The following is a 230,686-nucleotide window of genomic DNA, read 5'->3' on the forward strand; positions in this document are numbered from 1 at the left end:
TCCTTCTTTATCCGCACCAGGCAATGGAAGCATAAACGGATTGGATCCCGTTGCAAAAATCAATTTATCATAGGAACGTTCTACCCCGTTTTGGCTCACGACGACTTGTTTCTCTGTATTTACGTTAATAACCGGGTCACCTGTCAAAAGTTCAATTTGATTTTCTTCATACCAGCTGTACTCATTTAAAACGATATCATCGACCGTTGTATCCCCTTGAAGAACAGACGATAACAAGATTCGGTTATAATTTGGATGCGGCTCTTCCCCAAAGACAGTAATGTCAAAACGATCGCTGTCGTTTTTTAAAATTTCCTCAATCGTACGAATTCCGGCCATTCCGTTTCCTATTAGCACTAGTTTCTCTCTCATTTTCCCATCCTCCTAATGATAACTACTTAATTGAAGCTATTGACTTCCTAACTAGAACTTCTTTTTTCTCTTCTTTCTCCACTGTTTGCGGGCTGATGATCCAGTACAAGCAGCCAACGAAAATCGTCCCACCAACAATATTCCCTAACGTTACTGGAATTAAATTGCTAAAGTAACCAGCTAACGTGACCGTTTCAGGACTTGGATGAATGAGAGCCAACCCAAATATCGCCATATTTGCTATACTATGTTCATAGCCTGAAATAATAAATGTAAGTAAGATCCACGTAATCATCATGATTTTCGCGGCATCATTTTGGGTTCGTAGCGTACACCAGATTGCTAGACAGACTAACCAGTTACAAAGAATGCCACGAAAGAAAATCTCTGACGTGCTTAAGCTCATCTTATTAGCGGCTACTGTCATTAAAAAGTGGTCGCTAGCAATATTAGAGAATACCCCTGAGAAAAAAATTAGGACACAAAACAAAGAAGCACCCATAAAATTACCGAGGTAACACCAAGCCCAGTTTTGTGCTGTGTCTTTCCACGTTGTCGCTTTAGATAACGTACTCACAGTAAAGATCATATTGTTACCAGTAAAAAGCTCTGCCCCCGCAAAAATAATTAATACTAAGGCAATACCAAACGATAAACCTAATAAAAGCGACGCTAACGGAGGGGATAACTCCGAAAACGATCCTCCCAATGAAAAACTCAATACAACCGCTAGTCCGACATACGCCCCAGCTAAACAAGCTGAAACTAAATATCTCACCAAGCTTTTATCCAATAGTTCTCTCTTCGCTACGGCCATATTGTTTAACTTATCAATCGTATCTTTATACATACAGTCTCCCTTTCTTCATTTTTACGAGCAGGCAAAAGCTCCTAAAAAATCATGTCTCTCTCCTATGAAATAACCTATATTTCAAATACATGTTTCATCGTATACTACCTAATTGCTATCATGTTGTGGTTTGTCATGTTTTCTTACAAACTTTTCGAAAAAATCCCTTATTTACGCCAGTTCTCCTCTGTGAGTGAGTCGTGTTTTATCTCAACCTACAGTACAAACTCAGTGGACTTCTATTAAAAAAATGAAGGTGCACATTACATTCGATTGTGCACCTTTATCTAAAACATATACTCATTTTTTTATTGAAAGAAGATGGTAAAGGTAAGAACCAATAATGTGAAAACCCCTGGATTTTTAAGCTTTTTCGTTTTCATACTCATTACCTCCTTAGTGCTAACTCGTTTTGTTACATTCATCTTAACAGCATACATTTGACCTGTAAGTATTTTGGTGAGGTAACCTCACAAAGAAAATATGTATTTTAAATATATGTTATATCATTCCTCTATCTCCAAATAATAACGGGCCCTCCTCCCATTACATCCAATAACATAAGGAGTTCTTGCTCTTTATTCCCATATAAATTATGTCTATATTTCAAAAGATGCATTTTAAATATTGCTTTTTACTGAAAACGCAACCATAATAAAACATATATTTCAAATACATCTTTTATAAAAAATGGAGGAATTCCCTATGACAACAAAATTATTAGATTCCAAAACAATCGATATTATTAAATCAACCGTTCCAGTTTTAGCGGAACATGGCACGGCAATCACTTCGCGTTTCTATCAAATGATGTTTACAAATCATCCAGAGTTATTACATATTTTTAATCATGTGAATCAAAAACAAGGGAAACAGCAGCAAGCGCTCGCTAATACGGTATATGCGGCAGCACAATATATTGATCAGCTAGAAACGATTCTCCCAGCGGTAAAACAAATCGCACACAAACACCGCAGCCTAGGGGTCAAAGCAGAACACTATCCAATTGTCGGAGAACATCTATTATTAGCGATTAAAGATGTGTTAGGTGATGCGGCAACGGATGAGATCATCCATGCATGGGGTGAAGCATATGGAGTCATTGCTGATGTCTTTATTTCTGTAGAGCAAGAAATGTATAATGAGGCAGCTACGAAACCAGGTGGTTGGGACGGTTTCCGCGAGTTTACGATCACTAAAAAAGAAAAAGAAAGTGATGTTATTACATCGTTCTATTTAAAACCGAAAGACGGAGGCAGTCTCTCCAACTTCCAACCAGGACAATATATAACGGTAAAAGCAATCATTGATGGAGAAGCGTATACGCATTTACGCCAATATAGTTTATCAGACGCACCAGGTGGAGAATACTATCGTATTAGTGTAAAACGGGAAGATGAAAAAGAAGATATTCCAGCTGGCATCGTTTCAAACTTCCTACACCATCAAGTTTCTGAAGGAGACACGATCGAAATTACAGCACCTGCTGGAGATTTTGTCTTACAAACAAATGAAAATCGACCTGTCGTCTTATTAAGCGGCGGGGTTGGTCAAACTCCAATGATCAGTATGCTAAAAACACTAGCAAGTCAACAACCAACTAGAGACGTAACATATGTCCATGCTGCTATTAACAGTACGTATCACGCATTTCATGAGGAAATTGCTCGTATCGCTAGCGAGCATGAAAATATTAACTATTTTGTAAGTTACGAATCACCGACTGCAGAAGACCAACAGGCAAAGAACTATCAAAAAGAGGGGCATATCGATCTTCCTTGGTTACAATCTATTTTAAAGAACAACGAAGCCGATTTTTATTTCTGTGGACCCGTTCCTTTCATGAAAGCAATGAACCAAGCATTAAAGGAATGGAATGTACCTGATGAGCGAATTCATTTTGAATTTTTTGGACCTAAAGGCAGCTTAGAGGTATAAGACTAAAAAGATATGTCTTCTTTTCTAAAAGTCGAGCAATTGAGCTCGGCTTTTTAGTGTTATGAAATGATATGTACCTTTTTACGAAAGCAAGGTTATGCTATACTGAGCAAATTAACATTTCATTCAATTTACTGGAGGCAAGCATGCTATCATTTGAAGAAAAACTATCGATTATTACTGAATCTTTTCCTGAATTAGAAAGAAAAAATGTTTCATTAGGAAGAGTCAACTTTCACTACAATGAAAGTTCGTACGACCAGAAGAATGTAGTATATCATCTACACCCTAACGGAAATGGCTTTGTGTATGCTGGGAATATGACAGGTTATCAAACGAATGATAAAGGGATGGTAAACATCCGCGACTTTACTGAAAAGGCCCTTCGTTCTACAATACGAAAATCGATTCTCTCTCTCACTCCAAAGGAGGGCGAACTAGATAATCGTGAACCAAAAGAGGAAGTATGGATCAATGATAATACAGTGACACTTACTTTGCTAAAAGAAGAAGATATGTGGAATGTGTACGCGGATGAGAATTTAGACGGGACATTTCATTCATATAAACAAGCAGCCCACTACTTAGAAGAAGAAGGATTTTCACGTATTTAAATAGGACAGGAAAAGGGTTATTTAAATTTTCATTAGGCGTTTGATACATTTTATGTTATGCTTCATGTAACCATTTTCCACTTGTGTCATATTGTTTTTTTTCGAGGCTGACTGTCTATAGTCAGCCTTTTTGCTTTTGGCTACCTTTTTTCACTCCACAAAAAAAGGACTCTACTAAAGAGTCCTTTTTTTCATTCATTAAGCTTTGTTTACATTAACAGCTTGAGGTCCACGTTGACCTTGCTCTACGTCGAATGTAACTGCTTGACCTTCATCTAAAGATTTAAATCCTTCGCCTTGGATAGCTGAGAAATGTACGAATACATCATCTCCACCTTCAACTTCGATGAAACCGAATCCTTTTTCTGCGTTAAACCATTTTACTGTACCTTGTTGCATGTGCGTTTCCTCCTGTGTGGATCTTATCCACGTTTTAATACTATCATTGCTCAAGTTTAGATATCAAAGGCGAAAAGTTTAAATACTTTATCATTCCCGACATTTCGAACAAAAATAATTCTAGTTAAGCGTAACAGATAAAGTCTAGAAAAGCAAATGGAAGTTAATCCCCAGAGGTCCTTTTTGGTATTTTTGTTTTAATAACACCATTTTTCAAAAGAATAACACCTCTATAAAAATCGCTTTATCCCTTGCAAAACACATGTTCAAGCAATCGCCTATTATTTAAACCAGCCTTTTTCTCTAAACTTAGAGATAGCTTCAATTCTGTTTCCAACTTCTAGTTTATCCAAAATAACCGAAATATAATTACGAACCGTACCATTTGTTAGGGAAAGTTCTTTTGCAATTTCACTCGTACTTTTCCCATCAGAAATCAATTCCATAACTTGCATTTCACGATTTGTAAGTGGATTTTTATTATCAAATGCTAAATCGACTAATTCTGGAGCATACACACGTCGCCCATCCATAATGACTCGTATTGAGTTTGCTAATTCATCACTAGGACTATCTTTTAACAAATAACCACGTACATCAGCATTTCGTGCACGTTCAAAGTAACCTGCACGAGCAAAAGTCGTTAATATAATCACTTTACAAGGTTGGTCAATAAGCTCCTCAGCCGCATCGAGACCGCTCTTTACTGGCATTTCAATATCCATAATACAGATTTCAGGGTTATGCTCCTTAACTAAAGACAAAGCTTCTTCCCCGTTCCTCGCTTCACCCACCACTTCCATGTCTTCTTCTAAATTAAGTAAAGAACTAAGAGCCCCGAGCAACATCCGTTGATCTTCGGCAATGACGATACGAATCATGTTAATCCCCCCTAGTTGTTTGCTTAATCACATTTGGTACGCGGATATCAACCGTTACCCCATCCGATTCCTCAATGTTCAAGCTTCCATTAACAAATTCCAAACGCTCTCTAATACCACGAAGTCCGTTCCCTTCGAAATCATCGTCTCTACTTGAGAAGCCAATGCCATTATCTTGTACAATGATTTGCAGTTCCTCATCTTGCTCCTTAATCACTACTTTACAAGTCGTTGCCTGACTATGCTTGATCACATTCGTTACAGCCTCTTTCAAACACATTGTTACTACATTTTCTATTAATAAAGGAGTATTCTTCAGGATGGCATTTCCTTCAAATATAAATTCCATGTTTGCAGCTTTTAGGATTTGCTGAATATAGACGAGTTCATCTTTTAACTTTACACCGCGCATATCCGACACCATTTCACGCACTTCTTTTAAAGCCGTTCTCGCTGTTTGATTAATATCACTCATTTCAGCTTTTGCTGCATCAGGATTGATCTCAGCTAACTTTCTAGCTAGATCACTTTTCAAGCCAATTAGAGATAATTTTTGGCCAAGTGTATCGTGTAAATCACGCGCAATCCGCTGACGCTCTTCTGCAACCTTCAATTCAGAAATTTTTTTATTTGCATCTTCTAATTGTCCCTCTAATTTCTCACGCTTGTTTCTATGGTACGAAGTGATTGGCAGGAGTATCACACCGATGACTGAAATAATAATAAAAGGAAGCTGAGTAAAAAATAATTCAGTTTGTGTAAAAAAACTGAAACAGACTGCACTAATCGTCGTTAAAAGATGAATGATATACATCATAACAAAACCGATTTTACTCTGAATGTTTCCAATAAAAAAGGCTAAGAAAAGCGCAAAATAAACATAGCCGTAAAATAAAGTCATACCAATGCTAATTGCCATCTCAATTGAGACCCAGAAATAAACAAGTCTTCCTTTTGATATAAATGAAAGACGGTACGAAAGAAAAAATACTAAAATCATTACAATACCGAAAATAATCTCTAATGCAGAAGATAACCTAAAGATAAAATAAAAAGGCAATAGACAAAAGATAATCCAAATATAAACGCTTAAGCCTGTATTTTTCGGGAAGATATTATACCAATTTTGCATGATTAACCCCTCTCTTTCTTTTTGTTAGGAGCATCAATTTTATAATACTTATCATACAATAAGAACTGATCATACTGCAGAGAAAAACCCTTCAATATTAACATGAACGGTTTTTCTCATAGCTATTTATGATTTTCCTTGAAGACTAACTTGCTTATTCTTAATTTGTACGTTAGACCTTGATTTAGGCATAAGGTGCTTCACCTGTTTGAAACTAACAAATGTCTTGCTAGCTTCGTCATAAAGACGAAAACGGATAGATTGTAAACTAGAACCCATTGTAATCGTTGTTGCTTTTTGTAATGGCGGGGTTGTTTCATGTACTTTTTCCAAGTTATAATTTGGAACTCTTGGGCTCAGATGATGAACGTGGTGATAACCAATATTACCTGTCACCCACTGCAATACTTTAGGAAGCTTGTAATATGAACTTCCATCAATAGCCGCTTTAACATAGTCCCACTCTTTTTCATCTTCAAAGTAAGAATCTTCAAATTGATGCTGCACATAAAACAACCAAATTCCTAATGCTCCTGCCACAAAAAGGATCGGTCCTTGAATAAGTAGAAACGCCTGCCAACCAATTATCCAGATCATTAGTGAATAAAGAGCAACAATTGAAACGTTAATGACATGCGTATTCATTCTTTCTTTTTTTCTTGCGTCTTTACGGTTGAAACGATTTGTAATAAAAAACAAGTAAATCGGACCAAGTCCAAACATAACAAGTGGATTACGGTATAGTCTGTATGACAACCTTTCTTTAAATGATGCAGTCACATATTCATCTACCGTCATAATCCACACATCACCAATACCACGCTTATTTAGATTTCCACTAGTTGCATGGTGAATCGAATGCTCTCGCTTCCACTTTTCAAAAGGAAACATCGTAATAACACCTGTAATGGTCCCAAGTATACTGTTAACCTTCTTATTTTTAAAGAACGACCCATGACAACAATCATGGAAAATAATAAATATTCGAACGACAAATCCCGCAGCTACAACCGCTAAGGCAATTGTTAGCCATATTGAGACCGACAAGCTCTGATACGCTAGAAACCATAATAAGAAGAACGGCGGTACTGTGTTTATTAATTGTTTAATACTCGATTTCACGTCTGATTTTTCAAATGGTACAATACTTTTTTTAAGTTGTGTTAATTTGTGATTACTCATAACTTCCCCCTTGAAAGGCTCTATTTAATTGATATCGGAGAACTAATACCTCTATCATAATAGAAAGCCATTGTCTCAAGAAGTCATGAACGTCAAGTAACAAATATGACATTTGTCATACTTGTCCGTTTCCTACAAGAATTTAACGAGTTTGAACAAGGTTAGGATTCTTATAATTATAGTCTTTTATCTCAAAGACAAAAAAGTCTCCCACACCAAAGCAATAGTGTAGGAGGACTGTTCATTTGAATTCAAACAACCTGTTATAAATAATCGACAGAACTCTCTTTTTTCGGCTTAAGAAAATTTAACCAACTCGGAAGCTTTGACTTTGCTGCCGCTGTCTCTCGATAGGCTTGTACAAATTCCTGAAAATAAACTTCTCTTTCTTCAAGTTTTTGTTGGATAAATAACTTCTCCTCTTCTTCTCGGTGAATGTCTTGCCTTAGTCGCGTTAATTCTTCTTTTGTGCTTTCAACTGTATCTACAATGGTGTGGGAATACGATTGAATAAGTGATTTTGTCTTGCTATGTCCTGCATTCATTTCACTTTTTACTTCTTCTTTTACTTCTTGAATAAATTCTTCCTTTAGTCCTGAAATAGATTCCGTTAGTTCTTGAATGTTACCAATCGTCTCATTTTGTAATGATACTATAACATCATAATCATGAGGGTCTTCGTTTGGTTCATCAGCCTCAACAGCGATATTCGTATTAAGAATAAAATTCACATTTTCCTCATTGATATTATTATCTTTTAAGATTTTTATTTTTTTTAACATCTCGATGTCATATTCCGTATACAGTCTCGCTCCTGTTTTCGTTCTTTGCACATAGAGAGCATTGGGAAAAATCTCTTCCCATTCTCTCAGTTTCCCTACTGGTATTTTTAAGTACTTAGAAACTTCCTTAATCGTATATTTCTTTTGACTGTTCTCCATACTCTCACCTCTTTAATAATATGTTTGTAGTACATATTAGATACGAGTATGACTATTTTCCTCCTACTTGACAAATGTTCTAAAAAAAAGTTGTTATTCGGCAATAAGTGTTGTGTTTTGATGCTTTCTTTCAGTTTAAATCGAGCTTTTCCTTGCACTAGAGAATGATACAAATCGATATGCCTATACTACTAACGACTACAAATGAAGGAGTGACTTTTATGAATGTAAAATCAGGCACGTATGGTATAAACGCACCCTTATTTGGGAAACTGCCCGACTTATGTTTATACTAGAACAACTGCGATAACCGAATCATTATTGGTGGTCTCGATGAAAACACGATATACCCAAAAGTACGAGACAGCAAATTAATACATAAAAAAGACAAACTCATTGATGAATTTCACAAGCTCTTCCCAGACATCGAGGTGCGACCTGATTATTATTTAGTCGCCTTTTATGGCGGAACCATTGATGGACTTCCAATTATCGGAAAATAAAAAGATGCACCAAACAGTTATTTTGTATTTGGCTTCGGTGATAACGGCACCGTGTACAGTCAAATCCTTACCAAACTAATCGTTGAAGAGATTGGGAACGGAAAAAGTCCCGACATAGCCTATTATTTACAGGATCGACCATTGTTAAAGAAATCTTGAATATGTCCGTAGCTTCTTCACAATTAAATACTTTTAAAACATAACTAAAAAACCTCTACTACAGTGCAAATGCATGCAGTAGAGGTCCTTATTACCCCATACGCAAAAAAATAAATGAAAAGATATAAACAATCTAAAAAATGCGGCAAGGTTCCGCATTTTGGGCAACCAATTTTTATGTAGTTTTTACCCAATCATAATAAGACCCACTACCGTTGCAGCCACCACAGTGATAATAAGAGGAATTGAACACGTACACTTCCGTTCCTAACATGTTAAATCCTCTCCCTTGGCATTCAGGGCATGTTCCCTGTGATTTGCAGAGCTCAATTCTTCTTTCATTCCTCTTTTCGATCCAATATCCAAAAACATTCAATATCCCCATTATTTCTCACCTCAAAAGTAAGTATTCCTAAAAGAGAAGGAGATATTCATCATAATTGGGTTGGATCTTATTTTTATAACTTAGAATACAAAGGGAATATGTATATTACTAGAGATAACTACTTATTTACTTGCCATACTCACCTTTTACGCAACAAACACCAGATCCCCTACCACAAAAAAGAAAGCTGCCCTCAAGGCAGCTTCAATTTTATTTCTGAGCTTGTAGTTCACTCACCGACTGTTTTAACTCATGCTTTATTGTAGCTTGAGCAGCAGCAAGGCGTGCGAGCGGTACACGATATGGTGAACAACTAACATAATCTAACCCTACTGAATGGCAAAATTCGATTGAATGTTTCTCTCCACCGTGTTCTCCACAAATTCCTGTCTTTAACCCTGGCTTCGTCCCTCTACCAAGCTTCACACCTGTTTCCACTAACTTCCCTACACCTTCTTGGTCAAGAGTTGCGAATGGATTTTCTGGCAAAACCCTGTTTTCAATGTATGCTTGAAGGAATTTTCCTTCTGCATCATCACGACTGTAACCGAATGTAGATTGCGTTAAATCATTTGTTCCGAATGAGAAAAAGTCTGCTTCTTCAGCAATTTGGTCCGCTGTTAATGCGGCACGTGGAACTTCAATCATTGTCCCTACTAGATAATCGAATGTCTTTCCTGTTTCTTCTTCCACTTGCACACCCGCATTGATGACCAACTGACGCATTTCCTTTAACTCATTTACATGGCCGACTAATGGAATCATGATTTCTGGCTTTACATCGATGCCTTTATCCATTCCTTTTGCAATCGCATAGAAGATTGCTTTTGCCTGCATAACGTAGATTTCGGGATACGTCATTCCAAGTCGGCACCCGCGAAGACCTAACATTGGATTAAATTCATCTAACTGACGCACTTTTCGCAGGAGATATTCCTTCTCTCTCAACTCTTCCGAATCTGGTTTCGTCATTTGTAATTTTGTTACTTCAACGAGTAGCTCCTCTTTATCTGGTAAGAATTCATGAAGAGGAGGATCCAACAAACGAATCGTAACAGGGCGATCTTCCATCGCCTCAAAAATCCCTTCAAAATCCTCTTGTTGCATTGGCAACAGCTTACTTAAAGCAACTTCACGCTGTTCGTAAGTTTCAGCAAGAATCATTTCTTGCACAATCGGAATTCGATTTGCATCCATAAACATATGCTCCGTCCGGCATAATCCGATTCCGCCTGCACCAAATTCAACTGCTTTTTGAGCATCCTCTGGATTATCCGCGTTTGCTCTGACCCCTAATTTTCTCTCTTGATCTGCCCACGTTAATAGTAATTGAAATTCTTCTGATAGCTGCGGAGCAATCATTGGAATTTCACCTAAGAAAATTTCACCTGTAGACCCGTCGATCGTGATGACATCCCCTTGTCTCACAATTGTTTCTCCGACTTTAAACTGCTTTCCTTTTAAGTCGATCTTGACAGATTCAGAGCCGCAAATACAAGCTTTACCCATTCCTCTTGCAACGACTGCTGCGTGGCTCGTCATCCCACCTCGGCTCGTAACAGTGGCTTGTGCTGCGACAATTCCATGAATATCATCAGGTGTTGTTTCTGGGCGGACTAAGATCACCTTTTTCTCTTCTTTTCCTAAACGTTCAGCGTCATCTGCATCAAATACGACTTGGCCTGTAGCAGCCCCAGGTGAGGCTGGAAGACCTTTCGCTAGTGGATTCCGCACATATGAATCATCAATGCGACTGTGAAGTAGCTGATTCAATTGATCTGGATCAACCCGCAAAATCGCTTCTTTTTTACTAATAATCTTTTCTTCTACTAAATCAACGGCTATTTTGATAGCCGCTTGAGCGGTTCTTTTTCCAATTCTTGTTTGAAGAATGAATAGTTCTCCTCGTTCGACGGTGAATTCAATGTCTTGCATGTCTTGATAGTGCTTTTCAAGAAGGTTGCACGTATCCACAAATTTCTGGTACACGTCTGGCATTTCCTGCTTGAGAGTAACGATTGGCTGTGGTGTACGAATCCCGGCAACCACATCCTCTCCCTGAGCATTGATTAAATATTCACCATACAGTTTCGACTCCCCTGTCGAAGGATTCCGTGTAAAGGCTACACCCGTACCCGAATCATCACCCATGTTTCCAAACACCATGCTTTGAATGTTGACAGCGGTTCCAAGATGACCAGGAATTTTTTGAAGACGACGGTAAACAATTGCCCGTTGATTATTCCAAGAATCAAATACTGCACTAATAGAAAGGAACAATTGCTCTTTAGGGTCTTCTGGGAATGAACTTTTTGTATGATTCTTCACAAGTTTTTTGTAGCCTTGAATCACTTCTTTCCAATCATCAGCTGACATTTCAGGATCGGTCTCGTATCCTTTTTCTTCCCTTATTTCTTCAAGTAATTGCTCGAAATAAAAGCCATCCACTTTTAAGACAACATCACTAAACATTTGGATAAATCTGCGGTAAGAGTCATACGCAAACCTTGGGTTGTTCGTAAGCTTTGCCATTCCTTCAACCGTTTCATCGTTCATTCCAAGATTTAAAACCGTGTCCATCATTCCTGGCATTGAATGAACCGCACCTGAACGAACAGAAACAAGCAATGGATTTTTTGGATCTCCTAGTTTCTTCCCTGTTTTTTCTTCAAGGTTAGTTAGTGCTTCTAACACTTGTCGCTCCATTGCATCAGAAATTGATTTTCCTGCATCATAATATGCATTACAAGCCTCTGTCGAAATGGTGAATCCATAAGGAACAGGCAACCCAATGCGAGTCATCTCTGCTAAGTTTGCTCCCTTTCCACCTAAAAGTTCCTTTTTATCGCCACTTCCTTGATCAAACATATAAACAAATTTATTCACGATTTCCTACCCCTCTCTTTTTCAACATGGCTAATAATAAATCAGCCGTCTCTTCAACAGCTTTGTCTGAGACATTAATAATGGGACATCCAATACGTTTCATTATTTTTTCAGCGTATTCTAGCTCTTCTAGGATCCGGTCTAAATCGGCATATTTTGCTACCGACAGACCTAAGTTCTTCAAACGTTGTTTGCGAATTTCATTTAACTTATCTGGTGTAATAACTAGACCAACACATTTATTTCTTGAAACTTTAAAAAGCTCATCGGGTGGACGCACTTCTGGTACTAGTGGAACATTGGCTACTTTGTAACGCTTATGTGCCAAATACATAGACAATGGCGTCTTTGAAGTTCGAGAAACTCCTATTAGTACTATATCTGCACGTTCAATTCCTCGTACATCTTGCCCATCATCATACTTAACAGCGAACTCAACAGCTTCCACCCTCCGGAAATAGTTGGCATCCAACTTCCTTATCAACCTTGGCTGACGTTTCGGGAGCTTATTGAACTTTTGAGAAAAGGCTTCCATAAGTGGACTCATCAAATCAATTGCTAAAATTCCTTCCTCTTCCGCCCTTTTATCTAAGTATTCTTTCAAAGTAGGAATAACAAGTGTATAGGCGATAATCGAGTTCGTACCTTTAGAAACATAAATGACATGCTCGAGATCTTTGATTTCCTCCACGTTGGAAACATGCTCAATTTCAACTTCTCCCCCATTAAATTGAGATGCGACGGCTTTCACCATCAACTCAGCCGTTTCACCAACTGAGTCAGAAACGACATAGACAACTTCCTTCTCTCTCACTTCGATTCCCCTTTACCTTTTTCATTTGACAGCATTTTTCATGAAAATGTCTTGGTCATTTCATGATGGCACTACTATGTACCACATTGTTTGACTATCAGGCCCCACCTACAAAACTTGTTTTTATGGATATATCAGGTTGATAGTCTACTAGTATTCAAACTCATATGTGACATACTATTTAATGATATAACGCCAATGTGTTATACACTAAATTAAATAGTATGTTACCATTGATCATGTTTCGTTACAACCCCTTTTTTCCATTTAAATCAATAAAGAGTCAGAAATTTCATTAAATTGTTTATTTTATAAGCGATAACAAAAAAAGTTTGCCAAAAAAGTTAGCAAACTACATATTTTATTGCTTTTTTCTTATGTCTATTTGGTGGTCAACCTGGGGACAAGCACATTTTTATAATCCGCACCCTATTCATTATACTTGTCCAGTTCAACTCTACTAAACTTGAATAAGCTATTAATGAAACACATAGAAAGGAGGAAAATAAAATGGCTGAAAAGAAAATTGAACCAAAAATCACAGTAGAATTAGCCAAAAAGCTCTTAAATGACAAAAGTGTATATTTAACAGAAGAAGGTAGACGACGTTTAGAAGAAATTGTAAATAACGAAGAATATTATAATAACCAAATTATTCACTAGTTTCAGAACACGTATCTAGGACGGATGGTTAGATGAAATGAGAGGAACAGAAAAAAATAATGTAAGAAAAATCTGAATGAAAAAGTTCCTAGAAAAAGGTTCTTGCCTCACTGCTTTATGTATCTTAATGGGACAAGAACCTTTTTCTTTCTATTTAATATGTATAACTGTTCAACTAGTTGAAGACATTTCTATTAACGTTAATTATAATGGAAAGCATTGATACAATTACACTAGTAAATGGATGGTTATTACGAGCGGTTCTCTACTTACATAGACAACTATTCATAACAAGGGAGTTTTAGAGTATGAACACAAAAGCTTTTTCCATGGCCCTTATTACTATTATTATTTGGGGCTCTACTTTTGCTGCGATTCGTGCTAGTTTACATGGAGGTTACGAGCCTGGTCACTTAGTATTGGTTCGCTACTTGATTGCCTCTAGTTTATTTATCGCTTACGCCTTATGGCCTGGGAGTAAATTTCGCTTACCTCACAAAGAAGACATCATAAGGATTTTTATACTCGGTTTTATAGGAATAAGTGTATATCATATTGGGGTTACTTTTGGTGAAATGACCATCACTGCAGGTGAAGCAGGAATGCTCATTGGCTCAGCACCTATCTTCACAGCGATCATAGCTATTCTTGTATTAAAGGAGCGCTTAAGCTCATTCGGATGGATTGGATTAGGGGTTGGTTTTATAGGGATTCTTCTCATAACATTAGGTTCTGCAGGTCCATCTCTGACAATCTCTACAGGCGCTTTCTTAGTATTGATGGCTGCCATTGCAACATCGATTTTTTTCGTTTTTCAAAAACAGCTGCTAGAGCGCTATAACCCTATTGAATTAACAGCTTACTTTACATGGGCAGGTACGATTCCATTTTTCATTTTTTCTCCCGGTGTATTTACGTCTATTCAGAACGCAACACTAGAAGCGAATTTATCTGCTCTTTATGTTGGAATTTTTCCAGCTGCGATCGCTTATGTCACTTGGGCCATTGCCCTATCTTTAGGGAATGCAAGCTCTGTGACGAGTATGATGTATCTCGAACCAGCAGTTGCTGTTCTCGTTGCTTGGGTCTGGCTTAAGGAATTACCGACAACTCTTTCACTTATTGGAGGCGCAATTGCACTTCTAGGTGTATTGATCGTGAATGGATTAGGGAGAAAACGTGATATCTCTTATGAGAAAGCCTCTTAGGCAAGGTGCAAAAGCTCCTTGCCTTGTATCTTACAATATAAAAGTAACCATAATATACAACCCCGTCGTTATCCCGGCTGCGATCAACGCAGGTTTCAATTTATATTTTGCATACTCTATTACAGAAAGGCCCAAGATCTTTGCAATTGTATTTGTGTCATCACTTAAAGGTGACGCAAAAGCTCCAAACGCCCCACTAGCAAACACAGCCCCAATGACTAAAGGCAGCGAAACATCACCAACTAGCGCTAGCGATATCCCAAGAGGCATCAAAATCCCCCATGTTCCCCACGCAGAACCAATAAAATACGAAACCGCTGCTCCAAACACGAAGATAAGGGGTGCAATAAACATTTGTGGAATCCAGCCTGAATGAGCTGTAACAAACGCTGAGAATCCTAAGTCATCTGTAATAGACGAGAGTCCCCACACGATTGATAACAACAAAATAACTGACATTAATTCGTTTCCTCCTGCAATAAAACCATCAATCAGCTCACTTAGTTTAAAACGTTGAACCAAATAAAAGCCAATCGAAAGCAAGACCGTAATCAGAAGAGCGACAACCATTGCATCTAATACATCAGCTTCAATAAAAGCCTCAAAAAAACCAAACCCTTTGACGTGACCATCCCACCACGTTAAAAATAACGTCAAACTAATAACCAAAATCAATGGCAGTAGCAAATTCATCGGTTTAATCGGTAGCTCTTTTGAGACCCCAGGGTGACAGTCATGCCAATCATCTTCCTCTTCTACCGTCTCTTCATTAATTTGCATAGGAGCTGTTGATTTCTTTTTTGAATGATGAAAGAAACTTAAGTACACACCTAATAAAATGGTAACGATTGAAAAGAAATTAAACGGAATGCTTTGAATGAACAACGAGTAAGGGTCTAGTTCTAAACCTTGATTTTCGGTCGCTATTTGAATGATCGACACCATATAACCGACGAAAGCCGTTGCAACAGGAATTAACACAATTATCGGTGTTGCTGTCGTTTCAATCACAAAACCAAGTTCAGCTGTTGTCATTTTTACTTTTTTCAAAAGAGCTCTCATTATTGGAGCAATTGTAACAAATCGAAAGGTTGGAGCCGCAAATGTTCCAATTGTAGATACATACGTTAAAATAAGTGCTTGTTTTCTCGTTTGAATTTTTTCTGCTGCCTTCTCAACAAATCCTCTAATCCCACCTGTCATTTTAATCATGCCAACCAACCCCGAAAAGGCATATAAAAAGACAACAATTTTGATATTATTTGTATCAATTAATGCCTGGACAACATAAACGAACATTGTTTGTATACCACCGAGAATTGAAGGATCCAAAATATAGGATCCCACTAGCAAGCCTAAAAAAAGAGCTGGAAGTACTTGCTTTGTGTAAATAGCTACGGGAATTACCACTAAAAACGGGACGATCGAAAGCCAGCTTGATTCCATCTCTATCACCTATCTTAAATTAATTCTAAAGTTTTTACTGTTTTAGAATGTGATGGAGTTTGGAATTTATACTAAAAGCTGGATTATTCATGTTGAAGTTTTTACAACGTACGTCAGCTCTTTTAAATTGAAAGTTGCACGCGCCTATAAAAATTCCTGTATACTGTACATACTAATAACAAATCACAAGCGAGAGGATCATGTTCATGTCTACCGAAAAACCAAGAAAAAAAATCAGCCTGCAAGATGCCATTAAACAACAACTTGAAAATAAAAAGAAACAAACGACTACCAATAGACCTTCAAACAATCCATACCAATCAACTAAACAAATGAAGAGTCAACAAACAAAAAAACAAAACAATCAACGAAAAAGAACTGGGGTTTAGTCTAATCAAAAAGTGACAAATGAATATAAAAATCAGCCATACCCCTATATGAGGAGTATGGCTGTGATTTTGATATCAACTATTCCCGCTACACGACTTCATTAGTTCCACTTTTATCTGGTATTGTTACGACAAATGTGGAACCGACTCCCTCTTCACTAAGGACGTCAATTGAGTATTGATGAATCCGTAAGATTTTTTTCACAATGGATAAACCAAGACCATTGCCATCAATAGAGTTTCCTCTTGCTTTGTCAACTTTATAAAATCGATCAAATAAATATGGAATTGCTTCTTTTGCGATTCCTTTACCATCATCTTTAACGCTCACTGAAACACCTTGATCTCCTCTTTTTAACTCAATGTGAATTGACCCATTTTGAGGAGAATATTTGATAGCATTTGTAATGAGGTTTAGCCAAACCTGTTCCATTAAATCTTGGTCTGCCAACACTTCAATAGGCTCTAATTCTAAATGAATTTGTAGCTCTCTTTTTTTCCATTGAGGTTCCGTTCCTAACACCGTTCTTCTTATTTGTTCATCTAATTGGTACCATTCTGGACGATATGGATGATGCTCAGAATCTAAAGATGCAAGTCTTAATAAATTTTCACTTAGCCTAGAAAGCCGGTCGGTCTCGTGATAGATAATATCCAAGTATTCTTTTTGATTCTGTGTTGGTATCACTTCATCTCTTATCGCTTTCGTAAAGCCTCTAATTGATGTGAGCGGCGACTGGATTTCATGCGACACACTGCTAACAAAGTCATCACGCATTTGATCGATCTTCTCGACCTCTGTTGCCATATGATTAAAGCTAGTAATTAGTTCACCAATCTCATCTTTATTTTTGCTTTTTATACGTACAGAGAAATTCCCTTTTGCCATCTCTTTTGCAGCATGTGTAAGCATTTTAATAGGGTTAACCAGATGACGAGAAGCTAAAAAAATTAGCAAGCTGCCTACAAGTAATACCAAAATAAGAGAAATGTTGATAATCCCTCTAATACCCTTCATCTCTTCTTCTGAATTTATATAAACAAACAAGGCATATGGTTCATTCATGATTTCTACTTGGAATCCGGCTCCCTTTGTAACGTCGCCTCTTCTATGAGAGAGAGTCATAGGCACCTGTCCATCTGACTGAAACACACTCGCAATATCTTCATCGGAAATAACAAACGGCGTATGCTGTTCCAGTAAAGGAACACCCTCTTCATCCATAATCATAATGTCGAAATGATAAGATTCTAATGTTTTTGCCATTTCGGGCAGTTTTTCTGGGTCCGCTAATTCAATTATTTCCGCTACACGCGATGTAATATTTACAACTTCTCTCTCAAGAAAAAAGAAAGCGGTAATGAAGTATGAAGTTGCTATACTGATGATTACTACTCCGATAAAGGTTGCTACGATCCTTACATAAAGACTTTTTCTAAGCACTCAAATCTCCTCCAACCGATACCCTAACCCCCTGATGGTAGTGATCGTTATATCCTTAAAAGGAACCAATTGTTCTCGTAATCGTTTAATATGTACATCAACCGTCCTTTCATCACCTTCATAATTAAATCCCCATATCTTTTCAATCAATTGTGTACGGGTAAAGATCTTTCCAGGTGAATTAGCTAGCATATACAGTAATTCACATTCCTTTTTCTTTAAGTATACGGATGAATCATTACATTGAATCAAATGTTTTTCTAAATCGATCGTTGTTTCACCAATGGTCACTATCTTATCTATCGTGACATGATATCGTTTTAAAAGAGCCTTTACTCTTAAGATTAATTCTACCGGATCAAAGGGCTTTACTAAATAATCATCCGTACCAGCATTAAACCCCTTCACCTTATCCTGCGATTCCCCTTTTGCTGTTACCATTAAAATCGGGATGTTTAAAAATGAGCGAATATCTGTCGTTAATTCAATCCCATCAATATGCGGCATCATTACATCAACAATAGCTAAGTCGACCTGTTCATGTGATAGCAACTCTAGTGCTTCTTTTCCATCTGATGCTTCAAGTACACTAAATTGACTATTTTCAAGATATACTCTTATTAATTTTCGAATATGTGAATCGTCATCAACTACGAGAATCTTATTCATTTGATCTCAACTCCGATTAAATAATTTGGAAAAGGTGAAAACTAGCCTAAACCTTACATCTAACAGTCTTGCCATTACTGCCTCTTTTCCTGTTACCTTTCTTTTGCTATTCGTTCTGCTATTCATATTAGGTTGTAAAGCTTGAAAAAATCCTAGGTTTACTATTGTTATATATAGTTTAACAAGCTTTTATGAACTGAGTATGAATTTTCACATTGGAACAATTAGAACCTCTGCTATGAAACCACAAAGGAGCAAGTCTACTTCAATGTTCTCCCAACTATCTAGCAGTAGGCCCACTAACCTCACACAATTTAATATGAAGGAATAAATGCAAAAAAACAACTCCGCCAAAGCGGAGCTGTTTTTATAAATATTCTTTTAAAACACTATTAATCAATAACCTTCCAGAAAGCAGGTTTCACTCTGTAGTTTTCGTCAAATAGAAACGGTGCATCAATTCCTACTCCATCATTATACTCTTCTGCACGGTCATCTAACCACGTATGGTTATCAGCAATTCCCCAGAATGTGACACTGCTGATGTCTACCTTTAAATCTTCATATAAGTTAAAAATTTGTTCGTAACGGTCAGCCTGAGCTTGGATTCGTACTTCTTCAATCGCATCATAAGATGTATAGGCAGGTCTTGGCGGCCAGCCATAAAGACTAACGTCCAGTTCTGTTACTTGGTTATCTAGCCCTAAATCAGCAAACATTTTAAAAGACTCTTCCATTTCATCAAGTGTTGGCCAGCCAATTTGAATATGTGCCTGATGTCCAACTCCGTCAATTGGTACCCCATCTTCTGTTAATTCTTTCACTAGATTATAAAGATTATCCCTTTTTGGAGTGACTTCGGTGTTGTAATCATTAATATAAAGCATCGCGTCTTCGCCTGCATATTTTCTAGCAGTTTCAAAGGCGACCCTTATGTATTCATCACCTGTAATTTGATACCAAACCGATTCACGAAGTCCTCTATCATCCGTATTGCCATCAGCAATTGCTTCATTGACAACATCCCAAGAATCCACATCATCCTTGTAACGTTCTACAACCGTTTTAATATGTGTTTCCAAACGCTCTAATAATAGTGCTTTGTTAGCCTCTTTCTTTTCTTCATCTGTTGCATCTACCATCGGATTTCCATCTTCATCTAGGAAGAACCAATCTGGTACTTGATTATGCCATACGAGTGTATGAAAACGTAAGTTCATATCATTTTTGCGAGCAAATTCAACAATTTTATCGGCTCCTTCCCAGTCCCACTTTCCTTCCTCTGGCTGAAGAGAAACCGGCTTCATTGCATTTTCTGCAACGATACTATTGTAATGATGCTTTAAGATTTTTCCCTGTCTCCCGTTTAATTGATACGGCTCAACCGCTGCACCAATATCGAAAGCGCTCTCATACCTGTCAGCTAAAGAAGCAACTTGCCAAGCATGTGGTTGCACATTACCATTTCCCTTCTGATTTTCTCCAAATACCCCTTTATGTCCATTTCCTTGAGCAGCGACACTTCCAATTCCGCCTGTTAACACAAGTGATAAAGCTAACCCTGCAATGATCGGTTTTTTAAGAACTTTAAGCATGTTAAAATCTCCTTTTCATAGATTAAAATTTTTAAAAATGCAAAAGTATCTCACTAACCTCCTTTTTTTACAAAATGGACGCCTGCAGACAGTAAATAAGTAAGGGTTTACATTATTAAATTAATCTCTTACTGCAAGCTTTCTAACTTGAACTCATTATAGCAAGCTTAACTTAGTTTATCTACTGCACTAACTAAGTTTATTTAAAATGATAGATTCGTATTGGTATATATAACCTATTACGGTAGTTCAAATAACAAATTCTCTCAACTAAAGGCTCACAACCTAAAAAAAGCACCTCACCCTAGTCACTAAAATAGTCCTAGGTGAGGCAACTGTTAAAATTACCATTGTTGCTATAAACTAAGCTAGCTGCTGCTCTGCAAACTCTTTATATAACACATGTGATTTAATTAATTCATCATGTGTACCAATCCCTGTAACCTCACCATTTTCAATAAAAACAATTTTATCGGCATCCACAATTGTAGACAAGCGGTGGGCAATGACAAACGTGGTTCTCCCTTCCATGAGACGTGTTAGAGCTTGTTGAACAACACTTTCTGACTGGCTATCTAGACTGGCCGTCGCTTCATCCATCATAAGAATTTTAGGGTTTCTTAAAAAGGCACGAGCAATAGCAATGCGTTGCCGTTGGCCTCCAGATAGCTTCACGCCTCGTTCTCCTACTTTTGTATCTAGCCCCTCAGGGAAAGAATGGATAAATTGATCAGCATAAGCCATTTTGGCTACGTCCCACAATTGCTCATCTGTAATTTCTTCTTTATTTTCTAAACCGTAACATAAATTTTCACGAATGGTCCCAGCCATCATTGCACTTTCTTGAGAAACGTAACCAATCTGATTCCGCCATGAAAATAGCGAGATTTCCTTAATTGGTACGTTTCCAATTCGTATCACTCCAGAAGTAGGCTCATAAAATCGTTCTATCAAACCAAACATCGTCGTTTTTCCGCCACCACTCGGACCTGCAAAAGCGATCATCTCACCAGGTGCAGCATCAAATGATACACCTCTTAATACTGGCTCATTCTTATCATAAGAAAAAGTCACGTCCGAAACATAGATAGACTCATTTTTAATATCTATATCTATCCCATCATTTTCTTCTTCTGACTCAAGTTCAAGTATATCGATGATACGCTCGGTTGCTCCTTTTGCTTTCTGAAGCTCTGTAAAAAACCTCGCAAAAGATGTAAGTGGCATGATGATTTGAAATAAGTAAAGCAAGAAGGCTACGAGTGAACCCGTTGTCATCGTCCCATTTGCTACGCGAATCCCACCGTACCCAATAATCATCACAATGACAGCCATTACAACAACGTACATGAGCGGTGCAATAACAGCAAAGATTCGTGCTTCCTTTAAACCATACTTGTATAATTGATCTATTCCGGAAAATCCATTCTTCTCTTCGACACGCTCTGCATTTGAAGCTTTCATTAAGCGAATTTCACTTAATGTCTGTTGAATGTTTCCAGAAAATACTGCTGTTTCATCTTGTAATCCACGTGAAATCTTGGCCATTCTCCTGCCTAAAGGAATCATAATAGCAATTGTGAATGGGACTGAAGTCAACATAAGTAATGTCATTTTCCAATCCATTATTGTAAGTATGGATACAGCACCTATAATCGAAATAATTCCTGTTACAAATTGAGGAAAGTGACCTGAGATTAACTGCCTAATAATACTTGTATCATTGACGACCCGGCTAACAGACTCACCACTCGAGTGATTATCAAAATATGTTACAGGCAGACATAGCAGCTTCACCCAAATTATTTCACGTAATCTCGCTACCACCTTTTGACCGACTGCACTAAGCAAATAAATTGATAAACCATTCAAAATAGCTTGGACAAGGAAGGCTAGTCCAATCGCGAACATGATTGAAATACTTAATACTTCTACAGAAAATCCATCAACTAATTCCCTTGTTAAAAGCGGAACGATCAAGCCGGCTAGCGTTGTGATAATACTCGCTATTAAGCCAATTATCAATCCAGTCTTTGGAATCTTCGTTGATAAAACAAGGGATAGGAACGGCTTAAGGCCGCTCTTTTTTTCGTTCATATGTTAATCTCCTTCTTACCAATACTTATACTTGCCGTTTATCTACACTTACTCGCCGTAACTACACCTTTACTAGCCACAACCAGAAAATCGACAAAAAAAGGTCAATGCAGCCAAAAGGCTTCATTGACCTTTTCCTCATTATATCCCCAATCGAAACGCCTTCACAATCACTCCATCATTCGCAGGCTCAAAATCATGGTCAGGCAATCGTTCAAACCCCATTCGGCCATATAACTTGATAGCACCTTCCATAAAGTCTGCCGTATGTAATCCAATTGCATCATAGCCTTTTGCTTTCGTTCGTTCAATGCATTCAGTAAGCAAGGCATGTGCTACCCCTTTTCCTCGTGCTTCTTTCGTAACCGCTAGAAGTCGAATTTCTGAGTAATCTAATTCATCAACCTGCCCCTCGTAGGCATCTGATTTAGGAGGAAAGAGTGCAACACTTCCTACAATACCTCCTTCTATTTCGGCAACAATGAGTTCTACACCAGATTGCTCATCTGCTTCTGAAGAGATTGCTTGTTTAAGAGCCTGCCAGTGTTCCTCTGATACGACTTTTGCATGTTCACTATAAGCCTCGATTCGCTGCGTTCGAATATACTGTGCTTCATCTGAAAGAGCATTACGTATTTTCATTAAATCAACTCCTTATTATGTACTCAATATATCACCATATAAGATCATTTCACATAAAAACGCCCTCTAGTAGCAAATACTAGGGGCTAGCATAATGATCTTATTCAAACAAACAACCATTAGCCCAAAATTCAAAAATTCCAGGCAGGTGCCCACCCATTTCATTCATTCAAACATAGGGTAAGGGTGTAGTCACTCAAAAAGGAGGAATTCTTCATGAGTCACGTTACTGGTAATAGCTTTACTTTAATAGTTGTGTTATTTATCCTGCTGATCGTTGTAGGATCTGCATACACATTTTAAATAATTATAGAAGGGGGTATACCTTTGGGTTCCCCCTTTTTTGTGTATTTCTTTTTATTTGGTGCAACTTATTGGTCAACTCTCCTCTTAATCGATATACTAAAAATGAACATTGAAACTTTAACTTAATTGGAGGGATCAAGATGTTACACATTGAAATGTGGACAGATTTTGCTTGACCATTTTGCTATATTGGCAAGAAGCGTCTGGAGGACGCCATTCAAAAAATAAACCATCCTATCACAGTAGACTATCGTTGTTTTGAATTAGACCCTACGATGGAACGGGATGCAGGATATAATATATATGAAAAATTAGCTTCAAAATATGGAATGAGTCTGGATCAAGCAAAAGCCAACTGCCGAAACATGGAACAAATGGCACATGAACTTGGCTTAGATTTCAGGTTCGACACTCAAATCTTAACGAATACCTTTGATGCACATCGTTTAGTGATGTTTTCCAAAGAACATGGGCGAATGCATGAGATGACAGATCGCCTCTTGCGTGCGTATTGCACCGAAGGAAAGCATATTGGAGATCATGCAACATTGGTAGATCTAGCTGAAGAGGTCGGATTAGATCGAGGCGCAGCAGTAGATATGCTCGCTAGTAATGAATTCAGCCAAGCTGTTCGCCTTGATGAACAAGAAGCTGAGCAATATGGGATTCGAAGCATTCCATTTTTCCTTATCAATAAAAAATATGCTATCACCGGCGCACAGTCTCCTGACGTGTTTGTTCAATCGTTGCAACAGATTATTGAACAAGATGGTCTTACTGTCGATCAATCAGGTACAGCTTGTCATGATGATGGATGCGAATTACCAGATACAAAATAATACATGAGGGTGGGTCTGTCCCAAAAGTCAAAAATAGACCTTTGAGACACTAACGGGTTCCGTTTCCTATTGCAAAACGTCAATTTGCAAAGGGAAATGCAAACCAAAACGTAATCCTTTTTGCGCTATTAAAATGTAGAGCAATTTGTTAGGCTAGAGGGTTAAAAACATTAGAAATAGCAAAGGTTTCTACCCGTGCTATTTTGCTTTTAATTGCTTATTCTTCGGATTGCGTATTACGAAGTTTGCAAACCAAATCCGCCCTCTCGTATCAACTTTTGCGTAGGTATGAGAATTAATAGGCGGAGAATTTCCTCCTAATGTAGATAAAGGAGGTTAAGAAACGGATATAAGCGGAGATATTCCCGTAAACTGCTCTAAATAAGACAAAATCTAAGGATTTGGATAATATAAGCGGAAAAACTCCCCTTATTATTAAGGAAAAATGGGCATTTCCCAATTTAGCCGGAATTTCTCCCTTTATTTTTAAACACAGTGAAATTATCATTCAGTTATAACAGTGCTTAACCAATATTTTTGTATATCAATTTGCAAGTAAAAATGTAGTGTCTTTTGCTGCGGTACACTGGCTATTGTATCCCCGCATTTTAATAGACAAATTGCATTACAAATCCCCCCAAAATAATTATTGAAATCCCTTTATATCAACAAAAATAGACCTTCAAATTTCCATAGAATTTGAAGGTCATTTTGCTTTACATTTTTAATGTTTGCGATAGTTAACGGAACCCGTTATTGAGACACCCCCTTTTTTGCTGTTTGTAAGGCTTATGTAGAACCGCAAGCTAATTTACTAGCCATAACTCTTCAATTACTCATCAAAACCAAACTCGGTCAAAAAAACACATGCGCCTATTTTCACGAAACCCAAGGCAGTAGCCCACCCACTACACCCGACAATTCATAAGATGGTTTTGTAGCTACTCAAAGAGGAGGAATTCTTCATGAGTTATGTTACTGGAAATAGCTTCACTTTAATCGTCGTATTATTTATCCTACTTGTTATAGTAGGTTCCGCGTATACCCTTTAAAAATGAAAATCGGCAAGGGCCTGCCTAAGCCCCTTGCCTTCTACTTGTTTATTGCCCGGTATAGTCTTTGATTTCTTCTTTAACCTCTTTAATAATTTGCATTTTGTTATCCCAGCAATCTTGGCTTAAATCAACAGGATACTCTTCAGGATTTAATGTTCTCCTGTACTCTTCCCAAAGTACGGTTAAATTGACAGCTACAAACTTTTGAATATCCAAAATATCAGGATTCTCATAAACCAATTCTCCATCCACAAATATATCAGTGAGAAGTTCTCTTGCTTCAAAATCCGTTACAAATTTGCTAATAAACGTATGTGTCGGGTGGAACATTTTTAAGCTCTCTTCCTTTTGTGGCTCTTCATTTTTTAGTGTAATATAATCGCCTTCTGATTTATTATTCTTTTTATTAATAATTCGGTACACTCTCTTCTCTCCTGGTGTTGTCACTTTTTCCGGATTTGAAGAGATCTTAATTGTATCGACCATATCTCCATGATCATCTTCAATCGCAACAATTTTATAAACAGCTCCTAGTGCAGGCTGATCAAAGGCAGTAATTAACTTTGTTCCTATCCCCCATACATCAATTTTGGCACCTTGTGCTTTTAGGCTTAAAATCGTTTGCTCATCTAAATCACTCGATGCAACAATTTGAGTTGAGTGGAATCCTGCTTCATCCAGCATTTCTCTTGTTTTCTTTGATAAATAAGCCATATCGCCACCATCTAAACGAATCCCTTTAAAATCAACTTCGCCTATAAACTCTTTTGCAACTTTAATTGCAGCTGGTACACCTGAACGCAAAACATCATACGTATCAACAAGAGGAATAAACACTTTATTTTTTCTTCTAACACAGCTCTCTGCGTATTTTTTCATGGCTACGTAATCACTTTTGTACACTTGAATCATTGAGTGGGCGTGAGTACCAGACACAGGAATCCCGAATTTTTTTCCTGCTCTTACGTTACTTGTTGCATCAAATCCGGCAATGAAAGCTGCTCTTGTCCCCCAAATCGCTGCATCCATTTCTTGTGCACGACGCGAACCAAATTCCAGTACTTTTTCGTCCCCAACTACTTGCTTAATTCTTGAAGCCTTTGTGGCAATTAGTGTTTGATAGTTCACAATGTTTAAAAGGGCCGTTTCAATCAACTGAGCCTCTGCCAATGTTGATTCAACTTGTAAGATCGGTTCATTTCCAAATACAAGCTCTCCTTCTCTCATCGAGCGAATGGTACCTGTGAATCGAATTGTTTTTAAGTAATCTAGAAACTCTTCTTCATATCCAACAGCCTCACGTAAATAGTCAATATCACTCTCTGTAAAACAAAAATCTTTTATGTATTCAATAATTCGTTCTAACCCTGCGAACACTCCGTAACCATTGCCAAACGGAAGGTTGCGAAAATATAATTCAAATACCGCTTTCCGATTATGCATATTATCGTGCCAATACGTTTCAGTCATATTTATTTGATATGCATCTGTATGTACTGCTAAGCTGTCATCGTTGTAATTACTCATACTGTACCTCCCAATCACGTTTCCTTACTATAAGTATCACCCTAATGAATATATTCTAATAAGTAAAGCGTTTTCTAGTATGTGACTCTGTTAAAAACCACATTATCAGTTTACAATAAATAGTAAATAGTAGAAAGACGAGGGTTGATATGAAAAAAGGGAAAACAAATGCCATGCGTATGTTGGATAAAGAAAAGTTGGATTATGATATGCTAACATACCAAATCGATGATGGAAAAATAGATGGAATAGCCGTAGCAAACAAAATTGGTAGAGAGGTTACCGTCGTTTACAAAACACTTGTTGCTCAAGGATCAAGCAAGTCTTATTACGTTTTTGTCATTCCCGTTGAAGCTGAGCTTGATTTAAAGAAAGCAGCAAAAGCGGCAGGAGAAAAGAAAATCGAAATGATTCCCGTAAAAGAGATAACCAAAGTGTCCGGTTACGTTCGCGGGGGGTGTTCACCTATTGGCATGAAGAGGTTATTTCCTACGTTTATTGATCAACAGGCAAAATCACTTGAGACGATTATAGTGAGTGGAGGACTGATTGGTGTCCAAATTGAACTGAAGGTAGAGGATTTAGCAGAGGTAATAACTGCACAATTTGCTGATTTATCAAAGTAAAAGAGCACACTATAGATGGTGTGCTCGAGAACTCAAACTTATTCCTACTTCTATTTTATAGCCCATTCTGGCCATTTTTTTCTTTAATATTTGAATTTTCGTTGTCCCAATCAATCTTCTTAGAGAGACTCAAATTCAACCCCCTTCATTTTTAGCCTCTAACTGGGATCCCTTTCCTCCCCTGAATTTATGTCAATAACTTTAACCGGATTTTGAGGTGCAGCTACAGTCATACTGTTTGGAGCTTCTTCTTTGTTCTCCACCCAATCAACAAGGAGATCAAAAGCTTGATGAGTATAAGGCAATAAGGGTTGAAGCTCTCTGTCTGGATCTGTTATTTGATTCCAGACCAGGCTGTCCACATGAGTGCCTTTTTCGATCATGTATAGACGGTGCAAATGATCTTTTCCTGCTTTGTTCACAAGTTTTCTGTATCCTTCTGCATGAATCACAGGAAAAATGAGACAATCCAATGAACCGGTTATGCTGATTAAAGGCACGTCAATATCACCGGTATTCGCTACCTCTTTTATGTTTTCTTTTATACTTTTTGGACGTGATACGTAATTATAATCTTTAAAGATATGATCATAGCTGCGGTCTCTTACTCCATTCACAAAATTTAAATAGTTTTTCCATTTAATTCTAGCTGGTGCGTCTGGATCAAAGTGATCGCGGTATATATTTAAGGTTACAAACCAATATACTTGGTCATGATAGGCCCATAATTTTTCGGATCCACGTGGAAGACCTGCTTTGTACATTTCCTTAACTGCTTCATCCCGTGCTTTCCCGCTGCCGAAAATGGCTTCATCGGCATTATTAACTACAGTTGTTAAAGAGCTAATTAAGTTCGGAGCCTGATCTGTCCATAATACCCCTTCCCAATCAACTCCGCCGTCAAAAAGTCGTGGCTCTCCTGTTTTTTCCGGTCCATCATTTTCAAGCGCATAACGGACAACATAGCCCCCATTTGATATTCCCAAAGCGTATGTAGGCACTTTATGGTCTTCTTTTATTAATCGGCTTGCAGCATTTGCTGGATCATTCGGTCGAATCAGCTTATCAGGGTAATGCTTGCTTAAATAGCTTTGAGCCGATTTTGTCACTTGGCGATAGCGCAGATGCCATTCTGCTACACTATCATCTGCGTTGATTAGTGCATTTTTCACCTTTGCAAGCGGATCAATGGGATCACTTTCCCCCTGTGTCCCTTTATCAATCGCCGCAAATGCAAAACCTTTTTCTAATACAAAATCACTAAATAACAGGTCTGTTGAAGTTTCATTCCGAGTAGCAGGTATACCAGAGACGACCAGTTTTCCATTCCAGTTCTCTGGTACTCGAATAACGAATTGCGCATCGTCAAAAAATCCAGTAATTTGTATCCCCTTAATTTCTGAAGGTTTATACATCTGATACCAACCAGTACCTTCAGTCGAATTCCCCCAATTATAAGGAGCCAAACCGAGGTTATCATAAACAACTGCTTTTTGATATTGCTGCGGATTTTTCGTAGTCAGCCAGTTTCCATTTGCCCCATCAAAATAAATTTGAGACACATCACGTGCCCCAGGTATCAACTCATCCATTTCTGAAGCATATTTTTGCCCCATCATTTCTCCTCCAGTATAAAATGTAAATAGCAAAGACGAAGATAAAGCAAGCGTCAACGATCGCTCCCGTTTCTTGAAGATAGTGTTATCTCTAACACAAATATTCATATTGGATTGTATGAAGTACTTTTTCCCATGCTTTTCTAGGCTGTGGGGTCTTCATCGGCTTTATGAATGGTATTAACTTATTCAACTCTCTTTGCATCGTTATTTCAACAAGAATAAGCGATTACCCTTTATTTTGTAATCGCGTTCGTTGATAGATATACAATACTTTTATATTACATATGTTATTATTATTTCACCTATACCTTTTATTAAATTTCCGTATATCGCTTGTCTTCTGTACTTTCGTCGAATACAATGTGATACTTACAATTCTATTTTGTATGTGCTAAACTGTTAGTGTCTTTAGACATAAAACTCCTCCCGTTTGCTTGATATATTGGTTGGCGAACCAAAATATATTTTAGCATCACGGTGGAGTTTTTTTAATACATCGCTGGAAGCTTTTTGGAACCCTAGGCCGAGCCTAGGGTTTTCATTTTCACAAAAAAAGCTCTCCTATTGTGTGCTTAATAGAAGAGCTTTAGCATCCATGTTACCTACACGTCAGAGGAGTCGTCGTAGTCGTAACGAAACCCGTCCGTTTGGGCTGTTGTTTTTTGTTCTTGATCTGCTGGTGGTGTTTGCTCATCAGCTGTTGATTGCATCGGTTGTTGTTCTTGATTTTTTTTCATTATTTCCACTCCTTAATTGGACTCTAACAGCTTGTAGTATGTACCAAACTTCTTATTATATTCCTAGTATCTTACTAATAACGTCAATTTCTTTTATTAAACCTAACCAAAACATATGGTAAAATAATTTGAGACTATTAATAATGGAGGCGTATATGGGGAAACGATTATTATTTTTACTTTTAACAAACATTCTAGTTATGACGACGATTGTTATCGTCTGGTCGATTATTACGACATTTACTGATATTGGGGGTTCCTTTGAAACTGGAGGTCCTGGACTTGGAATAGATTTTGTTGCTTTAGGTGCTTTTAGTTTAGTTGTTGGATTCACAGGTTCATTTATTTCATTAGCGATGTCTAGATGGATCGCAAAAAAGATGATGAAAGTAAAAGTTCTAGATCCAAATGGTTCATTGTCACCACAAGAACGTAGCGTTGTTGAGAAAGTTCACCGACTATCTCGTGCAGCTGGGTTAACACATATGCCTGAAGTCGGAATTTATCAATCTCCTGAAGTAAACGCATTTGCAACTGGACCATCAAAGAAGCGTTCCCTAGTGGCGGTATCATCAGGACTATTAACGGTAATGGATGATGATGCTGTAGAAGGTGTCATTGCCCATGAGGTAGCGCACGTAGCAAACGGGGATATGGTTACAATGACCCTGCTGCAAGGAGTCGTCAACACATTTGTCGTCTTCTTCTCAAGAATTGCTGCGATATTAGTATCCAGGTTAGTACGTTCTGAGATGCAGACTGTTGTTCGTTTTGCTGCGATCATTATCTTCCAAATTCTCTTCTCTATCCTTGGGAGTCTTGTCGTTATGGCTTATTCGCGACACCGTGAATTTCACGCTGACCGAGGAGGAGCTGATTTAGCCGGCCGCGATAAAATGGCCCACGCATTGCGTTCATTACAGTCGTATGTTGACCGTGCTAACGTTAGTCGTGGTACTGACGATTCCGCCATTCAAACAATGAAAATTAATGGGAGTAGCGGGATGGCAAAGCTTTTCTCCTCTCACCCTGACTTAAATGAACGAATTGCTCGTTTAGAACAACGTTAATATATAAAACCCACTGCCCTGTACAGCAGTGGGTTTTGTTTTGGGGAAATTCCAAATAGAAACAGCCATTTGGAATTTATTTGTTATATTAAATTTAATCTATTAATTAAGCATCATTAGAGCCACTGAGACATTTTTAATTTTTGACGGTCCTTTTGACAACTTCTTCATACGCTACTCCATCACGTATCGTTTTCTCACTATAAACAAAATAAGGAGCTTCAACAACTTCCATTAATGTTAAAATCGTTTGTACACCTGGAATGATAATATCCTGCCGCTTTTTAGAGAGTCCTTTTACTTTCGAACGCTTACTAGTTGGCAAGGAAGCAATAGTAGAAAAGACCTTCTGAATATCGTAAGCTTTCATCTTAGTTTTATTCCCTCTCTGTTTTTGAAACACTCGTGCTAAGCTACGTGCACTGCCCCCAATACCAATCACAGGATACCTTGCTTGATTCAACCATGAAAGACTTTCAAACTGAGTGGTCAAATAATATTTCAATCGAGCAATTTGTTTATCACTCAGATGCTCCCCCTTTGTGAATTCACAGTCTAATGTAATTGCACCAAACGGAAAGCTATAATAATGGACAAGCTTCTGATCTTGAAACATTGTGATTTCCGTACTTCCACCACCAGTATCGATCGTAATGCCATTTTTTATATTCATGGTATGGACAACACCAACATAACCGTAATACGCTTCTTCATATTCGCTAAAAACACGAAATGAAAAACCAGTTTGTTTGTCAATTTCCTCTAGAATTTTTCTCTGATTAGTGGACTGTCTAATGACCGCCGTAGCAAATCCGATGACTCGACTTATCTGATAAGCACGAATCACCTTTTTGAATTTTAATAATGTATTTATGACAAGATTTAAACCTTCATTAGTGAGCTTATCTTGTCTGTCTAAATAATTAATTAGACGCGCTGGAACTTTCACCTTTTCTACTTCCTTGAAATTGCCTTGATGATTAATTTTGTACACAACTAAACGCATTGAATTAGACCCAAGGTCAATAAGAGCAACTAGATTCTCCTTCATTGTCACACTTCCTTGTTGTAGATACCTTTATTGTAAAGTGCAAATATTAATCTAGTATAAAGTTAAATTAAAACAAATGTAAAAATTAGAATTAACTCTTTGAGGGAATCTTTACAAACAACACATAATCTTAACGAATTTAATACGTACAATACCCCAATTTCTCACATCTACTAGTAGAGTAAAAACGTTACAACAGGAGGGAATTATGAAGATATTAGTAATCTGGCGTCTTCTAACGGTTGGTGGGGTCAACGCTGGCTGGCGAAATCGTGCGGTTTACTTTAAAAACTACGGAATCGACACTGAATTCCTTTATACAAAAGATCTCGGCGGCATACACATGATGAAGGATGTCTCAAAAGTCTATTTAACAAAAGATAAAAATGAAATCATTCATATTATTAGAATGAACCATTATGATGCGATCATCGTTGTTGATACAGCCGAAGCTTATAAATGGCTTCAAGAAGCTAATTATAATGGTCCTATCATCACAGAGGCGCGCACACCTGAAATTATCAAGCTAGCACCTCACCTAGATTTTCAACATACTAATCCTGAAGTCATCGTCGTTCCTTCCCATCATCAAAAAAGAGTCACTTCCATCCTACAAGATAATGTACCTATACAAGTTATTTACAATGGAATTAACGCTTCTTTTTTTAAACCATTACATGACTTTTCAAATGATATTGCCCCTTTTCTTCAAGAAAATAAAAAAATAATTGGCTGGATTGGTCGAGTTGATAAAAGAAAAAATTGGAAGATACTTTTAAAAATCGCACAAATCATGAAAGACACACGCGATGATGTGGAATTTTGGGTTATTGGTGGAGCAAAAAGCGTTCAAAAGGAGAAATTTACAGTTGAGTGGCAAGCACAAAAACTAACAGACCTTATTAAATGGTTTCCAGTTATCCCTTATCAGCAGATGCCACTTGTTTATTCGAAGATTAGGAAATCAGGAGGCTGCACTCTAGCAACAACAAAAGGCGAGTCTTTTGGGAATACCTTTATCGAAGCAATGGCTTGCGGAGTTCCTATCGTCGCACCAAACATTTCTTCTATCCCAGAAATTGTAGATCATAAAAAAAATGGCTATTTATTTAAAGAGAACCATGAAAAGGATGCAGTTAAAGCAATTACTAAAATTATCGATAGCAACGAAAAGTACTCTTTCATGTCTAATAGCGCTCGTGACAAAGTACTCTGTCACTTTTCGATTTCCAAATGCGCAGACCATTACATTCAATTGCTCTATTCAGTTGTGAACGGAGGGAAACCATGATCACTCCTATTCAACATGTAAAACGACTTGAAAATAATACGAATAACGTACATGTTCTAACATTCAATGATCAAATGGAGTATGTCGTTAAGTTTCATTTGTTACATCATAGAAAAGCATTAGTAAACGAATGGTTAGCCTATTGCTTAGCCAAGTATCTTCAATTACCGATTCCAGCGTCGAAAATAGTTGAAATTCCACAGGATGTCTATCGGACAATTCCTGACCTTTATGATCAACCTTATGTTAAGCACCATATTGCCCTACAATACAAAATGAACCGCGTAAATGGGCATAGTACGAGCAAGGTAAATGACATTGTAAACAATGAACAACTAGCAGGGATCGTTGCGCTAGACTATTGGTTATGTAATACAGACAGAACTCGGAAAAATATATTATTAAAAGAAATGAACAAAAACCAATACCACCTCTCAATTATTGATCAAGCTAAATGTTTTGGCTCTACCTCTTGGACTGTAACAGACCTAGAACATTTGCCAGAAGGAATCCTGGAAAGCTCAACTCATCAAATGATGGCTCGGTTTATTAAAAGTGAAGAGAAATTTAATGAGCAGCAAGAGATTATTCAAGCGATCCCAAAGCTATTAATTGAAGAAATTCTCTCGTTGGTTCCTGATTGTTGGTTGCTTACAAATAATGAAAGAAAAGAGATTGTTAGAACATTGCATCATCGAAAGTATAAAGTTTTGCCAAATGCACTCAATGAGTTTGTAGCAAACGTTTACCTTCCCGAAGTGGATCGTGAGAAATAAGGAAGTGCTAATCGAGCCAGCAAATGATACTGGCTCGAATGTTATATTTCAATATCTTTCCTTCACTTTAAAATAAGCTCTTAACACATCAGCAAGATAATCAAAAGGTGTCATTTCTACTTGCCCATAGCCTTTTTGCGTATACAAATGAGTCGCATTTGGCAATTCTCGTTTTAAATGTTTTCGTAAACTCTCTCCTGCTTCATCCGCATCAACAAGAATATAAACATCCATATCTTCAATTGGCAGAATTAACGTCTCGAGCTTCTCTTCACTTAATGTTCCATATGTGCAAATAATATCAACATTCTCATCAAGAACTTTCTTTACACGTTTACGATCACTTGTACCTTCTACAATTATGACTTTTTCTTCCATAATCGCCATCCTTCTTCATCTAGTTTACGTTAAAGTTATCATAAGTTTATTTCTCACCAATGTCCAAAATGTCTAAACCTCTTTACTCATATACCTATACATTTCCTGCAATCGCTCTAATTGGAACGATTTTCTATAATGGTCAGCGCCCCTTTATGGATAAAATACGAAATGAACAACACTAACATGTATGAAAGGGGCAAAATCAATGAATTTTGATATTACATCCATTTATCACAACATGCCAGATTTTCAAGGCCACTCCGAAGCAAGATCTTGGTTTAAAGAACAATTCAGGGATCGATTTTTATTAAGGAATAGTGATGAATTTGAAGGAAAACGAGTGTATTATTATCATCTTGTGAAAAACCCGGAAGTTTATGAAGAATATATGGAAACCCTATCAAATGATGCAGATCCTCAAATTACTAGTATGGAGCCGTTTGAAAGTTACTCAACGATCGAAATTAGTGAAGATGGCGGTATTAGTTTCTCTATATAAATAAAAACAAGAGGTTGTGTTAACAAGCCTCTTGTTCAATTTATTTCTTTGCTGTCTTCACTGCATGCACATTGTACAAACCACCCTCAGATTGAATAATATAATCAGACTTTTGTTTTCCTAAGTTTGCTTTATGGCCGGCAATATGCGCTTCACTCTTCTCCCAATTTATCCAATGCGCTTCAGATTCCCAACGAATTTGTACAATGACTTCTTCATCCCCCCTTCTTACCTTCTTGGTCATAACAGTTGAGTCGATAAATCCTTCCTGCTCTTCAATAATTCCAGGTTTACTAAAACGTTCGACTACTTGATCTGCATTGCCCCTCAGTTACTTGGATTTCCTCAATTGAATAAACATATCAACCTCTCCCATCAATGGATTATAACAACACCATACACGATAATGATTATCATTATCTATTGATTTTTTGTAGAAATTGGGATAGTCGGAAATTTCACTCGCGATAACTTGTGTCTTACTCGCCATTCTGTAAAAAATCCTGCCCCCCAAAAGGAGCAGGATTCCAAATACCTATGGCAAACTTGTTTCGCCCATTAAATATCTATCACATTCTCTTGCGGCTTCTCTTCCTTCATTAATTGCCCAAACAATCAAACTTTGCCCTCTGCGCATATCACCCGCAGCAAACACCCCTTCAATATTTGTCGTATACTTCCCATATTCTGCTTTTACATTAGAACGTTCGTCTGTTTCAACATTCAACTTTTGAATAAGGCTTTGTTCAGGACCACTAAATCCAATTGCTAGCAAGACAAGCTGAGCTGGCCACACTTTTTCTGTGCCTGGAATTTCTTTACGAACCTTTCTCCCATACTCATCTTTCGTTGTTTCAACACCTATTGTATGAATCTCTTTCACATGCCCGTTCTCATCTCCAACAAACTTCTTCGTCATCACCATATAAGCACGTGGGTCTGATCCAAATACAGCTGCGGCTTCTTTATGACCATACTCGACTCGATGAATAACTGGCCATTGTGGCCATGGATTGTCATCAGGTCTAACGTCACCCTTCTTTTCGTAAATATCAAATTGGGTCAGGCTTTTACACCCGTGGCGGACGGAAGTCGCTAGACAATCAGTTCCAGTATCCCCTCCACCGATGACGACGACATCTTTGTCTTTCGCTGAAATATACTCTCCATCTTCAAGGTTTGAGTCTAGCAAGCTTTTCGTATTAGCATGGAGAAAGTCCATCGCATAATGGATACCTTTCAGCTCACTACCTTCCACTTCAATATCACGATGCTTTGTTGCTCCCCCGCATAACACGACGGAATCAAACTCTTCCTGAAGTTTAGAAATCGGGTAATCCTTGCCGACATCGGTATTGGTCACGAATGTAATCCCTTCTTCTTTTAAAAGATTTACCCTCCGCTCAACGACTGCATACGGAAGCTTCATCTCAGGAATCCCATACGTTAGCAGCCCACCAATTCGGTCATGACGCTCAAATACCGTTACATTATGACCAGCTTTATTTAACTGTGCTGCACAAGCCAAACCAGCAGGTCCCGATCCGACTACAGCCACTTTTTTATCTGTTCTAACCTCTGGTGGCTCAGGCTTGACCCAGCCTTCCTTAAATCCTTTTTCAACAATCTCTAGCTCAATGGAACGAATCGCAACTGCTGGTTCATTAATCCCAAGAACACAGGCGCCTTCACAAGGAGCAGGGCAAGCCATTCCCGTAAACTCAGGGAAATTATTTTTTTTATGCTCACGACGTAATGCTTCTTGCCACTGACCTTGATAAACTAAATCGTTCCATTCGGGAATCAAGTGGTGGACGGGACAACCAGAAGTCATCCCATTTAACATCGTTCCTGTATGACAGGTTGGTATTCCGCAGTCCATGCAGCGAGCACCCTGTTGCTTTAGTTCTTCATCATCAAGTCGTAACGTGTAATCGTCCCAATCATTGACTCGTTTTTTAGGGTCACGTTCGGGTCTAGACTGCCTTTGATAATCGATAAAACCAGTTGGCTTTCCCATCGTTCACCCTCCATCTTTTATTTGATTCACTGCTTTTTTACTATCTTCAAAAGCTGCAAGTGCAGCTTTATATTTGCTTAAACCGCTCGATTCATAACGCTGGATTCTCTCTTGCATTTCTAAATAGTCTTTTGGTATAACTCGGACAAACTTATCTTTCATTCTTGTCCAATTTTCAAGTACTCGTTTGCCAAGTGGACTATTTGTATACTCTACATGTTTTTCAATCATTTGATACACCATCTGAATCTCAGCCTCGTCGCTTACCTGTCCTATGATTACTTGTTCCTCATTGCATTTTCTACTAAAATCATCTGATTCATCGAGTACATAAGCGACCCCACCTGACATTCCTGCTGCAAAGTTCTTTCCTGTTTGTCCAAGAACGACGACTTTTCCACCGGTCATGTACTCACAACCATGGTCTCCTACACCTTCTACTACAACATGAGCACCACTATTTCTCACACAGAATCGTTCTCCAGCAATGCCATTAATATAAGCTTCGCCAGCTGTGGCTCCGTAAAAAGAGACGTTTCCGACAATGATGTTTTCTTCTGGTACAAAAGTACTTTTTCGTGAAGGGTGGACAATAATTTTACCACCTGATAAGCCTTTTCCTAAAAAGTCGTTCGCATCACCAACAAGTCTCATTGTGAGTCCTCGCGGAATAAAGGCAGCAAAGCTTTGTCCAGCTGATCCTTTACAAGTCAGGTCAATTGTGTCTTCTGGCAAGCCTTTTGCTCCATATCTCTTCGTAATTTCACTCCCGAGCATCGTTCCTGCAACACGGTTGATGTTACGAATAGAGAAAGTGGCTTCGATCTTTTCTTGATTCTCAATGGCATCCATACTCAATGGGATTAGCTCCTGAGCATCTAACGTTTTATCGAGTCCATGAGCCTGCTCTACTGTGGCATAACGGCTAACTTTTTCAGGTACGTCCGGCTGATAAAGCAATTCACTAAGGTCAATTCCTTTTGTTTTCCAATGCGTAATTGCCTGGTTAGCCTCCAATATATCCGTTCGTCCAATCATCTCATTCATTGTTCTAAACCCTAGTTCAGCCATCAATTCTCGTACTTCTCTAGCAATAAATCTCATGAAATTTGCGACATGCTCTGCTTCACCAGGGAACTTCTTTCTCAACTCAGGGTTTTGGGTCGCCACTCCTACTGGACATGTGTCGAGATGACAAACACGCATTAAAATACAGCCTAATACGACTAATGGAGCGGTTGAAAATCCAAATTCTTCTGCACCTAGAAGTGAAGCAATGACAACATCTCTCCCCGTCATCATCTTCCCATCTGTTTCAACGACAATTCGGTCGCGCAACCGATTTAATAACAACGTTTGGTGTGTCTCGGCAAGTCCGATTTCCCAAGGCAAACCCGCATGCTTTAAGCTCGTCCTTGGTGCAGCACCGGTTCCTCCGTCGTACCCGCTAATAAGAACAAGGTCGGCTCTTCCTTTGGCAACACCTGCTGCAATTGTACCGACGCCAACTTCGGATACTAACTTGACACTAATTCGAGCAGATGGATTCGCGTTTTTCAAATTATGGATTAATTCAGCCAAATCCTCAATTGAATAAATATCATGATGAGGAGGTGGCGAGATGAGGCCAACACCCGGTGTGGAACCTCTCACTTCAGCAATCCACGGATACACCTTCTTCCCTGGAAGATGCCCTCCTTCTCCTGGTTTCGCTCCTTGCGCAACTTTTATTTGAATTTCATCTGCATTGACAAGGTAATAGCTATTTACGCCAAAACGACCTGATGCGACTTGTTTGATTGCACTTCGTCGGAGGTCTCCATTCGGATCGGGAGTAAATCTTTCTGGGTCTTCCCCACCCTCACCCGAGTTGCTCCTTCCGCCAATTCGATTCATCGCAATTGCCAGAGCTTCATGGGCTTCTTTACTAATCGATCCGTATGACATCGCACCTGTTTTAAACCTTTTGCATATTTGCTCAACTGATTCTACTTCATCAATAGGAATCGGTTCACGCTTCTTAAAGGAAAGCAAGCCGCGAATAGACTGCAAATTGTGATTCGTATCTGTTAGCATTTTTGAATACTCTTTAAATAATTTATAGCTGTTAGAGCGACAAGCTTGTTGCAAAAGATGAATGGTCTTTGGATTGTATTGATGATCTTCTCCGTCTTGACGCCACTGAAAATCATCTCCTGAGTCGAGTGTTTTTTCCGTTCCACGTACTTCTGCAAACGCATGTTTATGTCTCATCATTACTTCCTGAGCGATGATATCTAATCCAATTCCACCGATGCGGGACGCTGTTTGCGTGAAGTACTTATCAATCACACCTTGATCAATTCCAATTGCTTCAAAAATTTGAGCTCCTCGATAACTTTGTATTGTTGAAATGCCCATTTTTGATAAAACCTTTAAAATCCCATCTGTCACTGCTTGTCGGTAAACATCAATTGCTGTTTCAATCTCCGTATCTCTAATGTCGCCATTTTCAATTAGCCCACGCAACGATTCATACGCCAAATACGGATGAATAGCCTCCGCACCAAACCCTAGTAACGCTGCGAAATGGTGGACCTCTCTAGGTTCGGCTGAATCCACTAAAATACTCACTTTCGAACGTGTTCCACTGCGAATAAGATGATGATGCAAACCCGAGACAGATAATAACATAGGTAATGCTGCATGAGTCTTATCCACTCCACGATCTGATAAAAGGAGCAATGTTGCTCCATCTTCAATTGCTTGGTCTGCCTGAGTAAAGAGCTTTTCTAACCGTTCTTCAAAATTTGGAGAACCGCTATCTACGGAGAATAATGTAGAAAGTGTCTCGACCTTGAATGAAGATGAACTAAGCTTCCCTAACTGCTCACCGCTCAAAATGGGTGTCTCCATTTGAAGTTGCATACAACTCTCTGGTTCAGGATTCAACAAGTTTCTCTCTGGTCCAATTGTTGTAATGACGGACGTAATCACTTCTTCACGAATAGCATCAATTGGTGGATTCGTCACTTGAGCGAAAAGCTGTTTAAAATAGTTATATAAAAGCTGTGGCTTTTTTGATAAAATAGCGAGTGGTGAATCATATCCCATTGAACCAACAGGATCTTTCCCATCTGTCACCATTGGCTTTAAAATTTTGTTCAATTCTTCATTTGTATAGCCAAAAGCAAGCTGTTGCTTGATTCGTTCTTCCGCTTTAATTGAAATACTATCGCTCTTTGATTCAGACAAATCATTCAAGCTAACTAGATATTCATCTAACCATGCTTGGTATGGGAATTCAGAAGAAATTTCTTCCTTAATTTCTTCATCAGGAATAATTCGGCCTTTCTCTAAATCAACAAGTAGCATCTTTCCTGGGTGCAATCGATCCTTATATTCAATATCCTCTGCAAAAATATCAAGAGCTCCCACTTCTGAACCTAAGACAATCATCCCATCTTTTGTTATATAATATCTTGCTGGTCTAAGTCCATTTCGATCAAGACACGCTCCAATTTGTTTTCCATCCGTATATACGACTGCTGCGGGACCGTCCCATGGCTCCATTAGACAGCTATGATATTCATAAAATGATTTTTTCAAAGGATCAATTAGATCATCATTTGCCCAAGGCTCAGGAATCATCATCATTGCTGTGTGAGCTAAACTGCGCCCTGACAAATGCAAAAATTCAAAGCAATTATCAAACATCGATGAATCACTGCCATCCGTATCAATCACCGGAAGGAGCTTTTGGTGATCATCTGCACCAAACTGATCTGATTGACACTGGGCCTCCCGCGCTTGCATCCACTTCACATTGCCTTTGATCGTATTAAATTCTCCATTGTGAATCGTCATCCGATTTGGATGCGAACGCTCCCAGCTTGGGAATGTATTTGTACTAAAGCGCGAGTGGACGAGCGCTAACGCTGACTTAAAATAGCGGTGATTTAAATCAATATAAAATGAGTCTAATTGCTCAGGAATTAACATCCCTTTATAAACGATTGTTCTCGTTGATAAACTGCAAATATAGAAGCCTTCCCGATGTTCTTTATCAATTGCTAGGATCTCTTTTTCCAAGCGTTTTCGAATGACATACAATTTTCTTTCAAAAACATCTTGATCTCTAATTTCACTTGACGGGGTGATGAACATTTGGCGGATAAATGGCTTTGACTTTTTCGCCATATCTCCAACAAAGGAATCATTGACAGGAACAGTCCTCCAGCCAAGAAATGTTTGCCCTTCCTCTTCAACTACAGCTTTAATCTGTTTTTGAACTTGTTTTCTTACACTAGGATCTTGAGGTAAAAAGACCATCCCAATCCCGTATCCGCCCTCATTTGGAAGGATGATGTTTTCTTTTTCACATTGCTTCTCAAAAAATGAATGCGGGATTTGCGTCAGGATTCCTGCCCCATCACCCGTACTCGTATCGGCCGACTGTCCTCCTCGATGCTCCAAATTACACAGAATCGTAATCGCATTTTCTACGATTTCATGCGTTTTCGTTCCATCAATATTCGCGACCATCCCAATTCCACAAGCTTCATGTTCATTAACAGGATCATACAAGCCTTGCGCAACTGGATACCCTTTCGTACTCATGACAACATCCCCTTTCACCATAAATCAAACTGGTATATGTACAATTCCATCTTACACACCAATACATGGTTTACGGTTAGCAATAATCATATGTAGTGTAAACTTCTTCCACCTATTTCATACGGTTCAATGACAAAAACTATGACTATGTTTGAAGCTACTTTTTTGAATAACTGTTGGACCATTTCAATTTTTTGGGGATTATTGGTTCTGTATATTTCCAAATATGTAGTAAACAATACCAGCAACTATAAGTGGGGGGATAAATTTGGGTTTTTCACTTTTTTTCTTACTAACATACCTTATTTCCTCACTATTTAACGTGATGGAAAAGAAACTAAACATTTTTGAAAATACCTTTATCTTTTTGTTGATTCTTGTTATTAACATTAATTTCTCGTGGATTCTTTTTGAAGAGTTTAGGTTTGCGACAGTAACCGAGGAAACCATTAATTATATGGCTTTTTTACTTAATCGAAGTGTGATAATACCAATGATATTAGTTGTGTATGTTAATTTATTTCATGCATTCAAAAGTACGTCTCGTCGTATTTACCTTACCATTGTATCATTGTGTACCATGCTATTACTTGTTGGAGTCTCTATCTTCTTTCAGATTCTCACGTACGTTAATTGGAATATTGGTTATGATGCTATCTACTTTGCTCTTCTTCATTTGATTGCTTTTTATACGTATCGCTTTTTAATTAAATTTGCTTATCGCGAGGTAAACTACTCATGATTTTATGGGAAGAATTAGGAATTAATGAACTCTCAATTTTAATGATGCTTTTCATCGTTTTTACTGTATTTGGGCTCCTACCAAAAAGGTTGCCTCGTTATATTACACTATTCAGCTTGTTATGGGGATTAGCCAGTGCCATGTTTTTTGACTTTACCATTGGTGGAGGATTATTTGACTTTTATCAAGTGAATGATTCACCTAGATATGAATTATTCGATCTTCTCTATTACATTTTATTTGCTCCACTCAGTTATTTCTTCATCTACTTTTATGAAAGATTAGAGATCAATAAGAAAACATTTGCTTGGTACGTCATTTGCTGGAGCATCGTAGGGGTTGGAGCCAACTGGTTGTACACCCAACTCCAAATCATTCACTTCCATAGTGGGTATATACTCCCTTACTCATTTGTCGTTTTTCTTGTCATTCAAACAGTAACGGGTCTGTACTACGAACTCATTAAATCGCGGATGCTTACATTAGTAAATGAACGATAAAAAAGACACTTGCTCTGCAACATATTTGCAAAAGGACAAGTGTCTTTTTTCTTAAGACTTAAACAACATCAAAGTCCAATGAATCTTTAGCTGTACCATTAATAATGATTGTAATCGTATGTATGCCTTGATAATGGTTCCTTGTCGATAAATTTTTAAAGGAATGCGTTTTTGAATACTCCTTTGTTTGATCATGAAGAAGTTTCATCTCTGTAATTTTAAACACCTTTTGATTCCGATTACCTCTTGCCTTCACATAATCAATTGCGTACTCTATTCTTACTTTTGTATCTTCAGTAGCTTGAATGCGAAACGAAAACTGAATGGCCTCACCAATCGCTACTTTATTTGAACACGTAAAATGGTCCAGCATAACCGCTTCGTCATTTTCATAACCAAAGATCGCTAACACTTGTTTATCGCCTTTCTTTAATAATGTACGACATGCATGTTTCACAATCCAATTTGTGTGTTCATGATCCCCATACCACTTACTCGCAATCTCTCGTACAAGGTCTGGATGTGTTTTGGAGATGTCGTTTAAATTATTCGCAACACTTTTTCGAACATACAACGATTAATCCTTTTTTAAGTTTTCTAAGATAGGTAAAACTATATAAGGGTTCTCTTTCAATTTGGGCACGGTCATTCCCCACGGGAGACGTGGTCTAGCCCCTTCACTTGCCAACCTTCTTACATGTTCGTTCGTATCAGTCGACCACGTTACTAACTGTGCTATCATTTTTTCCAGATTGGCAAGGAGAAACGGTCTAACCGCAAATTCTGATGTAGAATATTGAGTAAACTCTTTTAATGCTAGCATTGATTGGTTCCAGTGATTTATTCCGTACTGTTCAACATAATCAGGGAAAATTAAACCACTAAGGCCTTCTTTTAATGATGGATCGACCCTATGCAAGATAGCTAAGGCTTCCTGATAATCTTTCGGTAATGTATCATAAAGTGCTTCTGTAATAAGACGCATCCGCTTTTTTAAAGCAAGATCTTCCCAATCTCTTTGAAAAATGAGCTGATGGCATACAGCACGATCAGAATTGGGATATTCCGTTTTTATTGCCTTTGTGAGTGACTCAACAAAATCAAGATTATACACATCTTTTAAATTTTTCATAGGTACGATCCTTTCCATATTAAAAATGAATACACCTTGGCTAGAGTATTCTTCCGAGGGATATTCTGTAATTTGCTTGCCTGTTTAGCTTTCTTTATCCCTATAACTCTTAAAAGTGAAGGTGCGAAAATCTTCACTTGGTCTTACATTGGTTGAGCGAAATGTATCAGCTTTGTTAAGCAGCTCCCTATCTTTAGAGCTCTGATGAATGCCTTTTCCCGGTTTTCCTCAGCGGTTACTGCCTCTCAAAGCTCCCATGAAGTCCTTTTCACAGCTCCCCTCAGCGGTTTCTGTCCTTCAAAGCTCCCATGAAGTCCTTTTCCAGCCTTTCCTTAGCGGGTTCTGTCTCTCAGAGCTCCCGTGAACACCTTTTCACGGCTCCCTTCAGCAGGTTCTGTCCTTCAAAGCTCCCATGAAGTCCTTTTTCAGCCTTTCCTCAGCGGTTTGTGTCATAATTCTATTAACACCTTGTTTTCAATGTAACTGTAACAAGTCATTTAAACCTTTAAGTGTATCTTTCGCCTTCCCCTGAATCGAACTATCAAAATTACTGTCGACTTCTTCCATATTAATAAGAACCGTTTGCCCATTTGTTAGAAAAGGGAGCTCATTAGCAGGATAAACTTCTAAACTCGTTCCAATCACAATAACTACATCTGCTTTTCTAATTTGTTGGAAAGACCTTTCCCATGCAGCTTGCGGCAATGCTTCCCCAAATAAGACGACATTTGGTCTTAGTTTCCCGTTGCAGTAATTGCATGTTTCACCATCAATGAATGGTTTCTTAGTGCCTTCTTTTCCGCATGCTTGGCATCTTACATTGGAAATAGAACCATGAAGTTCTGCTACATTCTTGCTTCCGGCTTGTTGATGTAGTCCATCGACATTTTGTGTAACTGTCAGATGAACAAGGCCCCTTTTCTCCCAGTCAGCCAAAATCTTATGCCCTTCGTGTGGTTTAATCCCTTCAAGTGCATGCAATCGTGCACAATAAAACTGATGAAACAGGGAATATTGATTTTCAAGAGCTTCCACAGTCGCAACTGTACGTGGATCAACTTTCCTCCACCATCCTGACTTGGAGCGGAAGTCCGGAATTCCACTTTCCGTTGACATCCCCGCACCTGTAAACACAACCGTATGAGAAGAAGTTCGTAAAACTTGCACTAAATTTACCCATTGAGGAACACACAGGGTAGCCCAAAGGAGAGCTTCGTTTCGGCTAATCTTTTTCTGACAGATTACATTCCAAATTTCTTCTCCAAACACTGGGTGAACATAGGTAGGAATAAACTCAGTCCAGTTTTCATCAACATTATTCAATACCGCTTCTAATGTGTCTTGCCATTTCACTTCACTCTCTAGCTCAGACGATTCAACTTGAAACATCCATTCCCGTGATTTCATTTGCATTCCATGAACTAAAACTCTTCTATCATCCTTTGCTAGTTCTACAATTGTTTCTACTTCGGATCGAGCTTTCATCCTCATTTCCTCCCTCTCTTCTTCCCCCAAAAAAACTCTAAAACCTTAATACGATTTCCGCTTTTATGGCGATTTAAACAAAAAACACCTTCTCACGGCACTAGTCAGAAAGCCTTTGGCTAAAAAAACAGGTTTTTTGTGGATAAGATCTAAAAAGCGAACAGCACCTAAAGACTGTTCGCTTCAATTTTAAAACGTAATCGTTTGAAGTTGATTCAACAAACGAGGGGTAATATCCTCCGCTTCTTCCTTATCAGGCAAATGAAGAGTTATTTTTACATATTGTCCATTGATCTTTTTAACGACAACACTTTGCCTTACCTTTCCATTCTCACTTGTCAAATACAATTCATTGTTCTTATAAAAAGAGTGCAATTGTGAAACGTTTTGAACTTCACGAACTGAGCCAGTAACTTGTAAATATTGCTTCGCTTCGTTCTTCATACTTGAAAGTGTTGCCTGATTATCGACAAGTTGGACTCTTGCAAAGAAGCCATTATCTCGGTTTGAGAAAAGTTGATAAATACCTGGCTCTTCTTTCACAAATTGAAATCCACTTTGTACATTCAATTTCACTTCTTTATTTATAGTTGCACTTTTAGAAACGGCGAGTTTTTGTCCTGGAAAAATAAGATTAGAAGTTAAATTGTTCATTTGCTTTAATTCTGCAACCGTCATGTTGTTAGCTCTTGAAATACTATAAAGCGTATCTCCTTTTTTGACCTCATACTTCACTGCATTGGCGTCTTTCACCTTTAAAATTTGAGCAGGATAAATGATATTGTTTTCTAGATTATTTATCTTTTTTAACTCATCTACCGTCATGTTATAGGATCTAGATATGCTATAGAGCGTATCACCTTTTTTCACTTGATAAGACACAAGCATCCCATCTTTTACTTGCAATTGCTGACCAGGATAAATGATATTACTTGTCAACTTATTCATTTGTTTTAATTCATTTACGGTTATGTTATTTTCTGTAGCAATCCGGTACAACGTATCACCGCTCCTTACTTCATAAGTAGCTGCACCTGCACTTTGAGCAAATCCTAGCATTGCTACTAAGCCTATCGACATTGCCGTTATCTTTAATACTCTCTTCTTACTCTTCCCCATTTTTTGCACCTCTTTTATTTTGTATTTCTTGATGTGTTCAAATATGTAACGTTGAGGTAGCTACTAAGGTTGCAATACGACGAGCCTAAATTTACGTTAGACTCGAATTAAAATATAACACAATCTTTTTTTATAAATTCTCTTTAACTACACTAACAAATTTAGCATAGCAACAGTCGTTTCGCCTACTTCACTACATTGCACCAACGTTTCAACCCGTTAAAGCAAAAAACTTTTTTGTCGGATTCTGTTGATTTTTCTTGAGATACCTTTATAATTATCCTCTAATAATAATTTTCTAAATATAACTACAATAAGAGGAGTTTCTGTTCATGTTCGTTGTTGATTTTCTTAATAATATACTTTGGTCTTATGTCGTTATTTTTGGCCTCTTAGGTGTTGGCATTTATTTCACCATTCAAACAGGCTTTGTTCAATTTAGATATATAACAGAAATGGTTCGAGTAGCTTTTGAAAAAACACCCATACAACAACCAGGAGAAAAACCAATTTCAGCTTTCAAATCATTTTGTATAGGTTCTGCGACTCGAATCGGTACAGGAAACTTAGCTGGGGTAGCAGTTGCCGTTACATTAGGTGGTCCTGGTGCTGTTTTTTGGATGTGGATTGTTGCATTGCTTGGAGGAGCAACAAGCTTTATTGAAAGTACATTAGCCCAAATTTACAAAGCAAAAGATCAAGACAAGCCTGGAACATACCGTGGAGGTCCTGCTTACTATATTACTAAAGGGTTAAATAATAAGTGGCTAGGTGCGATTGTTGCCATTTTATCTACGTTTACTTTTGGTCTTGTATTTAATTCCGTTCAAAGCAATACAATCTCTGCTGCGTTTGAAACAGCATTCGGGTTAAATACAGCAATTGCCGGAATTATATTAGTCTTATTAACAGGTAGCATTATTTATGGTGGTGTTCACCGAATTGCTAATGTAACTAGCGTTATCGTTCCTTTTATGGCTCTTTCCTATATTATTATAGCTTTATTTGTTTTAATAACAAACATCCATCACTTTCCTGCTGTCATTTCGTTAATTGTAGGTAGTGCACTTGGATTGGAACAAGCAATCGGCGGGGGAATCGGTGCTGCCATTATGCACGGGGTAAGACGCGGCTTATTTTCAAATGAAGCTGGTATGGGAAGTACACCAAATGCTGCAGCAACTGCTCACGTTTCACATCCTGCTAAACAAGGGTTTATGCAAACATTAGGTGTCTACTTTGATACGTTAATTGTCTGTACCGCTACTGCGTTCATCATTCTTATTTCAACTGATGTTTATACCTCAGGTAACTATGAAGGAATTACTTTATTGCAAGCTGCATTAAGCTCACAAATAGGTGAATAGGCGAATATTTTCATTGCCATTGCAATCTTCTTATTTGCCTTTAGTTCAATTATTGGAAGCTACTACTATGGTGAGACAAACTTGCAATTAATAAAAAAAGACAAACAGACCTTGCATGCTTATCGATTTGCAACAATGGTATTCGTAATGATCGGCTCTATTGTTGGACTTGGAGTTGTTTGGGAAGTTGCAGATTTATTTATGGCAGTGACCACTATCATTAACCTTACTGCCATTGCGTTATTAAGTGGTATTGCTTTTAAAGTGTTGAATGATTATGAAACCCAACGTAAACAAGGATTAAACCCTACCTTTAATCCAATCAAGTTAGGCATCAAAAATACGGAAAGTTGGGACTCAGAAGTTAAAAGCGATCAACAAAAAGTAAGCTAATAAGGACTACTTCAAAAGCCTGAAATAGAAGCGGCATTGGCTCTGATTTCTATTAGTCGGGGGTGTCTTAAAAGGTCAAAAACCTTTTAGATACCCCCTCTTTAATGTTTTCTAACTACGCAGCTATCATAAATAACCTCAAGGCCGATTCCATTCTCGTTTTCACTAGCTATTCTAGCTAATTTCAATAGCATATTTTCTTCTGCCATGGATGCCAAATATAACGTTTCAATCCTCTTATTACCTACTTCCTCAACTCTTTCCACCGTTTTTAAATCATAGTAGTCAATTGCTTTTCGAATGATCTCCTTAATTTGATTATGGTTTCCGGGATCAAAATCCCCAATTGTATAAATCATATCCTGAACAAACTGTTCAAATGATTTTTTTGAACTCACTAAAGCACCACTCTTTCTTTACTTTCTATCCGTATAAGTCAATTTTTAATATTACCAAATTCCGTACAAATAGCAAATAACCTTATATCAATAAATAAACAACTTTGGTTCAAACTATAACGTAATAAACTAAAGACAGTTTTGAAGGGAGAGAGTATCTATGACAAACAAGCGTACCGTTACAATTGCACGAGGAGATGGAATCGGTCCAGAAATAATGGACGCGACACTGAAAATATTAGAACATGCAGGAGCAGCAATTGAACCTGAATTTATTGATATCGGTGAACGAGTTTACTTAAGTGGAAACACTTCCGGGATTCCTGATGACGCGTGGGAATCGCTTAGACGTAACAAAGTATTCCTAAAAGGGCCAATCACTACCCCTCAAGGAGGAGGCTACAAAAGTTTAAATGTTACGATTCGTAAAACATTAGGCTTATTTGCAAACGTACGACCAAATATTTCATATGCGCAATTTATTAAGACAAAGCATCCGAATATGGACCTTGTCATCATTCGCGAAAACGAAGAAGATTTATACGCTGGAATTGAGCACCAACAAACCCCTGAGGTCGTACAGTGTTTAAAACTAATTACTCGTCCTGGTTCAGAGAAGATTATTCGTTATGCATTTGAATATGCTAAAAAAAATAATCGCAAAAAAGTAACTTGCTTTACTAAAGATAACATCATGAAATTAACCGATGGGCTTTTCCATAAAGTATTTAAAGAAGTAGCTAAAGAGTACCCTGATATCGAAACAGAACACTGGATCATTGATATTGGAATGGCCAAAATTGCAGACACTCCCCAAGACTTCGATGTAATTGTTATGCCAAACCTTTATGGAGATATCGCATCTGATGTTGCTGCTCAAATTACGGGAAGTGTTGGCCTAGCAGGTTCAGCGAACATTGGTGATCATTTTGCTTTATTTGAAGCCATTCATGGCAGTGCACCAGACATAGCTGGGAAAGGCATCGCTAATCCGTCTGGTTTGCTACATGGAGCAATTATGATGCTTGTTCATATTGGCCAACCTGATGTGGCAGCCCGTATTCATAATGCATGGTTTAAAACATTGGAAGACGGGGTTTATACAGGTGATATCGCAAAAGGTGGGGCGTCTGTTGGAACAAATGAATTTGCTGAAGCAGTCATTGCAAGGCTTGGACATTTGCCAACTACCGTGACTCCAGTGGAATACAAAAGTACAGAGGCAAGCGAAGAGGGTTCCTTTACTCTTTCTCCAGCGGTCAAAGATCGCCCGAAGCCAGATATCGTTCGTCAATTAGATGGAGTGGATGTATTTCTTTTTAACAACGAACAAACGCCTGAAGAAATTGGTCAGGCATTAGAAAAGGTGGCTGGACCTGAGTTCTCCTTAGCCGTCATTACCAATCGCGGTGTAAAAGTATATCCAAACGGGTTCCCAGAAACATTTACAACCGATCACTGGCGTTGTCGTTTTCAAATAGCAGATGAGCAAAGTAGGATAGATCATAACGATATTATTTCTTTACTAAGTCGAATTGAGAAAGCTGGGCTTGATTTTATCAAGACGGAAAATTTGTATCTTTTTAATGATGAGTTAGGGTATTCGTTAGGACAGGGACAATAATAACGGAAATGAGGGCACTGAGAAAGGTTATCTTTCACCTCTCAGTACCCTCTATGCAATGTGCTGAGCTACTTATCAAGGCATTGAAAAAGGATGGTTTTTGCCTTTTTCAATGCCTTCAATGGTTGTGCTGCCATTTCTTATTCCTTCACAAACTCTTTCGTACTCCTCACTGTATCAATCGGTCGGACGGCTTTTTCAATTGACTCACGCTTAGATTCTAAAAACGGAGGTAATGATAACTTTTCTCCAAGTGTTTCATAAGGTTCATCTCCCATAAAACCTGGACCATCTGTTGCAAACTCGAATAAAATTTGTGGAGCAACTCTCGCGTAAAGCGACTCAAAGAAGTAACGATCCACATACCCTGAAGTTTGCAAACCGAACTTAGGTAAACGATCGATCCATTCATTTAACACGGCACGATCTTCTACACGGAAGGCCACATGATGAACCGTCCCAAAGCCTTGTTGTGCTTGTGGAAGCATGACATTATGTTCAACAACTACTTGTGCCCCATTTCCACCTTCACCTACTTCAAATAAATGAAAAGATCCTTCTTCTGCAATTTCCTTAAATAAGAGCACTTTTTCGAGCATCTCTTTAAAATAATCAAATTGAGCAACTCTTATAAAAATAGGACCTAAACCCGTGATTGCAAACTCGAGTGGGATCGGTCCTTTTTGCCAAGGCGTGCCTGATTCTACTCCTTTATTATAATCGTCTGATATTAATTGATATTGTTGGTCGTCAAAATCTACGAAAGAAAGAATCTTTTTGCCGAATTGTTCCTTTATTCCTGAATGCTTCACATCAAAACGATCAAAGCGTTTAACCCAGTAGTCTAGCGCTGCATCACTAGGTACACGGAATGAGGTTTTGGATATTTCATTTGTTCCGTGAGAACCTTTTGGAATCCCTGGGAAGTCAAAGAACGTCATATCAGTTCCTGCGCTGCCTGTGTCATCTGCAAAAAATAGATGGTACGTTTGAATATCGTCTTGATTGACCGTTTTTTTCACTAAACGCATCCCTAATACGTACGTAAAAAACTCATAATTCTTTTCTGCACTGCTTGTAATGGCTGTTACGTGGTGTATTCCTTTTAATTCATTCATCTTTTATCCTCCAGTATACATAATCACTCAAAATAATGGTTCATCTAAATGACTTCTAAAAATAAATGTTCTGCACTTTTTCTACTTCTTATTACTATTTTATCTCGAAGTTAATTATCTTTAATTCGAGATAAATATATCATGAATTCTCTTTTCCTGTCAATGCATGATTGGTGCTTCTTAAACCATTTGCGCAAACTTTGCATTAGTAACTCTTTATTATTTGTCTAATAAAAGCGCATTATGCATTATTTTTGTACATGAAAGCGCTTTAATTTATTTGGTTTTCCGTTTATAATACAGATAAGAGAAAAAAACTACATGAGGTGATTTCATATGAAAAAGACAACTGGTAAAAATAAAATCGTTAGCAAACCAGCACTTCGTTATGTGGTCCGCTCATTGCCTGATAATGATTTTAAATTAAATTGGAATCATGAAGATGACGACAGCATTTTATCCATTTATGACTATAAATCAAAGCAAATCAGTGTGGCAACTTTTACAAATGGAGACCAGCTCGTTTTCAAACACTTAGATTCAACAAATCCAAAAGTGATTTCTGTTTTTGAAGAAGTACTAGGAATTCCTTTAAAAAACAGTGAAGAGAAGTCCTTCAAAACCCTCTATTTAGAATTGGACTATCATCTAATGGAGCTTCATGAATACATACAAGCAAATGATAAGTCCAAAATTAAAGAAACAAAAGCAAAGTTAATTCTTTTAAGAGAAAAGATGGAGCAATTTTAATCCAATTAAAACTTTACAAAACTTAATGGCGACACAGAACCAGACAGAGTCCTTGACACCACAAGTTAATGGCTCTGTCTTATTTTTCGTGTTTTTCTATTTAATGGAATCCCCTTTTATTTAATAATTAAAGGAGATTCTTTGTCTTTTGCAGAATTAGCTCTTAAGAGATTTTATTCTTTCATTTAAAGATAACCTATGAGGTGGATGAATATGTTTCAGCAAACAATTTTGCAAAGTGAGTCGACAATTTCAAAAAGTATTATTCCATACGATCATAAATTAGCAACTTTACTAATTCGCAATAGATTACTTTCACTTATTCCAGAAGGAACCGAGCATATTTATGTTGCCGGAATTGGTTCTAGCTTAATCAATGGCGACAGCCTCGGCCCCTTTGTTGGAACCCTTCTTCACGACATGTATCCGAATCACTTAACCGTTCTTGGAAGCTTGCAGTTTCCATTAGATGCTGAAACCTTTATCCCAACTCTATCAGGCTTTAGCCTACCTTCTAATAGCTTTGTAATAGCGATCGACAGTGTCCTTGGACCAAAACGGCACATAAATTCCATTGTCGTACAAGAAGGCTCTTTGCTTCCAGGAGAAGGCTTAGGTCAAAACCTCCCTCCCATTGGAGACTGCAGTGTAATGGGTGTTGTATTAGAAGATAATCCCGCACTTGAATCTGCTCTTTTTTATACGAATCTTCATCTTATTTATACGATGGCCTCAACTATCGCACGTGGCATTTCACTTACAGTTCGGCAATATTTTCACTATCCTTCTGATCAACCTATATTGTCTAGTGGTTGATAAAACAAATCTGTACGGTATCTTAATAGGGGTTTTGCGGCTTCTAAGAACAAACCCCGATATTAGATCTAAAAAATGCCCCGCTACATAAGAACCTAGCCACCTAAACCGAAAACCCCATTTTTCTCTTTATCTCCTTCAAAAACGGAACACTTATCGCCCTTGCTTTTTCAGCTCCCCCTAACAAAATTTCATCTAACGTCTCAGGAGATGCCATCAGCTCTTTGTATTTTTCACGCGGTTCTTCTAAAGACCGATTCATCACGATAAATAATTCCTTTTTGGCTTCACCCATGTCAGAGCAATACCAGAGGAATTATTTGGGTATACAAAAAACGTTGGCAAGAAATTAAACTTTTTCTTGCCAACTGTAACTATTTTAAATAATTATATTCATGCCACATTCTTTCAGGGGTCACCATTGGACTAGGTACACATAGCTTTGTTCCAACTACGACCTGGTCAGGATTCTCAACATGTTTATTGGCAGCAATCAAGGACTCTAATGGAATTTTGAAGCGGCTTGCCAACTCATATAAAGTTTCTCCAGGTCGTACAATATGAAACCGCTCCATAGGACAGTCAACATCAATACTTGGTGGGATACAGAGCGCCTGCCCTAATAAAAGATTATAAGGATTAACGGCTGGATTGTTGTTTAAAATGTCTTCCACCGTCACATTATACATTTGAGCAATCTGGAAAAGAGTGTCATTTGGTTTAACAATATACTGAAATCCATTTTCGCACGGCGGCAAAGGAATACAAATTCGCTGTCCAACAAGTAAATTATTTGGCTGAATTCCTGGGTTCGCTTGTTCAAGGCTTAGTACAGCTATATTATAGCGCTGCGCTAATTGATATAGCGTATCACCAGGTTGAACGTAATATTGTTGATCAATTGAGCAGCTCAACCGTTGCCTAATATCGGTCCAATTAAAATTATTATAGTAATAAATAATAAGCCCTCCCTTACCTCCATTTAAGAGTATTCTATTCATTTGCCTAGTTGGATGTGATTTGTGCTTAAATACCCCAATATGAAAAAGAAAGGGCTACGAATTCTATTTATTTTTATTAGCTGAAATCCTTTCTTTAACTAAATATATAGGTCCATACGAAAAAACTAATTCATTCATACACTACTAAAAAAAGAAAGGATTTTTAGTAGTGAATATTGCTAAAGTAATGATGAATTATTCACTTAACGTCAAAAAAATCTCCTTATTATCCTATAAGGGGAGGAAAGCCGTTTGGCTAATTAATGCAGTCTCGGGAGATTTTATTTTAAAGAAAATTCCTATGAGTGAAGGCCGACTCAAATTTATGATCCATTCTATTTCTTTTTTAACTTCAAATGGTGTGATGACCCCTAGTGTTATGAGAACAACCAATGGAAGAGAGTTTGTCACTAAGAATGGGGAATATTATGTTTTGTTTGAAAAGGTCTATGGCAAGAAGCCTAAATATAACAAAAAAAAAGAGCTAGCGAAAATCATGAGTGGATTAGGACTATTCCATAAAGCCTCTACAGGGATTGAAATACCTAAAAATACTGAGCCGTCCTTTCTATTAGGAACGTGGAAGGATGAGTTTCGAAGAAGATACAACCAACTTGAAATTTGGAAAAAAGAACGAAAACTAGCTAGTAATAAGAATAAATTTGACGAACAATTTCTTCTCCATGTAGATTCTTTCTTATCCCAATGCAACGAAGCCATTTCGATTTTAGATGCTTCTTGTTATGAGCCATGGGTTGGAAATACTCAAAGAAACAAAACATTATGTCATCAAGACTTTGCAGCTGGAAACCTTGCACTTGATAAAAAAGGAAAATTACATGTATTTGATATGGACTCCCTTACCATTGATCTTCCTATTAGAGATATTAGAAAAATTTTAAACAAAGTAATGAAAAAGCAAAGGTGGGATCTTACATTAATGATTGAGATGCTTTCTTACTATCAGAAAACAAACCCACTTTCAAAACAACAATATTATGTATTAATAGCTGATTGTTTATTTCCTCACCTATTTTATGGTCAAGTAAAAAAATATTACGGAAACACTGAAAGGGAATGGACTGAAAAAAAGCACCTGCAACGGTTAAAAGATATGATTGCAATTGAACTAAGCAAGGAAAAAGTACTTCAGGCATTTAAGGGGGAAATTGATAAAGTCGTAATATAATTTTTTAAATACACTGTCATTTTCCTTTATTTCTTGCATAATGAAACCTTTTCTTCAAAAAATAGTTTTAAACAGGAAAAGGTGGAATTTTATGAAGAACATATCGCTGCAAGTGGAAAAGATGAGCTGTGGAAATTGCCTCGAAACAGTAGAAAATGCTTTAAAAGAAGTTAGTGGAGTTAATGAAGCAAAAGCGTCTCTAAAAGACAAGACAGTAAGTATTCAGTATGATGAATCAATAACCGATGTACCACATTTGGTAAAGGCAGTTGAGGATGAGGGGTATATTATTATTTAGAATTTCGTGTACACGAAATTCTATTTTTTTGATTTTGACTTAAGTGTGCTATAAGCAATGCTTTACCTTTATCAAATGTGGGTAGATGGGGCTTTATTTAAAACTGAGAATACGAGTAAAAACATGGGATTAGTTGATCGTTTACGGTATATTTTGAGGGATTAAAGGCTGGAGTTTTGAGTCAATTCCAGCCACTCTTGTACTGTGCTTCACTTATATATGCTGGTAGGTAATAGCTTTTTACAGACTGATCAAAGTCCTTTTGTTCACTTTCACTTTCACTTAACCCCCACTTATGGAGGAAACGAAAACAGAAAGCACTTGTGAGATCTGGATATAAACAACAAAAGTTCAAAAAGATTTGGGTATATTATCTCTCAAAATATGGGGAGGATTATAATCTTTTACCAGTAAGTCAATCAATGTAAGCCTTCTTTCACAATATATAAGAATATCCCGCTCATAGTCTTTTCTACGAGCGGGAACCTCACCTACCTATCAAAACCTACTATTCAATACTAAATCAAAAAGAACATACATAAAGGCTGTCATAATTGTAGCAATTCCCGATGCCTTTAAAGGACTTTCTTTTCCAATTAAACACACAACAACAAACAAAAAGGCAAATACAGCCATTAAATAATTCGTAAAATGCAGAATTAGGATAAAACCAATAATACTAAAAACAATCACTAAAACTGGTAACCATGACTCATTTTCACTATCGGCTGGTTGCTCACCTTTTGTATCGTCTTTGTTCGAAGGGGTAGAAAACATTCCCTGCTGAGTAAGAAACGGAAATCGTTTTCCAAAAGCGGTAACTGTTTCGCCGAAAAATTGGATTACGAGCATTATCAACGTAACGCTACCTATCACTACAGGAAATAACCTAGCTTGTGAATTATAATTAAACCCGACTATAACAAAAACAAACATTGCTACAATCAGAAGTAAGCTGAATATACTACGCTCCGTAATTTTCATCGGTTTCCCTCCGCTTTCTCTTAATTATTGGTAATATAAGGATGAAAACGGTAATAATTATAAAGGAGAGTGAGATTGGACGAATAAAAAATCCTGCATATCCAAGCGAGTCAATGGTCTGATGGAAACTCTGTTGTAAAAGCTCACCAAGTACCACAGCTATGACTAAAGCCACTCTAGAATAATTGTGACGAATCATCGCATATCCAATCAGACCAAATACCAATGCTGTAATGACATCTTGGATACGTCCATCTGCAGCATACGATCCTATTAATGCAAAAACTAAAATAACGGGAGCTATATATACCGTTTTTATCATCGTTAATCGTGTTAGTGGTGAAGCTAAAAGAATGCCAACAACCCCGACAATTAGATTAGCAAGGACAAGTGTATAAATTAATGTTAACGCAATTCCTGGGTTATCCAACATTAAACGAGGACCTGGTTGAATACCATGAATCGTTAGTGCACCCAGCAAAACTGCCATCTCCAAACTACCTGGAATTCCAAAGATTAGAGTAGGTACGAGAGCCCCTCCATCTTTAGCATTATTTGATGATTCAGGAGCAATGACCCCTCTAACATCACCTTTCCCAAATGATTCTGGATTCTTTGATGTAGAGACTGCTTGTCCATAAGAGATGAAGTTAGCAACTGCTCCTCCGACCCCAGGAATGATCCCAATAATAGTACCAATTATCGAGCTTCTCATAAATAATCCAAAGTTTTTAAAGACTGAACCGATTCCTTCATAGACACCCTTCATAGAGGTGTTAACCTTCTTTGAAGAGATAGCACCTTTTTTAGTCCATAATGAAATCGCCTCTGCAATGGCAAATAAACCAATTAACATTGTAACAAGCGAGATCCCATCCCATAAATAATCCGTTCCAAAAGTATAACGAACAGCACCTGTAACTGGGTCATATCCTATAAATGCAATCATAAGACCAACGCCGCCAGCAATGATGCCTTTCCACAATGAATCTTGGGAAAGCACAACAATCATCGCAAGTCCCATTACAGCCATCATGAAATATTCTGGATACGAGAACGCAAGAACAAGATACTTTCCTATTGGTAAGATAGCTGTTAAAATAAGTGCCCCTACAACGGCACCAAGGACAGAGGCGGCTGCAGCAGCACCTAGTGCTTGCCCAGCCCTTCCTTGTTTCGTCATTTCAAATCCATCATACACAGTAGCCGCATTTTGTGCAGTACCTGGTGTATTGATCAATATAGCGGTAATAGAACCACCAAAAGCCGTAGCACCTGCCGCACCAATAAGCAATGTTAATGCAGTCGTAGCGTCCATAGCAAAGGTAATTGGCAGCAGTAGCGCTAATACTTGTGGACCACCTAGTCCTGGCAGCATACCGAATAACAAGCCCAGCAATGCACCAATAAATAAATATAGTATACCTGGCCATGAAACTAGTTCTAGTAGTGCCGGTAGAGCTGACTCTAGCATAATCTAGTCTCTCCTCTCATCCTGAAACTAAAAACTACTCACTCTTTAGTAAGTCTACATATGGTACCAACATTTCCAATGAGTCTTCAGCAGTTTGTGCTGCGTCTGCAAAATCACTTGGGTTATGGAAAGCCCCTGCTTCTAAAACTTGTTCAATATATTCTTCATCATTAACAGCTTTCTCAAAGGCTTCACGTAAAATAGTAAGTGTTTCTTCAGGTGTTCCTGGCGTTGTCGCAATAGCTCGGTACAACGAAACAAGATTAATAAGGTTTTCATGACCTAATTCGGTAATCGTAGGTAAATCAGGATACTGTTCAAGCCTTTCCGTTGTATAAGACCAAAGAGGTACTAAATCACCAGATTCAAAGTAAGTACTTAAACTTTCAACAGGGAGCTGAACAATATCTACATCACCTCTAATAGCTGCTAAAATAGCTTCTGTACTACCTGGATGGTTGATCGTTCTTACATTAATCCCAAGTTCATCTGCTGAAACAACTAGTCCTAATCCATCTGTAGATGAAATATTTGTAATACCCGCTCTTACTTCATCAGCATCTTGAAGCTGTGAAAGTTCAGTGAAACTTGAACTTGGAGAGGCTGCTGCAATGTACTCTGTTTTCGTAATATTACCAATGTACTCGTACTCAGTTAAGTCATAACTTGCTACTTCTAATATTTGTTGTACAAAGTGTCCTGGCAGGTTAACAACTCCTAATGTGTGGCCATCTGGCTTAGCACGTGTTAATTCCCCAAGTCCAATATTTCCATTTCCCCCTGAGATGTTTTCGACAATAACCGTCGCGTCATTAGGCAAATATTTTGCAAGATATGGTGCTAGCATTCTGGCTGCTAAATCAAACCCACCACCTGCACTATATGGAACAATTATTTTAATTTCTTCTTCAGGAAAATTTGCAGTGGCTTGTCCACCTTTATTGTTACCGCTTTCATTTGTGTCATTGCCTTGAGAACCTGTTTCACTGCTACAGGCTATTAACAATAACAATAATAAAGAAACTAAGCCTAATAAAATAATGTTACGTTTTTTAATGTAATGAATGATTTTCATTTTGACCTCCTATAATGTGTATGGATTTTTTAATATAATATAGAGATTAATAGAAAAAAGACTATTGAAAAACCTACCTTCCCTTTATACGGAACGAAAATTTCAAATTTTAAGATAATTATTACAATTGAATAATAATGTTATAGACTTTCAAAAGTACTTTTCATTTTTGTCAAGCGTCTAATTGTTGCTTTTTTCTCACGTTTTTTCAAGAGCTATTTTCCTACTTCTACAAACTATTTCAAACGTAATAATAGTGGAAATACTTCATAACAGCCCTCCTTAACTAGAATAATAATTTTATTTTATAAAAAAAAACCCCCTAAAAAACATCTGTTTTCTTGTATACAGAACACGAATATACCCGATATATGTAGCTTTAATAAAAATAATGTTTTTCCTCTAATATGCTGTGAAAATAACAATTAGGAGTTAGAATCAATTTCTTGATTCACAACTCCTTTTTTAATTTATTATAACATTGATCAATCAAATTTGTTTGCGTCTCCATCAAACGACTCTTCAGAAACCTTGATAGATTCTGTTGGACAGCCTTCCAGTGCATCTTCCATATCTTCTAGTAATTCTTCTTCTACTGCTACGATCCCTTTGTTATCGTCTAATGTCACATAAGCAATTCCCTCATCATCATAGTCGTAAATATCTGGAGCCGCAGCACCACAAGCCCCACATGCAATGCAAGTATCTTTGTCAACAATTGTAAATTTAGCCATTACGCTAACCTCCTTAAATTCACATATTTTTTTACTAAAAGTTTAAATTCACCAAATTAAAACTTTAAATAAATATTGGATTTAAAAAAAGTTTATTTGATTTTGATTTTTCATCCAAGGTGCCGTTCTCTTATAAGAAACATCATTTTCATATGAATGAACCAGCTTAAAAATTATGAGTAATTTAATTTTTAATGATATGATTAAAATTTAAAATTGTATATTTCTTCAATACTATTTAGAATTATAAGTATATACTTTTTTCTTCTAAAGACAGTTAATAAATTCAAATGACTAGAATAGGGGTGGCTGGAATTGCAAAGTTTTCAAATAGTTGATATAGAAAATAAAGTAAAAGAATACTTAGAGGAAGAGGAAGATTATAACCTTTGCCCCTATGGAATAAAGGCAAATAATAAATTGTATTTTTATGGACATATTGATGAAAGAGGTTTCTTTGTAATTGATAAAGAGGGTATATTTATTTCTAAGAATGAAATAATTCCTGTTTTCAAGGACTTTGTCCAATCATGGACGATACTGACTGATAACGTTAAACATTTCCAATACTGCGCCACCAAACGCTCTCTTTCCTCTTTTGAAAGGTTAAAATTTAGCATGGATAATTTTCAAAATAAATTCAAATGGAAAATCAGAGAGTTAGAAGATGATATTAACAATGTTAATCATATGTTATCGGTGATCTTCAATGGACAAAATCAATTAAAAGAAAAGATTAAAGAAGTTCAAACCTTTAAGAGTGAAAAGTTTGAAGAAAAATTGTATCTAGAAGAAGAAGAAATTAACCAATTAATTGCTTTGAATAGTGAAATGAACTGGATTCTATACCAACAAGCCCAAAGTATTGATAACGCTATCGATTCATTAGGACAAATTCATTCTTTTATTACGAAAGAATTTACATTTCGAGAGAAATACTTAAATTTTACGATCATCGCTTTAACAAAACTAATTGAACATTTCACCTCAACAAAAACAATCCAACAAAACAAAGAATCTCTAAAAACGTTTGAAGAAAATCATAACGGGAATTATATAGGATTTCCTCAAGGAGAGACTGGTTTTCATATGTTCAATAAGAATATGAAAAATAAATTTAATGCAGATTTTACTTCTTTATATATACCTAAGTTGATCAACAAATAATATGAACAAACCCCATTCTAAAATGGGGTTTGTTCATATTATTTGTCTTCTCTTTTCTCTACTACTTCTGCCTACTTTAGACATCCTAACCTTGTTAAGTGGGACATTTTGTATGATTCAACCGACAATCCGTCCATATATTCCCTCTTAGTTGATCTACTCTGCTTATTTACTCTAGGATAATTTAAAATTACAAATAGCTGTTGAGAAAATTCCCAACAGCCAAAGGTTTGATATATAGCCTAATTAAAAAATACCTATTGCTTAAACAAGCTTATTTAGTGTTATGATTAAAGTAATAAAAAGGAGGGATTTTTTTATGAAGTTATTAAAAATTTTAAAGTTTACTTTCGCTATTAACCAAATTAATGAATCAGACTTAAAAGAATTGGGCATCCCTAAAGAACTTTGTAAAGACGTTTGTCAGTTATTATCCTATCGTGAAAATTAGTATAGCTTACTTAAATGATTATCCCAGACCTTTTGGATATTTTTAGGCTGCCAAATAAACTCTTTCATATGGTTTATTTCATCGTCTTCTAACGAGTGTGCATACCCAATCTGGCCAGCCATGTACTGACGGTAAGCATTCTCTTCTAAAAATACACTTCTTGCAAACACTTCTGTCAAGTTTTGACCTACTATTGCTGCACCATGCGCCTTCATAAGCACAACATAATTATCATCTAATGTTTCAGCTAATTCCCTTGCAATCTCAGCATTGCTGATGGAATATGATTTTGGAAAGATTGGAGCATCACCTATAACTGCACCTTGAATAATAACCGGTCGCAAGGGTACTTTTGCAATGGTAAATAGTGTCGACCATTTCGGATGAGTATGTGCAACGGCATCAACATCTTCTCGATATCGGTAAATTTCAGTATGCAACGGGAATTCATTTGGGGGCTGACCATCTTTAGTAATTACATTTCCGCCGAGGTCCATCTGTATAATATCAGCAGTGGTTAACGCACTTCTACTAGCTCTCCGATCATTTATAAGGATTTGATCAGTCCCTGGAATTCTTGAACTAACATGTCCATTGAAGTCAATATGTTCTGCTCGTTCCAACATTCGTATCGTATTCACAATATCTTGTTTCATTTGTTCAATTCCCATAGTTTACGCACTCCTAACAATAGTTTTCATTTAATCAGCTGCTGTTTTAGGAACAAAAGCTAATACAACATTTCCTAGTAAAATAATTAGCGCTATAAAATAAAAGGTGAACATGATACCAAAATTATCAGCAATTACACCACCAATTAATGGAATTAATGAAGCTAATACACCTTGTGTTGTAAACAATAAACTTGTTGTTGTCCCCGACATACTTTCTTTTGTACTGCTCATAATCCAAGCTTGCATAACTGGACGCAGTGAATATAAAAAGAACCCTAGTAAAGCCAAAGTACTTATTAACAGCCAATCTATTTTAATAAAGACTACAGCAACGATAAGAACAGATGTCACTATCGTACCTGAGAAAATTATTTTTCTTCTACCCACGTTATCTGATAATTTCCCCATTAATGGGGCTGCGATTAATCCTCCCCCTTGCATAATTGTTATAAACAAACCGACTAAAAATGGAGAATAACCTAATTCAAGCAAAAGGAATATAGGTAAGAACGTCATTAAACCAAGTTGAGTCATTGAACGTGTTCCACTAGCAAGAGCTATAAGTAAGACTGCACGATTTTTTATTAAATCTTTAAATCCAGCTAAATATTCAGTAAATGTTAATTTCTCGTTGTTTTCCTTTTTCAGCCCTTTATTTGATGTAACTTTCGTTTTTCGTAACATAAATGCAATTACAAACCCAACGACAAGTGCTGGTATGATATTAAAATGAATGACCTCCTGCCAGCTCACAACTGTTAAAATGCTTCCAATGACTAGTGGAGCCAATAAATCTCCTAAATTTGCGGACATCCCATGAACTCCAAAAACATAGCCTCGTTGCTTAGGATATAAGCTTGATAATGTAGAAAAAGAAGCAGGGTGCCACATTTCATTTCCAATCCCCATAATAATTACTAAAATAACAACCATCCAGTAAGCATTCGCAAACCCAAGAAACAAAAATGGCAGTCCAGCAAGTGTCAGTGATATTAACATGAGTAAATTTTTCTTATTGGTCATATCTGTAATGGCCCCAATAAGAATCCCTGCAATGGCTTTTACTACGTACATAATTGTTACTAATAACCCAGCCTGACTGACACTTAACCCATACTGTAACGTGATAAAAGGTAACAAAATATAAAAAGTTGCTGGATACCAATGTGTAAATGTATGCCCTAAACAAATCCCCCAAAATGAAGCTTCTTTGTTTGGATTCCTTTCGACGACATTACTTTGCTCTACAGCCTCTGCTTTCAAATTACATTCCCCCCTTATTAATATAAAATTGACCTAACCTATGGCAAGTATCATTGCACCAGCCATTCCCAAGAGCGCAGCAAAAATTACAACTCGGCTATGTTTTTCAACTTTTCTCAGTAAAACCATTGATAACAGAATTGTAAATAACACTTCTGTAGAAGCAATTAGAGCTACCCTAGAAACTTCAATTTTACTCAAGGCTAAAAAATAGAAAATTTGACCTAAGGAAGAAAATAAACCAGCAAGAATTAAGAAAATCTCAAACTTTGTAAAAGTAGTTATAACCGACACACGATACCTTTCTCTAAATAATGCTGTAATTACAAATAAAATGGCTCCTACCCCCGCCCCTAACATTGCTCCAAAAAATGGTTCTGGTATTTCAGCCAATCCTATTTTTCTAGCAACATATCCAAACGCATAACAGATAGCAGATAAGATCCCATACATATAACTAAGACTTACTAGTTTTCGTATATTGAACCTTCTCCACCCTTTTGTTAATACAGTGCTATTTCGTGCATCTATGCTAGCTGCAGTTTCCTTTTTACTCAGATCTAGATTGTTTGCTTTATAGTGCTCATAAATTAAGATTCCAAAGCTACCAAAAATAAGAGTCATCCCTAGAAATAACGTTAATGTAAATGGTTCATTCAGAAGTAGTACACCTAAAATAACCGCAAAAAAAGGATTTAAGCGTTTGATTGCTGTTGCTTTAACTGACCCTAAATATTGGATCGAATTATATAGAAGGGTTCTTCCAAGAAAGGTCGTTAATACACCTGCAATAATAAACCAGATTACTCCTTTAGTATTGAGGTTCGGAAAACCATTTGAGAGGCCAACAAAAATAAAGATAATTCCAGAGAGCAAAGCCGTTATTAATATAGAAACAAATGCTCCATTATTTTTGGATGCTTTTGTTGTACCCTTTTTTATCATCACATTCGATAAGGAAAATCCCAATGCTGCCATTAATGCAAACAAACTACCCATATTCATTTCCTCTCAATCTCACCAATTATGGTTAACATTTAAAAGATATTATTACACTAGTTTAGGAGGTATACTAAAAAAGTATCCTCCAGAAAAGATGCTAGTTAAGTTACCTACCATACTTGAATAATCTCGCTTACTTCGACAGCCTCTTCTAGTGTTTTTACAACAAATCCATCCTCTTCAACTTTACTCCATTGGTCGTCTACTCTACGGAGTCCAACAACGACCTCTACTCCATTATCTAATAAAAAGTCAATTTCTTCTCGAGCTGCTTCATCATAGCCTAAAATAGCCACTTTTTTGCCTTTTAAATAACTGTAATAGTCTGACTTTCTTTCTAAATTCTCAATCACTGTTAATCACTCCCATAAGATCATTATTTCAGTTATACAGAATTTTCAGTCTTAGGAAACCATGGTAGTAGAGATGAATTTATTTGTCATAATCCCTTCTGTTATTAACATAAAGGAAATAAAAATACTTTACGTAAGACCGTTCCCTCATATGAAACCCTTTTTAAAGAATTTTATAGATTGCCAATTGAATTGTCTTACCATCATGAAATATGGGAGGATTAGATCATTAAATCATTACATTTCAAATATTAATGATTTAATTGTGACAGGTATAGTTCCTGATGGATAAAGAACCTTACCAATATCAATAAATTCAAAATCTTTAAGTGTTATTCCATCAACCACAATTACGTCACTTTCAATAAACTCTAACTCTTCCTTAAGGATATAACCAAGAGTATTTGCAATATCACCATCTAATACAATATAGATTGGCTTTTCTGTTTTAATTGTTTCAGAAAGTCCAAGTTTTATCCCTTCTGCCAATTGACGAACTCTTTGATATTCTGGATTCCCGTTCCACGAAAACGCAAGAACTACTTCTTTCTCACCTTCTTCTATATCAAAGCGTTTAAAATGATCTTTTATGGACTTGGCCAGCTTTTGAGGATTAATTACTTCTCCAATGAAATAATCAGGACGCAACACTTGAAGGTTCCTTTTTGGAAGAAGATCCATATCTGTAACAAATATCGTGTTGCCACTCACTTGAACACTATGTTCAGATGCACCAATAACTGTAGCACGGATACATTCTTTTGCAGTGTATACTGGATATGGGAATTTGTTTTGGTTGAAAATAGCTCTAATTTTCTGTCCTAACCTTCTGCCTAAGTCCCCAAAATCTCTCGTTTCATTATTGTAAATATACTCGCCTACGCCTCCAGAAAAGATCACTCCATCAATATTCGTAAGTTGTGACAGCTTCGGAGTTAAATAAAGTGTTTCAAGCTCTTTAGGAAGTTGCTGCCCACTTACTACCTTAACGATTGCACCGGCCATCCAATTCGTCATTTTCAGTAACTCTTCTTCCGTTACAGAATTCCCAACTTTTAAATTTAGGCCAACTCTTTTAGCAATCTCAGCCCCACCTGGATCTAACCTTGATACTTTTTGGTTTTCATCTATTACGACTAAACGGCCCCCTATATAAATTGCACCCGTTTCTAACACTTTCCCATTTTCAACGATGGCAAGCTTTGTTGTTCCACCACCTATGTCTATATTTAATAAACGGCTTTTATCATTATAAGATTGTTTGGCAGCACCCGAGCCGAAAGCTGCAAGAAGAGCCTCCATATTATGACCTGCTGTTGCACAAACAAAACCTCCTCCTTTATCTGACAAAACATCAGCAATGGCTCTTGAATTTTCCCGTCTCATTGCTTCACCTGTTAAGATAACAGCCCCTGTATCAATATCGTTCGGTTCTATCCCTGATTCTTTATAAGCATCTTCAATATATTCACTAATTTTATTCTCATCAATTCGCTTATCATCTAAATAGGGAGTCAACCGGACTGGTGACCGATAAAAAGATTCTCTTGAAGTAACAACGTAACGACTTGATAGATCTTCTCCAATTCTCCTTAACGATAGGTCAGAGAAAATAACTTGGGTTCCAGAAGAACCTACATCAATCCCTACGGAGGTTAATTCGATATTATCAACGAGCCAAAGACCATTTTTCCTTGGATTCAATTCAACCCCTTCAAATTCATCATGATGATGATGGTGGTGGTGATGTTCATGGTTGTGAGCATGGTCATGAGCGTGGCTATGGTGATTATGATGATGGTGATCGTGATCACCATCATGGTCGTGGTCATGGTCGTCATGATGATGATGGTGGTGGTGGTGTCCATCATAATAATTAATTTTTTGAAAATCTTTCTCCTTAACTTGTATGATCCTCTGTGCATTTCCTTCTTTCCCCATCTACTCTACCCCCTTAGCAAATTAAAAAGTTAGAGCCGGATACAAATATGTAATATATTTATAATCCGGCATACTAAGCTATTAAAGTTTTACTTTTTTTCTGGCAATGGTGGTAAATCTTCTAATTCTTTTTCATAAGCATCATCCATTTGTGGCTGTAAACCATTCCTAGCCAATTCATTAACAAACGTATCACGAACAATTTGTGACTCATCTGCATAATCAATTTGGTCTCCGCCAAGTCTTTGACTGATCCAAGCTTTAGGGACACCTTGCTCATTTCTAAATGCAACACCCTCGTATTTTAGAGCTAAGTAACGCGCTGGTGTCTTACCTGTATTAAAGTGTTGGTGATACCACATATTTGGTGGAACAACCATACTTCCTTCTTTCCAATCATACTTCTTAGGGTCTGACCCTTCTGGCCACATCAAGCTGTATCCTTCCCCACTTAAAATAATGACGTGTGCTCCAGGACCGTGACGGTGACCTTTTTTGTAAGTAGCTACTGGGAACTCAGAGATGTGGCTATTCATTGAACCTTTAGCTAAGTTAAAGCGAATGTGTCCGCCTCCAGCTCCACGTTCTTTCGCATGAATTAGCTGAAGTTTAATAGCATCTGCAACAAAGTTTGTTTCTAATAATAAGCCTTTTTGCTCACCTTCATTGCTGAAATAATCAGGCTCTCCATTAAAACGGTCTTTAAAATCATATGGCGTATTAAAGATGAATTCAGGATCATCAAAAGTATTAACAATAATCGGGGCATTTGTAACAGCTAAGAATCTAGCTCTCTCTAAACCCGATCCATTAAAATGTTGGTGCCATGCATTAATTGGAATCGCGAATAATGCTCCTTTTGACCATTCAAATGTAATCTTTTTCCCATCATCATTCCACACCGTTGTTGAACCCTTACCATCTAATACATAAATCATTTCTTCATATAGTTGACGTTGAGGAGCTAACTTTCCTCCTTCAGGAATTTCACAAACATAGCAATCGTTTGATGTTCTAGAGGCTTCATGGTTAATGTACACACCATATCCTTCACGTCTTGCCCACGGCTTCAACTCTACAGTGTGAAGATTCGGAATATAATGACCAGCAATAATATCTAACCCTTCTCTTTTTACCCACTTTTCATAAGCCGATACTTTTTCGGTTGAGAACTTTTTTGCCAATGATTCAGCTACTTTTGCATTTGCCATTTAGAACATACCTCCATTTTTAAAATATTCTTTCTACTATTATGGTAACTCTATTTTTCTTTTTAAAAAACATTACATATTCAATTGTTTGATTAATAATTTCGTTTTAAAAATGCTAGATTACGGTTCGTGTATTCTACCAATAGGTCAGAACCATACTTCATTAACTTATTAAAAAACGTCGTATCCCATAAAGTACCTGTAAATTAGCCCGCGATACAGTTCAATTGAGAACACCATCTCAAATAAACAATAAAGCACTATCGTTGCGATTATAGATAACAATAGAGACGTTTTAAGTTTCTCTTTTCCATAAAAGTATAGAAGGATAAACATGAACAAAGCTGAGCCAACATAGTGGCCTCCCACATAAATTAATCCACATAAAATCAACATCCACCCAACAAATAACAGAATTTTCACCTGTTCTGTGTTTTTCCTTTTTATAATCCCTTCAAAAAAATCTTTGAAATACGCTTTATCGGTAGCACGAAATAATCTAAATCCGTGTACCACCATTAATAGTATAAGTGGGGCCATGACAACTAATGGAGCACGTGCTGAAACTGGGTGATAGCCCAATGCTGAAATAAAAGCAATGAAAACCGCTATTCCTACAATTAATAGAAATACTAATTCAGATACAGGGTTTTTTTGTACAAGAGATGGATCAACATCACTTTCATTGGACATGTTTTGAGCTACTTCTTTATTATCCGCCAAAGTTATGACCTCCCCCAACTCTATTCTTTTTATCTTTCATGTACTGCCAAATATTATAAGCAAGTACGATCATTGTGATTACTAATAACGTTAAAGGAATTGGCTGTAAGAAGAATGTCGGTCCACCTATATTTAATGCTAAATATAGATTTCTCTCTACAGTAAATCCTAATACAAAGCCAATTAACAACGCAGCACGGGACCATCCGAATTCTTTCATTGCATATCCTAAAATACCAAATACTAGTGCAACTCCAATATCAAACCAAGAATTATAAGCTGCATAAGCACCGGTGAAAATGACAACAACTAAAACAGGAACAAGCAATGATCCTCTTAAAAATGTGACTCGAGCTAATGGGTTGACCATGAACATTCCAAATATAGTCCCTGTTAAGTTACCAAGGATAATCGTAATAACCATTAAAAATACGATATCTACTGAATTTGTTATCATACTTGGGCCTGTTTGATAGCCTAGTATAAACAAACCACCCAACAAAATAGCCATTGATGAACTTCCCGGAATCCCAAATGCGAGTGTTGAAGCTAGTGCTCCACCTTCAACTGCATCGTTTGCTGCTTCTGCACCAATGACACCTTCAACATTCCCTTGACCAAATGAATCTGGATCTTTCGATGATTGTTTTGCATGACCGTATGCTACGAATGCAGCTGGCGCACTACCTAAACCAGGAATTAAGCCCATAATCGCACCAATGGAACCACAACGTAATACGAGCCACCACCTTTTAAAGGTTTCGCCAATCCCTCTAAAGATCTGTTTCTGCATTTCTTTCGCGCCGACCGTCTTTCCACCCGTTTCAGATAGCGAGCCTCCTCGAATCCAAAGATCAATCATTTCAGAAACTGCAAATAATCCTAAGATGACCGGAACAAGCTTCAAACCATCAATTAAATCAACACTTCCAAAGGTAAATCTTGCTTGGTTTGTTACGTTGTCCATCCCAACCATCGCTAACAGCAAACCTAAAAATGCCGCTATTAAACTACGTGACATATCTTCCTTACCAAGGATCGCTACAAATGTAAGAGCAAGGAACGCTAACATAAAAATCTCCGCAGGCCCGAAGAAAAGAACTACCTTTTGTAAAACAGGGATCATGAATGCTAACGCAATAGCGCCAAATGTTGCTCCTAAAAAACACGCAGACATAGCTGCACCAACTGCTCGACCTGCTTGCCCTTTCCTTGTCATAGCGGGACCATCTAAAAGCGTCGCGGCATTTTGCCCTGTCCCTGGAGTATTAAACAAAATGGCAGTAAGACCTCCACCTTGTGCAACAGTAGCATGCGCTGCTAATAGAAAAGCAATCCCGGCTGATGGTTCCATCGTATACAGAAAGGGGATTAACATCGCCATTGCAAAATGGCCACTTAGTCCTGGAATAACCCCAATGATTAAACCAAATATGGCACCAATAATTAGGTAAGGAAGCACGTCAAAACTAATAGCTTGTGAAAAACCACTGGCGATTCCTTCTAGTAAACCCACATTGACTACTCCTTTACAATGGTATTTTTAATAAAAAAAGGCTCCGGACTAGTGTTGTTTCTACTAGACTTATCGTCTTCCGGAGCATATTGCCTGTTATAGTTCCCCTCTAATAGCTGCTAGTAAAATATCTCTTACCTCATCAGACATCTCTGTTGCATTTTGAAGAATTTCATCCATTTCTTCACCTGACACATAATTCAAATCTCTTTGTGCAGATTCAGCTTTTTCAATAAATTCAGGATCATTCATCGCTTTTTCAAACGCATCTCTTAAAAAGGCCAAACGGTCTTCCGGTACTCCTGGTGGAGCAGCAACAGGTCTACCAACTGCAGCTAATGACTCCTGAACTTCAAGTAATTCAATTGATGTTGCAGATGCATTATTCTTTTCTGCCATTTCTAGTATTGTTGGAATATCAGGAAGTACATCAGAACGTTCGAACCCACTTTGTAGAATTACCTTTACAACTCCGTCCTCAATTCGGTCGACAGCACTTCCATAAGAGCCCCACATTCCGTCAACATCGCCGCGAATAATCGCTGTTTCAACCACACTCGAACTATCGTATCCATGTAACACTTCTTGATTTAGTTCAAGTGCTTCCCCAACAACAACCGCATCAACATACGTACTCCCTCCAAGTCCAGTAGCACCTAGCTTAATACTTCTTTCCGTTGTAAAAAGGTCATCAGCAGTATCAAAATCTCCATCAGGATTCACGGATAATACACGTAGGTCGTCTACCACTCTTCCAAGATAACCAAACTCTTCAACTTTGTATTCAGCACCTTCCATACCGGCTAACTGATTTGTGACCATTGCACTTCCATTCATATGCGCAATAGTTAGTCCATCTTTTGGAGAACGCCATAATTCGTTAACCCCTCTCATACCGCCAGCACCTGGTAAATTAGCAATCTCAATTCTAGCCCCAGTATATTTTTCTAGATAAGGAGTTAACATACGCGCATACTCATCATACCCTCCGCCCGGATCATAAGGGACGATAAACCTAATTCTTTTCCCTTCATAGAAAGCTGCTACATCTTCTCCTTCTTCAACTTCAACTGCTTCTGATTCTCCCTCCGAAGTATTTGAAGAATTAGAGGATCCCTCATTAGTAGTTTCTGATGTAGAACAGGCTGCTAAAAATAAAGAAATAGACATTACAATGGACATAAGCAGAAACCAATTTTTCCTTATTTTCATCAAAGTCTTTACACCCCTTATAATCAATTTTTAAACTTCACAAACAAAAGCAAAATTCTATTACTCCCTTCCCTCCTCCTTTCTTTCAAGTCGATAGACATAGCAGTTACAATGGTACTAAGCTATACCCTGTTTGCCCCTCTCATAAGAGAGGTGAAAAGAAGCACCTATTAAGTCAATTAGTAAGCGCTTCCATTTCTTGTTTATCAACTTGTTTGCTTAATTGAATTTTATATAATGAGTATTTAAAAAACGACCTCATCTATTAAATTGCCTAATTAATATTTTCGAACTATTTCAAATCTTCGGGTTAAAGAAGACCATTTTTTGTTAAATAATTACTTAAAACTAAAGAAATCATTTTATGTTTTATTTTTGATAAACGAATGATAAAAAGAACTGTATATACTAATACCATAAAATGAAAAAAAGAAACTCTGAAATTTACAGAGTTTCTTTTTTTCATTTTAATTTAGAGTAAGTAGTTCTACTATTTCTCTAGTTGATCGAACTCGACTCATTCTAGGAAAAATTCTTCTCATAAATTGATCGTGATTATCTTGTTCTTTTGAAGTACAGGCATCACTTGCAATAACTAAGTTGTAATCTCTGTCTCTTGCTGAATATGCTGTACTTGCAACACCTACATCTGTTGATCCTCCTGCGATAATGATGGTGTCTATTCCTCTTGTTTTTAAAAATAATTCAAGTGATGTTTGATAAAATGCGTTCCACCTATATTTAAACACCATATAGTCTTCTGGATCAGGCTTAATTTCTTCTATTACCTTTGCCCCCCAAGTCCCCCCAATAATTGGAGGGTTATCTCTTATCGCCTTATTCGTATCAATTTGCTGCAAACGATTATTCGTATCTCTTATCGTACTTGCAGAAGTTGCATAATCAAAGCGGTGATTAGCACAAGCATAGACGACCATCATGTCATTTACTCTTGCCATTTCTAAAAGATTAATAGCATTTTTAATAACTGGTATATATTTCGGTTTCGTATTTTTTTCATCTATTTTCACGTGACCATTTAACATATCAAAAAATAATAAAGCTGTACGCTTTGGATTTAGCTTTGCATCTGTCATCCTATCACCTTACCTATTGCTTTAGTTTAATCTCCTTCAATCCTTTTATCACTTCATTCACCTTCATTACATCTGCATACTTGTGATGAAGATCAAACAAATTAATTTTGTGAGACAATTCACTACGGTCAAAACAACACTCCTCAACGACAACCGTATGAAAACCATATGAATAAGCGTCTACCACTGATGCTCTTACACATCCACTCGTACTCTCTCCTACTACAATTAAAGAGTCAACTCCCATCTGTCGTAAGCGCGAAACTAGTGGCGTACCAAAAAAACAGCTAGCTCTTTCTTTAAAAATTATGACATCATCCTCTTGGGGTTTAACTTCTTCCTTAATTACAAATGAATCTTCTTTCACATTCCGCATTTTACGAAAAGTTGAGTTCACTTTAACTTGAGTTCGAGTGGAATAAATAACTGGTATTCCATGTTCTCTAACTTCTTGTATTAGCTCTTGAGTAGGTTTTAATGCATTCCAAGCATGAATCCCACAAGAACTTGGGTAATCTTCTACTAGCTCGTGTACAGGATAAGCGCCTCCTTCGTAAGCTAAATTATATAGATCAATAACAAGTAACGCTGGATTTTTCCCGACATATGTTTCTCTATGATAGGCTTTATAAATATTTAAGATTTCATTTGGAATAAGGTCTTTCCAACAATGGTCCTCAAACGCTGACGTACTCAAATTGATTCCTCCCTCTTTATTAGTCATTAATAATTAACCCATGAGTCATATTTACATCCATTTTTCGTATTAGATCATCCGTTCTTTCGTGAAGTGGAATAGACAATTTAGCCTCTTTTGCTAGAGTCATTACTGTATCCATATCTTTGTGCGGCCAAGTTAATCGATGACTCATCCAACGTTGTAAAGTTCCACTTGAGGAAGGACATTCTAATAAGACCTCCCTCATTTTTGCTGGATGAATTCCATACTCTTTAGATAATTGCAACGCTTCATAATTAGCAACTATAAAAGACCAATGAAGCATGTTGTTAACGGTTTTGGCTACTTGACCATTTCCAACTTCTCCAATATGAATCACTTTTTCACAATAGCATTGTAAAACTGGCTCGATGGTCTGTACAATCGATTGGTCCCCCCCAACTAATGACATCAACGTTCCATCAATGGCGCCAGCAAGGCCAAAAACCACAGGTGCGTCGACTACATGAACGCTTTTTTCCTTAGCCATTTTAGAAAGCTCTATACAAGTATTAGGATGTACTGTACTAGCAATAACAATAATATGATCTTTATTAGCCCCTTCTAATAGACCATCAACCACTTCTTTGACTTGGTCATCTGTATTCACCATAATGACAGAGCAATCCGTGACTTCGGCTAATTCTGCTGTACTTTTTGCTTTAGAAGCACCTATTCTCGCACACTTATCCATATTTTCTTCTTCAATGTCAAAAACTGTAACATCATACTCATTGTCTAAAAGATGGCGAACCATTTCGTGACCCATTCTTCCTACACCAATAAAACCAATTTGTTTCATTTATTAAGACTCCTTTTATTAATAATTTTGTTCCCGATTAAGACGGATACTTTTACTTAAAAATGTTATTTTTGGAATAACCATATTAACTAAAGCTTAAATCTCTCCTTGAATGGCTTTTGTAAATATATCTGCAATATGTTCTTCCATAATTGTTGCATCTTGAATAATTTGCAGTATTTCTTCTCCTGAAGCATAATCTAGCAACCTATTCTCACTAGCTGCTTTTTCCAAGAACTCTGGATCTTCCATCGTCTTTTTGAATACACCTTGGAGAAACTCGAGTCGATCTTGAGGGACTCCAGGAGAAGTAGCAAGCGGTCTACCTGTATCACTTAAAGCATTTAATACAGTCAAAATCTCATTAGCAAGCTCAGGATCTTCGGCATTATCTAAAAAGTCAAAGTAAGTAGGAACATCTGCTAATTCTGGAATATTGTCATTCGTACGTTGCAAGACAAACTGTCCATACCCACTATCTGCAAAATCTGCCCGACTATCAAATGATCCCCAGGTACCATCTAACTCTCCACGTAACATTGATTGCTCAATTTCTCCCGCTCCTTCAAAACCATGGACAATTTCCCAATTTAAATTCAGTGCTTCACTTACAATGACCGCATCGACATAAGTTGTTCCGCCAAGTCCAGTGGCTCCGATTAATACAGGTCTATCTCCATCTAGAGATTCTTCAAATGTTTGGAAGCTATTTTTTGAAAACATTAGGACGCGAGGGTCATTCACAATTCTTCCAAGATAGCTAAACTGATCAAGCTCATAGTCTGCCCCCTCAACATCGGCAATTTTATTCGTAACCATTGCTCCACCGTTCATAATTCCAATCGTTAACCCATCAGGTGGTGATATAAATAACTCGTTCACACCTCTCATTCCACCAGCTCCAGGAAGGTTGTGTACTTCAACTCTTGCTCCTGAATGCTTCTCTAAAAACGGTGCTAATAGTCTTGCGTATTCATCGTAGCCTCCCCCAGGAGTATACGGTATGATAAACTTTATCGTCTTACCGTCATAAAATTCTGCTGCGGCTTCACTTGAAGATTGTGTAGGCTCAACTCCTGTCCCTTCGACATTATCCTGTTCTTGTGTCCCACTGGTAGAACCGGAACTAGCATCAGAACAACCTACCAACAGCAAACCTACTGATACACAAAAAACCATAAGCATAGTTAATACCTTTGAGTTTTTTTTCATAAATTTACCTCCATTTAATTTATTAAATACTCAAACGGTCCCCCTTTCTAATAGATACGTTGTATCTCTAATAGAGTGATAACTAAAAAATGTTGTACCCTTGCCAAATTCGATAAATGATTCCTCGATATAACTCAATATTGAAGATTTGTTCAAATACAAGATAAATTGCTAATACTGTACAAATGGTTAGTAGGATTGAAGTTCGAAGTTTTTCTCTGGAAATGAAATAGAACAATGTGAATAGGAACAGAATCATCCCGAAATAGTGGCCAATTGTATAGATTAAAAGCGATAGAATAATCATCCATAAAATAATTGTGAACATCTTTACGTTTTTCCAGTTAAACAGTTCCGTAATAGATTGGAAAACATCTTTTAAGCTCACCACTCTAAATATTCGGACAGATTGAATGAGGATCAGGATTATCAATGGTGTTAAAACAATGTAAGGAGCAAGTGCTGCGGCCATACTATAACTTAACGCCTGTATCAAAGCGATAAAAGTTACAAGTCCAAGTACAGCAACAAACAGAATTTCCTTAGAGGCCATTGCTTTTGAAATAATATGAAGTGAATTTTCTGTTATAATTTTACCCTTGACACTATTAGATGAGCTTTCTTTCTCCATTTTCCTCTTATTACGATATACAGTGAAAAGAGTGTACGCCAAGAAAAGGAAAGTTATGGATATTAATGCTAGTGGTATAGGCTCAAGATAGAATTGATTACCTTTTAGTCGCAAAGCAAGATATAAATTTTTTTCAACAGCGTGTGCTAATACAAATCCAATTAATAAAGCTGCCCTTGAATAATTTAGTTCTTTCATAATAAATCCAATTAGACCAAAAACAAGGACTACGCCGATATCAAACCAAGAATAGTTTACAGTGAAGGCGCCTGTAAAAATGATCGCAGTTAAGATAGGGACAAGTAAGGATCCTCTTAGGAAAGTGACTCTTGCTAAAGGGTTTACCAAAAACATACCAACTATCGTTCCCACAAGATTAGCCAAAATAATAGTAAAGATCATTACGAAAACGATGTTTAAATTTGTGGTCAACATTGGAGTGCCAGTTTCAAGACCAAGTATAAAAAGACCGCCTAAAAAAATTGCCATAGATGAACTACCCGGAATTCCAAATGCCACTGTAGATGCTAGAGAACCACCTTCTACCGCATCATTGGCTGCTTCCGATCCGATAACTCCTTCAATGTTCCCCTTTCCAAAACTATCAGGATCGTTCGAAGTTTGTTTCGCGTGAGCATAAGCTAGAAACGCAGCAGGAGTACTACCCAATCCAGGTATAACACCTAATATAGACCCTATCCCACTACAACGTATTACAAGCCATTTTCTCTTTAATGTTTCTCCCATTCCTATAAATATTTGTTTCTGTGTTTCTTTCGCGGATAAAGGTTTTCTACCACTCGCTAGAGAACCGCCTTTCATCCATAGTTCAATGATCTCAGATAAAGCAAAAAGTCCTAAAATGACGGGAACTAAACTTAAACCATCTCGGAGAGACATAGAACCAAAAGTAAAACGGGCCACATTCGTAACACCATCTAAACCAACTAATGCAATTAGTAGACCAAGAAAAGCTGCAATAAAACTTCGAACTAAGTCTTCCTTACCTAACACAGCAATAAAAGTTAAAGCTAGAAAAGCCAGTGCAAAGATTTCTGGAGGACCAAATAATAAGACGATATGTTGAAGTAATGGGATCATCCCAGCAAGAACCAATGCCCCGAACACTGCACCTAAAAAACATGCAAGTAAAGCAGCACCTGACGCTTCACCAGCAAGACCTTTTTTAGTCAACGCAGGTCCATCTAGTAGTGTTGCTGCATTCTGCCCAGTACCAGGAGTACTAAACAAAATAGCTGTAAGTCCTCCTCCTTGAGTAACTGTCGTATGTGCTCCTAACAAAAAAGCAATGCCTGCAATAGGATCCATCGAGTACAAAAAAGGAATAAGCATAGCTAAAGCAAAATGTCCATTTAACCCCGGAATTACTCCCATTAGTAAACCTACAGTTGCCCCAATAATTAAATAAAGCAGGACGCCAGGTTCAAATATTTGCGAAAATGCAGTTAGTATTGCCTCAAAAAAACCCATATCAACTCTCCCTTATATTTTTTGAGTGAATAAACTGAAATTCAATCTACCTAAATTTTGATTTTCCCCCTTCCATAATGTAATTGAATGGACCATAAAACTATTTATCAATCTCGCTCGATAAAAACTAAGAATAAACTAATTACATACTAGAAATGTATAAAAAAAAATTCAAAAAATGATCATGTATATCTAATGACCAATTAAAAATTCCAAACAATCGTATACTTCAAATAAGAGATAGAATAGCAATAGACTCTTCTATAAACTGACAAAAAAACAAAAAAAATAGAGTCTATTAATCGACTCCCTTTTTTCTCGCTATTGTTGAATTAAATTTTATCAATGCTCCGTTCTGTTTGAGATAATATAAGGCTTATGATAGTATATGTAAAAATTATCGTGAACGTCTTTACTCACAAGCCTTTCACAAAAATGAATGTTATAGGCTTAACCTAGCCTCTCTCTTATCTTCCTCTAAGGTACTTTGAACCCAATAATAAAATTCATCAACAATTGAACGGTTTTGTCCTCTTTCAAACACACAATAAGCATCTCTTTTAATATGAAAATCCTTTATCTCCTTAAAAGTTACTTTATCTAAATCCTTCTTGCGTATACAATATTCGGGCAACATAGTCACACCCAAATTATATTTAACAAACTTTTTAGCTGTTATTTCACTATCCACGACCATTTTTGGTTTAAAGTCCCCTCCTAATTCTAAGACTTTACTTGAAAAGATCGACCAGAACCTTCTTCTATATGTGATAATGTTTTCATTTAAAATATCTTTTATATAAATGTCTTCTTGTTCCGTTAATGGGTGGTTAATAGGGAGTGTTAAATACACTTTTTCACTATACAAAAGCTTACTTTCTATTTGTTCAGTCTGTTTGATCGGGCCTCTCATAATCCCAAAATCTATTGCCCGATCAGAAAGCAACTGATATATTTTTGCTGATGAGGCACTTTGTACATTGTATTGAGACTGGCCCTTAGAATACTTCGGCTGCAATATTCTTGGAAATACATACGTGCTAAATGAAGGAATAACTGCAATTGAATAGCGATCTTTTGAGACAGGAATACTTGATAAATGATCTTTCACTTCTTGTAGAACATAGAGCATCTTACCAGCATACTTCATCACCATTTCACCACTTGGGGTAAGGGTCAATTGATTTCCATGTCGCTTAAGTAGCTCAGAGCCAATCATTTGTTCGAGAGCCTTTATTCTCATAGTAACAGTTGGTTGAGAAACATTTAGAACCTTTGCAGCTCTTCTGAAGTTCTGTTCACGAACAACCGTTATAAACGTTTGTAATTGCTGGATATCTAAATTCATGATATCAACCTTCCTCCACGATCTAAAAGAGTCTCTTTCGTTTCTTCCAAGGAAAATTCAATAAACTCATTATAAATAGGTGATAATTTTTCTTTAATATTAGTAATAAAGAATGTATTTCTTTTCCACTGTGGTGAATTAGCTAATTTAACCTCAACTAAACTGCCATCTTCTAACTCTTTTTCAATACAGCTGCTCGGAATAAAAGAATACCCATATTGGTTTAATAAAATTTCTTTGATTGTCTCAATATGAATTAGTTCCATCCCAATCCACGGATTAACACCTTGCTTTTTAATCCATTTTATTCTATTTTTCCAAATGGCTGTATGTCGTTGAAAAGCTAATAAAGGCTCTGTCATCAAATCTTCTAACTGTATTTGTTTACGTTCAGCCCACGGATGCTGCCCTGACACAACCATAATATCAATATCCGAAAACCAATGTTGATAGTTTATTGACTCATAGAAGTCGCTGCTTTGAATAATTCCTAAGTCTACCTCATCATTAAGAATACGTTCTCTAACTTCGTAGCCTTTACAAGAGTAAATGTCCATCTCTAAATCAGGATATTTTTGCTTAAAATTACTAATTAATTTTGGAAGAATAAACGTTGAAATTAATGGTGTCGCAGCTAATCTGAATTTTTTACTAGTGTATTGAGACGTTGAAATTTCATTATCAAGATCTAAACCCATTGTCATAAATTGTTTTGCATAGGTTAAAAAGACTTTTCCTGCTGGAGATAAAGTTAATGTCCTTCCCTTCAAAACAAATAGAGGCTCACCAAGTTCTTTCTCTATTTTTTTGATACGACCAGTTAACGAAGAAGGATTTAAATATAATCGGTTTGCAGCTTCTGTCAAACTTCCTGCTTCTGCCATAACGATAAAAGATTTGATAGAATCTAAATCCAATCGAAACACCCTCCTTTACGTTTAATTGCCTTATTTAATCTAATTTTATGAATAGATCCAGATGCTGAAAATAACAGCTTCGTTCCTTAATTAGAACGAAGCTGTTATACTGGTGATTAATAATTATTTGTTAACGCTTTCTTTTTTAGCAGCTTCAATATATTCTTTTACCTTCTCTGCAGTTAGCTTAACACTTGGGTCATACTCAGGAGCATCTTCTATTTGTTCAAGGTCGTTCAATCCTGAATTCTTGTAAATTCGATTAATGGCTGAGATCATACGTACTGGCTTATCAGGGTTAGCATTAAAATGCTGATGAATTGTGTTTGGTGGAATGTAGATCAAATCTCCTGCTTCCCACTCAAATTTCTTAACTTCATCCTGTGGAACAAATTCATATTGATCGACAATTTTTACATCACAATCTTGATGCAAGTCATATCCTTTCCCTTCTAGCACATACAAACACTCTTCTGCTAAATGACGATGCTTACCTGATTTGCTGTTAGGCGGAATAATTTGCATATAGGCATCAACGGTTTCCATTCTTGTATTCATTTGCTCATTAAGTAAATGTTTAAGAAGACCTTGACGAGACATTTCCCATGGCATTTCTTCAGATTTAACCACTTTCTTGCGCTGAGCATCTCGTGCAGGCTTAGTAGTCGCATCATCTAATAAATCTTGATAATATTTTTCCGATAAGTCACCTTGTCTCCACACATTTGATTCATCAAAAGCCATTAATTATCATCTCCCTATTAATAAATTTATTATTCCTCGTGCTCTCTTGCTTGGAAACCTACTCCTTCAGGTGTTGGCTCTGTCGGTCTTGGTTCAACTTGCTGTTGGAAGAGCATATTCATGAACATATACATAGGTTTCGTTTTGATAACCAATGCTCTAGCTGGTTTCGTTTTGCTAGCATTGAAATGTTGATGTACACAGTTATTGTGAACAATCGCTACATCGCCAGCTTCCCAATCATATTTAATTTCATCATGAATTTCGTAACCTTTTCCATCAAGGATATAGAAAGCTGCTTCATTAACATGACCATGCTTTTGTGATTTACCACCTGGTCCATATTCTTCTAAATGAATATGGAATGTCTGTGTCATTTCATCAACAGGTTCCATATAATGTTTACTAAAAGTTTGTGGTCCATCATTAAACTTAATATCCTTGCCCTTTCTTACCCTTGGCACTGAACGTAATCTGTCTAATTCCTCTTGGAGATTATATTTCCCTTGAATACCACGAACGAAAATACGGTCTTTTTTACTATGATAATGCGACTCATTACCCATTAATTACCAATCTCCCTTCTTACATTTACTATATATTTCTAAGGCAATTAAAATTTTGCCGTTAGATCTTCTTTTAATGCTACCCGCCAATCAATGTTTCCAGGAGGTAACAGTTTGTCGCACCCACGAACATTTCCATGAGTTTCAGGGTCTTGACCTCTAAGAGTTTTTTCACCTTTTTCTAGTTGTTTTGCTGCTTCAAGAAGGAGTTGACGAGCAGCAATAATCGCTGAATCAGCAGTTCCTAACTTTTCTAGTGATCTATCTGTAAATGGTAATTCTAAAGTTTCTTGTAAAGCAAAATCTTGGGTATTAATTCCTGTAATACCAGTAAATGTTTTATTGCGTTGTAAATCTCGATCTATTAAATAATCATTAGAAGGGTTACGTTTTAATTTATAGCCTGGTAATACGTCTTCTGGACCTCTTCCAAATTGGCTCTCATGTTCCATTACAAATTCCTCAGTGAATGGTACATCTGGAGACCCACTATAAATAAAGTTATAAACCCATGTATTTTCATCATCAATTGGAACCCAAATATGCCCTGCAATACTTGGAAACTCTTCCATTTCACCCGTTTTCCATTTCACCATGGCCCCTCTCATTTGCTGTGCGGGCATAATGAATTGGTAACCTCTTATATACACACCATCCTCTTTTAAATCACGGATACCTACATAAGTAAATCCAGATGGACCCTTTTCAACTTCTAGTTTTGGATTTTTCACTCTAGTTCTCAGTGCATTTTTATCATGAATGTTTTCATTATGTGCAAAGGATGAATGTGATGTATCAATACCACCCTCGAGACCTTGAACCCAGTTACAGCTTTCAAATGTTTTTGAAACATGAACAAAACTATCAGGTGCTCTTAACCATTCGTAGTTAGGTTTAGGAGGCATGTCTTCTTCAGGTCCCATATAGGTCCAGACAACTCCAGCAGCTTCCCAAGTAGGATAAGACTTAATTTTCACTTTATTTTTAAAATTACTTTCATCTGGTTCGTTAGGCATATCTACGCAATTTCCTTCAGCATCGAATTTCCAACCATGATATACACAACGGAGCCCACATTCTTCGTTTCTCCCCCAGAATAATTCAACTCGACGATGTGGACAATATCGATCAATCAAAGCTACTTTTCCATTCGAATCTCGAAAGGCTACTAGCTTCTCACCTAGTAATTGCACACGTACAGGATCGCAATCTGGCTCTGGAACTTCTTCTGACAATAAAGCTGGAAACCAATATCTTCTCCATACCTCTCCCATTGGTGTCCCTTCACCAACACGACATAATCTTTCATTTACTTCTGCTTTTAATACCATTACAACCACTCCCCTAGTTTGTTTAAAAGTTTAATCATTCTATTATTAATTATAAATGGCACTATTAGGGTGAGAAATCGTTAGTTCCGTTATATAGAAACTTATTTTTCGGAAGATTTCGATTTTTAATTAGAAAGCTATATTAACACTATATAAATCGTAACAAACGATTCCAATCGTTCCCATTCCTAAGTTTTAATCAACTGATAAAATTATTCGTAGCGAATATTAATATTTTTAATTTGTGTATAACTTATTAATTCATCAAGAGAGTGCTCTCTGCCGATCCCACTATTTTTGTATCCACCAAACGGAGCCCCTTTGAAGCGTTTGCCCCCATGTCCGTTTACCCAAACGTAGCCAGCTTCAACTCGCTCAGACACTCTTAATGCACGTGAAAGATCATTTGTCCAAATATTAGCGCAAAGTCCGTATTCAACGTCATTTACTTCATACAACATCTTCTCTTCATCATTCCATGAAAGAACACTCATAACAGGTCCGAAAATCTCTTCTTGTTCGATCTTCATTCCATGTTTCACTTCAGAAAAAACAGTTGGTTCAATAAAGTTTCCATCTTCTAACTCTGTATCTAGTGGATGCCGCCCGCCAATTATTAGTTCGGCGCCTTCTTCTTTTGCAGATTCTATATAGGACATAACACGGTTATAATGTTCTTTTGAAATGACTGGTCCCATATCAATCATTGGATTGGTTGGCATTCCACATTTTATTTTTTTCACTAAGCTTATAACTTCTTTCAAAAATTCATCTTTTTGGGTCTCATGCACAAATACTCTTGAATTTGATCCGCAAGATTGGCCCTGAGACCTAGAAAAATTCATTCCAGCAACAGCTGCAGCTGCAGCCTTCTTTACATCAGCATCAGGATAAATAATTAACGGGTTCTTTCCACCTAACTCTAACGAAACCGTTTTGATTCCTGCATCCTGTATAATTCGTCTTCCGGTTTCGACTCCTCCTGTAAAAGCAATTCGATAAACATGAGGATGCCTTACGAGTGCTGAACCACAATTCGGACCATCACCAGTTACAATATTTAAAACCCCAGGCGGTAAACATTCCTCTGCAATCTTCCCTAATAAAAGAGCACTTAATGGTGTTTGTTCCGCTGGTTTTAGTACAACTGTATTTCCAGCAACAAGTGGCGCTGCTATCTTTCCTGCTGCAAATGATATTGGATGATTGAATGGTAAGATCCTACCTACCACCCCGAAAGCTTCCAATCTTGTATAGTTTAGTCCCTCACCTGGAGTCTGGATCGTCTGTCCCTTAATTTCCATTCCTAATCCCGAGAAAAAGTCTAGTAATCCTGCTCCTTTTTTGGCATCTGCGACCATAGCTTCATATGGATTTCCACTATCAAGAGCATCTAGCATACCAAACGTCTCAGCCCAATTGCGGATTTTGTCAGCAAACCTTCTTAAAATTACACCTCTTTCATCGATATGAAGTTTATTCCAACTAGGAAATGCATCCTTTGCTGCTTCGACAGCTTTAGAGACATCTTCTGTATTACCTTCTGGCACTTCAGCTAATGGTTGGTTCGTGGAAGGGTCATATGAAACAAAACGCTTACCAGAAGTACTGTCTACCCATTTCCCACCAATAAACATCTTCCAACCATCTGTTTTTTCTTGAGCAAAATTCAATAAATCAGATGCTTGTTCAAAAGGTAAATTCATTACTACCTCCCCCAATAAGAAAGCACTTACATTTTTTTGTACCCTACTATAATTTAAAAGACTACTAGATATTATTGAAGTCTCTACTTTATGACCATGGGGAAACAGTTACAAGTAATGGGTTCGGTTCTCCTTCTCCACCAGCAGTTTTTAAAGCTTGATCGGTTTCAGCTAATGGGAAATTATGAGAGTTCATTATTCGAATTGGAAACTTACCAGACGCAATACAATCGATTGCCATCTCGACTGATTGATAACTATGGCCTCTAACTCCTTTTATTGTTAAAGTCTTTTTAATCACCTCATCAATATTCCAATCTGGTATCAATTGATATTTATAAGCTCCGAGTATAATACAACCACCTTTTTTAGCAACATCAATCGATGAAGTGACAGGGCCTGCTCCTCCAGAGGTCACATCAAGTACAACATCTACCATGTTCCCATTTGTTATGTCTTTCACTCGTTCAACTATGTCCTCGCTACTAATATTTATAATGTGATCGACACCTAATTGTTTTGCTAGTTCCAATCTTTTAATACTAGTATTTCTTCCAGTTACAATTACTTCTGCTCCAGCATACTTTGCAGCTAAAGCACAAGCTAGTCCTTGCTGACCCGGTCCTTGAATTAATACTACTTGTTTTGGGCCAACTTTCCCCTCAATGCACATCCATTCGAATCCATTTGATAAGGGCAATGCAAATGATGCTTCAACTGGATTAATATCATTTGAGATTTTATGGAGTACTGCATTTGGGTGTAAATAAATATATTGAGCAAACCCTCCGTACAAGGCAGGTTTTGTATCTAAAGAAGTTGCGCCATAGCGAATTCCACTTTTTCTAGGATCGGTTTCTTCGCAAGCACGAAATGATCCCGTTCTGCAATGCTTACACTGGCCGCAAGGAATATACTCTTCCATTACAACCCGGTCTCCGGGAACAACTCCCCATTTCTTAGCTGCCTTTTCACCAATCTCCTCAACTTCTCCAACAATATGATGCCCAAGAATTCTTGGTGATTGTTTTTTTCTGTAATAGTCTACATCTGTCCCACAAACACCTACTACTTCTACTTTTAACAGCCCTTCATCTTCTCCAATCTCAGGTAAATCAAACTTACGAATTTCAGTTTCTCTCACGTTTACCGCAACCGCTGCGACTGCCTTTTTAGACATGAGTTAACCTCCTTTCAAATCAACAACATAATAAATTTTCTATTTTTAGGATAATTGAAATTAATTTTTTATAAAATTCTCCGTTCTTTCATATGGTACATAAATTTAAGGAACATCCTCATTCTTTTCCTTTTGCGTTCGTCGTGTTAGCATGGTGCCAATTAAGAGACATCCACCTGTTGCCCAAAATATTGGTGATATTCCGGCAAAAGAACCAATCATTCCAAAAAGAATTGGAGCAATAAATTGTGCTCCTCTATTAATTGTGATTCGCATCCCTAAAACCTCACCTTGACGACCTTCTGGGCTGTTATTAATAGCATATACAAGACTTAATGGCTGTCCGAGTCCGAGTCCAGCACCTAAAAAAACAGCTAAAATAATAAGTGGTATAGGGTCTTGATACAATGGAACAAGGGCGTAGCTTAACCCACTAACAACCATAGTCGTAAATAGAATATGATTTCTTCCAAATTTGTGCACTAGATGATGTTGAATGATCCGAACAACCATAGAAGCTCCCGCTAAAATGGAAAGAATAATCCCTATAAAGCTAGCACTAACCCCCACACCACTTGCATAAATGGGGAAATATGCAGTAAACAATTCTTTTGAATACAAGACCATTCCACCGATTAACAGCGCATTTCGCAACTTAGTATTCATTAACAACTTAAAAGAAGACTCACTTGTATTATTTAAGGATTGTTTAAAATTAGGAAATTGCTCTTTTCTCAACAGTAAAATTAGGAACCAACCAATACTAACAAGACAAACGATAGTTACAAAAGTAGCTTTCACACCTAATAAGTCATACGTAAACCCTGCAATTAATGGGCCAACTAGCGATCCTGCAGAACCTACAAAAGTTAATGTAGCAATTAACTTATCTCTCGACCCACTTAAATTCCCAACAGTTTTTTGAATAGAGACAACAATAAATATTTGCGAAAAACCAAGTAACATTTGGGTAATAAATATACTCGGAATACTTACATTGAATACAGGGATGGAGACAGCCAATAGCGTAAGACTCGAACCTATAAACATCATCGTTTTTGCACCGAAGCGGTCTAACCACTTACCGACATATAACGCTGTCAGCATGGGTGTGAATGCATAAACAGATACAAGGGCTCCAATTGTTAAAGCAGAGGCTCCCTGTGAATTTGCATACAAAGACACAACTGGCTTTAATGCAAATAAAGAAGTATGAAATAGGAAATGGATAACTAGAAGAATGATATACACGGTTATCCCCCTCCGTAATTAGTTGAGGTTACTCTTAAATAGAAAATAATTTCTTGAAATATGAATTGTTGTCAGAAATCCCAGTCCATGGTACACAGTAAATTAACTCTTGTTTGATATTCTTAAATTAACTCCACCTAAATTTATAATATCTTGATTACAAAAAACTCTATAAAACGTACACTTAATTACAAACTATTTTTTCGGGTATTAATAGCTTACTTTCTATTGAGCGGAACACGGTCCTTTGTAAGCAGAAGTTCTAATCTAAAAAAAGGACATTCTCCAAAAGAGAATGCCGACCATGTATAGTTCAACCTTTCAAGTTTCCTATGTGTGATTCAAACCATATTTATATACGATTATTTTTAAATAATTCTTCCTTTACTTCATGCACATGCATAACGTCAGCATATTTGTGGTGCATATCAAATAGATTGACTTTGTGTGAAAGCATGCTCCTATCAAAACAACACTCTTCAACAACGACTGGATGAAAGCCATTTGAATATGCATCAACTACAGTAGCCCGTACACATCCACTTGTACTTTCTCCAAAAATAATTATTGTATTTATACCTTTGCTTCTTAAATAATCAGCTAGTTCTGTCCCAAAAAAGCAGCTCGCTCTTTCTTTTTCAATGACTAAATCCTGCTTACTAGGCGTAAACTCTGTTTTAATTTCATATGAATGACCACTTTCATTATTCCTTCTTCTAAACGTTGAATTGTTGCCAGTCCCTGTTTTCTTCGTTGAGTAAATGATTGGTAATTCTAATGAACGTGCTGTTTCAATTAATTCCACAGTCGGTTTAATGGCACTCCAAGCATGTATACCACATGAGCTTGGGTATTCTTTATATAAATCTATTACAGGTTTAGGACCCCCATCATATACTAGGTTATATAAGTCTACCGCTAATAGTGCTACCTTAGAGCCAACATAAGTCTCACTTTCATATGATTTATATATTTGAAAAATATCTTCATGCATTATATCTCTCCAACAACGGTTTTCGAATTCTGAAATTTCCGCCATTTGTTCTCTCCTTTCAATTATAATTCACCTTCAATTGCATTAATTATGATTTGTTTTACTTCTTCATCCTCAATTTTTGTTGCAGCAATAGCGATCTCTAGCATTTCTTCACCAGATGCATATAAAAGATCTCGATCAGATTGCTCGGCTTCAGCAATGAATCTTTCATCAGCCATAACTTTATCAAAGACTTCTTGAAGAAATTCAAGGCGCTCCTTTGGAACATCAGGTGGTACGGCTACCGGCCTTCCAACTGAATTTAACGAATTCCACACTTCGATAATGGCTGAAGCTCGCTCTAGGTTATCTGCGTTCGCTAACACTTCAGACACCGTTGGTACATCTAGTAACTCTTCACTACGCTCATTTCCACTTTGTAATAAAGGGATCGTAATTCCTTCATCAATAGAAACTTTACGACTTCCATACGATCCCCAAGTACCTTCAACCTCTCCTCTTAAAATAGCTGGCTCAACTACACTATCGTACCCATGCAATACTTCAGTGTTTAATCCTAATGCTTCACTAATAACTACCGCATCAACATAAGTACTTCCACCCAATCCCGTTGCACCTAACTTAATGGGACCCTCTGTATCTAATATGTCTTCAAAGGTTTGATATGGGCCATCTGCTACCATAGTCAATACGCGAGTGTCTGCTACAATACGGCCTAAATAGCCAAATTCACTTAAGTCGTATCTAGCACCACCAATCTCTGCTATTTGATTAGTCACCATCGCACTCCCATTCATTATTCCGATCGTTAATCCATCCGAAGGTGCCCCGTAAAGTTCATTAACCCCTCTCATTCCACCAGCACCCGGTAAATTATTAACAACAACGTTTGCTCCTGTGTACTCTTCAATATATGGAGCCATCATTCTAGCATACATGTCATAACCAGCCCCAGGGTCATACGGAACGATAAAAGAGATTCTTTTCCCTTCATAGAATGACTTCACATCCTCATTTTGGTCTTCTTTAGGTAATTTGTTTTGTTCCGCAACTCTCTCCGTCACTTCTTCAGTTGTCTTCTCTGTTGAACATCCAATGATCATTAGACTAAACAACATCACAAAACCGATTAATAACAAATTACTTCTCGACATTATTTATCCCCCTAAAAGTTTTGAGTGCCAGTACATCAACCCTCCTTTTTAGACCCTCTTATTTAACCTTATTAAGATAATTGAAATAAAACTTTCGAAACTTTTTATCAAAACGTTTTATATATAAATAATTAATAATCTAATTATTATTTCTTTTGCATACATAAAAAGCTTACTCCGATTAAGAGAGTAAACTTTAAATAAATATCTTTTATCATTCTTCATCTTCACTATTATCAATAAACGTAACTGATAATTCTGAATACGTTATACCTTTTTGCGCCTCGACAATTTGATGTAAGTCAACCAGTCTTTTTTTCTTCCCTCTTACTACAAGGACTTCCAAACATTCTGCATGCGTGAGATGGATATGCATTGTTGATATAATTTCTTCATGATAATCATGTTGTAGATTCATTATTTTAGATACTAAATTATTTTGGTGATGATCATAGATAATGACGATTGTTCCTGCTACAACTTTATATAGATCTGATTGTTCACTCTCTAACACAACTCTTCTTGCTAAATCCCTTAAAGCCTCTGAGCGATTGCTATACCCTTTCTTTGTTAAGTACTTATCAAATTTTTCCACTAAATCTTTTGGCATCGCAACACCAAAACGAGATAAATTATTATTACTCATTCCACCATTTCCTCCTGTAGAACTGTATATCAAACGATCTAGTTCAAAATCTATGACTTTAATATCAATTAGTATACTCTTTGGGGGCTTTTGTAGATGTTATAATTGCATTTCCATGTGAACGATCTCTGTTTCTGAGTTTTCGTCTAAAACAATAGAAAATCCTTTTGACTTCCAAAATGGAAAACCTCCGGGTAAAAATTTATGAGTGTGCAAATATAAGGTTTCATATAGAGCCTCTGTTTGACAAAATCTCACAGCTTCTTGAAACAGTGACGTACCAATACCATATCTCCGATAGGTTTTAGCAATGTAGCATTTACTTATTTCACACGTCTTATTTAAATCATAGCGATTGTGTAAAGCTTTTATCCGATTATCGTAACGGTGTACAGAAATTGTTCCGATTACTTGACCAGCTTGATTAAAACCCGCGACAAAGAAAGCGTCTTTTTGGTTGAGATATACCTCTTCCATGTTTAACAATTGTTTTTTCGAAGCTTCCCCTAATTGAAACGGATACACTTCATGAAAAACTTTTAGAACAAAATCTATTACTTGTGGAACCTCTTCTTTTTTCACTTCTCTGATAAGCACTCTTTCTTCTGTTAACATATCTATCACTCCTCAAATGGTTTATGACTAGACTAGCGATAATAACCCTTTTGAAACTGGGTGTATTAACTCTTCCATCTGATCTAATTCACATAACTCGTCGATGATTTCACCTTGATCCATCACTACAAATTTATCTGACACATATTTAGCTGCATCAAGATCGTGAGAAATAAATAAATATGAGAGACGAAACTGCTCTTTTAAATCAAGTAATAAATCTAACACCTGCACTTGAGCAAAAATATCTAAACTACTAACTACTTCATCAAGAACAATTAATTCTGGTTTAAGAGCAATTGCTCTAGCAATATTTACTCTTTGTAATTGCCCTCCGCTAAACTGGTGAGGATATTTAGTAGCATCGGAAGGTCTTAGCCCTACTGCTTCTAAAAGCTCCTCTACTTTTTCAGTTAGCTGAGATGAAGAAGCCATTTTATAATTAATTAAAGGTTCAGCAATACTTTTAGCAATTGTCATTTTGGGACTAAGAGCATTAAACGGATCTTGGAATACCATTTGAAAATGACATCTTAGTTTTTTCAGTTCTTTTTTCTTTAGCTGGTGTATCTTTTCACCTTTAAATATAACCTGACCTCGATCTGGCTTTTCAAGACCCATAATAATTCGTGCTAACGTACTCTTTCCAGAACCACTTTTTCCAATTAGACTTGTACATGTTGCTTGATCCAATGTAAGTGAAACATTTTTAAGAACATCTATTTGTTTAGATTTCTCCCAAATGAAACTGTTAGATTGATAGCTTTTTGAAATGTCTTTCAATTCAAGGATACTCATTTTATCCCTCTCTTCAGACGCATACTTGCATTTATTAGTGCTTTAGTATACACATGCGATGGTTGATGAAAAACTTTGAGTAACTGGCCTCTTTCAACAATTCTCCCCTCATACATAACAGCAACTTCATCTGCTAATTTTGAAATAACATCGAGATCATGAGAAACAAGTAAAATGCTCGTATTACTCTCGCGTTTAATTTTCTCAAGTTGTTCCAAAATTTGATCTTGTGTAACCTTATCAAGTGCTGTTGTTGGCTCATCTGCTATGATAACTGCGGGACGCAATAATAGTGCTATAGCAATTAATACACGTTGAAGCATGCCTCCACTTAATTGGTATGGAAATTGCTTTATCAAATGAAGTGGAGATGAGAAATCCATTTTTTCTAAATAATACATTGCCATTTCTTTCGCTTCTTTACGTGTCACTTTTTTATGAGTTCTTACTGTTTCAATCATGTGTTCTCCAATTGTAAACACAGGGTTAAAAGAAGACATTGGATTTTGAGTAATCATGGCAATCTCACTACCACGTATTTTTCTTGCTTTCTTATTTGATAAGTTTAGAATTTCCTTCCCCATCAATTGAATACTTCCAGTCGCATGAATGCCATCTTGTAATAAGTTCAAAATCGAATGACAAGTAAGTGTTTTCCCCGATCCACTTCCACCTACAAGGCCAAATACTTTCCCAGGGGATAAAGAAAAATTCACTTGATGAACGACTTGAAGCGCTGTTTCTAATCTTGGATTTGGAATATAAATATTTAAACTGTTTACGGAAAGCACTGTTTCATTTGACATCGCAAGCAACTCCTAACTTCTATGTTCCATTTTGTCTCTCAAGGCATCTCCAAATAGGTTAAATGCCATTACGACAAGAAAGATCATAAGACCTGGATAGACCATCATTGATGGATGACTTCTCAAAAATTGTCTACTATCATTAAGCATCGCACCCCATTCTGCCGTAGGTGGCTGAATACCTAAACCTAGAAATGAAAATCCTGCAATGTGTAATAGAATCGTACCCATATCAAGTGATGCTAAGACAATCATTTGAGGCAGTATACCTGGCAATATATGTCGAATAATTATTTTTGAATTAGATGTTCCTGACATTTTAGCCGCCTTAATAAATAATTGCTCTTTATAGCTCAAAACCATCCCTCTAATTATTCGTGCATAACTAACCCACTGGATTAGAATCATAGCAATAATAAGGTTAAACAATCCTGGTCCAATAATCCCGACAAATGCTAGGATTAAGATTAACCCTGGAAAAGCTAGAATAATATCGCAAAACCGCATAAAAACATAATCGACTTTTCCACCCTGATACCCAGAAAACGTGCCGATGATAATACTAATTAACATCGTTACCACAACAACGAGAACTGTACTTCCTAATGAATAACGTGCACCATAAATTAATCGTGAGAGGATGCACCTCCCCTGATGATCTGTTCCTAATAGAAACTCTTTAGATGGACCTAAAAGTCGCAGCTCTATACGTGCTAAGTTAGGATCATGCGGTGCAAGGAAAGGTGCAAATATAGCTACAGTTGCTATCAATACAATAATTGACCCACTTAAGAACAATAGCTTATGGTGAAAAACAACTCTTCTAATCATTTCAATCATTTGTGTGATCCCCTTTCCACCTAATTCGAGGATCTAGATAAGCATATATAATGTCTACTAATAAATTCACGAGTACAAAAATAATCGTCAATAGCAATACGATAAATTGAATGACAGGATAATCTCGATTTAGAATAGCCGACACGAAGTATCTACCAATTCCCGGCCAAGAAAAGACACTTTCCACGATGACAGTCCCGGCTAGCATATGACCTACACTCATACCTAATGCAGTTATAAATGGTAGAGCGGCTAGTTTTAACACATGTTTTCCAATGACAATCTTTTCTTTCAACCCCCGACTTCTTGCATATAAAATAAAAGGTTGTTTCATTTGCTCTAACATGCTAGACCTTAATAGCCGAGTAAACGTAAAGGTATATACAAAACACAGAGTAACCGTGGGTAACACAAAGTGTGCTAGTGTTCCCCTCGAACCAGTAGGGAACATTCCTAATTTATAGGAAAAGAAATAAATAAGGAGAAAACCAAGCCAAAAGGACGGCATTGATGCCCCTAAATAGGCAAACAGTCGACTAATTTGATCAAAAACACCATCTTTATATATAGCTGAGAATACTCCTACTGGAACACTGATTATAACGGTTACAACAAATGCTGCTAAAGTTAACTGTACCGTGGGAAGTAAATAATAAATGGTTTCTTCAAAAACTGGGTTACCTGATACAAATGAAGTACCAAAGTCGAATTGAAAAGCATTCCCCAACCAAGTGAAGTATTGTACAAGCAAAGGTTGATTTAAACCTAATTCATGACGAATATATTCGATTGCTTCGTCTGTCGGTGGAATTTGCGACAGACGAAGATAAGCCTCAGCTGGGTCGCCTGGTACTAAATGAATGAGCAAAAATGTAATAAATGATGTACCAAATAGTATAGGGATAAGGCTAAGTAGCCTCTTCAAGATAAATCCTAGCATTATTCAACATCAATCGTTTCCAACGGTAGAACATAGTTCATATGTGGAAATTCAACCCCACTTACATAATCATGATAGACAGCAATATTTGTACTATAAGAAATTGGTAAATAGACTGCTTGTTCATGTAATGTACCCAAAATATATTCATACTTTTCTTGCCTAACTTTTTCATCTGAACTTATCAAAACTTCACTAATCTCTTGATCAATTTCTGCTTTCATAGGTAATCCAAATTGAGCTTGGTAGTCAGCATGTGCAGGAACTCTCATCGAAGAGGCAAACGTATGCGGTTCGTATGGGGCTCCCCATGTATTGTTAAAAATAAGGTGGAAATCTCCATCTTTTTGTCTTTGTTGATAAGATTGAGCCTCTTCGCCAACGAGCTTAAGTGAGATACCAGCTTGACGTAGATCTCCTTGTAATGTCTCTGCAATTGCTTTTTGCAAATTATCTGTGGCACTAAAAGCTAGCTCTAATTCTAAAATTTCTCCATCCTTTTCTCTGAATGTCTCTCCTTCAGCTAATTCCCAGCCTGCTTCATTTAACAGTCGGTCTGCTTGTTCAAGATTATAATCGTAAGGAGTTAATCCAAGGTCGCTGTATGGAACATTTGATGCAAACAAGGTATCAGCTTTTTCATCTGTTCCATAAAACAAACGATCAATAAGAGCTTGTTTGTTAAAGCTATGCTGAATAGCTTGACGTACTTTCAGTTCCTTTGTAGGACCGTTATTTGAATTAACTGCTAGCGTTCTAGTAGAAAGAGGTCCTGAAATTCCTGTTTCATACTGGTTTGATTCCTTTAGAAAATTAAATGAGTCTAGACTAATCAAACCAGTACCAAAAATAAGGTCGATTTCTTTATTTTCAAACGCTAGTACTCTCGCCTCTCCGTCTGGAATGACTCGAATCATTACTTCTTGAACATTAGGAAGTTCGCCCCAGTAATTTTCGTTAGCTTTAAATAGTGCATACTCATCTCTTTTATATTCTTGCAGTACCCAAGGGCCTGTACCAATTGGCTCTTTAATGCCCTCAACTGTATTTCCGTCATCCGGAAACCCGTTATCACCTAGAAATCGAAACGGCCTTATAAGCGTTAAATCTTGAAGTAAAGGATAATATGCATTTGTTAAAGTAATTTTAAAAGTAGTGTCATCAATTACACTTGTTTCTTCAATTTGATTTACAACTTCGATCCAGTCATGCCTGTCAGCATTATTTAATACAGCATCAAAGTTCTTTTTTACATTCTCTGCACTTAACTTGGAGCCGTCAGAATATGTAACATTTCCCCTTAAATAAAACGTATATTCTTTCCCATCTTCAGAAATTTCCCAGTCTTGCGCTAACCAAGGTTCTATTGTTCCGTTTTCACCGTACTTCACGAGTGGTTCATATACCATATTTTGAGCAAACATTTCATTTGGAGAATACATATGAGGGTTTAAGGGACCAATATCCTTATCCCATGATAGCGTTAACATTTTTTTATTTTCTGAAGTTTCCCCTTGAATTTGCTTAGAATCTGTTACGGTCTTTTCATTACATGCAGCTAAAATGGTACCTGTGACTAAGACTAATATTATAAATATAAAATTATAAACTTGCTTCACTTTACCCAGCTCCTCATGAATAATCTTAATCGTCTTTAAAATATTAATGACCTGCTTTCTCGCCAATTACAATATACCGTCGGTAAGGTTCTATAAAAGAAAGCCTATACTTTAACGGAAAACTTTTCGAATCGACTTTTAGGAGTTGCTCCATCGAAGCGGTACTAATATTAGAAAGACCGGCTGCTTCCATTAATGACATCACCTTACCTTCATCAGCTCCTTCAAAAGGGAGTTTCTCATTGTTAATCCTAGTTTTATATCTTTTTCTCCAATTAATTGTATATCGTTTTTCACTAATCATAACTAAGTAGTTTCCAAGTAATTGCTTATACTTTCGTCTCATGTCCATATTGTGGTTCGTCCAATCACCATCGAAAATTATTAGTTTTCCCCCTGGCCTTAGAACACGTACCCATTCTCTTAGTGCAACGCCAGGATGTGGTAAGGTCCAGAGCAAATGCCTGTTAACGACCACATCAAATGAATGATCTTCAAAGTCTAGCTTCTCTGCATCTCCATGAAGGAATCGGCAGTTCAAATCAATAGCAGTTGCTTTCCTTTGAGCAATTTTTAGCATTTCAGTTGATAAATCAACTCCTGTACAGTTATGTCCCATTTCGGCTAGTAACAGTGCTAAAAAACCTGGGCCTGTTCCAACATCTAAAATATCTAAGGAAGATTTATTATCAATTATTTTATCTAGCGTCTCTTTCCACACTGATTTTTGCTCTTCTGATCTTAAATGATATTCACTTCTTTGCGTATATTGTTCTGCTCTTTTATTCCAATCTTGCATGACACCTTGCTTTTCATTTCTCACTCAAATCACCGCCTGTAATATTTTAAAAAACTTTGATAAATCAAATTATTTATAATATTTGTTTTATTTGTTTTAATCATAAGATCGTAACACCAATTTGTAAATAAATAACACGTTATTTCTCTTTTGGGCGTTTTAATTGCTTGATTAATAATTTCATTCATTTCTAAAAGAGTTGTCTATATTAGAATCACTTGTTGCATTCCTGAAAAAATACCACAGCTGTTTTAGCTGTGGTAGCTTTATCAGTTTTCTATTGTTAGAGTAAAAATCGCTATAAATCAAATTACTTCTATTAAATCACATACTCTTCTTGAGTAGATTTAACAAATAGATCTTCTACGTTTAACTTATTTTTTATAAGTCCTTGTTCATACGAATATGTTACAAATGCATCTAATGTCGCTTTATTATTTTCTAATCCATAAGGCCAGAAATCCTCGCCCATAATTTCTTTTGTCCTTTCAATCTCAGAAACCAACCAAGGCAATGTCACCTTCAATGCAGCAGTTTGGTTGAACCCTTCATAGACTTTTTGCTTCGATTTTACAAATGCTTGATAAAGGTTAGCCGCAACCCATGGATTTTTCTCCAATATTTCATTTTTAATCGCTACTACATGCATAATAGGAAAGATACCCGTCTTTCGAAAATACTGCTCTTCCTCAGAAACAAAATCTGTGAAAAGTCGGGTTACATTCGGTGACCCATTTAAAAAACAAGAAGGTGCTCTAGGAGCGATAAATGCATCAATTTCACCAGACTCGAGCATTTCATTCAATGTTTGATCCTCATTAATTGGTTGAATATTAATTTCTGGTGGAAGATTTAACTTTATTTTCTCAATTCGTCCTGCTTTTTCCTGACCGCCTGTATACCAGAAGACACTTGATGGGGAGACCCCATACTCATGGTGAAGAATTCCTCTAATCCAAACACATGCCGATAACTGATATTCAGGAATTCCTATCCTCTTTCCTATTAAATCAGCTGGTTCTTTAATTCCTGCATGTTTATTAATATAGATCCCTGAATGTCTAAAAGATCTGGACATAAATACTGGGATCGCGGAAAAGTTAGGAAAGCCTCGATCACGTGCAATTAAATAGGAAGAAAAAGATAGTTCAGCAACATCAAATTCCTGATGCCTCATCATTCTCCAGAAGGTTTCTTCAACTGGCATATTGAGCCAATTTAGCTCAATTCCTTCGGGCTTTACCGTGCCATCTGTTAACGCACTAATTCGATCATAGTCCCAGCAACCAAAAGAGAGTTGCAATTTACTCATTTCATCTCCTCCAAACAAATAAATATCTTTCAAACTACTCTTACAATAAATTTTATTAATTGATTTACAAAGGTTTTGTTCTCATATATAGAACACTTTTTATAGACTCATCTGTTCTTTTTTGTTCCCTTGTTGTTCTTCTTCCTTTAAGCGTGTAAAATACGCACCAACTAAGAGAATACCTCCACTCACTAAAAATATAGAAGATAGGCCCGCAAGACTTCCTATTCCACCAAAGAGAAAAGGAGCAATAAATTGAGAACCACGGTTAAACATAAGTCTCATTCCTAACACTTCCCCCTGCCGATTAGTAGGGCTAACATTTAAAGCAAAAACAAGGCTAAGTGGCTGCCCTAATCCAAGACCTCCTCCTAGTAAGATGGCAATGGCAATTAATAATAACGGAATGTCTGTGAATGGTAATGTCGTATAGGCAACTCCACTAATAAGAAGAGTAGTTGTAAGAATAATACTTCTACCAAACTTTCTTACTAATTGAAATTGTAATAAGCGAATAACCATCGCCATCGCTGCCATAAAAGATAGCGTAATCCCAATCTGACTTGCATTCATACCAATTCCCTGGGCATAAATAGGGAAATAGGCCACAAACACATCTTTTGAAAATAATACTAAACCACTTACTATAAGCGCTTTTCGTAAATTAATATTATCTTTTAATAACACCCACGAAGGACTTTGTTTATTAGGAGTTTTACTTGTTATCCCCCATGCTTTCTTTTTTGTGAAAAAAGTAAATCCAAGGGAAACTAATACTAAAGCAGCAGCTAAAAAATAAGTATATTGAAACCCGAAATATTCATAACTAAATCCAGAAATAAGAGGTCCTAATAATTCTCCTAGTGAACCAGCTAGGCTAAATGTAGCAATTAGTTTGTCTCTATTACCAGGCAAATTTCCAACTGTTTTTTGAAGCGACACTAAAACAAATAAATGAGATAATCCAAAAAGAAATTGAGAGATAAACAACGTTACAATATTAGGGATTATACCTGGTATACATAGTGCCAATAACATTCCAAATGCACCAATACTTGATATTTTTTTTGCTCCATAACGGTCTAACCATTTTCCGATTGAAACTGCCAATAACATTGGGATTAACGCAAAACTAGAAACTAGAATACCAATTGTAATTATAGAGATTCCAAGTGAATCAGCATATAGTGATACAATCGGCCTTGTTCCATGCAGGGCTATACTATACAATGCTTGGATAACTAGAATAAAATAAAACAATTTCATAACTGTTTATTTCCTCTCTTTAGGTAATTAATTTTGTCATTATCAAATCACTAAGTCTTTTATCACAAACACACACCGACAAAAAATTCAAAATCCTATAATTAAACAATTGAAAATCTCCTAAAGAAATGTTACGTTATATGTATATTTTTTTGAAAGCCTTTACATATATTAACTATTATTAAGTGGAGGTTTAGGAAATGAAAGAGAATAAAGAAGTATTATCATCAGTTCACAATGCGATACGTATTCTTAAAGAGTTCTCGCCAGACAATAGAGAGCTAGGAATCACACAGCTTAGTAACAAGTTAAACCTTGCTAAGAGTACTGTTTTCCGCTTAATTAACACTTTATGTGAAGCAAATTTGGTTCAAAAAAACCCAAAGACCCAAAAATATAAATTAGGTATTGGAGCTTTTGAGCTTGGTTTTCTTTTTTATCACACAGTCGAAATACGCCATGCTGCAACCCCTATCATTGAGAGACTAGTAGAATCGACACGAAAAGTTGCTAGGTTAGGTGTGTACGATCGTGGTGGTGTTGTTTACCTTTCAAAAAAAATTCCTCGAGATGATTATGGAACGATTTCAGAAACAGGAAATAGGGTTCCATGTTATTGTACAGCTGTCGGAAAGATGCTTTTAGCCTATCAAGGTGATGAAGAAATTGATCGTGTTTTAGATAGACCTCGTAAAAAATATACAACAAATACCATTACAGAAAAACATGAGTTGATAACTGAACTAGAAGTAATAAGGCAACGTGGTTACGCAATGACTAATGAAGAATTGCGATTAGGTATTTGTTCAGTTGCTGTGCCGGTATTTGATGATTTTGATCAACTGATTGCTTCATTAAGTGTAACTGGATTGAAAAATCAGTTTTTATCCGGACAATTACCATACTTAATAAAAGAGCTTAAACATCATAGTGCGTTAATTACTGAAAATTTAATTATGGAATAATTTAGTATTTTGGAATTATTTGATTTATATTTTAATTCTAATACCTTCAAAGCTACGTTTTCATTCATGCTTTCCTGTATATAGAATCCTTTTATTAAATTTAATTACATACACACTTATCACTAGGATTGCCCTTTTTAAGAAGGGAAGCATGAAATGAATCAGAAACATTCAAAACTTCTTCTAACTGCAGAGTTTTTTGTACTCAATAATCCGCAATTCCCCCCTCTTTATTAATTAATGATAATTACAATAAAAAAAGCTGCCACTTAAAGTGGCTAACTTTAAGTAACAGCAACTTACAATATTTATTATTGTATTTTTAACATCCAATATAGGGATTAACAATTGTAAGGTGTTAAAACACAACCTACTCCAACTCCAACAGCAAATCTCCTGTCTGTATCGCTTCCCCATTACTCACATGAACTTCTTTCACGACACCGTCAAATGGAGCTTGCACTGTGGTTTCCATCTTCATTGCTTCTGTAATCATAAGGTGATCACCTTTTTTCACTTGATCCCCCTTAACAACTAATGCTTTTAAAACCGTACCAGGCATTGAAGCACCAATATGACTTTGGTTTCCTTTGTCAGCTTTTACTTTGGCTGTGACGATGGATTTTACATTTTGATCTTTAATTACCACTTCACGAGGTTGACCATTTAGTTCAAAATAGACTATCCGATTGCCATCGCTTTGCGGTTTAGAAATCGAAACGAGTTTCACAATTAATGTTTTTCCTTTTTCAATTTCTACCTCAATTTCTTCACCTAATCTTAGTCCATAAAAGAAAGTAGGCGTATCTAGCACCGATACATCTCCAAATTGCTTACGGAATTGTTCAAATTCTAAAAACACCTTCGGATAAAGGGTATATGAAAGCAAATCATGACTTGTTACTTGTCTTTCTAATTTATGAAAGAGTGTTTCCTTCATTTCTTGGAAATCAACTGATTCCATCGTTTCCCCTGGTCGTCCTTCAAGCGGTTGTTTTCCTTTTAAAATGATGGTTTGCAGCTCTTTTGGGAACCCTTGATATGGTTTGCCGAGCTGCCCTTGGAAAAATTCAACAACTGAATCCGGAAAATCTAATTGCTGTCCTCGCTCAAAAATATCTTGTTCTGTCAGGTCATTTTGTACCATGTATAGTGCCATATCACCAACTACTTTTGATGACGGCGTTACCTTTACAACATCACCGAACATATCGTTAACAGATCGATACATCTTCTTTACTTCATTCCAGCGATCTGTTAAGCCAACTGCTTTCGCCTGTTGCTGAAGGTTGCTATATTGTCCACCAGGCATTTCATGTTCGTATACTTCTGTATGAGGAGCATTCATGCCACTTTCAAATCCAGCATAATACTTACGAGTTGCATCCCAGAACTCAGCTAATTGTTCAAATGCTTGAATATCGACATTTGGTTGTCTCTTAGACCCGCTCAGCGCATAATACAAACTGTTTGCACTCGGCTGAGACGTTAGCCCTGCCATTGAACTAACTGCGACATCAACAATATCTACTCCTGCTTCAATTGCTCGTGCATATGTGAATAAACCGTTTCCACTAGTATCATGTGTATGCAAATGAATTGGAATTGTAATGCTGTCCTTTAACTCGGTAATTAACTGATAAGCCGCCTCAGGTTTTAACAAACCTGCCATATCTTTAATCCCAAGTATGTGAGCGCCTGCCTGCTCTAATTCTTTAGCTAATGTTTTGTAATAGGTTAAATCGTATTTCGTGCGGCTTGAATCCAAAATATCACCTGTATAGCACATTGATGCTTCAGCAACTTTTCCATTATCGCGAACAGAATCAATTGCCAGCCTCATTCCTTCTACCCAGTTTAAGCTGTCGAAAATTCGAAAGACATCAATCCCTGCTTCAGCAGACTTCTTAACAAATTGTTCAATAACATTATCCGGATAGTTCGTATATCCGACCGCGTTGGATGCACGTAGTAACATTTGAAATAAGACATTCGGTGATTGCTTGCGTAATGTCAACAAACGCTCCCATGGATCCTCATGTAGAAAACGCATCGTTACATCGTACGTTGCTCCACCCCACATTTCCATTGAAAAAAGATTAGGCAGTAGTCTAGCTGTCGGTTCTGCAATTTTCTTTAAGTCATGTGTCCGAATTCTAGTTGCAAGCAAGGATTGGTGGGCATCCCGGAATGTTGTATCAGTTAATAAAACCTCATTTTGTTCCTTTACCCACTTCGCTAGTCCTTCTGGTCCATGCTGATCCAAAATTTGTTTCGTTCCATTTGGAATCGGATCTATATACATTACTTTAGGAACAGGGGGTTTTTCAAAAATTGGTTTTTTGATCTGTTCCAACCCAGGGTACCCATTAACAATGGTTTCACCAATAAACGAAAGCATCTTCGTTCCTCGGTCTTTCCGCTTTGGAAATACAAACAACTCTGGAGATTGATCAATAAACGATGTATTGTATTCTCCCGATAAAAACTTCGGATGTTGAACGACGTTTTCTAAAAAAGCAATATTCGTTTTAATCCCACGAATTCGAAACTCACGTAAATTACGTAACATTTTCGATGCAGCTCCGTCAAATGTAAGCGCCCATGTCGATACTTTTACAAGTAATGAATCATAGTAAGGGGTAATAACTGACCCTTGAAATCCATTTCCGGCATCCAATCGAACTCCAAATCCACCACCGGAACGATACGCATTAATTCGTCCGGTATCCGGCAAGAAACCGTTACTTGGATCTTCTGTCGTTACTCGAGATTGAATTGCAAATCCATTACAAACAATGTTTTTTTGACTTGGAATTCCTAGTTTAGGTCCATGTAACTGTTCTCCGTCAGCAATCATGATTTGTGATTGAACAATGTCAATGCCCGTCACCATTTCGGTAATCGTATGCTCTACTTGGACACGCGGATTCACTTCAATGAAGTAGAATTTCCCGTCATCTGTAGCTAAGAATTCAACTGTACCTGCATTAACATACTTTATGTTTTCAGCCAACTGTACAGCAGCATCACAAATCTGTTGACGAACGTCTTCACTTAAAGAAACACTCGGAGCTATCTCAACGACTTTTTGATGGCGTCGTTGAACAGAACAATCTCGTTCATATAAATGAACAATATTTCCATGTTTATCAGCCAATATTTGCACTTCAATATGCTTCGGATTCTCAATAAATTTCTCAACATACACTTCATCATTACCAAATGCAGATTTGGCTTCAGATTTGGCACGATCATAAGATTCACGCAGTTCACTAGCAGAGCGAACGATACGCATCCCTCGCCCACCACCACCAAGTGAAGCTTTAATGATAAACGGGAATCCATGCTTACCTGCAAACGCTTCAACTTCCGCCACATTCTCAACTGGTCCATCACTACCTGGAATAACAGGCAGTCCAGCTTTCAACGCTTGTTCTCTTGCCTGAACTTTATCGCCAAACATATCTAGGTGTTCCAGTTCTGGGCCAATAAATATAATTCCTTCTTCAAAACACCGCTTCGCGAAATCAATATTTTCTGACAAAAACCCATATCCAGGATGGATCGCATCAACCTCGTTCCGTTTTGCTAGTTCGATAATTCCTTCAATATCCAAATACGCTTCAATTGGCTTTTTTCCTTCACCAACAAGGTACGCCTCATCGGCTTTATAACGGTGAAATGCTCCTGAATCTTCATTCGAATAAATCGCAACTGTTCGGATGTTTAATTCGGTACACGCACGGAAAATTCGGATAGCAATTTCCCCACGATTCGCTACTAATATCTTTTTAATGTTCATAAATGTTCCTCTTCTCTTTATTGTTCTTTCGTCCATAATTATTAAAAAAACCTCAATAAATCGTTCAAGAGGTACAAGATTACAAATGAAAATAATAGACTTGAATCATTACTTTCACAAAGTACGAAATATTCCTGTAATCAGACTAACTAGTTTGTTTTAGAATACCTACCTCTACCTTAAAATATCAAGAACTAGTTCGGCTAATACATGAAAAGACATTCTAACAACTAGAATGCCTTCTCACAAATACGACGCTGTGCTACTTACTCCCTTGTAATGTTTTCTCAGGCTCAAATGTCATAATCGCATTTCCACTTCCAGATGACTGGGCATAAGTATGGAATGATGGTTTATAGCTATCTTCTAATGTTCCAAGTAACATAGCTAAGTGACGTCCCCCTCCTTCAACGCCAGCAACATTTGCGTATTGAGGAAGCATTTCCTTAGCTAAATCCCAGTTTCGATTCAAAATATAATCGATAAATTGTTTATCTAAAGCCTGTTCTGAAACAGTCGGCATATGATGACGGCCACGTACTAAATTATGAGCAAGGGCACCACTATAAACAAAGACGTATTTTTTATCGCTATTGTTTAACACTTCACCAATCGCTTGCCCCCATTTATACGTTTCTTCCAAACCAGCTGCCATTGTAATTGACAAGTTAACAACAGGAATATCTGCATTTGGGACAAGGTAGCGTAAAGGTACAACTGTTCCATAATCCCATACATACGTTGGATCATTCACCGCGATAACAGGAAGACGTGCATGTTTTCCAGCTAAAACAAGCTCCTCTCCCAGTGCTTGGTCTCCAGGATAATCATAGGCAACATCCGAAATAATATCCGGACATTCAAATGCAGTTAAAATTCCTTTATGTCTTGGCGACACATCTACATAATGATGAAACGTTGATTGCCAGTGACAAGAAATTAAAATAACCGCATCTGGTTTGATCTCTTCGATTTGCTTAGAGATTTCATCCATCTTTGCCACGATATCTTGTTGAAAGTCAGGAACATTTTCACGATGACAAATACTAGGAACATGAGCAGCTAAAATACCTAATTCAATCGTCATTTTTCATTCCCCCTATAAAAATTAAAATCTCCCCAAATAAACAGCTTGAATCAGTTCATCTCTACTTAGAAGCGTTACGTTTCTCTACTGACTCACCAGCAATTCCCCAATGAGATTTTGGTACTTCTGTAACCAAAACTCGAACACTCTCTTTTGGAACCTCTAATGTTGAGGAGATCGTCTCAGTAATATCAGCAATTACCTTCTCGATTTTCTCCTTCGGTCGCCCTTCCATCATGTTAACGTTTACAATAGGCATAATACTTTCCCACCTTTTTAATTTTATCAAGACGCTACTGTTACATCTTGAAATCCTATCGGGCTTTATGAATGATTACTTTTTATACTAGTTTACGAGTAATAGAAAAAGGGAGGATCGCCCTTTTACCCTCAATAGTGCGAACATGGTGCGATGGCTCCGCTCGCCGTACGCCTTTTGAGAAGACCGCTCACAAAGGCTTTAAAACATTGCAGCGGCTTCGCTCTTTGCTGAGAGTAATACAAAAGGGAAAACCTGCCCTTTTACCCTCAATTGTGCGAACATGGTTGCGATGGCTCCGCTCGCCGTGCGCTTTTTGAGAAGATCGCTCACAAAGGCTTTAAAACATTGCAGCGGCTTCGCTCTTTGCTGAGAGTAATACAAAAGGGAAAACCTGCCCTTTTACCCTCAATTGTGCGAACATGGTTGCGATGGCTCCGCTCGCCGTGCGCTTTTTGAGAAGATCGCTCAAAAAGCTTAAAACACTACGGCGGCTTCGCTCATCGCTTCGAGTAATAGAAAAAGGGAAGATCGCCCTTTTTCTATTACTCTCCAACCGTGAAGCTTACTTCGCCAAAACCGTCTAGTTTGCCTGTGACAAAGTCACCGTATGATAGGTGATGAGCTCCTGTGATTCCACCTGTTAGAATAACTTGACCTGCTTTTAGCTTTTCTCCTTTACGGTGAAGCATGTTCGCAAGCATTGCTACGGAGTTTGCAGGGTGACCTAATACAGCTGCACCAGCACCTAGGTCTTTGATATCACCATTGATAGATAGAACCGTTCCAATTAGTTCTAGATCCAGCTCTTCCGGTTTACGCACTTTGCTTCCAAAAACGACTTGAGAAGTTGATGCGTTATCAGCAACCACATCTGGTAATGTAAAGTTAAAGTTTTCATAGCGGCTGTCAATGATTTCGAGTGCTGGGCAAACATAGTCTGTCGCAGCCAAAACTTGAGCACCCGATACACCGGGACCTTCAATATCTTTTCCTAGGATAAAAGCTACTTCCGCTTCTACTTTTGGATGAATAAAATCAGCTAATGAAATTTCCCCACCATCTTGGACAATCATATTATCAAAAACATATCCGTAAATCGGTTCCTCTACATTCATTTGTTTCATTTTCGCGCGACTTGTTAAGCCCATTTTTGGACCAACGATGTTATGACCTTGTTCAAGCTTTAGTTTCACTAACTCTTCTTGAATAGTATATGCTTCTTCTACCGTTAAGTTAGGAACTTTATCTGAAGTAATACGAACAACTTCTTTTCTTTGTAATTCAGCATCTAGTAAAAACTTTGCAATTTCTTTATTCGACATGTTACTCATAATATCCCCCCACTACACTTTCAAACTGTTTTGTTTATTTGCAATTTCAGCTGCTACATCGATAATCATATCTTCTTGTCCGCCGACCACTTTTCTCTTTCCTAATTCAATTAAAATATCACGGGAGTCAACTTTAAATTGTTTCGCTGCTCTTTGGGAGTGAAGCAAAAAGCTTGAGTACACCCCAGCATAGCCCATGACAAGACTATCTCTCGTAATCTCTTGTGGTTGAGTTAAAATTGGCGCAACAATGTTTTCAGCCAAATCCATCATTTTATATAAATCTACTCCACTATTTAATCCCATTCTCTCAAGTACAGCTACTAATACTTCTGTTTGTGTATTACCAGCACCTGCTCCTAAGCAACGTACACTACCATCAATTCTTGTTGCTCCTTCTTCAATCGCAGCTAATGTATTCGCCATCGCAAGAGACAAATTGTTATGTGCATGGAATCCTATATTAATCGTTAAGCTTTGACGAAGCGCTCGAATTCGCTCACGTACTTCGTTTGGAAGTAACGCTCCCGCTGAGTCTACAACGTAAACTGTATCTGCCCCGTAGCTTTCCATTAACTTCGCTTGTTCAACAAGCTTGTCGACAGGAGCCATGTGTGACATCATCAGGAAACCGACCGTTTCCATTCCTAGCTCTTTTGCTAGATTAATATGCTGCGGAGATACATCCGCTTCAGTAACATGTGTAGCAATACGTGCCATTTTAGCACCAAGCTCGGCTGCTTGTTTCAACTCATTCATCGTTCCAATTCCTGGAATCAAAAGAACAGCCACTTTTGTTTGGTCACAAACAGACACAGCAGCTTCTATTAATTTCATTTCATCTGTTAAAGAACGCCCGTATTGCTCTGATGATCCAGCTAAACCATCACCATGAGCTACTTCAATGTATGGAACACCTGCATCATTTAATGCACGAGCCACTTCTGTTACTTGTTCGACTGTATATTGATGACCAATTGCATGACTTCCATCACGCAAGGCAACTTCTGTAAGTAAAATATCTCGATTATCGCTCATTTTATCCATCCCTTTCTATGGCAAGTTCAATTTTAGATGATTGCAGAGTTTAGCTTGTTTTTTGCAAGTTCTTCTGCGACCTTCACTGATGCAGCTGTCATAATGTCTAAGTTTCCAGAATAAGAAGGTAAGTAATCACCTGCTCCTTCTACTTCTATGAAAATCGTGACACGGTTTCCATCAAAGATAGGTTCTGTTCTCAAACGGTATCCAGGTACATACGATTGAACGCTCTCAGCCATATCTTGGATTGACTTAGTAATTGCGGCTTCATCCATTTTCCCAGGTTCCACAACAGCATAAACAGTGTCTCTCATTAAAATAGGAGGCTCAGCTGGGTTTAGAATAATGATTGCCTTCCCTTTTTTCGCTCCACCAATTTCTTCAATTCCACGCTTTGTTGTTTGCGTGAACTCATCAATATTTGCTCTCGTACCAGGGCCCGCACTCTTACTTGAAATCGTTGCGACAATTTCTGAATACTCAACCGGTGCTACTCGGTTCACTGCATGAACCATCGGAATCGTCGCCTGACCACCACATGTAATTAAATTGATATTTGGTACATCTAGATTTGAATCTAGATTTACAGGTGGCACAACAAATGGTCCTCTTGCTGCAGGAGTTAAATCAAGAACTTGTTTGCCTGCTTCTTTTAACAATTTCGCATGACGGACATGAGCTTTTGCTGATGTCGCATCAAAGAAAATATCTGCTAATTCACTATTATTTTCCAAAAATTCTTCAAGACCATTAGTGAACGTTTGATAGCCTCTTTCTTTTGCACGCTTTACTCCATCAGAATGTGGGTCAATCCCAATAAGTGACGTCAATTCTAGCGTCTTGGATCTTTCAATCTTCAACATTAAATCTGTACCGATATTACCTGTTCCTATAATCGCTACTTTAATTTTATCCATGTGAATCTCCTTCCGAATATTATTTATGATGAAAAACGAACTGAAACCTCACCAAGATGAGCAATTTTTGCAGTAAATACATCTCCAGGCTCTGCATCAACTGCTGCTGAAAGAGCGCCTGATAAAATGACTTCTCCTGCTTTCAACGTAATATCAAACTCGCTTAATTTGTTTGCTAGCCATGCAACGCAGTTAGCTGGATGCCCCATTACCGCTGCCCCTACTCCAGTGTTGACAATCTCACCATTCTTCAATAGGACCATTCCAACTTGAGAAAGATCGACTTTATCGACACTTACTGGTTTACCACCTAATACGTAATGACTGCTTGATGCGTTATCAGCAATCGTATCTGGCAATTTAATTTTCCAGTCTTTTACTCGGCTATCAACAATCTCTAATGACGGCAATAAATAATCGGTTGCTTGAATCACATCTAATGCTGTTACATTAGGTCCTTTTAAATCTTTCTTAAGTACAAAGGCAACTTCTCCTTCTACTTTTGGTTGCATGACTTCGTTATAAGAAAGCTCTGTTCCATTTTCAACAACCATTCCATCTAGTAAATGTCCATAATCCGGTTCATCAACACCTAATAATTTTTGCATCGCAACAGATGTTAGGCCGATTTTTTTTCCAACAATCGTCTGTCCTTGTGCAACCTTCTGATTAATAATTTCTAATTGAACAGCATATGCATCTTGAACTGTAAACGAAGGGCTTTGGTCTGTTAATGCAACCGTACCCACTCGGTCTTTTTCTGCTTGTAAGAGCTGATTTGCAAACGATTCTGGTGTGCTCATCGTTTTCCCTCCTTATATATATATATGAAAAAAGGGGATGGAGCTCTGGAGTATGCTCCTTTGCTCCACTCCTTATTAAATTAAAGCTTAATGCAAATATTTTTTAGTTCACTGTAGAATTCAAAGCTGTGCATTCCGCCTTCACGTCCAATTCCACTTTGCTTCAATCCTCCGAACGGAGTCCGCAAGTCACGTAAGAACCACGTGTTAACCCAGATAATTCCCGCTTCTACTTCGTTTGCTACTCGGTGAGCACGACGAAGGTCATTCGTCCAAATGGAAGCACTTAATCCATAGTGAGAGTCATTTACTTGAGCAATCACTTCATCTTCTAGATCAAATGGAATGACTGTAACAACTGGTCCGAAGATTTCTTCGCGAACACAACGCGCATTGCGATCAAGATCAGTAATGATTGTCGGCTCAATATAGTACCCTTTTTCAAAGCCTTCTGGACGGCCACCACCTGTGCGGATTGTGCCCCCTTCTTCTCTAGCTAGTTCAAGGTAACCAAGTACACGCTCGTAGTGCTCTTTCCCGATCATTGCACCAATCTTTGTTTTCTCATCAAATGGATCTCCAACAACTAACTCCTTCGTTTTTGCAACGAACTTTTCAACGAACTCATCATAAGCTGCACGCTCAACATAAATTCGTGATCCGCACAAACAAACTTCCCCTTGATTGATAAAACTTGATTTAATGGTTGTTTCTAATACTTCATCTAGATCAGAATCAGCAAAGATGATGTTCGGGTTCTTTCCACCTAACTCATAGGAAAGTTTCTTAAGCGAATTGGCAGCTGCTTTCATAATCGCTGTTCCTGTTGATGTTTCACCTGTGAATGTAATGGCATCTACATCTGGGTGCTCTGTAAGTGCTGCACCGGCTGAGTCAGGACCAAATCCGTGCACGACATTCACAACGCCGTCTGGTACTCCTGCTTCTTTACAAATCTCAGCGAGTACCGTTGCTGTCATTGGCGTCCATTCAGCAGGCTTCATAACCGCTGTATTTCCAGCTGCTAAACAAGGTGCTAACTTCCAAGTCAAGAGAAGCATTGGTAGATTCCAAGGGTTGATTAACCCAACAACTCCCACTGGTTTACGTACAGCATAGTTAATCGCTACATCATCGTGCTGATACGCTTCTGTTCCCATTGTTGTCATATAATCAGCAAAGAAGTGGAAATTGTATGCAGCTCTTGGAATATCAATTGTGCTTGATAACCAGATCGGCTTACCTGTATCTAGTGATTCTAATCGAGCAAGCTCATCTTTTCTTTCTAAAATTAAATCACCAATTTTCCGTAAAATTTTAGAGCGCTCTACAAGAGGCATCGTCTTCCAGCGACCGTTTAGTGCTCTTTTGGCCGCTGCTACAGCTAAGTCAATTTCCTCCTTGCCACCTTCAGCAACTGAACCAAGTACCTCTTCATTAGCTGGATTCGTGTTAATGAATATTTTATTATTTTCAGAATCCCTGTATTGCCCATTAATAAAATGTCTACAATCAATCCCTGTCGCAGTAGTAACCGTTTTCATTATAAATTCCCCCATTCTGAAAATTGAAATTGTAATCTGTTCTTACGTATAGAATAATCAATATTTGTACCTCATAAAAGACCATTGTTCCTCTATGAGCAACAATTAAAAACTTTTTTAAATAATTTTTTGATTATTCATTTTTCTCAATTATTATGATATAGTGAATTCAACTTCTATAAAAGAACATTGTTCCTCTATACACAACAGAATAGGAGGTTTTTTATGTGCCAACCGAAAAGAAAAAGGATTACACATTATCATCAGTGAAAAATGCACTCCGTATTTTAAGAAGGTTTTCTATGGAAGAGTCAGAGTTAAAGATTACTGATCTAGCGAAAGACCTAGATTTAGGAAAAAGTACAGTAAGTCGGTTAATGTCTACACTGGCTAGTGAAGGATTCGTAGAAAAGAACCCGGAAAACCAGCGGTATCGTCTAGGATTATCGATCCTTTCTCTTGCAAGTGTGTGTACATCAAACTTTGAAATTCATAAGGAAGCGATGCCTGTTTTGCATCAGTTAGTTGAAAAAACTGGTGAAACGGCCCACTTAGCTATCCTTGATGGACTAGATGTTATTTACCTACACAAGGTAGAGAGCAAACACCATGTCAGAGCATTTACGCATATTGGTAAAAGAAACCCGGCTTATGCAACTAGTTCAGGTAAAGTCCTGCTCGCTTATAACGAGGAGCACTATGTTGAAAGAACTATTGCTAGGGGCTTTGAACACTTCACAGACAATACCATTACAGACCGAGATCAATTATATCAAGCCCTTAAAGAAATTCGCACAAAAGGCTATGCCTTAAGTATTGAAGAAATCTTTGAAGGTGTTGTATCAATTGCCTCCCCTGTGAGAGATTATACAGGTCAGGTTATTGCATCCGTCAACATCGTTGGCCCAATGCAAAGACTTACAGAACGCTCCATTCCGATCCATACAAAAAAAGTAATTGAAGCAGGTAAACAAATTTCAGCAAGGTTAGGGTACCGAGCATTCTAGTATAACTAAACTGAACCTAGACTATAAAATCTGTTTAATTGTCAGGTGAACTGAAAGCGATTCCAATTAACTCATAATTAAAAAGGAGCTGACAGATATGCATGATTTTCATACTCATTTTATCCCTAAAGAAGTAATGACATGGATTAATGACAACAAAGAACAAGTAAACGCTAGTTGGATTAAAAAAAGCCCCGACAAAGAAGATTTTCTTTCAATCAATAACAAATGGGCGTTTGAGTTAAAAAAAGAATTCATAGATGCCAACATGTTTCTAACTGAAAAGGAAAGAGTTGGTGTAACACATGCCATCGTTTCACCGATTCCCCAACTATTTTTATATGACTTCCCTTCTGAGATTACAAGTGAACTAGCAACGGTTTACAACCAATCTCTAGCTAAGTGGAGCCACTCAAACAGCCAGCAACTCTCTGCCTTAGGAACAGTATCGCTAAATCAGCCTGAACTAGCTGCTCGTGATTTACGAGATGCAATGGATGCAGGGTTAAAAGGAGTGATTATTGGACCAGGACTCGATGGCAAGTTACTATCAGACCCTTCTTTCATTCCATTCTGGGAAGAAGCAAATAAACAAAAAGCCATCGTCTTCATTCATCCTTTGTTATGTGAAGACCCACGTTTAAAGCAGAGAATGATGCCAAATTTGATTGGTGTGCCTTGGGAGACAACAGTCTCGGCTACTGATATTCTACTAAGCGGTATGCTAGATACGTATAATGAAGCAAGAATTCTATTAGCACACGGAGGCGGATTTCTCCCTTATCAAATTGGCAGAATGAACAAAGGGAATGAGATGTGGCCACTTGTTTCAAAGGCCTTACAAAAAGAACCGACCGAATACTTAAAAGATTTTTGGTATGACACGGTCTTATGGAATCAAAACACATTAGAATTCTTAGCTAAATCTGTAGGTGAAGAACGTATTGTTCCTGGTTCTGATTATCCATTCGACCTCTGTGCATGGCCTCCTTCTATTGATTTTTCAAAAGGTTCTCATTCTCTATTACAAGGAAAATAATATGGTTAGTAGGGGTTTCTAAAAAGGTCTGTTTTTGACCTTTTTAGAAACCCCCGAAGCAATGAGCGAAGTCGCTACATCTTTTAAAAGCCTTGAGAGGAGTGGGTTTCTCCTCTCAAGGCGCGTAGCGAACGGAGCCATTGCCTCCTCTGTTCCGGATTTTTTTGGACAGCCTCTTAGACATTTTATACTTGTAATGCCTTTGCACTTTCCCATTCTAAAGGCAAGCCAACATAGTTTTCAGATAAGCTTGTTAACGCAGCACGGGAGGAAGTTACATAGTCTAACTCACTAATTTGAATCCCTCTCTCAAATGACGTATGACTAAAATCACGATGAAGCATCGTTGTCATCCACCAAGAGAACCTTTGTGCTTTCCAAATGCGACGTAAAGCGATCTCTGAATAACTTTCTAGCAGATCATTTCTCCCTGATTTAAAGAACATTTCAATTCCCTTGCTAAGAACTTGAACATCAGACATCGCCAAATTCAAGCCTTTTGCTCCAGTAGGTGGTACAATATGTGCTGCATCTCCCGCAATAAATAATCGACCGTGCTGCATAGGTTCACACACAAAACTTCGCATAGATACAATATTTTTTTGAATAATTGGTCCGTCTGGTAACGTCCATCCATCTGTTTCCACTCGTGCTTTTAGTTCAGTCCATATACGGTCATCTGACCAATTTGCAATATCGTCATTCGGATCTACTTGAATATAATGACGTTGAATTTCAGGTGTTCGCTGACTAATAAGTGCAAACCCTCTTTCATGATTAGAATAGATTAATTCCGGGTTTGCAATTGGGGTTTCTGCAAGAATTCCTAGCCAACCAAAAGGATAAATTTTTTGATTTTCCGTACGGTTTGGAATCATTTTACGACTTGGTCCATGGAAACCATCACAACCAGCTATGAAATCACAGACAAGTTCTTCCTCTCCTCCATCGTGTTTAAAACGGATCTTTGGTGCGTTTGTCTCAATATCATGAAGAGTTACATCACTAACGCTAAAGTAAATCTTGCCACCTGCGCCTAATCGTTCCGCTACCAAATCCTTAATTACTTCATGCTGCGGGTACACCATAACACTCTTTCCTTCAGTAAGTTCATGCATATTGACTCGATGTCTAATTCCATTATACTGAAGCTCAATTCCATGATGTGTATGACCTTCACGCATCATCCGCTCTCCTACCCCAGTAGCATTCAAAAGGTCAACCGTTCCTTGCTCAAGCACACCTGCACGAATGGTACCTTCTATGTCCTCCCTTGAACGGTTTTCTAGAATAACAGACTCAATACCTCCAAGGTGTAATAGATGTGAAAGCATTAGACCAGCTGGACCAGCACCAATGATACCTACTTGTGTTCTCATGAAAATACCCCTTTCGTTTTTACAAATAATTATTGAAAACGCTTACCACCCTCAATTAAAATAATAATATGGGAATGTTTAGAATAAAAGACTCTATTTCTTTTATACGAAACATTTAACTTTTTTAGGAGGATTTACTGTATGGAAATGCAAGGAGTTCTAAAATCAGTGTCAAACGGGCTTGCCATTCTACATTTATTCACAATTAAAAAGTCTACCTGGGGAGTCACAGAGATAGCAAATGTTCTCGGCTTAAACAAAAGTACAGTCAGTCGACTTGTAAAAGAGTTAGTAGTGGAAGGTTTCTTGGAAAAAACAGGATCTAAGTACCAGCTAGGTATTTCTGTCCTATGCTTAAGTGGCGTTATTACAACTCATTTAGAAATTTATCGTGAAGCAAAATCTCCTTTACAAGCACTCGTAACTAAAGTAGAAGAAACGGCACATGTTGCAATCCTAGAAGAATCCAACATTACGTACCTACATAAAGTAGAATGTCAGCACCCTGTTCAATTGTTATCTTATATTGGGAAAAACAATCCAGCAACGTGTACTAGTTCAGGAAAACTATTATTAGCTTTTCAGTCTGATACTATTGTGAAAAATGTTATAAATGGTGGCCTTCCTAAATGCGGGCCTACTAGTGTTGTCGATCAAGATTTATTGTTGCATGATTTACAAGTGATCCGTCAGCAAGGTTATTCGATTTGTGTAAATGAATTACATGATGGAGTTGTAAGCATTGCTGCACCTGTCAGAGACTATACTGGGGAAGTCATTGCAGCAGTAAGCATCGTTGGGCCTACTTCGCGTATGAAAGAAGACTCCTTTTCTCTATATGTAGATGAGGTTATCAAAGCAGGTCAGGACATTTCAGCAAAACTAGGGTTCGTTGATTAACCAAGAATCTGTACTTTTGAAAGGAGACCAAAATGAGATATCCAGCCATTAGCAATGAATCTTTTTCTTCCATGCGAAATGCTCTCAGACTATTAAACTTGTTTACAATTGAAGAACCAGAATTAACGTTAAGTGAGATTGCAGAGAAATTACAGATTGCCCATAGTACAGCTCACCGACTCACACTAACGCTCATCCACTCAAATCTTATTGTAAAAGAACCTAATACCAAAACATATCGTCCCGCGTCATCTATTTTATCAATGGGCAATACTTTTTTAAGCAAATACAAATTATGCCAAGTCTCCATACCTATATTAGAAGATTTAACAAAGAAAACAGGAGAAACAGCGCACATTTCGATTTTAAAAGGGACAAAAGTTGTTTACCTTTATAAAGTTGATAGTTCTCATCCTGTTCATCTTCTATCTCATGCAGGCAGACAAAATCCAATACACTGCACAAGTTCTGGACAGGTAATTCTAGCTTACCAGCCAGAAAATAAAATTCAAGAAGTGATCCAAGCAGGCTTGCCGGAATATACCCCTCAAACAATTACTTCATCGAGAGTATTTTTACAAGCTCTATCTAAGATTCATCAGCAAGGATTTGCGATTAGTAAAGAGGAAATGCACATAGGAGTTTCGTCCATAGCAGCACCAATCTATCATAAAGGACACGTTGTAGCATCTGTTAGCATTGCTGGTCCAACTACAAGAATTAACCAGTTAAAAATTGATTCTATGATTAAATTAGTTAAATTAGCAGCAACAAAGATTACGGAGAGTTCCAATGAAGTTTTGAAGTAAATTCTTAACTCAACGGTCTAGTTTATAAGGTTTACTAGTACTATAATTAAAAAATCCTAGTAAGTATTTCAAAACATTGGGAGCTTCCTACTCAGAAAGAGGTGTACATGAGTAAACGTTCAATTTTTACCTTTCAAGGCCTAGTATTTCTTATTGGCTTAATGCTTGTAGCATTTAATTTACGATCTTCTATAACAGCTGTTGGACCTTTAATCAGTATAATCCGAATAGATACGAATCTCTCAAACAGTGTGATAGGGTTGCTTACAACACTACCTTTACTTGCCTTCGGTGTCTTTTCCATACTTGCACCTAAAATAGGCCGAAAGTGGGGAAATGAAACAACGGTCTTTATTGCTTTATTAATCCTCACGATGGGAATTCTCTTCCGTTCAACGGGGATGGTGTTTGCGTTATTTTCTGGAACAGCTATGCTTGGATTAGGGATTGCGATTTGTAACGTATTAATTCCTGGGATCGTTAAAGGTAGGTTCCCTGAAAAAATGGGTCTTATGACTGGAATTTATACGACGTCTATGGCTTTAATGGCGGCGTTCGCTTCTGGTGTGAGTATTCCTCTTGCTCAAGGGGTTAACCTTGGCTGGGAGAAATCCTTAGCTGTTTGGGCTATCTTAGCAGGAGTCGCCGTTCTTGCTTGGAGTCCCCAGCTTCAAAAACAAAAGAGTCCGGCTCAAGTTTCACAGTCTCCAAACAGTTCCATTTGGGCTTCCAAACTTGCATGGCAAGTAACGTTTTTTATGGGATTTCAATCTTGTATTTTTTACTGTATTATCGCTTGGATTCCTGAAATTCTCGTGAGTCGTGGCATCGATATTCCAACTGCCGGTTGGTTATTAACATTAACCCAAATCGTCGGACTTCCTGCAACTTTACTCGTGCCTATTCTAGCAGGGCGTTTGTCGAATCAAAAAGGGATTGTTTTAGGTATCGCACTCCTATATACGGTTGGCTTTCTCGGAATCTACATTGGCGGTTCTTTAGGTTTGATGTCTGTTTATATGATGTGTTTAGGGGTTGCACAAGGAGCTGGTATTAGTCTTTCATTAAGTTTATTTGGCTTACGTTCTCAAAACGCATATGATGCAGCAAATCTATCAGGAATGGCACAATCAGCTGGTTATTTACTTGCAGCATTAGGACCATTTCTAATGGGAATCTTCTTTGACATCTTCCATTCGTGGTCCCCTGCATTTCTGTTATTTTTTGCAATGATTATTGCGATGGGAATCTTTGGCGTACAAGCAGGACGCGATCAAGTTCTTTTCCAATCGGAACCAGAGAAGTTGAGAGCATAAAAGAAAGGGTCTGTTCTTTCCCTCATAGGAAGAACAGACCCTTTACCTTTTATTAAAACGCAAACTGACGATACTTAGTCTGCACCGATACCCACTTTGTTGTCGTAAACTCATCTACAACCCACGGATTTCCAAAACGACCTAACCCACTTGCTTTGTTTCCTCCAAACGGAATATGCGGCGCGTCATTGACCGTTTGGTCGTTAATATGAGTCATTCCTGCTTCGACTTGCAGGGCAAGCTCTTCTCCACGCTCCAAATCACTTGTGAAGATCGCAGAACTTAATCCATGCTCGGTATCATTCGCAAATTCGATCGCTTGTTCATCTGATTCCGCTTTAATAATCGTCGCAATTGGGGCAAATAATTCACTTTGCGCTAGTTGACTGGAATTATCAACATTCGTAAATACAAATGGCGTTAGCACATTGCCAATACGTTCCCCTTCTAAGGCAACGGTAGCGCCCTCGCGTTTTGCTTCCTCAATGAAGTTCAGTGCCTTCTCCATTTGTCTATCATTTACTAGAGGTCCAATGACCGTTTTTGGATCACTCGTATCTCCGTACGGGAGTGCTGCCGCTTTTTCTACAAATTTTTGAACGAATTCATCATGCTTATCTTGATGAACGATAATCCGGTTAATGATCATACAAATTTGTCCTTGGTGAATGAACTTCCCAAAAATCGCCGCTTCCACTGCACGATCGACATCGGCATCGGATAAAACGATCATTGGACTATTCCCACCAAGTTCAAGCGCAACCCGCTTTAAGTTTCGACCGGCAATCTCCCCAATATGACGACCTACTGCTGTCGAACCCGTGAAGCTTACCAATTGATAATTTGGATTCGTCAACATGTCATCGCCAATTTCTTCGACATCTGTTTGAATCACATTTAAGACACCTTTAGGAAGGCCTGCTTCTTCAAATGCTTTCGCTAAAATCGCACCACCACTTAATCCAACCTGGATATCTGGCTTATGAACAACGCTGTTTCCTAACGCAATCGCAGGAGCGATCGTTCTCATTGATAGATTCATAGGGAAGTTAAACGGCGAGATAGACGCAATCACCCCTAATGGTACACGGTGAATGTGATTTAATTTTCCTTCCACATGCCCAGGTACTTCTCGTACTTGGTTCACCTCGTCGGCATATTTAATCGCTTCTTCTAAAAATTCAAGTGTTAAATGTAATTCGACGTTAGCTTTTAACACACTTCCGCCTGTTTCACGGCCAATGACATTTACAATTTCATCACGGTTGGCCTTCAAGTAGTCAGAAGCCTTATGTAAGACTTCTCTGCGCTTGTCCACTGTGCTTTTCGCCCATTGTTTTTGCGCAGCTTTAGCAATTTCAAATGCTTCTTCTACTTGCTTAGATGTAGCTAATTTAATAGAAGTGATTAGAGAGCCATCGTAAGGATTTGTAATATCATACGAACGTTCACTGCCTCCATCTACCCACTCACCATTAATGAAACTCTTGTTTAACTGTTCATAGTTTTGCATTCATAACACTCCTCTTTGCTAATATTTTTGGTTGTAAATTATAACCTAGATGTATTAACCTCCGCCTCGCATGAAATTAGGCAAGGTCATAACAATTTCAGGGAAAATAACTAGTAAAATTGTGAATAGAATCATAGTCAGTAGCATTGGTGTAACCCCTCTAAATATCGTTTGTATCGGGATATCTTTTGCAACCCCATTTATGACATAAACACTTATTCCAAGAGGCGGAGTGATAACCCCCATGTTGAACACCATAACCATAATAATCCCAAACCAAATTCCATCAAATCCAAGTTGAATAATAAGTGGATAAACAATTGGAAGTGTTAGTACTAGGATTGCTATTCCTTCCAAAAACAAGCCTAATAAGAAATAGATAATTAGGATGATAGCCACAATGACAAATGGTGATACATCTAAACCGATCACCATCGATGTGACCGCAGTAGGAACTCGACTCATTGCCAAAAACTGACCAAATAAAGTAGCTCCAATTAAAATAATAAAAATCATCGATGTTAAACGGATCGTCTCCTCTAATGAAGCGAAAAACCCTTTCCATCCTAATCGTTTCGTCAAAACAGAAAACAACAATGCACCTAGTGCCCCTACTCCCCCTGCTTCAGTCGGTGTAAAAAAACCAAAATAAATCCCACCAATACTGAGCAAGAAGATTAAACCAAATGGCCAAATTTTGCTTAGTGATTTCATTCGATCTTGAAACGATGACGGACTTTGTTGATTAGGCGCAAGTGATGGCTTTCTTCTCACTTGAATATATACAGTTAACATAAAGAGAAACGCTAGTAAGATACCTGGAACAAGACCAGCGATTAACAACGCCCCTACAGGTTCCATGGTTAATACCCCGTACAGAATTAAAATGACACTTGGAGGAATCAACACGCCTAGAGTTCCACCTGCAGCCACACAAGAAGAAGATAAACCAGGATGATATTTGTAAACTTTCATTTCTGGTAAAGCAACCTTTGCTAACGTTGCTGTCGTAGCATTGACCGATCCCGAAATGGAAGAAAAGATCGCAGATGCACCAATCGTTGCCATTCCAATACCTCCGCGAACGTGTCCAACCCAGTGATCAACAGCTTTAAACAAGTCTTTTGCTAATCCACTATAAGAAAGAAACATCCCCATTAAAATAAACATTGGCATAACACTTAAGCTATATTTACTTGCTGTTCCAAAGGCACTCATTCCTAGCTGTGCCAAGGCAACATTTGTACCCGATAAATACATATATCCCGTAAAGCCAACTAATAGGAGAGCAATCCCAACTTGAACACGAAGTAATATTAGAACAAATAAAGCTATAATCCCTAAAATCCCTACTACTTCAGGACTCATTTGGATGCACCACCTTTCGTATCGCTTTAAAGAAATCAACGAGTACTGTTAAGGCATAAAACAAAATTCCTACAGCACATACAAGAACAAAAATACTAACAGGTAGCTTCAAATCTCCTGTGACACTATTTGAAACTTGGTTGGCATACAAAACCGTTTGCCTAGCCATTAATCCTAATAAAATCATCATGATTAAATACGTAATCACATCAAACACGGCCTGAGCTCTAACTGGCAATTTATCAATAAGAACGCCTACTGAAATATGACCCTTTTTCTGTTGTGTGTACCCTAAGCTAAGAAAAACAATTAACGCTAGCCATAAATAGGTTAACTCATACGTGCCTGTAACAGGGCGCCATAAAAAGCGTCCTGTTACATCACTAAACGTTAAAACCATCATTAAAAATAAAAGGGTTGCCGAAACTTTAGATGAAATGTTATTTAAAAACCCTACAAACTTCTCGAAATTCGTTAAGAATCTCATAAACATATGCTATTCTCCTAGATCGCGTAGGCGAACGGCTTCCTCATAGATTTCTGTTCCCGGCAAACCCTCTGCATCTATTTCATTCACCCATTTTTCATATAGGTGTTCTAATGGAGTTTGCCAACTAGAGAGTTCTCCTTCAGGAATTTCATAAATTTCAATCCCTGCTTGATTAGCAGATTCCCATCCACCATCAGCATCTACGTTATAGAGCTCTGCAGCTTTGTTCGCCATATTTTCTCCAATAATTTCTTCTATCATAGCTTGATCTTCATCTGAAATCTTTGACCAAGTAGCTGGGTTGATGACAACAAAGATACTACTTGTATAGAAATTCCCTTTCGTAATATAGTTCGTTACATCAGCAAGTTGGAAGTTAGTAATAACCGAAGCTGGAGCGAGTGCACCATCAACTACTCCTCTTTGCATCGCTTCATATACATCTCCCATTGGCATCGAAACTGGGATGGCCCCATATGACTCTAATATTCCATTAGCTGATGGAGATGGTGTTCGTATTCTCAAACCTTGTAGATCTTCAGGAGAATGAATGGGTTTATCTACTGTTAAAATTTGTGCTGGATCATTTTTAAACAACCACCCTACCTTTGTTCCTTCATGCTCCTCTGCGATATTAGGGAACGCTTCATGAAGTCCCCAGAAGATTCTAGTCGCATCTGTTGCATTTTCCCCCATAAATGGCAACTCTGTTACGCCTGTAAGAGGAAATCTTCCTGGAGTATAGCCATGTAGAGACATCGACATATCCGCTACCCCATTAACAACTAGATCATACTGCGCGTTTGCTTCTCCTAAGGCATTGGCTGGATACAATGTTCCTGTCACTCTACCATCCGTTGCCTCTTCCATTTCTGCAATAAATGGTTCAATTAACTCTGTATGCTGCGGGTGAGGTCCTGGCATAAAAGTAGAGATGGTTAAGTTTACTACCTCACCTGATGGAGCAGAACTTTCTGATTCTCCACTTGCTTCCTCGCTTCCTGTTGACTCTGCTCCTCCACAAGCTGCTAATCCAAGAAGCATTGTACTCATAACCCCAGACGATAGAAAACGCTTCCATTTTTGTTGTTTTTTCATGGTTACACCCCTTTAGAAAAATAAATACAATATATTAATTGGTGGAGTATCCTCCACCTTTTTTACGCAACATTTTATTTACCTGTAATACGAACATCTACAACAGCTGATCTACCACCTTTAACCACTTCATAAGCTTTCCGTAAAGCTTCCTTTAGCTCCTTTGGATCTTCTACAGTTTGAGCATAAGCGCCGCCAGCCGCTTCTGCAACATTCGCTAAATCAGAAGATGGTCCAAATTTCGTATAGAACTCATCTGTTTGTTTTGCCAATCCTTCTGGATGAACCCCTAAAGCAGAGAATTTCGGAGCGTTCCATTGCTCATTATTATAGATAACCGTTAAGAATGGAGCATCATACTTTCTAGACATCCAATGAACAGGTGTTGGATTACTAAAGACGAAACACCCGTCCCCACATAAACTAACAACCACTTTATCTGGTGAAGCTAACTTGGCACCAACAGCTGCTCCTCCATTCCAGCCGAGAGAACCACCACCCATTGTAAAATACGTACCTGGTTTCGACCTTGGTAAATGTTTATTCACAGTTGAAAAGTTCGTTATCGTCTCACTCATGACAATCGTATCGTCTTCAATAACTTCCCTAATGCATGATGTTAATAATTCAGGAGTAATTCTCCCTTCCTGACTTGGCTCTTCAAGTAAAGACAATTCCAATTGCTGCTCATGATGAAATTTAGATATTTTCTTAAAACGCTTTGCAATTTTATCCTTGTTTAATTCTACTTGATTCAATAAGGCATTTAGTTGCTGTAATACAACATGTGTGTCAGCTTTAAAGAAACTCTCAGATGGAATGTACCAAAGTGGTGTTTTTTCTTTTAAAGGATCAGTATCTACATAATAAATCTTGCAATCTTCTGCAGGCTTATTGTGTAGAGGGATCCACGGAACATCACTGTCTAGTACAAGAACTAAATCTGCTTTAGCTAACTGTTCATGCTGAACCGGTTCGTTCCACCTATACCCCACATGCAATGGATGATCTGAAGGAAAGTTAAAATAACTCGGAACTGATTCTAAAACTGGGATTGCTAGCCTTTCTGACAAGGTAATTAACTCTTCTACACTTTCATGATTACGCCCTAAGTAAGACGTTACAATTAAAGGATTTTCCGCTTTTATTAATGCATCTACTATCTCTTCAATTTTTTGTGGTGGAATTGCAGATGGTGATAATGGTCCCCATTTTGTCAGGTCAAGTGATACTTCTTCTACTTTTTCTTCCAATACTTCACGTGCGGCTATTAAATACGCTGGTCCTTTTGGATCACTTTGTGCCACTTGCATTGCTCTATGAAGCAATTGTTTTACATTTTTTCCTGTTCGAATTTCATTTGTATATTTTGCATACTCTCTTACTATTCCAGGCTGATCATACACATCTTGAATCCAATGGATGAACTCATTACGACTTCCTAGCATTTCACCATCTTGGGTAGAAGGTGAAGTGCCTGCAAAGATTAATACAGGGATTCTTCCTTTCGCAGTGTTATGTACAGCCCCTCCAAGATTTTGGGTACCACAATCAACATGAACAATGACAACTTGTGGCTTGCCAGTTATTTGTGCATACCCATGCGCTGCACTTAGTGCTACCATTTCATGTTGACAGATAATAACTTCCGGCATCTCCCTGCCTTCTTTTTGAAACCGTGCAAAGCTCTCAAGAAGAGCCGGATGGTCGCTCCCTAAATTAGCAAATATATATGAAACACCTAACTCTTGAAAAGCTTCTAACATTTGGTCTGCAGTCGTGTACATCCTTTTCTCAACAGAAACATTGCTTTTCGCATCTTGTAACTTCACTAATTATTCCCCCCAACAATTAAAAACAAATTTTATACCACATTAAATTCACTAATAAATAAAACGTTTTCATTTCCGGAAATAAATAAATGAAATGTTCTATTTATTTCTAATAGTTGCTTTTTTTATAGTGTAGCACATGATATAGTATATGAATAATATTAATAAAGTCTGTTTTACATACTTTTTTAATATGAATAAGGGGGGAGTATTTAATGGATATCCGTCAACTTCGATACTTCATTACTGTTGTACAAGAAGGACAAATTACACTTGCAGCAAAAAAATTAAACATGGCACAACCACCCTTAAGCCAGCAATTGAAAAATATGGAGATAGAAATCGGAGCAAAGCTTCTCTCTAGAAATGGTAGAAAGCTTGAATTAACAGAAGCTGGACTTCTTCTCTATCAAAAAGGACTTAATTTACTTGAAAATTTTGATGAGACCCTCACTGCTGTCAAAGAAACAGGTGAAGGCTTAAGTGGTACACTATCAATAGGTTGTGTCATGTCATGTATACACTACCTACCTAATCGAGTACGTTTTTTTAATGAAAGCTACCCTAATGTTAAACTAAAAATTTTAGCGGGGGATCCTTATCGATTAACTGATTACATTAATGAGAGAAGCATTGAAGCTGCTATTGTGCGCTCCCCGCTAAATACAGAAAATTATAATACGATTGAATTAGACGTTGACCCATTTGTTTTCATTGCACCAGCAAATTGGAGTCAACTGCCCTCACACTCTAAAATATCGATGAAAGACATTTCCCTTCTTCCCTTAATTGCTTTACATAGAGTTAATGGAGTTGGCGTATACGAGGTTGTCCTAGAAGAATTTAAAAGGCATGGTTTAGAACCCAATTATGTATGCGAATCTCCTGACGCCACCATTCTATTATCTATGGTTAAAGCAGGAATAGGCGGGGTTATGTTACCTAAATCGGTGTTGTTTAATTTCACTAGCGAAAACCTTAGAGTGTTTGAAATAAACGATAGTGCTGCCGAAACGACCACATCGATCATTTGGCAAAAAGAAAGATATTTATCTAAAGCAGCAAGGCGTTTCATTGAATTATATAAGGACGAATATCCATCTCCCCCACGTTAGGACAGAAAGAGAGAGTGCTTTTTAGGAACACCTACAAGCACTCTACGTTTTTCATTCTTTCTTTAAAAGAGTGGCGTTTTTTCAAATGCAACAATTGTTAATTATTTGAGATAAATATTCTACAAGAACATACTCATATTCATTGTTGTAATGACTGCTTGATCTGGAATAATCGTACGTGAACACACTTTACACTCACCACCTACGTTTCTAACTACATCGTTTCTTTGACCAAACATTTCTTCTAGGTCTGTAGTTGAGCCACGGCTTCGTTTATATAGAAAATAGCTACGTACTTTATACTCACCTTCATGATCCCCTGCTTCTACAACAACATTTGTGATAAAGTGGCGTTGTCTTGTAGCTGGATTTTCAACCCAGGCTGATTTCGTATAAAGTCTATTTACCCTTGTTCTTAGGGAAGCTTTTGTTTCTTCGTAAAAAGCTGAATCGACTGAGATATTATCAATATTTACCCCTTCTACCGTTTCACGTAAAGGCATTTTATATTTAATGTCGTCTGTTAATAGTTCCAGCCATTCCTTATACATGCGGTTGTCCAGAAAATAAGCTTCTTGATAAAGAAGATTCGTAATTTGGTCTTTTACTTCTAGTGATACGTGAGCTTTTACTTCATTACTCATTTCGTTTCCTCCTTTACAGAAGTCTCTGCAGTAAGTAAATCTAGCCAATGCTCATGCATTCTTCTTGCTAATGCGTCACAATATGTTGTCGGATACGCTACACCTGGTCCAGGGAAAGACTCATCTTGCTTTACGTGACTAAATCCCATTAAATAATTACTTAAATTATTATAATTTAGCTCTTTATCACGCATCATGGACGCACCACTTACTTCTACAATTCTTGCCCATGTTTCCGTATCATCTTGTTCCAACGTTCCAGTTGGACCAAACGAACCAAGATAGCCTCTGTATGCATCCGCTTTGTATTCTTCAGGAGCAGCCTTATCAATCATGAACCAACACCAAACCTCGACTTTATCAGGGCCAAGCGGTCTCCAAACGCGGAAATTTAAGTAATTATGCAAATGCCCTTCTGTTCCATGTACTGGGCTCACAAATGAAAGGTTTGGATACACACCTCCAACAAAGACAGTCACTCTTTCTAAAATGTCTGCTTGTTCAGGTGATAAATTACGTTGGAACATTGGCCACATTTCTTTTGGCATACCTTGGAATTCAGTTCTAGAACGACCTGTTTTTGATGTAATAACATTAATGCCATGTGCATTTTTCATCACGACTTGGTGTCCATAACCAGCGTAAAGTGGATCCTCTGGGCTAATTCCCATTTCAACCGTCGATCTGTGCGTTGTTTGAACGTGATAAGGATCTGCAGCAAAGTTTTCCGCAGTTGATTTCCAGTTTGCTTTTGCTACCCAGCGTTGCGGGAGGCCAATTACTTCCATTCCCCCATCACTTCGACCTAGCATCATATCAAAATACCATTTCATCTCTCCTAAATAATCTTCTAATGATTCTGCTTCTGGATCAAGACAGCCAAAAATCATTCCTTGATAACTTTCAAGTCTAGGAACTTTCCGAAGCCCCCATTCGTCTTTACACATTTCTTCGCCATATACTTTATTCCCAGCAACAATCCCAATTAATTTTCCATCTAGATTGTAGCTCCAACCATGATACGGACAGGAGAACGTTTTCTTTTTACCGCGGTCCGCTGTACATAATTGTGTCCCACGATGAGTACAGGAATTTAAATAAGCTTTAATTTCACCTTTGCTATCTTTTACAAGTAAAATTGGATCATTGACCATCCATCTAGTTACGTAGCTTCCTGATTCCTTTAATTCTGTTTCATGAGCTAAAAATTGCCATGTCTTACTAAAGACTTTCTCTTTTTCTAGTTCATAAATATCAGGGTCTGTAATAACCCATTGTGGTAACAAGCCTTCGTCCATTTTCTCCTTTAACTGCTGAATAAGTTTCTCATCTAGTTCTCTTTTTATCATTGAAACTTCCTCCTTATAAAAGGTTATTTTAATTAAGCGCTTTCAATTCACATTATGAACTAATGATTTCTATAATGAATTTATAGGTCAAATATACCCAAGAAATAGAAATGTGTCAATATAAAATGAATTTTCTATTAATTACTGTTGCATAACAAAAACCCCTTTGGTTAGTCCAAGGGGTACTGAATGATCAAACTTTTGTTCAATCCTATTTCATATTGTATTAGATTTTATTTGCCCCATTTTAAGAGAAATGGTTGATGCTACACTCTTAATGGTGAATATTAATTCCTCTCTCCTATCCCCTTCTATTTTATAGCTAGGGCCAGAAATGCCAACAGCTGCAATTACTTGATTTCTATCGTTAAAAATGGGTGCTGAGATAGCCGTATAACCTATAAATGTTTCATCAACGTCAATGAAATATCCTTTTGCTCTAATTTCCCCAAGTCGTTCAATAAATTTTGTCTTATCTGTCAAAGTCTTTGGCGTCCTTGATTCAAGTGGGTATTCTTCTAGAAGCTGTTCAACAAAACTCGCCTCCATATGTGCTAACAAAACAATTCCAAATGCTCCATTATGAAGGACACGCCTTCTTCCTACAAAGTTATTAGGCTGCAGACCATCTTCACTATCATACCTAACTAAATATTGAATGGTATCAGATTGAGGTTGGGCAAGAATCACTGAATGGCCTGTGTCTTCATGAAGCTTTACTAAATAAGGGTCTGCTTCTATCCGAATATCTAAGTTTTCAAGTACAACACCACTATATTCAAGCAAACCCGTGCCAAGTCGATAGCGGTTCGTCGTTTGGTTGTATTGCACTAGATAATTGCGCTCTAACGTCCAAAGTAGTCGATATGTCGTTGTTTTCGCTAGCTTCGTCTTGCTCATGATTTCTTCTATCGTTAGCTCAGACTTTTCGTAACTGAAACAATTTAAAATATGAATAGCACGCTCTACTGATTGAATTGGCTCTAAATTAAGTTCTCTCATTTTTAATCTCCAGTTTCTCTGTTCATTATTATTTTTATTTAAACACCTACCGAACAATATTTCAAATTTCAAAAAACCTCCTTACTATAGAGAGGACTGAGAAAGGTCGTTTTTCCTTTTCCATACTCACTATATAATAAGAAGGTTTTTTTGAGTCGTCAGGACCTGGATATATCTGGTAATAAAGTTACAATTTCAGGGAAAATGATTAGTAAAATAGTAAATGCAACCATGACAAGAACCATTGGTGTTACACCTCGGAATATTTTTGTGATTGGTACATCTTTTACAACACCACTTATTATATACACACTTAGTCCAAGTGGTGGAGTTAGTACACCAATGTTAAGAACCATTACCATAATAATTCCAAACCAAAGTCCATCAAAACCAAGTTGCGTAATCATTGGATAAACAATTGGAAGTGTTAAAACCATAATTGCAATCCCTTCCATGAACATACCCAAGATTAAATAAACTAGTAAGATTAACAGTAAAATTACATAGGGTGATACGTCAGCTGATCCTACCATCGATGTTAATTTCATAGGAATCTGACTAAGAGCTAAAAAGCGCCCAAAAATACTTGCACCAATTAAGATTAAGAAAATCATTACAGATAAGCGAATGGTATCATCTAAAGAAGATTTTAACTTCTCCCATGTTAATTTTTTTGTGAAAAGGGTGACTAAAAACGCTCCAATCGCCCCAATTCCACCTGCTTCCGTTGGAGTAAATACGCCAAAATAGATCCCACCAATACTGACCATAAAAATGATTAAAAACGGCCATACCGTTGAAAGTGAACGCAATTTCTCATTGAAAGATGAAGATTCTAAAGACCTCGGAGCCAACTCTGGCTTTAAGCGCACTTGAATATTAATTGTAATCATAAAAATTATTGCTAATAATAGACCAGGAACAATCCCACCAATTAATAAAGGACCGATTGGAACTTGAGTAAGTGCCCCATACAAGATCAAAATAACGCTAGGAGGAATTAGTATTCCTAATGTTCCACCAGCAGCAACAGCTGCCGTTGACATCGACGGTAAATACTTATATTTATTCATTTCAGGTATCGCAATTCTTGCCATTGTTGCCGTTGTTGCATTCGTTGAACCCGAAATAGCGGCGAAAATGGAACTTGCTCCAATAGTTGCAATGGCCAAACCGCCTCTAGTATGACCTAACCATTTATCAACAGCTTTGAAAAGATCTTGACCCAAACCCGTATTTGACATAAACATTCCCATCAAAATGAATAAGGGAATTACACTTAAGCTATAAGCGTTTGCCGTTCCAAATGCAGCCGTACCCAACTGTGCCAACCCAACGCTCCAATCCGTTAGCAAAGACACCCCTAGAAACCCTACTAGAAATAATGAAAGTCCTACGGATACATTCAAAAGAATAAGAACTAATAATAAAGCTATACCTAACATACCAATCATTTCAGGACTCATTCTTTTGCACCACCTTACCAATAGATTGCCAGATATTGAGTACGATTGTTAGAGCATAAAACAAAACCCCAATAGCAGCTAAAATAGCAAAGAACTTCATTGGAATCCCTAAATCTCCACTTGTCTGTGCTCCAAATCTTTGAGCATAGGCAAATAACTGCCATGATGTTGTACCTAGTAAAGCAAGCATAATAATAGACGTAACAACATTAATTGATTCACGAATTTTCACAGGTAATTTGCTAGTTAAGAAATCAATGGAAATGTGCTCTTTCTTTAATTGAGTCCTTCCCAAACTTAAGAAAATAACAATGACCATTGCCAAACCAGTTAATTCATACGTACCTGTTATTGGTTTGTAAAAGAAATACCGTCCAATAACATCTCCCGTAGTAAGAAACATCATTAGAAAGAGGACGAGCATCGACACTCGATGTGTAGCATTATTAAGAGAATGAACAAATTTCTCAAATTTCGTCGTTTGTTCTTGCAAAGAGGATTGGTTGGGACCCTCAGATCCCAACATTTCCTTTTGAACTTCCTTTGCGTTCGAGCTCATAAAATCACCTCAGTAGGAATAGCTTGCTATTAATTTTCTTCCATTAAACGTAAAGCTTCATCTAAGATCGCTTGACCGTCAATTCCTTTAGATTCCATGTTTGCAAGCCACTCATCTGTTACTACTTGCGCAGCTTCTTTGAATCTATCAAGTTCTGCATCGTCTAACTCCAAGAATTCAATACCTTCTTCCTCTGCCTTAGCTCTTGCTTTTTCTTCTTGAGTATCAAACGCTTCTCCTGCCGTACGAGCCATCGGTTCACCCATTAATTCTTCAATAATCGTTTGGTCATCAGAAGGTATACGGTCCCAACTATTCTTATTCATCGCTGTGTAGAATAAACCAGTACTAAAGTTACCAATCGTTACATAATCAACAACATCAAATAAATTGAAATCTGCTAAAGCTGCAACCGGTAAAATCCCTCCGTCAATAACACCACGTTGCATAGAATCATAAATTTCTGGAGCAGGCATAGATACAGGAGTTGCCCCCCATGATTCGATCATCTTACCTCCCTCAACTGATGGAGTTCTTAATCTAAGACCACGTAAATCTTCTAAACTAGTTACTTGTTTACCAGAAGTTACAATTGCGTAAGGATCTGCTGCATGAACCCACATTAATTTTACATCATCATATTCTGCTTGAATTTCAGGAAATTGATCATATAGTTTTTGAGCAATGACACTTAACTTTGCTCCATCTCCATCCGCTAAGAACGGTAACAACATAACTGAGTGTACTTCAAATTTACCTGCATTGTATCCTTGTAACCCCCAACCGGAATCCATAATACCGGTTACGATATTGTCATATGTTTCAGCTGGAGAACCTAATGCTCCACCAGGGTAAATTTGAAAATTAATACGTCCGTCTGTTGCTGCTGCTACTTCTTCACCAAATGGTCTCATTGCCATTGAATCTTGAACATGCTCAGTCGAGTTCATATGTCCCATACTAAATGTAATCGATTCACCGGACTGACTAGTTTCTGAATCTGAACTACCTTCATCATTGGTTGAGTCAGTTGAACTATTACTAGAACCACATGCTGAAAGCAATAGCAAGAATGCGATCATTAAACTAAAAAAAGAGAATCTCTTTGTAAACCTTTTCATAAAAATCTACCCCCAAATTAGTTTTAATAAGATACAATTAAGCAAGCCCCTATTTTAACCGCTTACATAAATAACTTTATAAATTCCCTCCTTTCTTAAAATAAATCTACTATATATTTTTAATTACTTAATAAAATATTTGTTATTTACTTGTTGTTAATTTCATTGTAAAGCCCTTTCAAAAACAGAACAACTAGTCTGTTCTTTTATGAGCAACGAATTTATTTTTTTTTTGAAATAAAGGAACTATTTTATAATATCAAATAATTTCCTGCAATACTTCTTTGTTCTACTAATTAATTCCTCTATGTACTATCGTTTGTCGTAATTTGTTAAATATGAATAACCCCTAAGCTGATTGACTTAAGGGTTACTAGTTTAGGAATTACATAAATTGCATCATCATCTTATTAAACTGTTCTTCATCTAACTGCAAGTTTTCATGTGCAAGTGGTTTTTCTGAATAACCAGTAAGCATTTCTTGATACGAAGGTTGTTGTTTGTTTTGATAGATTAAACCTGTAACAAGACCGTTATGTTCCATTAATGTTTGCATTGCCTGCATCCGATTTTCTTCATTATAGTCTGGAACATCTGCTAATTTTGTAATATTCGTCTTAAACCAATCGTACGTATTAACTTTATTAAACGTGACACAAGGACTAAATACATTAATAAGTGAGAATCCTTTGTGTTCTATTCCCTTCTCAATTAATGCTGTCAACTCCTTTAAGTCACTTGAGAAACTTTGTGCTACAAATGTTGCACCAGCTGTTAATGCCATTTCCATCACATTTAATGAAGATTCTACAGATCCCGTTGGAGTACTTTTTGTTTTAAAACCCACATCACTTCGTGGTGACGTTTGCCCTTTTGTTAATCCGTAAATTTGGTTATCCATGACGATATAGGTGATGTCAATGTTTCGCCTCATTGCATGAACCGTATGTCCCATACCAATTGCAAATCCATCTCCATCGCCACCCGAGGCGATCACAGTCAAATCTTTATTTGCCATCTTTACTCCTTGAGCGATTGGCAGAGCACGCCCATGAATTCCATGCAAACCATAAGAATTAATATAACCTGATATACGACCAGAACAGCCTATACCTGATACAACAGCAAGATTATCTGGTTCAACTCCAACATTTGCAGCAGCACGCTGTATTGCAGCTTGAACAGAAAAATCTCCACATCCAGGGCACCAGTTCGGCTTCACTTTATTACGAAAGTCTTTAAATGTAGCCATTTTATGCCAACTCCTTACTTTTTTGAATAAGTGTAGAACATAATTTATGAATCTCCGTTGGCAAAAATGGGTTTCCATCATACTTAAGAACACTTTCGATGTTATTACCACCAACATTCATTTTTATAATATTTGCTAACTGTGCTGTCGCATTATTCTCCACAACTACGACTTTTTTTGCATTAGCCATAACCGACTTTAATGAATCAACTGGAAATGGATGCAGCAGGCGGATTTGAGCGTGATTGACTTTAATTCCGTCTGCTTCAAGTCTAGGCATCGCTTCTTCAATGGTCCCTCGTGTCGAATTCACCCCAACAATTAATAAATCAGCTTCCTCATGATCTGCATGAACGTGAACAGGATCATTAAAGCGATTACATATATCAGAAAGCTTTCTCATTCGTTTATCCATTTGCTTCTTTCTGTTTACGGGACTTTCTGATGGTTTACCTGTTTCATCATGTTCCACCCCGGTTACGTGATGAATTCCATTTTTCATTCCTGGGATCACACGACTAGAAACACCAGTTTCGGTTACTTCATAACGTTTATAATAAGCACTGTCGACCCGTTCAGGTAATTCAGCATTTATATCTAGCGTTCCACGTCTAATTTCAACCTTTGAAAAATCTAGTGGTTCAACTGTTTGTTTTCCAAGTGAAAGAGCTAAATCAGTCACTATAATGACAGGACATTGATATTCTTCCGCTAAATTAAACGCTTCAACGGTGTCATAAAAAGCTTCCTCTACTGTACTTGGTGCCATAACAATTTTAGGAATGTCTCCATGAGTACTATAAATCATAGCCATAAGATCAGATTGCTCTTGTTTTGTAGGCAATCCCGTACTAGGTCCTCCGCGCTGTGTATCAATGACAACAAGAGGAGTTTCAGTCATACCTGATAAGCCAATTGCTTCAGCCATTAATGACAAACCAGGGCCTGCAGATGCTGTGAATGAACGAACACCTGCATAATTTGCTCCAATTGCCATCGTACATGCAGCAATCTCATCCTCAGTTTGGATAACTGTTCCGCCAAGTTCAGGAAGCTTTTCAATCATATACTCCATAATTTCCGATGCTGGTGTAATTGGGTATGCAGCCATGAACCGACTCCCAGCTGCTACAGCTCCCATTCCAATTGCATCATTTCCAATCATAAACATTCTCTGTTTTCCATCTGCTTGAGCTAATGTAAGACCAGAGTTCTCAATATTAGGATCATTTTTTAAATAGTCGGCTCCTGCGTAAATTGCTTTCATATTATTCTCTACAATTTTTTCTCCTTTCTTCATAAAGATATCCTCTACAACAACTCTGAACGTTTCAGGAGAAAGATTTAAAATAGTACTCGTTGCCCCTACTGCTACCATGTTTTTCATTAAAGAAGTTCCTAACTCAGATGCTATTTCTGTAAAAGGTACAATACACAAGTTTGCCTTGCATCCATCAGGTATAGTTGGATTGAACTTAGCATCAGCTAAAATCAAACCATCTTCTCGTAATTCATGAAAATTTACATCAATTGTTTCTTGATCAAAAGCGACGAGAATGTTTAGATCATCTGAAATCGAATTAAGTGGTTTTGTACTAACTCGAATTTTATTATTTGTATGACCACCTTTGATTCGCGAAGAGAAATGACGGTATCCATACAAATAGTACCCAAGGCGATTTAGGGCTGTTGCAAAAATCTCACCTGTACTTTCAATTCCCTCTCCTTGCTGCCCTCCTACTTTCCATGACAATTGGTCTCTCATATGATTCACTCCTTTTAGAGATCTCTCACTCTCAATATAAAACGGTTTCAAAACTTACGGTATTCTATTTCCCTATTCAAACTTTACTGGGTCGCCATCAAATGGTTCATCTGCTATTTTAATAGACTCTGTTGGACAACCATCATGAGAATCTTCCATGTCTTCCAGTAAATCTTCAGGTACTTCGGTTGTGCCTTGATTATTATCTAATAAAACAAATGCAATTCCTTCATCGTCATAGTCATAAATGTCAGGCGCTGCAGCACCGCACGCTCCACATGCAATGCAAGTATCTTTGTCTACAATCGTGTATTTTGCCATTATTAGCCTCTCCCTTACTAAAAGATGATAGGTTTTTAATTATTTATTTGTACCCATCATAAAGTAGCATTAGTTACTATACAAGACCATCGTTCTTTTATATGTAACAAACACTAATTATTCTAATTATTCTAATATTTAATTTGAGAAGTCTTATTTCTTATAGTTCCAGAAGATATGTCGGTGTATAGTAGATATAAAAAAGCTCAATGTAAATCTTTAAGTACTTGTACTTATAAATAGGAGGGACTCATCATATTCCAACACCTGTAAATGATATGCTTTTTACTATGATACGAGTGTTAGAAGAATCATATTAACTTTACTACCTTGGAGCCACTTACTAATATTAAGCCGATCAGGTACAGGAACATCAAAAGAATTCTCCGTACATTCTTCTTCAAAATCATTGTATTTTTTGCATTTTGTTATCGGATGGGCAGGATCAACGAGCCACAATCTTGCCCTTCCATAAGAGGAATGCCGTCTTTCCTAGTTAGAAGTATGTAATACATAAAATAAAAAATCCTTCCTACACTTACTCCGTAGTGCGGAAAGATTTTAACTACATAGGTATAACCTTACTAACCAACCGTTGCTTCTAAAGCAATTTTGATTTACCTGCGTTCTATCCACCTTTGGCCACACAGGTTTCAGGAAAGTTATCGGGGGTGCTAAAACGATATTGGCGGGATCACAACATCGTTATCCTCAGGTTCAGGTTCAGCATTGTTATTAGCAGTCTCTCCAAATAATAAAATAAAAAATAAAATAACCACTATAACTGTAGTATAATTCTCCTCTAAAATTGTAAAATCCATAAACTCACTCCCTTGTTTTCCGTTTTATTACTTCCATAACATCTGATAGCGTTAAATCAGGATGACTATCTATAAAAGCAGCTAGATCATGTACATTTTTATTTGGATTTTCTTGAATATTAATTCTTCCCCTTAACCCAACATAGTAGGTCCCGTCATGCTCTAAAACCACATTATGGAAGCTTAACTTTTTCTTCAATATTAAAGCCATAATCAATAGTTCCCGTTCTCTTCCGTTTAAGCCATTGAAAGGATTATTCAGCATGATATAACCTTCCTTTCCTATCACCATACTATATGTCAATTAAGATAGAAGGGTGTTAAATAAATAACTACCTATTCCAAGAATGGGTGTTTCAGACATTCATGACTGGCCTTTAACTTATCCTATAAGTTATAAACATTCACAAAATTTAGAAGGAATAAGAATCGCATAAGATTATGCTATTGAAGTTGTTAAAAAAGACGATTATCACCATTTCGCACACTCACTAATGACAGCCAGTGCCATAGAGATGAAATAATTGTCAAATTAACCATGTTATCATCATATACTTACATAAATATTCAACGAATGAGGGTGATCGCACTGAAGATAATAATCGCTAAAAAGGGAGAAAGATTACGAAACCTGGCCCGTTATCATAACATTGATTTGAATAAACTTATCGTCCATAATCCACATCTCCCTCATCCAGATAAAGATATTTCCGGCCAAAAAGTAAAAATCCCCTCACCTCCGAAACCTATAACGTTCAAGAAAAACCGTCAAATGACAAATGACAATGAAGAAATTGTTCCAACTTATGAAGATTGCCCTCCTAGTCCAGAAATAGATTTTTCAGATCACTGGTTCCCTCTGACTTCTTTAGAAGAGATGGAACAAACAAACTACGATGTTATTATCGTTGGAAGCGGGGCAGGTGGAGGAGCTACACTTTGGAGATTAAGTGAACAGTGGCGAAATCAAGGGAAACGAATTGCTGTTTTAGAGAAAGGTGATTTACTCGTACCGACTCATGTAGCTAATTTACCAACGGCTAAAACTGCAGGAAGATTTCTGCGAAACCCCGCATTCAACATTAGACGAGAAAAGGAATGGCCTGAATTTCCAGGAGCCAAACAACTTTTCGGTTTAGGAGGCCAAACACTGCTTTGGGGAGGCATGAGTCCCCGTTTTCATCGTAGTGATTTTATAGGATGGCCGCTAACACTTGATGATCTCATAGAATACTACAACATTGCTGAACAAGTCATGAAGGTCACCACAGCATACACGAATGGTTCTAACCTTCAAGAAACTCTCTTAAAAAGATTGAGGGAGAGCGGTTATCATGATGCAACAAACATTCCTCGAACGTTTGACTTAAACGCTAGCTATTATGGACAAATACATTCAAATGTCTTTTTTAGTTCCCTCGAATTTATGGCTTGGGCACTTAACTGGAATGGGGTTGATTTTGCTGTTAAAGCAAATGTGGTGAAGCTTTTACATGAACATAACAAAGTAACTGGAGTGCAGGTGATGACCCCGGAGCGAAAATCATATACAATTCACGGTAAAATCGTGGTGGTTTCTGCTAGTACGTTTGAAACGCCTCGCCTACTGCTTCATTCTGGTATCCCCGGAGATGCAATCGGTAGATATTTAATTAGCCATTCTTTTATTTCTTCTTCTACTCTTGTCTTACGTGAGGAATTTGAAGAGGTATTAGGGCTCGCGAATATTCTGCTTCCTAGTACTGATAAGCGGCCATACCAAATAGCAGTTACAGGACCTCATCCTTATGAATTTTATGCCTATGAAACGAAGCCCTTGATGAAAGAACTAGAGGTTAGCCTTTTGGGGTTCGGAATTGTTGAGCCTAACCGTGATAACCGTGTCGTCCTTGATGAGGCTAACTTGGATTGGTATGGAGTTCCAAAACTGAATGTTCATTTTTCTTACAGCGAGCAAGATCTAGCCATTATTCAACAGCTGTCGGATGATCTGTTTAAAGTTATTGATAGTATGCAATTAAATATCGAAACGAATCCATGTCTGCTTCCTCCGGGGACCGATTTTCATGCTGCGGGCACTTGCCGGATGGGAGATGATCCAGCTACATCTGTTACAAATGAGTTTGGTCAAGTTCACGGTATATCAAATCTATTTGTAGCTGATAACAGTATCTTACCTTTTATGGGAGGGGCGAATCCTACACTAACGACCGTAGCCGTAGCTATGCGAACTGCTGATTATATTATAAAAAATGAGAATGTATAAAAAATTTGTATTAGAATAGATGATTGTACCTAAAGATTCTACAAAAGAATGAAAATAGGATGACAAAGTAAGGGCTTTTGTCATCCTATTTAAATTTTAATCTATATCTTCAAGAGGCTCTGCATGCCCAAAAGTTGGTGTTGATCCATGCGGTGATGCAGCCCACTTCACTGCATTCGCAATTACTCTTATAATCTCTTTATTGTGATAAGTTGGGTATCTTTCATCTCCGGGCTGAAAGTAAAAGACTTTTCCTTGCCTGCGATGATAGGCACAGCCGCTGCGAAACACCTCTCCCCCCTCGAACCAGCTAATAAATATTAGTTGTTCAGGAGCGGGAATATCAAAAAATTCTCCGTACATTTCTTCTTCTTCAAGCTCAATGTATTCCCCAATACCCTCTGCTATCGGATGAGCTGGATCAACGACCCATAACCTTGACGTTTCATCTGCTATTCTCCATTTTAGGTTACAGGTTGTGCCCATTAACTTAATAAATATTTTAGAAAAATGTCCTGAATGTAACACGATCAACCCCATACCATTAAGTACTCTTTGATACACACGCTCGACAATTTCATCAGCTACTTCTTCGTGAGCTACGTGTCCCCACCAGATGAGTACATCCGTTTGATCCAATACTGCTTCCGTCAAACCGTGCTCTGGTTGCTCAAGTGTAGCTGTTCGAATGTTGAATCCGTATGGCTCCAAGCCTTGAGCAATCGTCCGATGCATTCCTTCAGGGTAAATTTCTGCTACCTCTGGGGTGGTCTGTTCATGAATAAATTCATTCCAAATCGTCACATTGATCTCTTTCATTTCGAACGTTTTTGATCCAATAGTTATTTTGATCATATCGTCCTCCTCAATTATCAGTTACATGTTCGGCTCACTTTCTCCCAAATTTCACTCCATATCTAAATATATGAACTTGCCGTCAAAAAAATCATGATTGTTTACAAAATTTAAAAGTAATAACCAGGATACCGATAGCACGTAATAAAAGAACCCAAACGCAATCTATATAGAATTATTAGCAGTAATTATCAAGTTCTAAAAGTAGACGCATATACTTACACAAAAGATGAAACAACGAGGTGATACATTGAAGATATTTACCGCAAAAATGGGTACAACACTGCGGAAGTTGGCTCATCAACATAACGTCGACATGAATCAACTTAGAGTTCATAACCCACATATTGCACATCCGGATGAAGACATTACTGGTCGAAAGGTCAAGATTCCCTCTTCCCCTAAACCCGTCACTTTAAAAACAAGCCGTCAAATAGTAAATGATGATGAGCAAATTGTACCAACATACGAAGATTGCCCTCCTGATCCAGTTGTAGAGTATTTAGATCAGTGGTTCCCACTCACTCCTTTAGAAGAAATGGAAAAGATCGAGTATGATGCAATCATTGTTGGAACTGGTGCAGGAGGAGGCGCCGCTCTTTGGAGATTGTGTGAACAATGGCGCGAACAAGGGAAACGAATTGCTGTCTTGGAAAAAGGTGGTTTACTTATCCCAACACATGTCGCTAATTTACCGACAGCTAGTGCCGCTGGAAAGTTTCTACAAAACCCGGCATTTAACATTCGTGAGCAATGGCCTGAATTCCCTGGAGCCAAGCAACTTTATGGCCTTGGAGGTCAAACGCTTCTTTGGGGAGCGGTTAGCCCCCGTTTTCATCCAAGTGATTTTAACGAATGGCCGATCAGCTATGATGACCTAATTGAATATTACAACATTGCTGAAGAAGTAATGAAGGTGACTACGGCGTTTGTAAAGGACTCTAATCTTCACCAAACGCTTTTACAAAGATTAAGAGATAGCGGCTACCATGATGCGAAAACTTTACCTCGTGCGTTTGATTTAGACGCTAGCTATTATGGACAAATTCGTTCCAATGTCTTATTTAGTTCTCTTGAGTTTATCGCTTGGGCCTTAAACTGGAATGGAGTTGATTTTGCCGTCAATGCCAATGTCGTCAAGATTCTACATGAAAGCGGCAAAGCAACAGGAGTTAACGTGATGACCCCTGATAAAAAATGTTATACACTACACGGGAAAAACGTGATCGTATCTGGGAGTACATTTGAATCCCCTCGCCTCTTGCTTCATTCTGACATACCTGGAGAAGCCATTGGTAGATATTTGATTAGTCATTCTTTTGTTCATGCTAATGGTTTTGTCTCACGAGAGGAATTTGGAGAAGTGTTAGGACTTGCAAACATTATGCTTCCAAGTACGGACTTACGACCATATCAACTATCTGTGCAAGGACCGTTTCCTTATGAATTTTATTCCTATAGAATAAAGCCATTAATGGAAGAACTAGAAATCGGTCTTTGGGGTTTTGGCATTGTTGAGCCAAGGCCGGATAATCGAGTCGTTCTTGATCCAACAGACTTAGATTCGTACGCGATTCCAAAACTAAATGTTCATTTCTCTTACAGCGAACAAGACTTGGTCATTATTCAACAAATGGTAGATGACATGGTTCAAGTGATGGATAGTATACAATTGGATAACATCACTCTCCCATGTCTTCATCCACCAGGATTTGATTATCATGCTGCGGGCACTTGCAGGATGGGGAATGATCCAGCTACATCGGTTACAAATGAATTCGGTCAAGTGCATGGCGTGTCTGGCTTGTTTGTTGCTGACAACAGCGTTCAGCCGTTTATGGGAGGAGCGAATCCAACGTTAACAACGATAGCAGTGGCCATGCGTACTGCTGATTATATTGTAGGAAAAGAGGAGGAATAACCGGCTGAAATTAGCGGGGAAACAATGGATAAATAGCTCACGAAAAAGTCTTTTCTTTTTTCTAGACAAAACGTCGTTATCGTATGATAAACGACGTTTTTTGTTATTTATTCAACGGTTAAAAACATCTCATATGAATAAAAATCCTTTTTCTAAAGAATGCTACTACTAAATATTGAATTAGAGGGTAATTTATGAAGAAATCTATTAACATTTCTCAAAGCTTATCGGAAAACCAAAAAAAAATCGAAGCAACTCTTTCCAATTGTCATGATTTACGTATTTATTCATGGCAGTATGGTCCAGAGCTTAAATATCGCGCTTTCTCTGTTTATCTTGAATCACTTGTTCAAAATAAACAAACAAATTACATGAAAGCGTCCATGCAAGATTTAGTCACACACGAAGTAGGTCCAGCAACTGACATGACTGTTGAAGATGTCATAAATTTTTTTGAACATAACGGTGTTTCTGACCAAAATGCGCTTCTAGTTGAAAATTTTGATAATGCTGTGACAAAAATTATGAGCGGACACATTGTAATCTTTTTTGACCAATGGGAAAAAGCATTAGCCTATAATGATTTAAGTGTTAATAAACGACAAGTAACTGAACCAGCGACTGAATCGGTCGTTAAAGGACCTCGCGAAAGTACAATTGAACAGTTAGATATAAATATTGGGTTATTACGCGTTCGCTTACAAAATCCTCGCTTTAAAATTGAGAAATTGAAAACAGGAGGAGAAACGCAAACCGAGATTGCATTTGGCTATCTTGAGGGAAAAGTAGATCAAGAAACACTAAGTGAGTTCAAAAGACGAATAAATTATGTCAAGGAATCGGAAATTTTAGAAACGGGGTACATTGAACAGCTGATCGAAGACTCTAAAGCTTCTCCTTTTCCACAATATCGTTATACAGAACGGCCAGATGTTGCTATTGCAGCCATATTACAAGGGAAAATTGTCGTTCTCGTTCAAGGAACGGGATCGATCTTAATTTGTCCAGGCCTTTTTACTGAGTTCTTTCAAGCAAGTGAAGATTATTATCAACGCACGATATTTTCATCTCTCGTACGTTTGATAAGAATCATATCTTTTTATATTGCGTTTACATTACCTAGTGTATATATTGCCTTAACTACGTTTCATAGTGAATTAATTCCAACCAATCTTTTAATGTCAATTATTGATACTCGTGAAGGCCTGCCATTACCTGCCTTTTTGGAAGCCGTTATCATGGTGTTTTTTTTCGAGCTGCTTCGAGAAGCTGGTATTCGCTTGCCACAGCCAATTGGATCAGCGATTAGCATCGTTGGAGCGTTGATTATTGGTGATGCTGCAATATCAGCCCATATTACCTCTCCGTTGATGGTCATTGTAGTAGCACTAACCGGAATTGCTTCTTTTGCAATTCCACAATATGACATTGCGATTGCCATTCGGATTCTCCAACTGCCAATGATGATCATGGCTGCTACTTTAGGTGGGTTTGGCATTATGATTTTTTTGCTGATCATCTTTTTACATTTAACAAATTTACGATCATTAGGGCAACCATATTTAAGTCCATTAGCTCCACTTAAGCCGAGGCAACTTCTAGATGTTTTCATGCGGAAACCACAGAAATGGATGGAATCCCCAAACCAAAATCCGAAAAGAAAGCTTGATTAACCATGAATGTTACAACTAATAAATTTTCCCTTATAAAAATAGTCATTACAGTAAGTTTTCTCATTTTTTTATCAGGATGTTGGAACAGTATGGAATTGACTGATCTAGCCTACGTGATGGGGCTAAGTATTGATCAAACGAATGAAGGAGAGATTGAATTAACAACACATATGTATTCACCTACACCAACGATCGGAGCTCAAGGTGGTGGTGTCACTACCGAGGGCAAGTACTTCTCAGTTAAAACGACAGACGACAGCGTCTTTGAAGCCATCCGCGATATTCCACTTCATGTTGGTCGCAAAGCTCAATGGAGCCATATGCGGGTTATCCTTATCGGAGAAGAGTTTGCTAGAGAACATGACATATCAGATGTTCTTGATTTTTTCTATCGTGACCATGAACCTCGCTTCAAAACGTATGTCGTTATTACACAAGGAAGAGCTAGTGAATATTGGGGTATTAAACCTTTTATTGAGAGAACAACAGCACAACAAATACGAATGATTCAAGAAAGTGGCACTGCCTTTTCAGGGAAAGCAAAAGAAACGAGAATGCTTGATTTAGCTTTGCAACTGAATTATCCGGTGAAAATAGCAACTATTCCCTATATCGAACGAAGTGATCAAACTCCAGTAAGCGTCGTAAATACTGGTTTGGCTATTCTCCCTAATGGAAAGATGATCGATCGTCTCTCAACGGCTGATGTTCATAATTTGCTGATTTTAACAGATGAATACCTTAGCGGTACGATCGAATATCCTTGTAAAGGTGAAGAATATAAACAGAAAAATAGAAAGGATTCTCTTGAAGTTACTCAACTAAAAACAAAGGTTGCTTCCAACTTCTCTGAAACCCCACCTACTATTCATTTTTCAACAAAGGTACAGGGGCATCTCGGAGAGTTACAATGCTGGACGATGGCAACTGATGAAGAGAGACAGGAGCTTCAAGTGCATATTGAAAACTCAATTAAAACTCAATTAAAAGCTTTTATTAAATACCTACAGGATGAAAAAATCGATGTAATCGGAATTGGAAATATCCTTTATAGAAAAGACCCGAAACAATGGAAACAGCATGAAGATAATTGGGAGCAAATCTTTTCTGAAATCAATTTCGAAATTGATGTTGAAGTCAACATTATTAGCACAGGTATGACAACTGGCGATGATCTAACGGAGGAATAATTATGCTTGAGAAAATCATCTTACTCGTTATTTTATACATGAGCGTACTTTTCTATGATGGAGCGGAATTAATTAGAAACAAGCAGATTCGCACCGTTTATGGAATAGCAATGGTACCTGTCTTGTATCATAGTGTTATTTACGTGTTTGATCTACCTTGGCCAAACCTTTATACATTTGTAGATTTCATCTTTCATGAACCAGGTCAACAAATTGTAAAATCACTAGAAGTCAATTTTATTATGTTTCTTGTGACCATTAGGGGGATGGGATGAGACAAATAGAGACGATAAGTTCTTGGCAGCTAGCGAGTCTATTTCTCGCTTATATGACCGGTTCTGCAATTATTAATATCCCAACCCCTATGGTTGAAGCTGCTGCAAATGGGGCGTGGCTATCCCTTTTAATGGCGAATGTTCTTGGAATGGTTTTATTAGCTTGTGTTTTCTACATCGAACAACAAGCTCCTGGACATTCCTTTCTCGATTATAGTGAAAAAGTCTTAGGAAAGTGGATTACCTTATGTATTGCCATACCACTCATCATTTTGCTTATTTTAATTATTGCTTTTATTATCATTGATATTGGAGGTTTTTTTGCAAATGCCTTAATGAGAGAAACACCTACCTATGTCTTCCATACTCTTATTTTGCTAGTGGCTGCTATGACGGCAAGAAGTGGAATTGAACCAATGGCGAGAATGTTCGTGTGGCTTTTAATCATCATGGTTGTTTTATCATTGGGTGTGTTAGCATTAGTTTTTCGTGAATATCGAGTCGAGCACCTTCTTCCGGTCATGCCGGATGGTATCATGCCCATTCTTCTTGGAAGCTACCGTGCTTTTAGCTTTCCCTATTCGGAGCTTATTCTTTTTTCTTTGTTGCTTCCCTTCCTGAACAAAGGAGACAGAAAGCCATTTAAAAAAATCATGTTTTTCACTTTAATCATACATGGGCTTTTGATGATTATTCCTATTGTTCTTGTCACAATGGCATATGGTCCAATTGCTGGAAAAGTCCAATATTCTATTTTTAACCTTTCTCGATTGGTTAATGTTAGAGATGCTATTGAACGAATTGAATCCGGAATCGGCCTCGCATTAATCGTCGGCTCCTATATGAAAACAAGCATTATGCTGTTTATTCTTAAAGAATTTTTATCCAAAGTTTTGAAATTACAGGATAAACAAATTATCATCTTTCCTATTTCCTTTCTCATTTTGTTACTTTCGCTGACGATCTTTGATCACGAAACAGAATTTGTTAATGCTGTATTTGTGACTTGGCCGTTATTTATGATTACGATTGTCGTTCTCCCTTTCCTATTTGTCACATTTGTAGCTCTTTTTAAAAGAAACGGACTCGATAAATCAGAATCCCAATAAGTTATGTGGGTAAATATAATTAAGAAGCTACTGAAAAGGACAACTTCTTTTCAGTAGCTTCTTGTTTTTTTATAGATTAAAAATGAGATTTCGTTTAATAAACATTTCACTTTGATATGAAAGTTGGCATGTCACTTGTTTTTAATTAAACTGCCTAAACATGATTAAATGTTTTAAATATAAAAGTTCACCTATGCGCCAAATTGCTTTTGTTTTTTTAATTTCTTTTTCAAAAAAGTTACAAGAGTTATTATAAGAATTGGGAATACGCCAACAATCGTTATTAATAAAGGCCATACCGTCCCTACGTTTTCTACAAACTCCAGTTCATGATTATATAAAGTGACAGAGAAAAGAAAAGTCAGAAGTGCAACTGGGAAAATTAAGATCCTGTCATCTTTAAGATTAAACAGTTGCGAAATGATGAAATTAATGACAAATAACACTATTGTTGCTTTCATATATGAACCGATAATCCAACTCATGGCAACAACTGCTTCAATTCTTGTTAAAACATCTTGTATATCAATTAAGGTAGCTATATAAAACAAAGCATACTTTATATCTACACCAGAAGGCCCTAACGCCATAATTGATACAAGAATAGCAACCAACAATAAAAATCCATTAAAGAACATAGCTATAAACATCTTTTTTTCTAACTTTCCTCCATTTTTCCTTTTAGCAAACGGGAGCAGGAATGCGAAAAGAATTACTTCTGCATAAGGAAAGCCCATGGCTAAATAAGTCCCGTGAAATACGGGTTTCCATCCATCCGGAAGCAATGGCATTAGATATTCAGGATGTAGCACTGGAATGATTAACAATACAAAAATAAAAAATACAGCTAATACAAAAAGAATAAGCATTGTAAACATTCTACCTATCACTTCGATTCCTTCATATACCGTTGCGGCAGCTACAATAATCATAAATAACTGAAAAACCTCAATCGGTGTCGTTCTCATCATTGTATTATGTAAAAAAAAACCGACATCAAGTACTATGTTGGAAAGCATTAAAAAGAGCATAAGAACAAAAGGAATCATAAAAAGAACCATGCCCCATTTTCCAAAAATATTACGAGAGTAATCAATAAGTATTTTTCCCTCGTATTGACGATTTAAAAAAAGAATACAACATAAAAGGAGAACACCCATCCCAAAGGCGACCAATAGAGATAGCCATGCGGCATTACCAGCACTAGCAATTAAGGGCGATGGAATGTTCACAATAGCCGATCCCAGCAAAAAGCTTAAAAAAATAAAAGCCATTTGTGTATCGCTGACTGTCTCTTGATCTTTCACTGTCATCCTCCTTTCACTCAATTGTTAAATATTCAACGATCTGTTCAGCCGGTTTCAAAAAAACAGCATGGATAAGGTCTTTCAAATTTGGCCAATTCGTGTCAAATATGTAATCTATACTTACAAATAAGGATATTACAATTAAGAATGAATAAATATATGTTACCTTCTTTTCACTTTCTTTCAATCTTGAATAGTCAAAAGAAAGCAACACCGTGTACAAAATCAATACAATAATAATTCTTTCAAACAATCTCCATGCCCCCTGCCCAAACTATTCACCCTTTTTTAGAAATGGCCTATAGTCTACGGTTCCCGAACCATCAATATCAACTGAAATACTAAAGTTAAATTGGGCCGCAGCAAACATTTCATCCCAATTATCCTTTACAGACTTCCATAGTTCTGGGTTATCTCTGTAAATTGTATTCCCTAATTCAATAGCGTCAACTTTTTCCTCCTGAAGTTTCGCTATTGTGTTCATCAAATTTTCTTCTATTTGCTCCTCTATATATCGAGCAAACTCATTTGCATCCTCGGCCGTTTCAAGTATTGTCTCACACACTAACTCTCTTAAAGTAACCTCAATTTGAAGTGCCGCATCCACAGTCACTTGATTGCCATTTATCCTAGGAGATATGTTAGAACTTGATAAAAACACCTCAATATTATCGAATCTATCTTCCTTGTTTCCCTCTTTACATGGCAGTTTCCAATTCGCTCTATCAAATTGTTCACGGAGGATTAACAGGCTTTGTGTCTCTTTTCCTGAAAGTTCACTGACCATTCTATCGTCTTTGATAATCGCAACTCCGATAATAGGAGCCGTTGTTATTTTGTTTTCACTTTTCGTTACATATGGGACAATTGCCGTACCGAGTTCACTTTTCAGTTGTAAACTTAAATCATGTATGGTTGTCTCTCTAGAATGTCCCGTAACTTCTCTGGAGAACCTTTGAATTTCACGAAGTTGTCTGCCAGAAGAATCTTCAAATAATGGGTCAAAATTTAAATAATCGCTCCCTTTTTCTTGCCCAATTAAAATATGGGTTGTGGAACGAGGTTCATGTTCGCGGTAAAAAAATCCAAGCAATTCACTAAGCGGTCTTGTTCTTGCAGTCTCTTCTCCGATAACAATCACCTGCATGTGACTCCAGTTTGCTCTTCTGCCGATATGATTCACAAGGTTGCGCGCCCCTTCAGAAATGGTTTGCGTATATATATGAAAACTGACCGGATCGCCGCTATCCCCCCCACCACCCTCTTCAGGTTTTGGTCGATAAAATTGAACGGTTAATTCGAGCTGATCTTCATGCTGATCGATCGCAGCTCCTAATACAAAAGCTCGTTCTATCAATTCACGTTGATCCCAACAACCTGATAAAACCAACAGAAAGACTGATAAAATAATGATAACAAGCTTTTTCAAAAAACCTTTCTCCTTTCCGATGTGAACGTTTAACTTTTAGGAAGACGATGCATATGCTGATTCCGAGGTGATTTTAATAGATTTTTTAACGGAACACGAATAAAAGCATCACCTAATCGTTTCGGTCTCAATGGGGCGAACGGTGCTAAATAAGGTACTCCCAAAGGCCGTAAAGAACACAGATGCAAAAGAATCAGCAGTAGTCCAATCATGACACCAAATCCTCCTAATGTAGCCGCTAATATCATAAGTGGGTACTGAAGAATTCGATAAGCAATACCAAGGTTATATTGGGGAATTGCAAATGATGAAATTCCTGTTAATGCAACAACGACCACCATGATCGGTGAAGCAATTCCAGCTTGAATAGCAGCTTCCCCAATGATAAGAGCTCCAACAATACTCACCGCTTGTCCGATCGGTTTTGGCATCCTGACGCCCGCTTCACGCATTAGTTCAAAAAAGAAAACCATAATAACAGCTTCAAGCAAAGCAGGAAACGGAATCCCTTCTCGTGTGTTTATAACTGCTAACAATAAAACAGTAGGAATCATTTCAGGATGAAACGTAGATAAAGCAATATAAATACTAGGTAACGTCAGAGCAATAATTACAGCCAAAAACCGCATTAATCGAATCATTGTAGTAATAATTGTTCGTTGATAGTAATCCTCAACAGATTGGAATAACTCCAAATATAAAGCCGGACAAATTAAAACAGAGCTTGTTCCATGTACCATCACGACAATTTTCCCGTCTAACAGAGCCGCAACTGTAACATCTGGCCGCTCAGTATAACGAAATTGAGGAAAAGGAGAGTACGTTGAATCCTCAATAAGCTCTTCAATATAGGATGTTTCTAATACGTCCTTATCTTTTATTTCCCCAATTCTTTTCTCAAATTCTTGTAACACTTCCGGGTCCACTGAACCTTCCAAATAACTATAGGCAATTTCTGTATTCGTTTCTTTTCCGACATGAAATGTGATTACTTTTAGTTTTCGTGACTGTAACCGTGAGCGGATTAGCCCAATATTTTTCTTAAGGTTTTCAACTGTTCCTTCATGAGGGCCTTGAACGACTCCCTCACTTGTCGGTTCTGACACCGCTCTACTTTCTACAGAAAGAGCATCAAAGCTCAGGGCCTTATTCCATTTATCAAAAAAAATAACAATATTCCCTGCTAAAATTTTTTTTGAAACTTGTTCAAAATCTTCAACCGTTCCAACTTCTTGAGCCGATACACCTTTTTGAAAGATAAAATCTTTTATTTTTTCAACAGTTATGTCAGTTCCCGGGCCAACTTCATGCATGACTAAATCTTGTAACAGTGCTTTTAAATAATTAAGCTTTTCATCTTGAATAAGTGTATTACAGTAAACTGTAAAGGCGGTATTGGTAAAACCGGGACCAAACCGATAATCTTGAATTTTAATATCAGAACTGTTTAAAAATATTTCTTCTACTTGCTTTTTATTTTCAAAAACATGTACAGATATCTTCTCTAAATATAGAGCTTTCTCTTCATTATTAGTTTGTTTAATTGCTTCTTTAGCAGTTCGTCCTTTTATTTTTTTTAAGCTAGCCTTTACCTGTCTCATTATTGAAGTACTCCCTCAACAGCGAATTAATTTCATTAAAGTACTTGATTATCTTGATACAGTGTTATTTCTAAGTAAACGTGTTTTTAGCATTATCCTATAATTGAAATATCATACAAAGATAACAATTAATTAACTGTCATCCACATCATGCCTAATTTTGATACAATACGTAAGTACGATAAATATAGACTAACTTGATCTATCACAACACATATAAGAGAAAACGATGAAAAAAGTAATTATTTTCAGTTTGACTGTTTTTGCTCTAGCCTCCATTGCATACACGATCAATGAAATTTCCAAATCTAGAAGCTTTCAGTTTTTTTGGTGGGCTTGTAGTGGATGTGGAGACAAGCGAAAAGGTGGTAGCTTTAACATTTGATGACGGACCTGGTATTATTACAGAACAAATCCTTGGCATTTTAAAGCAAGAAGATGTGAAAGGAACTTTCTTTTTAACTGTTATGAAAATCAAATGTTTGATGCGAAAACGTTACTTGCCCTATATACACTTCCTTATAATACCGATCTTAAATTAGTCATTGAGGATGGCGTAAATTCCAAATCATTACTAAAAGAAATGGAAGCTTTCCAAAAATAAATGCAAATACACTATGGAAAAACGGACATGATTTAAATCATGCCCGTTTTTTGATGAAAACAAATTATATAAAGATTCCTTGTCTCTGCGATAACTTTGACGTAATAATCCGACTTTCAATATGCAGTCACCCACCTTTTATAAAACAACAAAATCCCCACTAGGATTCTAAAACACTACTGAAAGGTTTGTACTTTCTTAAGTGACTTCGGCTCCTGTGGGGATTTTCAATATTAACATTTCAGTCTATTCTTGAGTTTGATATAGTTTTTTAGTTAACACTTACTTTCTCAAATTGCTCCTCTTTTTCTTTCATCTCATCATCATTGTTTGAGTATTTAACAAAGAACGAAGCAAGTAAGGCAATTAAAGAAAGAACGGCAACGACAATAAAGGCCACATTTGCCCCATGGATATCAGGATATGCGATGTCTGGTCGATTTTCAGCATTCATCGCTGTCGTTGTCATAACTGTTACAAGTATAGCAGTACCAACTGAAGCTGCAATCATTCTCATCGTATTATCCATCGCTGCTCCGTGTGGAATTAATCGTTTCGGTAGCTGGTTTAATGCGGCTGTTTGGATCGGCATCAACACCATTACAAGCCCTAACATCCGTACTGCATACATAATCGTAAGAAAGGCAAATGATGTCTCTGGACTTAAATTAATAAATGCGAACGAAGCTGCTGTCATAATCACTAATCCAACTATCACAAGAAAACGTGCCCCTATTTTATCAAAAATGCGTCCAATAATCGGTGACATGATCCCACTTACTAACGCTCCTGGCAATAGGGCAAGACCTGCTTCAAATGCCGTGAAATCTCTCATATTTTGCATATATAATGGTACTAATGTTTCTACTCCAATTAAGCCCATGAAAGCGACCATGCCGATAATTACTGCATAAGGGAAAATGGAAAACGTGAACACTCGAAACTCGAGCATTGGATGCTTTAATCTCAGCTGTCTTGTAATAAAAAGGACAAGTGCTACTCCTCCAACTACTAACGATATAATTGTAATCGGGTATGACCAGCCATAATTGCCTGCAGCCGTGAAACCATAGAGCAGTCCTCCAAACCCAAATGAAGAGAACATAATCGAAATAACATCGATTTTTGGCTTTGTCACTTCTGTCACATTTTTTAAGACAAATACCGCAATAATAATATCAATTAAAGCAATTGGCAAAATGATAAAAAACAATAGTCTCCACGAATAATTGGATGTAACCCATCCAGATAAAGCTGGCCCTATTGCTGGTGCAAAAGAAATAACAAGACCAATCAATCCCATTGCTGCTCCGCGTTTATTGATTGGAAAAATCATTAAGAATACTGTCGTCATTAAAGGAAGCATCACTCCTGCTCCGGCTGACTGAATCATTCTTCCAACTAATAACACTTCAAAGTTAGGAGCAATTCCAGCAATCAATGTTCCAAACGCAAAGATACTCATCGCTGAAATAAAGAGTTGCCTCGTTGTGAAACGTTCTAGTAAAAAGGCACTTACCGGAATCATAATCCCATTCACAAGCATAAATACAGTCGTAAGCCACTGGGCACTATTGGCCGTAACATTCATTTCCTTCATGATAGGCGGGATCGCCGTAATCATGAGAGTTTGATTTAAAATGGCAATAAAAGATCCTGCTAGTAACAATGCAACAATCGTTGACCTCTTATAACTCGGTACTCCCATTCTGTTCCCTCATCTCTAACTACAAATATAGTATTATTCAATCCTTATGCATATTCTTGTCGCAACAAGTACTTATACAGAGTACACGATTAAGACGTTTTATTCCATTGTTCAAACTTACTATTTTTGCAATTTTTATGTAAATCTCCAAACGGCTTCCCCCTCATATACATACAATAACGCAGAGAAGGTTTGTAATCGTGAGTATTCTTCAAAGAGTCATTCATTTTTTTCCATTGATCGTTGGAAAATATGCGATTTATGTGCTTAATAAGTAGTATTCCGAGTCAAAAATTAGACGTGAATGGGATTCGCTAACTATCAACCCTTCTGCAATTAAATCCCTCAAACACGCACTTAAAAAGGCAACCTATTGAAGCCAATAAGTCGGTTTCCTCACTGCCACCAACCGGCTAATGCACTGATATTTTCTGATGCGTATCCACAGCTTTTACTGCATTTCTGTTGTCAACTTTTCTTCTGTTTCTGTTTCTGAGTGAATTATGGTCGGTAAACGGCTTTATGTTTTGCTTTTTGGGCTTACCCCTCTTAATGAGAACATCTATTGGTTCGCAACCAATAAGCCACATACCGGTTCACGTTCTGATTATTGGTCGACTACTTTTACTGCACAAAAAAAGAAGAGGACGAAAAGAACGTCCCCTTGTGGTCTAACACAATCAATATATAGTCCTTATTTAACGGATGTTTGGCAAGACACACCACACACATTTACGAATCATAAAGATTGGTTTCAAACTTTTGATTCAAGGGTTTTCTCGTATTATAACGAGGTCTTGACACCTAACTCTTTTGACATTACGACTAATTATTGTCGTATTTTAAAACAGCTTTATATTGGCGCCCTTACCTATAAAAAAGCGAAGAAGTTCGGATAACTTTATCACCTCTTGTTTCGATAAAGGTACATCGTTAATGGAGCGAAAATAGCTGTAAGTAAAATAGACGCTAAAAGCACCCATCCAACTTGTTCAAAAGTAACGGTCCCATGCATCAATCCACGTACCGCTGTTACCAAAAGGGAGATTGGATTAACATCAACAAATGCTTCGAGCCATCTAGGTAATGTACTAGGATCAACAAATACGTTGCTAACAAATGTTAAAGGAAAGAGTACCATCATGCTCACACCCATTAGCGATTTCTCCGTACGAAGGATTAAACCAAGAGTGGTCCATATCCACGACAAACTAAATGAGAAAACAACTAATAATGCAACAGCTAATAGCACACCAACAGTGCCACCTTCTGGTCGAAACCCCATAATTAATCCAAGTACGATCATAATCGTTGAGGCAATGGTGTATCGAACCGCGTCCATAAGGAGTGCCCCAACTAATACGGCCGGGCGCCAAATTGGCAAAGAACGAAAACGATCAAAAATACCTTTTGTGATGTCATTGTTCAGCTCCATTCCTGTATACATCGTAATCGTAACAACAGTCATAGCTAATATACCTGGCAAGAGAAACTGAAGATAGTCTCCAGTGGAACCAGCAATCGCTCCACCAAACAAGTACGTGAACATTAAGAGAAACATAATCGGAAAAACAGTAACATCCAAAAGTTGTTCTGGAACATATTTCAACTTTAATAGAGCGCGCCAAGCAAAAGTAAATGTATTGGTGACGCCACTTGGTTTTTGCGGACGAGTCCGGCTCGTTAGTGCTACGCGCAATTTCTTATCAGCTTCACTATTGTCTGTCATGACTGCACCTCCTTACTAGTTTCCTCTTCCTCAGGAGTACGTCCTGTTAAAGTAAGAAAGACTTCATCTAGACTCGGCTGGCCTAATGAAAAATCACTAACTTTAATTCCAGCATTACTTAATTCATTCAGTGCATCAACCACCAGGTCTGTATTTGTTACTCTTGCTGTAAGAGCAAACGGATCAGACTCCAAATGAATGTTTGTCTCAAGAATGTTTGCTAATATTTTTTCTGCCTTTTCTCGTTTTTCTTCTAGTAAACGAACGTGCAGTGCACTTGTTCCTACGGATGCTTTCAGCTCTCCACTTGTTCCTTCTGCAATGATTTTCCCTTGGTCAATGACAGCAATCCGATCCGCCAATTGGTCTGCTTCTTCAAGATATTGTGTGGTTAAAAGGACGGTCGTGCCTGAGCTAACAAGAGCTCGCACGATTTCCCATACTTGGTTTCTGCTTCTGGGATCTAACCCAGTTGTCGGTTCGTCCAAAAATAATAGGTCTGGAGTTACGACGATACTTGCAGCGATGTCAATCCTACGTCTCATTCCACCAGAATATTTTTTCACCTGGCGCCCAGAGGCATCCAAAAGTCCAAACGCATCAAGAAGCTCCCTTGCCCTATCTTTGGCCGCGCGCCTCGAAAACCCCAATAACCGAGCAATAAAAATTAAATTTTCCATCCCCGATAAATCCTCGTCAATGGAAGCAAATTGACCGGTTAAACTTACTCTCATGCGGACAGCATCTGCTTCATCAACTAGGTCATGACCAAGTATTTTAGCACTACCTTCATCAGGTTTAAGTAAAGTTGCCAACATACGTATGGTAGTCGTTTTCCCCGCACCATTTGGACCTAAAAAGCCATATACCGTTCCAGCAGGAACCGCTAAATCAACTCCATCTACAGCACGATGTTGACCAAAACGTTTCACTAATCCGGTCGCTTCAATAGCAAGTTCTTTCTTATCCAAGCAAATCACCCTTTCTACATCGTAATTTTATATGCTCAATTTAACTGTATATGACTTTCCATTAAAAATCCTCAGTCTCTAGACCGAAGTACTCTACTTAAATAAAAAAGAACCTAAGCTCCAATTCAATTGGATAATAGGCTCCAAATTACAACAAGAATTTTTTGCTTTAGGAAAAGGTATGTTCAAACTTCAATCTTTTACCACCATCAAATTTCACATCAACTTCAATTTCTTCAATCTCTTTTTTGTCGATTTGTAAAGCGTTAAAGATTTGATTCATGAGTTCATCTTTTTCCACTTCCGGTACTAAACTAATTTGCTTCAGAAACGATTCAATCTTTGGCAGAGCTTCTTGTCCATACACCGTTACGCTGCTAGGAACGGCATACTTAGCTTCAATTTGATTCTTTTTCATTTCATACTCTACCTCATATTCTTGTCCACTTTTCATCTCAATTTCTAATTCAAACTCAATAATGGTTGGAGAAGCTTCTACTCTCCCTACCCCGAATCCAATAAAAATGAACATGGCAATTGCACAAATAGCAGTCAGTACCCTTAGTAACATTTTATATCCTCCATCCAATTTAGTCATGAATACTATGCCCATCAGCAGGAAATATACTCCAAATAAAAAACATCTCCCTAAGAAATATTGATAAAGGAGATGTTCGTATTTTGTTAAACCATTCTTCGCTCAAAAGTTGAATGTTTTGAATATCGTTTACGAGAGCGTTTATAATGTCTCTATGATGCTGTCATTTTTAGATTGCTGGAGAAAAAAAGCTTAAATTCCAATACGATGTATGGAAGAGATGCACAAAAGAATGCGTGCGTCTCTTCCTTTTTAATTCCTAACCTCCCGTAGTATAAGTTTCTCTTTTTTCCAGCTTCTTGATTTCTGCACTTAGTTTTGCAATGGATTCCTTCATATATTGTGAGGTTTCAATATAAATCGTCTTCAACTGAATTAACTGCGTGTACAAGTCTAAATGCATACTTTCTTGTTCATATTGTTGTGTTGATAGTGCATTCATTTGTTCGACTAACTCCTTTAGCCTGTCTTGTATTTGTTTTTGTTCTTTTTCATTGTCTTTAACTTTTTTCGTCAGCTCTTCATGATCTAGATTTTGTAGATTCATTTGTAGAACCAATTCATCGTGACTTTGCAATTGATCAGCTTGCTCTTTTTGCATTGTCTCATAATGAACTTCTTGCTTACGTAAGCGACTGCTATGATCAACGACCTCCGCCCGCAAATCACTTTTTTCTTGTTCAATGGTGTGTAACTGGTCTAATAAATTTGTTTTTGCCTCAGCAAGCTCCACTAATTTCTTTTCTAGTTTCTTTCTTTCTCCTTCATGTTCATCCATTCTTTGTTGTAGACGGCTCTGAATCTCCCCTTTCTCTTCTACAACTCTTTGTAAATTCTCGTGCATTGACAGCAGTTCTAAGTTCATTGTCTCTTGTTCATTCAATTGTTTAGCTAATCCTTCATGTACTTGTTTGCTCACCATCTCTTGCTCCCCCAATTGAATAGACAAGCTTTCATGTACTTGTTTGTTTTCCGCTTCTTGTTCATTTATTTGTTTCGTTAAGCTTTCATGTACTTCACTATGGGTCCCTAGTATATGTTCTAGCTCGCTAAATTGTGACCTAATACTCTCCATCACTTTATTAGAGTAAAAAACTTGCTGGTTAATTTTATCCGTCGGTCTTTGCAGAAAAACGTTAGGTATTATCCGTTCATTTAAGTAACTCAATTTTTTCCTCACTCCTTTTAACCATGTTATGGTTATTCTATGATGTACCATGTCGATAAGTGCCTATTTTTTCAAATCGAGTATTATTGAAGCTTTGGAAAATAGAGAAGCCACTATAGCATAGGATTAAATAGTAACGGTTAGATCGAGTTCACCATAAGTAATTGATGGGGTTGTCTTTATATTGCCGAAAGCAGCCATCATCCTACCTATGAACGACCTTTTCTCACTTCATAAATGCAAAAAAGAAGAGACGAAACCAGTACGATTTTCGTCTCAAAAATCTTATATCCTTATACTTTCTTCCTCTTTAACAAACCCGTTTTCTTACTCGACTACCCTAGATGGAACTATTTCTCTTCAACAGGTTCATATGATATTCTTCTTAGAACTATACGCAGGCGTACGAAAAATCCAATTGCAGCACACGTTAAACCTAATGTAATTCCAATCCAAAATCCAAATGGTCCTAGGTACGTATAGGATGCGAGAACATATCCTGATGGAATTCCAATCAGCCAATACGAAATAAATGCCGTAATAAAAGGAATTTTTACATCTTTGTACCCGCGCAATACTCCTTGTAAACTCGATTGAGCAGCGTCAGAAATCTGATAAACTATCGCGATAATAAAAAACTGTCCTGCTAGTTGAACTACTTGAGGATCTTGTGTATACAAATAGGCAATTTGCTCTCTGAAAAAATAGAGAAAAATGGCACCTACTGCTAAAATCCCAATTCCACCCCATACGCCAAGATGGCTATATTGTTTGGCTGATTGATACTTCTTCCCGCCAACAGAAAAACCGACAACAATCGTTAAAGCCATAGAAATGCTTAAAGGGATCATGAAGATAAGAGAGGTAAAGCTAAGCGCGATTTGATGTGCTGCAACCGTCACAGTGGTAAACATCATCCCAATCATTAGAGTTACAACGGCAAAAATACTCGCCTCAAAGAAAATGGATAGTCCTATAGGAATCCCAATCGCAAGTTGTTCTTTCCATGCTTTCCATGACGGAACAATCCACTTTATAAATAAACGATAATGTCTAACTACTTCTACCTTAAAGGTCATCCAAATACTGAAAAAGAAAATTATCCAGTAGGTGATTGCTGTAGCGTACCCAGCCCCAATACCACCTAGTGCTGGCAAACCTAATTTCCCAAATATGAATCCGTAATTTAACAGAACATTAAATGGGACTGCCAAGACAGTAATGATCATCGTTATGCGTGTAAATCCTTGTGCATCAAAGAAATTACGAAGAACATTTGCTGCGAACAATGGAATAATTCCTATTGATAACCCAACTAAGTAATGGAACGAAATGTGATAGACAGCAGAATCTAAATTCATAAGCATTAATACCGGATCAAGTAAGAAGATTCCACCAATAACTACTATAATGGCTAGAAAAACTGATAAATAGAGCGCCTGTATAACTGATTCTGAAATTTTGTCACGTCGCCCACTGCCCATATATTGTGCGACAATCGGAGTTACGGCTAGTAGAATTCCATTGATACCTGTAAAGATCGGCATCCATAAGCTTGAACCAATTGCGACACCCGCCAAATCATTTGTTCCTACCCGTCCTGACATCATCGTATCTACAAGGTTCATTGCATAAAAACTAATTTGTGTAACCATAATTGGCCATAGGATCGCAAAAAATAAAGTGACCTTTTCTTTCCAGGTCTTTGCATGGTACATATTTCTTCCCCCGTCATCTTCAACTAGTACAACAATTCATTAACAATAATATAGAACTTAACGCTAAATATCTATAAGTAGATAACCGATATTCAACCTGAACAAATAAAAAATAATTCTTCCAAAATCTTATTAATTTTCCAATTTATTTGATTTTTCCCTACAATGGACTATACTATATATGTAAGGGTTTACAAAAGTGGGTAAGAGGAGGAATTAATATGAAAACAACGAAAAACAGATGGCTAATTGCCTTATCAGCTATTGCCATCCACCTCTCAATTGGGGCAGCGTATGCTTACAGTGTTTATCAGAACCCAATTAGTTCGCAACTCGGTTGGGCTGGCTCACAGGTTGCTATCGCGTTTACCATTATGATGGCACTCGCCGGGACGTCTGCCGCCTTTTTCGGGAAATTTGTTGAACGAAGCGGTCCAAGAAAATCAGCGATTGTTGCTGCCGTTTTATTTGGGATTGGTCAAGCTGGTTCTGGAGTAGCCATTGCACTTGAATCACTTCCGCTATTTTTGCTTACTTATGGTTTCTTTAGTGGGTTAGGACTTGGTATAGGTTATATTTCTCCAGTTTCGACATTAATTAAATGGTTTCCAGACCGAAGAGGTTTAGCAACCGGCATGGCGGTTCTTGGATTTGGAACGGGGGCTCTCATTACAGCACCTGTTGCAGCGAGCTTAATTAATTCAATTGGGATCACATCAACTTTTTATCTCTTAGGTATTTGTTATTTTACTTTTATGGTCCTAGGTGCCTTATATATCGCTCCTCCTCCAGAAGGCTGGATGCCAGACTCAATGAAGAAGGACATGGCTTCTGGAAAGAAAATTATCAAAAAGGATTTAGCACAATTAACATCTAAAGAAGCGGTAAAAACAAAGCGGTTTTGGATGCTTTGGTCGATGATGCTTATTAATACAACAGCTGGGATTATGATAATTTCCGTCGCCTCCCCGATGGCGCAAGAAGTTGTTGGATTAAGTGCAGCAGCGGCAGCAACAATGGTTGGGATAATGGGGATTTTTAATGGTGGAGGAAGACTCGGCTGGGCTGCTGCTTCTGATTATATTGGTCGTCCAACTGTGTTTATTATTTTCTTCACGATCCAGATCGTTGCCTTTTTTACACTTCCATTTACAACAAATGCAATGTTATTTACAATCATGATTTTATTAGTTGTTAGTTGTTATGGTGGGGGATTCTCAAACCTTCCTGCTTTCATTGGGGACCTTTTCGGTACAAAACAACTAGGGTCCATTCACGGTTATTTATTAACAACTTGGTCATTAGGTGGGGTTTTTGGTCCAGTTCTCGTTACTCAAATTAGGGAAAGAACAGATAGTTATATTCCTGTCTTTTATGTTTTTGCTACTTTAATTCTTTTTGCTTTTGTCATTTCAATCTTGCTTCGTCTGGATATTAAGAAGAGTGAGAAGGAAGCTCAACAACATGAACATGCTGTTTCATAATAAACTTTTTACTTTACGCTACACAAACTGACTAGTCGGTAATATTCACAGTTTAAGAAAAGCTGTTTAACTCTTCGTTAAACAGCTTTTTGCTTATATTAACCTATACATTCATAAGCCATTTATATGAGTCAAACATTAAGGTAAATGAAATTTTGTTTTCATGCACAGTTCATTTAGTGTACTGTCTAATACCAGTTGATAGATTATGTTTTCAACTTCACTTTTCACTTCTTCTAGCATAGGTTGGGTCATATATACATCCTCTAACTGCTTAAAAGAGACGGTCTTGTCATTTACTAATTCTTTAAATTGATCTTTTGTATAGTCGCCATGCTTAATTGAAAGCATAAATTTTCTCCCAGCATCATCGTACTGTATCGCATCCTTAAAGTTAGTAAAATTATTCTTAGCGAATCTCTCAATGAAATCAAGAATTCTGTATGCATGCATCGCTGACTTTGAATCATAACCAAACTGTTTAACAAGATGTTTCGTATTGCTATTCCCCGTTTCGATGGTCTTTGACTTACTAACGTACATTCCACTGCACGCTTTATATAAATAAGGTAAGTTCATCTTTGCAATCTCATCTCTCATTAAAAATAGGCAAGTTATTTTCTTATTAATCCAATCCATATCGTTGATTGTATAATCAACGGAGAAAAGCACCTCCAAAAAATTAACGTTTGACTTCCACCAGAGACTTAAGACCTTCCTAATATCGTGGTATTCTTCGTCGACTTCTTCTCCTACTTTACTTGAAGTAGGTAGCTTACTATGGTACAAATCATCAAAAGATGGTATGACGAAAAACTTATAATCCTTGTCTGACTCGGGAGTTGACAGGTTATAATTTTCTGACCCAACTAATGCTTTTAATACAATGATTCTTTCCATAGAGGTCCCCTCTTCCTGCTTCTTGACTTCACGCACTAATTGTAATCTTTCATTGATCATAGCTTAAACCAGTATAGACAACTGACCTTCTTTTTATAGCTTTTCGTCAAGCTTTTTCACCTTTCATCTTTCTATTACAGAGCATAAGAAATTGATAAAACGACTTTTGTAGTCACATACTATATAACACGTTTTGGAGGTGAGTAATATGGGTAAGTGGAACAAGCAAGCAAGTCAAAACAATAACATTCAACCAGATCTAAGCTTTAAAAATGAAGAACTTGCCAATAAGAAAGTTCAATTGAATGTACAAGAGGAAATTGGAATGGAAGGAATTGGACAAGAAGAAAAAGATGTACGTCCACAAGGTGGTCAATAAAAAAGGCTACAGAGAAAGCCAGGAATCCTAAATCGTACATATGCTTGGATTCTTGGCTTTTTATAATAAATTACTTAGAGACTCTTATGTAAAAGGTTCAATACTTGACGCAATTCAGCCACGGCAACTTGTCCAGGTGCTGAGGCTTTTTTAGCAGCCCCAAATGTAAGAGCCGAACCAAATACCTCCCCAGCTAAACGACTAATCACTCCCTCCCCTGCCATCGACATCGTGATAATTGGTCGCGTCGCATATTGCTCTTTCATCGTATTTGTTGCATCAAGTAACGTTAGTACGTCTGCTGTATTCCTTGGCATAACAGCGATTTTAGGTATGTCTCCACTTAGCTCTTGAGCTTTTCGCAAGCGAGATACGATTTCTTCTTTTGGTGGTGTTTGATCAAAGTCATGATTCGATATGATCACATATACTCCATGTTGATGTGCTTTTTCAACAAGATTTTTTACATCATTTTCATTACTAAATAACTCAACATCAATAATATCAACTAATCCTGTTTTTACCACTTCTATGTTTAGCGATACGTAAAATTCTGAACTGATTTCCCTTTCTCCACCTTCTTTGGCGCTTCGGAACGTAAAAACAAGAGGCTTATTATTTAAGATAGTATGTATCTTGTTAAGTGCCTCCTTTACTTTATCAAGTTCTAAAACGTCTTCAAAGAAATCAACTCTCCATTCAACAATATCAACATCTAAATTGTTTAAATTAGCTGCTTCTTCAAGTAAATCGGATAAAGTTTTTCCTACCATTGGTACACAAATCTTCGGCATGCCTTCTCCGATTCTCACACCTTTAACCTTTACTATATTTTCCATATATAACTCTCCCTGCTTTTTTAAGTCAAACTTGTTTTGCATACTCTAAACTCTAGAATACTTTTTTGCTATTATACATGTTATCAATCAATTTTTAAATATTTCGATAAATACTCGTTGTCAGCCAAATATTTTATGAACCTTATATAAAAAATGAGACTGCTGAGTTGGAGGATAATCTCCGCTCTCAACAGCCACCTAGAGTCTAACTTTTTTTATTTAAATCTTGAATTGGAACCGTATCAGTTTCATCACGTTCAACAATATATTTAAGCTTGGCCATTTTATTATCCCAAAATTGTTCATAAAACGAAAGCCAGTGTTTTAATTCAAGAAGAGCTTCAGCTTGTAATTTATATCTCTTTTCTCTCCCTACCTTCTTGACACTTACAAGATTTGATTCCGAAAGAATTCGTAAATGTTTGGATACAGCCGTTCTACTCATTGGAAAATGATTACTAATTATGGTAACAGGCATTTCGTCATCTGCTAGTAATCGTAACATTTTACGACGAGTAGGATCAGCAATAGCTTGAAAGACATCGTACTTTGGAGCAGCAGGCATTATGCCTCAACTACTTTTCTTAGATCATCGTAAACGATTGAATCCCAACCATTATTCATTCGATTTCTAATTTCGGAATTCGATTGATCCGGACCTGGACCTGGAACAATTTCTTGAGGCTCTCCCCATCCCGAATGGATCAGGGTAAATTCAGTCTTATCTCCTAAATCTGTTAATTCAAAGGTAATAACCCAGCCATCTTCTCCCCATGTAAAGACTAAGCGGTTTGGCGGGTCTAGCTCGGTTACTTTACAAGCGGTCGGTCCAAAAGGGGACTGGATGGTAAATTCAGAGCCTAGTTCTTGTTTAAAATCATTCGGCATAAACCATGATTCAATTCCTTCTGCAGTAGCAACTGCCTGCCAGACTTTATCTATCTTTGCTTGAAAAACTGTATTTTTACGAATTTCCGGTGTGGTCAATTTCATTTTCATTCCTCCAAATATCAAATATGAAACCAATTGGTTTCGTATCTATATTACGAAATCAATTGGTTTCATGTCAATAGCTTATTTAATTTACTTTGTTTAAAAACCGTGCAAAAAATGCATCTGCCTTCATTGAAAACAAATGTATCAACATTATTATTTAATCAATCCTAATTTTTTCAATCCGTTATAGACACCTGAATTGGTCACTTCCGTTGTTTTATGTTTAGCATACGAAAATAACTCTAGATGGGCGTTTCCCATCGCAAATCCGTCTCCAACGGATGAGAGCATTTCTTTGTCGTTCATTCCATCACCAAAGGCAATCGCTTCTTCTTTGTTAATAGTAAGAACTTCCAGCACCTTCTGTACAGCAAAACCTTTATTCACTTGATCGCGAATGACATCATAAGCGTGCTCTTTGAATTCTCCAACATTTACAGGAGCTAAATGGACATTACCCACTTTTTCATACAAAGAAGACTCGTTTTCACCTAAATTAATTAGCGTCACCCCTAAAATATTATTCAAAAATTCCTGAGCATAGAGAACATTATTTCTCAAATGAAAATGACGAATAAATTCATCTAAAACGGGAGAATCACAGGAAGTAAGAACATTTTTCTCATTCGTATACATAATCGCCTCGTGTCCTTTTTCTTTTGCTATTTCTAAAAAAAATTGAATTGTGTTCGAATCCATTTTCTCTAACAAAATGTCAGAACCTTTATGTACAGCATAAGCACCATTATAGCCAATAAAAGAGTCGATGTTTAATTCTTCACCAATTTCTTTAATCTCATGTAATGGTCGTCCGGTCGCAAGAAATACTTCTAACCCTTTTTGCTGTACCTGACTTACTGCTTCTTTTGTCGATTGTTCAATTGAATCATCTGGTTTTAAGATTGTCCCATCAATATCTAGAAACAAAATTTTATGACTTGCCATGTGCTCTCTCCTTTATGTTTTCCTTATTATCAATATCGCTATCTCCTATTAATCATACAAAATATTACAGTTCATTGTAACTATGATTAAATGAAAAAGCCAGTTCCTCATTTGGAACTGGCTTTTTGTGTGAGTGTGGGTACGCCGCAATTGCCGCTACTAATCGAGTTTCAAACCACCACTTCTCGAAGTGGGTGTTTGCAGAAATAGTTCAGTCGTCCTCTACACATTGAAGGCTTGACATTCCTCTTTCGATTAAAACTCCCTAATTAAGTATACAGGTTGAAACTATTATTTGCGTACAATGCAGCTTCTACTAAGTATAATACACAAAAATGGCAACGCTTTCAATAATAAATTTCAAAAAGGGAAAACTTTCCTTTTAACCTCTCAAATATTTAAGAAGAAATCGATTAACAAGCTCATACTGTTCATGTTGAACTCAGTGAGTTGCATCATCTATTAAAATCAATCGTCCATCACTACACATGTTCATGCTTTCCTTAGCTAAATTTAATGAGAGAAAAGGGGCATTTTTACCCCAAATCATCCTCACCGGTATTACCACTTTTGAGTTAGGAATCATTTTCAAACTCCCAAGTCTAATTGCTCTGTACCAATGAAGCATTGCACTAAGTGCACCTGATTGGGACCAAGAAGCTTGATACTTCCGAATTTCCTCTTTCTTAAATGTATTAGGCTGGCACAAACAGATAAGGATATTTTTCATTAATTTATATCCATTTACAAGTAACGCTTCTTCAGGAATCAAAGGAAGTTGAAAAAACAATATATATAAACTTTTCACTAACTGCGTAGGACAACGAAATATCATTTTTCCAAAAACTGCGGGGTGAGGCATGTTGATTGGGATAAGAGTATCAACATAACTAGGCCTAGTTGATGCTAAATGCCAAGCTACCGCCCCTCCCCAATCATGTCCAACTAGACTGGCTTTTTCCCTTTTAAAATACTTAATGAGTCCAATAATATCATCACGCAATAAATCGAGTGTATACTGACTAATTTCATGTGGTTTATCACTTAAATTATAGCCTCGTTGGTCAGGAATGACGATACGGTACCCAGCTTTTACTAGAGGGGTTATTTGATTTTTCCAACCATACCAAAACTCAGGAAATCCATGTAAAAGAATCACAAGAGGACCATCACTTGGTCCTGCTACAGCTGTATGTAAAGTTACTCCGTTCGTATTTATATAATGAAACGATACATTTTCCATTCATATTTCCTCCTGCTTCCTAGCTTTCTCTACATGAGTTATTCTCATACTGATGAAGAGTAGGGGAGGTTTTCTTAAAGGAAACTCGTGCATTATATGTTATTCAGCTCACGTAGCGTCTCTACCACATGATCTACAAATTCGGGAACGTCCGCCATATGTTCCTCATTAATCTTATGGTCGAACATCAGCTTAGTAGAATTCAGATACTTCTTCTCATCTTTTCCGTAAACAAAGCTAACCGTTTGTTCTGGTGATAATACTGGGTCCCATATTGATAACAGGATATCTTGAATTTGCTTACATTGAACATTAATATCTTCAATTCCGAGAGTAAAATGAATAAGCAAATTACAGCCCGGGCTTTCAGCAGGAATTTCCAAAATTTCATCAGCTAAATCTTTTAAAGAAGCTTGCAGCTCAATTTCAGCAATTGCCTTCTGCTGATTAGCTAATTGGAACTTAAGAGCGAATGTTCTAGACATAATTGACATGTCTAATTGATCTTTACGATTTGTTACTTGTACAACACGATCAATCGTATCAAGGTCATACACGTAATTTTCTATCCCTACTTTTAAATTTTCAAATATTGTCGGATCAAACATTGTTGCATACCTCTCATTCTTTCAAGTTTCGTACTCCCCTTCTACCTTGATTACAAAATAAAGCAGCATTGTTTTACGGTCCAAATCAAACATGTTTTCTTAGTTGTTCCTTTGTTGGCCAATCTTGTACACCCAATATTCCCCCTTACTCAACAAACTAATCAAAAGATTATATACCGTAAATTGAGTGGAAGAAATCAACAACAAATAATCTGTAAATGTGATGAACATCACTTTAGAAAATATGAAATTCAATTATGCTTTAACTAAGAAAAAAACATTATTAGCATAATAATAAGGAGCGTGATTCGTGATGGTGGGAAACTATAAGACAATTCTTGTTGCTGTGGATGGGTCGAGGGAAGCAAAACGTGCTTTAGAGAAAGCAATTGATTTATCGAAAAAAAATGGAGCAAAACTCGTAATCTCTTATGTAATTGATAATCGCACAACAGGCACGATTGAACACTATGACCGCACCTATGCAGAGCAAGCAGAGGGTTACGGTGTCGACCTCCTTGAAGGATATAAAACCATTGCGCTAGAAGCTGGCGTAGAAGAGGTGACTACAGACCTTGGCTATGGCTCACCTAAAGTCCGGATACCAAAAGAAGTAGCCGAGAAATATCATGTTGATCTAATCATTGCTGGTGCAACTGGGGTAAATGCGGTAGAAAGATTCCTTATTGGGAGTGTCTCTGAAAGTATTGCTAGACGTGCAAAATGCGATGTTATGATCGTACGTAACCAAGATTAATTGATTTAAGACCACTGAAAAAAGGTAAAAAACAGTTACCTTTTTTCAGCAGTCTCTTCTATTTGTTTTCATATTCATATTTTTTTCCGTCTGTTTTTTCAGCTTTTATCTTAACTTCGGCTGAATTCCATTCCACTTCGTATTGTGTAAGGATTTTTTTAGCAAGAGTAGGTAGATCTTCAGCAGAATGTACTTCTGTTAATGCAAAGAGTTCTTCAATAAAATCATCAGCTTGCTTATTTTTCAATTTTATTTTTTCATTTTTCAACTCAATTTCAACTTCTGATTTCACGCGGTTCTTCTTTCGTTCTTGTTTAATCTCTATTTCAAATTGTTCATCTTCTAGTTCTATTTCTAATTTTTTAAGTTGCTCTAAGAATGACACAGCTGTTTGATTATTGCTGCTCATTGCTTGACTAATGCCCTTCGCTTTACCGAGGCCTTTTGCTTGAATGAGACCCTTTGCTTTAGTGTTCTCCTCTGTTTGGTTGTTTTCATCTGTTTGCTCAGTATCAACCTTTGCTGCCGCAGTTCCTTCTTCACGACCTGCTGATAACAATATAGGACTTTCTTCAGCAATTGACGTTTGAATTACTTCAATTTCCTCGAACTCTTCAATCACTGCTACTTCTTCAGTCCCATTTGCTACAGCCTTATTCACGGTTAGTGCTTCTTGAGTGATTTGTTCAGATTGACTAGGTTCTGTTGTATCTGCAAATGTTAAATAACCAACTGAAATTATAACTGTAAATACTGCTCCAACTAACATATATGCAAATTTGTTCATAGTTCCTCCGTTACCCCTTTATTTCCTCTCCTAATTATAGTGAGACAATGAAAAAGCCATCAAGATGCTGATGTCATGCTATAATCGTACTACATAAATTTAAAACCCCATCATTCTAAGTCATGAAAGGCTTAATAATGATGGGGTTGCATAAATCAATCTATAACAAAGGTACTAAATGCCTAGTTTTTAAAAATCACTTTCATCAGATTCATCAAATTCCATTTCTACTTCTGTATCAAACTCTTCTGCTTCACCATCTTCTGTTTCAAACTCTGTATCAAATTCCTCAGTTTCTTCATCTACCTCTGGAAGCTCCTCTACACCTTCATCTGCTGGAGCATCATCAAAGCCATCCATCTCTGTTTCTGTTTCAAATTCTGACTCTTCTCCTAGTGTAGGTTCATCAACCTCTGCATCACCACAAGCTGCTAAAATACCTACCGATAAGATCGCTGAAGCTGCTGTAAGAAATACCTTTTTTTTCATTTTGAAAACCTCCTACGAATTACTTGTTTTTGTTACAATGCCCATCTTAGACCCTTTGCAAGTATCTGTATAGTCAATCCACTGCTTTTTCATTTCTAAATAACACTTTTACAACTTTTGCGAGAACACTAGATAATTCTCCGTTTCTATTTGTTTATTTACGCACATGTTTTCGTGATTGTTTTAGTGAGTCCCATAGTTAAAGCTTGAATCAACACCAAAAAAGAACCGAGTTTGTCTCGGTTCCCTGTTACGATAAACGATCTTCCTATATTTTGATTGCTCCAGCAACATCATACAAATCAAGATCAATACTTGTTTCTTTTCCAAGTGCTACTTTCGCAAGTTCAGCACCAACATACGGGCCAACTGTTAATCCAGAAGCGCCTAATCCGTTCGCAACCAAAATCCCTTGGAAGTTTGGGATTGGTCCAATAACAGGAAGGAACCCTGGTGCTACCGGTCTGAAACCTACCTTTGTTTCAAGCACCGTGCTATTTGCTAACCCTGGTGCAACTATAAGTGCCTTTTCAAAAATTTCATGTATTCCGGCAACCGTCACACGTGTATCATAACCGGCGTCATCTTCATGCGTCGCTCCCACAACGACTCGACTTCCTTCAAAAGCTAATAAATACTGATTCGTTGGTGGCATGACAACGGGCCACGAATCCGTATTTGTATCAGGTAATTCTAAATGAACAATTTGTGCTTTTTGGGGCTTGATTAAGAAGTCTATCCCTAACGGCTTACATAGTTCTTTTGCCCAAGCGCCCGTTGTGATAATAACTTGATCGGCCAAAAGTATTTTGTCCTTCACCTGCACACCTGTCACATGAGTTCCATTGCGTGTTAGCTTTGCATCACCCTTTATATATGTAGCTCCTCGTTTTTTGGCAGCATGAATTAATGCATCACATAGTGCTTTCCCGTTTACACGAGCTGCACCACTCACGTGAACAGATCCATATTCACCCGATAAAGGCGGAAAGAGTGCTTTCGTTTCAGCAGGAGTTAAGCGTGTAATATCACCAATTTCAGGTGCATCTTCACGGCGTTTTCTAACCCTTTCTTCCATCTTATCTAATTTATGTTCATCTGTATGAAGGCTGATTGCACCAACTTTTGCATAACCTGTCTCTGTTCCACCATCTTCTTCTAATTGTTTAATTAAATCCGGGTAATATTTTGCCCCACCTTTTGCTAACTGGTACCATGCTTGATTGCGACGCTGCGACAACCATGGACAAACGATTCCAGCAGCAGCATCTGTTCCTTTGCCTTTATCATGCCTATCCACAATTGTTACATTAGCTCCCGCCTTCACTAGATGATAAGCGGTCGCAGCACCTAAAATTCCAGCTCCAACTACAATAAATGTTTTCATCTACTACACCTTTTCTCTGTTTTTCTACATGCTTTTGATTTTACAGAATCCTTCCATGAACCTCAAACATTGTCTCATTTCAGTCGGCTCACTAGGCTCTTGCCCAATCTATTCAAATGCGTGATATCCGCCCACTCATTTTGATCTTCTTTACATAAGGTATGAGTGTACCAACTCAAAAGGAGGAATTCACTTATGAGTCACGTTACAGGAAGTAGCTTCACATTGATCGTTGTACTGTTCATTTTATTAGTTATTGTAGGTTCTGCGTACGTATATTAAGATAATAAGAGGCAAGGGAGAAACTCCCTTGCCTCTTTGTAAATTAAGACGCTTGCTTAACGAATTCACTTACAACTTTCTTTTTCGGAACAGATACTAACTTTGCCATAACAAGAGCCAGCGCGCAGAACAAGGCTGAAAGTAAAAATGCTTGTGTTAACGGAATCGCTTTTACAATAATCGGTCCTGCAAAGGCAGAAATTCCGTACGCTTGATACATAAGCCCGTAATTACTTCCCATATTTCTTGTCCCATAATAATCAGCTGTAACCGAAGGAAATAGCGCCAAAAAGCCCCCAAAGCAAAAACCAATTAATGAAACTGAAAGTAAGAAAGTTGTATAGTTCATCATTCCTGTGCTCATATAGAACATTATGAGGGCCGTTACACCATAAATGATCATTAATGTATTCATACGTCCAAGTGTATCTGATACTCTTCCTAATACAATTCGTCCGGCTGCGTTAAATAACGCAATCACCATAACAGCATTTGCAGCTTTTTCAATATCCAAGTTAACAATATCAACGCCAATATCAACCGCAAAACTTATGACCATTAATCCGGACATGCTTCCGAACAAGAACATAAACCATAATAAGTAAAATTGATATGTCCCTAGCATTTGTTTCGGTGAAAAATTGTTACTTAACTCTGGTATTGCTTTAGAAGAATCTCTCGTAAACTCTTCAACAGGTGGATTTTTAAGTAACTGCGCACCTGCAACAACTAGAATTAAATAAATAAAACCTAGATACAAGAATGTTGACGAAACACCCATGGCCTCAATTAGCCCTTCAATAATAGGTTTAAAAATTAATCCGCCTAGTCCAAAGCCAGCTACAGCTACCCCGCTAATTAAACCTCTCTTATCAGGAAACCACTTCACACATGCTGATAAGGGACATACATAAGTCATTCCAATTCCAATTCCTCCAATTACGCCATAAAAGAAATACAATTGGAATAAAGTCGTTGCTTGGCTAGCTAGAATTAACCCAAGTCCAAGTAATACCCCACCAATCGTCGCAACCCATCTTGGTCCAATTCTATCCTGCAACCTTCCAGCAAAAATCGTTGCTAGCGCAAACGTTGCAATCGTTATGGAGAATGTCACAACAACATCTTCCCTTGCCCAACCAAACTTACTCATCAATGGTTGATTAAATAAGCTCCACGCGTACACGGCTCCTAAATTAATTTGAATAATAATTGCTCCTAATACGACGAACCATCTATTCATCTCATATCCTCCCTAGCGTCTTTCGAATCCTAATTATTAGAATTGTTTGAAAACAAAACAAAACAAAAGAGACCAACGGTGATTAAATATCATCGTTGGTCTCTTCAGTACTCACATTGTGTTTACTTTAGCAACCAAATATATACATAACTCTTCTAACAAACAATTCTTAGCAATTTACTATAGATTTCTCATATCCTTGTTCATCGCGAACATTGATCAAAGCTATCTTAATCATTGTCGAAAAATCATTCCTTCCTCATTATATGGGAAAAGATCCATCACTGTCAATGAAGCTATGAATCTCTTTTTAGCCCTTTTCCTAAAATAGTTGATGTAGCATATGCAAGGATAACGATTACATCAAATACATAAATCATGCTCCATATATAAGATAGTAAGAAATATACTGGACTCGTTAACAAGTTGTAATCGACAACACCAAACCAACTTTTTGTAATGAAAAACACATATTCTAGAAAATGATTAAAATAAGAACGGTCTATTATATACCAGATGATATGAATGAGACAAAAAGCAACTGTATGATAGAAAAACAACGACCAGCGATAGGTTACATATTTCTTAACATCAGCATGTCCTTCGGCAGTTCGATAATCTGTATTTTGATCTCGATCAAATTTCCGCTTTAAAAATTGATCTAACCGAGCAAAATCAGAACTCCCTAAAGTACAAGCATATGTAATAAAAAGTACAATAACAATTTGAAAAAATGAAATCTCTCCAGTAAAGTAAAAGTCGATGCCTCCAAGGAGAATTTGAAAGATATTAATTCCCACTATAAAAATTAACCACAACTGACTTAATCGTTCAAATCGTAGCCAATATCGACTAAGCAAAAACAGAGCAACTAAAACCCACGTAAGCCCTTCAGACACTACAAATAAAAACCAGCCATTTTCATGTATATAGAACACTTACTTACTCCTTCCTATTCATGCTTGTCTTGATAACTATGATGGAAAGAAGCGTCTAATGCGCAGTTCCTACGATTTTATTTAGAGTACCTATACGATCATCTTGAGCACAAGAACTTTCATCGCTTTTTGCATATGTTATAGAGTCAATGATTCAGTAAAACTGAATGCTAAGTGAATTAGGGAGTGATTGATCATGCTAAAGAAACTGTTGTCGTCAATAGGGATAGGTTCATCAAAAGTGAACACGATATTATTTCATAGGGAGATTGAACGTGGCAAGGAAGTAAAGGGCGAGGTTCATATATTTGGGGGAAAGGTAGTCCAAAGTATTTCAGAGGTATATATCCATGTCGATACTGAGTTTCAACGAAACGATGATGATATGACAGAAATTTACGAAATGACCGAACCCATTCATGAAATAAAAATTATTGACCCTCTCCTTATTAAGCCTAACGAAGAAAAAGTGATTCCATTTTCTTTTACTTTGCCTCACTATACACCCATTACCTTTTGTGATCAAAAGATTCACATACACACTGAATTGAACATTAATTTTTTAAACCACCCTGTAGACAAACATGACTTCATTGTCTATGACCCTTTTATTGAGGCGATATTGCATCATCTTACTCAGAACGGGTTTCGCCATACTGTAAACAGCGGGCTTTGTCATCGTAAGCCTCTTACGAATTCAAACCCTACTCATTGCTTACAAGTATTTGAATTAGTTAATGAACAAGATAAAAAAATATATTTTGTTGGCAACGAAAAGGATATAATCATTAACATTTATGAAGGGGATCAAGTAAAGCAAATAGCTATGGTTCGAGAGGGAGATATTCCTAAACAATTACTTGGCATCGATAGACCTAAATTGTAGTTGCAGGAGCAAAGGAATAAGTGCTCCTGCATTTCTTTCGATATTTGGAGATATTCTTTGCAGGTGCTTGTCCCACATTAGGTTACCTCGTTCTACCCGTCTATTCGTTTTTCTCATAATGTTCTTTATGCATTTCTAATGCTAATTCTTGTAAATATTTTGGGATTTGATTAGGCTTCTGACAATTACTGCAATATACTTGGTGAGCTATCCAAAAGTATTCCCTCATGATGTGCTCTACAATCGGCTTGGGCAACCCACAATGATCACAAAACATAATATAATCCATTGTTTACCCTCCTTAGCACATTTTAGTGAAACCGTTCTTTCGTCAACTTTTTTGCACTTACTTCTAGTTATATTCAGTTTATTCATAGATGTATAGGCCTATGATTTTTTTATAAAAATACTCGTTCACCTAAAGAACTTGCACATTTTTCCTACTTAAATTATAACAAAAATTAATAGAATTGTCTTAATATTCTCACCTGTTCACTTGGTTACTTCTTCCATCTTTTGTTACGCTGAAACTAGGGTTACTCGCCATAACTACCAACTGAGTGATAACACCAAAATTACTCACTAAATTCCAGATAAGAGTCATTCACCAGTTGACCAAACTTGTACATACTTTCCCATACCTCTGTTACATTCGTAATCTAATTGTTACTAGCTTGTTCTTTGTCTCTGGAAAATTCATGATAGAATCAGTTCAGTAAGTTACATAATGAATTTTGGAGGTATTCTATTTATGAGAAAAAGCATCGTTTCATTAGTAACAGCAGTTGCACTCGTTGGGACTTTAGGGTTTGGAATGAGCGCGTCTGCCCAGGAAGTAACCGTCAATAAGGGAGATACGTTGTGGTCCATTGCCAATAATAATAATATTCAATTAGATGAGTTAAAAGAGTGGAACAACCTTTCTAGTAATCTAATCTTCCCAGGGGACCGTCTACAAGTTTCTCGCTCTAGCAAGGAAAAAGCAGAGTCAACGATCCAGAAAGAGCAATATACTATTCAAAGAGGAGACACCCTCACTTCAATTGCTCGAAAGTTTGATGGAGTAACAACTAGACAGATACAAGAATGGAATCAAATCTCTAATCCTAATGTAATCATTGCAGGTCAGACTATTACTATTAATGGGGCGTCAGCTAAAGAGACAACTCAAACTAGCGAAGAAACACAAAAAGCAGAAACATCACCAACGTCAAATTCCAACACTAATGAGGATGTTGCCCAAGAGCTAACGATGACTGCAACAGCCTATACAGCATCATGTAATGGCTGCTCCGGAATAACTGCAACAGGATTGAACCTAATAGACAATCCAGGTAAAAAAGTGATTTCCGTTGATCCGTCGGTCATCCCATTAGGATCAAAAGTCTATGTTGAAGGATATGGACATGCAATAGCTGGTGATACTGGCGGAGCTATTAAAGGAAACAAAATTGATTTATTCATCCCAAATAAGCAAGATGCTATTAACTGGGGTGTGCAAGAAGTAAATGTGAAAGTTTATCACTAATTCCAAACGACTTTTCTCAGGAAGCCAGGAACGGAGTAAGGGGTATTCCAAAAGGTCATAAAACGATCTTTTAGGATACCCCTTCTTACTTACTTAATTAGTTTCGTTTATACGCACCGCAAACTGTTTCTCTCCATACATATCGATCGTCAAGTCATCACGATATTCTTTCGCCCACAAGCCTTCATTTTGTTTAAAATATAATGTTTTTTCCCCTACCGTCACAGGATACAATATATATGAACCTTGTTCTAAAACAACTTCTACTTCGTCAATTGTTGGATCATATGAAAAGAATAACTCATCTTGTGGGTTAACACTATTTAGTAAATAGTTGACCATTTCTTCTTCCCAATTCTCTTCTGAAATTATGGATTCAATATTTTCAAAATGCTCGCTGTCTTCGGTCAAACTTCGAATAATAGAAACCTCATCTTCTTTTAATTCGAACAGTTCATATCGGTTAACTGCGTGTGCCTCGTGTCCGTATCCAAGTACATAAACATCCTCATCACTGCGGTAAAAAGTGCGCTCTTCACTTAAATATCCAATATGGTCAAGCTGATAATCATTGAAAACTCGATACATTTCAATAGCATTTACTGTTTGTTCTACTTGCTCACTTTCCTCGTCATTTTCAACATTTTCATCATTAGACTGTTGTTGTTCTTCTATATTTTCCTCATCATGCTGTACACTTTCACCACCAGTTGAAGCAAATATAATTAGCGCGAGGAATACCACTGCCAGGCCGCCTCCAACAAATACTAACGTTCTTTTTTTCATCGTCTCTCCCTTTCTTTTTGGATTTTCCTATTGTATGTGAGATTCTACTAAAGCTCTCTTTATCCTTTAGATAATTTCTCTCTTTAATTTATTTAGACGATTTTCATCTGTTTTAATCTTCTATTTCTTTTAAAAATGGAAAGGCGCTGTCCCAAAAGTCCGGAACAGCGGTAGCAATGGCTTCGGGGGTGTCTCATACCCCTTTTATAACACCCATTTTCGTATCGCTTTTGCTACACCATTTTCTTCATTGGTTGAAGTAACCCAATCAGCTGACTCTTTCACATATGGCTGAGCATTCCCCATTGCTACACCCATTCCGGCTTCTTTAATCATCGCTAAGTCATTTAAGCTATCACCTAGTGCAAGGACATTGTCCATTGTAATTCCGATCCGATTGCACACTTTCTCGATTGCTTTTGCTTTATTAACCCCAGCAGCGTTAATCTCTAGGTTCGTAGGACTTGAATTGGTAATCTCAAGATCAGGATTTTTGGAGAGTTCCTCTAAAACGACTTTTCTCACTTGGTCATCTTTAATATCGAAGCCAAATTTCATCCATTGATGTTTAGATAAATCCTCTGGAAAGAAATCCCTCCATACATTGTCAACAGAGGCAGCCCAACAAATTGTTTCGTGTGTCTGCTTTAACTTCCACATTTGTTCTATGTATGACGTATTTAGCAATTTTCTTACAATCAATTCACCATTTTCATCCCAAATTTCACTTCCATTAACGGTGATAAGATAAGAATTTAAAGAAAGAGAATTCACTAAGTCATCACATGTCATTCTCGTTCTTCCTGTGCTAATTACGACATGTACCCCTTCTTTTTCAGCTTCTTTAATTGCTTTCCGATTTTCCAAAGAAATTTCTTTTCGATCATTTAAAAGAGTGCCATCCATATCAATTGCGATCAATTTTATTGGTTTACGGTCCTGTTTTTCCATTGATTCCTCCTACTGAAACTTTACTTATTTATATTTTAACAAATTTTCAGATAAAAAGGGCGTACTCATTTAGAGGGCACTGAAAAAGAGAAAATCACTTTTTCAGTGCTCTCCTTATTTGAACCCGCTTTTCTCTGGGGTACATTTATAAAAGATGTGACCTTTTCTCCCATACTCTTTACGAGTTTTTAGCATTTTTTATAGGTTTGCAAATATATTATCAATATCCATCGTTACTTTGTCATTATATAAAATTAAGGGAGTGGAACACCATGCGTGTAAAGGTATTACAACCTATTGTGGCGGAGACAGCTAGTCAAATTGTGAATACAGCAAGCGAGTTTCCTGAGACCATTCTCATCAAAAAAGACCATTGGGAGATTGACGCAAAAAGTTTATTAGGGGTGCTAGCCATCTCCCTACAACCGAATCAAGAAATTGAATTGGAAGTACATGACAGTAGTCAAACAGAAGGCATTGAGGCCTTGCTTTCAACAGGCTTTTTTAAAAAGATATAGAAAAGGGGACGGCTCAAATGGTCTGTTTTGGGAGGGCACTGAAAAAGGTACGGTTTTGACCTTTTTCAGTGCCCTTTAAGCAATGAGCGGAACCGTTGCTTTGTCTTTAAGCCTGCTATGAGTGGTTTTCTCATAGCAGGCGCGCAACGTGTGGAGCCATTGCTGCTTCCTCGAATCCGCTAAAAAAGACTTTTTCAGTGGCTTCTGGTTTTTACCTTATTCAGTGGCTTCCTGTTTTGGACCTATTGAGACACCCCCTTCTTTTTGATTTTTCTTTCAACTAATTTGTTCCTCATCATTTTCTTCTTTTAACATTTTTTGTTTATTAGGAACGTACCGTAATTCATTCTTATTCAGTAAAAACTGCATATGGTCAAGTGGCATAGAGCCGTGACCTTTGCCATTACCAAGGGTAAACTGCACGCTGTTTCCACTTTGACGAATAACCGTTAAAATCTCTGCAGAATTAAAATTACCTTGAATTTTTTGGGAAATTTGATATTCCGAACCAGCTATTATAGTCATTAGTCTCTCCTCTTTCCTTTTAAGAGCTTCCTTCCATAACAAGGATGTTTTATACATTATGACTGATTTTTACCCCGCTCATACCTAATCACTTCAAACGATTTAAAACCTCACTAACTACTCTTTCTCCTGATTGAACAGCTCCTTCCATATACATTCTCCACTCAAAAGCTGTTTCTGTTCCAGCCCAATGTATTGGCCCAACTGGCTGAATAAGAGATGGTCCAAAGTGACTAATAACTCCTGTTGAAAAGTGAGTCCCATATCCACCACGCGTCCAAATATCAGCTGTCCAATCTTTCTCAAACACCCGTAGAGGTGAATCAGCTTCCTTTCCGAAGAAACGAACTAACACCTTTTTAACTAAATCATGCCGCTCTTCAGCCTTCATACTAGCTATGTCTCTAGCTGATTTACTTCCTATTAAAACAGTTAATATTCCTTTTTTCTCATCTTCTGGTGAACTGTCAATCGTCAAGTCTACTGGAGGTTGATCACTATACGCCGTTCCATTTAGTCCTAACTCCCTCCAAAAAGGTCGGTCATAAATAAAAATTAACTTTGTGACAGAAGGTAAGCCTGCTCGTTCGTTTAATTGCACTCGATCTGATGGCAGAGGCGGGTCAAAGTGAATGTTTGTAATAAAATTAGGTGGAATTGTTATGATTACTTCTGATGTTGTCCATGACTGATTTCCGGCATAAACAACAGCTTTCTTCTCTTCGTATATGATACGTTGGACAGGGTGATCAAAATAAATAAATTTATTAAGTGGCTCTATTAATTTATCAATTAGTTTCCCTGCACCATCTTTAAACCAAAACCTCTCTGCCGCTAACAATTCATCTATTGAACCAGCAGACTTGATGCACCAGAAAAAGTCAAGAGTTGAGACTTCATATAATTTTGCACAGAGTAGTTCTTCTATAATTAATCTATAATAAGCCGATGCAGAGTTTGAATGTGAATGAACTTGTATAAATTCCTCTAACGTCATTTTGTCTAACTGCTTAGCGAGCTCTGAGGCCCATGGTTCATTAGCTGGAATTTGTTTACTCAACTTTTCTATTTTCTTTTTAAGAATCATCACATCAAGAATAGAAAACGCTGATAGCCCAGGCACATTCCCTTTTGTCCTTTTCAGCTTTCCTCTTAAGTGAAAAAGTGTTTCTCCTTTTTGAAAAGTTGGTGTAAGTTGTAGCTTATATTCTTCTGCAAGCCTCATCATTCTCTTTTGACCTGGCCCAATCCATTGTGCTCCTAAGTCTATAGGAAGATTCTCTTCTGAAAATGTACTATATACCCTCCCACCTGCTCTGCTTCGTGCTTCCAATATAATAAAAGAAACATCTCTTTTTTTTAACTCATGAGCTGCTGTTAATCCTGCTAATCCGGCACCGACAATCACGACGTTAACTTCATTTAGCCCTTGCATGAGATTTCCCTACTTTCTGTATCGAAAAAAGCTTCTTTAAAAGGATAGGGACATTTTCATACTTTTTATTCACTCTGACATGTACTTATTCGAAAATGCAGAAATAGAGCACTGAAAGGTCAACTTTCACCTATTCAGTGCCCTCGAACATAACTTCCCTTTATCCGATTCTTCATACCCCTATAGGTAGGGGTCAGACCCCTCTTTACTGCGTTAGTTTACTGAATTGAATCTTCTGCATTAATATAGCCTGCTCCATAAATATTTGGATCTCTGTTTGTCCATAAGTCAGTACCGTTAAGCAACTGTTCTTTTATTTCCGCAGGTGACAATGTTGGATCAGACTCAAGCATAAGTGCAACAATTCCTGCACAAATTGGTGTGGCCATTGATGTTCCTGACAAAACAAAATAATCAGAATTGACTCTGCTCGCTTTCTGTAATTTATCTAAATAAGATCTTGGTGAGCGTAATGAAACAATGCTCACTCCTGGAGCAAGCAAATCTGGTTTTTGAGCTCCGTAAATGGTTGGCCCACGACTTGAAAAGCTAGCGACACCATCATCACTTCGATCAATTGTATTTCGATCATCAAGAGCTCCTACCGTGATAACTTGTTGACTTATTCCCGGACTTGCGATAGTTCTTTCTTCAGGGCCTTCATTCCCAGCCGCTACGCAAACGACAATTCCACTTTCCCAAGCGCTCTCAACGATACGAACCATCGGATCTTCACGTTCATTTGCATATCTCTGAGCTGGAGCACCTAATGACATGTTAATGACATGAATGGGCTGCTCAGGATTTTTTTCATTGTAGTCTATACACCACTGTACTCCTTGCATGACCGTTTCCAACGAACCAGAACCTATTTTATTTAATACTTTTACCCCAATTACATTTGCTTCAGGTGCAGGACCCATATAGACACCTGACGAGGCTGCCCCGTCACCAACAGCATCTCCAGCACAATGAGTACCATGTCCGTTGTCATCATACGGCTCGCTTCTTTGATTGATGAAGTCAACAAAATCAATGATCCTTCCCGAAAGATCATTGTGAGGGTAAACACCTGTATCAATGACTGCAACTGTTATACCTTTTCCTGTCAGTTCTGTTCCATTTCGAATGACATTTCTAGCCTTCGCAGAGATCACTGCTGTATCAAGCAAAGCGTGAACTTCACGATTTAAGGAAATCTTTTTAATTTGCGGACAGTTCATAAGCAGTTCTTCTAAAACGGCTGGTGTAAGATCTGCACTACAACAAGAAATAACCTGAAATTCATTTCTCATTTTACATCCAAGGTGACTACTGAAAATTTGGTTCATATTTAGACATCCTTCTTTATAACACCCTTCCTCAAATTCAATGATCACCCTCATTCTCCTCGTTCTTTTCAACACACCTTCAAACATGTTGTGCAAGAAGCAAGGTGTCCACCTAAAAGGTTTATACAAATTTAAAACCTTCTCTCGTAATGGCTTATCCAGCTTATGTGAATAAGTCCTCACCATTTGTACCATTTGAAAACCAAACACCGTTCTAACCTCCTTAGATTAAGATCATACTAATCTATGAAGGTTTGAGAAGTTTTGGCTCGGTTCTTGTCCCTCTCAAGTAAAAATATGCTACTATCTATAAGGAAACTGCTAGACAATTAAACAATCTATTTCCCAATCGAAAGAAGGTGTTCCACAGATCGTTTTAGACCTTTGGAACACCCTAGTTACTATTTGTACTTACACACCCTTATACGCTAAACGATAGACTTCTGCTAATTCACTTACTAGAGGCAGCTTCGGATTCGCCGTTGTACATTGGTCTTCAAATGCACGCTCCGCCAAATAGTCGACTTTGCTTTCAAATTCCTTCTCATTAACGCCATTTTCTTTAATGCTCATAGGAATATCCATTTCTTTTGCTAGATTAATAATGGCTTGAACGAGACTTTCGACTCCCTCTTCTGTCGTAGCTGCTGGTAAGCCTAGTATTCTAGCAATTTCTGCATAGCGCTTGTCTGCCACAAAGTGTTCGTATTTTGGAAATGCTGCAAATTTTGTTGGCTTTTTCGCGTTATAGCGAATGACATGTGGCATTAAGATTGTGTTTGAGCGTCCATGAGCAATATGGAACTCAGCTCCTAATTTATGAGCCAAACTATGATTAATGCCGAGGAAGGCATTAGCAAAGGCCATTCCAGCAATGGTTGATGCATTATGCATTTTCTCACGCGCAACCTCGTCACTGCCATTACGATAAGCACGAGGTAAATATTCAAACACTAGTTGAATGGCTTTGATCGCTAAACCATCTGTATAGTCGTTCGCCATAATAGACACATAAGCTTCAATGGCATGTGTTAATACATCCATTCCTGTATCAGCCGTTATATGTTTAGGAACTGTCATAACAAATTGCGGATCGATAATGGCCACATCAGGAGTTAACTCATAATCAGCTAACGGATACTTGATGTTTTGGGTTTTATCAGTAATAACAGAAAATGATGTCACTTCAGAACCTGTTCCAGACGTTGTAGGAATCGCAACAAATTGAGCCTGTGTTCCTAATTTCGGATATTTACATACACGCTTTCTAATATCAAGAAACTTTTGTTTCAGACCAAGAAAATCTGTATCTGGATGTTCGTAAAATAACCACATTCCTTTTGCAGCATCCATTGCTGATCCTCCACCAAGAGCGATTATGCAATCCGGCTCAAAACTTCTCATCATTGCTGCACCTTTTTCTACCGTTTCGATAGATGGATCAGGCTCCACTTCAGAAAAGATCTCGCAATGGACATAGTCTGGTCTTTGACGTAAATAATGCAACACTTTATCGACGTATCCAAGCTTAACCATACCAGGATCAGTAACAATGAACGCTTTTGTAATATTAGGCATGACCGCTAAATATTGTGTTGAATGTTTCTCAAAATACACTTTCGGTGGAACTTTAAACCATTGCATATTTGCATTCCTCCGAGCTACTTTTTTTACATTTACTAAGTTAACTGTACCAACATTTGAAGATACAGAGTTCTTCCCATAAGAACCACAACCAAGCGTGAGTGATGGTAAGAAGGCGTTATAAATGTCGCCAATCGCACCTTGAGAAGAAGGGGCATTTGCAATAATTCGGCATGCTTTCATTCTCATACCAAATTGTCGGATTACATCTTCATTGTTTGTATGAATGACAGCAGAGTGTCCTAGACCACCAAATTCAAGCATTTCTTCCGCTCGTTTCAATCCTTCTGCTGTGGAGCGTACACGATAGCACGCAAGGACTGGGCTAAGCTTCTCTCTAGATAATGGATACTGTGGTCCAACACCTTTTAGTTCCGCCAGCAAGATTTTTGTATCCTCTGGGACCGTAACACCAGCTAAATTTGCAATAAATGCAGCTGGCTTTCCAACGATATCTGGATTTACAGCGCATGTTGTTTCATTAATCACCAGCTTCTCTACTTTTGCGCGCTCCTCTTCATTTAAGAAGTAACATTTATTATTCGTTAACTCCCGTTTTACTTCTTGGTAGATGGCATCATCAATAATAACCGCTTGCTCAGATGCACAAATCATCCCATTATCAAATGTTTTTGATAGGATCAAATCATTTACTGCTCGCTTGACGTTCGCTGTTTTTTCGATATAGCAAGGAACGTTACCTGGACCAACCCCTAGCGCAGGCTTCCCTGTACTATATGCTGATTTAACCATCCCAGCGCCTCCTGTGGCTAGTACTAATGCTGTCCCTTCATGGTTCATTAATGCCTTCGTTGCTTCAATGGAAGGTGTCTCAATCCATTGGATACAATGTTCAGGTGCACCAGCTAAAATCGCTGCATCGCGCAATACTCTTGCCGCTTCGCTACTACATTTTTGTGCAGAAGGATGAAAGGCAAAAATAATTGGATTTCTCGTTTTAATTGCTATAAGTGCTTTAAACATCGTTGTAGATGTTGGATTGGTGACAGGTGTAACGCCGGCTACGACTCCAACTGGTTCAGCAATTTCAATCAAACCATCATGTTCGTTTTCATGAATGATACCGACCGTTTTGTCATATTTAATATTGTGGTACACATATTCTGTAGAAAACAAATTCTTAATGATCTTATCTTCAAATACACCACGATTTGTTTCTTCAAAAGCAAGCTTCGCTAAATCCATATGATGTTCAAGTCCAGCCAAAGCCATTCTTTTCACAATCTCATCAACTTGCTCTTGATTAAATGTTAAAAATTCTTTTAATGCTTTTTTTCCATTGCCAACTAACTGATCTACTGCTTTTAATACATCCGTTTTTTCAACCAATTGTTTTTGATCTACAACCATGTTAAAACCCTCCGTTTGTGAAGTATTTCACATATATATTTTTAAAAAAATTACGCGCAAACTGGATTTCGAGGAATCTTTGTAACAGAAATATCAGCAATCATTCTTGTATTCTTTTTTATCATACATACATAGTTGACTGTCCAAATGTAAGCAGGAATCTCTTCATCATCCTCAAACATCATTGCTTCAAATTCATCATTGACCAACTCCTCAAAGTCAGCCTGAGAATATGTTTCAGTATCAGTCTGGAAGTCTTTCCATTCACATAAAATCATTTCCTCCTCATCTCCTATCATTTACAAGTTGTTTCTCTTTCTAAATTGATCATACTCCCAGGCAATTACATTGAAAGTGATTTTTATCACAAATTTTAAATTTATTAAAAAAATACTCAACTTTTTTTAATCATGATCAATTTGGGCATAAGCCCTGTCAATTAAGGGGTTTCTACATAGGCTGTAAAAGTGTCATCTAGACTAATAAACTACAGAGGAGAGCTGCCGTATGAACCCATATCAATATTACTCTCGATATGTTCAGCAACCAAACGAGTCATCATCTTATGCCTATCATCAAACTCGCCAACAATCACTTTCCCATTACAGGCAACCAACACTTGAATCAAGAGTGGCCCAATTAGAAAGCCAAATTCAACAGCAAGTTACAGAATTAACACGCCAAAACGAAGAAATTCAAAGACTAAATGCCGAGATTGGCCGAATAAACGAAGAGATCATTCGTTTAAACCAAAATGATGAGCGTCATTTTGATCGTATGACCCGATTAAACCAACGTTTACGTACAGTTGAAAACAATCTTAATATCCCATACACTGCAGGAGAAGACGGATTTTAAAATGACCACAAAGCCCCCCTAAAGAATCAGGGGGTGTCTCAAAAGGTCAAAAACAGACCTTTTGAGACACCCCCTGTCTTACAATATTATGAAAGTGATCAGCGGTCACTTACTTTACTGCCAAGCTTTGACTTCTGTTCCAATCCCTCCGCTCCATTAACTCATATTGGTGAACTCGAACCTTAAATAATGTTAATGGATCCTTATAAATTTCCGGATTCGCTCGTAACGAATCTAGCGCATCATTATGCCCTTCTATTTCTGATTTTGCTTCTGCAATTGCTTCGTTTAGTACACTAAACGGACTTCTATAGAACAAGTTCATATCGCGCTCTATTGACTTTCCAAATAAGTCAAACTGGAGAATGTACTGATTCACAATCGTTTCGGTAACCTGTTTATACTCTTCATTTTCAATAAATTTTTTGTACATTTTAAATACGAGTGCTTTATTTGTAGGAAGTACTCCAAAAAATTTCCCTGAACTCTTTAATAGAAGCTGTGAAGGTGTTAATCTCAACAAAATATTGACGTTTTCTAAGTGCACACCATTTGTCATTCGGTCAACATCTCTGTACCAATCGTCAAGCACACGGAAATCACATTGCAATTTAAAACGTTCTTTTTCATATAAACGATTAAACCCTTCAGTCATTTCCTTTAAATATGACTGACTTTGAATAAATTCGACATTACAAACTTCTAACCATTCCTGCAAGACATTCGAAAATTTCGGTAAAAACGTTTGTTCTAAATAAGTGGAAATTTGCTCATTCATTTTTCTATTAAGTTCAACATGAATATTTCTGAAATCACTATCTTCCTGAATAAAATCTGAGCACTCACGCAAAATTTTTGGAATGTTAACTCTTAAATTCTTTTTCATTTCATCAGTAATTACTGCATATGACTCTTTTATTTCTTGTATTTTTTCTTTTTCAATATCTATTAGTTGATTATTGGCACCCGTCAGTTTTAGAACAGCTTCTTCATTCCAAGTAACAGAATTCATTAAGTTCTTTTCCATTTTCACTCGCTTTTCTAGAAGATGACTGATGGTTTCTTGAATTACCTTTAATATTCTTTCATTTCGTTCTTTTTCTACCATTCTATTTTTAAATAGACCATTTATTACTTGGTTCAAGCCGTCCAATCTTGATTCAGTTGTGTGTATCTGTGCATTTTGAAAGTTCTCGTATATAGTTGCTTCTGTTTCCTCAACAATTCGTTGAACCTCTTGTTCATTATATATGACATTTATTTTATTAATAACAAAATGAATAGATAGGCTAGGAAACTCACCTTTGATTATTGTAAGAACATCATAATCAGATTTTGTCATTCTTGTGTTCGCATCTATGATAAACAATAACGCGTCAGCCATACCAACATAGTTTTTTAATTCTTCATTCCGCTCTGTCGATATAATAGTTAACTTATTCTTATCTAAAAATGAAGATGGTACCACATATTCAAACATTTTGTTTCGAAGATCTATGTCGCATAATTCTTCGTTAACCGGATGTCTATGACCTTCTTCAGTAATTTCTTGAAGTTCCGTTTCACTAGCATTTCTAAACATAAACGTTGCAGGTAGTTCTTCACTTAAAACTTCATGTCCTAGTAAATGATTAATCATAGCTGTTTTGCCTTTTGTATCTGATCCTGCCATAACTAAATAATTACGATCAAAATCTAGCAGTTGTTGGACCTTCCACTGTATGCGGTCACCTATTTCTAAATCATGTTCCTGTGCCCAACGAATGATAGATTCGTATAACTCCAAACTTTGTACAATCGAGTCAGTTGTTGCCGATCGACCATGACTTAAGATTGTTTCTGCTTCATTAACCGTATTTGTATTAAGATTTGTTACAAATTGATTCCACGAAAGAACAGCTCCTGCGGCAGCAATTGCTTGAGATTGTGACGCAATATGAATCCAGTTGGTTAAAAGGTTAGGGACAATATGGTCAATCTCTTTAACGAAATGTTTACCGGCTGTTAGATCAAAATAAGTTTTAGCATATAATTTTGATAAATCAACCCAAGATATTGTTTTTTCAATATTAAGTTGTAATAAAAGATCATTAAACTCAGTCAACCACTTGAAATAAAATTCTTCACTTTCGTAGCTTTTCCAAAGTGCTACTGCTATTTGTTCAAATTTCTTAACATCAATTGAATATAACGTTTTTAGAGCCTGTAAAAAATAAGGTGGTTCTATTGTTTTAGTTAACCCTCTGTCAATATATTTTTGAACGATTTCAAACCACTCAAGAGATTCTGTTCGGATTACTTCATTTATAGCTAAATCAATTGCACTATCCCAGTCTCTATACTCTTCAAAAAATGAACGAGCAATTTCTGTAACATCTAAATAATCTGGATTTAACGAAACAACGTTTTTAATTACTTTTGCAGCTTGATCTAATTGTTGTTGATCCATATAAAGGGAAAATAGTTGTAATTCTATTTCTGTTCTTAAAATCAAGTTCTCTGTATGTATGGCTAAATACGCTTCTTCAGCCTGTGATAGTACCCCTAACTCATAATAACTGTCAGCAATGTTTTTCATTGCCCACGATTTTAATTCACATTGAACCTTCTCCCACTTAAAAATGGCTGTTTCGTAGTCTTTGTTATGATAATAGACTTCCCCTTGAGCATAGCGAATCGTGGAATTAGTTTCTTCCTCATTCTCTTCTAACATCGCTTCAGCAAGAACGGCGATTGGTTGATTTGTTCTTTCTTCTACAAAATGTTTATAGTAATGCTTTTTGATCAGTTCATTCTCTTTTCTCATATGTCGCATCCTTCCCTTGCTGTAGATATGTCTAATCAATACTATGAATTTACTTCAAACGATATTTCAGTTATTATAACAGATTTTTTTTGATTCCTAATGTCCGTTTGATTTCATTTATACGACAATATCATGTAAAACATCTAATTTTTATAGATAGTTTTACATAATTCAATTGTTATTAACAGTAAAAAAACCTGCATCCTCCAAGCGGATACAGGTTTCATGTGTTACGCTGCTTTGCTCTCGTCTTCGTCTAATTCAAAATTCGCTTCGGCACGATTTAATTTAATTTTGTAAGCAAATAAAGCTAGAATAATCATTGTTCCAATTGTTGCAGCAACATAAGATGTTCCCATTGGCAGTCCAAATCCGATTGGTGCACTGAAGATAAATGTTAAAGAAACCATCGTCATAAATGTTGCTGGGATTGTTGCAACCCAATGAAATTTAAATTGAATGGCTAGATACATAGCACCTACAAATAAGGCAATTGCACTTATTGCTGCATTGGTTACACCAAAGTATCTCCATAATAGAGTGAAGTCCATTGTAGTCAGGATGAACGAAATCACGAATAATGGTAACGCAATCCAAAGACGACTAGTAATCTTCAACTGTGGAACTTTAATATAATCAGCAATAATCATTCGGGCCGAACGGAAGGCTGTGTCACCAGATGTAATTGGAAGAACAATAACACCAAGTACAGCTAACGTACCACCAATTGCTCCTAGTAATGTGAAAGCAACTTCACTAACAACAAGACCTGCACCACCTGATTCAATTAAAGCAGCTAAATCCGTTCCGTAAAATAAACTCATGGCAGCTGCGGCCCAAATCATTGCGATAATCCCTTCTACAATCATCATGCCGTAAAATACTTTACGACCATTCTGTTCATTTTGAAGTGTTCTTGAAATAATCGGTGATTGTGTTGCATGAAATCCTGAAATCGCACCACAAGCAATGGTAATCATAAGAATTGGAAATACGGCTGTTCCAGCTGGATGCATATTCTCAAGTGTTAATTCAGGAATTGGTGCACCAGTGAAAATTAACATTCCTCCAATTCCAATCGCACTAATAACTAAAAGTGCTCCTAAGATTGGATAAACTTTTCCAATGATTTTATCAACAGGCAGCATCGTTGCTAAAATATAATAAGCGAAAATAACGGCTGTTATTATTCCTAGTGCAACTAACCCATCCATTAAGTTAAACAATAGTCCCGCCGGAGCTGTGACGAAAACGGTTCCAACAAGGAGTAACAAAAGAACAGCAATTGCATTGACAATATGCTTCATTGATTTCCCTAAAAACTTACCTGCTAATTGAGGTAAATGTGCCCCTTTGTTACGAATCGAGATCATACCTGTTAAATAGTCATGAACCGCCCCTGCAAAGATACAACCGACAACAATCCAGATAAAAGCCACCGGTCCGTAAAGCGCTCCCATAATTGGTCCAAAAATAGGTCCTACACCTGCAATATTTAATAGCTGAATTAACGAATTTCGATTTGTTCCCATCGGAATATAATCGACACCGTCTTTCATGCTATAAGCTGGAGTAGGTCTTGATTCCTTAACCCCAAACATTTTTTCAATGATTTTACCATACGTAAAATAAGCTATAATTAATAGTGCAATAGATACTAAAAATGTAATCATTTATAACACCTCTTCCTTTTGAATACGCTTTCATTATATCTTCTTACACCCTCTTTGTGTCGAAAATGTGATAACGTGTTTAAAATATTGACTAACATGTTTAAAATAGTGTCCCACATGCAATGAAAGATGTTCAAAAATAGAAAAGGATGAATGCGCCCTCATTATGCATTCATCCTACTGGACTATCACAACTCTAAACGCTCTCTTAGCGCCTTTACATAATTTCGACTAACTGGAATTTCTTCTATTTGCCCAACGACTTTTAATTGATACGCACCATTAAACCAAGGGATTAACTCTTCAATTTTGTCTAAATTAACTAAGTAGCTTTTGTGAGTTCGAAAAAAGGGATACCCTTTTAATTTTTCTTCTAAATCTTTTATTGGTGTTCTTGAACTATATTTACGTTCATTGGCACAGATTATTGTTTCTCGATCTTCTCGAAACAGATAAGCAATATCTCTCGGTGAAAGATAAACAATTCTCCCTTCATCTTCTACTGCTAATTTGCCTACACCTGTCGTTAGTTCTACTTCTTTGACGGATTCTGTAAGCCGTTCTTTAATTCGTTTTAACACCTCATCTATTTTCTTGTCATCAAACGGTTTAACTAAGTAGTCTAGAGCTTGAACACGAAAAGCTTTTACAGCATAATCAGCATATGCAGTTGCAAAAACAATTAACGGAACGTGTTTCATATTATGGAGAGCTTTAGCTAAATCTAAGCCAGACATTTGTGGCATTTCTATATCTATAAATACAACATCAGGCTCTTTTCGCATGACAACCTCTAATCCTTTTTCCCCGGAATCGGCTTCACCAACAATCTCCACTTCCTCATATTGATTTAGGAGAAAGGTTAACTCATCACGACTATAGGGTTCATCATCAATAATGACGATTTTTATTTGTTTTTTCACTTGCGCACCTCTCTTCATTTGACCGGTATTGAAAATGAAACGGTTGTGCCTTTTCCAAGCTCACTATCAATGTGTAGTGTCGATTCAACACCATACATCATCTCTAACCTTCTATTAATATTAGCTAACCCTATCCCTGTACCTGTTTTGGACGGCACCTTTTCATTGCCTAGTTCTTGTATTCGCTCTGCCTCTATTCCTGTCCCGTTGTCACAAATTGAGATGTACACTACATCTTTCTGCTTCTTTACAATAATAGATAGAAGACTACTCTGTTGCAGTTGCTTTAATCCATGCTTAATGGCATTTTCTACAATTGGTTGTAACGTCATTGGCGGTAACCTGCCAATTAGTGCCTCATCATCAATCTCATACTGAACAGACAATTTATCCGAAAAACGAGCTTGCTCAATTTCTAAATAGGCTTGCACATGTTTAAGTTCTTCTTCTAACGAAGTTTCAGTCGCAGTCGTTCCAGCTAAATTTTGTCTAAAAAAATGAGAAAGTGAAATTAACAGTTTTCTCGCTTTCATAGGATCTGTTCTTACTAAAGCAACAATGGTGTTTAAAGCGTTAAATAAAAAGTGAGGACTGACCTGAGCCTGTAAAGCTTTAATCTCAGCTTGCTTAGCGAGCTCCAAATGACGATCTACTTCAGAGAGTTCAAGCTGATGACTTAATAATGTTGACAACCCTTTGCTTAATTCAATGGTTGTTGGGGAAGGTCCTTTCTCATTCTTAAAGTAAAATTTTAACGTGCCAATCGTTTGTTCCTTGATTTTTAAAGGGGCAATAATTGCAGCTTGTAACAAGCAGTGATTTTCCCCGCAATCTATTTCATCCTGTTTGGCAATGACTAGCTTCCCTTCATTTAAGACTCGCTTTGTTGCAACGGTCTGTACCTTTTTATTAGGTAGATGATGATCCTCCCCTACACCTGCAAATGCAAGAATTTTTTCATGATTGGTAATAGAAACGGCATCAATTCGGATTTCTTTTAATAAAATTTGACATGTAGGTAAAGCAGATTGTTCCGTTAATCCTTTCCGTAAATACTTTAATGTTAAATCAGCTAACTTTAATGCCTTTTGAGCTTGAATGGAGCCCATTTTCTCTTCTTCTTGGATGACATTACGAATTATTAAAATAAAGATAGCTGTCCCAATCCCATTTGCAACGATCATCGGAACACCAATATCCTGCACTAATAACAAAGCACGATCATAAGGGCGTGCAAGTAATAAAATGACTCCCATCTGAACTGCTTCTGCGAGCATTCCTACAATCAATGCTGTTTGTAAGGAGATAATTCGAGTGTTTTTATTCTTTTTATAAAAATAGCCTGCAATTGCCCCGGCAATAATTGTCGACAGCCCACAGGCAAAACCTGTAAAGCCACCTAGTAAATAACGGTGAGCTCCTGCTATTACTCCTGCTCCCACTCCAACTTTCCACCCACCTAATAGTCCTGCTACAACAACCCCTATCACACGGGAATTTGCAATCGCTTCACCTTCTCCCAAATCGATTACCCAGCGGAAATACGTAGCTTGTTCAGGGTTAATCTTCAGTCCTGTATATGTACCAATAATTCCAAATAAACCAAAAATAGCAATAACACTCATTCTTGATCTTTTGGAAATTTCACGCCTTTCGATTAAGTGACGAACAAACTTAAACCGAGTCATAACAAAAGCCACTGTAACAATGATTCCTAACCGCTCAAGCATGACTAATATTAATTCCCACATAGTTCTATCTCCTAAATTACATCTGTAATATCGTTAAGTTTCTTAATCTAGAAACAAACCCTTAAGAAATCTTTATAATAATTATACTCTATTTCATTCTAAAACATCCTCTTATTAAAGCGAAGACGTTAGATTCCCCCTGTTTTATCGATTGAGATTTCTCAAGAAAATAAGTGTTTGACATAAAGGCAAACACCCTTCCACTATTAGACAAATTGCATAGACTAATAGCGGAAAGGACATAGGGAGGAATAAAAATGGAAAAGAAAAAAATTGAATTTGAATATGATCTAGGAATTGACCTAGATAAACTTAATGTAGATGTTGAGTTAGTCAATGATTTCAATAAGAAATTCATGGAGCTCTGTTTGTTGAAATTACAAAAAAGCAATCAAGAGAAACTAAACGACAATTCCCCTACTAAGGAGTCTGAAATCGAAGACCCAATCACTCTTAATCAAAACGAAGAAGAAAATGAAGCAAATGAAGCAAATGAAAATGCTGAAAGTCTAGATTCAAAAGACAAAGAGAAAAAAAAGAAGAAGGATAAGAAAAAGAAGAAAAAGAAGAAAAAGAAGAAATAAAGACTAAAATTAGTCCATATGTGTGTATTAATTGTAATAAACTCATGGAGCTGCCTCCAAAGCCGAAAAAGCGGCAGCAATGGCTCTGCATCTACCTAGAGAGGAAAGCACATTCCTCTCTAGCTTTTAATAGATATAGGTACTCTGCTTATTGCTTGGAGATTTCCCCAAAAGTTCAAAATAAAATTCCTATTTATTTAATATCTTTAACACAGCTTCTAATAACACGTTTGCCCCTTGTTCACACTCTTCCCACGTTGTTAATTCCTCTTCACAATGGCTTTTGCCATGTTTGCTAGGGGTGAAAAGCATCACAGCTGGAGCAATTGTATTTATAAATTGTGCATCATGTCCAGCTCCACTAATCATCCTCTTATAAGAATAGCCTAATGATTGGGTTGACTCCTCAAGTAAATTGACCAGGTCTTCATCAAACCAAACAGTATCACGTGCCCACATTTTTGTTAATTTGATCTGACAATCCCTCTGATTGGTAATGTAGTCAGCTTGCTCTTCGATATGTCGCTCCACCTCTGATATGACCTCCTCATCCTTATGACGTGCCTCCAATGAAAACACAACCTTATTAGGGATTACTGTATGTATGTTCGGCTTGACATTTACCCGACCAATTGTATACACAAGTTCTCCGTCTAATAAGTCTAATTTCTTCCGGATGTTTTGGATAAAATCAACCATAGCAAAAAGAGCATCTTTTCTCATCGACATCGGGGTCGTCCCCGCATGATCCGATTCACCTGTGATTTCAATCTCATAGCAAACCATTCCCATCACCGCTTCGACTACACCTATAGAAAGTCCTTCACTTTCTAAAATAGGTCCTTGTTCAATATGAAGCTCTAAAAACGCAGTTGCTTCTTCTAATCGATTTTCGATAGAACCAGCATAGCCACTTCTCTGTAAAGCTTCCTCAAACGTAATACCTTCTGAATCTACCTTTTTAAGCATTTGCTCCTTATTAAACTTTCCTGATAGCACACCAGAGGCCATCATAGAAGGCTCAAACCTAGCACCTTCTTCATTAGTAACATTAACGATTGTAATCGGAATCCTAGGAGTTATTTTATGATCTACTAGAGTGCGAGCCACTTCAAGTCCAGCTAGTACTCCTAATACACCATCAAATCGCCCTCCTTTTTTTACTGAATCTAAGTGAGACCCCATAACAATAGGTGGCTTATCCTCTAATCCTTCTAATGTTGCATAAATGGAACCCATATCATCGATTCTTACCGTCATCCCGAGATTTTCGCAACAAGAACAAAAATAATTACGTGCCATTCGATCTTCTTCTGAAAGGGCTAAGCGTGTCACACCATTATTAGGTGTTCTACCAAAGTCTGCAAATGTTTCTAGTTCTTTTTTTAACCGCTCTCCATTTACCAATAACTTTTGTTTCTGCATTAATTCGCTCCCTTTCATTCCTGATTAACTTTTTGAAATAATTTCTTTTATTGTACTGTCCTTTTTAACACTACATCATCTAGTTCGTAACAATATGTAACAGTCTTTTTCAGCCATTGCTTGCATACGAAGAACTGCCCCAAAACCGTTCAAACCGATTTGGGACAGCCATTTTTTCTTCATTTGTTAAAACGCCTTTTTAGTAACCGTAACCTACATAAGACGCTCCGATAATAATTAACAAGATGAACAATACTACGATTAACGCAAAGCCACCTCCGTGTGCATATCCTGACATGCTAAACACCTCCTTTACGTTAGGTCAAATAGCAAAAGTTAACTGCTATTCTTGGTACTATATGCAATTTAATTTCAACTTGTTTGGGTGAATTCATTGTTTTTTTAGAAATATCTTGAATGTGTTTCAGACTAATTTAAAAAGGGTTTTCACATTAAAACTGCAACCCAAGAAGGGATAGTATTCGCACCTCACTACCCCTTTTTCCTGGTTGCTATTTATTTGTATGATAACTGCAAGCACACCTATAGTGATGCACTAGTACCATTTATTACTTAAATCCACGAAAATCCTCTACGGGGCTTATCATCCTCATCAGTACTTGATTCCACTTTTCTAGGCGGTCCAAACAAAAGTCTTGCCCAAGGGTCAACTATTTCTTTTTTCTTTGGCTCTTCTTTCTTATCTTCAACCGGCTTTTCAGGTTTCTTTTTATCAGGCATTTTCTTCTTATCGTCAGGCTTACAATGATCAATTGGCTTTTTTACATCCTCAATCGGCTTAGTTGGTTTTGGTTCTTTTCTGTCTTGTAGAGGCTGTAGCGGCATAGGACTTCTACGCTCTGCTAACGGCTGTAATTGCTCTAAAGGCTTTTTCTTTTGTGTCATCTTCAAATCTCCTCCAAAGTTTTTCGATATGGTATTACCATATGGAGAAATGACACGGAATGATTGGGTATATGAGCACCTTTTTTAACATTTTCAAAAAAAGTTATAGCTTACAAAATCATTACACTATCTAATGTATGAAAAAAACGCTTTGATTGAAAAGGTTGTGATTCGGCATCTCGACTTAATTGAAGAAACTCACTGACATTCATGTTCACTTCTTCTTCAAGTGAGTTAATTCCTAAAACTGGCTCATTTTCATATTCATTCACTAACCAACTAGCTAGTCCACTTGGAGATCGAAGGATGTTAAAAGATGTAACAACATGTTCTACATTGATAGATTCAAGCAACCTCAAAGCTTTTTCTAATTGAAAAAAGGCTGCTTCATCATCTTTTGTCCAAGCCGTTTGCACGAACGATAAAACCTCTTGCATCGTTTCTTTTGTATTAGGTTCAAATTGTTCTCGTAACGGTAATTGATCAATTAACGAAGAGAACGTTCCATCACCTAACATAATTGTCTTTGGATCCATTTCATGGATCATAAAATAGCCTATGAAGGCCGTCGGCAAAAAGATATATTGTAGGAATCCTGTTACAGCTTTAATGTTTGGAAACAATAGTCGAATTGATTCCTGTTGTCCTGAATAAATATTTAAAATCTGTCCTACAAAAATTAAATCATTATGTTTATATATTTGTGTTGACGGAGATAACCATTTATCGCCACTCTTTGCTTTTTCCTTCCAATACTCAGCATATCGGTATTTGCTCATCTTGCACCAACTTTCTAAAAGAATCACTGAAAAAAGACAGTCCTACTTCATAACTAGGACTGTCCAACGTTGTCAAATAATTGATAGATCTTTTTATTGTTAACTAAATATGTCATTTTATACGTTTATCATATGAATACAGTATTGGGGAGTCTTATGTTGAAGCAAAAGTGGCATATCGTTACAAATGATTACTTATTAATTTAAATTAATTATATCAAACGCTTTATCGACTCTACAATATGTAAAATTTATTTATACGGCGCACAAATTACTATAGATATCTTGGAACATGTCTCCACCAACAGCAATATTCAATATTTGACAGCCTCTGCAAAGTTATACTAAATAAAGCCTGCAAAACAAGATGCAGGCACATGATCTTAATTTATTTTTTCAGCCAATCTTCCTCAACAAATTCATGATTCATATTCACGCCTGTTTCATACCCTTCGGCTGCCGCTCCCATTAACCCAGTAAATCGTTTCGCTGCATCGCCAATAATGTAGAGTCCATTTACACTAGTCTTACCATGTTCCTTTGTTTCAAATGCTCCATTTTTTGCTAGGGTTACACCAAGTTTTTCCGGAAGCATTGTCGCTTGTTCAGCACCTGTATTAACGATAAAAGCCGCTTTTCTGTTAATCATTTCGCCGTCCGTAAAGACAATCTCCTTTAATAATCCATTTGTAGAAGTTATTTCTCTTATTTCTGTTTCGATTAAGCGGATACCGTGTTCGGCAACCTCTTTTTTTTCTTTTTCTTTAAGCTTGGCCGGCCCATTCGTGGCGACGAGTAAATCTTGACTCCAATTATAGATTAAGCGGATATAGTGAATGAGATCTTTTTGATTTCCGATAACAGCAAGAGGTAAGTCACGATGCTCCCACCCGTCACAATAAGGACATGAAAAAACGGATTTTCCATACGTTTGTTCTAATCCGCGAATCATTGGTAAGTGTTCCTTTAATCCTGTGGCAAAAATGATTTTTCGGCTAGTGATGCTACTCCCTGTTCGTGTCGTTGTTTTAAAACAAGCATCCTCATTTTTAACATCTTCAACTAGATCGTCTATAACCGTCACTTTGTCATATTTTTTCATCTGTTCAAGAGCTATTTCTCGCAGTTCAAAGGGTTTAATTCCGTCACGTGTTAGGAATCCGTGGGATTCATATGTTACTTCATTTCTAGGATGTCCTGAATCAATCAACACAACGCTTCTACATGATCTGCCAAGCACTAATGCCGCGCTTAAACCACTAGGTCCACCGCCGACAATTGTCACATCAACCGTTCGATGTTCCATCCCTAATCTCCTTTCTTCCTTTTCTTCTAAAAACAAAATAAAAAAGCCAGACCTAGTCTGGAGGGCACTGAAAAAGGGTGGTTTTCCCTTTTTCAGTGCCCTCTAAGCAATGTGCGGAGCGGCTGCTATTTTTAAAAAAAAGCCTGCCATGAGTGATCTTCTCATAGCAGGCTTGCAGCGTGCGGAGCCATTGCTACTAAATCGAGCCGCAGAAAAAGGTTGAATTGTACCTTTTTTGTGGCTTCCATAGTCTGCCCCTAATTCTCACGTATTACTCTTCATCCCAAACTTTTACTTCTTGCATCGTATCGCCTTGTTTAATACGGTATACAGAATCAAGACCTTCTACAACTTGTCCAAATATTGTATGCACACCATCTAAATGAGGTTGTGGCTCATGCACGATGAAGAATTGGCTACCGCCCGTATCTTTTCCTGCATGTGCCATAGAAAGAGCACCTGCAACATGCTTATGTGGGTTACCTTGTGTTTCACATTTGATTGTGTAACCAGGACCTCCAGTACCATTTCCAACTGGGCACCCACCTTGAGCAACAAACCCTGGAATGACACGGTGGAAAGTCAATCCGTTATAGAATCCTTCATTCGCTAGCTTTTCAAAATTTTCAACGTGACCTGGTGCAGCTTCTGGGTAAAATTCAATAACAAGCTTTTCACCATTTTCAAATGAAATAGAACCTTTTTTCATATGTATAGCCTCCAATTTGATTTAGATTCACTTTATTGTACACGATTCGGATTCCAATGTGAAATTGAAATGATTAGCGTAACCATTTTATGAATAATTCGAGCTATTGATATTGTCTATTCTCTAATCAAAAAGCTGTTGAAAATATTTTCTCAACAGCTTTACCATATATCTCTTACTCTCGCGCTAGCTTAACAGTTTCCACAAATTTCTTAGCCTTATCCGTAATAGATTGAAGTGCCTCCTCATTAATCGTAGCTGGTACAAGGGTACTCCCAACACCTAGGCCTACTGCACCCGCTTTAATGTAATCGGCCGCATTCACTAAATCAATACCTCCTGTCACCATTAATGGAATATGAGGTAATGGACCTTTAATATCTTTTATATATGATGGTCCAACAGCATTTGCTGGAAACACTTTTATTAGATCAGCACCATTTTCATAAGCAGTCAAAATCTCTGTCGGAGTAAAGGCACCAGGAATACTTAGTACGCCATATCGCTTAGACATCTTAATTGTTTCTGCATTAACCGTTGGAGAAAAAACAAATCTTGCTCCAGATAAAATGGCTGCTCGTGCCGTTTCTGGATCTAAGACAGTCCCGGCCCCTACGATCACATCTTCATTCTCAAGCTCTATTGCTACTTTCTCAATTATTGACATGGCTCTTGGTGTTTCCACTGTAATTTCAAGGGCCTTAACGCCCCCTTCCCTTAACGCTTTACCTATTTCAACAATATTTTCGGGCTTTGAACCACGTATTACTGCAACGATTCCACTTTCTGTAATCTGTTCTAATAAATTCATCGCTTCCTCCAATTCAATAACGTCACAATGCCAACGTTGTTATTTTTCTCAATAGTTGCTTATTTTGTAGCTGCTTTAGCAAGTTCCCTTACACTTTCCTTCATGCCATGCAGTAATATGCTTGATACATTACTTGCAACCAATTCGTTAAGTCCGTCTATTGCATTTAAATTTATACCCCAAAGCTCTTCATCTTCTAATACAGACGTTGTTAAGCGGGAAACATCTGCACCGTCATTCTCAAATAGCTCCCACGCTTTTGTTAACGCCGAAAGTGCTTCTTTATTATCACGAATCGTATATTCGTCATTGCCCCGTAGTCCAATTAGAAAATCTCCATCATTTCTATCAGGACGATAATAGACAATGAGAGCTGCTAGTGAAAACAATATCGATTGCGGCAACTTCTTTGTTTGCTTTATATAATCCAACATAGAAGGAATGAGTCTTGATTTGTATTTATAAACGGCATTCATACCGATATCAGTTAAAAAATGCTTGTTATATGGGTTTTCAAATCTTTCTATGACTGATTCAACAAATAATCTCTTTTCCTTCTCATCCATCTTCACAGTAGGAAAGATCTCCTCAATCATACCGTGTTTCACAAATTCACCTAAGTCAGGCTCCTGCATCGCTTCTAAGACGGTATCAACACCAGATAGGTAACAAACCGAAAACATCATTGTATGAGGGCCATTTAATAACCGAACTTTTAATTCACGATATGGCGTAATCGGACCCCATTTCACATTTAAACCAGCTTGATGAAACGGTAAGCGCTCTGCCACATCCTCCCCTGCCTCAATGGCAAATAAATGGTACGGTTCTCCGGCTGTTAAAAGAACATCTTCATACTTAAGAAGGTCTCTATACACCTCAATATTGTCTTTAGGATATCCTGTCACAATCCGGTCAACTAATGTATTGCAAAACTGATTATGATCATTGACCCAAGTAATAAACTCCTTAGGCATATTCCATTCTTTTGCATATCGTAGAACAAGCTCTTTTAGTACGTCACCATTTCCTTCTACTAATTCGCACGGGATTAAGACTAAACCTGCCTCAGGCTTTGCATTCATCACCTTATAACGATGGTACAAGAAGGCTGTAACCTTTCCAGGAAAAGATAAAGGCGATTTTTGCTCATCATATGCTTCTTCTAAGTAGGTAAGACCGGCTTCAGTTGTATTAGAAAAAACAAACTGAATGTCGGGTGATTCTGCTACCTTTAAAACTTCGTCCCAATTGCTATATGGATTAATACCTCTAGAGATCGATGAAATAATTTCGTTACGTTCCACGATCTGCCCATTTTCAATCCCTCGTAGAGCAAGAGTGTATAACCCATCCTGAGCATTAAGCTTTGGTACAACTTTCCCGTGCGGTGTTGGCTGTATCGCTACCACTTTCCCATTAAACAACCCTTGTTTATTTAATTCATGAATCATCCAATCTACAAATCCTCTTAAAAAGTTCCCCTCACCAAATTGAACAATTTTTTCTGGCAAATGGTCTTGATGTTCATATGTAACTTGAGCAGGAAGGTTTTCTAATTTTATTGAACGGCTTAATTGTTCCATCTAAAAATCACTCCTTAGTTGAGTTTGCGAAAAAGAATTATAAAATGACACCATCTTTAAAGATGGAAATCTCTTTAAATCCGTTCTTTTCATTATTAGTACGAACGTCTCCTGAAGCTAATTCAATGATGTAATCAAACAATTCATCTGTCAGTTCATCCATTTCTTTTCCATAAATAAGTTCACCAGCATTGAAGTCAATCCAGTTTTTCTTCTTCTCAAAGAGCTTACTGTTCGTTGACATTTTTACTGTTGGAACAGGTCCACCAAACGGAGTTCCTCTTCCCGTTGTAAAAATGACGATATGTGCTCCTGAAGCTGCTAACGCTGTAACCGATACAAGATCATTCCCAGGTCCTTGAACTAAATTTAGCCCAGGCTCCGTTACGCGTCCTCCGTATGGCAATACATCGTTGACAGGAGAGAATCCTCCTTTTTGAACACAGCCTAGTGACTTTTCTTCTAACGTTGTGATACCACCTTTTTTATTACCTGGTGACGGATTTTCATAGACTACTTGGTCATGCTTAATAAAGTATTCTTTAAAGTCATTGACTAAATCAACAATCATATTGAAAACCTTTTTATTTTTTGCCCGGTTCATGAGAAGCGTTTCTGCTCCAAACATTTCAGGTACTTCTGTTAAAATCGATGTACCTCCATGTTCGATTAATTTATCCGAAAAGGACCCTACAAGTGGGTTAGCTGTAATTCCTGAAAAGCCGTCAGAGCCTCCACATTTCAAACCGACTTTTAACTTTGATACAGGTACTTCTTCACGTGTGAACGTTTTCGCATAGGAAACAATCTCATCAAGTAGATCTAACCCTTCCTCTAACTCATCATCAGCTTCTTGTACGCTTAAAAATCTCACTTTGTTCTCATCAAAATCACCAATCACTTTTTTGAATTCAGCAATATGATTGTTCTCACAACCTAAACCAAGTACTAGAATACCTGCAGCATTAGGATGATGTACGAGATTACTTAATATCTTTTGCGTATTGTGAAGGTCATCCCCAAGTTGGGAACAGCCAAACAGATGCGGGTAATGATATACACCGTCAATGCCCTCGCCCCTGTACTGACTATCAGCCGTTTTCGCCAAAAGCTCCGCCGTTTTATTAATACAACCTACTGTGTTTATAATCCAAACTTCATTTCGAATTCCAACCTCGCCATTTGCTCGAACATAACCCTTAAACGTTCGTTGCTCTGCTTGACTAATTGAATGAGAGGTTTCGTTTGGATTAAAGGTATATTCTAATGTTCCTGATAAATTCGTTTTCGTGTTATGAGTATGGACCCAATCGCCCACCTCAATCGTTTCTGTTGCATGCCCAATTGGAAATCCATACTTCCTTACATCTTGACCCTTTTTAATTGGTGCTACCGCCACTTTATGACCGGTTGGAACCGCAACCCTTAAAGGAATGTTTTTATCTTCAAATTGCAGGGTCTCCCCAGCTTCATAATTTTTAAGTGTGACAACTACATTATCAGCCTTATTAACTAAAAGATAATTTGAGCTCATAATGACCTCCTTTTTATTATTTTCATAGAGTTCAAGAAAAAAAATAACAACGTTGTTATTTTAATTTTATAAAAGGGCAAGGTAAATGTCAATTAAGAAAAAATTAATTTACTAACTTATACTGTTTTTGGTCTTGCTCTTTCTTCTTTAAGTAATTCGAAAGGACCCGACCATAAAATGCTGCCAACGTTTGTTGAAAAAGCGTTCCAAGGACAATAGGTACGGATACAGGCGCTGGAAAATATAAAATAGCTATAGTCGCCCCTACACTGATATTTCTCATCCCGCTATTAAACAATAAACTTATGATTACGTCATTTTCAAATTTTAAGAGCCTCCCTAAAACGACACCAAGTAAATAACCTAGTGATGCGATACAAAAAACAATCATTGCAATAGAGATGAGTTTCCAATTAAACCCCAAAACCGGAGCTGCAACGGAACTATTAACGGCAATAACAAAAAACAAGCCAAATTTAGAAAAAGGTGCGAGTGTCCCTTTAACATCTTTCGTCTTTAGCGCAGGAATATAATTTAAAGAAATCCCTAATAACGAGGGAATTACAATCATTAAAAACAAATTTGACATCAAACTCCATGTATTTATGTCAATACTCGCACCAACAAACAGGTGCAAAGAAAATGGAATTACAAATGGGGCTAAAAGTGTGTTCAATAAGACAATTAATAATGAAACAGAGGAATTTCCTTTATAAATCGAAACCCACATCAAACTGATTACCCCTGTTGGAATGATAAAGGCTATAATTAATCCTACAACGGTTAAATAATCGTTTGGAAAAAACAAATGACCTAACAGAAATGCGATACATGGCATTAGAAGTTGAATGATCCCTAGCGAGAGAAAAATCGGTTTAGGTTGTACGATCGCAGTTTTAATCTTTTCTATTCGTACTCCAATGCTACTTGCTAAAGTAATAAAGGCAAAAACCCATGGAACTAAAACAACCCACGACTGAATGTAATTGGATAAAACCAAACCTAACACAACACTACTTGGTGTAATAAAGGGCATTGCTTTTTCTAAATGCTGATTTATTGTCTGAATCATATTCATACTCCTCACTCTAATTCCGCTCTTACGTTTCACTTATAAATCTTACTTTACTTTGATATAATAAGTAAATAGATTAACAACGTTGTAATTTTAAATGGAGGCGGACTATGGGGGTAACAATAAAGGATATAGCCAAGCATGCAGGAGTGAGCTATTCAACGGTATCAAAGGCTTTAAGAGACAGTCCATTAGTGAAAAAACCAACGAAAATAAAAATTATGAAAATAGCAGAAGAATTAGGGTATCAACCGAACGTAGCAGCAAGAAGCCTTGTGCAAAAAAAGTCGTTTACAATCGGAGTCGTTTGGCCAAGTGTCGAAAGAATCGCCCCGTCTATTTTGATTACAAAAATAAACGACTTTTTAGAAGAAAAATCGTATACAACACTTTTGTCTATTAACAAAGTGGAATCAGCGATTGCTACATTCAACCGGTTTCAAGTAGATGCTATCTTAGTTTTTGGAGAAAATAAAACCGTACTTAGCGACTCTTTCATTCAGACAACCGTTCCGATTCTTTATTACGGACTGAAAGAAAACTCAACGTATCCAACAATTGATGTCAATCGAAGAAAGGCAATTAAACTAGCTGTGAATTATTTACAAGAAATTGGTCACAAAAAGATTGCTTTTATTGGAGACTTGTCTGACGTTGATCCTCTTCAAAAAGAGAAGGCAATCGGTTTTTTTGAAGCTATGAATATTGAACAAGCTTCAGATTTTCCTGACTTAGCCATTCCTACTAATGGACTAGAAGTACATGATGGATATCATGCTGCAAAAACTTTGCTATCAAATAATACGGGTATAACAGCCATAATTAGCGGGAGCTACGATTTAACACGTGGGATTCTTCGAGCAACTAGCGAACTAGCTCTTCACGTGCCAAAGGACCTCTCTATTATTAGCTATGACAATATTCCACAGTCAGACAACTTAGAGGTAACTTTATCTACTGTAGGTGTACCTGTAACAAGAATTGCCAAGCAAATTAGTGAAGCCCTTCTCTCTATTATAGAAGGGAATGAAATTCAAGACTCCATTATTTTAGATCCTGAATTAAATATTGCTAACTCTTGTGCTCCTTTTGGGTGGTATGACTGATTAAACGAGTATAAGGGGTGCCAAAAGTCAAAAACACTTTTGGCACCCCCTAAGCAATGATCGGAGTCGCTACATCTTTAATAGCCTTGAAATGAGTGGGTTACACACTCACTACGAGTAGCGAACGGTGCTATTGCCACCTCTGTTCCGGACTTTTGTGACAGCCTCTATATTATCTGCTAATATCCTCTAATTCTGCCCCGTAGAGAAACTGATGAATTTCTTCTCTACTTGGCAATCCTTCAAAATCACCCGGAATTTGTACAGCCATCGCTCCAACTGCGTTTCCACGTTCAACCGCTTGATACAAAGGTAATTGGTCTAATAAACCCGAAATCACTCCTGCAGCAAAGCCATCTCCGGCTCCAACAGGATCAACTACTTGATCGACAGGGAAACCAGGTACAAGCTCACTTTGTTCTTTTGTAAAGTAATAGGCTCCCTTTTCACCGACTTTCATAACTACTAGTGAAGCACCATGTTCTAAAAACTTCTGACCTAAAGATTCTACATTTCTTTCTCCAAACATAAACTCCCCTTCTGAAATTCCCGGCAAGACAATATCTGATTTTGAAGCAATTTCAAGTAATACTTCTCTCGCGTGTTCTTCAGACCACAGTTTTTTTCGTAAATTAGGGTCGAATACAATCTTTACGCCGTTGTCTTTAGCAATCTGAATCATTTTCATAACGGTCTTATAGCAGCTTTCGCTAAGAGCTGGAGTAATGCCTGTTATGTGAATATATTTTGCATTTGCAATATACTGTTCATCTAAATCCGTAACATGTAATTGACTAGCTGCTGAACCTTGGCGATAATATTCAACCTTTACATTGCTTGCATTTCTTACTTCTTTAAAATAAAGACCTGTTGGGGCTGTCTCGTCTATCTTCACCTGACTAACATCAATTCCTTCTCCGCGAATAAAAGAGAGCAAGCCCTTCCCTAATTCATCGTTTCCTACTTTACTTATCCATCCTACTTTATGACCAAGCCTCGTTAAGCCAATCGCTACATTTGATTCAGCTCCACCAAATTTTCGCGAATAAGTTGCTGCATATCTCATTAACGGCGATGACTCTGGACTAAACACAGCCATTGACTCTCCAATTGTTACAACATCCATCTTAACCCCTCCAGTTTGCTTTTTATAAATTATTCATATATATAGTTCTCTAATAATTGATCGATCCGAATCGGTCTATTCTCCTTGCTAGATTTCCATACCCCTTCACCAACAGCAATGGAATAGGCGCCAGCGCGTGATCCTGCTAAAGTTTCATATTGCCTACTAGGATCTATTCCTAAAAAGAGATCTTCTAGAATCAATGGATCTCCACCTCCATGACCTCCCTCATTTTGGACAACATGGATGATTTCCTTTGATCCAAACAACGGAAAATAGTCAATTGTTTGTTCAGGAACTGGAAAAGGAATACGGCTGAGTTCATGAAATTCTTGGGTTTCGATCCTTCCCTTTGTTCCATTAATCGCCAGTCGATATCCTTCATAAGGCAATGAAAAATTGATTGAGTAGCTTAACAAGGCACCTTGATTGTATTTCACTGTTGCAACATATGTATCTTCAATCTCAATTTCATGATCGAAAATACATGCATCAGGCCGGTAATTCGTATAGTTTTGTTCCACTTCTGCTTTTACATGATCATCTTTCACTATTTCTGAATTCGTACGATTGCTCCAGCGAGTATAGTAATTACATAATAACTTCTCCGTACAAGTGCCACAGTAGCGGTTATCAGTATGACTTGGATTTTCTTCCCCATGTTTTCCGTAATAATGTAAATCACCGTACGCAAAGACCTCAACTGGCTTTTGATCAATCCACCAGTTCACTAAATCAAAATGGTGCGTCGATTTATGAACGGATAACCCTCCGGAGTGCTTCCTCATTCGGTTCCATCGTTTAAAATAACTCGCTCCATGATACGTATCGATATACCAATTTAAATCAACCGACGTAACCTTTCCAATTTTTCCTTCTAGAATTAATTCTTTTATTTTCCGGTGAAATGGATTGTATCGATAATTAAAAGCTACGGTTACTTTCCCTTTGCTGTTCTCTTCAGCTTCCATAACTCGTCTCGCATCTTGGCTTGTAATGACCATTGGCTTTTCACAAATGATATCCAAATCATATTTGAGACCTTGTAATATATAGTCAACATGTGTATCATCTCGACTCGTGACAATGACAGTCGTCGGCCTAGTATTAGAAATCATTTCAGAAAATTGCTCAGATCTGTAGTAAGGAACGTCCCTTAATTCTTGAAACTTCTCATAGATGAGCTCTCCTCGTCTCTCATCTTGATCTAATAAACCAACAATCTCGTTTTCCTGTGAGAACTTTGTTAAGATTGGTTTAATAAACATTTGCATGGCTCGATTACTTAGTCCACAAACAACAATTCTTTTCATTTTCCCACCCCTTAACAACGTTGTTATTATTCTTTTTTATAAAGGGTGAATCCTATTACATGATTCACCCAAATCAAACTACATGACCTCTACTTCTCTTGCTGCTTGCTCTTCTTCAAACTGTTGGTTCTTTTTTTCAACATTTTTAAAGACTATTCTCATAACCCACGTCATTACATAACAGATTAAACTAGCTGCGAAAAATAGTATTAACCCTGGTAAAAACATCATTAAATACTGAATACCAACAATTCCAGCAACCATCAAAACGACATATTGAGGATAAGCCAAACCGAGCAATAGCGATGTTTTTAGATAATTGGTCCCTTTTAAATTAAGTTGAACGTACGTTGGGAAAAAAGTAAGCAACGTAATGAGATATACTATGCTAATAACAAGGAAAATATATCTTAATACTGTCATCCAAAGCACCTGTTCCGGCACGAGGATAAAATTCATATAAAGAAAATAACCGATAAAAACGAAGAAGATTCCAAATATATTCGATTTAACGAGTTCTGATTTATAGTAACCCCAATACGTCTTAAAAAGCGGAAAATCTCCTGAACCATTGATCCATTTTCTCGTAACAGCAAACATCGCAACTGTTGCTGGCATAAATCCAAAAATAACTAATCCCATTAAGGTAAACATGATCCAAAGTATATTAATATAGGCCAGCTTCGAAATAAATACGCTCGCTCGATAAAAGCTACCCATAAATCCGTTCATTTCCATCATGTTTCCTCCTTTCTTTCTAGCAAACTAGTTTGTCTCTATTATATATCGAAGCAGCTCGATTGAAAACGCTTTATTTTCACTGTAAATGGGTATAATAGCCACCAAAGGCTCGTCTAGTGTTATTCCTAATCTCTTTAAAAACGGAGATTCATTATCAATTGGTAATGCATGAACATGCGTTTCCCCTGTTTCTTCATGAACATTTTTATAATCATTTGGAATCTGATCAAACGTAGCTTGATCAATCACTTCATCTAATGGAATGAGCCCAACTGGATCATACGCCGCTGACATAAGCTCTTCCTTCAAAAATAGAATATCACCGTTATGTCCTGCAATTTCAACAACTAATCTTTCATAAGTTACCGGAAACATGTTTAGTTCAAAATCAGTCTCTTCAATATTGATAGCCTCTTTAACGACCGCCTCTATTTCATCTTGCGCCGATTCCGGTATTTCTGAAAAAAAGAGTAATGTATACTTTTCTTCATTGTTATTACAACCAACGATCATCAACAAACATAATACGAAAAAAAGAATCTTTCCTAGAACTTTCATTTCATTTTCCTTCCTTCCTTAATAAAAGCTATCTTAACTATATCATTATTAATCTACTAGTAGAGAGCTATTTTTAATGCCCTCTACTAGTAACAGATTAGAAGAAAGGTACTGATTTTCTATTTTGACTCATTGTGGTACATTTGCATACTCGCTAGGATAAATGCTCCTACCCCGTGCAAGTCATTTTCACTCGTTTCGCGCCCAACATAATAATCATAAACCCCGATTGAAGTACCGATACAAATGCCAGTTAGCGTAACTTGATCCTTATCATCTACTTCAATACAGTGATTAATGATTCCTTCATATCCTTTTTTGGCATATTCAAAATACTTTGCATCGATATAGCCTTGATTTACAGCTTTAGCGATCGTATATACAAACAAGCTCGAACAAGAACTTTCTAACCAGTTATCTTCAAGGTGGCCTTTATCTATGACTTGATACCACAACCCTGTCTTCTCATCTTGATAACGAACCAAGTTCTCAATTAGATTTTGAATCACACCAATTAACTCTTTTTTCTTCGGATGATCATCAGGAAGCATTCCAATTATGTCTACAACAGCTAATCCATACCAGCCTAACGAGCGCCCCCAAATTTCAGGAGCTGTATTTGTACCAGGGACATGCCAAGGTGTCTGACCACTTTCATCCCATCCATGGAAATAAAGTCCTGTTTTCTCATCTTTAGTATTCTTTCTCATGAGTGATTCTTGATATAAAACTAAATCTACTAATTCCGGTTCTCCAAATTGCTGACCATATTGAAGTGTAAAAGGTCCTGCCATGTAGAGTCCATCAAGCCACATTTGATAAGGGTACTTATCTTTATGCCAAAAGCCGCCTTCTTTTGTTTTGTTAATCGTATTTAGTAGATTACGAAGCTTAGTAGCTGCTACTTTATAACGCTCTTCTCCCGTTTGATTATATAAAGGTAGGAGAAGTAACCCAGGTTGAATTGCATCTAGCTCATCTCTAGCAAAGAAAAAGTTCCCTTGTTCATCAACAAGCTTATCAACATATTCCTTGAAATAATAAAAGTATTCTTCATTCCTCGTTTCTTGCCAAACACTATGAACACCACACAAGAAAACTCCTTGATGATAATGCCATCTATCCGCTGGTGGAAGCTTGATCGGTTCATATTGACTCATTAAACTTTCACTTGCTCTTTGTGCCCATTCTAATGCACTCTTTCCATTAACTGCTACTTGATTTGCCATTGTTCATTCCTCCTAAATTTTGTTTATTATTTAGGCTGTTTTCGCATACATTGTTGTTTTTTGGCTCCTCATGTTCGTTCCACCTGAGCTCCAGCCACTCGCTTTCCGCGGGGAGGTGCCTGGCCTCCTCGGCCGCGCCTGTGGGGTCTCGCCCCTACCTCTTCATCCCGCAGGAGTCGAGTGACTTCTGCTCCATTTCACTACGAGAAAAACGTTTCTTCACAGCATCAATCGTTACGAAAACAGCTATTATTCAAGAAAGACTTACATATTCAAAATAATCAAAGTCAGCAACGTTTTGGCTCTCTGTTCCATTGCTGCTTGCATACATCCCAATGTACGAACCTGTAAATCCACCTGCAACTTCCGTACTTAAAATTCGCCCTTCAACATTTTCATATAGTACATGCCACTCTTCAGGCTCTAAAGCATAATAGAAATTATAACTCTGTCCATAACCCTCAATCTTGAGAAACATTCGCTTTGTTTCTACTTCTTGAATGGACCAAGTCTGATCCTCACCTGCTACTCTTTTTAGTAAACGAATTACGGCCCTGTCATTCATTCGTGTATATTCCATCCTAATTTGAAAATCACAATTTTGAAGCAAAACAAGGCCAGCTGATTCACTATCTTCTTCAGGATAAAAATCCATAACAGTTCTGACCGCAAAATCAACATGCTGCTGACGTCTGCCTATAAAGCTTGGGTTCACTTCTTCGGTAATCACTTGAGGTCTAACCTTCAGACGTAAATGCCCTGCCCTTTCTGTAAGAGAGTAAATCTGGTCTCTAGGTGTTCGAATGAAATTCCATTGATCGTTTAATTCTTCTGAATCGAAATGGTCGCACGCAGGTAAACTTGACCAGCGATGCAAAGTTAGATTGGGCCTAGTCATTTCTTCTTCGATGATCCCTTTCCCTGGATTGACTACTGGCCAACCATCTTCCCATATAAACGGCACAAGAAAGGTCTCTCTTCCAAGATTACTAAACTCTCCCCCGTACGGTCGTGATCCGAGACAAACCATCCACCACTCCCCTGTTTGAGTTTGGACAATATCCGCGTGACCTACATTAACAATAGGAGCGTCCCTTCCCAAATGACGATGCGTTAAAATGGGATTCGTTTTACAAACTTCATATGGACCCGTTAGCTCCTCACTTCTAGCAATCGTGACAGAGTGAGTGAATCCTGTTCCACCTTCTGCAATTATTAAATAATACATGCCACGTATTTTATATAGATGCGGACCTTCCTGTGCATGAATTTGTTTTAAAGCCCCATCCCATAAACTAATTTTCGGTCCAATCAGTTGTTTTGTTTCCAAATCTAACTGTTGGAGGTAAATTTCCATATGCTTTTCGTATTGCTGTCCATTTGGTGGAATACGATTTGCCATAAAATAAACCTTTCCATCATCCTCAAAAAATAAAGATGGATCGATACCAGGCGCATCATCAAGCCAATACGGATCAGACCATGGACCTTTTGGATCTGTTGCTGTTACAAAAAAGTTTTTCCGTGCTCCCGTTTTACTAACGACAAAGGTTGTGATCATATAGAACAGTCCTTTGTGATAGCGAATGGTTGGAGCATAGATGCCCTTAGAGCAAGGAGTTTCATCCAAATTCAACTGGGAAGGACGATCAAGCACATGGCCAATTTGACACCAGTTTACCAGATCCTTACTATGAAAAATTGGTACCCCAGGAAAATACTCGAAGCTTGATGTAACTAAGTAATAGTCATTGCCTACTCTGCAAATAGAAGGGTCAGGATAAAAGCCTGGTAGAATCGGGTTTTTAAACGTATCCATTTATCCTCCCTCCTTTGCCTCAATATAAAATGAATGATAATCTGTATATCCAACAGAATGTTCTCCCCCCTCATTTAGACAAAAAATACCGAGTTGCGCTCCACTCCAGCCTCCATCTTTTGCTTGAAAAGGGAAATCAATTAATTGAAAGTTATCACCATCTATACTAAAGCTAAACTCACACCTTGCACCTTCTTTTACTTCAACACGGAGATATAATGTACTCGTATCTACTTCTAAAACGAATTCCTCTTGTTCAGCAGTTCTTTCATCTTTGTTGACCAATAAACTTAATTAAAGACATTCCAGAAAGTGATTTTTTTAGTTTTATCCCTGCATAATCATGGCCAAACACCATTAAGCCTGCTGTATCTCCTTCACGATCTGCAGAAAAAGTAAGGTGAGTTGTCACTGTAAATGCTAATGCAGGAAATTTCTGAGTTAAAATTTGTGCAGTATCATAAAATGTATCTGTTTCTTCTGTTCGCTTGTGTGCATGTAATCTGAGGCTACCTTCTCTCAGGTCATACCACTCTCTCTGTATATTTGCTCTCCACTGCCATTGGAGACCTAATGAGCTGCCTTCAAATATATCACTTGTTTGAGGAGTACATTCTTCCCCAACAAATGCTGTAGTTGGCTTTTTCCAACTCATTACAGGTTCACCGACTCCTTCAGCATTGACATTGTTTCCTATTACTGGCCAATCATCCTTCCATCTCATTGGCTGTAAATGAGTAATTCGACCATAGGGCCCCTTATCTTGAAAGTGAATAAACCAGGATTCACTTGTCTCTAGTTCGACCCATGCTCCTTGGTGTGGGCCATTTACAAGCGTACTTCCTTGATGAAGTACAACTTTATCTTCATATGGGCCATAGATATTCTTTGATCTAAGGACCGCTTGCCATCCATTTGTTACTCCCCCAGCCGGTGCAAAAATATAATAATAGCCATTCCGTTTATACAGCTTCGGTCCTTCAATCGTTGGATGGTGCAAGTTACCATCAAATACTCTTAATCCTTCATCAAGTAAAGCGGTTCCATCTTGCTTCATTTTGCAAATGTTTAGAACACTTTTAAAGCCCATTCGACTCTTAGCGAAGGCATGAACAAGATAAGCGTTGCCATCGCCATCCCAAAAAGGACACGGATCTATCCAGCCTTTTGTTTTCTTCACTAAATGCAAAGGAGACCACTTGCCAAATGGATCTTCTGTCGTACTCATAAATATTCCGTCATCAGGTGTTGCAAAAAACACCCAAAACTTTCCACCATGGTATCTGATACTCGGTGCCCATACCCCTTCACTTTGACGTGGTTTATCGTAGTAGGAATAAGGAAGCTTCTCAAAGACATGATTAACAATTTTCCAATTTACTAAATCCTTTGAGTGAAGGACTGGCAAGCAAGGAGACATGTTAAAGCTAGATGCCACCATAAAAAAGTCTTCTCCTACCCGAACGACATCTGGATCTGAATAATCTGCATGAATGATCGGGTTTTTGTAGTAGCCATTTCCTAAGTCAGGTGACCACACTTTCTTTTGATTTGCTTTTATTTTACCGTTCATTTTTCTCCCCCTCTTACACAGCTAAGGAATCTACTAACCAATTAAATGATTTGCTTCCACTTACTTCATGTCCGCCTTCAAAAACATCGTAAGTAAATGCGTTTAATGCATTGTGTGATTGATAAACTTTTTTTAGTTTGTGCACGGCTTCCTGTACTCCATGAAACGGGAAGAGGTGATCATTGATACCAGACTCAATACATAACGACCTTGGTGCAATTAAGCCAATTAAATCTGGCAGTTCGGCGTTTTGTAATATGCCAGGCAAATAATTATCAAGACAATGTCTCCTAGCAATAATGCTGTCTTTAAACGTGTTTGCATATCCACTAATAACCGTAGCTTTGATCCTCTCATCGATTGCAGAAGTAAATGCCGCAATCAGTCCCCCACCGGAAAACCCCATGCATCCAATTTTGTCGTTATCAATGTCGGGCAATCCATTTAGGTAATCTAATACTCTCGTACACTCATATACTCTAAGTCCAGCGAGTGTTTTTCCATGTAATAGGAGTTGGCTTGCTAGTTCAAAGCATGAGTTATCAGTAGTAGAGTCCGTGGCGGCAAGCTTTCTATCACCAAATCCTAATAGCTCTGGAGCAACGACAATCACTCCTCTTTGGACTAACTCAATTGCAAAATTTTTATGATTACCTGGAACCCCTAAATTAGGAAGACCGCCTGGATGCAGTCCTACAACTTCCTTGCTTCCATAGCCATGACCATGAATAGCAAGAACTGCGGGAAGTGGAGATGCCGATCTCATTTTAGGTATTAGCACATATACAGGCATTTTTAGAGATTGACAAGTTTGCATTTCAAGACGCATTCTCTCATAGGTATCGTATTCAACCCTCTCAATAATCTGTGGTTGCAACTCTCCTTCAAGGCTCGTAAAATCACCTAACGCCTCTATCAAACAGTCCTTTATATGTTTTCTATTTCTTCTCGTCGTATCTACAACATGTGTTTGTACCGTATCTTCGTATAGCTTCTGTAAAAATGGATTAGGAGACCACATCACCACTACCTCCAACAAAGTAAGCTATGAATATTAGTTACCTGCAAACGTCACTTCTTCACTGTTGCTATCTACAAAGTCTGCATAAGCTTCTTTCATCTTTGCTGCTTGACGTCCGAATATATATACATCATCCACCTTAGTCAATTTGACTACAGGTGTGTTAGCATGCGGCTTTTTCATCCCAACATGATTAAGCTCAATATCTTCTCCTTGCTCAACAATCACAGCAGGTCCTTGACGTGTCTCTACTTGTACTTGTTGAAATTCAATTCCACGAACATGTTTGCAAAAAATCCCTTCCCCAGCCATGATTAATTCTTCTTTCACCATGTCCGGTTCACCACCTACCTCGTTTGCATCAATTGTCATTTCAACTTTCATGTTTCGTATTGAAACATCTTCAATTGGTAATTCAGGTAGTCCGTAAATAAAAGCGGCAGCAGCCAAACAGTTTTTAGCCGTTACATTACTAATTTGAATATTTCTTACTCTTGGCGTTTTTTCTGTCACAGGGATTGCCTCAGCACTAGTCATTAGTGGATCATCCTCATTAATGCCATACCGATAAAAAGAATTAATAGCTAGTGGACAAAAGACATCTTGCATATATATGTTATTAACTAGAATGTTCTCAATATAAGCACCTCTAGCCCTATTCGTTTTAATCCTAATGCCACGGTCTGTTCCGATAAATACACAGTTAGAAACCGTTACGTTCCGTATTCCACCGGAGTTTTCACTTCCAAATACAACACCGCCATGACCGCGTGACATCGTGCAGTTTGTTACAGTTACATTCTCTGTCGGTCTTCCTACTCTTCTACCATCTTCGTTAATTCCAGATTTCAAACATAAGCAGTCATCCCCAACATCAAAATGACAGTCAGACACACGAACATTGGAACAAGAATCAATATCAAAGCCATCACCATTTGGTGTATTAGAAGGATTTTTAAATGTTACCCCGCGTACGTTTACATGATCACAATAAACGAGATGTGTGTTCCAAAATGGTGAATTTTGCAACGTAATACCTTCAAGTGTTACACCATGGCACTTGTAGAGCTGCAACAATGGTGGTCGTAAAAATTGCGTGTTCCACTCAACTAAGTTTGTTTTCATGTGTAGCTTTTCTTCATTTAATGTTGCGAGCTTTTTCGTTACAGTTGTTTCATACGACTTTCCTTTTTTTATTAAATGATAAATGTCCCACCAAGCTGTTCCTTGCCCGTCAAAACAACCTTCTCCTTTTATCGAAACATTTTCAAGACCACTCCCATAGATAAGTGGTGAAAATCCGTAGCATTCATATCCAGACCACCTTGTTTCTACCGGATAATACGCATCAAAATCATTCCGAAATAATACGAGGGCACCTGCTTCTACAAATAAGGTCATATTGCTTCTTAGTACAATCGGTCCTGTAAGGTAAGTTCCAGCTGGAATTCTGACTGTGCCTCCCCCATCTTTAGAGCAAGCCGCGATTGTTGCAGCAATTGCCTTCGTATTATCCGTGACACCATCACCTTTGGCGCCATATTCTGTAATGTCTCTCATGCTAACATAGCCTCCTTCACTCACAATTATTTCAATAAATCTTCCCTCAGTGGAGTAAATGTATCTAACAAAGTCCCTGCTTCAAGTGCGGTTACACCATGAACAGCATTACTCGGTATATAAAGTGTTTCTCCTTCTTTCACTAACACTTTTTTCCCATCAACATGAAAATCAAATGTTCCTGCTAAAACATACGTAAATTGCTCATGTGGATGACTATGCTCAGTACCTACCCCTCCTTGTTCAAACTCAACTTCCATCATCATGATTTGGTTTCCTGGTTGATGAATCTTCCTCTTAATCTTCGCATCGACTACTTCCCATTCTCCAATTTTCGTCACCTGAAACGCCCCTTTCTATTGATCTTTTGCTAATAGGGGAATGATTAATTGAATAGCCATAACAAAAACTAATATCCAAGGTATTGTAGCCGGATTAATCTCAGTTGAAAAAATCATAAAGATCACAATCCCTAGTCCCCTACCAATATTAATAATCGCTTCCCTCAACACGACTGATTCCACACGAAAGTTTTCTTTTAAAGGTATTTTATCTAGCCAAGTAAAATAGTACGCAGCATATGTGTTTCCTTGTAGTGGCTTAAAAATAGAACTAATTGCCATAAATAAAACAACGGTCCAAATAGAAATCTCCCAAATTAAGAAAGTAGCTGAAATAAGCATCCCTATCGCTGCAACAAATAAATACATTTTCGTAGATTCAATATTTGCAAAACGAGAAATCGCATAACTAGCTACAATCGACAAGCTTAAAAACAAAACATTCATGTACCCTACAAAGCTCTCATCTGGAAAAATCGTAAAGAGTAAAATCAGTGGAATATACATCAGAATCCCTTGTGGGAATCCAATAATAAACCAACCAAATAAAGCTTTTTGAAAGTTGGGCTTTTTCTTTACTAATAACTTTAAATACTTCATGTAATACTCTTTATGGTGAGATTGCACCTTCTTAATTCGAAAGCTTCCAATCGTTGCAATGATAAACATTAAAAAGGCAATGGAAAAAACAATGATATAGCCGGTTAGCTCTGTATACAAAGTGATGACAAAGCCAGCAGCGGCAGGACCTACTAGATTAGCCAGCCCCATTAACATTTGGTTCCAACCTAGGTAACGATGCCGATTTAAATTGTTTGATACTTCATGTGCTAATGTAAAATAACTTAGCCAATAAGCGGCCTGAGAAATTCCTCTAACTAAGGCAAATAAGTAAAAATACTGAACCATGTTTTCTTGTGTAACAACGATACAGAGGTAAAAGAAAGCCGTTAAGAAAATCCCATAACGATAGATCGCTAAATGTCCTTTTTGTTTGGCTATCTTACCAATAAGTATCGTCGCGATTGCTTGAGAGAGAATAGCTGTTAAATTGAACAGTCCATTAATCAGCAGGCTTTCGGTTAGTCGCCATAAATACAGATTAATAAAAATAAGTGATAACGAATTGCCAAACTGAAAAATCGTATGGTTTACAAGCGTAATTATAGCTTGCTCCGATAGCCGTTTTTCTTTAGGCATTTTTAGTAATTTCATTTTCTTGCAACACTTCTCTCATTTATAGAAGTTTATAAAATTCCTGATAACCATTAATTGGCTGAACTTTGAGCCCTGCTAGACTATAACATTTCAGTCGAATCAAAGTTGCTTGTGTACTTGCATTCATATCGCCTTCATACAAACCCTTTCCTAAACAAACGGCCTCAGGCATGTTCGGATAGTATTCTCCCTTTTTTACTTGGGCCACATTAGGAGCAGGTGGCGAATGCTCCATTTCCCTTGAAAATCCGCCATCTTTTCGCTTTAATTTACTAATATTGGTCGCTGTAATTTCCAATATCTCGAGCAATTCATGCCTTGGTATCGAGATATCCATATAGGAGAGCAAATCAATTGGGTTTCGGATATAGCACATATCGACAGCTTCTTCTGTTTTTAAGCATGTAAGAATACTTTGATAGATTCGATCTGGATTTGGCATTGGAATTTGGAACTTACTATAAAACGTATGAAGTTTAAATGTTCCAGAAATACGAACGTACAGACTTCCTTCGCCCCATAATCCTGTTTTTGGATCTTGAATAGAAGCTAAATAATTTTCAGCTTCCTGTAAAAATGGTACTCGTTCCTCTTTCGTCATTTCTCCTAAATACACACAAGATGTCGCCAGCAAATCGCAGCCTCTCCAGCTATTACTAAGGTCAATGCTACGCCATTTTTTTAGATACTCTTCAGGTGACTTGACATAATCAGGGGCACTTTTTGCTTCAAGTGGTAACGGATATTGTGCGTTACCACCTAGTCTTTTTAATGAATTAATTGAATAATTAATCGCTCGATGAACCATAACTTCATCTTTTTCCATCCCTGGATGATCATCGTAAAAAAATCCTGAGTCTTCCTTTTGCTTGGACTGAAAAAAGCGGATCATTTGTGTTCTCATCTGTTTTGGCATGTCGTCGATCAGATTATTCCGTATTAACATGTTTAATGCTTGTGCTGTTGATTCAATATCAGGACTAAAATAATGAGCGTTGATGGAACTTCTAGCGTAATAAAATCCTCCTGTTGCAGGATCATACTGTCCTGCAAGCCAATGAAAAAGCCCGTGATACTGATCATCCAACTTTTCTAAGACACTAGCAATGTCCTTCGTATTTTGAATCATTCATTCACCTACTCTATGAATATATTTCTACATGACTCTAAAGTTTGTAAGGTTAACCTTTCATTGAACCGATTAATGCACCTTTTGCAAAATATTTTTGTAAGAATGGATAAACCATTAATACCGGAATAGTTGCTACTACGATAACAGCCATTTTAATTGTGATCTCTGGCGGTGGAATATCTGTAAATTCCGCTCCGTCATAATTGAGTCCACTTGCAAGTACAACAATTTGTCGTAATAGTACTTGAACTGGCCATTTCGACGAGTCACTTAAATATAAAATTGCGTGCATATATGTGTTCCAATATGTTACAGCATAGAACAAGGAAATCGTCGCAATCGCAGGCATCGAACAAGGAATAACTATCCGGAATAAGATTCCAAAATCACTACACCCATCAATTTTCGCCGACTCTTCCAACCCATCAGGGAGATTTTGGAAGAAACTCTTTAAGATAATCATGTTAAAGGCATTAATAGCAACTGGAACAACTAGTGCTGCAAGTGAGTTTAATAAACCAGTTTGTTGTACTACTAAGAACGTTGGGATCATCCCACCATTAAATAACATCGTAAATACGATAAAGAACATAATAAATCGTCTTCCTACTAAATCTTTACGCGAAAGACCGTAAGCAGTTAATGTTGAGAGGAACATACTAAAGATTGTTCCTCCAACGGTAACCCCAATTGAAATCATCATTGCGCGCATCACTGTATCAGTAGAAAAGATGTAACGATACGCATCAAGACTCCAAACTGTCGGAATTAAAACGAACCTTTTCTCTGCCAATTCTGCACTTGTCGTAAATGATGCTGCTAAAACATGGATAAAAGGTAAAACACAAAGCAAAGCAATAATCGCAAGAAGTGTGATATTAGTAATGTTAAATAAGCGACTGCCTAATGACTTGTCTCCAACCATGATCGTTCCTCCTCAATGTCACATTAATGTGGATACGCGAAGCAATTTTCTTACCTATTCCTCGCGTATTTTAGGAATGCAGTGATTTCTCACTACATTAAATGTTAATAAACACCTTCCTCACCAGCTCTCTTCGCTAGCCAGTTAGCAAACATTACAAGAATTAACCCGACGATACCCTTGAAAAATCCTACTGCAGTTGCATAACTAAATTGACCTTGTTTTAAACCCGCAGTATAGACATACGTATCAAAGATCTCCCCTACTTCACGATTTGAAGCATTTAATAATAAGTAAACGTGTTCAAAACCAAGCTCTAGAACATCACCAATTTTTAAGATTAATAGAACGACGATAACACTTCTAATTGCCGGAAGCGTGATGTGCCAAGCTTGACGCAGGCGGTTCGCTCCGTCCATTTTCGCCGCTTCATATAATTGAGGGTCTACTGCTGCAATGGCAGCTAAGAAAATAATTGTCCCCCAACCTGCTTCCCGCCAAATTACTTGGAGAATATACATCGGTCTGAACGTATCTGGATTCATTAGGAAGTTAATTTTTTGAAAGCCCATCATTTCTAACAAACTATTAATAATACCACCGTCTAACGTCAACATAACAAAGCTGATAGAAACAATAACAACCCAAGACATAAAGTGCGGGATATAAATTAATGTTTGAACACTACGTTTAAACATTTGATTTCGGACTTCGTTTAACATTAAAGCGATAATAATAGGTATTGGGAAAAACACAAGTATTTGTAATCCGAATAATGCCAACGTGTTCCTAAAGATCATCCAAAAATCTGGACTTGTAAACAAACGCTCAAAATGTTGAAACCCTACCCACTCACTTCCGTTAATACCTAAATACGGTTTGTAATCCTGGAAGGCAATAATCAATCCATACATCGGAATGTATTTGTAAATAAAGAAATACAAGATCCCCGGTGCAATCATTAAATAAATCCACTTATTCTTTTTGATTCGTTTCATTAACTCAGCCCGTTTGTCAGGCTTTGGTAATGGCGTCTTTGATTTTTCCAACGCTACATTATTTTCCATATTCAACTTCCTTTCTCACTTGTAAATTGTTTAATGTAACCGCTTACTAATTTACATACTACATGGATACATGTGATTACAGCTATAATCATCACGTTATAAATGACTGAAAACACTGGTTTTATAAGGCTTTTTATAAGAACCGGAGATTTTGATTATTCGTGAACAAAGACAAAAAATTGTCACTGAACTAAGTTTGTGGAAGCTCCTCTTTGCATATATCAAACCCTCTTACTACTGGATCTCTTATACTCACTTCTCTCTGTTTGTTACATACATCAAATCGTTTACTATTGTTTCTCGTGTACTTCTTTCTCTTCTATATACATTAATTCCAGCACTACTGAATCTCGTGTACTTATTCCTCTTCTATATACCAAACACCTTATTACTAGATCAGGTGTACATATTTCTTCTTCAAAAATCATGTGTTAAAGCCCTTAAGCTAGAATGGATATACGAGCAAAAAAGAGGTTGTCTCATAGGATCTTCCCCCTTGAGACAACCTCTTTTTTATGTTGTTAGTTTAATTCTTGGTAAGATGCATTGAACTCTTCAATAATTGCATCTCCACCTTGAGATCTCCAATTCTCAACCGCAGCTTCAAAGCCAGCTTCGTCTGATTGACCTAGAATGTAACGAATCGTTGCATCTTCAATCATTTGTTTCAATCTGTCACCATCACGGATATACGTTGGTGAATCTAATGTAAGTGCTAAGTTATGGATAAGATAGTCATTGTTCTCTAATACCATTTGATCTGCTTTTTGTCTTACTTCATAATCTGTGTAAATAGAGTAACGACCACTCGTAGCTGGTTCGCCAACTTCCATTGTTAAATAAGGTCTAACTTCTCTATCAATCTTTTGTTGATCATCCGTAATCGCTGATGCTCTGCCATCTTTCACTTCATAATGCTCCCCTTCAACACCCCAGTATAAAATGTTAGCAATTTCAGGATTCATCAGTTGATCGTAGAAACCTAAAATTTTAAGTAGCTTCTCTTCTGATTCAACAGACGATTTAGGGAACATCATTAATTCACCAAATCCAGGAATTGCCCATACACCAAATTCTCCATGAGGTCCTTCAACATAGTTTTGAACATCAAATTCTACATCTGGGTTTAGAGCAACTGCATCATTATTTAAGCTTGTTACATCTTCCATAGAACCAACATATACACCAGCTGTCCCATTTGTTAAAAGCGCTGTTTGATCCCCTTTACTTGTTACAGGGAAATCTTGGTTAATAAAGCCGTTTGAGTGCATTTCACGATAAAATTCTAATGTTTCCATATACTCAGGGAACATAAATTCAGGAAGAAGCTCCCCATCTTTTAATCCCCACTCATTTGGAGTACCAAACCAAGAAGCAATTGTTTTGAATCCACCATAGATTAAATCACTACGGTCAGCAAGACCAATTGTATCGTTTCTTCCCGTTCCGTTTGGATCATCCTCTGAAAAAGCTCTAACCATTTCCATAAATTCTTCCGTTGTAGTTGGAGCCTCAAGTCCTAGATTATCAGCCCAGTCTTTACGATATATAATACCTTGACGAGATAATGGTCTTCCTTGATAAATACCATAAAGCTTACCGTCAACTGCTGAGTTAGCTAAAATATCTTCATTTAGATTGCTTAAATATTCAAATTGATCTAGATAAGGACCAATTTCCCAAAACTGATCATTTCTAATCGCATCTTTGAACTGGTTCAATTGTGCAAAACTAACACGAACCGCATCAGGAAATGAACCTGTTGCAAATGCTGTGTTTAACCTTTCCTCGTAACTGCTATCAGGAACCCATTGAATGTCTAACTTATAGTTTGTTTTTTCTTCAATTAATTCTTGAATTTTTGGAGCAGGTGTTTCTGGTGTGTGTAAGTTAGTCATAATAGAAAACTCGAAAGGCTCTTCTATTTCAACTGCATCCGTTCCTTCTGCAGGAGCAGGTTCAGTACTAGAAGCGCTTTCATTTTTATTACAAGCAGACAGGAGTACAAGAATGAAAGCAATCATACAACCTAAAATAAACAACTTATTAGACTTAAACATGTACAAACCCCCCAATTTATTCTTCGTTATAATGATACCTGGTAATAATAGAAGCAGCCTACCTAGTTGAAAACCGTCTTTTAGTAAAAATAACTCTTCTACTCATGAACTAGCTCAATTCTTTTTTCATCATTAACTGGTCTCGAATTCTTTCTGCCTATCATGAATCACCTCCATTACTCACTATATAACAACGTTGGAATCCATTGAATGATATGAAGTTGTTACCATTGATACTAAGCGAAATGATAGGGTAAGTATATAATCAAAATCTCATTTTGTAAGCCCTTACACACCCTAATACCAAGGCTTCCTCCTATACCTGATATAATGATTATCTGTTTTAGAACAAAAATATGGAGACATCCTGCAAATGGGAGTTTACAATCTCTCTCACCATTATTAGTGATGTCTCCATATGTTTCTATGATGTTTTTTTGTATTTTTCTCGATATTGTCCTGGTGTCATTTCTTCTTGTTTTTTAAATGAGCGGATAAAATTCTGTGAGTTTTTGTAGCGTAAGTGATCAGCTATTTCCTTAACCGTCATATTCGTTTCAGTTAACCACTGTTTTGCTTTTTTAAATCGATACATGGCCAAATACTCACTAAATGTATAATTTGTTTCTTGTTTAAACACACTGCTTAAATAATTAGCATTATAATGCAGTTTTTCAGCACATTCCTCTAAAGTAATATCTGAGTCAAAATTATGGTGAATAAGGTCAATAATTTTCTCCGATAAATTTTGGAACTGAGAATCACGGCGATCACTAAACACTTTTATTAACGGTATGATTAGTCGCTCCTGGAACCATTGTTCAATTTCCTCTTTCATTTGTAACTTCAACAACTCTTCGTAAAGCGATGCGTGGAACACCTCAATTTGCTGAAAGCTCACTCCGCCTTCTTGTTTAAGCATTAATAAATTATTTAATAGCCGCATCATCGATATTTGATATTCTCTAGGTGATTGCGTGTTTTTAAAGGCTTTTTCCATCCATATTTGCAGCTGTTCTAACGCTTTTTCCTTATCCGCTAACTTTACAGCGACAAGTAATTCTTCTTCCGTTCGCTTCGGATAGTCAAATATGACCGTATGTTTCCCAGAATTAATACTGCTAAAATGGATAATAACCCCTTTTCCGAGCTTCATCCGATGCTTTAATGCCTCCATGCCTTCTTTATAACCTCTTTTGGCTTCTTTCAGTTCATGGAAAGGTAGGCTTATGCCAATACTAACGGAAACATTTAAGGCATTTTTAATTTTGCTTTGGATGGTTTCAGTTAACTCATACATCGTATCCTGAATGTTGACTGGGGTTTGTTCAGAAAAACCGATAAGAGTGACTAACGTTTTTTCAACCCAAACAGATTGTAATTGATCTTCTTTATTAATCGTGTCTTCCACCATGCTTTTTACTGCGAATGCTACTTTTTCAACGTCAGCTGATTCATAATTAGATCTATCTAGTGAATCAATGTGCACCGTAAACACAACCATGTTTTTCCACTGGTTAACTACGGAATGTAATTGAAAATACTCTAGCTTTTCTTCAATTTCACTTGTCTTATAATTTCCAGTAAATAAGTTATGAATAAAGAGCGATTTCACTTGTTGTGTATGTTCTCGCAATTCATTTTCTAAATTTGATTTTGAAGAAAAAAGATCATTAATATGTTCCTCGATAATCTCTAACTCACTTTTCCTTTTTCTATCTTGATCTGGCCAATTGTCATCAATATAATTCACTAATTTATTTACAGGTGAATATAGTTTCTTACTAATAACCCAAATATACAAGCTACATGTGATGACAATAAAGGTAATCATAAAAAAGGTAATCCAGCCAATTTTCTTGCTTTCAGCTGTAAGCGCATCAATTGAATTAAATGAGATATAGTTCCAATTATTGAAATCAGATTTGTGATATGTCACCGTATATGAATTATCCCTAGAGTCCGTATCGAATTGACCTGATTTTTCTGTAAAACCCTCTAGAGAGCTGACGTAACCAGCGTCTACAAGTGATGTTCCAATCAATTCCTCATTGCGATGAACGATGATTCGATAGTTCTCATCTGTAATAACCACCTCATCTGAAAGCCCGTCGACATTAATCATGTCAGCTAAACTACATGTTGGTATGTTCGTAAAAGCTAACCCAAATTTCTCACTATATCTTGCTGGTAGCTTCTTCACTAAACTAATCGTATTCTCACAGCTTCCGTATGCCATTGGCTCTGAAAATTCTTGATTGTTCAGTAATAACCATGTCGAATCATTATCAGCATTCAAATAAGAAAGATATGTCTCACGATCTTCGTAATCACTTAACCGTGACAATCCTGAGTTATTTACAATCCAATTCTCTTGAAAATTTAACAAAATCACTTCTTCTACTTTTGTATCATAAGATCTAAGATTACTTAAATTTTGTCTGAGCTCCCTGTAAATGGAAAAGTCCTCTGCAAATAAAGGCCTCCTAATTACATCATCCATAAGAGGAGATTCAATCGTATTTGTGACACTATGATGAATTGTCATTAATACTTGTTCGATATTAGAATGCACCTGTCTAATAATTTGAACCTTTTCATGATTAACTTTCTCTTGTATATGCTTAGAAGATTGAACATAGGAAAACACACCGACGATCACTACGGGGATAATACTTATAATACTAGCAAATACAATTAATTTCGTAAGCAAACTTTGACTCTTCATTTGAATCCTCCCCTATAGTAGATAACCGACCAACTAGTTTGGTTATTTTATGTGAGTCACTATCTCCCAATTGACTTAGCACAACACAAATTTGAAAAGGCTTACATAAAATCAAAAAAAACTCTTTCTCAAATATCAAACCACTCATACACAGTTATCTTAAATGTCATACAATTGTTAAAAATCTAAAACAATATGTAAGTCATTATAACATAATAGGACATAATTTGTTCATGAAAATTTAAGTTATGTTCATCTAACTAAAAAGCCTAATTCTCTAGCATAAACACACTAGGAAATTAGGCTCGGTCTCCTCATTTTACAGTTAAAACACTCTCTCTTATTTCTTCAAGTAACTTTTTCGTCTCAACCATCTCATCTGGCTTTGTCGCTTCTAATATTATTTCACAATGCGGCTTATACTCATGAAGTAATTTAAAATAGAGCGGATAATTTAGGTTTCCCCTTCCTGGTCTAACTGTCTTAATTTCCCCGTTCTCATCGATGATACGATCTTTTGCATGACAGGCCACAATACGGTCACCTAATAATTCAAACGCTTCTTCTATTATTATGTCTTGCTCATGAAAGTTTTCTTTTGTAAGCAAATTACCAGGATCTAAAACAACTCCAATGTGACTAGAGGGGAACTCATGTATTAGGCATTTCAACTGTTTAGCTGTACCAATTAAATGCTCATTCGCAGGCTCAATCCCAATGATTACTCCCCATTTTTCCGCTTCTTCAATTAACTCAGAAAAAGAGTCCCTTAATGCTCTCCAATCCTCGTCTAACGCAGTAACACCTTGTATTTTTCCTACCTCACAAGCAACAATAGGTGCATGAAATAAAGAAGCATATTTTATAAGTTCCTTAAATCTTGCTACATTTTCTCTTCGTTTGTCTTCATTTCTATCAAATAAATGAAGATAACATGCCAAAACAGAAATAGAAACACCACGTTTTTGAAATTCATGATAAATATCTTTTACTAATCCAGGACTTAATGTTCCTGCTTTGCTAAAGTCATGATTGCCGATCGCTTTCCATAAAGCTAATTGAACATGGCCAAAATCATATGAAGCTACTTTTTCAGCAAGTTCATGATAAGAGCTCTTTCCAACTAAATGAGCTAAAACACCAATAGACATAGTAACTCCCCCTGTTATTTTCACTTATAACTCTTTACACTATAACCTGTTTCTCGTCTACTTCCTCTCCTACGTGAACTAAGTTCTTTGCATTTGGTAATCCAAACAAACACTTTACATTTTTTGTTTTCTCTCCTGATACTTCTACATACGTTTCTTTATAACTTTTACTTTGTAAATTAATAAGGTCAACATTTATACTGTTTGTTAATGTTAGTAAAGGCCCTTTTTCAACATTCAACGATACATTAGTAAATTGGATGCCTTCACATTCTGAACTAGTCATTCCATATTCAGATGTAATCGTCACATCTTCAAACTTAATGTTAGCCAAAGGTAATTCTGGAAGCCCTTTTAATACAATCGCATTTTTAGAGCCCATACATGTAATGTTTTTCATTTCTATATCACGGAAAATCGGTGTTTCTATAGAAACTTCTTCCTCTATTAAAATCTCATCCCCTACATGTTCATAATACATATGAAAAACAATCGCTTCATCCGAAATATTGGTCATTCGAATGTTCTTTATTGAAATGTTTTCTACGATCCCTCCTCTGCCCCTCTTGCTTTTAAACCTTAAACCAACATCTGTTCCGAAAAAAGAACATTCACTCACTGTTATATTTCTTACACCACCCGACATCTCACTTCCAATAACAAATCCACCATGACCACTATATACTTGGCATCCTCGAATCATTATATCCTCGCAACGTTTTCCAAGTTTCCTGCCTGCCTCATCTTTCCCTGACTTAATACAAATTGCATCATCACCGACATCAAACACACAATTTTCTACTAAGCCAAACTGGCATGATTCAATATCTAAACCATCTCCGTTTTGCGAATACCAAGGGTTTCGTACTGTAATATTTTTTATCGTAATATGTTCACAAATCCACGGATGAAGACACCAAGCCGGTGAATTTTGAAATGTCGGCCCATCTATTAATATCGTTTGACAGTTTCTTAAACTTACTAAGTTAGGGCGAAGAAAATCTCGTATTTGCTCAAAATCTTCAATTCTTTTTGAACCACTGTTTCGGAGATCCTGTATCTCGCTAGCCCCTTCTAAAGCTTGCTTAGTTGGCCACCATATCTCTCCTTCTCCATCAACAATTCCTCCAGATTCGATCAGCTTTGTCCATTGAATTTCGGTCATTTTAAATTTCTTAACCGGCCTCCAAGCCCCGCCAGATCCATCAATGACTCCTTTTCCCGTAATCGCAATATCATGTAAATACTCACCATCTATGGGGGATTGACACCTGATAGTTTCTTCCCCTTCAAAACTGGATAAGATAAGAGGGTACGAGTTGAAATCCTTCGTAAATAGTAAGATTGCGCCCGCTTCAATATGTAAGTTTAAGTGGTTAATGAACTGAATGGGCCCGGTTAACCACACACCAGGTGGAATGATGACTTTTCCGCCTCCCGCGTTTTTACAAGCGTTAATGGTGTTGGCAATTGCCTCTGTATTATCAAAAATACCGTCACCAACTGCACCATAATCTGTAATAAAAAATTGTCTATTTGGAATTTGGGGCAATGCAATATCAAGTTCATTTTTTGTTGTCGACATCATGTCCCTCCTGCTTATTTCGTGTATTTTGCTAAAGGTAAATTTAGTTCAATGATCCCCTCCACTACAAGCTCAGCTATTTTTTTAGCCCCCTCTTCGGAAAAATGAGTGTCATCTTGACCCCCCTCTAAGTAATTCAAATGCTTACCTGGTTCAAGCCATAGAAATAAATCCTTCGTTCGTTCAGGCCCTAATCGCTCAAATAACTCTCTACTTTTCTTAGTTAAATCAATCAATGGAACTGCGAGTGTTTTCGCTAATTCTCTCATTGCTTCAGGATAGATTCCGTGAGTTTCTTGAAGTTCACCTTTTTCAGTAAAACTTCTTCTTTGTACGGGTGTAATGAGTAACGGATAGGCATGATTTTTTCTTGCAACATCAATATATAATGATAAGTAAGATGTAAATGAAGTAAATGGCTCTGTATACCTTTCTTTATCTACCTTTGAATCGTTATGGCCAAACTGAATGAATAAATAATCCCCATTTGTAATTGTTCGGTCAATCATGTCTAATCGACCTTCATCAATAAAACTTTTTGAACTTCTTCCTGATGCTGCTTCATTTTGTATAACTATTTCTTCCTTCATAAAACTTTGTAATGTTTGTCCCCAACCAGCTCTTGGTGCTCTATTCTTCTCATAATTAGAGACCGTTGAATCACCCGCTAAATAAATTGTTATCATTGAAAACTTGAACCTCCAAACTGAGTCTACTAAAAAGATAAAACCATTCTTTCCACGTATACTCTTAATATAGATACTGTTTTCTTGACTTGATTATAAAAGGAGCAGGAAAGTACGTATATAATCATTACATTAGGTTCTCAAATACTTTGTCAGCGCTTACTTTTTTGATAATCATTAGATCAGAATACAAAAAACTGTTAAGGTCTCTCAACAGTTTTAGGAAATTTATTAATATTTATTTGTTCTATGTCCACTACAATATATCGCTCGTACTCTCTTCTGATTTATATCCTAATTCCTTTTTTGCATTTTCCATATCCCATGGTTTATCAATATTATCCGATACACCATAATACGTACCAAATGTAACATCTGAGTCTATTGCAGCTCGAAACAAAGAAATGAGATCAGTATCTGTTAACAACGTATGTTTTAATCGGTCATTCTTCTCAATATCTTCTTTTGTCACATCTTTTGGTACTGAACCAATGCGTATATTGATCACCGATAGTCCTTCTTCCTTGGAAAATAAGGCTCCTACTTGCTCTGAAGCAAATTTTAAAACCCCATATAAACTTTTTGAGCAAGGGTAGTCTTTCACTGTTATTTCTCTGCCTAAAATAGACTTACCTTCATCCTCATAACAATCAGTTACATGATTGGTACTAGCAAAGATTACCTTTTGTATATCTTTTTGATTTGCTGTGTATAAAATGTAATAAGTAGATTTAAAAAAGATACTTGTCATCTGTTCAAAAGTATCCACATCTTCCAGTGCATGCTTCGTTTCTGTATTGAGAAGGTTAATAAGCACATCTGCTTTTGGTACTTTTTCCATGAGTTCTTGTAAATTGGTAGCATCAGCCTGAACGAAGTCAATCTCTGAATCAAAAGCATTCTGTTTATCAACAACCGTGATTTGATGGTGTTGTCGAAACCCTTCTACTAATTGCTTTCCAACGGTACCAGCACCACCAATAATGACGATTTTTTTCATGTAGTTGTAGTCCCTTCACTATGAGTTCTATACATAACTTTCTACTTTCAACCAAAATTTATGTATTTAAATGTGTGAGGAACATTTCTTGTTTCATCCATCAGTGGCTATGATAAAGTATTTTCACAATAAAAAACCCCACTCTTATTAATTCCAAGAGTAGGGATTTCCTGTTACTTCATTTCGAAATAGTGATCAGCATTGTGATAGCTAATATTTTGAATCATACTACCTAGTAACTTATAATCTCGAGGCGCTTCACCAGCTTCTACCCATCCACCTACTAAATCACAAAGAACTCTTCTAAAATATTCATGACGAGGGTAAGAAAGAAAACTTCTTGAATCTGTTAACATACCTACAAAGCTACTTAATAATCCTAGATTTGCAAGATCCGTCATCTGCTTTAGCATCCCGTCTTTTTGATCGTTAAACCACCAGCCAGACCCTAATTGAATCTTGCCATTTGCTTCACTAGATTGGAAGTTTCCAATAGCTGTTGCAATCACATAGTTATGAATTGGGTTTAAATTATAAATGATTGTTTTTGGTAATTCATTCTCCCTATCCAATTCATTTAAGAATGAATTAAGAGGTCTCGCCAAATTAAAATCATGAATGGAATCAAATCCGGTATCTGGACCAAGCTTACTAAACATTCGCTCATTATTGTTCCGGATCGCACCGATGTGTAATTGCATCGTCCAACCGAGGGACCGATACAACCTACCTAAAAACAGAAGGGTAAATGTCTTATATTTCTTTTCGTCTGTTGAATCAATAGACTCTCCTGCCCTAGCTTTATTAAATATTTGAGATGCCTCTTCAAAAGTAGCTGGCTCAAACGGCAATGTCTCAATTCCATGATCAGAAAGGCGGCAGCCATGCTCATGGAAATAGTGAGCTCGTTTCTCTATTGCTTTTAATAGATTTTCAAACGTTACAACTTCTGTTTCTGAAACTTCTGCTAATCTATTAATATACTCATTAAATTCAGGCCTTGCTAGTTCAACAGCCTTATCTGGTCTAAATGCTGGTAGCACCTTTGTCTGAATCACTCCGTTTTGTTTAATCGTTTGATGATGCTCTAATGAATCAACCGGATCATCTGTTGTACAAACAACCTTTACATTGAACTTTTCTAAAATTTTTTGAGTCGTTAATCCATTTTGTAGGACTTGGTTGCAATGGTTCCAAATCTCTTCACTAGATTCCTCATTTAATAAGATATCTATGTCAAAATAACGTTTTAATTCCATATGAGTCCAATGATAAAGTGGGTTTCCAATTGTTTGTGGAACAGCTTTTGCCCATGCTTGAAACTTTTCTTTGTCATCAGCATCTCCTGTTATGAAGCGCTCATCTATCCCAAGTGTACGCATTGCTCGCCATTTATAATGGTCCCCGTGTAACCAAATCTCAGATAGGTTAGCATATGCACGATTTTCCGCGATTTCTTTTGGACTGATATGGCAATGATAATCGTAGATTGGCATTTCTTTCGCATAATCGTGATAAAGAATTTTTGCTGCTTCACTATTTAAGATAAAATCGTCGTGAATAAATGGTTTAGACATGTAATCCTCCTACTCAACTAAAATGACAACGTTGTTATTTTTTATTATTAAAAATCACTTTAAATCTTCCATCTTCACAAAATCCATATCCTTAAACGTATAATTTTCACCAGCCATTGCCCAAATAAATGTATAGTTTTTCGTACCAACACCTGAATGGATCGACCAAGGAGGTGAAATAATGGCATCTTCATTTTTCACAACGAGATGACGTGTTTCACTTGGTTCACCCATGAAATGAAAAACTCTTGATTCCTCATCCATATCAAAATACAAATATACTTCCATGCGACGATCATGAACATGCGCAGGCATCGTGTTCCACATATTATTTGGTTCAAGCAAAGTCATTCCCATCATTAATTGACAGCTTTGCAGTCCACCATCATGAATATATTTATAAATTGTACGGTTATTTGATTCACTATCTGACCCTAATTTCGTTGGTTCAGCATCTGCAATCGGAAGAACTTTCGTTGGATACTCTTTATGTGCTGTAGCTGATACTAAGTAAAAGCGTGCAGGGTTAGTTGGATCCACACTATGAAACGTCACTTCTTTCTTCCCTAAACCTACATATAGACAATCGCGTTTATTTAATTCGAATTCTTCTCCGTCGACGACTACTTTTCCTTTTGGTCCAATATTAACAATACCGATTTCTCTTCTCTCTAGAAAATAATCTGTTTTTAATGCATCGCCAGCATCTAATTTTAATATTTGTGTAGTAGGAATAACCCCACCAACGATCACTCTGTCATAGTGCGAATAAACCATATTGATTTCTCCAGCTACAAAAAGAGATTCAATTAAAAATTCATTTCTTAATTGCTCCGTCGTATTTTGTTTAATCCCCACTGGACTCGTTGCATGTCTTATTTCCATTTTTCATCTTCCCCTTTCTAAATTAAGAACTCATCCATCCGCCATCAACACATAATACATGTCCATTTACATAACTCGATGCTTCAGACGCTAAGAACACAACTGGCCCTTTCAAGTCTTTCGGCTTCCCCCATTCTCCTTTTGGTATTCGTGAAGTAATGAAAGCATTCCTTTCTTCATTTGCACGCAATGCCTCTGTATTGTCTGTTTCCATATACCCCGGCGCGATAGCGTTTACATTTACTCCCCTGCTTACCCACTCATTTGCAAGTGATTTTGTTAGTCCGGCTACTGCATGCTTACTAGCTGTGTAAGCTGGGACTCGTAAACCTCCTTGGAATGATAGCATTGATGCGATATTAATAATCTTTCCAGATCCATTTTCAAGCATATGATTGCCTACTTCTCTACAAAGCTGAAAAACAGAATTTAAGTTAACATTTATGACAGCATTCCAATCTTCATCTGAGAATTTCTCAGCATCAGACCTGCGAATGATCCCAGCATTGTTTACTAGAATATCAATCTTTCCAGCTACTCTAACAGCATTTAATACTAATTGTTTAGCTGCATCTGGCTCGGATAAATCAGCTTTCAATTCATAAAATTTTCTACCAAGCTCTTCAATTTGGCTGCTCGTCTCACTCATATCACTTATGCCAGCACCAATTACATCAGCTCCAGCTTCAGCTAGTCCTACAGCCATCCCTTGACCTAGCCCACGGCTTGCACCTGTGACTAGTGCTACTTTACCATGTAATGAATAAAGATCTTTTATCATTGCTGTACCTCCTTTTATGTTCATTTATACTATAAATGTTCGTTTATGTTCGTTACAGTTCGAGTATAGCACCAGTTGGGGTTAGTGGCAATATATCTTTTGAAAAAAGTTAACTTTTCATTTGGCTAATGATTACAGGAGTTCCCTTACTTTGTAGGCTCGACTGTATTGAAGTATCTAATTTGTCATCCGTAATAATAGAATCAACATCAGCCAGTGTAGCAAACTGTATCAATCCTACTTTTTCAAACTTAGTTGAATCTGCAAGAAGAGTAACGCGATCAGCAGATTCAATAATTTTCCTCTTCCATTCGACATGGAAACTGTTAAGTACAGTAAGTCCATGTTCGATGGAGACTCCTGTTGCCCCAAAGAATAATTGGTTTGCTCGTATTCGGTTTAATAAATCGATGGCTTGCCCCCCATATAAAGAAGATGAGGTTCCAATGCGTGAACCACCTAACACCATAAGCTGTACTTTCTCTTTTCCTATCAATTCAAAGGCAATTTTAATATCGTTTGTGATTACACTTACAGGAAAATCACCTAATAACTTAGCCATTTGTAAGGTTGTACTTCCCCCATCAAGTAATATCGTATCACCATTTTTTATACCTTTTATCGCCTCATAAGCGATTGCCATTTTTCGCTCATTATTCGTTGACTGCCTTTCTTCAATCGGAAAGATTCTGTCTTCTTTTTCTTCTAACAACACAGCTCCTCCGTGTATTCTCTTAAGAAGTCCCTTTTTTTCAAGTGTCTCTAAATCTAGTCTTATCGTTTTATCAGTGACCCCTAAAAAACTGCTAAGTTCTGAAACCTTAACTGCTTTGTTTTTATCTAACTCATCAAGTATCTTTTCATAACGTTCTACTGAAAGCATAAAATTCCTCCAGAATTAGTTCTTTGTTATTAATTATCAAACAAAAACGAACAATTGTAAACATTTTTTTTATAAGAACTAAGACAATATAAAAAAGAAGACTGTCAACCTTACCGGTTGACAGTCTTCTTTCGATTCAATACATTTATTTTGCTACTTTTTTAACAAGTGGTAAATCTAACCGAACTAAATCTTCAAACCGCTCACGTCTAATCACTTCAAATGCCTCTCCGTCCTCAACAAACACAACAGCTGGACGTGGAATTCGATTGTAATTATTCGCCATTGCATAACCATAAGCGCCTGTACAAAATACAGCTAAAATATCTTCATGGTTTGCTTTTGGCAAAGGCAAATCCCAAATTAACATGTCGCCACTTTCACAACATTTACCTGCAATAGAAAATGTTTCAGTCGCTTCTTCATTTGCACGATTTGCTAGAACTCCTTCATACTCTGCCTGATACAATGCTGGACGAAGATTATCACTCATTCCACCATCAACAGCAAGGTAGTCACGAACATTTGGAATATGTTTTTTAGAACCAATCGAATAGAGCGTCGTCCCTGCATCCCCAACAAGCGAACGACCTGGTTCAATCCAAATTTCTGGCATCGTAAGGTTAGCTTCTGCAGCTTTTTGCTTAACAACTTCAATCATCTTGGTCACATATTCACCTGCTGGAAGCGGCGTATCTCCTTCAATATAACGAATTCCAAAGCCCCCGCCAAGATTTAAAACGGTTGGGATAAAGCCAAGGCGCTCTTTCCACTCAACTACTAGTTCAAACATTTTCTCAACGGCCATTACAAATCCCGTTGTTTCAAAGATTTGAGAACCGATATGACTGTGCACACCTAACAGATTCAACCACTCATCTTCATGTGCTCTTTGAACAGCTTCATGCACTTGGCCACTAACAAGATCAAAACCAAACTTTGAATCTTCTTGTCCTGTTGAAATATAGTCATGCGTATGAGCCTCGACTCCTGGTGTGATTCTTAGTAATATATTCATTTTGTAGTTCTTCTCTTTACAGATACGGCTTAATTCAGCTAGTTCATAAAAATTATCAACTACGACACAACCAATTTGAGCTTTAACAGCCATTTCAAGCTCTGCTAAACTTTTGTTATTGCCGTGAAAATGTACACGTTCCATTGGAAAACCAGCTTCAATCGCTGTAAATAGTTCTCCTCCAGAAACGACATCCAAGCTTAATCCCAACTCATCAGCAAGCTGGAACATCGCCATACAGCTGAATGCTTTACTCGCATAAGCTACTTGGTATGGGACATTTTCCTTTTTAAATGCTTCTTGAAATTGCAAAGCGCGTTCACGAATAAGTGCAACATCATAAACGAATAAAGGTGTTCCATATTGCTGTGCAAGTTCAACTGTATTAACACCGCCTATTACTAAATGGCCTTGTTCATTAATTTGACTCGTTCCGTGTGTATACATCCATGGTCTCTCCTTTTTTCTATTCGACAGAG

Annotated in this window: 210 protein-coding genes, 1 other RNA gene and 4 pseudogenes; 49 read left to right on the forward strand and 166 right to left on the reverse strand. The window is 37.3% G+C overall.

Features of this window, described 5'->3' with window-relative positions; translation table 11 throughout:
• Positions 1 to 372 (reverse strand): FAD-dependent oxidoreductase (locus AC1FXP_RS03930; RefSeq protein WP_480058892.1); only part of this gene is annotated, 372 nt, incomplete at its 3' end.
• A gap of 22 nt (positions 373 to 394) precedes the next feature.
• Positions 395 to 1,222 (reverse strand): formate/nitrite transporter family protein, encoded by an 828-nt coding sequence (locus AC1FXP_RS03935; protein WP_480058893.1) that lies wholly within the window; start codon positions 1,220 to 1,222, stop codon positions 395 to 397.
• 705 nt (positions 1,223 to 1,927) lie between these two features.
• On the opposite strand from AC1FXP_RS03935, the gene hmpA reads away from it, so the two are divergent.
• Both hmpA and AC1FXP_RS03945 read left to right on the forward strand, forming a co-directional pair.
• A complete protein-coding gene (gene hmpA, locus AC1FXP_RS03940) occupies positions 1,928 to 3,160 on the forward strand; it encodes an NO-inducible flavohemoprotein (RefSeq protein WP_480058894.1) in 1,233 nt (410 codons plus the stop codon).
• A gap of 146 nt (positions 3,161 to 3,306) precedes the next feature.
• Positions 3,307 to 3,774 carry a hypothetical protein gene (locus AC1FXP_RS03945; RefSeq protein ID WP_480058895.1) on the forward strand — a complete coding sequence of 156 codons (468 nt, stop codon included), beginning with the start codon at positions 3,307 to 3,309 and terminating at the stop codon, positions 3,772 to 3,774.
• Positions 3,775 to 3,972: 198 nt separating this feature from the next.
• Here the strand turns inward: AC1FXP_RS03945 and AC1FXP_RS03950 are convergent, their stop codons facing one another.
• The 5 genes from AC1FXP_RS03950 to AC1FXP_RS03970 form a co-directional block, all read right to left on the reverse strand.
• Positions 3,973 to 4,173 (reverse strand): cold-shock protein, encoded by a 201-nt coding sequence (locus tag AC1FXP_RS03950; protein WP_250098647.1) that lies wholly within the window; start codon positions 4,171 to 4,173, stop codon positions 3,973 to 3,975.
• Between the two features lie 281 nt (positions 4,174 to 4,454).
• Entirely contained in the window at positions 4,455 to 5,054 is a 600-nt protein-coding gene (locus AC1FXP_RS03955; RefSeq protein ID WP_480058896.1) for a response regulator, read from the reverse strand.
• 1 nt (position 5,055) lies between these two features.
• A complete protein-coding gene (locus AC1FXP_RS03960) occupies positions 5,056 to 6,186 on the reverse strand; it encodes a histidine kinase (protein ID WP_480058897.1) in 1,131 nt (376 codons plus the stop codon).
• A 126-nt stretch (positions 6,187 to 6,312) separates the two neighbouring features.
• On the reverse strand, positions 6,313 to 7,368 hold the full coding sequence (gene desA / locus AC1FXP_RS03965; protein WP_480058898.1) for a Delta(5) desaturase DesA: 1,056 nt from the start codon (positions 7,366 to 7,368) through the stop codon (positions 6,313 to 6,315).
• Positions 7,369 to 7,631: 263 nt separating this feature from the next.
• Positions 7,632 to 8,309, reverse strand: a complete 678-nt coding sequence (locus AC1FXP_RS03970; RefSeq protein ID WP_480058899.1) for a MerR family transcriptional regulator — start codon at positions 8,307 to 8,309, stop codon at positions 7,632 to 7,634.
• Between the two features lie 244 nt (positions 8,310 to 8,553).
• On the opposite strand from AC1FXP_RS03970, the pseudogene AC1FXP_RS03975 reads away from it, so the two are divergent.
• Positions 8,554 to 8,971: pseudogene (locus tag AC1FXP_RS03975) on the forward strand (NAD(P)/FAD-dependent oxidoreductase); the annotation flags it as partial.
• Positions 8,972 to 9,566: 595 nt separating this feature from the next.
• Here AC1FXP_RS03975 and ppdK read toward each other — a convergent pair.
• Positions 9,567 to 12,242: a pyruvate, phosphate dikinase gene (ppdK, locus tag AC1FXP_RS03980; RefSeq protein WP_480058900.1), complete on the reverse strand. Its 2,676-nt coding sequence runs from the start codon at positions 12,240 to 12,242 to the stop codon at positions 9,567 to 9,569.
• Positions 12,235 to 13,056 (reverse strand): pyruvate, water dikinase regulatory protein, encoded by an 822-nt coding sequence (locus AC1FXP_RS03985; protein WP_480058901.1) that lies wholly within the window; start codon positions 13,054 to 13,056, stop codon positions 12,235 to 12,237. The genes ppdK and AC1FXP_RS03985 overlap by 8 nt, the downstream gene beginning before the upstream one ends.
• Before the next feature lie 510 nt (positions 13,057 to 13,566).
• On the opposite strand from AC1FXP_RS03985, the gene AC1FXP_RS03990 reads away from it, so the two are divergent.
• Both AC1FXP_RS03990 and AC1FXP_RS03995 read left to right on the forward strand, forming a co-directional pair.
• Complete coding sequence (locus AC1FXP_RS03990; RefSeq protein ID WP_480058902.1) at positions 13,567 to 13,719, forward strand: hypothetical protein; 153 nt, start codon at positions 13,567 to 13,569, stop codon at positions 13,717 to 13,719.
• A 308-nt stretch (positions 13,720 to 14,027) separates the two neighbouring features.
• Positions 14,028 to 14,927 (forward strand): DMT family transporter, encoded by a 900-nt coding sequence (locus AC1FXP_RS03995; protein ID WP_480058903.1) that lies wholly within the window; start codon positions 14,028 to 14,030, stop codon positions 14,925 to 14,927.
• Positions 14,928 to 14,957: 30 nt separating this feature from the next.
• On the opposite strand, the gene AC1FXP_RS04000 is transcribed toward AC1FXP_RS03995, so the two are convergent.
• A complete protein-coding gene (locus AC1FXP_RS04000) occupies positions 14,958 to 16,373 on the reverse strand; it encodes a Na+/H+ antiporter NhaC family protein (RefSeq protein ID WP_480058904.1) in 1,416 nt (471 codons plus the stop codon).
• A 206-nt stretch (positions 16,374 to 16,579) separates the two neighbouring features.
• Here AC1FXP_RS04000 and AC1FXP_RS04005 point away from each other — a divergent pair, with 206 nt between their 5' ends.
• A complete protein-coding gene (locus tag AC1FXP_RS04005) occupies positions 16,580 to 16,762 on the forward strand; it encodes a hypothetical protein (RefSeq protein ID WP_480058905.1) in 183 nt (60 codons plus the stop codon).
• A gap of 88 nt (positions 16,763 to 16,850) precedes the next feature.
• Here AC1FXP_RS04005 and AC1FXP_RS04010 read toward each other — a convergent pair whose 3' ends face one another.
• The 5 genes from AC1FXP_RS04010 to AC1FXP_RS04030 form a co-directional block, all read right to left on the reverse strand.
• Positions 16,851 to 18,206: a sensor histidine kinase gene (locus AC1FXP_RS04010; RefSeq protein ID WP_480058906.1), complete on the reverse strand. Its 1,356-nt coding sequence runs from the start codon at positions 18,204 to 18,206 to the stop codon at positions 16,851 to 16,853.
• On the reverse strand, positions 18,207 to 18,875 hold the full coding sequence (locus AC1FXP_RS04015) for a response regulator transcription factor (RefSeq protein WP_480058907.1): 669 nt from the start codon (positions 18,873 to 18,875) through the stop codon (positions 18,207 to 18,209). It lies immediately after the preceding gene.
• Positions 18,876 to 19,267: 392 nt separating this feature from the next.
• Positions 19,268 to 20,470: an endo-1,4-beta-xylanase gene (locus AC1FXP_RS04020; RefSeq protein ID WP_480058908.1), complete on the reverse strand. Its 1,203-nt coding sequence runs from the start codon at positions 20,468 to 20,470 to the stop codon at positions 19,268 to 19,270.
• 363 nt (positions 20,471 to 20,833) lie between these two features.
• The gene (locus AC1FXP_RS04025; RefSeq protein ID WP_480058909.1) at positions 20,834 to 22,567 is read right to left on the reverse strand and encodes an ABC transporter ATP-binding protein; all 1,734 of its coding nucleotides are present in this window, start codon (positions 22,565 to 22,567) and stop codon (positions 20,834 to 20,836) included.
• Positions 22,568 to 22,708: 141 nt separating this feature from the next.
• A complete protein-coding gene (locus tag AC1FXP_RS04030; RefSeq protein WP_480058910.1) occupies positions 22,709 to 23,209 on the reverse strand; it encodes a GNAT family N-acetyltransferase in 501 nt (166 codons plus the stop codon).
• A 216-nt stretch (positions 23,210 to 23,425) separates the two neighbouring features.
• Here AC1FXP_RS04030 and AC1FXP_RS04035 point away from each other — a divergent pair, with 216 nt between their 5' ends.
• From AC1FXP_RS04035 to AC1FXP_RS04045, 3 genes are all read left to right on the forward strand, one after another.
• Positions 23,426 to 23,512 carry a YjcZ family sporulation protein gene (locus AC1FXP_RS04035; RefSeq protein WP_250098651.1) on the forward strand — a complete coding sequence of 29 codons (87 nt, stop codon included), beginning with the start codon at positions 23,426 to 23,428 and terminating at the stop codon, positions 23,510 to 23,512.
• A 191-nt stretch (positions 23,513 to 23,703) separates the two neighbouring features.
• On the forward strand, positions 23,704 to 24,354 hold the full coding sequence (locus AC1FXP_RS04040) for a DsbA family oxidoreductase (protein ID WP_480059491.1): 651 nt from the start codon (positions 23,704 to 23,706) through the stop codon (positions 24,352 to 24,354).
• 965 nt (positions 24,355 to 25,319) lie between these two features.
• Positions 25,320 to 25,406, forward strand: a complete 87-nt coding sequence (locus tag AC1FXP_RS04045) for a YjcZ family sporulation protein (RefSeq protein ID WP_480059493.1) — start codon at positions 25,320 to 25,322, stop codon at positions 25,404 to 25,406.
• A 48-nt stretch (positions 25,407 to 25,454) separates the two neighbouring features.
• On the opposite strand, the gene AC1FXP_RS04050 is transcribed toward AC1FXP_RS04045, so the two are convergent.
• Positions 25,455 to 26,936 carry a nicotinate phosphoribosyltransferase gene (locus AC1FXP_RS04050; protein ID WP_480058911.1) on the reverse strand — a complete coding sequence of 494 codons (1,482 nt, stop codon included), beginning with the start codon at positions 26,934 to 26,936 and terminating at the stop codon, positions 25,455 to 25,457.
• 149 nt (positions 26,937 to 27,085) lie between these two features.
• Here AC1FXP_RS04050 and ybaK point away from each other — a divergent pair, with 149 nt between their 5' ends.
• The gene (gene ybaK / locus AC1FXP_RS04055) at positions 27,086 to 27,562 is read left to right on the forward strand and encodes a Cys-tRNA(Pro) deacylase (RefSeq protein ID WP_480058912.1); all 477 of its coding nucleotides are present in this window, start codon (positions 27,086 to 27,088) and stop codon (positions 27,560 to 27,562) included.
• Positions 27,563 to 27,720: 158 nt separating this feature from the next.
• Here the strand turns inward: ybaK and AC1FXP_RS04060 are convergent, their stop codons facing one another.
• Together AC1FXP_RS04060 and AC1FXP_RS04065 are read right to left on the reverse strand one after the other, a co-directional pair.
• Positions 27,721 to 29,181 (reverse strand): alpha/beta hydrolase, encoded by a 1,461-nt coding sequence (locus tag AC1FXP_RS04060; RefSeq protein WP_480058913.1) that lies wholly within the window; start codon positions 29,179 to 29,181, stop codon positions 27,721 to 27,723.
• Between the two features lie 602 nt (positions 29,182 to 29,783).
• Complete coding sequence (locus AC1FXP_RS04065; protein ID WP_480058914.1) at positions 29,784 to 29,918, reverse strand: hypothetical protein; 135 nt, start codon at positions 29,916 to 29,918, stop codon at positions 29,784 to 29,786.
• Positions 29,919 to 30,073: 155 nt separating this feature from the next.
• Here AC1FXP_RS04065 and htpX point away from each other — a divergent pair, with 155 nt between their 5' ends.
• On the forward strand, positions 30,074 to 30,988 hold the full coding sequence (htpX, locus tag AC1FXP_RS04070; protein WP_480058915.1) for a protease HtpX: 915 nt from the start codon (positions 30,074 to 30,076) through the stop codon (positions 30,986 to 30,988).
• Between the two features lie 136 nt (positions 30,989 to 31,124).
• Here the strand turns inward: htpX and AC1FXP_RS04075 are convergent, their stop codons facing one another.
• On the reverse strand, positions 31,125 to 32,039 hold the full coding sequence (locus AC1FXP_RS04075; protein ID WP_480058916.1) for a Ppx/GppA phosphatase family protein: 915 nt from the start codon (positions 32,037 to 32,039) through the stop codon (positions 31,125 to 31,127).
• 208 nt (positions 32,040 to 32,247) lie between these two features.
• On the opposite strand from AC1FXP_RS04075, the gene AC1FXP_RS04080 reads away from it, so the two are divergent.
• Together AC1FXP_RS04080 and AC1FXP_RS04085 are read left to right on the forward strand one after the other, a co-directional pair.
• Entirely contained in the window at positions 32,248 to 33,330 is a 1,083-nt protein-coding gene (locus tag AC1FXP_RS04080; protein ID WP_480058917.1) for a glycosyltransferase family 4 protein, read from the forward strand.
• On the forward strand, positions 33,327 to 34,106 hold the full coding sequence (locus AC1FXP_RS04085; RefSeq protein ID WP_480058918.1) for a HipA family kinase: 780 nt from the start codon (positions 33,327 to 33,329) through the stop codon (positions 34,104 to 34,106). Before AC1FXP_RS04080 ends, AC1FXP_RS04085 begins: the two co-directional genes overlap by 4 nt.
• Positions 34,107 to 34,154: 48 nt before the next feature.
• Here AC1FXP_RS04085 and AC1FXP_RS04090 read toward each other — a convergent pair whose 3' ends face one another.
• Complete coding sequence (locus tag AC1FXP_RS04090) at positions 34,155 to 34,484, reverse strand: toprim domain-containing protein (protein ID WP_480058919.1); 330 nt, start codon at positions 34,482 to 34,484, stop codon at positions 34,155 to 34,157.
• Positions 34,485 to 34,692: 208 nt separating this feature from the next.
• Here AC1FXP_RS04090 and AC1FXP_RS04095 point away from each other — a divergent pair, with 208 nt between their 5' ends.
• Positions 34,693 to 34,986: a hypothetical protein gene (locus AC1FXP_RS04095; protein WP_480058920.1), complete on the forward strand. Its 294-nt coding sequence runs from the start codon at positions 34,693 to 34,695 to the stop codon at positions 34,984 to 34,986.
• 40 nt (positions 34,987 to 35,026) lie between these two features.
• Here AC1FXP_RS04095 and AC1FXP_RS04100 read toward each other — a convergent pair whose 3' ends face one another.
• The 3 genes from AC1FXP_RS04100 to gltB form a co-directional block, all read right to left on the reverse strand.
• Positions 35,027 to 35,317, reverse strand: coding sequence for an antibiotic biosynthesis monooxygenase (locus tag AC1FXP_RS04100; protein WP_480059495.1), 291 nt, complete (start codon positions 35,315 to 35,317; stop codon positions 35,027 to 35,029).
• A gap of 204 nt (positions 35,318 to 35,521) precedes the next feature.
• Entirely contained in the window at positions 35,522 to 37,006 is a 1,485-nt protein-coding gene (locus tag AC1FXP_RS04105) for a glutamate synthase subunit beta (protein ID WP_480058921.1), read from the reverse strand.
• A 3-nt stretch (positions 37,007 to 37,009) separates the two neighbouring features.
• On the reverse strand, positions 37,010 to 41,605 hold the full coding sequence (gene gltB / locus AC1FXP_RS04110) for a glutamate synthase large subunit (protein ID WP_480058922.1): 4,596 nt from the start codon (positions 41,603 to 41,605) through the stop codon (positions 37,010 to 37,012).
• A 268-nt stretch (positions 41,606 to 41,873) separates the two neighbouring features.
• Here gltB and AC1FXP_RS04115 point away from each other — a divergent pair, with 268 nt between their 5' ends.
• On the forward strand, positions 41,874 to 42,347 hold the full coding sequence (locus AC1FXP_RS04115) for a hypothetical protein (protein ID WP_480058923.1): 474 nt from the start codon (positions 41,874 to 41,876) through the stop codon (positions 42,345 to 42,347).
• The gene (locus tag AC1FXP_RS04120) at positions 42,344 to 42,847 is read left to right on the forward strand and encodes a hypothetical protein (RefSeq protein ID WP_480058924.1); all 504 of its coding nucleotides are present in this window, start codon (positions 42,344 to 42,346) and stop codon (positions 42,845 to 42,847) included. Before AC1FXP_RS04115 ends, AC1FXP_RS04120 begins: the two co-directional genes overlap by 4 nt.
• A 58-nt stretch (positions 42,848 to 42,905) precedes the next feature.
• Here AC1FXP_RS04120 and AC1FXP_RS04125 read toward each other — a convergent pair.
• The 3 genes and pseudogenes from AC1FXP_RS04125 to AC1FXP_RS04135 all read right to left on the reverse strand — a co-directional run bounded on the left by AC1FXP_RS04125 (position 42,906) and on the right by AC1FXP_RS04135 (position 46,583).
• Positions 42,906 to 43,979 (reverse strand): annotated as a pseudogene (locus tag AC1FXP_RS04125) (DNA alkylation repair protein).
• A 474-nt stretch (positions 43,980 to 44,453) separates the two neighbouring features.
• Positions 44,454 to 45,464, reverse strand: a complete 1,011-nt coding sequence (locus AC1FXP_RS04130) for an SIR2 family NAD-dependent protein deacylase (protein WP_480058925.1) — start codon at positions 45,462 to 45,464, stop codon at positions 44,454 to 44,456.
• Between the two features lie 189 nt (positions 45,465 to 45,653).
• Entirely contained in the window at positions 45,654 to 46,583 is a 930-nt protein-coding gene (locus tag AC1FXP_RS04135; protein ID WP_480058926.1) for a LysM peptidoglycan-binding domain-containing protein, read from the reverse strand.
• Positions 46,584 to 46,915: 332 nt separating this feature from the next.
• On the opposite strand from AC1FXP_RS04135, the pseudogene AC1FXP_RS04140 reads away from it, so the two are divergent.
• A pseudogene (locus tag AC1FXP_RS04140) lies at positions 46,916 to 48,343 on the forward strand (alanine/glycine:cation symporter family protein).
• Between the two features lie 101 nt (positions 48,344 to 48,444).
• Here the strand turns inward: AC1FXP_RS04140 and AC1FXP_RS04145 are convergent.
• A complete protein-coding gene (locus tag AC1FXP_RS04145; RefSeq protein WP_480058927.1) occupies positions 48,445 to 48,741 on the reverse strand; it encodes a DUF6407 family protein in 297 nt (98 codons plus the stop codon).
• Positions 48,742 to 48,901: 160 nt separating this feature from the next.
• Here AC1FXP_RS04145 and AC1FXP_RS04150 point away from each other — a divergent pair, with 160 nt between their 5' ends.
• Positions 48,902 to 50,365 (forward strand): NADP-dependent isocitrate dehydrogenase, encoded by a 1,464-nt coding sequence (locus AC1FXP_RS04150; protein WP_480058928.1) that lies wholly within the window; start codon positions 48,902 to 48,904, stop codon positions 50,363 to 50,365.
• Between the two features lie 140 nt (positions 50,366 to 50,505).
• On the opposite strand, the gene AC1FXP_RS04155 is transcribed toward AC1FXP_RS04150, so the two are convergent.
• A complete protein-coding gene (locus tag AC1FXP_RS04155) occupies positions 50,506 to 51,483 on the reverse strand; it encodes a ring-cleaving dioxygenase (RefSeq protein ID WP_480058929.1) in 978 nt (325 codons plus the stop codon).
• A gap of 336 nt (positions 51,484 to 51,819) precedes the next feature.
• Here AC1FXP_RS04155 and AC1FXP_RS04160 point away from each other — a divergent pair, with 336 nt between their 5' ends.
• Positions 51,820 to 52,233, forward strand: coding sequence for a hypothetical protein (locus AC1FXP_RS04160; protein ID WP_480058930.1), 414 nt, complete (start codon positions 51,820 to 51,822; stop codon positions 52,231 to 52,233).
• 213 nt (positions 52,234 to 52,446) lie between these two features.
• Positions 52,447 to 53,049: a spore protease YyaC gene (yyaC, locus tag AC1FXP_RS04165; RefSeq protein ID WP_480058931.1), complete on the forward strand. Its 603-nt coding sequence runs from the start codon at positions 52,447 to 52,449 to the stop codon at positions 53,047 to 53,049.
• Positions 53,050 to 53,152: 103 nt separating this feature from the next.
• Here the strand turns inward: yyaC and AC1FXP_RS04170 are convergent, their stop codons facing one another.
• Both AC1FXP_RS04170 and AC1FXP_RS04175 read right to left on the reverse strand, forming a co-directional pair.
• Positions 53,153 to 53,314 carry a hypothetical protein gene (locus tag AC1FXP_RS04170; protein ID WP_480058932.1) on the reverse strand — a complete coding sequence of 54 codons (162 nt, stop codon included), beginning with the start codon at positions 53,312 to 53,314 and terminating at the stop codon, positions 53,153 to 53,155.
• Positions 53,315 to 53,423: 109 nt separating this feature from the next.
• Entirely contained in the window at positions 53,424 to 53,963 is a 540-nt protein-coding gene (locus AC1FXP_RS04175; RefSeq protein WP_480058933.1) for a LysM peptidoglycan-binding domain-containing protein, read from the reverse strand.
• Between the two features lie 256 nt (positions 53,964 to 54,219).
• Here AC1FXP_RS04175 and AC1FXP_RS04180 point away from each other — a divergent pair, with 256 nt between their 5' ends.
• Together AC1FXP_RS04180 and AC1FXP_RS04185 are read left to right on the forward strand one after the other, a co-directional pair.
• Positions 54,220 to 55,239, forward strand: coding sequence for a CotS family spore coat protein (locus AC1FXP_RS04180; RefSeq protein WP_480058934.1), 1,020 nt, complete (start codon positions 54,220 to 54,222; stop codon positions 55,237 to 55,239).
• A 91-nt stretch (positions 55,240 to 55,330) separates the two neighbouring features.
• The gene (locus AC1FXP_RS04185) at positions 55,331 to 55,537 is read left to right on the forward strand and encodes a heavy-metal-associated domain-containing protein (RefSeq protein WP_480058935.1); all 207 of its coding nucleotides are present in this window, start codon (positions 55,331 to 55,333) and stop codon (positions 55,535 to 55,537) included.
• Positions 55,538 to 56,035: 498 nt separating this feature from the next.
• Here AC1FXP_RS04185 and AC1FXP_RS04190 read toward each other — a convergent pair whose 3' ends face one another.
• The 4 genes from AC1FXP_RS04190 to AC1FXP_RS04205 all read right to left on the reverse strand — a co-directional run bounded on the left by AC1FXP_RS04190 (position 56,036) and on the right by AC1FXP_RS04205 (position 59,804).
• Complete coding sequence (locus AC1FXP_RS04190) at positions 56,036 to 56,521, reverse strand: tripartite tricarboxylate transporter TctB family protein (protein ID WP_480058936.1); 486 nt, start codon at positions 56,519 to 56,521, stop codon at positions 56,036 to 56,038.
• Positions 56,502 to 57,995 (reverse strand): tripartite tricarboxylate transporter permease, encoded by a 1,494-nt coding sequence (locus tag AC1FXP_RS04195; RefSeq protein ID WP_480058937.1) that lies wholly within the window; start codon positions 57,993 to 57,995, stop codon positions 56,502 to 56,504. Before AC1FXP_RS04195 ends, AC1FXP_RS04190 begins: the two co-directional genes overlap by 20 nt.
• Positions 57,996 to 58,029: 34 nt before the next feature.
• Positions 58,030 to 59,070 carry a tripartite tricarboxylate transporter substrate binding protein gene (locus AC1FXP_RS04200; protein ID WP_480058938.1) on the reverse strand — a complete coding sequence of 347 codons (1,041 nt, stop codon included), beginning with the start codon at positions 59,068 to 59,070 and terminating at the stop codon, positions 58,030 to 58,032.
• A gap of 485 nt (positions 59,071 to 59,555) precedes the next feature.
• On the reverse strand, positions 59,556 to 59,804 hold the full coding sequence (locus AC1FXP_RS04205; RefSeq protein WP_480058939.1) for a ferredoxin: 249 nt from the start codon (positions 59,802 to 59,804) through the stop codon (positions 59,556 to 59,558).
• 315 nt (positions 59,805 to 60,119) lie between these two features.
• Between AC1FXP_RS04205 and AC1FXP_RS04210 the strand changes: the two genes are divergently transcribed.
• Together AC1FXP_RS04210 and AC1FXP_RS04215 are read left to right on the forward strand one after the other, a co-directional pair.
• Entirely contained in the window at positions 60,120 to 60,971 is an 852-nt protein-coding gene (locus AC1FXP_RS04210; RefSeq protein WP_480058940.1) for a hypothetical protein, read from the forward strand.
• Between the two features lie 319 nt (positions 60,972 to 61,290).
• Entirely contained in the window at positions 61,291 to 61,422 is a 132-nt protein-coding gene (locus AC1FXP_RS04215) for a hypothetical protein (protein ID WP_272913735.1), read from the forward strand.
• Here AC1FXP_RS04215 and AC1FXP_RS04220 read toward each other — a convergent pair.
• The 34 genes from AC1FXP_RS04220 to AC1FXP_RS04385 form a co-directional block, all read right to left on the reverse strand.
• A complete protein-coding gene (locus tag AC1FXP_RS04220) occupies positions 61,419 to 62,093 on the reverse strand; it encodes a class II aldolase/adducin family protein (RefSeq protein ID WP_480058941.1) in 675 nt (224 codons plus the stop codon). The two genes, AC1FXP_RS04215 and AC1FXP_RS04220, sit on opposite strands and share 4 nt — an antisense overlap.
• A gap of 30 nt (positions 62,094 to 62,123) precedes the next feature.
• A complete protein-coding gene (locus AC1FXP_RS04225; RefSeq protein ID WP_480058942.1) occupies positions 62,124 to 63,359 on the reverse strand; it encodes an MFS transporter in 1,236 nt (411 codons plus the stop codon).
• A 33-nt stretch (positions 63,360 to 63,392) separates the two neighbouring features.
• On the reverse strand, positions 63,393 to 64,358 hold the full coding sequence (locus AC1FXP_RS04230) for a DMT family transporter (protein ID WP_480058943.1): 966 nt from the start codon (positions 64,356 to 64,358) through the stop codon (positions 63,393 to 63,395).
• 113 nt (positions 64,359 to 64,471) lie between these two features.
• Positions 64,472 to 64,714: a Rossmann-fold NAD(P)-binding domain-containing protein gene (locus AC1FXP_RS04235; RefSeq protein ID WP_480058944.1), complete on the reverse strand. Its 243-nt coding sequence runs from the start codon at positions 64,712 to 64,714 to the stop codon at positions 64,472 to 64,474.
• Between the two features lie 237 nt (positions 64,715 to 64,951).
• Complete coding sequence (locus tag AC1FXP_RS04240; protein WP_480058945.1) at positions 64,952 to 66,655, reverse strand: ethanolamine ammonia-lyase reactivating factor EutA; 1,704 nt, start codon at positions 66,653 to 66,655, stop codon at positions 64,952 to 64,954.
• Positions 66,656 to 66,744: 89 nt separating this feature from the next.
• Positions 66,745 to 67,866 carry a cupin domain-containing protein gene (locus AC1FXP_RS04245; protein ID WP_480058946.1) on the reverse strand — a complete coding sequence of 374 codons (1,122 nt, stop codon included), beginning with the start codon at positions 67,864 to 67,866 and terminating at the stop codon, positions 66,745 to 66,747.
• A 171-nt stretch (positions 67,867 to 68,037) separates the two neighbouring features.
• Positions 68,038 to 68,589, reverse strand: a complete 552-nt coding sequence (locus AC1FXP_RS04250) for a tripartite tricarboxylate transporter TctB family protein (protein WP_480058947.1) — start codon at positions 68,587 to 68,589, stop codon at positions 68,038 to 68,040.
• Positions 68,579 to 70,105, reverse strand: a complete 1,527-nt coding sequence (locus AC1FXP_RS04255) for a tripartite tricarboxylate transporter permease (RefSeq protein ID WP_480058948.1) — start codon at positions 70,103 to 70,105, stop codon at positions 68,579 to 68,581. The genes AC1FXP_RS04250 and AC1FXP_RS04255 overlap by 11 nt, the downstream gene beginning before the upstream one ends.
• Before the next feature lie 96 nt (positions 70,106 to 70,201).
• Complete coding sequence (locus AC1FXP_RS04260; RefSeq protein WP_480058949.1) at positions 70,202 to 71,317, reverse strand: Bug family tripartite tricarboxylate transporter substrate binding protein; 1,116 nt, start codon at positions 71,315 to 71,317, stop codon at positions 70,202 to 70,204.
• A 467-nt stretch (positions 71,318 to 71,784) separates the two neighbouring features.
• Complete coding sequence (locus AC1FXP_RS04265; protein ID WP_480058950.1) at positions 71,785 to 72,414, reverse strand: cysteine hydrolase family protein; 630 nt, start codon at positions 72,412 to 72,414, stop codon at positions 71,785 to 71,787.
• A gap of 13 nt (positions 72,415 to 72,427) precedes the next feature.
• Positions 72,428 to 73,111: an isochorismatase family protein gene (locus tag AC1FXP_RS04270; RefSeq protein ID WP_480058951.1), complete on the reverse strand. Its 684-nt coding sequence runs from the start codon at positions 73,109 to 73,111 to the stop codon at positions 72,428 to 72,430.
• A 19-nt stretch (positions 73,112 to 73,130) separates the two neighbouring features.
• Positions 73,131 to 73,934: an NAD(P)-dependent oxidoreductase gene (locus AC1FXP_RS04275; protein WP_480058952.1), complete on the reverse strand. Its 804-nt coding sequence runs from the start codon at positions 73,932 to 73,934 to the stop codon at positions 73,131 to 73,133.
• Between the two features lie 96 nt (positions 73,935 to 74,030).
• Entirely contained in the window at positions 74,031 to 75,146 is a 1,116-nt protein-coding gene (locus AC1FXP_RS04280; RefSeq protein WP_480058953.1) for a Bug family tripartite tricarboxylate transporter substrate binding protein, read from the reverse strand.
• Between the two features lie 82 nt (positions 75,147 to 75,228).
• The gene (locus AC1FXP_RS04285) at positions 75,229 to 77,268 is read right to left on the reverse strand and encodes a tripartite tricarboxylate transporter permease (protein ID WP_480058954.1); all 2,040 of its coding nucleotides are present in this window, start codon (positions 77,266 to 77,268) and stop codon (positions 75,229 to 75,231) included.
• A gap of 442 nt (positions 77,269 to 77,710) precedes the next feature.
• Complete coding sequence (locus AC1FXP_RS04290) at positions 77,711 to 78,616, reverse strand: LysR family transcriptional regulator (RefSeq protein WP_480058955.1); 906 nt, start codon at positions 78,614 to 78,616, stop codon at positions 77,711 to 77,713.
• Positions 78,613 to 79,533, reverse strand: coding sequence for a LysR family transcriptional regulator (locus AC1FXP_RS04295; protein WP_480058956.1), 921 nt, complete (start codon positions 79,531 to 79,533; stop codon positions 78,613 to 78,615). Before AC1FXP_RS04295 ends, AC1FXP_RS04290 begins: the two co-directional genes overlap by 4 nt.
• Before the next feature lie 123 nt (positions 79,534 to 79,656).
• Positions 79,657 to 80,277 carry a cupin domain-containing protein gene (locus AC1FXP_RS04300; RefSeq protein ID WP_480058957.1) on the reverse strand — a complete coding sequence of 207 codons (621 nt, stop codon included), beginning with the start codon at positions 80,275 to 80,277 and terminating at the stop codon, positions 79,657 to 79,659.
• Between the two features lie 29 nt (positions 80,278 to 80,306).
• Positions 80,307 to 80,843, reverse strand: a complete 537-nt coding sequence (locus AC1FXP_RS04305; RefSeq protein WP_480058958.1) for a cupin domain-containing protein — start codon at positions 80,841 to 80,843, stop codon at positions 80,307 to 80,309.
• Between the two features lie 47 nt (positions 80,844 to 80,890).
• Entirely contained in the window at positions 80,891 to 82,174 is a 1,284-nt protein-coding gene (locus tag AC1FXP_RS04310) for a Rieske 2Fe-2S domain-containing protein (RefSeq protein ID WP_480058959.1), read from the reverse strand.
• Between the two features lie 212 nt (positions 82,175 to 82,386).
• On the reverse strand, positions 82,387 to 83,880 hold the full coding sequence (locus AC1FXP_RS04315) for an aldehyde dehydrogenase family protein (RefSeq protein ID WP_480058960.1): 1,494 nt from the start codon (positions 83,878 to 83,880) through the stop codon (positions 82,387 to 82,389).
• Between the two features lie 88 nt (positions 83,881 to 83,968).
• Positions 83,969 to 85,060 (reverse strand): zinc-dependent alcohol dehydrogenase, encoded by a 1,092-nt coding sequence (locus AC1FXP_RS04320; protein WP_480058961.1) that lies wholly within the window; start codon positions 85,058 to 85,060, stop codon positions 83,969 to 83,971.
• Positions 85,061 to 85,165: 105 nt separating this feature from the next.
• Positions 85,166 to 86,311, reverse strand: coding sequence for an MFS transporter (locus AC1FXP_RS04325; protein WP_480058962.1), 1,146 nt, complete (start codon positions 86,309 to 86,311; stop codon positions 85,166 to 85,168).
• Positions 86,312 to 86,663: 352 nt separating this feature from the next.
• On the reverse strand, positions 86,664 to 87,350 hold the full coding sequence (locus AC1FXP_RS04330; protein ID WP_480058963.1) for an isochorismatase family protein: 687 nt from the start codon (positions 87,348 to 87,350) through the stop codon (positions 86,664 to 86,666).
• A gap of 17 nt (positions 87,351 to 87,367) precedes the next feature.
• Positions 87,368 to 88,462, reverse strand: a complete 1,095-nt coding sequence (locus tag AC1FXP_RS04335; protein ID WP_480058964.1) for a Bug family tripartite tricarboxylate transporter substrate binding protein — start codon at positions 88,460 to 88,462, stop codon at positions 87,368 to 87,370.
• Between the two features lie 214 nt (positions 88,463 to 88,676).
• Entirely contained in the window at positions 88,677 to 89,108 is a 432-nt protein-coding gene (nikR, locus tag AC1FXP_RS04340) for a nickel-responsive transcriptional regulator NikR (RefSeq protein ID WP_480058965.1), read from the reverse strand.
• 99 nt (positions 89,109 to 89,207) lie between these two features.
• A complete protein-coding gene (locus AC1FXP_RS04345; RefSeq protein ID WP_480058966.1) occupies positions 89,208 to 89,723 on the reverse strand; it encodes a GNAT family N-acetyltransferase in 516 nt (171 codons plus the stop codon).
• 27 nt (positions 89,724 to 89,750) lie between these two features.
• Positions 89,751 to 90,521, reverse strand: coding sequence for an ABC transporter ATP-binding protein (locus AC1FXP_RS04350; RefSeq protein WP_480058967.1), 771 nt, complete (start codon positions 90,519 to 90,521; stop codon positions 89,751 to 89,753).
• Positions 90,518 to 91,327 carry an ABC transporter ATP-binding protein gene (locus AC1FXP_RS04355; protein WP_480058968.1) on the reverse strand — a complete coding sequence of 270 codons (810 nt, stop codon included), beginning with the start codon at positions 91,325 to 91,327 and terminating at the stop codon, positions 90,518 to 90,520. The genes AC1FXP_RS04350 and AC1FXP_RS04355 overlap by 4 nt, the downstream gene beginning before the upstream one ends.
• Before the next feature lie 12 nt (positions 91,328 to 91,339).
• Positions 91,340 to 92,167: a nickel ABC transporter permease subunit NikC gene (nikC, locus tag AC1FXP_RS04360; protein WP_480058969.1), complete on the reverse strand. Its 828-nt coding sequence runs from the start codon at positions 92,165 to 92,167 to the stop codon at positions 91,340 to 91,342.
• Positions 92,160 to 93,107, reverse strand: coding sequence for a nickel ABC transporter permease (gene nikB, locus AC1FXP_RS04365; RefSeq protein ID WP_480058970.1), 948 nt, complete (start codon positions 93,105 to 93,107; stop codon positions 92,160 to 92,162). Before nikB ends, nikC begins: the two co-directional genes overlap by 8 nt.
• Positions 93,107 to 94,726 carry a nickel ABC transporter substrate-binding protein gene (gene nikA / locus AC1FXP_RS04370; RefSeq protein WP_480058971.1) on the reverse strand — a complete coding sequence of 540 codons (1,620 nt, stop codon included), beginning with the start codon at positions 94,724 to 94,726 and terminating at the stop codon, positions 93,107 to 93,109. Before nikA ends, nikB begins: the two co-directional genes overlap by 1 nt.
• Positions 94,727 to 94,769: 43 nt before the next feature.
• Positions 94,770 to 95,549, reverse strand: coding sequence for a class I SAM-dependent methyltransferase (locus AC1FXP_RS04375; RefSeq protein WP_480058972.1), 780 nt, complete (start codon positions 95,547 to 95,549; stop codon positions 94,770 to 94,772).
• A 295-nt stretch (positions 95,550 to 95,844) separates the two neighbouring features.
• Entirely contained in the window at positions 95,845 to 96,837 is a 993-nt protein-coding gene (locus tag AC1FXP_RS04380) for an ABC transporter substrate-binding protein (protein ID WP_480058973.1), read from the reverse strand.
• A gap of 99 nt (positions 96,838 to 96,936) precedes the next feature.
• Positions 96,937 to 98,103, reverse strand: a complete 1,167-nt coding sequence (locus tag AC1FXP_RS04385) for an MFS transporter (protein ID WP_480058974.1) — start codon at positions 98,101 to 98,103, stop codon at positions 96,937 to 96,939.
• Between the two features lie 200 nt (positions 98,104 to 98,303).
• Here AC1FXP_RS04385 and AC1FXP_RS04390 point away from each other — a divergent pair, with 200 nt between their 5' ends.
• Positions 98,304 to 99,068: an IclR family transcriptional regulator gene (locus AC1FXP_RS04390; RefSeq protein WP_480058975.1), complete on the forward strand. Its 765-nt coding sequence runs from the start codon at positions 98,304 to 98,306 to the stop codon at positions 99,066 to 99,068.
• A gap of 370 nt (positions 99,069 to 99,438) precedes the next feature.
• On the opposite strand, the gene pyc is transcribed toward AC1FXP_RS04390, so the two are convergent.
• The 8 genes from pyc to AC1FXP_RS04430 all read right to left on the reverse strand — a co-directional run bounded on the left by pyc (position 99,439) and on the right by AC1FXP_RS04430 (position 109,858).
• A complete protein-coding gene (pyc, locus tag AC1FXP_RS04395; RefSeq protein WP_480058976.1) occupies positions 99,439 to 102,873 on the reverse strand; it encodes a pyruvate carboxylase in 3,435 nt (1,144 codons plus the stop codon).
• Between the two features lie 262 nt (positions 102,874 to 103,135).
• The gene (locus AC1FXP_RS04400) at positions 103,136 to 103,960 is read right to left on the reverse strand and encodes a DODA-type extradiol aromatic ring-opening family dioxygenase (protein ID WP_480058977.1); all 825 of its coding nucleotides are present in this window, start codon (positions 103,958 to 103,960) and stop codon (positions 103,136 to 103,138) included.
• A 61-nt stretch (positions 103,961 to 104,021) separates the two neighbouring features.
• Complete coding sequence (locus AC1FXP_RS04405; RefSeq protein ID WP_250097530.1) at positions 104,022 to 104,219, reverse strand: 4-oxalocrotonate tautomerase; 198 nt, start codon at positions 104,217 to 104,219, stop codon at positions 104,022 to 104,024.
• Between the two features lie 545 nt (positions 104,220 to 104,764).
• Complete coding sequence (locus AC1FXP_RS04410) at positions 104,765 to 105,553, reverse strand: 2-keto-4-pentenoate hydratase (protein WP_480058978.1); 789 nt, start codon at positions 105,551 to 105,553, stop codon at positions 104,765 to 104,767.
• 12 nt (positions 105,554 to 105,565) lie between these two features.
• On the reverse strand, positions 105,566 to 106,591 hold the full coding sequence (gene dmpG / locus AC1FXP_RS04415; protein ID WP_480058979.1) for a 4-hydroxy-2-oxovalerate aldolase: 1,026 nt from the start codon (positions 106,589 to 106,591) through the stop codon (positions 105,566 to 105,568).
• A gap of 32 nt (positions 106,592 to 106,623) precedes the next feature.
• Entirely contained in the window at positions 106,624 to 107,511 is an 888-nt protein-coding gene (locus tag AC1FXP_RS04420; RefSeq protein ID WP_480058980.1) for an acetaldehyde dehydrogenase (acetylating), read from the reverse strand.
• A gap of 23 nt (positions 107,512 to 107,534) precedes the next feature.
• Entirely contained in the window at positions 107,535 to 108,314 is a 780-nt protein-coding gene (locus tag AC1FXP_RS04425; protein WP_480058981.1) for a 2-keto-4-pentenoate hydratase, read from the reverse strand.
• Between the two features lie 80 nt (positions 108,315 to 108,394).
• Positions 108,395 to 109,858: an aldehyde dehydrogenase gene (locus AC1FXP_RS04430; RefSeq protein WP_480058982.1), complete on the reverse strand. Its 1,464-nt coding sequence runs from the start codon at positions 109,856 to 109,858 to the stop codon at positions 108,395 to 108,397.
• A gap of 227 nt (positions 109,859 to 110,085) precedes the next feature.
• On the opposite strand from AC1FXP_RS04430, the gene AC1FXP_RS04435 reads away from it, so the two are divergent.
• Entirely contained in the window at positions 110,086 to 110,865 is a 780-nt protein-coding gene (locus AC1FXP_RS04435; protein ID WP_332629583.1) for an IclR family transcriptional regulator, read from the forward strand.
• Positions 110,866 to 110,962: 97 nt separating this feature from the next.
• Positions 110,963 to 111,904 (forward strand): amidohydrolase family protein, encoded by a 942-nt coding sequence (locus AC1FXP_RS04440; protein WP_480058983.1) that lies wholly within the window; start codon positions 110,963 to 110,965, stop codon positions 111,902 to 111,904.
• A gap of 185 nt (positions 111,905 to 112,089) precedes the next feature.
• On the opposite strand, the gene AC1FXP_RS04445 is transcribed toward AC1FXP_RS04440, so the two are convergent.
• Positions 112,090 to 113,283: a 4-hydroxybenzoate 3-monooxygenase gene (locus AC1FXP_RS04445; RefSeq protein ID WP_480058984.1), complete on the reverse strand. Its 1,194-nt coding sequence runs from the start codon at positions 113,281 to 113,283 to the stop codon at positions 112,090 to 112,092.
• A 141-nt stretch (positions 113,284 to 113,424) separates the two neighbouring features.
• On the opposite strand from AC1FXP_RS04445, the gene AC1FXP_RS04450 reads away from it, so the two are divergent.
• The 3 genes from AC1FXP_RS04450 to AC1FXP_RS04460 all read left to right on the forward strand — a co-directional run bounded on the left by AC1FXP_RS04450 (position 113,425) and on the right by AC1FXP_RS04460 (position 116,308).
• The gene (locus AC1FXP_RS04450; RefSeq protein WP_480058985.1) at positions 113,425 to 114,183 is read left to right on the forward strand and encodes an IclR family transcriptional regulator; all 759 of its coding nucleotides are present in this window, start codon (positions 113,425 to 113,427) and stop codon (positions 114,181 to 114,183) included.
• A gap of 32 nt (positions 114,184 to 114,215) precedes the next feature.
• On the forward strand, positions 114,216 to 114,992 hold the full coding sequence (locus AC1FXP_RS04455; protein ID WP_480058986.1) for an IclR family transcriptional regulator: 777 nt from the start codon (positions 114,216 to 114,218) through the stop codon (positions 114,990 to 114,992).
• Between the two features lie 107 nt (positions 114,993 to 115,099).
• A complete protein-coding gene (locus AC1FXP_RS04460; RefSeq protein ID WP_480058987.1) occupies positions 115,100 to 116,308 on the forward strand; it encodes a CynX/NimT family MFS transporter in 1,209 nt (402 codons plus the stop codon).
• A gap of 52 nt (positions 116,309 to 116,360) precedes the next feature.
• Here AC1FXP_RS04460 and AC1FXP_RS04465 read toward each other — a convergent pair whose 3' ends face one another.
• From AC1FXP_RS04465 to AC1FXP_RS04485, 5 genes are all read right to left on the reverse strand, one after another.
• Complete coding sequence (locus AC1FXP_RS04465; RefSeq protein ID WP_480058988.1) at positions 116,361 to 117,821, reverse strand: aldehyde dehydrogenase family protein; 1,461 nt, start codon at positions 117,819 to 117,821, stop codon at positions 116,361 to 116,363.
• Between the two features lie 54 nt (positions 117,822 to 117,875).
• Positions 117,876 to 119,189: a TRAP transporter large permease gene (locus AC1FXP_RS04470; RefSeq protein ID WP_480058989.1), complete on the reverse strand. Its 1,314-nt coding sequence runs from the start codon at positions 119,187 to 119,189 to the stop codon at positions 117,876 to 117,878.
• Entirely contained in the window at positions 119,179 to 119,682 is a 504-nt protein-coding gene (locus tag AC1FXP_RS04475; protein ID WP_480058990.1) for a TRAP transporter small permease subunit, read from the reverse strand. Before AC1FXP_RS04475 ends, AC1FXP_RS04470 begins: the two co-directional genes overlap by 11 nt.
• 3 nt (positions 119,683 to 119,685) lie before the next feature.
• On the reverse strand, positions 119,686 to 120,777 hold the full coding sequence (locus tag AC1FXP_RS04480; protein WP_480058991.1) for a TRAP transporter substrate-binding protein: 1,092 nt from the start codon (positions 120,775 to 120,777) through the stop codon (positions 119,686 to 119,688).
• A 74-nt stretch (positions 120,778 to 120,851) separates the two neighbouring features.
• A complete protein-coding gene (locus AC1FXP_RS04485; RefSeq protein WP_480058992.1) occupies positions 120,852 to 122,609 on the reverse strand; it encodes a thiamine pyrophosphate-requiring protein in 1,758 nt (585 codons plus the stop codon).
• 215 nt (positions 122,610 to 122,824) lie between these two features.
• On the opposite strand from AC1FXP_RS04485, the gene AC1FXP_RS04490 reads away from it, so the two are divergent.
• Positions 122,825 to 123,724: a LysR family transcriptional regulator gene (locus tag AC1FXP_RS04490; protein ID WP_480058993.1), complete on the forward strand. Its 900-nt coding sequence runs from the start codon at positions 122,825 to 122,827 to the stop codon at positions 123,722 to 123,724.
• A gap of 119 nt (positions 123,725 to 123,843) precedes the next feature.
• Here the strand turns inward: AC1FXP_RS04490 and AC1FXP_RS04495 are convergent, their stop codons facing one another.
• The 11 genes from AC1FXP_RS04495 to AC1FXP_RS04545 all read right to left on the reverse strand — a co-directional run bounded on the left by AC1FXP_RS04495 (position 123,844) and on the right by AC1FXP_RS04545 (position 134,289).
• The gene (locus AC1FXP_RS04495) at positions 123,844 to 124,368 is read right to left on the reverse strand and encodes a 3-phenylpropionate/cinnamic acid dioxygenase subunit beta (protein WP_480058994.1); all 525 of its coding nucleotides are present in this window, start codon (positions 124,366 to 124,368) and stop codon (positions 123,844 to 123,846) included.
• Positions 124,365 to 125,717 carry an aromatic ring-hydroxylating oxygenase subunit alpha gene (locus AC1FXP_RS04500; RefSeq protein ID WP_480058995.1) on the reverse strand — a complete coding sequence of 451 codons (1,353 nt, stop codon included), beginning with the start codon at positions 125,715 to 125,717 and terminating at the stop codon, positions 124,365 to 124,367. Before AC1FXP_RS04500 ends, AC1FXP_RS04495 begins: the two co-directional genes overlap by 4 nt.
• A 216-nt stretch (positions 125,718 to 125,933) precedes the next feature.
• Positions 125,934 to 126,719: an IclR family transcriptional regulator gene (locus AC1FXP_RS04505; protein WP_480058996.1), complete on the reverse strand. Its 786-nt coding sequence runs from the start codon at positions 126,717 to 126,719 to the stop codon at positions 125,934 to 125,936.
• Between the two features lie 158 nt (positions 126,720 to 126,877).
• Positions 126,878 to 128,185, reverse strand: coding sequence for a TRAP transporter large permease (locus tag AC1FXP_RS04510; RefSeq protein ID WP_480058997.1), 1,308 nt, complete (start codon positions 128,183 to 128,185; stop codon positions 126,878 to 126,880).
• Positions 128,175 to 128,744 (reverse strand): TRAP transporter small permease, encoded by a 570-nt coding sequence (locus AC1FXP_RS04515; protein ID WP_480058998.1) that lies wholly within the window; start codon positions 128,742 to 128,744, stop codon positions 128,175 to 128,177. Before AC1FXP_RS04515 ends, AC1FXP_RS04510 begins: the two co-directional genes overlap by 11 nt.
• Before the next feature lie 29 nt (positions 128,745 to 128,773).
• Positions 128,774 to 129,865 carry a TRAP transporter substrate-binding protein gene (locus tag AC1FXP_RS04520; protein WP_480058999.1) on the reverse strand — a complete coding sequence of 364 codons (1,092 nt, stop codon included), beginning with the start codon at positions 129,863 to 129,865 and terminating at the stop codon, positions 128,774 to 128,776.
• Positions 129,866 to 130,250: 385 nt separating this feature from the next.
• Complete coding sequence (locus AC1FXP_RS04525; RefSeq protein ID WP_480059000.1) at positions 130,251 to 131,117, reverse strand: 2-oxoacid:ferredoxin oxidoreductase subunit beta; 867 nt, start codon at positions 131,115 to 131,117, stop codon at positions 130,251 to 130,253.
• 1 nt (position 131,118) lies between these two features.
• Positions 131,119 to 132,882 carry a 2-oxoacid:acceptor oxidoreductase subunit alpha gene (locus tag AC1FXP_RS04530; protein WP_480059001.1) on the reverse strand — a complete coding sequence of 588 codons (1,764 nt, stop codon included), beginning with the start codon at positions 132,880 to 132,882 and terminating at the stop codon, positions 131,119 to 131,121.
• A gap of 72 nt (positions 132,883 to 132,954) precedes the next feature.
• Positions 132,955 to 133,203, reverse strand: a complete 249-nt coding sequence (locus AC1FXP_RS04535) for a ferredoxin (protein ID WP_480059002.1) — start codon at positions 133,201 to 133,203, stop codon at positions 132,955 to 132,957.
• A 674-nt stretch (positions 133,204 to 133,877) separates the two neighbouring features.
• Complete coding sequence (locus tag AC1FXP_RS04540; protein WP_480059003.1) at positions 133,878 to 134,024, reverse strand: hypothetical protein; 147 nt, start codon at positions 134,022 to 134,024, stop codon at positions 133,878 to 133,880.
• A gap of 4 nt (positions 134,025 to 134,028) precedes the next feature.
• Positions 134,029 to 134,289: a hypothetical protein gene (locus tag AC1FXP_RS04545; protein ID WP_480059004.1), complete on the reverse strand. Its 261-nt coding sequence runs from the start codon at positions 134,287 to 134,289 to the stop codon at positions 134,029 to 134,031.
• A gap of 315 nt (positions 134,290 to 134,604) precedes the next feature.
• Here AC1FXP_RS04545 and AC1FXP_RS04550 point away from each other — a divergent pair, with 315 nt between their 5' ends.
• A complete protein-coding gene (locus AC1FXP_RS04550) occupies positions 134,605 to 136,290 on the forward strand; it encodes a GMC oxidoreductase (RefSeq protein ID WP_480059005.1) in 1,686 nt (561 codons plus the stop codon).
• A gap of 96 nt (positions 136,291 to 136,386) precedes the next feature.
• Here AC1FXP_RS04550 and AC1FXP_RS04555 read toward each other — a convergent pair whose 3' ends face one another.
• Complete coding sequence (locus AC1FXP_RS04555; RefSeq protein ID WP_480059006.1) at positions 136,387 to 137,145, reverse strand: ThuA domain-containing protein; 759 nt, start codon at positions 137,143 to 137,145, stop codon at positions 136,387 to 136,389.
• Between the two features lie 250 nt (positions 137,146 to 137,395).
• Here AC1FXP_RS04555 and AC1FXP_RS04560 point away from each other — a divergent pair, with 250 nt between their 5' ends.
• The 5 genes from AC1FXP_RS04560 to AC1FXP_RS04580 all read left to right on the forward strand — a co-directional run bounded on the left by AC1FXP_RS04560 (position 137,396) and on the right by AC1FXP_RS04580 (position 143,313).
• Entirely contained in the window at positions 137,396 to 139,066 is a 1,671-nt protein-coding gene (locus AC1FXP_RS04560; protein WP_480059007.1) for a GMC oxidoreductase, read from the forward strand.
• 194 nt (positions 139,067 to 139,260) lie between these two features.
• On the forward strand, positions 139,261 to 140,739 hold the full coding sequence (locus AC1FXP_RS04565; protein ID WP_480059008.1) for a spore germination protein: 1,479 nt from the start codon (positions 139,261 to 139,263) through the stop codon (positions 140,737 to 140,739).
• A 2-nt stretch (positions 140,740 to 140,741) separates the two neighbouring features.
• Complete coding sequence (locus AC1FXP_RS04570; RefSeq protein WP_480059009.1) at positions 140,742 to 141,929, forward strand: Ger(x)C family spore germination protein; 1,188 nt, start codon at positions 140,742 to 140,744, stop codon at positions 141,927 to 141,929.
• 2 nt (positions 141,930 to 141,931) lie between these two features.
• On the forward strand, positions 141,932 to 142,204 hold the full coding sequence (locus tag AC1FXP_RS04575) for a hypothetical protein (RefSeq protein ID WP_480059010.1): 273 nt from the start codon (positions 141,932 to 141,934) through the stop codon (positions 142,202 to 142,204).
• Complete coding sequence (locus AC1FXP_RS04580; RefSeq protein ID WP_480059011.1) at positions 142,201 to 143,313, forward strand: GerAB/ArcD/ProY family transporter; 1,113 nt, start codon at positions 142,201 to 142,203, stop codon at positions 143,311 to 143,313. The genes AC1FXP_RS04575 and AC1FXP_RS04580 overlap by 4 nt, the downstream gene beginning before the upstream one ends.
• Before the next feature lie 191 nt (positions 143,314 to 143,504).
• Here AC1FXP_RS04580 and AC1FXP_RS04585 read toward each other — a convergent pair whose 3' ends face one another.
• The 4 genes from AC1FXP_RS04585 to AC1FXP_RS04600 are packed head-to-tail and all read right to left on the reverse strand — an operon-like array spanning position 143,505 to position 147,650.
• Positions 143,505 to 144,620, reverse strand: coding sequence for a GerAB/ArcD/ProY family transporter (locus tag AC1FXP_RS04585; protein WP_480059012.1), 1,116 nt, complete (start codon positions 144,618 to 144,620; stop codon positions 143,505 to 143,507).
• A 13-nt stretch (positions 144,621 to 144,633) separates the two neighbouring features.
• Complete coding sequence (locus AC1FXP_RS04590; protein ID WP_480059013.1) at positions 144,634 to 144,873, reverse strand: hypothetical protein; 240 nt, start codon at positions 144,871 to 144,873, stop codon at positions 144,634 to 144,636.
• A 21-nt stretch (positions 144,874 to 144,894) separates the two neighbouring features.
• Positions 144,895 to 146,049, reverse strand: coding sequence for a Ger(x)C family spore germination protein (locus AC1FXP_RS04595; protein ID WP_480059014.1), 1,155 nt, complete (start codon positions 146,047 to 146,049; stop codon positions 144,895 to 144,897).
• Between the two features lie 29 nt (positions 146,050 to 146,078).
• The gene (locus AC1FXP_RS04600; protein WP_480059015.1) at positions 146,079 to 147,650 is read right to left on the reverse strand and encodes a spore germination protein; all 1,572 of its coding nucleotides are present in this window, start codon (positions 147,648 to 147,650) and stop codon (positions 146,079 to 146,081) included.
• 341 nt (positions 147,651 to 147,991) lie between these two features.
• On the opposite strand from AC1FXP_RS04600, the gene AC1FXP_RS04605 reads away from it, so the two are divergent.
• On the forward strand, positions 147,992 to 148,192 hold the full coding sequence (locus AC1FXP_RS04605) for a polysaccharide deacetylase family protein (protein ID WP_480059016.1): 201 nt from the start codon (positions 147,992 to 147,994) through the stop codon (positions 148,190 to 148,192).
• Positions 148,193 to 148,525: 333 nt separating this feature from the next.
• Here the strand turns inward: AC1FXP_RS04605 and AC1FXP_RS04610 are convergent, their stop codons facing one another.
• A complete protein-coding gene (locus AC1FXP_RS04610) occupies positions 148,526 to 149,962 on the reverse strand; it encodes a DHA2 family efflux MFS transporter permease subunit (protein WP_480059017.1) in 1,437 nt (478 codons plus the stop codon).
• Positions 149,963 to 150,465: 503 nt separating this feature from the next.
• On the opposite strand from AC1FXP_RS04610, the gene AC1FXP_RS04615 reads away from it, so the two are divergent.
• On the forward strand, positions 150,466 to 150,861 hold the full coding sequence (locus AC1FXP_RS04615; protein ID WP_480059018.1) for a DUF2515 family protein: 396 nt from the start codon (positions 150,466 to 150,468) through the stop codon (positions 150,859 to 150,861).
• 5 nt (positions 150,862 to 150,866) lie between these two features.
• Here AC1FXP_RS04615 and AC1FXP_RS04620 read toward each other — a convergent pair whose 3' ends face one another.
• The 5 genes from AC1FXP_RS04620 to AC1FXP_RS04640 form a co-directional block, all read right to left on the reverse strand.
• Complete coding sequence (locus AC1FXP_RS04620; protein WP_480059019.1) at positions 150,867 to 151,691, reverse strand: ABC transporter permease; 825 nt, start codon at positions 151,689 to 151,691, stop codon at positions 150,867 to 150,869.
• Positions 151,688 to 152,662: an ATP-binding cassette domain-containing protein gene (locus AC1FXP_RS04625; protein ID WP_480059020.1), complete on the reverse strand. Its 975-nt coding sequence runs from the start codon at positions 152,660 to 152,662 to the stop codon at positions 151,688 to 151,690. Before AC1FXP_RS04625 ends, AC1FXP_RS04620 begins: the two co-directional genes overlap by 4 nt.
• Before the next feature lie 169 nt (positions 152,663 to 152,831).
• Positions 152,832 to 153,233, reverse strand: a complete 402-nt coding sequence (locus tag AC1FXP_RS04630; protein ID WP_480059021.1) for a YusW family protein — start codon at positions 153,231 to 153,233, stop codon at positions 152,832 to 152,834.
• Between the two features lie 286 nt (positions 153,234 to 153,519).
• Positions 153,520 to 154,428, reverse strand: coding sequence for a hypothetical protein (locus AC1FXP_RS04635; protein WP_480059022.1), 909 nt, complete (start codon positions 154,426 to 154,428; stop codon positions 153,520 to 153,522).
• Positions 154,429 to 154,778: 350 nt separating this feature from the next.
• Complete coding sequence (locus AC1FXP_RS04640; RefSeq protein ID WP_480059023.1) at positions 154,779 to 156,146, reverse strand: MATE family efflux transporter; 1,368 nt, start codon at positions 156,144 to 156,146, stop codon at positions 154,779 to 154,781.
• Between the two features lie 221 nt (positions 156,147 to 156,367).
• Between AC1FXP_RS04640 and AC1FXP_RS04645 the strand changes: the two genes are divergently transcribed.
• Entirely contained in the window at positions 156,368 to 157,630 is a 1,263-nt protein-coding gene (locus tag AC1FXP_RS04645) for an L-lactate MFS transporter (protein WP_480059024.1), read from the forward strand.
• Between the two features lie 138 nt (positions 157,631 to 157,768).
• Here AC1FXP_RS04645 and AC1FXP_RS04650 read toward each other — a convergent pair whose 3' ends face one another.
• Positions 157,769 to 158,530 (reverse strand): DNA polymerase beta superfamily protein, encoded by a 762-nt coding sequence (locus AC1FXP_RS04650; RefSeq protein WP_480059025.1) that lies wholly within the window; start codon positions 158,528 to 158,530, stop codon positions 157,769 to 157,771.
• Positions 158,531 to 158,738: 208 nt separating this feature from the next.
• On the opposite strand from AC1FXP_RS04650, the gene AC1FXP_RS04655 reads away from it, so the two are divergent.
• A complete protein-coding gene (locus AC1FXP_RS04655; protein ID WP_480059026.1) occupies positions 158,739 to 158,909 on the forward strand; it encodes a hypothetical protein in 171 nt (56 codons plus the stop codon).
• Positions 158,910 to 158,983: 74 nt separating this feature from the next.
• Here AC1FXP_RS04655 and aroD read toward each other — a convergent pair whose 3' ends face one another.
• The 7 genes from aroD to AC1FXP_RS04690 form a co-directional block, all read right to left on the reverse strand.
• Positions 158,984 to 159,748 (reverse strand): type I 3-dehydroquinate dehydratase, encoded by a 765-nt coding sequence (gene aroD, locus AC1FXP_RS04660; RefSeq protein ID WP_480059027.1) that lies wholly within the window; start codon positions 159,746 to 159,748, stop codon positions 158,984 to 158,986.
• Between the two features lie 205 nt (positions 159,749 to 159,953).
• A complete protein-coding gene (locus tag AC1FXP_RS04665) occupies positions 159,954 to 160,313 on the reverse strand; it encodes an ArsR/SmtB family transcription factor (protein WP_480059028.1) in 360 nt (119 codons plus the stop codon).
• Positions 160,313 to 160,747 carry an SRPBCC family protein gene (locus AC1FXP_RS04670; RefSeq protein WP_480059029.1) on the reverse strand — a complete coding sequence of 145 codons (435 nt, stop codon included), beginning with the start codon at positions 160,745 to 160,747 and terminating at the stop codon, positions 160,313 to 160,315. Before AC1FXP_RS04670 ends, AC1FXP_RS04665 begins: the two co-directional genes overlap by 1 nt.
• A gap of 150 nt (positions 160,748 to 160,897) precedes the next feature.
• Positions 160,898 to 161,689: an HAD family hydrolase gene (locus tag AC1FXP_RS04675; RefSeq protein WP_480059030.1), complete on the reverse strand. Its 792-nt coding sequence runs from the start codon at positions 161,687 to 161,689 to the stop codon at positions 160,898 to 160,900.
• Between the two features lie 137 nt (positions 161,690 to 161,826).
• Positions 161,827 to 162,005: non-coding RNA, 6S RNA (gene ssrS / locus AC1FXP_RS04680), on the reverse strand.
• Between the two features lie 126 nt (positions 162,006 to 162,131).
• On the reverse strand, positions 162,132 to 162,932 hold the full coding sequence (locus AC1FXP_RS04685) for an alpha/beta fold hydrolase (protein WP_480059031.1): 801 nt from the start codon (positions 162,930 to 162,932) through the stop codon (positions 162,132 to 162,134).
• A 92-nt stretch (positions 162,933 to 163,024) separates the two neighbouring features.
• The gene (locus AC1FXP_RS04690) at positions 163,025 to 163,540 is read right to left on the reverse strand and encodes a hypothetical protein (RefSeq protein WP_480059032.1); all 516 of its coding nucleotides are present in this window, start codon (positions 163,538 to 163,540) and stop codon (positions 163,025 to 163,027) included.
• A 313-nt stretch (positions 163,541 to 163,853) separates the two neighbouring features.
• On the opposite strand from AC1FXP_RS04690, the gene AC1FXP_RS04695 reads away from it, so the two are divergent.
• Positions 163,854 to 164,297 carry a universal stress protein gene (locus AC1FXP_RS04695; protein WP_480059497.1) on the forward strand — a complete coding sequence of 148 codons (444 nt, stop codon included), beginning with the start codon at positions 163,854 to 163,856 and terminating at the stop codon, positions 164,295 to 164,297.
• A gap of 58 nt (positions 164,298 to 164,355) precedes the next feature.
• On the opposite strand, the gene AC1FXP_RS04700 is transcribed toward AC1FXP_RS04695, so the two are convergent.
• The 3 genes from AC1FXP_RS04700 to AC1FXP_RS04710 form a co-directional block, all read right to left on the reverse strand.
• On the reverse strand, positions 164,356 to 165,084 hold the full coding sequence (locus AC1FXP_RS04700) for a hypothetical protein (protein ID WP_480059033.1): 729 nt from the start codon (positions 165,082 to 165,084) through the stop codon (positions 164,356 to 164,358).
• A 189-nt stretch (positions 165,085 to 165,273) separates the two neighbouring features.
• Entirely contained in the window at positions 165,274 to 165,573 is a 300-nt protein-coding gene (locus AC1FXP_RS04705; protein WP_480059034.1) for a hypothetical protein, read from the reverse strand.
• A gap of 268 nt (positions 165,574 to 165,841) precedes the next feature.
• Positions 165,842 to 166,960, reverse strand: coding sequence for an NAD(P)/FAD-dependent oxidoreductase (locus AC1FXP_RS04710; protein WP_480059035.1), 1,119 nt, complete (start codon positions 166,958 to 166,960; stop codon positions 165,842 to 165,844).
• Positions 166,961 to 167,155: 195 nt separating this feature from the next.
• Here AC1FXP_RS04710 and AC1FXP_RS04715 point away from each other — a divergent pair, with 195 nt between their 5' ends.
• Entirely contained in the window at positions 167,156 to 167,242 is an 87-nt protein-coding gene (locus AC1FXP_RS04715; RefSeq protein WP_250097235.1) for a YjcZ family sporulation protein, read from the forward strand.
• A gap of 43 nt (positions 167,243 to 167,285) precedes the next feature.
• Here AC1FXP_RS04715 and AC1FXP_RS04720 read toward each other — a convergent pair whose 3' ends face one another.
• Positions 167,286 to 168,485, reverse strand: coding sequence for an L-lactate MFS transporter (locus AC1FXP_RS04720; protein WP_480059036.1), 1,200 nt, complete (start codon positions 168,483 to 168,485; stop codon positions 167,286 to 167,288).
• A 296-nt stretch (positions 168,486 to 168,781) separates the two neighbouring features.
• A complete protein-coding gene (locus tag AC1FXP_RS04725) occupies positions 168,782 to 169,423 on the reverse strand; it encodes a hypothetical protein (RefSeq protein ID WP_480059037.1) in 642 nt (213 codons plus the stop codon).
• A gap of 196 nt (positions 169,424 to 169,619) precedes the next feature.
• Between AC1FXP_RS04725 and AC1FXP_RS04730 the strand changes: the two genes are divergently transcribed.
• Complete coding sequence (locus AC1FXP_RS04730) at positions 169,620 to 170,309, forward strand: sporulation protein (RefSeq protein ID WP_480059038.1); 690 nt, start codon at positions 169,620 to 169,622, stop codon at positions 170,307 to 170,309.
• A gap of 100 nt (positions 170,310 to 170,409) precedes the next feature.
• Here AC1FXP_RS04730 and AC1FXP_RS04735 read toward each other — a convergent pair whose 3' ends face one another.
• Positions 170,410 to 170,598 (reverse strand): hypothetical protein, encoded by a 189-nt coding sequence (locus AC1FXP_RS04735; RefSeq protein WP_480059039.1) that lies wholly within the window; start codon positions 170,596 to 170,598, stop codon positions 170,410 to 170,412.
• Between the two features lie 462 nt (positions 170,599 to 171,060).
• Between AC1FXP_RS04735 and AC1FXP_RS04740 the strand changes: the two genes are divergently transcribed.
• Positions 171,061 to 171,837, forward strand: coding sequence for a 3D domain-containing protein (locus AC1FXP_RS04740; RefSeq protein WP_480059040.1), 777 nt, complete (start codon positions 171,061 to 171,063; stop codon positions 171,835 to 171,837).
• A gap of 93 nt (positions 171,838 to 171,930) precedes the next feature.
• Here AC1FXP_RS04740 and AC1FXP_RS04745 read toward each other — a convergent pair whose 3' ends face one another.
• Complete coding sequence (locus AC1FXP_RS04745; RefSeq protein WP_480059041.1) at positions 171,931 to 172,623, reverse strand: hypothetical protein; 693 nt, start codon at positions 172,621 to 172,623, stop codon at positions 171,931 to 171,933.
• Between the two features lie 204 nt (positions 172,624 to 172,827).
• A complete protein-coding gene (locus tag AC1FXP_RS04750; protein ID WP_480059042.1) occupies positions 172,828 to 173,574 on the reverse strand; it encodes a Cof-type HAD-IIB family hydrolase in 747 nt (248 codons plus the stop codon).
• A gap of 272 nt (positions 173,575 to 173,846) precedes the next feature.
• Here AC1FXP_RS04750 and AC1FXP_RS04755 point away from each other — a divergent pair, with 272 nt between their 5' ends.
• Positions 173,847 to 174,092 carry an HPr family phosphocarrier protein gene (locus AC1FXP_RS04755; RefSeq protein ID WP_480059043.1) on the forward strand — a complete coding sequence of 82 codons (246 nt, stop codon included), beginning with the start codon at positions 173,847 to 173,849 and terminating at the stop codon, positions 174,090 to 174,092.
• Positions 174,093 to 174,368: 276 nt separating this feature from the next.
• On the opposite strand, the gene AC1FXP_RS04760 is transcribed toward AC1FXP_RS04755, so the two are convergent.
• From AC1FXP_RS04760 to AC1FXP_RS04780, 5 genes are all read right to left on the reverse strand, one after another.
• Positions 174,369 to 174,617: a hypothetical protein gene (locus AC1FXP_RS04760; RefSeq protein WP_480059044.1), complete on the reverse strand. Its 249-nt coding sequence runs from the start codon at positions 174,615 to 174,617 to the stop codon at positions 174,369 to 174,371.
• 88 nt (positions 174,618 to 174,705) lie between these two features.
• Positions 174,706 to 176,052 carry a flavin monoamine oxidase family protein gene (locus AC1FXP_RS04765; protein ID WP_480059045.1) on the reverse strand — a complete coding sequence of 449 codons (1,347 nt, stop codon included), beginning with the start codon at positions 176,050 to 176,052 and terminating at the stop codon, positions 174,706 to 174,708.
• 218 nt (positions 176,053 to 176,270) lie between these two features.
• A complete protein-coding gene (locus AC1FXP_RS04770; RefSeq protein ID WP_480059046.1) occupies positions 176,271 to 177,593 on the reverse strand; it encodes a S8 family peptidase in 1,323 nt (440 codons plus the stop codon).
• Positions 177,594 to 177,794: 201 nt separating this feature from the next.
• Positions 177,795 to 180,398, reverse strand: coding sequence for a bifunctional acetaldehyde-CoA/alcohol dehydrogenase (gene adhE, locus AC1FXP_RS04775; RefSeq protein ID WP_480059047.1), 2,604 nt, complete (start codon positions 180,396 to 180,398; stop codon positions 177,795 to 177,797).
• A 50-nt stretch (positions 180,399 to 180,448) separates the two neighbouring features.
• Positions 180,449 to 180,676 carry a hypothetical protein gene (locus AC1FXP_RS04780; protein ID WP_480059048.1) on the reverse strand — a complete coding sequence of 76 codons (228 nt, stop codon included), beginning with the start codon at positions 180,674 to 180,676 and terminating at the stop codon, positions 180,449 to 180,451.
• A gap of 229 nt (positions 180,677 to 180,905) precedes the next feature.
• On the opposite strand from AC1FXP_RS04780, the gene AC1FXP_RS04785 reads away from it, so the two are divergent.
• Entirely contained in the window at positions 180,906 to 181,256 is a 351-nt protein-coding gene (locus AC1FXP_RS04785; RefSeq protein ID WP_480059049.1) for a hypothetical protein, read from the forward strand.
• A 109-nt stretch (positions 181,257 to 181,365) separates the two neighbouring features.
• Here the strand turns inward: AC1FXP_RS04785 and AC1FXP_RS04790 are convergent, their stop codons facing one another.
• From AC1FXP_RS04790 to AC1FXP_RS04805, 4 genes are all read right to left on the reverse strand, one after another.
• Positions 181,366 to 184,062, reverse strand: a complete 2,697-nt coding sequence (locus AC1FXP_RS04790) for a GTP-binding protein (RefSeq protein ID WP_480059050.1) — start codon at positions 184,060 to 184,062, stop codon at positions 181,366 to 181,368.
• A 230-nt stretch (positions 184,063 to 184,292) separates the two neighbouring features.
• On the reverse strand, positions 184,293 to 185,735 hold the full coding sequence (locus AC1FXP_RS04795) for a carbon starvation CstA family protein (protein ID WP_480059051.1): 1,443 nt from the start codon (positions 185,733 to 185,735) through the stop codon (positions 184,293 to 184,295).
• Between the two features lie 188 nt (positions 185,736 to 185,923).
• Complete coding sequence (locus tag AC1FXP_RS04800) at positions 185,924 to 186,658, reverse strand: LytR/AlgR family response regulator transcription factor (RefSeq protein WP_480059052.1); 735 nt, start codon at positions 186,656 to 186,658, stop codon at positions 185,924 to 185,926.
• Positions 186,659 to 186,672: 14 nt separating this feature from the next.
• Entirely contained in the window at positions 186,673 to 188,409 is a 1,737-nt protein-coding gene (locus AC1FXP_RS04805; protein ID WP_480059053.1) for a LytS/YhcK type 5TM receptor domain-containing protein, read from the reverse strand.
• A 257-nt stretch (positions 188,410 to 188,666) separates the two neighbouring features.
• Here AC1FXP_RS04805 and AC1FXP_RS04810 point away from each other — a divergent pair, with 257 nt between their 5' ends.
• Complete coding sequence (locus tag AC1FXP_RS04810; RefSeq protein ID WP_480059054.1) at positions 188,667 to 188,993, forward strand: hypothetical protein; 327 nt, start codon at positions 188,667 to 188,669, stop codon at positions 188,991 to 188,993.
• 189 nt (positions 188,994 to 189,182) lie between these two features.
• Here the strand turns inward: AC1FXP_RS04810 and AC1FXP_RS04815 are convergent, their stop codons facing one another.
• The 11 genes and pseudogenes from AC1FXP_RS04815 to AC1FXP_RS04865 all read right to left on the reverse strand — a co-directional run bounded on the left by AC1FXP_RS04815 (position 189,183) and on the right by AC1FXP_RS04865 (position 199,121).
• Positions 189,183 to 190,418 carry an allantoate amidohydrolase gene (locus tag AC1FXP_RS04815; RefSeq protein WP_480059055.1) on the reverse strand — a complete coding sequence of 412 codons (1,236 nt, stop codon included), beginning with the start codon at positions 190,416 to 190,418 and terminating at the stop codon, positions 189,183 to 189,185.
• A 199-nt stretch (positions 190,419 to 190,617) separates the two neighbouring features.
• Positions 190,618 to 190,716 carry a YjcZ family sporulation protein gene (locus tag AC1FXP_RS04820; RefSeq protein ID WP_084138710.1) on the reverse strand — a complete coding sequence of 33 codons (99 nt, stop codon included), beginning with the start codon at positions 190,714 to 190,716 and terminating at the stop codon, positions 190,618 to 190,620.
• A 275-nt stretch (positions 190,717 to 190,991) separates the two neighbouring features.
• Complete coding sequence (locus AC1FXP_RS04825; RefSeq protein ID WP_480059056.1) at positions 190,992 to 191,324, reverse strand: hypothetical protein; 333 nt, start codon at positions 191,322 to 191,324, stop codon at positions 190,992 to 190,994.
• A gap of 110 nt (positions 191,325 to 191,434) precedes the next feature.
• Positions 191,435 to 192,103, reverse strand: a complete 669-nt coding sequence (locus AC1FXP_RS04830; RefSeq protein WP_480059057.1) for a hypothetical protein — start codon at positions 192,101 to 192,103, stop codon at positions 191,435 to 191,437.
• A gap of 255 nt (positions 192,104 to 192,358) precedes the next feature.
• A pseudogene (locus AC1FXP_RS04835) lies at positions 192,359 to 192,436 on the reverse strand (gamma-glutamyl-gamma-aminobutyrate hydrolase family protein); the annotation flags it as partial.
• A 55-nt stretch (positions 192,437 to 192,491) separates the two neighbouring features.
• Positions 192,492 to 193,409: an NAD(P)/FAD-dependent oxidoreductase gene (locus AC1FXP_RS04840; RefSeq protein WP_480059058.1), complete on the reverse strand. Its 918-nt coding sequence runs from the start codon at positions 193,407 to 193,409 to the stop codon at positions 192,492 to 192,494.
• Positions 193,410 to 193,680: 271 nt separating this feature from the next.
• On the reverse strand, positions 193,681 to 194,118 hold the full coding sequence (locus AC1FXP_RS04845; RefSeq protein WP_480059059.1) for a peptidylprolyl isomerase: 438 nt from the start codon (positions 194,116 to 194,118) through the stop codon (positions 193,681 to 193,683).
• A gap of 175 nt (positions 194,119 to 194,293) precedes the next feature.
• On the reverse strand, positions 194,294 to 194,929 hold the full coding sequence (locus AC1FXP_RS04850; protein ID WP_480059060.1) for a bifunctional 4-hydroxy-2-oxoglutarate aldolase/2-dehydro-3-deoxy-phosphogluconate aldolase: 636 nt from the start codon (positions 194,927 to 194,929) through the stop codon (positions 194,294 to 194,296).
• Positions 194,930 to 194,988: 59 nt separating this feature from the next.
• On the reverse strand, positions 194,989 to 196,515 hold the full coding sequence (locus AC1FXP_RS04855) for a tagaturonate reductase (RefSeq protein WP_480059061.1): 1,527 nt from the start codon (positions 196,513 to 196,515) through the stop codon (positions 194,989 to 194,991).
• Between the two features lie 37 nt (positions 196,516 to 196,552).
• Positions 196,553 to 198,049: a UxaA family hydrolase gene (locus AC1FXP_RS04860; protein ID WP_480059062.1), complete on the reverse strand. Its 1,497-nt coding sequence runs from the start codon at positions 198,047 to 198,049 to the stop codon at positions 196,553 to 196,555.
• A 103-nt stretch (positions 198,050 to 198,152) separates the two neighbouring features.
• A complete protein-coding gene (locus tag AC1FXP_RS04865; protein WP_480059063.1) occupies positions 198,153 to 199,121 on the reverse strand; it encodes a bile acid:sodium symporter family protein in 969 nt (322 codons plus the stop codon).
• A gap of 113 nt (positions 199,122 to 199,234) precedes the next feature.
• On the opposite strand from AC1FXP_RS04865, the gene AC1FXP_RS04870 reads away from it, so the two are divergent.
• A complete protein-coding gene (locus AC1FXP_RS04870) occupies positions 199,235 to 200,230 on the forward strand; it encodes a LacI family DNA-binding transcriptional regulator (RefSeq protein ID WP_480059064.1) in 996 nt (331 codons plus the stop codon).
• Positions 200,231 to 200,402: 172 nt separating this feature from the next.
• Here AC1FXP_RS04870 and AC1FXP_RS04875 read toward each other — a convergent pair whose 3' ends face one another.
• The 26 genes from AC1FXP_RS04875 to lysA form a co-directional block, all read right to left on the reverse strand.
• The gene (locus AC1FXP_RS04875; RefSeq protein WP_480059065.1) at positions 200,403 to 201,356 is read right to left on the reverse strand and encodes a sugar kinase; all 954 of its coding nucleotides are present in this window, start codon (positions 201,354 to 201,356) and stop codon (positions 200,403 to 200,405) included.
• A 29-nt stretch (positions 201,357 to 201,385) separates the two neighbouring features.
• Positions 201,386 to 202,669, reverse strand: a complete 1,284-nt coding sequence (locus AC1FXP_RS04880) for a Gfo/Idh/MocA family protein (protein ID WP_480059066.1) — start codon at positions 202,667 to 202,669, stop codon at positions 201,386 to 201,388.
• Between the two features lie 78 nt (positions 202,670 to 202,747).
• Positions 202,748 to 203,410 (reverse strand): YesL family protein, encoded by a 663-nt coding sequence (locus tag AC1FXP_RS04885; protein ID WP_480059067.1) that lies wholly within the window; start codon positions 203,408 to 203,410, stop codon positions 202,748 to 202,750.
• 24 nt (positions 203,411 to 203,434) lie between these two features.
• On the reverse strand, positions 203,435 to 203,968 hold the full coding sequence (locus tag AC1FXP_RS04890; protein WP_480059068.1) for a hypothetical protein: 534 nt from the start codon (positions 203,966 to 203,968) through the stop codon (positions 203,435 to 203,437).
• Positions 203,969 to 204,087: 119 nt separating this feature from the next.
• Positions 204,088 to 205,197: a glycoside hydrolase family 88/105 protein gene (locus tag AC1FXP_RS04895; protein ID WP_480059069.1), complete on the reverse strand. Its 1,110-nt coding sequence runs from the start codon at positions 205,195 to 205,197 to the stop codon at positions 204,088 to 204,090.
• Positions 205,198 to 205,450: 253 nt separating this feature from the next.
• The gene (locus tag AC1FXP_RS04900; protein ID WP_480059070.1) at positions 205,451 to 207,016 is read right to left on the reverse strand and encodes a glycoside hydrolase family 43 protein; all 1,566 of its coding nucleotides are present in this window, start codon (positions 207,014 to 207,016) and stop codon (positions 205,451 to 205,453) included.
• The gene (locus AC1FXP_RS04905) at positions 207,017 to 207,301 is read right to left on the reverse strand and encodes a beta-xylosidase family glycoside hydrolase (protein ID WP_480059071.1); all 285 of its coding nucleotides are present in this window, start codon (positions 207,299 to 207,301) and stop codon (positions 207,017 to 207,019) included.
• Positions 207,285 to 208,589: a glycoside hydrolase family 43 protein gene (locus AC1FXP_RS04910; protein WP_480059072.1), complete on the reverse strand. Its 1,305-nt coding sequence runs from the start codon at positions 208,587 to 208,589 to the stop codon at positions 207,285 to 207,287. The genes AC1FXP_RS04905 and AC1FXP_RS04910 overlap by 17 nt, the downstream gene beginning before the upstream one ends.
• Before the next feature lie 13 nt (positions 208,590 to 208,602).
• Positions 208,603 to 209,610: a dienelactone hydrolase family protein gene (locus AC1FXP_RS04915; protein ID WP_480059073.1), complete on the reverse strand. Its 1,008-nt coding sequence runs from the start codon at positions 209,608 to 209,610 to the stop codon at positions 208,603 to 208,605.
• Positions 209,611 to 209,643: 33 nt separating this feature from the next.
• Positions 209,644 to 211,170 carry a glycoside hydrolase family 28 protein gene (locus AC1FXP_RS04920; protein WP_480059074.1) on the reverse strand — a complete coding sequence of 509 codons (1,527 nt, stop codon included), beginning with the start codon at positions 211,168 to 211,170 and terminating at the stop codon, positions 209,644 to 209,646.
• Between the two features lie 26 nt (positions 211,171 to 211,196).
• Entirely contained in the window at positions 211,197 to 211,511 is a 315-nt protein-coding gene (locus AC1FXP_RS04925) for a cupin domain-containing protein (RefSeq protein WP_480059075.1), read from the reverse strand.
• Between the two features lie 15 nt (positions 211,512 to 211,526).
• On the reverse strand, positions 211,527 to 212,726 hold the full coding sequence (locus tag AC1FXP_RS04930; protein ID WP_480059076.1) for an MFS transporter: 1,200 nt from the start codon (positions 212,724 to 212,726) through the stop codon (positions 211,527 to 211,529).
• A 22-nt stretch (positions 212,727 to 212,748) separates the two neighbouring features.
• Positions 212,749 to 213,858, reverse strand: a complete 1,110-nt coding sequence (locus AC1FXP_RS04935) for a prenyltransferase/squalene oxidase repeat-containing protein (protein ID WP_480059077.1) — start codon at positions 213,856 to 213,858, stop codon at positions 212,749 to 212,751.
• A 52-nt stretch (positions 213,859 to 213,910) separates the two neighbouring features.
• Entirely contained in the window at positions 213,911 to 214,786 is an 876-nt protein-coding gene (locus AC1FXP_RS04940; RefSeq protein ID WP_250097132.1) for a carbohydrate ABC transporter permease, read from the reverse strand.
• Between the two features lie 104 nt (positions 214,787 to 214,890).
• Positions 214,891 to 215,784, reverse strand: coding sequence for an ABC transporter permease (locus tag AC1FXP_RS04945; RefSeq protein WP_480059499.1), 894 nt, complete (start codon positions 215,782 to 215,784; stop codon positions 214,891 to 214,893).
• A gap of 590 nt (positions 215,785 to 216,374) precedes the next feature.
• Entirely contained in the window at positions 216,375 to 217,913 is a 1,539-nt protein-coding gene (locus tag AC1FXP_RS04950; protein WP_480059078.1) for an extracellular solute-binding protein, read from the reverse strand.
• Positions 217,914 to 218,337: 424 nt separating this feature from the next.
• On the reverse strand, positions 218,338 to 220,641 hold the full coding sequence (locus AC1FXP_RS04955) for a helix-turn-helix domain-containing protein (protein ID WP_480059079.1): 2,304 nt from the start codon (positions 220,639 to 220,641) through the stop codon (positions 218,338 to 218,340).
• A gap of 314 nt (positions 220,642 to 220,955) precedes the next feature.
• Entirely contained in the window at positions 220,956 to 221,792 is an 837-nt protein-coding gene (locus AC1FXP_RS04960; protein ID WP_480059080.1) for a sugar phosphate isomerase/epimerase family protein, read from the reverse strand.
• A gap of 34 nt (positions 221,793 to 221,826) precedes the next feature.
• Positions 221,827 to 223,377, reverse strand: a complete 1,551-nt coding sequence (locus AC1FXP_RS04965) for a glycoside hydrolase family 28 protein (protein WP_480059081.1) — start codon at positions 223,375 to 223,377, stop codon at positions 221,827 to 221,829.
• Between the two features lie 14 nt (positions 223,378 to 223,391).
• Positions 223,392 to 224,063 (reverse strand): rhamnogalacturonan acetylesterase, encoded by a 672-nt coding sequence (locus AC1FXP_RS04970; RefSeq protein WP_480059082.1) that lies wholly within the window; start codon positions 224,061 to 224,063, stop codon positions 223,392 to 223,394.
• Between the two features lie 256 nt (positions 224,064 to 224,319).
• Positions 224,320 to 225,063 carry an NAD-dependent epimerase/dehydratase family protein gene (locus AC1FXP_RS04975; protein WP_480059083.1) on the reverse strand — a complete coding sequence of 248 codons (744 nt, stop codon included), beginning with the start codon at positions 225,061 to 225,063 and terminating at the stop codon, positions 224,320 to 224,322.
• Positions 225,064 to 225,236: 173 nt separating this feature from the next.
• The gene (uxaC, locus tag AC1FXP_RS04980) at positions 225,237 to 226,640 is read right to left on the reverse strand and encodes a glucuronate isomerase (RefSeq protein WP_480059084.1); all 1,404 of its coding nucleotides are present in this window, start codon (positions 226,638 to 226,640) and stop codon (positions 225,237 to 225,239) included.
• 54 nt (positions 226,641 to 226,694) lie between these two features.
• A complete protein-coding gene (gene kduI / locus AC1FXP_RS04985) occupies positions 226,695 to 227,525 on the reverse strand; it encodes a 5-dehydro-4-deoxy-D-glucuronate isomerase (RefSeq protein WP_480059085.1) in 831 nt (276 codons plus the stop codon).
• A 22-nt stretch (positions 227,526 to 227,547) separates the two neighbouring features.
• The gene (kduD, locus tag AC1FXP_RS04990) at positions 227,548 to 228,306 is read right to left on the reverse strand and encodes a 2-dehydro-3-deoxy-D-gluconate 5-dehydrogenase KduD (RefSeq protein WP_480059086.1); all 759 of its coding nucleotides are present in this window, start codon (positions 228,304 to 228,306) and stop codon (positions 227,548 to 227,550) included.
• A 109-nt stretch (positions 228,307 to 228,415) separates the two neighbouring features.
• Positions 228,416 to 229,189, reverse strand: coding sequence for a DeoR/GlpR family DNA-binding transcription regulator (locus tag AC1FXP_RS04995; protein WP_480059087.1), 774 nt, complete (start codon positions 229,187 to 229,189; stop codon positions 228,416 to 228,418).
• A 145-nt stretch (positions 229,190 to 229,334) separates the two neighbouring features.
• Positions 229,335 to 230,654, reverse strand: coding sequence for a diaminopimelate decarboxylase (lysA, locus tag AC1FXP_RS05000; RefSeq protein ID WP_480059088.1), 1,320 nt, complete (start codon positions 230,652 to 230,654; stop codon positions 229,335 to 229,337).
• Between the last annotated feature and the right edge of the window lie 32 nt (positions 230,655 to 230,686).

Source organism: Halalkalibacter sp. HAAS-P013, assembly GCF_056619925.1.

Excerpts from the sequence above, each read along its gene's own strand:
- AC1FXP_RS03935 (WP_480058893.1), bottom strand. The coding sequence starts at position 1,222 with ATGTATAAAGATACGATTGATAAGTTAAACAATATGGCCGTAGCGAAG.
- hmpA (WP_480058894.1), top strand. The coding sequence starts at position 1,928 with ATGACAACAAAATTATTAGATTCCAAAACAATCGATATTATTAAATCA.
- AC1FXP_RS03945 (WP_480058895.1), top strand. The coding sequence starts at position 3,307 with ATGCTATCATTTGAAGAAAAACTATCGATTATTACTGAATCTTTTCCT.
- AC1FXP_RS03950 (WP_250098647.1), bottom strand. The coding sequence starts at position 4,173 with ATGCAACAAGGTACAGTAAAATGGTTTAACGCAGAAAAAGGATTCGGT.
- AC1FXP_RS03955 (WP_480058896.1), bottom strand. The coding sequence starts at position 5,054 with ATGATTCGTATCGTCATTGCCGAAGATCAACGGATGTTGCTCGGGGCT.
- AC1FXP_RS03960 (WP_480058897.1), bottom strand. The coding sequence starts at position 6,186 with ATGCAAAATTGGTATAATATCTTCCCGAAAAATACAGGCTTAAGCGTT.
- desA (WP_480058898.1), bottom strand. The coding sequence starts at position 7,368 with ATGAGTAATCACAAATTAACACAACTTAAAAAAAGTATTGTACCATTT.
- AC1FXP_RS03970 (WP_480058899.1), bottom strand. The coding sequence starts at position 8,309 with ATGGAGAACAGTCAAAAGAAATATACGATTAAGGAAGTTTCTAAGTAC.
- AC1FXP_RS03990 (WP_480058902.1), top strand. The coding sequence starts at position 13,567 with ATGGCTGAAAAGAAAATTGAACCAAAAATCACAGTAGAATTAGCCAAA.
- AC1FXP_RS03995 (WP_480058903.1), top strand. The coding sequence starts at position 14,028 with ATGAACACAAAAGCTTTTTCCATGGCCCTTATTACTATTATTATTTGG.
- AC1FXP_RS04000 (WP_480058904.1), bottom strand. The coding sequence starts at position 16,373 with ATGGAATCAAGCTGGCTTTCGATCGTCCCGTTTTTAGTGGTAATTCCC.
- AC1FXP_RS04005 (WP_480058905.1), top strand. The coding sequence starts at position 16,580 with ATGTCTACCGAAAAACCAAGAAAAAAAATCAGCCTGCAAGATGCCATT.
- AC1FXP_RS04015 (WP_480058907.1), bottom strand. The coding sequence starts at position 18,875 with ATGAATAAGATTCTCGTAGTTGATGACGATTCACATATTCGAAAATTA.
- AC1FXP_RS04020 (WP_480058908.1), bottom strand. The coding sequence starts at position 20,470 with ATGCTTAAAGTTCTTAAAAAACCGATCATTGCAGGGTTAGCTTTATCA.
- AC1FXP_RS04025 (WP_480058909.1), bottom strand. The coding sequence starts at position 22,567 with ATGAACGAAAAAAAGAGCGGCCTTAAGCCGTTCCTATCCCTTGTTTTA.
- AC1FXP_RS04030 (WP_480058910.1), bottom strand. The coding sequence starts at position 23,209 with ATGAAAATACGTAATGCTCTTTCAGATGAAGCACAGTATATTCGAACG.
- AC1FXP_RS04035 (WP_250098651.1), top strand. The coding sequence starts at position 23,426 with ATGAGTCACGTTACTGGTAATAGCTTTACTTTAATAGTTGTGTTATTT.
- AC1FXP_RS04045 (WP_480059493.1), top strand. The coding sequence starts at position 25,320 with ATGAGTTATGTTACTGGAAATAGCTTCACTTTAATCGTCGTATTATTT.
- AC1FXP_RS04050 (WP_480058911.1), bottom strand. The coding sequence starts at position 26,936 with ATGAGTAATTACAACGATGACAGCTTAGCAGTACATACAGATGCATAT.
- ybaK (WP_480058912.1), top strand. The coding sequence starts at position 27,086 with ATGAAAAAAGGGAAAACAAATGCCATGCGTATGTTGGATAAAGAAAAG.
- AC1FXP_RS04060 (WP_480058913.1), bottom strand. The coding sequence starts at position 29,181 with ATGATGGGGCAAAAATATGCTTCAGAAATGGATGAGTTGATACCTGGG.
- AC1FXP_RS04065 (WP_480058914.1), bottom strand. The coding sequence starts at position 29,918 with ATGAAAAAAAATCAAGAACAACAACCGATGCAATCAACAGCTGATGAG.
- htpX (WP_480058915.1), top strand. The coding sequence starts at position 30,074 with ATGGGGAAACGATTATTATTTTTACTTTTAACAAACATTCTAGTTATG.
- AC1FXP_RS04075 (WP_480058916.1), bottom strand. The coding sequence starts at position 32,039 with ATGAAGGAGAATCTAGTTGCTCTTATTGACCTTGGGTCTAATTCAATG.
- AC1FXP_RS04080 (WP_480058917.1), top strand. The coding sequence starts at position 32,248 with ATGAAGATATTAGTAATCTGGCGTCTTCTAACGGTTGGTGGGGTCAAC.
- AC1FXP_RS04085 (WP_480058918.1), top strand. The coding sequence starts at position 33,327 with ATGATCACTCCTATTCAACATGTAAAACGACTTGAAAATAATACGAAT.
- AC1FXP_RS04090 (WP_480058919.1), bottom strand. The coding sequence starts at position 34,484 with ATGGAAGAAAAAGTCATAATTGTAGAAGGTACAAGTGATCGTAAACGT.
- AC1FXP_RS04095 (WP_480058920.1), top strand. The coding sequence starts at position 34,693 with ATGAATTTTGATATTACATCCATTTATCACAACATGCCAGATTTTCAA.
- AC1FXP_RS04105 (WP_480058921.1), bottom strand. The coding sequence starts at position 37,006 with ATGGGAAAGCCAACTGGTTTTATCGATTATCAAAGGCAGTCTAGACCC.
- gltB (WP_480058922.1), bottom strand. The coding sequence starts at position 41,605 with ATGAGTACGAAAGGGTATCCAGTTGCGCAAGGCTTGTATGATCCTGTT.
- AC1FXP_RS04120 (WP_480058924.1), top strand. The coding sequence starts at position 42,344 with ATGATTTTATGGGAAGAATTAGGAATTAATGAACTCTCAATTTTAATG.
- AC1FXP_RS04130 (WP_480058925.1), bottom strand. The coding sequence starts at position 45,464 with ATGAAAGCTCGATCCGAAGTAGAAACAATTGTAGAACTAGCAAAGGAT.
- AC1FXP_RS04135 (WP_480058926.1), bottom strand. The coding sequence starts at position 46,583 with ATGGGGAAGAGTAAGAAGAGAGTATTAAAGATAACGGCAATGTCGATA.
- AC1FXP_RS04150 (WP_480058928.1), top strand. The coding sequence starts at position 48,902 with ATGACAAACAAGCGTACCGTTACAATTGCACGAGGAGATGGAATCGGT.
- AC1FXP_RS04155 (WP_480058929.1), bottom strand. The coding sequence starts at position 51,483 with ATGAATGAATTAAAAGGAATACACCACGTAACAGCCATTACAAGCAGT.
- AC1FXP_RS04160 (WP_480058930.1), top strand. The coding sequence starts at position 51,820 with ATGAAAAAGACAACTGGTAAAAATAAAATCGTTAGCAAACCAGCACTT.
- yyaC (WP_480058931.1), top strand. The coding sequence starts at position 52,447 with ATGTTTCAGCAAACAATTTTGCAAAGTGAGTCGACAATTTCAAAAAGT.
- AC1FXP_RS04185 (WP_480058935.1), top strand. The coding sequence starts at position 55,331 with ATGAAGAACATATCGCTGCAAGTGGAAAAGATGAGCTGTGGAAATTGC.
- AC1FXP_RS04190 (WP_480058936.1), bottom strand. The coding sequence starts at position 56,521 with ATGAAAATTACGGAGCGTAGTATATTCAGCTTACTTCTGATTGTAGCA.
- AC1FXP_RS04195 (WP_480058937.1), bottom strand. The coding sequence starts at position 57,995 with ATGCTAGAGTCAGCTCTACCGGCACTACTAGAACTAGTTTCATGGCCA.
- AC1FXP_RS04200 (WP_480058938.1), bottom strand. The coding sequence starts at position 59,070 with ATGAAAATCATTCATTACATTAAAAAACGTAACATTATTTTATTAGGC.
- AC1FXP_RS04205 (WP_480058939.1), bottom strand. The coding sequence starts at position 59,804 with ATGGCTAAATTTACAATTGTTGACAAAGATACTTGCATTGCATGTGGG.
- AC1FXP_RS04215 (WP_272913735.1), top strand. The coding sequence starts at position 61,291 with ATGAAGTTATTAAAAATTTTAAAGTTTACTTTCGCTATTAACCAAATT.
- AC1FXP_RS04220 (WP_480058941.1), bottom strand. The coding sequence starts at position 62,093 with ATGGGAATTGAACAAATGAAACAAGATATTGTGAATACGATACGAATG.
- AC1FXP_RS04230 (WP_480058943.1), bottom strand. The coding sequence starts at position 64,358 with ATGGGTAGTTTGTTTGCATTAATGGCAGCATTGGGATTTTCCTTATCG.
- AC1FXP_RS04240 (WP_480058945.1), bottom strand. The coding sequence starts at position 66,655 with ATGGGGAAAGAAGGAAATGCACAGAGGATCATACAAGTTAAGGAGAAA.
- AC1FXP_RS04245 (WP_480058946.1), bottom strand. The coding sequence starts at position 67,866 with ATGGCAAATGCAAAAGTAGCTGAATCATTGGCAAAAAAGTTCTCAACC.
- AC1FXP_RS04260 (WP_480058949.1), bottom strand. The coding sequence starts at position 71,317 with ATGAAAATAAGGAAAAATTGGTTTCTGCTTATGTCCATTGTAATGTCT.
- AC1FXP_RS04265 (WP_480058950.1), bottom strand. The coding sequence starts at position 72,414 with ATGACAGATGCAAAGCTAAATCCAAAGCGTACAGCTTTATTATTTTTT.
- AC1FXP_RS04275 (WP_480058952.1), bottom strand. The coding sequence starts at position 73,934 with ATGAAACAAATTGGTTTTATTGGTGTAGGAAGAATGGGTCACGAAATG.
- AC1FXP_RS04280 (WP_480058953.1), bottom strand. The coding sequence starts at position 75,146 with ATGAAAAAAAACTCAAAGGTATTAACTATGCTTATGGTTTTTTGTGTA.
- AC1FXP_RS04285 (WP_480058954.1), bottom strand. The coding sequence starts at position 77,268 with ATGGGTTTTTTTGAGGCAATACTAACTGCATTTTCGCAAATATTTGAA.
- AC1FXP_RS04290 (WP_480058955.1), bottom strand. The coding sequence starts at position 78,616 with ATGAATTTAGATATCCAGCAATTACAAACGTTTATAACGGTTGTTCGT.
- AC1FXP_RS04300 (WP_480058957.1), bottom strand. The coding sequence starts at position 80,277 with ATGGCTTTTGATGAATCAAATGTGTGGAGACAAGGTGACTTATCGGAA.
- AC1FXP_RS04305 (WP_480058958.1), bottom strand. The coding sequence starts at position 80,843 with ATGGGTAATGAGTCGCATTATCATAGTAAAAAAGACCGTATTTTCGTT.
- AC1FXP_RS04310 (WP_480058959.1), bottom strand. The coding sequence starts at position 82,174 with ATGGTATTAAAAGCAGAAGTAAATGAAAGATTATGTCGTGTTGGTGAA.
- AC1FXP_RS04315 (WP_480058960.1), bottom strand. The coding sequence starts at position 83,880 with ATGAATTTACCTTTTGAACAAGCATCTGATTTATTGAATTTTGCTCAA.
- AC1FXP_RS04320 (WP_480058961.1), bottom strand. The coding sequence starts at position 85,060 with ATGTCTAAAAAGGCAGTCGCAGCGGTTGCGGTAAACGTGAGAGAAACT.
- AC1FXP_RS04330 (WP_480058963.1), bottom strand. The coding sequence starts at position 87,350 with ATGGCGGAAATTTCAGAATTCGAAAACCGTTGTTGGAGAGATATAATG.
- AC1FXP_RS04335 (WP_480058964.1), bottom strand. The coding sequence starts at position 88,462 with ATGTCGAGAAGTAATTTGTTATTAATCGGTTTTGTGATGTTGTTTAGT.
- nikR (WP_480058965.1), bottom strand. The coding sequence starts at position 89,108 with ATGAGTAATAATAATTTATCTCGTTTTGGTGTTGCGATGCCAAAAGAT.
- AC1FXP_RS04345 (WP_480058966.1), bottom strand. The coding sequence starts at position 89,723 with ATGTTAACAGAAGAAAGAGTGCTTATCAGAGAAGTGAAAAAAGAAGAG.
- AC1FXP_RS04350 (WP_480058967.1), bottom strand. The coding sequence starts at position 90,521 with ATGAGTATCCTTGAATTGAAAGACATTTCAAAAAGCTATCAATCTAAC.
- AC1FXP_RS04355 (WP_480058968.1), bottom strand. The coding sequence starts at position 91,327 with ATGTCAAATGAAACAGTGCTTTCCGTAAACAGTTTAAATATTTATATT.
- nikC (WP_480058969.1), bottom strand. The coding sequence starts at position 92,167 with ATGATTGAAATGATTAGAAGAGTTGTTTTTCACCATAAGCTATTGTTC.
- nikB (WP_480058970.1), bottom strand. The coding sequence starts at position 93,107 with ATGCTAGGATTTATCTTGAAGAGGCTACTTAGCCTTATCCCTATACTA.
- AC1FXP_RS04380 (WP_480058973.1), bottom strand. The coding sequence starts at position 96,837 with ATGAGTAAATTGCAACTCTCTTTTGGTTGCTGGGACTATGATCGAATT.
- AC1FXP_RS04385 (WP_480058974.1), bottom strand. The coding sequence starts at position 98,103 with ATGAAATTGTTTTATTTTATTCTAGTTATCCAAGCATTGTATAGTATA.
- AC1FXP_RS04390 (WP_480058975.1), top strand. The coding sequence starts at position 98,304 with ATGAAAGAGAATAAAGAAGTATTATCATCAGTTCACAATGCGATACGT.
- pyc (WP_480058976.1), bottom strand. The coding sequence starts at position 102,873 with ATGAACATTAAAAAGATATTAGTAGCGAATCGTGGGGAAATTGCTATC.
- AC1FXP_RS04400 (WP_480058977.1), bottom strand. The coding sequence starts at position 103,960 with ATGACGATTGAATTAGGTATTTTAGCTGCTCATGTTCCTAGTATTTGT.
- AC1FXP_RS04405 (WP_250097530.1), bottom strand. The coding sequence starts at position 104,219 with ATGCCTATTGTAAACGTTAACATGATGGAAGGGCGACCGAAGGAGAAA.
- AC1FXP_RS04410 (WP_480058978.1), bottom strand. The coding sequence starts at position 105,553 with ATGAGTAACATGTCGAATAAAGAAATTGCAAAGTTTTTACTAGATGCT.
- dmpG (WP_480058979.1), bottom strand. The coding sequence starts at position 106,591 with ATGAGCGATAATCGAGATATTTTACTTACAGAAGTTGCCTTGCGTGAT.
- AC1FXP_RS04420 (WP_480058980.1), bottom strand. The coding sequence starts at position 107,511 with ATGGATAAAATTAAAGTAGCGATTATAGGAACAGGTAATATCGGTACA.
- AC1FXP_RS04425 (WP_480058981.1), bottom strand. The coding sequence starts at position 108,314 with ATGAGCACACCAGAATCGTTTGCAAATCAGCTCTTACAAGCAGAAAAA.
- AC1FXP_RS04430 (WP_480058982.1), bottom strand. The coding sequence starts at position 109,858 with ATGAAAACGGTTACTACTGCGACAGGGATTGATTGTAGACATTTTATT.
- AC1FXP_RS04440 (WP_480058983.1), top strand. The coding sequence starts at position 110,963 with ATGCATGATTTTCATACTCATTTTATCCCTAAAGAAGTAATGACATGG.
- AC1FXP_RS04445 (WP_480058984.1), bottom strand. The coding sequence starts at position 113,283 with ATGAGAACACAAGTAGGTATCATTGGTGCTGGTCCAGCTGGTCTAATG.
- AC1FXP_RS04450 (WP_480058985.1), top strand. The coding sequence starts at position 113,425 with ATGGAAATGCAAGGAGTTCTAAAATCAGTGTCAAACGGGCTTGCCATT.
- AC1FXP_RS04455 (WP_480058986.1), top strand. The coding sequence starts at position 114,216 with ATGAGATATCCAGCCATTAGCAATGAATCTTTTTCTTCCATGCGAAAT.
- AC1FXP_RS04460 (WP_480058987.1), top strand. The coding sequence starts at position 115,100 with ATGAGTAAACGTTCAATTTTTACCTTTCAAGGCCTAGTATTTCTTATT.
- AC1FXP_RS04465 (WP_480058988.1), bottom strand. The coding sequence starts at position 117,821 with ATGCAAAACTATGAACAGTTAAACAAGAGTTTCATTAATGGTGAGTGG.
- AC1FXP_RS04470 (WP_480058989.1), bottom strand. The coding sequence starts at position 119,189 with ATGAGTCCTGAAGTAGTAGGGATTTTAGGGATTATAGCTTTATTTGTT.
- AC1FXP_RS04475 (WP_480058990.1), bottom strand. The coding sequence starts at position 119,682 with ATGTTTATGAGATTCTTAACGAATTTCGAGAAGTTTGTAGGGTTTTTA.
- AC1FXP_RS04480 (WP_480058991.1), bottom strand. The coding sequence starts at position 120,777 with ATGAAAAAACAACAAAAATGGAAGCGTTTTCTATCGTCTGGGGTTATG.
- AC1FXP_RS04490 (WP_480058993.1), top strand. The coding sequence starts at position 122,825 with ATGGATATCCGTCAACTTCGATACTTCATTACTGTTGTACAAGAAGGA.
- AC1FXP_RS04495 (WP_480058994.1), bottom strand. The coding sequence starts at position 124,368 with ATGAGTAATGAAGTAAAAGCTCACGTATCACTAGAAGTAAAAGACCAA.
- AC1FXP_RS04500 (WP_480058995.1), bottom strand. The coding sequence starts at position 125,717 with ATGATAAAAAGAGAACTAGATGAGAAACTTATTCAGCAGTTAAAGGAG.
- AC1FXP_RS04505 (WP_480058996.1), bottom strand. The coding sequence starts at position 126,719 with ATGAGAGAACTTAATTTAGAGCCAATTCAATCAGTAGAGCGTGCTATT.
- AC1FXP_RS04510 (WP_480058997.1), bottom strand. The coding sequence starts at position 128,185 with ATGAGTCCTGAAATGATTGGTATGTTAGGTATAGCTTTATTATTAGTT.
- AC1FXP_RS04515 (WP_480058998.1), bottom strand. The coding sequence starts at position 128,744 with ATGAGCTCGAACGCAAAGGAAGTTCAAAAGGAAATGTTGGGATCTGAG.
- AC1FXP_RS04520 (WP_480058999.1), bottom strand. The coding sequence starts at position 129,865 with ATGAAAAGGTTTACAAAGAGATTCTCTTTTTTTAGTTTAATGATCGCA.
- AC1FXP_RS04525 (WP_480059000.1), bottom strand. The coding sequence starts at position 131,117 with ATGGCTACATTTAAAGACTTTCGTAATAAAGTGAAGCCGAACTGGTGC.
- AC1FXP_RS04530 (WP_480059001.1), bottom strand. The coding sequence starts at position 132,882 with ATGAGAGACCAATTGTCATGGAAAGTAGGAGGGCAGCAAGGAGAGGGA.
- AC1FXP_RS04535 (WP_480059002.1), bottom strand. The coding sequence starts at position 133,203 with ATGGCAAAATACACGATTGTAGACAAAGATACTTGCATTGCATGTGGA.
- AC1FXP_RS04540 (WP_480059003.1), bottom strand. The coding sequence starts at position 134,024 with ATGGATTTTACAATTTTAGAGGAGAATTATACTACAGTTATAGTGGTT.
- AC1FXP_RS04545 (WP_480059004.1), bottom strand. The coding sequence starts at position 134,289 with ATGCTGAATAATCCTTTCAATGGCTTAAACGGAAGAGAACGGGAACTA.
- AC1FXP_RS04555 (WP_480059006.1), bottom strand. The coding sequence starts at position 137,145 with ATGATCAAAATAACTATTGGATCAAAAACGTTCGAAATGAAAGAGATC.
- AC1FXP_RS04565 (WP_480059008.1), top strand. The coding sequence starts at position 139,261 with ATGAAGAAATCTATTAACATTTCTCAAAGCTTATCGGAAAACCAAAAA.
- AC1FXP_RS04570 (WP_480059009.1), top strand. The coding sequence starts at position 140,742 with ATGAATGTTACAACTAATAAATTTTCCCTTATAAAAATAGTCATTACA.
- AC1FXP_RS04575 (WP_480059010.1), top strand. The coding sequence starts at position 141,932 with ATGCTTGAGAAAATCATCTTACTCGTTATTTTATACATGAGCGTACTT.
- AC1FXP_RS04580 (WP_480059011.1), top strand. The coding sequence starts at position 142,201 with ATGAGACAAATAGAGACGATAAGTTCTTGGCAGCTAGCGAGTCTATTT.
- AC1FXP_RS04600 (WP_480059015.1), bottom strand. The coding sequence starts at position 147,650 with ATGAGACAGGTAAAGGCTAGCTTAAAAAAAATAAAAGGACGAACTGCT.
- AC1FXP_RS04610 (WP_480059017.1), bottom strand. The coding sequence starts at position 149,962 with ATGGGAGTACCGAGTTATAAGAGGTCAACGATTGTTGCATTGTTACTA.
- AC1FXP_RS04615 (WP_480059018.1), top strand. The coding sequence starts at position 150,466 with ATGGTCGGTAAACGGCTTTATGTTTTGCTTTTTGGGCTTACCCCTCTT.
- AC1FXP_RS04620 (WP_480059019.1), bottom strand. The coding sequence starts at position 151,691 with ATGACAGACAATAGTGAAGCTGATAAGAAATTGCGCGTAGCACTAACG.
- AC1FXP_RS04630 (WP_480059021.1), bottom strand. The coding sequence starts at position 153,233 with ATGTTACTAAGGGTACTGACTGCTATTTGTGCAATTGCCATGTTCATT.
- AC1FXP_RS04640 (WP_480059023.1), bottom strand. The coding sequence starts at position 156,146 with ATGTACCATGCAAAGACCTGGAAAGAAAAGGTCACTTTATTTTTTGCG.
- AC1FXP_RS04645 (WP_480059024.1), top strand. The coding sequence starts at position 156,368 with ATGAAAACAACGAAAAACAGATGGCTAATTGCCTTATCAGCTATTGCC.
- AC1FXP_RS04650 (WP_480059025.1), bottom strand. The coding sequence starts at position 158,530 with ATGGAAAGAATCATTGTATTAAAAGCATTAGTTGGGTCAGAAAATTAT.
- AC1FXP_RS04655 (WP_480059026.1), top strand. The coding sequence starts at position 158,739 with ATGGGTAAGTGGAACAAGCAAGCAAGTCAAAACAATAACATTCAACCA.
- aroD (WP_480059027.1), bottom strand. The coding sequence starts at position 159,748 with ATGGAAAATATAGTAAAGGTTAAAGGTGTGAGAATCGGAGAAGGCATG.
- AC1FXP_RS04665 (WP_480059028.1), bottom strand. The coding sequence starts at position 160,313 with ATGCCTGCTGCTCCAAAGTACGATGTCTTTCAAGCTATTGCTGATCCT.
- AC1FXP_RS04670 (WP_480059029.1), bottom strand. The coding sequence starts at position 160,747 with ATGAAAATGAAATTGACCACACCGGAAATTCGTAAAAATACAGTTTTT.
- AC1FXP_RS04675 (WP_480059030.1), bottom strand. The coding sequence starts at position 161,689 with ATGGCAAGTCATAAAATTTTGTTTCTAGATATTGATGGGACAATCTTA.
- AC1FXP_RS04685 (WP_480059031.1), bottom strand. The coding sequence starts at position 162,932 with ATGGAAAATGTATCGTTTCATTATATAAATACGAACGGAGTAACTTTA.
- AC1FXP_RS04690 (WP_480059032.1), bottom strand. The coding sequence starts at position 163,540 with ATGTTTGATCCGACAATATTTGAAAATTTAAAAGTAGGGATAGAAAAT.
- AC1FXP_RS04695 (WP_480059497.1), top strand. The coding sequence starts at position 163,854 with ATGGTGGGAAACTATAAGACAATTCTTGTTGCTGTGGATGGGTCGAGG.
- AC1FXP_RS04700 (WP_480059033.1), bottom strand. The coding sequence starts at position 165,084 with ATGAACAAATTTGCATATATGTTAGTTGGAGCAGTATTTACAGTTATA.
- AC1FXP_RS04705 (WP_480059034.1), bottom strand. The coding sequence starts at position 165,573 with ATGAAAAAAAAGGTATTTCTTACAGCAGCTTCAGCGATCTTATCGGTA.
- AC1FXP_RS04710 (WP_480059035.1), bottom strand. The coding sequence starts at position 166,960 with ATGAAAACATTTATTGTAGTTGGAGCTGGAATTTTAGGTGCTGCGACC.
- AC1FXP_RS04715 (WP_250097235.1), top strand. The coding sequence starts at position 167,156 with ATGAGTCACGTTACAGGAAGTAGCTTCACATTGATCGTTGTACTGTTC.
- AC1FXP_RS04720 (WP_480059036.1), bottom strand. The coding sequence starts at position 168,485 with ATGAATAGATGGTTCGTCGTATTAGGAGCAATTATTATTCAAATTAAT.
- AC1FXP_RS04730 (WP_480059038.1), top strand. The coding sequence starts at position 169,620 with ATGCTAAAGAAACTGTTGTCGTCAATAGGGATAGGTTCATCAAAAGTG.
- AC1FXP_RS04735 (WP_480059039.1), bottom strand. The coding sequence starts at position 170,598 with ATGGATTATATTATGTTTTGTGATCATTGTGGGTTGCCCAAGCCGATT.
- AC1FXP_RS04740 (WP_480059040.1), top strand. The coding sequence starts at position 171,061 with ATGAGAAAAAGCATCGTTTCATTAGTAACAGCAGTTGCACTCGTTGGG.
- AC1FXP_RS04745 (WP_480059041.1), bottom strand. The coding sequence starts at position 172,623 with ATGAAAAAAAGAACGTTAGTATTTGTTGGAGGCGGCCTGGCAGTGGTA.
- AC1FXP_RS04750 (WP_480059042.1), bottom strand. The coding sequence starts at position 173,574 with ATGGAAAAACAGGACCGTAAACCAATAAAATTGATCGCAATTGATATG.
- AC1FXP_RS04755 (WP_480059043.1), top strand. The coding sequence starts at position 173,847 with ATGCGTGTAAAGGTATTACAACCTATTGTGGCGGAGACAGCTAGTCAA.
- AC1FXP_RS04760 (WP_480059044.1), bottom strand. The coding sequence starts at position 174,617 with ATGACTATAATAGCTGGTTCGGAATATCAAATTTCCCAAAAAATTCAA.
- AC1FXP_RS04765 (WP_480059045.1), bottom strand. The coding sequence starts at position 176,052 with ATGCAAGGGCTAAATGAAGTTAACGTCGTGATTGTCGGTGCCGGATTA.
- adhE (WP_480059047.1), bottom strand. The coding sequence starts at position 180,398 with ATGGTTGTAGATCAAAAACAATTGGTTGAAAAAACGGATGTATTAAAA.
- AC1FXP_RS04780 (WP_480059048.1), bottom strand. The coding sequence starts at position 180,676 with ATGATTTTATGTGAATGGAAAGACTTCCAGACTGATACTGAAACATAT.
- AC1FXP_RS04785 (WP_480059049.1), top strand. The coding sequence starts at position 180,906 with ATGAACCCATATCAATATTACTCTCGATATGTTCAGCAACCAAACGAG.
- AC1FXP_RS04790 (WP_480059050.1), bottom strand. The coding sequence starts at position 184,062 with ATGAGAAAAGAGAATGAACTGATCAAAAAGCATTACTATAAACATTTT.
- AC1FXP_RS04795 (WP_480059051.1), bottom strand. The coding sequence starts at position 185,735 with ATGATTACATTTTTAGTATCTATTGCACTATTAATTATAGCTTATTTT.
- AC1FXP_RS04805 (WP_480059053.1), bottom strand. The coding sequence starts at position 188,409 with ATGTGGGAATTAATATTAGTCATGCTTGAGCGGTTAGGAATCATTGTT.
- AC1FXP_RS04810 (WP_480059054.1), top strand. The coding sequence starts at position 188,667 with ATGGAAAAGAAAAAAATTGAATTTGAATATGATCTAGGAATTGACCTA.
- AC1FXP_RS04815 (WP_480059055.1), bottom strand. The coding sequence starts at position 190,418 with ATGCAGAAACAAAAGTTATTGGTAAATGGAGAGCGGTTAAAAAAAGAA.
- AC1FXP_RS04820 (WP_084138710.1), bottom strand. The coding sequence starts at position 190,716 with ATGTCAGGATATGCACACGGAGGTGGCTTTGCGTTAATCGTAGTATTG.
- AC1FXP_RS04825 (WP_480059056.1), bottom strand. The coding sequence starts at position 191,324 with ATGACACAAAAGAAAAAGCCTTTAGAGCAATTACAGCCGTTAGCAGAG.
- AC1FXP_RS04830 (WP_480059057.1), bottom strand. The coding sequence starts at position 192,103 with ATGAGCAAATACCGATATGCTGAGTATTGGAAGGAAAAAGCAAAGAGT.
- AC1FXP_RS04840 (WP_480059058.1), bottom strand. The coding sequence starts at position 193,409 with ATGGAACATCGAACGGTTGATGTGACAATTGTCGGCGGTGGACCTAGT.
- AC1FXP_RS04845 (WP_480059059.1), bottom strand. The coding sequence starts at position 194,118 with ATGAAAAAAGGTTCTATTTCATTTGAAAATGGTGAAAAGCTTGTTATT.
- AC1FXP_RS04850 (WP_480059060.1), bottom strand. The coding sequence starts at position 194,929 with ATGAATTTATTAGAACAGATTACAGAAAGTGGAATCGTTGCAGTAATA.
- AC1FXP_RS04855 (WP_480059061.1), bottom strand. The coding sequence starts at position 196,515 with ATGGAACAATTAAGCCGTTCAATAAAATTAGAAAACCTTCCTGCTCAA.
- AC1FXP_RS04860 (WP_480059062.1), bottom strand. The coding sequence starts at position 198,049 with ATGAGCTCAAATTATCTTTTAGTTAATAAGGCTGATAATGTAGTTGTC.
- AC1FXP_RS04865 (WP_480059063.1), bottom strand. The coding sequence starts at position 199,121 with ATGATTCAGACAATAAATCAGCATTTAGAAAAAGCAATGCCCTTTATT.
- AC1FXP_RS04870 (WP_480059064.1), top strand. The coding sequence starts at position 199,235 with ATGGGGGTAACAATAAAGGATATAGCCAAGCATGCAGGAGTGAGCTAT.
- AC1FXP_RS04875 (WP_480059065.1), bottom strand. The coding sequence starts at position 201,356 with ATGGATGTTGTAACAATTGGAGAGTCAATGGCTGTGTTTAGTCCAGAG.
- AC1FXP_RS04880 (WP_480059066.1), bottom strand. The coding sequence starts at position 202,669 with ATGAAAAGAATTGTTGTTTGTGGACTAAGTAATCGAGCCATGCAAATG.
- AC1FXP_RS04885 (WP_480059067.1), bottom strand. The coding sequence starts at position 203,410 with ATGATGGAAATGAACGGATTTATGGGTAGCTTTTATCGAGCGAGCGTA.
- AC1FXP_RS04890 (WP_480059068.1), bottom strand. The coding sequence starts at position 203,968 with ATGAAAGTTCTAGGAAAGATTCTTTTTTTCGTATTATGTTTGTTGATG.
- AC1FXP_RS04895 (WP_480059069.1), bottom strand. The coding sequence starts at position 205,197 with ATGGCAAATCAAGTAGCAGTTAATGGAAAGAGTGCATTAGAATGGGCA.
- AC1FXP_RS04900 (WP_480059070.1), bottom strand. The coding sequence starts at position 207,016 with ATGGATACGTTTAAAAACCCGATTCTACCAGGCTTTTATCCTGACCCT.
- AC1FXP_RS04910 (WP_480059072.1), bottom strand. The coding sequence starts at position 208,589 with ATGAACGGTAAAATAAAAGCAAATCAAAAGAAAGTGTGGTCACCTGAC.
- AC1FXP_RS04915 (WP_480059073.1), bottom strand. The coding sequence starts at position 209,610 with ATGTGGTCTCCTAATCCATTTTTACAGAAGCTATACGAAGATACGGTA.
- AC1FXP_RS04920 (WP_480059074.1), bottom strand. The coding sequence starts at position 211,170 with ATGAGAGACATTACAGAATATGGCGCCAAAGGTGATGGTGTCACGGAT.
- AC1FXP_RS04930 (WP_480059076.1), bottom strand. The coding sequence starts at position 212,726 with ATGAAATTACTAAAAATGCCTAAAGAAAAACGGCTATCGGAGCAAGCT.
- AC1FXP_RS04935 (WP_480059077.1), bottom strand. The coding sequence starts at position 213,858 with ATGATTCAAAATACGAAGGACATTGCTAGTGTCTTAGAAAAGTTGGAT.
- AC1FXP_RS04940 (WP_250097132.1), bottom strand. The coding sequence starts at position 214,786 with ATGGTTGGAGACAAGTCATTAGGCAGTCGCTTATTTAACATTACTAAT.
- AC1FXP_RS04945 (WP_480059499.1), bottom strand. The coding sequence starts at position 215,784 with ATGAAACGAATCAAAAAGAATAAGTGGATTTATTTAATGATTGCACCG.
- AC1FXP_RS04950 (WP_480059078.1), bottom strand. The coding sequence starts at position 217,913 with ATGTTTAAGTCTAATAAGTTGTTTATTTTAGGTTGTATGATTGCTTTC.
- AC1FXP_RS04955 (WP_480059079.1), bottom strand. The coding sequence starts at position 220,641 with ATGAAGAGTCAAAGTTTGCTTACGAAATTAATTGTATTTGCTAGTATT.
- AC1FXP_RS04960 (WP_480059080.1), bottom strand. The coding sequence starts at position 221,792 with ATGTCTATTGGTGTTTTAGCTCATTTAGTTGGAAAGAGCTCTTATCAT.
- AC1FXP_RS04965 (WP_480059081.1), bottom strand. The coding sequence starts at position 223,377 with ATGTCGACAACAAAAAATGAACTTGATATTGCATTGCCCCAAATTCCA.
- AC1FXP_RS04970 (WP_480059082.1), bottom strand. The coding sequence starts at position 224,063 with ATGATAACAATTTATTTAGCGGGTGATTCAACGGTCTCTAATTATGAG.
- AC1FXP_RS04975 (WP_480059083.1), bottom strand. The coding sequence starts at position 225,063 with ATGAAAAAAATCGTCATTATTGGTGGTGCTGGTACCGTTGGAAAGCAA.
- uxaC (WP_480059084.1), bottom strand. The coding sequence starts at position 226,640 with ATGTCTAAACCATTTATTCACGACGATTTTATCTTAAATAGTGAAGCA.
- kduI (WP_480059085.1), bottom strand. The coding sequence starts at position 227,525 with ATGGAAATAAGACATGCAACGAGTCCAGTGGGGATTAAACAAAATACG.
- kduD (WP_480059086.1), bottom strand. The coding sequence starts at position 228,306 with ATGATAAAAGATCTTTATTCATTACATGGTAAAGTAGCACTAGTCACA.
- AC1FXP_RS04995 (WP_480059087.1), bottom strand. The coding sequence starts at position 229,189 with ATGCTTTCAGTAGAACGTTATGAAAAGATACTTGATGAGTTAGATAAA.
- lysA (WP_480059088.1), bottom strand. The coding sequence starts at position 230,654 with ATGTATACACACGGAACGAGTCAAATTAATGAACAAGGCCATTTAGTA.